At 72.5% G+C, this 220,780-nt stretch carries 212 protein-coding genes, 1 tRNA gene and 13 pseudogenes (2 of these 226 cut by a window edge); 122 read left to right on the top strand and 104 right to left on the bottom strand.

The features are described from left to right. Positions 1-579, top strand: a pseudogene (locus LRS07_RS02405) (putative DNA modification/repair radical SAM protein); it begins 661 nt to the left of the window's first position. Between the two features lie 8 nt (positions 580-587). After that, positions 588-2,141 carry a UdgX family uracil-DNA binding protein gene (locus LRS07_RS02400; RefSeq protein WP_260500434.1) on the top strand — a complete coding sequence of 518 codons (1,554 nt, stop codon included), beginning with the start codon at positions 588-590 and terminating at the stop codon, positions 2,139-2,141. Here the strand turns inward: LRS07_RS02400 and LRS07_RS02395 are convergent. After that, positions 2,039-2,740, bottom strand: a complete 702-nt coding sequence (locus LRS07_RS02395) for a phosphatase PAP2 family protein (RefSeq protein WP_260500433.1) — start codon at positions 2,738-2,740, stop codon at positions 2,039-2,041. The genes LRS07_RS02400 and LRS07_RS02395 overlap by 103 nt on opposite strands. A 53-nt stretch (positions 2,741-2,793) precedes the next feature. Between LRS07_RS02395 and LRS07_RS02390 the strand changes: the two genes are divergently transcribed. Continuing rightward, the gene (locus tag LRS07_RS02390; protein WP_260500432.1) at positions 2,794-3,462 is read left to right on the top strand and encodes a UdgX family uracil-DNA binding protein; all 669 of its coding nucleotides are present in this window, start codon (positions 2,794-2,796) and stop codon (positions 3,460-3,462) included. 33 nt (positions 3,463-3,495) lie between these two features. Here LRS07_RS02390 and LRS07_RS02385 read toward each other — a convergent pair whose 3' ends face one another. Both LRS07_RS02385 and LRS07_RS02380 read right to left on the bottom strand, forming a co-directional pair. Further along, on the bottom strand, positions 3,496-3,765 hold the full coding sequence (locus LRS07_RS02385; RefSeq protein WP_260500431.1) for a GlsB/YeaQ/YmgE family stress response membrane protein: 270 nt from the start codon (positions 3,763-3,765) through the stop codon (positions 3,496-3,498). Positions 3,766-3,958: 193 nt separating this feature from the next. Continuing rightward, on the bottom strand, positions 3,959-4,528 hold the full coding sequence (locus LRS07_RS02380; RefSeq protein ID WP_260500430.1) for a carboxymuconolactone decarboxylase family protein: 570 nt from the start codon (positions 4,526-4,528) through the stop codon (positions 3,959-3,961). An 80-nt stretch (positions 4,529-4,608) separates the two neighbouring features. Between LRS07_RS02380 and LRS07_RS02375 the strand changes: the two genes are divergently transcribed. Next, positions 4,609-5,211 (top strand): alpha-ketoglutarate-dependent dioxygenase AlkB, encoded by a 603-nt coding sequence (locus LRS07_RS02375; protein ID WP_260500429.1) that lies wholly within the window; start codon positions 4,609-4,611, stop codon positions 5,209-5,211. A gap of 54 nt (positions 5,212-5,265) precedes the next feature. Here LRS07_RS02375 and LRS07_RS02370 read toward each other — a convergent pair whose 3' ends face one another. Continuing rightward, the gene (locus LRS07_RS02370; protein WP_260500428.1) at positions 5,266-6,279 is read right to left on the bottom strand and encodes a porin; all 1,014 of its coding nucleotides are present in this window, start codon (positions 6,277-6,279) and stop codon (positions 5,266-5,268) included. Positions 6,280-6,447: 168 nt separating this feature from the next. Next, positions 6,448-7,053 (bottom strand): LapA family protein, encoded by a 606-nt coding sequence (locus LRS07_RS02365; protein ID WP_260500427.1) that lies wholly within the window; start codon positions 7,051-7,053, stop codon positions 6,448-6,450. 151 nt (positions 7,054-7,204) lie between these two features. On the opposite strand from LRS07_RS02365, the gene LRS07_RS02360 reads away from it, so the two are divergent. Together LRS07_RS02360 and LRS07_RS02355 are read left to right on the top strand one after the other, a co-directional pair. Continuing rightward, entirely contained in the window at positions 7,205-7,522 is a 318-nt protein-coding gene (locus LRS07_RS02360; RefSeq protein WP_260500426.1) for a hypothetical protein, read from the top strand. A gap of 82 nt (positions 7,523-7,604) precedes the next feature. After that, a complete protein-coding gene (locus LRS07_RS02355) occupies positions 7,605-8,675 on the top strand; it encodes an LLM class flavin-dependent oxidoreductase (protein ID WP_260500425.1) in 1,071 nt (356 codons plus the stop codon). Here LRS07_RS02355 and LRS07_RS02350 read toward each other — a convergent pair. Next, positions 8,647-8,886, bottom strand: a complete 240-nt coding sequence (locus tag LRS07_RS02350; RefSeq protein WP_260500424.1) for a hypothetical protein — start codon at positions 8,884-8,886, stop codon at positions 8,647-8,649. The two genes, LRS07_RS02355 and LRS07_RS02350, sit on opposite strands and share 29 nt — an antisense overlap. Before the next feature lie 164 nt (positions 8,887-9,050). On the opposite strand from LRS07_RS02350, the gene serA reads away from it, so the two are divergent. Further along, positions 9,051-10,337 (top strand): phosphoglycerate dehydrogenase, encoded by a 1,287-nt coding sequence (serA, locus tag LRS07_RS02345; protein WP_260502017.1) that lies wholly within the window; start codon positions 9,051-9,053, stop codon positions 10,335-10,337. Positions 10,338-10,402: 65 nt separating this feature from the next. Here serA and LRS07_RS02340 read toward each other — a convergent pair whose 3' ends face one another. The 5 genes from LRS07_RS02340 to LRS07_RS02320 all read right to left on the bottom strand — a co-directional run bounded on the left by LRS07_RS02340 (position 10,403) and on the right by LRS07_RS02320 (position 13,895). Further along, positions 10,403-10,873, bottom strand: coding sequence for a hypothetical protein (locus LRS07_RS02340; RefSeq protein WP_260500423.1), 471 nt, complete (start codon positions 10,871-10,873; stop codon positions 10,403-10,405). Positions 10,874-11,050: 177 nt separating this feature from the next. Continuing rightward, on the bottom strand, positions 11,051-12,052 hold the full coding sequence (locus LRS07_RS02335) for a Tim44 domain-containing protein (protein ID WP_260500422.1): 1,002 nt from the start codon (positions 12,050-12,052) through the stop codon (positions 11,051-11,053). Between the two features lie 88 nt (positions 12,053-12,140). Beyond that, positions 12,141-13,034 (bottom strand): manganese catalase family protein, encoded by an 894-nt coding sequence (locus tag LRS07_RS02330; protein WP_260500421.1) that lies wholly within the window; start codon positions 13,032-13,034, stop codon positions 12,141-12,143. A 109-nt stretch (positions 13,035-13,143) separates the two neighbouring features. Next, positions 13,144-13,506, bottom strand: coding sequence for a cupin domain-containing protein (locus LRS07_RS02325; RefSeq protein WP_260500420.1), 363 nt, complete (start codon positions 13,504-13,506; stop codon positions 13,144-13,146). An 11-nt stretch (positions 13,507-13,517) separates the two neighbouring features. After that, positions 13,518-13,895 (bottom strand): hypothetical protein, encoded by a 378-nt coding sequence (locus LRS07_RS02320; protein ID WP_260500419.1) that lies wholly within the window; start codon positions 13,893-13,895, stop codon positions 13,518-13,520. 146 nt (positions 13,896-14,041) lie between these two features. On the opposite strand from LRS07_RS02320, the gene LRS07_RS02315 reads away from it, so the two are divergent. Continuing rightward, positions 14,042-15,121: a flavodoxin family protein gene (locus LRS07_RS02315; RefSeq protein WP_260500418.1), complete on the top strand. Its 1,080-nt coding sequence runs from the start codon at positions 14,042-14,044 to the stop codon at positions 15,119-15,121. A 44-nt stretch (positions 15,122-15,165) separates the two neighbouring features. On the opposite strand, the gene ahpF is transcribed toward LRS07_RS02315, so the two are convergent. Together ahpF and ahpC are read right to left on the bottom strand one after the other, a co-directional pair. Beyond that, complete coding sequence (gene ahpF / locus LRS07_RS02310; protein ID WP_260500417.1) at positions 15,166-16,734, bottom strand: alkyl hydroperoxide reductase subunit F; 1,569 nt, start codon at positions 16,732-16,734, stop codon at positions 15,166-15,168. A 150-nt stretch (positions 16,735-16,884) separates the two neighbouring features. Further along, positions 16,885-17,448 carry an alkyl hydroperoxide reductase subunit C gene (ahpC, locus tag LRS07_RS02305; RefSeq protein ID WP_260500416.1) on the bottom strand — a complete coding sequence of 188 codons (564 nt, stop codon included), beginning with the start codon at positions 17,446-17,448 and terminating at the stop codon, positions 16,885-16,887. A 243-nt stretch (positions 17,449-17,691) separates the two neighbouring features. Between ahpC and LRS07_RS22170 the strand changes: the two are divergent. Continuing rightward, positions 17,692-18,920 (top strand): annotated as a pseudogene (locus LRS07_RS22170) (ABC transporter substrate-binding protein). A gap of 2 nt (positions 18,921-18,922) precedes the next feature. Then, on the top strand, positions 18,923-21,058 hold the full coding sequence (locus LRS07_RS21930) for a hybrid sensor histidine kinase/response regulator (RefSeq protein WP_312028342.1): 2,136 nt from the start codon (positions 18,923-18,925) through the stop codon (positions 21,056-21,058). A 9-nt stretch (positions 21,059-21,067) separates the two neighbouring features. On the opposite strand, the gene LRS07_RS02285 is transcribed toward LRS07_RS21930, so the two are convergent. After that, positions 21,068-21,388 carry a histidine kinase dimerization/phospho-acceptor domain-containing protein gene (locus tag LRS07_RS02285; RefSeq protein ID WP_260500414.1) on the bottom strand — a complete coding sequence of 107 codons (321 nt, stop codon included), beginning with the start codon at positions 21,386-21,388 and terminating at the stop codon, positions 21,068-21,070. A gap of 221 nt (positions 21,389-21,609) precedes the next feature. Here LRS07_RS02285 and LRS07_RS02280 point away from each other — a divergent pair, with 221 nt between their 5' ends. After that, positions 21,610-21,981, top strand: coding sequence for a response regulator (locus LRS07_RS02280; RefSeq protein ID WP_260500413.1), 372 nt, complete (start codon positions 21,610-21,612; stop codon positions 21,979-21,981). 13 nt (positions 21,982-21,994) lie between these two features. Here LRS07_RS02280 and LRS07_RS02275 read toward each other — a convergent pair whose 3' ends face one another. Both LRS07_RS02275 and LRS07_RS02270 read right to left on the bottom strand, forming a co-directional pair. After that, complete coding sequence (locus tag LRS07_RS02275; protein ID WP_260502014.1) at positions 21,995-22,708, bottom strand: MipA/OmpV family protein; 714 nt, start codon at positions 22,706-22,708, stop codon at positions 21,995-21,997. Between the two features lie 216 nt (positions 22,709-22,924). Then, a complete protein-coding gene (locus LRS07_RS02270; protein ID WP_260500412.1) occupies positions 22,925-23,353 on the bottom strand; it encodes a DoxX family protein in 429 nt (142 codons plus the stop codon). A gap of 135 nt (positions 23,354-23,488) precedes the next feature. Here LRS07_RS02270 and LRS07_RS02265 point away from each other — a divergent pair, with 135 nt between their 5' ends. After that, positions 23,489-24,409, top strand: a complete 921-nt coding sequence (locus tag LRS07_RS02265; protein ID WP_260500411.1) for a DMT family transporter — start codon at positions 23,489-23,491, stop codon at positions 24,407-24,409. Positions 24,410-24,424: 15 nt separating this feature from the next. Here LRS07_RS02265 and LRS07_RS02260 read toward each other — a convergent pair whose 3' ends face one another. Beyond that, positions 24,425-24,628 (bottom strand): hypothetical protein, encoded by a 204-nt coding sequence (locus tag LRS07_RS02260; protein WP_260500410.1) that lies wholly within the window; start codon positions 24,626-24,628, stop codon positions 24,425-24,427. A gap of 209 nt (positions 24,629-24,837) precedes the next feature. Between LRS07_RS02260 and LRS07_RS02255 the strand changes: the two genes are divergently transcribed. Then, complete coding sequence (locus LRS07_RS02255) at positions 24,838-25,425, top strand: ATP-dependent Clp protease proteolytic subunit (protein WP_260500409.1); 588 nt, start codon at positions 24,838-24,840, stop codon at positions 25,423-25,425. On the opposite strand, the gene LRS07_RS02250 is transcribed toward LRS07_RS02255, so the two are convergent. Then, entirely contained in the window at positions 25,374-26,033 is a 660-nt protein-coding gene (locus tag LRS07_RS02250) for an NADPH-dependent FMN reductase (protein WP_260500408.1), read from the bottom strand. The genes LRS07_RS02255 and LRS07_RS02250 overlap by 52 nt on opposite strands. A 5-nt stretch (positions 26,034-26,038) precedes the next feature. Next, on the bottom strand, positions 26,039-27,202 hold the full coding sequence (locus LRS07_RS02245; RefSeq protein WP_260500407.1) for a PhnD/SsuA/transferrin family substrate-binding protein: 1,164 nt from the start codon (positions 27,200-27,202) through the stop codon (positions 26,039-26,041). Between the two features lie 231 nt (positions 27,203-27,433). On the opposite strand from LRS07_RS02245, the gene sorT reads away from it, so the two are divergent. Beyond that, on the top strand, positions 27,434-28,651 hold the full coding sequence (sorT, locus tag LRS07_RS02240; protein ID WP_260500406.1) for a SorT family sulfite dehydrogenase catalytic subunit: 1,218 nt from the start codon (positions 27,434-27,436) through the stop codon (positions 28,649-28,651). Further along, a complete protein-coding gene (gene sorU, locus LRS07_RS02235) occupies positions 28,648-28,986 on the top strand; it encodes a SorU family sulfite dehydrogenase c-type cytochrome subunit (protein WP_260500405.1) in 339 nt (112 codons plus the stop codon). The genes sorT and sorU overlap by 4 nt, the downstream gene beginning before the upstream one ends. Here the strand turns inward: sorU and LRS07_RS02230 are convergent. The 5 genes from LRS07_RS02230 to LRS07_RS02210 all read right to left on the bottom strand — a co-directional run bounded on the left by LRS07_RS02230 (position 28,922) and on the right by LRS07_RS02210 (position 33,171). After that, complete coding sequence (locus LRS07_RS02230; protein WP_260500404.1) at positions 28,922-29,560, bottom strand: DUF2894 domain-containing protein; 639 nt, start codon at positions 29,558-29,560, stop codon at positions 28,922-28,924. The two genes, sorU and LRS07_RS02230, sit on opposite strands and share 65 nt — an antisense overlap. Then, positions 29,550-30,227, bottom strand: coding sequence for an OmpA family protein (locus tag LRS07_RS02225; RefSeq protein ID WP_260500403.1), 678 nt, complete (start codon positions 30,225-30,227; stop codon positions 29,550-29,552). The genes LRS07_RS02230 and LRS07_RS02225 overlap by 11 nt, the downstream gene beginning before the upstream one ends. 4 nt (positions 30,228-30,231) lie before the next feature. Then, positions 30,232-32,019, bottom strand: a complete 1,788-nt coding sequence (locus LRS07_RS02220) for a coiled-coil domain-containing protein (protein WP_260500402.1) — start codon at positions 32,017-32,019, stop codon at positions 30,232-30,234. Next, positions 32,016-32,645, bottom strand: a complete 630-nt coding sequence (locus tag LRS07_RS02215) for a DUF3348 family protein (protein ID WP_260500401.1) — start codon at positions 32,643-32,645, stop codon at positions 32,016-32,018. The genes LRS07_RS02220 and LRS07_RS02215 overlap by 4 nt, the downstream gene beginning before the upstream one ends. Before the next feature lie 160 nt (positions 32,646-32,805). Beyond that, a complete protein-coding gene (locus LRS07_RS02210; RefSeq protein WP_260500400.1) occupies positions 32,806-33,171 on the bottom strand; it encodes a hypothetical protein in 366 nt (121 codons plus the stop codon). A 216-nt stretch (positions 33,172-33,387) separates the two neighbouring features. Between LRS07_RS02210 and LRS07_RS02205 the strand changes: the two genes are divergently transcribed. The 3 genes from LRS07_RS02205 (at position 33,388) to LRS07_RS02195 (ending at position 36,768) form a co-directional block, all read left to right on the top strand. Then, positions 33,388-34,068: an alpha/beta hydrolase gene (locus LRS07_RS02205; RefSeq protein ID WP_260500399.1), complete on the top strand. Its 681-nt coding sequence runs from the start codon at positions 33,388-33,390 to the stop codon at positions 34,066-34,068. Positions 34,069-34,177: 109 nt separating this feature from the next. Further along, a complete protein-coding gene (locus LRS07_RS02200; RefSeq protein ID WP_260500398.1) occupies positions 34,178-35,695 on the top strand; it encodes a protein adenylyltransferase SelO in 1,518 nt (505 codons plus the stop codon). Positions 35,696-35,871: 176 nt separating this feature from the next. After that, the gene (locus tag LRS07_RS02195) at positions 35,872-36,768 is read left to right on the top strand and encodes a hypothetical protein (protein ID WP_260500397.1); all 897 of its coding nucleotides are present in this window, start codon (positions 35,872-35,874) and stop codon (positions 36,766-36,768) included. A gap of 18 nt (positions 36,769-36,786) precedes the next feature. Here the strand turns inward: LRS07_RS02195 and LRS07_RS02190 are convergent, their stop codons facing one another. From LRS07_RS02190 to LRS07_RS02165, 6 genes are all read right to left on the bottom strand, one after another. Continuing rightward, a complete protein-coding gene (locus LRS07_RS02190; protein ID WP_260500396.1) occupies positions 36,787-37,077 on the bottom strand; it encodes a DUF3253 domain-containing protein in 291 nt (96 codons plus the stop codon). Beyond that, positions 37,074-38,309 carry a YbfB/YjiJ family MFS transporter gene (locus LRS07_RS02185; protein WP_260500395.1) on the bottom strand — a complete coding sequence of 412 codons (1,236 nt, stop codon included), beginning with the start codon at positions 38,307-38,309 and terminating at the stop codon, positions 37,074-37,076. Before LRS07_RS02185 ends, LRS07_RS02190 begins: the two co-directional genes overlap by 4 nt. Positions 38,310-38,374: 65 nt before the next feature. After that, positions 38,375-39,814 (bottom strand): glutamine synthetase family protein, encoded by a 1,440-nt coding sequence (locus LRS07_RS02180; RefSeq protein WP_260500394.1) that lies wholly within the window; start codon positions 39,812-39,814, stop codon positions 38,375-38,377. Beyond that, positions 39,811-41,148 carry an aromatic ring-hydroxylating dioxygenase subunit alpha gene (locus LRS07_RS02175; protein WP_260500393.1) on the bottom strand — a complete coding sequence of 446 codons (1,338 nt, stop codon included), beginning with the start codon at positions 41,146-41,148 and terminating at the stop codon, positions 39,811-39,813. Before LRS07_RS02175 ends, LRS07_RS02180 begins: the two co-directional genes overlap by 4 nt. Positions 41,149-41,181: 33 nt before the next feature. Further along, positions 41,182-42,633 carry an amidohydrolase family protein gene (locus LRS07_RS02170; RefSeq protein WP_260500392.1) on the bottom strand — a complete coding sequence of 484 codons (1,452 nt, stop codon included), beginning with the start codon at positions 42,631-42,633 and terminating at the stop codon, positions 41,182-41,184. Positions 42,634-42,703: 70 nt separating this feature from the next. Beyond that, the gene (locus LRS07_RS02165) at positions 42,704-43,495 is read right to left on the bottom strand and encodes an SDR family NAD(P)-dependent oxidoreductase (protein WP_260500391.1); all 792 of its coding nucleotides are present in this window, start codon (positions 43,493-43,495) and stop codon (positions 42,704-42,706) included. Positions 43,496-43,684: 189 nt separating this feature from the next. Here LRS07_RS02165 and LRS07_RS02160 point away from each other — a divergent pair, with 189 nt between their 5' ends. Both LRS07_RS02160 and LRS07_RS02155 read left to right on the top strand, forming a co-directional pair. Continuing rightward, complete coding sequence (locus LRS07_RS02160) at positions 43,685-44,662, top strand: LysR family transcriptional regulator (RefSeq protein ID WP_260500390.1); 978 nt, start codon at positions 43,685-43,687, stop codon at positions 44,660-44,662. A 106-nt stretch (positions 44,663-44,768) separates the two neighbouring features. Continuing rightward, on the top strand, positions 44,769-47,933 hold the full coding sequence (locus LRS07_RS02155) for an amidohydrolase family protein (protein ID WP_260500389.1): 3,165 nt from the start codon (positions 44,769-44,771) through the stop codon (positions 47,931-47,933). A 10-nt stretch (positions 47,934-47,943) separates the two neighbouring features. Here the strand turns inward: LRS07_RS02155 and LRS07_RS02150 are convergent, their stop codons facing one another. Genes LRS07_RS02150 through LRS07_RS02140 form a run of 3 tightly spaced genes read right to left on the bottom strand, consistent with a single transcriptional unit; the run spans position 47,944 to position 54,208 of the window. Next, entirely contained in the window at positions 47,944-49,449 is a 1,506-nt protein-coding gene (locus LRS07_RS02150; protein ID WP_260500388.1) for an amidohydrolase family protein, read from the bottom strand. A 24-nt stretch (positions 49,450-49,473) separates the two neighbouring features. Beyond that, positions 49,474-51,111 carry a hydantoinase B/oxoprolinase family protein gene (locus LRS07_RS02145; RefSeq protein ID WP_260500387.1) on the bottom strand — a complete coding sequence of 546 codons (1,638 nt, stop codon included), beginning with the start codon at positions 51,109-51,111 and terminating at the stop codon, positions 49,474-49,476. A gap of 13 nt (positions 51,112-51,124) precedes the next feature. After that, a complete protein-coding gene (locus LRS07_RS02140; protein ID WP_260500386.1) occupies positions 51,125-54,208 on the bottom strand; it encodes a hydantoinase/oxoprolinase family protein in 3,084 nt (1,027 codons plus the stop codon). 154 nt (positions 54,209-54,362) lie between these two features. Between LRS07_RS02140 and LRS07_RS02135 the strand changes: the two genes are divergently transcribed. The 13 genes from LRS07_RS02135 (at position 54,363) to LRS07_RS02075 (ending at position 68,400) form a co-directional block, all read left to right on the top strand. After that, complete coding sequence (locus tag LRS07_RS02135) at positions 54,363-55,433, top strand: ABC transporter substrate-binding protein (protein WP_260500385.1); 1,071 nt, start codon at positions 54,363-54,365, stop codon at positions 55,431-55,433. A 157-nt stretch (positions 55,434-55,590) separates the two neighbouring features. Further along, positions 55,591-56,436: an ABC transporter ATP-binding protein gene (locus LRS07_RS02130; protein ID WP_260500384.1), complete on the top strand. Its 846-nt coding sequence runs from the start codon at positions 55,591-55,593 to the stop codon at positions 56,434-56,436. Further along, positions 56,429-57,214: an ABC transporter permease gene (locus tag LRS07_RS02125; RefSeq protein WP_260500383.1), complete on the top strand. Its 786-nt coding sequence runs from the start codon at positions 56,429-56,431 to the stop codon at positions 57,212-57,214. The genes LRS07_RS02130 and LRS07_RS02125 overlap by 8 nt, the downstream gene beginning before the upstream one ends. Beyond that, the gene (locus tag LRS07_RS02120) at positions 57,211-58,002 is read left to right on the top strand and encodes an ABC transporter permease (RefSeq protein WP_260500382.1); all 792 of its coding nucleotides are present in this window, start codon (positions 57,211-57,213) and stop codon (positions 58,000-58,002) included. The genes LRS07_RS02125 and LRS07_RS02120 overlap by 4 nt, the downstream gene beginning before the upstream one ends. A 17-nt stretch (positions 58,003-58,019) precedes the next feature. Continuing rightward, positions 58,020-60,017: a cystathionine beta-lyase gene (metC, locus tag LRS07_RS22410; RefSeq protein ID WP_260500381.1), complete on the top strand. Its 1,998-nt coding sequence runs from the start codon at positions 58,020-58,022 to the stop codon at positions 60,015-60,017. Between the two features lie 26 nt (positions 60,018-60,043). Next, on the top strand, positions 60,044-61,537 hold the full coding sequence (locus LRS07_RS02110; protein ID WP_260500380.1) for an aldehyde dehydrogenase family protein: 1,494 nt from the start codon (positions 60,044-60,046) through the stop codon (positions 61,535-61,537). A gap of 231 nt (positions 61,538-61,768) precedes the next feature. Further along, on the top strand, positions 61,769-64,135 hold the full coding sequence (locus tag LRS07_RS02105; RefSeq protein ID WP_260500379.1) for a TonB-dependent receptor: 2,367 nt from the start codon (positions 61,769-61,771) through the stop codon (positions 64,133-64,135). A gap of 13 nt (positions 64,136-64,148) precedes the next feature. Continuing rightward, the gene (locus tag LRS07_RS02100; protein WP_260500378.1) at positions 64,149-64,739 is read left to right on the top strand and encodes a MotA/TolQ/ExbB proton channel family protein; all 591 of its coding nucleotides are present in this window, start codon (positions 64,149-64,151) and stop codon (positions 64,737-64,739) included. A 10-nt stretch (positions 64,740-64,749) separates the two neighbouring features. Then, a complete protein-coding gene (locus LRS07_RS02095; protein WP_260500377.1) occupies positions 64,750-65,160 on the top strand; it encodes an ExbD/TolR family protein in 411 nt (136 codons plus the stop codon). A gap of 20 nt (positions 65,161-65,180) precedes the next feature. Continuing rightward, on the top strand, positions 65,181-65,912 hold the full coding sequence (locus LRS07_RS02090) for an energy transducer TonB (protein ID WP_260500376.1): 732 nt from the start codon (positions 65,181-65,183) through the stop codon (positions 65,910-65,912). Next, entirely contained in the window at positions 65,909-66,739 is an 831-nt protein-coding gene (locus LRS07_RS02085; RefSeq protein ID WP_260500375.1) for a D-glutamate cyclase family protein, read from the top strand. Before LRS07_RS02090 ends, LRS07_RS02085 begins: the two co-directional genes overlap by 4 nt. Then, positions 66,739-67,605, top strand: coding sequence for a phytanoyl-CoA dioxygenase family protein (locus tag LRS07_RS02080; protein WP_260500374.1), 867 nt, complete (start codon positions 66,739-66,741; stop codon positions 67,603-67,605). The genes LRS07_RS02085 and LRS07_RS02080 overlap by 1 nt, the downstream gene beginning before the upstream one ends. Positions 67,606-67,635: 30 nt before the next feature. After that, positions 67,636-68,400 carry an SDR family NAD(P)-dependent oxidoreductase gene (locus LRS07_RS02075; RefSeq protein ID WP_260502013.1) on the top strand — a complete coding sequence of 255 codons (765 nt, stop codon included), beginning with the start codon at positions 67,636-67,638 and terminating at the stop codon, positions 68,398-68,400. Between the two features lie 15 nt (positions 68,401-68,415). Here LRS07_RS02075 and LRS07_RS02070 read toward each other — a convergent pair whose 3' ends face one another. Further along, positions 68,416-69,315, bottom strand: a complete 900-nt coding sequence (locus tag LRS07_RS02070; protein WP_260500373.1) for a LysR family transcriptional regulator — start codon at positions 69,313-69,315, stop codon at positions 68,416-68,418. A gap of 255 nt (positions 69,316-69,570) precedes the next feature. Between LRS07_RS02070 and LRS07_RS02065 the strand changes: the two genes are divergently transcribed. The 9 genes and pseudogenes from LRS07_RS02065 (at position 69,571) to LRS07_RS02025 (ending at position 77,407) form a co-directional block, all read left to right on the top strand. Next, entirely contained in the window at positions 69,571-70,314 is a 744-nt protein-coding gene (locus LRS07_RS02065; protein WP_260500372.1) for a cysteine hydrolase family protein, read from the top strand. After that, positions 70,311-71,342, top strand: a complete 1,032-nt coding sequence (locus LRS07_RS02060) for an ABC transporter substrate-binding protein (RefSeq protein ID WP_260500371.1) — start codon at positions 70,311-70,313, stop codon at positions 71,340-71,342. Before LRS07_RS02065 ends, LRS07_RS02060 begins: the two co-directional genes overlap by 4 nt. Before the next feature lie 33 nt (positions 71,343-71,375). Further along, the gene (locus LRS07_RS02055; protein WP_260500370.1) at positions 71,376-72,167 is read left to right on the top strand and encodes an SDR family NAD(P)-dependent oxidoreductase; all 792 of its coding nucleotides are present in this window, start codon (positions 71,376-71,378) and stop codon (positions 72,165-72,167) included. Positions 72,168-72,177: 10 nt separating this feature from the next. After that, on the top strand, positions 72,178-73,638 hold the full coding sequence (gene allB / locus LRS07_RS02050; RefSeq protein WP_260500369.1) for an allantoinase AllB: 1,461 nt from the start codon (positions 72,178-72,180) through the stop codon (positions 73,636-73,638). Further along, positions 73,635-74,750 carry a cyanuric acid amidohydrolase gene (gene atzD / locus LRS07_RS02045; protein WP_260500368.1) on the top strand — a complete coding sequence of 372 codons (1,116 nt, stop codon included), beginning with the start codon at positions 73,635-73,637 and terminating at the stop codon, positions 74,748-74,750. The genes allB and atzD overlap by 4 nt, the downstream gene beginning before the upstream one ends. 10 nt (positions 74,751-74,760) lie before the next feature. After that, on the top strand, positions 74,761-75,576 hold the full coding sequence (locus LRS07_RS02040; RefSeq protein ID WP_260500367.1) for an ABC transporter ATP-binding protein: 816 nt from the start codon (positions 74,761-74,763) through the stop codon (positions 75,574-75,576). After that, on the top strand, positions 75,573-76,367 hold the full coding sequence (locus LRS07_RS02035) for an ABC transporter permease (protein WP_260500366.1): 795 nt from the start codon (positions 75,573-75,575) through the stop codon (positions 76,365-76,367). Before LRS07_RS02040 ends, LRS07_RS02035 begins: the two co-directional genes overlap by 4 nt. Further along, a pseudogene (locus tag LRS07_RS02030) lies at positions 76,364-76,843 on the top strand (LOG family protein); the annotation flags it as partial. The gene LRS07_RS02035 and the pseudogene LRS07_RS02030, both read left to right, overlap by 4 nt. A gap of 126 nt (positions 76,844-76,969) precedes the next feature. After that, on the top strand, positions 76,970-77,407 hold the full coding sequence (locus LRS07_RS02025; RefSeq protein WP_260502012.1) for a DUF3830 family protein: 438 nt from the start codon (positions 76,970-76,972) through the stop codon (positions 77,405-77,407). Positions 77,408-77,460: 53 nt separating this feature from the next. On the opposite strand, the gene LRS07_RS02020 is transcribed toward LRS07_RS02025, so the two are convergent. From LRS07_RS02020 to dnaA, 10 genes and pseudogenes are all read right to left on the bottom strand, one after another. Further along, positions 77,461-77,670, bottom strand: coding sequence for a dodecin (locus tag LRS07_RS02020; RefSeq protein WP_260500365.1), 210 nt, complete (start codon positions 77,668-77,670; stop codon positions 77,461-77,463). A 357-nt stretch (positions 77,671-78,027) separates the two neighbouring features. Continuing rightward, entirely contained in the window at positions 78,028-78,108 is an 81-nt protein-coding gene (locus LRS07_RS22150; protein ID WP_409450623.1) for a dodecin domain-containing protein, read from the bottom strand. Then, complete coding sequence (locus LRS07_RS02015; protein WP_260500364.1) at positions 78,105-78,398, bottom strand: hypothetical protein; 294 nt, start codon at positions 78,396-78,398, stop codon at positions 78,105-78,107. The genes LRS07_RS22150 and LRS07_RS02015 overlap by 4 nt, the downstream gene beginning before the upstream one ends. 15 nt (positions 78,399-78,413) lie before the next feature. After that, positions 78,414-78,623 (bottom strand): PDDEXK family nuclease, encoded by a 210-nt coding sequence (locus LRS07_RS02010; protein WP_260500363.1) that lies wholly within the window; start codon positions 78,621-78,623, stop codon positions 78,414-78,416. A 145-nt stretch (positions 78,624-78,768) separates the two neighbouring features. Continuing rightward, positions 78,769-80,745 carry an ATP-binding protein gene (locus LRS07_RS02005; protein ID WP_260500362.1) on the bottom strand — a complete coding sequence of 659 codons (1,977 nt, stop codon included), beginning with the start codon at positions 80,743-80,745 and terminating at the stop codon, positions 78,769-78,771. 30 nt (positions 80,746-80,775) lie between these two features. Next, positions 80,776-81,177 (bottom strand): annotated as a pseudogene (locus tag LRS07_RS02000) (restriction endonuclease); the annotation flags it as partial. A 15-nt stretch (positions 81,178-81,192) separates the two neighbouring features. Beyond that, positions 81,193-81,654 (bottom strand): hypothetical protein, encoded by a 462-nt coding sequence (locus LRS07_RS01995; RefSeq protein ID WP_260500361.1) that lies wholly within the window; start codon positions 81,652-81,654, stop codon positions 81,193-81,195. A gap of 231 nt (positions 81,655-81,885) precedes the next feature. Beyond that, entirely contained in the window at positions 81,886-84,462 is a 2,577-nt protein-coding gene (gyrB, locus tag LRS07_RS01990) for a DNA topoisomerase (ATP-hydrolyzing) subunit B (protein ID WP_260500360.1), read from the bottom strand. Between the two features lie 136 nt (positions 84,463-84,598). Further along, positions 84,599-85,756 carry a DNA polymerase III subunit beta gene (gene dnaN / locus LRS07_RS01985; RefSeq protein WP_260500359.1) on the bottom strand — a complete coding sequence of 386 codons (1,158 nt, stop codon included), beginning with the start codon at positions 85,754-85,756 and terminating at the stop codon, positions 84,599-84,601. A gap of 320 nt (positions 85,757-86,076) precedes the next feature. Then, on the bottom strand, positions 86,077-87,534 hold the full coding sequence (dnaA, locus tag LRS07_RS01980) for a chromosomal replication initiator protein DnaA (protein ID WP_260500358.1): 1,458 nt from the start codon (positions 87,532-87,534) through the stop codon (positions 86,077-86,079). A 250-nt stretch (positions 87,535-87,784) separates the two neighbouring features. Between dnaA and rpmH the strand changes: the two genes are divergently transcribed. From rpmH to LRS07_RS01950, 7 genes and pseudogenes are all read left to right on the top strand, one after another. Continuing rightward, on the top strand, positions 87,785-87,922 hold the full coding sequence (gene rpmH / locus LRS07_RS01975) for a 50S ribosomal protein L34 (protein WP_260500357.1): 138 nt from the start codon (positions 87,785-87,787) through the stop codon (positions 87,920-87,922). Between the two features lie 73 nt (positions 87,923-87,995). Continuing rightward, positions 87,996-88,295 (top strand): annotated as a pseudogene (locus LRS07_RS22145) (ribonuclease P protein component); the annotation flags it as partial. A gap of 37 nt (positions 88,296-88,332) precedes the next feature. Further along, positions 88,333-88,479, top strand: coding sequence for a hypothetical protein (locus tag LRS07_RS01970; protein ID WP_260500356.1), 147 nt, complete (start codon positions 88,333-88,335; stop codon positions 88,477-88,479). Positions 88,480-88,517: 38 nt separating this feature from the next. Further along, positions 88,518-88,760, top strand: coding sequence for a membrane protein insertion efficiency factor YidD (yidD, locus tag LRS07_RS01965; protein WP_260502011.1), 243 nt, complete (start codon positions 88,518-88,520; stop codon positions 88,758-88,760). Continuing rightward, positions 88,757-90,439, top strand: a complete 1,683-nt coding sequence (gene yidC, locus LRS07_RS01960) for a membrane protein insertase YidC (protein WP_260500355.1) — start codon at positions 88,757-88,759, stop codon at positions 90,437-90,439. Before yidD ends, yidC begins: the two co-directional genes overlap by 4 nt. 30 nt (positions 90,440-90,469) lie before the next feature. Then, positions 90,470-91,882, top strand: coding sequence for a tRNA uridine-5-carboxymethylaminomethyl(34) synthesis GTPase MnmE (mnmE, locus tag LRS07_RS01955; protein WP_260500354.1), 1,413 nt, complete (start codon positions 90,470-90,472; stop codon positions 91,880-91,882). Between the two features lie 98 nt (positions 91,883-91,980). Then, positions 91,981-92,331, top strand: coding sequence for a hypothetical protein (locus tag LRS07_RS01950; protein WP_260500353.1), 351 nt, complete (start codon positions 91,981-91,983; stop codon positions 92,329-92,331). Positions 92,332-92,413: 82 nt separating this feature from the next. Here the strand turns inward: LRS07_RS01950 and LRS07_RS01945 are convergent, their stop codons facing one another. After that, the gene (locus LRS07_RS01945; RefSeq protein ID WP_260500352.1) at positions 92,414-92,824 is read right to left on the bottom strand and encodes a response regulator; all 411 of its coding nucleotides are present in this window, start codon (positions 92,822-92,824) and stop codon (positions 92,414-92,416) included. 22 nt (positions 92,825-92,846) lie between these two features. Next, complete coding sequence (locus tag LRS07_RS01940) at positions 92,847-93,386, bottom strand: adenine phosphoribosyltransferase (RefSeq protein ID WP_260500351.1); 540 nt, start codon at positions 93,384-93,386, stop codon at positions 92,847-92,849. Positions 93,387-93,486: 100 nt separating this feature from the next. Here LRS07_RS01940 and LRS07_RS01935 point away from each other — a divergent pair, with 100 nt between their 5' ends. Next, positions 93,487-93,975 (top strand): hemerythrin domain-containing protein, encoded by a 489-nt coding sequence (locus LRS07_RS01935; protein WP_260500350.1) that lies wholly within the window; start codon positions 93,487-93,489, stop codon positions 93,973-93,975. Positions 93,976-93,988: 13 nt separating this feature from the next. Here the strand turns inward: LRS07_RS01935 and LRS07_RS01930 are convergent. Next, positions 93,989-95,987, bottom strand: a pseudogene (locus LRS07_RS01930) (cation:proton antiporter domain-containing protein). Positions 95,988-96,121: 134 nt separating this feature from the next. Between LRS07_RS01930 and LRS07_RS01925 the strand changes: the two are divergent. Genes LRS07_RS01925 through LRS07_RS01910 form a run of 4 tightly spaced genes read left to right on the top strand, consistent with a single transcriptional unit; the run spans position 96,122 to position 99,090 of the window. Further along, positions 96,122-97,078 carry a KpsF/GutQ family sugar-phosphate isomerase gene (locus tag LRS07_RS01925; RefSeq protein WP_260502010.1) on the top strand — a complete coding sequence of 319 codons (957 nt, stop codon included), beginning with the start codon at positions 96,122-96,124 and terminating at the stop codon, positions 97,076-97,078. Next, positions 97,078-97,659 carry a KdsC family phosphatase gene (locus LRS07_RS01920; protein ID WP_260500349.1) on the top strand — a complete coding sequence of 194 codons (582 nt, stop codon included), beginning with the start codon at positions 97,078-97,080 and terminating at the stop codon, positions 97,657-97,659. Before LRS07_RS01925 ends, LRS07_RS01920 begins: the two co-directional genes overlap by 1 nt. Further along, a complete protein-coding gene (gene lptC, locus LRS07_RS01915) occupies positions 97,646-98,287 on the top strand; it encodes an LPS export ABC transporter periplasmic protein LptC (RefSeq protein ID WP_260500348.1) in 642 nt (213 codons plus the stop codon). Before LRS07_RS01920 ends, lptC begins: the two co-directional genes overlap by 14 nt. Beyond that, complete coding sequence (locus LRS07_RS01910; RefSeq protein WP_260500347.1) at positions 98,284-99,090, top strand: SDR family oxidoreductase; 807 nt, start codon at positions 98,284-98,286, stop codon at positions 99,088-99,090. The genes lptC and LRS07_RS01910 overlap by 4 nt, the downstream gene beginning before the upstream one ends. Before the next feature lie 66 nt (positions 99,091-99,156). On the opposite strand, the gene rbp is transcribed toward LRS07_RS01910, so the two are convergent. Then, positions 99,157-99,699, bottom strand: a complete 543-nt coding sequence (gene rbp / locus LRS07_RS01905; protein ID WP_260500346.1) for an RNA-binding regulator — start codon at positions 99,697-99,699, stop codon at positions 99,157-99,159. 191 nt (positions 99,700-99,890) lie between these two features. Here rbp and LRS07_RS01900 point away from each other — a divergent pair, with 191 nt between their 5' ends. Beyond that, a complete protein-coding gene (locus LRS07_RS01900; protein ID WP_260500345.1) occupies positions 99,891-100,847 on the top strand; it encodes a hypothetical protein in 957 nt (318 codons plus the stop codon). A gap of 8 nt (positions 100,848-100,855) precedes the next feature. Here LRS07_RS01900 and LRS07_RS01895 read toward each other — a convergent pair whose 3' ends face one another. Then, a complete protein-coding gene (locus LRS07_RS01895) occupies positions 100,856-101,524 on the bottom strand; it encodes a CAAX prenyl protease-related protein (protein WP_260500344.1) in 669 nt (222 codons plus the stop codon). 98 nt (positions 101,525-101,622) lie between these two features. Then, positions 101,623-102,477: a 23S rRNA (adenine(2030)-N(6))-methyltransferase RlmJ gene (locus LRS07_RS01890; RefSeq protein WP_260500343.1), complete on the bottom strand. Its 855-nt coding sequence runs from the start codon at positions 102,475-102,477 to the stop codon at positions 101,623-101,625. Positions 102,478-102,589: 112 nt separating this feature from the next. Here LRS07_RS01890 and LRS07_RS01885 point away from each other — a divergent pair, with 112 nt between their 5' ends. The 4 genes from LRS07_RS01885 (at position 102,590) to LRS07_RS01870 (ending at position 107,289) form a co-directional block, all read left to right on the top strand. Next, positions 102,590-103,603 (top strand): alkene reductase, encoded by a 1,014-nt coding sequence (locus LRS07_RS01885; RefSeq protein WP_260500342.1) that lies wholly within the window; start codon positions 102,590-102,592, stop codon positions 103,601-103,603. A 265-nt stretch (positions 103,604-103,868) separates the two neighbouring features. Then, complete coding sequence (locus LRS07_RS01880; RefSeq protein ID WP_260500341.1) at positions 103,869-105,734, top strand: phosphoenolpyruvate carboxykinase (GTP); 1,866 nt, start codon at positions 103,869-103,871, stop codon at positions 105,732-105,734. Positions 105,735-105,798: 64 nt separating this feature from the next. Continuing rightward, complete coding sequence (locus LRS07_RS01875) at positions 105,799-106,500, top strand: UPF0149 family protein (RefSeq protein WP_260500340.1); 702 nt, start codon at positions 105,799-105,801, stop codon at positions 106,498-106,500. Positions 106,501-106,518: 18 nt separating this feature from the next. Next, entirely contained in the window at positions 106,519-107,289 is a 771-nt protein-coding gene (locus LRS07_RS01870; RefSeq protein ID WP_260500339.1) for a metallophosphoesterase, read from the top strand. A 10-nt stretch (positions 107,290-107,299) separates the two neighbouring features. Here the strand turns inward: LRS07_RS01870 and LRS07_RS01865 are convergent, their stop codons facing one another. The 4 genes from LRS07_RS01865 to LRS07_RS01850 form a co-directional block, all read right to left on the bottom strand. Beyond that, entirely contained in the window at positions 107,300-107,821 is a 522-nt protein-coding gene (locus LRS07_RS01865; RefSeq protein ID WP_260500338.1) for a tetratricopeptide repeat protein, read from the bottom strand. A gap of 89 nt (positions 107,822-107,910) precedes the next feature. Continuing rightward, a complete protein-coding gene (locus LRS07_RS01860; RefSeq protein WP_260500337.1) occupies positions 107,911-108,549 on the bottom strand; it encodes a YecA/YgfB family protein in 639 nt (212 codons plus the stop codon). A gap of 82 nt (positions 108,550-108,631) precedes the next feature. Next, positions 108,632-108,799: a hypothetical protein gene (locus LRS07_RS01855; RefSeq protein WP_260500336.1), complete on the bottom strand. Its 168-nt coding sequence runs from the start codon at positions 108,797-108,799 to the stop codon at positions 108,632-108,634. Between the two features lie 142 nt (positions 108,800-108,941). Next, entirely contained in the window at positions 108,942-111,020 is a 2,079-nt protein-coding gene (locus tag LRS07_RS01850) for an ATP-dependent helicase (protein WP_260500335.1), read from the bottom strand. A gap of 157 nt (positions 111,021-111,177) precedes the next feature. Between LRS07_RS01850 and LRS07_RS01845 the strand changes: the two genes are divergently transcribed. The 5 genes from LRS07_RS01845 to LRS07_RS01825 all read left to right on the top strand — a co-directional run bounded on the left by LRS07_RS01845 (position 111,178) and on the right by LRS07_RS01825 (position 115,978). Beyond that, positions 111,178-112,131, top strand: a complete 954-nt coding sequence (locus LRS07_RS01845; protein WP_260500334.1) for a glycosyltransferase family 2 protein — start codon at positions 111,178-111,180, stop codon at positions 112,129-112,131. 91 nt (positions 112,132-112,222) lie between these two features. Continuing rightward, positions 112,223-112,729 carry a serine O-acetyltransferase gene (locus LRS07_RS21925; RefSeq protein ID WP_312028341.1) on the top strand — a complete coding sequence of 169 codons (507 nt, stop codon included), beginning with the start codon at positions 112,223-112,225 and terminating at the stop codon, positions 112,727-112,729. After that, on the top strand, positions 112,726-113,694 hold the full coding sequence (locus LRS07_RS01835) for a glycosyltransferase (protein ID WP_260500333.1): 969 nt from the start codon (positions 112,726-112,728) through the stop codon (positions 113,692-113,694). The genes LRS07_RS21925 and LRS07_RS01835 overlap by 4 nt, the downstream gene beginning before the upstream one ends. Next, positions 113,695-114,909 (top strand): glycosyltransferase family 2 protein, encoded by a 1,215-nt coding sequence (locus LRS07_RS01830; RefSeq protein ID WP_260500332.1) that lies wholly within the window; start codon positions 113,695-113,697, stop codon positions 114,907-114,909. It begins immediately after the preceding gene. After that, positions 114,899-115,978, top strand: coding sequence for a WecB/TagA/CpsF family glycosyltransferase (locus LRS07_RS01825; protein WP_312028340.1), 1,080 nt, complete (start codon positions 114,899-114,901; stop codon positions 115,976-115,978). The genes LRS07_RS01830 and LRS07_RS01825 overlap by 11 nt, the downstream gene beginning before the upstream one ends. Before the next feature lie 19 nt (positions 115,979-115,997). Here LRS07_RS01825 and pcaC read toward each other — a convergent pair whose 3' ends face one another. Beyond that, positions 115,998-116,378: a 4-carboxymuconolactone decarboxylase gene (pcaC, locus tag LRS07_RS01820; protein WP_260500331.1), complete on the bottom strand. Its 381-nt coding sequence runs from the start codon at positions 116,376-116,378 to the stop codon at positions 115,998-116,000. 72 nt (positions 116,379-116,450) lie between these two features. Between pcaC and LRS07_RS01815 the strand changes: the two genes are divergently transcribed. From LRS07_RS01815 to LRS07_RS01805, 3 genes are all read left to right on the top strand, one after another. Further along, on the top strand, positions 116,451-117,959 hold the full coding sequence (locus LRS07_RS01815; protein ID WP_260500330.1) for an alkaline phosphatase D family protein: 1,509 nt from the start codon (positions 116,451-116,453) through the stop codon (positions 117,957-117,959). Between the two features lie 92 nt (positions 117,960-118,051). After that, complete coding sequence (locus LRS07_RS01810) at positions 118,052-119,017, top strand: AEC family transporter (RefSeq protein ID WP_260500329.1); 966 nt, start codon at positions 118,052-118,054, stop codon at positions 119,015-119,017. Between the two features lie 16 nt (positions 119,018-119,033). Then, on the top strand, positions 119,034-119,513 hold the full coding sequence (locus LRS07_RS01805; protein ID WP_260500328.1) for a GFA family protein: 480 nt from the start codon (positions 119,034-119,036) through the stop codon (positions 119,511-119,513). Between the two features lie 18 nt (positions 119,514-119,531). Here LRS07_RS01805 and LRS07_RS01800 read toward each other — a convergent pair whose 3' ends face one another. From LRS07_RS01800 to LRS07_RS01780, 5 genes are all read right to left on the bottom strand, one after another. Then, positions 119,532-121,229, bottom strand: a complete 1,698-nt coding sequence (locus LRS07_RS01800; RefSeq protein ID WP_260500327.1) for a VWA domain-containing protein — start codon at positions 121,227-121,229, stop codon at positions 119,532-119,534. Positions 121,230-121,236: 7 nt separating this feature from the next. After that, a complete protein-coding gene (locus LRS07_RS01795) occupies positions 121,237-122,169 on the bottom strand; it encodes an AAA family ATPase (RefSeq protein WP_260500326.1) in 933 nt (310 codons plus the stop codon). Between the two features lie 153 nt (positions 122,170-122,322). Beyond that, positions 122,323-123,111, bottom strand: coding sequence for an FAD binding domain-containing protein (locus LRS07_RS01790; RefSeq protein WP_260500325.1), 789 nt, complete (start codon positions 123,109-123,111; stop codon positions 122,323-122,325). Between the two features lie 23 nt (positions 123,112-123,134). After that, positions 123,135-125,477, bottom strand: coding sequence for a xanthine dehydrogenase family protein molybdopterin-binding subunit (locus tag LRS07_RS01785; RefSeq protein WP_260500324.1), 2,343 nt, complete (start codon positions 125,475-125,477; stop codon positions 123,135-123,137). A gap of 10 nt (positions 125,478-125,487) precedes the next feature. Beyond that, positions 125,488-125,961: a (2Fe-2S)-binding protein gene (locus LRS07_RS01780; RefSeq protein ID WP_260500323.1), complete on the bottom strand. Its 474-nt coding sequence runs from the start codon at positions 125,959-125,961 to the stop codon at positions 125,488-125,490. Positions 125,962-126,141: 180 nt separating this feature from the next. On the opposite strand from LRS07_RS01780, the gene LRS07_RS01775 reads away from it, so the two are divergent. Further along, positions 126,142-127,146 (top strand): XdhC family protein, encoded by a 1,005-nt coding sequence (locus LRS07_RS01775; protein WP_260500322.1) that lies wholly within the window; start codon positions 126,142-126,144, stop codon positions 127,144-127,146. 3 nt (positions 127,147-127,149) lie between these two features. Continuing rightward, positions 127,150-128,328, top strand: a complete 1,179-nt coding sequence (locus tag LRS07_RS01770; RefSeq protein WP_260500321.1) for a YbfB/YjiJ family MFS transporter — start codon at positions 127,150-127,152, stop codon at positions 128,326-128,328. A 12-nt stretch (positions 128,329-128,340) separates the two neighbouring features. On the opposite strand, the gene LRS07_RS01765 is transcribed toward LRS07_RS01770, so the two are convergent. After that, entirely contained in the window at positions 128,341-129,117 is a 777-nt protein-coding gene (locus tag LRS07_RS01765; RefSeq protein WP_260500320.1) for a hypothetical protein, read from the bottom strand. Between the two features lie 92 nt (positions 129,118-129,209). On the opposite strand from LRS07_RS01765, the gene LRS07_RS01760 reads away from it, so the two are divergent. Beyond that, the gene (locus LRS07_RS01760) at positions 129,210-130,067 is read left to right on the top strand and encodes a PhzF family phenazine biosynthesis protein (protein WP_260500319.1); all 858 of its coding nucleotides are present in this window, start codon (positions 129,210-129,212) and stop codon (positions 130,065-130,067) included. A 107-nt stretch (positions 130,068-130,174) separates the two neighbouring features. Here the strand turns inward: LRS07_RS01760 and LRS07_RS01755 are convergent, their stop codons facing one another. Further along, positions 130,175-130,630 (bottom strand): c-type cytochrome, encoded by a 456-nt coding sequence (locus LRS07_RS01755; protein ID WP_260500318.1) that lies wholly within the window; start codon positions 130,628-130,630, stop codon positions 130,175-130,177. A 180-nt stretch (positions 130,631-130,810) separates the two neighbouring features. On the opposite strand from LRS07_RS01755, the gene LRS07_RS01750 reads away from it, so the two are divergent. From LRS07_RS01750 to LRS07_RS01740, 3 genes and pseudogenes are all read left to right on the top strand, one after another. Next, positions 130,811-131,533 carry a cytochrome b/b6 domain-containing protein gene (locus LRS07_RS01750; RefSeq protein WP_260500317.1) on the top strand — a complete coding sequence of 241 codons (723 nt, stop codon included), beginning with the start codon at positions 130,811-130,813 and terminating at the stop codon, positions 131,531-131,533. Beyond that, positions 131,530-132,057, top strand: coding sequence for a GNAT family N-acetyltransferase (locus LRS07_RS01745; protein WP_409450587.1), 528 nt, complete (start codon positions 131,530-131,532; stop codon positions 132,055-132,057). The genes LRS07_RS01750 and LRS07_RS01745 overlap by 4 nt, the downstream gene beginning before the upstream one ends. Continuing rightward, a pseudogene (locus LRS07_RS01740) lies at positions 132,054-132,960 on the top strand (SMP-30/gluconolactonase/LRE family protein). The gene LRS07_RS01745 and the pseudogene LRS07_RS01740 overlap by 4 nt, the downstream one beginning before the upstream one ends. 10 nt (positions 132,961-132,970) lie before the next feature. Here LRS07_RS01740 and LRS07_RS01735 read toward each other — a convergent pair. Together LRS07_RS01735 and LRS07_RS01730 are read right to left on the bottom strand one after the other, a co-directional pair. Then, on the bottom strand, positions 132,971-135,091 hold the full coding sequence (locus tag LRS07_RS01735) for a protein-disulfide reductase DsbD family protein (protein WP_260500316.1): 2,121 nt from the start codon (positions 135,089-135,091) through the stop codon (positions 132,971-132,973). A 38-nt stretch (positions 135,092-135,129) separates the two neighbouring features. Continuing rightward, positions 135,130-136,299 carry an MBL fold metallo-hydrolase gene (locus LRS07_RS01730; RefSeq protein WP_260500315.1) on the bottom strand — a complete coding sequence of 390 codons (1,170 nt, stop codon included), beginning with the start codon at positions 136,297-136,299 and terminating at the stop codon, positions 135,130-135,132. Between the two features lie 210 nt (positions 136,300-136,509). Between LRS07_RS01730 and LRS07_RS01725 the strand changes: the two genes are divergently transcribed. From LRS07_RS01725 to LRS07_RS01685, 9 genes are all read left to right on the top strand, one after another. Next, positions 136,510-137,022, top strand: a complete 513-nt coding sequence (locus LRS07_RS01725; RefSeq protein ID WP_260500314.1) for an ATP synthase subunit I — start codon at positions 136,510-136,512, stop codon at positions 137,020-137,022. 13 nt (positions 137,023-137,035) lie between these two features. Next, positions 137,036-137,905, top strand: a complete 870-nt coding sequence (gene atpB, locus LRS07_RS01720) for a F0F1 ATP synthase subunit A (protein WP_260500313.1) — start codon at positions 137,036-137,038, stop codon at positions 137,903-137,905. Positions 137,906-137,964: 59 nt separating this feature from the next. Beyond that, positions 137,965-138,213, top strand: a complete 249-nt coding sequence (gene atpE / locus LRS07_RS01715; RefSeq protein ID WP_260500312.1) for a F0F1 ATP synthase subunit C — start codon at positions 137,965-137,967, stop codon at positions 138,211-138,213. Between the two features lie 40 nt (positions 138,214-138,253). Beyond that, positions 138,254-138,724 carry a F0F1 ATP synthase subunit B gene (locus LRS07_RS01710; RefSeq protein WP_260500311.1) on the top strand — a complete coding sequence of 157 codons (471 nt, stop codon included), beginning with the start codon at positions 138,254-138,256 and terminating at the stop codon, positions 138,722-138,724. A gap of 4 nt (positions 138,725-138,728) precedes the next feature. Next, positions 138,729-139,268: a F0F1 ATP synthase subunit delta gene (locus LRS07_RS01705; RefSeq protein WP_260500310.1), complete on the top strand. Its 540-nt coding sequence runs from the start codon at positions 138,729-138,731 to the stop codon at positions 139,266-139,268. Positions 139,269-139,349: 81 nt separating this feature from the next. Then, entirely contained in the window at positions 139,350-140,903 is a 1,554-nt protein-coding gene (gene atpA / locus LRS07_RS01700) for a F0F1 ATP synthase subunit alpha (RefSeq protein ID WP_260500309.1), read from the top strand. Between the two features lie 23 nt (positions 140,904-140,926). Beyond that, positions 140,927-141,805: a F0F1 ATP synthase subunit gamma gene (atpG, locus tag LRS07_RS01695; RefSeq protein ID WP_260500308.1), complete on the top strand. Its 879-nt coding sequence runs from the start codon at positions 140,927-140,929 to the stop codon at positions 141,803-141,805. A gap of 31 nt (positions 141,806-141,836) precedes the next feature. Then, entirely contained in the window at positions 141,837-143,237 is a 1,401-nt protein-coding gene (gene atpD, locus LRS07_RS01690; RefSeq protein ID WP_260500307.1) for a F0F1 ATP synthase subunit beta, read from the top strand. A gap of 21 nt (positions 143,238-143,258) precedes the next feature. Further along, positions 143,259-143,675, top strand: a complete 417-nt coding sequence (locus LRS07_RS01685; RefSeq protein WP_260500306.1) for a F0F1 ATP synthase subunit epsilon — start codon at positions 143,259-143,261, stop codon at positions 143,673-143,675. A 111-nt stretch (positions 143,676-143,786) separates the two neighbouring features. Here LRS07_RS01685 and LRS07_RS01680 read toward each other — a convergent pair. The 3 genes and pseudogenes from LRS07_RS01680 to LRS07_RS01670 all read right to left on the bottom strand — a co-directional run. Then, positions 143,787-144,233: pseudogene (locus tag LRS07_RS01680) on the bottom strand (TPM domain-containing protein); the annotation flags it as partial. A 62-nt stretch (positions 144,234-144,295) separates the two neighbouring features. Next, positions 144,296-145,214: pseudogene (locus LRS07_RS01675) on the bottom strand (TPM domain-containing protein). Between the two features lie 20 nt (positions 145,215-145,234). After that, the gene (locus tag LRS07_RS01670) at positions 145,235-145,873 is read right to left on the bottom strand and encodes a LemA family protein (protein ID WP_260500304.1); all 639 of its coding nucleotides are present in this window, start codon (positions 145,871-145,873) and stop codon (positions 145,235-145,237) included. Between the two features lie 150 nt (positions 145,874-146,023). Here LRS07_RS01670 and hemE point away from each other — a divergent pair, with 150 nt between their 5' ends. Together hemE and LRS07_RS01660 are read left to right on the top strand one after the other, a co-directional pair. Continuing rightward, positions 146,024-147,118 carry a uroporphyrinogen decarboxylase gene (gene hemE, locus LRS07_RS01665; RefSeq protein ID WP_260500303.1) on the top strand — a complete coding sequence of 365 codons (1,095 nt, stop codon included), beginning with the start codon at positions 146,024-146,026 and terminating at the stop codon, positions 147,116-147,118. 349 nt (positions 147,119-147,467) lie between these two features. Next, positions 147,468-149,526, top strand: a pseudogene (locus tag LRS07_RS01660) (primosomal protein N'). A gap of 16 nt (positions 149,527-149,542) precedes the next feature. Here LRS07_RS01660 and glpK read toward each other — a convergent pair. Next, positions 149,543-151,036: a glycerol kinase GlpK gene (gene glpK / locus LRS07_RS01655; RefSeq protein WP_260500302.1), complete on the bottom strand. Its 1,494-nt coding sequence runs from the start codon at positions 151,034-151,036 to the stop codon at positions 149,543-149,545. Then, the gene (locus LRS07_RS01650) at positions 151,033-151,827 is read right to left on the bottom strand and encodes a DeoR/GlpR family DNA-binding transcription regulator (RefSeq protein WP_260500301.1); all 795 of its coding nucleotides are present in this window, start codon (positions 151,825-151,827) and stop codon (positions 151,033-151,035) included. The genes glpK and LRS07_RS01650 overlap by 4 nt, the downstream gene beginning before the upstream one ends. A gap of 138 nt (positions 151,828-151,965) precedes the next feature. On the opposite strand from LRS07_RS01650, the gene glpD reads away from it, so the two are divergent. The 7 genes and pseudogenes from glpD to LRS07_RS01615 all read left to right on the top strand — a co-directional run bounded on the left by glpD (position 151,966) and on the right by LRS07_RS01615 (position 159,653). Next, the gene (gene glpD / locus LRS07_RS01645) at positions 151,966-153,627 is read left to right on the top strand and encodes a glycerol-3-phosphate dehydrogenase (protein WP_260500300.1); all 1,662 of its coding nucleotides are present in this window, start codon (positions 151,966-151,968) and stop codon (positions 153,625-153,627) included. Then, positions 153,618-154,709: an ABC transporter ATP-binding protein gene (locus tag LRS07_RS01640; protein ID WP_260500299.1), complete on the top strand. Its 1,092-nt coding sequence runs from the start codon at positions 153,618-153,620 to the stop codon at positions 154,707-154,709. The genes glpD and LRS07_RS01640 overlap by 10 nt, the downstream gene beginning before the upstream one ends. A gap of 5 nt (positions 154,710-154,714) precedes the next feature. Then, positions 154,715-155,827, top strand: a complete 1,113-nt coding sequence (locus tag LRS07_RS01635) for an ABC transporter ATP-binding protein (protein WP_260500298.1) — start codon at positions 154,715-154,717, stop codon at positions 155,825-155,827. After that, on the top strand, positions 155,824-156,708 hold the full coding sequence (locus LRS07_RS01630; protein WP_260500297.1) for a carbohydrate ABC transporter permease: 885 nt from the start codon (positions 155,824-155,826) through the stop codon (positions 156,706-156,708). The genes LRS07_RS01635 and LRS07_RS01630 overlap by 4 nt, the downstream gene beginning before the upstream one ends. Next, positions 156,701-157,513, top strand: a complete 813-nt coding sequence (locus tag LRS07_RS01625) for a carbohydrate ABC transporter permease (protein ID WP_260500296.1) — start codon at positions 156,701-156,703, stop codon at positions 157,511-157,513. Before LRS07_RS01630 ends, LRS07_RS01625 begins: the two co-directional genes overlap by 8 nt. Before the next feature lie 10 nt (positions 157,514-157,523). After that, positions 157,524-157,833 (top strand): annotated as a pseudogene (locus tag LRS07_RS01620) (DUF2160 domain-containing protein). 92 nt (positions 157,834-157,925) lie between these two features. After that, the gene (locus LRS07_RS01615; RefSeq protein WP_260500295.1) at positions 157,926-159,653 is read left to right on the top strand and encodes an ABC transporter substrate-binding protein; all 1,728 of its coding nucleotides are present in this window, start codon (positions 157,926-157,928) and stop codon (positions 159,651-159,653) included. 54 nt (positions 159,654-159,707) lie between these two features. On the opposite strand, the gene LRS07_RS01610 is transcribed toward LRS07_RS01615, so the two are convergent. After that, positions 159,708-160,058, bottom strand: a complete 351-nt coding sequence (locus LRS07_RS01610) for a phage holin family protein (RefSeq protein WP_260500294.1) — start codon at positions 160,056-160,058, stop codon at positions 159,708-159,710. 128 nt (positions 160,059-160,186) lie between these two features. Between LRS07_RS01610 and LRS07_RS01605 the strand changes: the two genes are divergently transcribed. From LRS07_RS01605 to LRS07_RS01575, 7 genes are all read left to right on the top strand, one after another. Further along, positions 160,187-160,870 carry an energy transducer TonB gene (locus LRS07_RS01605; protein WP_260500293.1) on the top strand — a complete coding sequence of 228 codons (684 nt, stop codon included), beginning with the start codon at positions 160,187-160,189 and terminating at the stop codon, positions 160,868-160,870. A 3-nt stretch (positions 160,871-160,873) separates the two neighbouring features. Then, entirely contained in the window at positions 160,874-161,620 is a 747-nt protein-coding gene (locus tag LRS07_RS01600) for a MotA/TolQ/ExbB proton channel family protein (RefSeq protein WP_260500292.1), read from the top strand. A gap of 19 nt (positions 161,621-161,639) precedes the next feature. After that, positions 161,640-162,059 (top strand): ExbD/TolR family protein, encoded by a 420-nt coding sequence (locus LRS07_RS01595; RefSeq protein ID WP_260500291.1) that lies wholly within the window; start codon positions 161,640-161,642, stop codon positions 162,057-162,059. A 160-nt stretch (positions 162,060-162,219) separates the two neighbouring features. After that, the gene (locus tag LRS07_RS01590; protein ID WP_260500290.1) at positions 162,220-164,610 is read left to right on the top strand and encodes a TonB-dependent receptor; all 2,391 of its coding nucleotides are present in this window, start codon (positions 162,220-162,222) and stop codon (positions 164,608-164,610) included. Positions 164,611-164,668: 58 nt separating this feature from the next. Beyond that, positions 164,669-165,346, top strand: a complete 678-nt coding sequence (locus LRS07_RS01585) for a Fe2+-dependent dioxygenase (protein WP_260500289.1) — start codon at positions 164,669-164,671, stop codon at positions 165,344-165,346. Between the two features lie 132 nt (positions 165,347-165,478). Next, positions 165,479-166,543 carry an alpha-hydroxy acid oxidase gene (locus LRS07_RS01580; RefSeq protein ID WP_260500288.1) on the top strand — a complete coding sequence of 355 codons (1,065 nt, stop codon included), beginning with the start codon at positions 165,479-165,481 and terminating at the stop codon, positions 166,541-166,543. Between the two features lie 221 nt (positions 166,544-166,764). Continuing rightward, positions 166,765-167,136, top strand: coding sequence for an SWIB/MDM2 domain-containing protein (locus LRS07_RS01575; RefSeq protein WP_260502007.1), 372 nt, complete (start codon positions 166,765-166,767; stop codon positions 167,134-167,136). 156 nt (positions 167,137-167,292) lie between these two features. On the opposite strand, the gene LRS07_RS01570 is transcribed toward LRS07_RS01575, so the two are convergent. Continuing rightward, positions 167,293-168,192: a c-type cytochrome gene (locus LRS07_RS01570; protein WP_260500287.1), complete on the bottom strand. Its 900-nt coding sequence runs from the start codon at positions 168,190-168,192 to the stop codon at positions 167,293-167,295. 266 nt (positions 168,193-168,458) lie between these two features. On the opposite strand from LRS07_RS01570, the gene LRS07_RS01565 reads away from it, so the two are divergent. Further along, positions 168,459-168,683 carry a DUF3606 domain-containing protein gene (locus LRS07_RS01565; protein WP_260500286.1) on the top strand — a complete coding sequence of 75 codons (225 nt, stop codon included), beginning with the start codon at positions 168,459-168,461 and terminating at the stop codon, positions 168,681-168,683. Between the two features lie 37 nt (positions 168,684-168,720). Here LRS07_RS01565 and LRS07_RS01560 read toward each other — a convergent pair whose 3' ends face one another. Beyond that, positions 168,721-170,037, bottom strand: coding sequence for a glycerate kinase type-2 family protein (locus LRS07_RS01560; protein WP_260500285.1), 1,317 nt, complete (start codon positions 170,035-170,037; stop codon positions 168,721-168,723). A gap of 73 nt (positions 170,038-170,110) precedes the next feature. Here LRS07_RS01560 and LRS07_RS01555 point away from each other — a divergent pair. Next, positions 170,111-170,186: transfer RNA gene (locus tag LRS07_RS01555), tRNA-Arg, on the top strand. A gap of 159 nt (positions 170,187-170,345) precedes the next feature. Here the strand turns inward: LRS07_RS01555 and LRS07_RS01550 are convergent. Then, entirely contained in the window at positions 170,346-171,044 is a 699-nt protein-coding gene (locus tag LRS07_RS01550; protein WP_260500284.1) for an anti-sigma factor, read from the bottom strand. A 63-nt stretch (positions 171,045-171,107) separates the two neighbouring features. After that, the gene (locus LRS07_RS01545) at positions 171,108-171,785 is read right to left on the bottom strand and encodes a sigma-70 family RNA polymerase sigma factor (protein WP_260500283.1); all 678 of its coding nucleotides are present in this window, start codon (positions 171,783-171,785) and stop codon (positions 171,108-171,110) included. A 112-nt stretch (positions 171,786-171,897) separates the two neighbouring features. Here LRS07_RS01545 and purU point away from each other — a divergent pair, with 112 nt between their 5' ends. From purU to LRS07_RS01530, 3 genes are read left to right on the top strand one after another with little or no spacing between them, the layout of a single operon-like run. Next, entirely contained in the window at positions 171,898-172,794 is an 897-nt protein-coding gene (purU, locus tag LRS07_RS01540) for a formyltetrahydrofolate deformylase (RefSeq protein ID WP_260500282.1), read from the top strand. Next, the gene (locus LRS07_RS01535) at positions 172,791-173,246 is read left to right on the top strand and encodes a YybH family protein (RefSeq protein WP_260500281.1); all 456 of its coding nucleotides are present in this window, start codon (positions 172,791-172,793) and stop codon (positions 173,244-173,246) included. Before purU ends, LRS07_RS01535 begins: the two co-directional genes overlap by 4 nt. Before the next feature lie 22 nt (positions 173,247-173,268). Continuing rightward, entirely contained in the window at positions 173,269-174,303 is a 1,035-nt protein-coding gene (locus LRS07_RS01530; RefSeq protein ID WP_260500280.1) for a YheT family hydrolase, read from the top strand. Here LRS07_RS01530 and LRS07_RS01525 read toward each other — a convergent pair. Beyond that, positions 174,284-175,843 carry a methyl-accepting chemotaxis protein gene (locus LRS07_RS01525; RefSeq protein WP_260500279.1) on the bottom strand — a complete coding sequence of 520 codons (1,560 nt, stop codon included), beginning with the start codon at positions 175,841-175,843 and terminating at the stop codon, positions 174,284-174,286. The genes LRS07_RS01530 and LRS07_RS01525 overlap by 20 nt on opposite strands. A gap of 45 nt (positions 175,844-175,888) precedes the next feature. Continuing rightward, a complete protein-coding gene (locus LRS07_RS01520; protein WP_260502006.1) occupies positions 175,889-176,338 on the bottom strand; it encodes a cache domain-containing protein in 450 nt (149 codons plus the stop codon). A gap of 119 nt (positions 176,339-176,457) precedes the next feature. Here LRS07_RS01520 and LRS07_RS01515 point away from each other — a divergent pair, with 119 nt between their 5' ends. Further along, positions 176,458-176,994 (top strand): DUF2946 family protein, encoded by a 537-nt coding sequence (locus LRS07_RS01515; protein ID WP_260500278.1) that lies wholly within the window; start codon positions 176,458-176,460, stop codon positions 176,992-176,994. Positions 176,995-177,113: 119 nt separating this feature from the next. Here LRS07_RS01515 and LRS07_RS01510 read toward each other — a convergent pair whose 3' ends face one another. Continuing rightward, positions 177,114-177,716 carry a 2-hydroxychromene-2-carboxylate isomerase gene (locus LRS07_RS01510; protein WP_260500277.1) on the bottom strand — a complete coding sequence of 201 codons (603 nt, stop codon included), beginning with the start codon at positions 177,714-177,716 and terminating at the stop codon, positions 177,114-177,116. Between the two features lie 140 nt (positions 177,717-177,856). On the opposite strand from LRS07_RS01510, the gene LRS07_RS01505 reads away from it, so the two are divergent. Then, positions 177,857-178,831, top strand: a complete 975-nt coding sequence (locus LRS07_RS01505) for an MHFG family PEP-CTERM protein (protein WP_260500276.1) — start codon at positions 177,857-177,859, stop codon at positions 178,829-178,831. On the opposite strand, the gene LRS07_RS01500 is transcribed toward LRS07_RS01505, so the two are convergent. Both LRS07_RS01500 and uvrA read right to left on the bottom strand, forming a co-directional pair. Beyond that, complete coding sequence (locus tag LRS07_RS01500; protein ID WP_260500275.1) at positions 178,786-179,316, bottom strand: CAP domain-containing protein; 531 nt, start codon at positions 179,314-179,316, stop codon at positions 178,786-178,788. The two genes, LRS07_RS01505 and LRS07_RS01500, sit on opposite strands and share 46 nt — an antisense overlap. Beyond that, positions 179,316-182,246 carry an excinuclease ABC subunit UvrA gene (gene uvrA, locus LRS07_RS01495; protein WP_260502005.1) on the bottom strand — a complete coding sequence of 977 codons (2,931 nt, stop codon included), beginning with the start codon at positions 182,244-182,246 and terminating at the stop codon, positions 179,316-179,318. Before uvrA ends, LRS07_RS01500 begins: the two co-directional genes overlap by 1 nt. A 343-nt stretch (positions 182,247-182,589) precedes the next feature. On the opposite strand from uvrA, the gene LRS07_RS01490 reads away from it, so the two are divergent. Continuing rightward, a complete protein-coding gene (locus tag LRS07_RS01490) occupies positions 182,590-183,228 on the top strand; it encodes a response regulator (protein ID WP_260500274.1) in 639 nt (212 codons plus the stop codon). 35 nt (positions 183,229-183,263) lie between these two features. Beyond that, the gene (locus tag LRS07_RS01485) at positions 183,264-183,689 is read left to right on the top strand and encodes a response regulator (RefSeq protein WP_260500273.1); all 426 of its coding nucleotides are present in this window, start codon (positions 183,264-183,266) and stop codon (positions 183,687-183,689) included. A 7-nt stretch (positions 183,690-183,696) separates the two neighbouring features. Here the strand turns inward: LRS07_RS01485 and LRS07_RS01480 are convergent, their stop codons facing one another. The 5 genes from LRS07_RS01480 to LRS07_RS01460 all read right to left on the bottom strand — a co-directional run bounded on the left by LRS07_RS01480 (position 183,697) and on the right by LRS07_RS01460 (position 188,528). Beyond that, a complete protein-coding gene (locus LRS07_RS01480; RefSeq protein WP_260500272.1) occupies positions 183,697-185,106 on the bottom strand; it encodes a CHASE3 domain-containing protein in 1,410 nt (469 codons plus the stop codon). A 174-nt stretch (positions 185,107-185,280) separates the two neighbouring features. Next, the gene (locus tag LRS07_RS01475) at positions 185,281-185,442 is read right to left on the bottom strand and encodes a DUF1328 domain-containing protein (RefSeq protein WP_260500271.1); all 162 of its coding nucleotides are present in this window, start codon (positions 185,440-185,442) and stop codon (positions 185,281-185,283) included. Between the two features lie 24 nt (positions 185,443-185,466). Continuing rightward, entirely contained in the window at positions 185,467-185,769 is a 303-nt protein-coding gene (locus LRS07_RS01470) for a glycine zipper domain-containing protein (protein ID WP_260500270.1), read from the bottom strand. A gap of 28 nt (positions 185,770-185,797) precedes the next feature. Beyond that, complete coding sequence (locus LRS07_RS01465) at positions 185,798-186,130, bottom strand: BON domain-containing protein (protein ID WP_260500269.1); 333 nt, start codon at positions 186,128-186,130, stop codon at positions 185,798-185,800. Between the two features lie 202 nt (positions 186,131-186,332). Beyond that, a complete protein-coding gene (locus LRS07_RS01460) occupies positions 186,333-188,528 on the bottom strand; it encodes a RecQ family ATP-dependent DNA helicase (protein WP_409450586.1) in 2,196 nt (731 codons plus the stop codon). Between LRS07_RS01460 and ssb the strand changes: the two genes are divergently transcribed. The 7 genes from ssb to LRS07_RS01425 all read left to right on the top strand — a co-directional run bounded on the left by ssb (position 188,500) and on the right by LRS07_RS01425 (position 194,327). Beyond that, positions 188,500-189,039, top strand: coding sequence for a single-stranded DNA-binding protein (gene ssb, locus LRS07_RS01455; protein ID WP_260500267.1), 540 nt, complete (start codon positions 188,500-188,502; stop codon positions 189,037-189,039). The genes LRS07_RS01460 and ssb overlap by 29 nt on opposite strands. Before the next feature lie 17 nt (positions 189,040-189,056). Next, positions 189,057-189,413, top strand: coding sequence for a thioredoxin family protein (locus tag LRS07_RS01450; protein WP_260500266.1), 357 nt, complete (start codon positions 189,057-189,059; stop codon positions 189,411-189,413). Between the two features lie 86 nt (positions 189,414-189,499). Then, positions 189,500-190,156: a DUF4142 domain-containing protein gene (locus tag LRS07_RS01445; RefSeq protein WP_260500265.1), complete on the top strand. Its 657-nt coding sequence runs from the start codon at positions 189,500-189,502 to the stop codon at positions 190,154-190,156. 197 nt (positions 190,157-190,353) lie between these two features. Then, a complete protein-coding gene (locus tag LRS07_RS01440; protein WP_260500264.1) occupies positions 190,354-191,346 on the top strand; it encodes a sulfate ABC transporter substrate-binding protein in 993 nt (330 codons plus the stop codon). Between the two features lie 152 nt (positions 191,347-191,498). Then, positions 191,499-192,335 carry a sulfate ABC transporter permease subunit CysT gene (gene cysT / locus LRS07_RS01435; protein ID WP_260500263.1) on the top strand — a complete coding sequence of 279 codons (837 nt, stop codon included), beginning with the start codon at positions 191,499-191,501 and terminating at the stop codon, positions 192,333-192,335. Positions 192,336-192,348: 13 nt separating this feature from the next. After that, on the top strand, positions 192,349-193,257 hold the full coding sequence (cysW, locus tag LRS07_RS01430) for a sulfate ABC transporter permease subunit CysW (RefSeq protein WP_260500262.1): 909 nt from the start codon (positions 192,349-192,351) through the stop codon (positions 193,255-193,257). Next, a complete protein-coding gene (locus LRS07_RS01425) occupies positions 193,254-194,327 on the top strand; it encodes a sulfate/molybdate ABC transporter ATP-binding protein (RefSeq protein ID WP_260500261.1) in 1,074 nt (357 codons plus the stop codon). The genes cysW and LRS07_RS01425 overlap by 4 nt, the downstream gene beginning before the upstream one ends. A 16-nt stretch (positions 194,328-194,343) precedes the next feature. On the opposite strand, the gene LRS07_RS01420 is transcribed toward LRS07_RS01425, so the two are convergent. The 6 genes from LRS07_RS01420 to LRS07_RS01395 form a co-directional block, all read right to left on the bottom strand. Beyond that, on the bottom strand, positions 194,344-194,763 hold the full coding sequence (locus tag LRS07_RS01420; RefSeq protein ID WP_260502004.1) for a VOC family protein: 420 nt from the start codon (positions 194,761-194,763) through the stop codon (positions 194,344-194,346). A 2-nt stretch (positions 194,764-194,765) separates the two neighbouring features. Continuing rightward, the gene (locus tag LRS07_RS01415; protein WP_260500260.1) at positions 194,766-195,305 is read right to left on the bottom strand and encodes a CinA family protein; all 540 of its coding nucleotides are present in this window, start codon (positions 195,303-195,305) and stop codon (positions 194,766-194,768) included. A gap of 10 nt (positions 195,306-195,315) precedes the next feature. Next, the gene (locus LRS07_RS01410) at positions 195,316-195,972 is read right to left on the bottom strand and encodes a phosphatidylglycerophosphatase A family protein (protein ID WP_409450585.1); all 657 of its coding nucleotides are present in this window, start codon (positions 195,970-195,972) and stop codon (positions 195,316-195,318) included. Further along, positions 195,969-196,937, bottom strand: coding sequence for a thiamine-phosphate kinase (gene thiL, locus LRS07_RS01405; RefSeq protein ID WP_260500259.1), 969 nt, complete (start codon positions 196,935-196,937; stop codon positions 195,969-195,971). The genes LRS07_RS01410 and thiL overlap by 4 nt, the downstream gene beginning before the upstream one ends. A 39-nt stretch (positions 196,938-196,976) precedes the next feature. Next, positions 196,977-197,624: a response regulator transcription factor gene (locus LRS07_RS01400; protein WP_260500258.1), complete on the bottom strand. Its 648-nt coding sequence runs from the start codon at positions 197,622-197,624 to the stop codon at positions 196,977-196,979. Between the two features lie 171 nt (positions 197,625-197,795). Next, complete coding sequence (locus LRS07_RS01395) at positions 197,796-199,859, bottom strand: sensor histidine kinase (protein ID WP_260500257.1); 2,064 nt, start codon at positions 199,857-199,859, stop codon at positions 197,796-197,798. 146 nt (positions 199,860-200,005) lie between these two features. Here LRS07_RS01395 and LRS07_RS01390 point away from each other — a divergent pair, with 146 nt between their 5' ends. The 4 genes from LRS07_RS01390 (at position 200,006) to LRS07_RS01375 (ending at position 203,544) form a co-directional block, all read left to right on the top strand. Beyond that, a complete protein-coding gene (locus tag LRS07_RS01390) occupies positions 200,006-202,300 on the top strand; it encodes an NADP-dependent malic enzyme (RefSeq protein ID WP_260500256.1) in 2,295 nt (764 codons plus the stop codon). A gap of 188 nt (positions 202,301-202,488) precedes the next feature. Next, positions 202,489-202,905 carry a guanyl-specific ribonuclease gene (locus LRS07_RS01385; RefSeq protein WP_260500255.1) on the top strand — a complete coding sequence of 139 codons (417 nt, stop codon included), beginning with the start codon at positions 202,489-202,491 and terminating at the stop codon, positions 202,903-202,905. Positions 202,906-202,954: 49 nt separating this feature from the next. Further along, on the top strand, positions 202,955-203,350 hold the full coding sequence (locus LRS07_RS01380; RefSeq protein ID WP_260500254.1) for a barstar family protein: 396 nt from the start codon (positions 202,955-202,957) through the stop codon (positions 203,348-203,350). A 41-nt stretch (positions 203,351-203,391) separates the two neighbouring features. Beyond that, entirely contained in the window at positions 203,392-203,544 is a 153-nt protein-coding gene (locus LRS07_RS01375; protein ID WP_260500253.1) for a hypothetical protein, read from the top strand. A gap of 70 nt (positions 203,545-203,614) precedes the next feature. Here LRS07_RS01375 and rsmA read toward each other — a convergent pair whose 3' ends face one another. From rsmA to LRS07_RS01360, 3 genes are read right to left on the bottom strand one after another with little or no spacing between them, the layout of a single operon-like run. Beyond that, complete coding sequence (gene rsmA, locus LRS07_RS01370; protein WP_260500252.1) at positions 203,615-204,403, bottom strand: 16S rRNA (adenine(1518)-N(6)/adenine(1519)-N(6))-dimethyltransferase RsmA; 789 nt, start codon at positions 204,401-204,403, stop codon at positions 203,615-203,617. Continuing rightward, complete coding sequence (locus LRS07_RS01365; protein WP_260500251.1) at positions 204,400-205,719, bottom strand: peptidylprolyl isomerase; 1,320 nt, start codon at positions 205,717-205,719, stop codon at positions 204,400-204,402. Before LRS07_RS01365 ends, rsmA begins: the two co-directional genes overlap by 4 nt. Then, on the bottom strand, positions 205,712-208,099 hold the full coding sequence (locus LRS07_RS01360; RefSeq protein WP_260500250.1) for an LPS-assembly protein LptD: 2,388 nt from the start codon (positions 208,097-208,099) through the stop codon (positions 205,712-205,714). The genes LRS07_RS01365 and LRS07_RS01360 overlap by 8 nt, the downstream gene beginning before the upstream one ends. 235 nt (positions 208,100-208,334) lie before the next feature. On the opposite strand from LRS07_RS01360, the gene LRS07_RS01355 reads away from it, so the two are divergent. Beyond that, entirely contained in the window at positions 208,335-209,375 is a 1,041-nt protein-coding gene (locus LRS07_RS01355) for an aminoglycoside phosphotransferase family protein (RefSeq protein WP_409450584.1), read from the top strand. A 157-nt stretch (positions 209,376-209,532) separates the two neighbouring features. Here LRS07_RS01355 and LRS07_RS01350 read toward each other — a convergent pair whose 3' ends face one another. The 4 genes and pseudogenes from LRS07_RS01350 to metX form a co-directional block, all read right to left on the bottom strand. Next, on the bottom strand, positions 209,533-211,008 hold the full coding sequence (locus tag LRS07_RS01350; RefSeq protein WP_260500249.1) for a M20 family metallopeptidase: 1,476 nt from the start codon (positions 211,006-211,008) through the stop codon (positions 209,533-209,535). Between the two features lie 79 nt (positions 211,009-211,087). Further along, entirely contained in the window at positions 211,088-212,017 is a 930-nt protein-coding gene (locus tag LRS07_RS01345) for an alpha/beta hydrolase (protein ID WP_260500248.1), read from the bottom strand. A gap of 14 nt (positions 212,018-212,031) precedes the next feature. Further along, a pseudogene (gene metW, locus LRS07_RS01340) lies at positions 212,032-212,595 on the bottom strand (methionine biosynthesis protein MetW); the annotation flags it as partial. 17 nt (positions 212,596-212,612) lie between these two features. Then, positions 212,613-213,795, bottom strand: a pseudogene (metX, locus tag LRS07_RS01335) (homoserine O-succinyltransferase MetX). Between the two features lie 247 nt (positions 213,796-214,042). Here metX and LRS07_RS01330 point away from each other — a divergent pair. Beyond that, positions 214,043-214,372 carry a hypothetical protein gene (locus LRS07_RS01330; protein WP_260500246.1) on the top strand — a complete coding sequence of 110 codons (330 nt, stop codon included), beginning with the start codon at positions 214,043-214,045 and terminating at the stop codon, positions 214,370-214,372. 15 nt (positions 214,373-214,387) lie between these two features. Here the strand turns inward: LRS07_RS01330 and LRS07_RS01325 are convergent, their stop codons facing one another. Continuing rightward, the gene (locus tag LRS07_RS01325) at positions 214,388-215,017 is read right to left on the bottom strand and encodes a glutathione S-transferase C-terminal domain-containing protein (RefSeq protein ID WP_260500245.1); all 630 of its coding nucleotides are present in this window, start codon (positions 215,015-215,017) and stop codon (positions 214,388-214,390) included. A 238-nt stretch (positions 215,018-215,255) separates the two neighbouring features. Here LRS07_RS01325 and LRS07_RS01320 point away from each other — a divergent pair, with 238 nt between their 5' ends. Together LRS07_RS01320 and LRS07_RS01315 are read left to right on the top strand one after the other, a co-directional pair. Continuing rightward, entirely contained in the window at positions 215,256-215,867 is a 612-nt protein-coding gene (locus LRS07_RS01320) for a hypothetical protein (RefSeq protein WP_260500244.1), read from the top strand. A gap of 56 nt (positions 215,868-215,923) precedes the next feature. Next, the gene (locus tag LRS07_RS01315) at positions 215,924-216,118 is read left to right on the top strand and encodes a hypothetical protein (protein ID WP_260500243.1); all 195 of its coding nucleotides are present in this window, start codon (positions 215,924-215,926) and stop codon (positions 216,116-216,118) included. Positions 216,119-216,196: 78 nt separating this feature from the next. Here the strand turns inward: LRS07_RS01315 and LRS07_RS01310 are convergent, their stop codons facing one another. From LRS07_RS01310 to LRS07_RS01285, 6 genes are all read right to left on the bottom strand, one after another. Further along, a complete protein-coding gene (locus tag LRS07_RS01310; RefSeq protein WP_260500242.1) occupies positions 216,197-216,667 on the bottom strand; it encodes a nuclear transport factor 2 family protein in 471 nt (156 codons plus the stop codon). A gap of 7 nt (positions 216,668-216,674) precedes the next feature. After that, positions 216,675-217,118: a cyanase gene (gene cynS / locus LRS07_RS01305; RefSeq protein ID WP_260500241.1), complete on the bottom strand. Its 444-nt coding sequence runs from the start codon at positions 217,116-217,118 to the stop codon at positions 216,675-216,677. Continuing rightward, a complete protein-coding gene (locus tag LRS07_RS01300) occupies positions 217,115-218,023 on the bottom strand; it encodes an ABC transporter ATP-binding protein (RefSeq protein ID WP_260500240.1) in 909 nt (302 codons plus the stop codon). Before LRS07_RS01300 ends, cynS begins: the two co-directional genes overlap by 4 nt. Beyond that, positions 218,013-218,900 (bottom strand): nitrate ABC transporter permease, encoded by an 888-nt coding sequence (gene ntrB, locus LRS07_RS01295; RefSeq protein WP_260500239.1) that lies wholly within the window; start codon positions 218,898-218,900, stop codon positions 218,013-218,015. The genes LRS07_RS01300 and ntrB overlap by 11 nt, the downstream gene beginning before the upstream one ends. A gap of 1 nt (position 218,901) precedes the next feature. After that, on the bottom strand, positions 218,902-220,278 hold the full coding sequence (locus LRS07_RS01290) for a CmpA/NrtA family ABC transporter substrate-binding protein (RefSeq protein WP_260500238.1): 1,377 nt from the start codon (positions 220,276-220,278) through the stop codon (positions 218,902-218,904). Between the two features lie 100 nt (positions 220,279-220,378). Further along, positions 220,379-220,780: the 3' portion of a response regulator gene (locus tag LRS07_RS01285; protein WP_260500237.1), read on the bottom strand. The gene runs 261 nt beyond the window's last position; only the last 402 of its 663 coding nucleotides appear in the window; its start codon lies beyond the right edge, outside the window; the stop codon is at positions 220,379-220,381.

Here is a 220,780-nt window from a genome sequence, read left to right as displayed (position 1 = left end):
CCGTGGCGCCCCGCTTCGCCCCGGCGGGCCAGAGCACCCAGCTCATCGTCGGCGCCGACGCCACCGACGACCGCACCGTGCTCGAGGTCAGCAGCACCGCCTACGCCGCCTATGGCCTGCGGCGCGGTCTACTACTCCGCCTTCAGCCCCATCCCCGACGCCTCCTCGCGCCTGCCGCCAACGGCGCCGCCGCTGGTGCGCGAGCACCGGCTCTACCAGGCCGACTGGCTGCTGCGCTTCTACGGCTACGAGCCGCAGGAGATCGTCACCGACGGCGACGGGCTGCTGCCGCTGGCCGTCGACCCGAAGCGCGCGTGGGCGCTGGCGCACGCCGACCGCTTCCCGGTCGACCTCAACCGCGCGCCGCGCGAGCTGCTGCTGCGCGTGCCCGGGCTCGGCCCGCGTTCGGTGGAGCGGCTGCTGATGAGCCGCCGCCACCGGCTGCTGCGGCTGGACGACCTCAAGCGGCTGAAGGCGCCGCTGGCCACGCTGCTGCCCTTCGTCGTGCTGGCCGACCACCGGCCGCGGCAACCGGCGACGGCGCCCGCGGCGACGCCGGCGCAGGCGGCGCTGTTCTGAGCCGAGCGATGGCGGCCGGGCCCCGCGTCATCCGACTCGGCGGACCGGCCGACGCCGCCGGCTGGGGGCGCGCCAGCCGCGCGCTGCTGCGCGACCAGGTGCCGCCGCAGGACCTGCGCTGGGCGGTCGAGGGCGAGGCCGAGGCCGGGCTCTTCGACGACGGAGCGGCGGCGGCCGAGCCATCGCCCCTCGACGGCCCGACGGCCGCCGTCGCCGTGCCGCCGCGCTTCCTCGACCTGGCGCCGCACGCCCTGCTGCACGCCGACCCGCGGCGCCACGCCCTGCTCTACCGCCTGGCCTGGCGCCTGCAGCGCGAGCCCGGCCTGCGCCACGACCCGCTGGACGCCGACTGGGTCGCCGCCGAAGCGCTGGCCAAGGCCGTGCGCCGGGACCTCCACAAGATGCGCGCCTTCCTGCGCTTCCATGAACAACCCGGCGACGGGCCGGGCGAGCCGTCCCGCTTCGTGGCCTGGTTCGAGCCGCAGCACCACATCGTCGAGGCCAACGCGCCCTTCTTCGCGCGGCGCTTCGCGTCGATGCGCTGGGCCATCCTCACGCCGCTGCGCAGCGTCGCCTGGGACGGCGAGCGCCTGGCCTTCGGCGCCGGTGCACGGCGGGAGGACGCGCCGGCCGAGGACGCGCAGCACGCCCTGTGGCGCACCTACTACGCCAGCATCTTCAACCCCGCCCGGCTGAAGCTGCAGGCGATGCAACGCGAGATGCCGCGCCGCTACTGGCCGCTGCTGCCCGAGGCCCGGCTGATCGCACCGCTGGCCGCCGAGGCCACGCGCCGCATGCAGACGATGATCGACCAGCCGCCCACCGTCACCCGCCGCCGGCTGCCCGCGATGGCGGCGACCGCCCCGGCCGCGCCGGTGGCGGGTCTGGACGCGCTGCGCCGCCAGGCCGCCGGCTGCACCGCCTGCCCGCTGGGCGCGCGGGCGACGCAGACGGTGTTCAGCGAGGGCAGCGCCGACGCGCTGGCGGTGCTGGTCGGCGAGCAGCCCGGCGACCAGGAGGACCTGCAGGGCCGCCCGTTCGTCGGCCCCGCCGGCCGGCTGCTCGACCGGGTGCTGGCCGAGCTGGGCCTGCCGCGCGAGCGGCTGTACCTCACCAACGCGGTCAAGCACTTCGGTCATGAGCTGCGCGGCCAGCGGCGCATCCACAAGACGCCCGGCCAGCGCGAGCTGCTGGCCTGCCAGGGCTGGCTGCAGCAGGAACTGGCCGCCCTGCCGGCCGACCGGCCGCTGGTGGCCCTGGGCGGCACGGCGGCGAGGGCGCTGCTGGGCCGGCCGGTGGCGGTGCTGCGCGAGCGCGGGCAGTGGCTCACGCGCACCGACGGCCGCCGCGTGCTGGTCACCCTGCACCCGGCGGCGCTGCTGCGGCTGCCCGCCGGGGAGCAGGCCGCGGCCTTCGAGCAGTGGCTCGACGACCTGCGCTCGCTGCCGGCACAGGTCGGTCAGGGCGCGTCGCCGGCGGTGCGCACCGGCAGCCAGCGCGCGCACAGCAGCGCCCAGGCCAGCCCCAGCGCCCAGCCGCCGAGCACGTCGCTGGGCCAGTGAACGCCCAGGTAGACCCGGCTGCTGCCCACGGCCACCGTCATCAGCAGCGCCAGGCCGAGCACGTAGGCGCGTTCGCGGCGCCGCGTCGCCTGCGCGGCCAGCAGCACGCCGAGGGTGAGGTAGACCACCGCCGACATCAGCGCATGGCCGCTGGGGAAGCTGGCGTTGACCACCGCGTCCAGGTGCGGCACCAGCCGCGGCCGCGGCCGTTCGATCAGCCCCTTCAGACCGTGGCTGATCACCAGGCCGCCGAGCACCGCCAGCAGCACGCGCAGCGCCGCCGCCCGCCTCCCCATCAGCAGCAATTGCCCGAGCGCGCCGACGGTCACCAGCGTCAGCACCACGGTGCTGCCCAGGGCCGAGACGTCGCGCACCATGCCGGGCAACCACCACGGCCCCCGCAGGTCGGCCTCGGCATGGGGTGAGCGCAGCGCCAGCATCAGCCGCTCGTCCAGCGCCTGCAGGCCGTCGCTGCCCAGGCCGACGCCCAGGCGCAGCAGGCCGGCCACCAGCAGGGCCAGGAGCAGCCAGCGCTTCCAGGCCCGGGGCAGCCGGCTGGCGGAGGAGGGAACGTCGTGGGTGGGCGTGATGGGCGTCATGGGGCCGTGACGATAGCCGCTGGCCGGGCACCTGCCTTGCACCCCCGCGGGCCATGGACGCGGTGGACGACGAGACGCGCTGGCACGCGCTGGCCGAGCAGGCCCGAGGCTGCCGCGACTGCCCGATCGGCCTGCTCGGCACCCGCATGGTCTGGGGCGAAGGGCCGCTGCGGCCGGCGCTGATGCTGGTCGGGGAACAGCCCGGCGACCAGGAGGACCACCAGGGCCGGCCCTTCGTCGGCCCCGCCGGCCGGCTGCTGGACCGGGCGCTGGCGCAGCTGCAGTGGCCACGCGAGCGGCTCTACGTCACCAACGCGGTCAAGCACTTCAAGTTCGAGTGGCGCGGACAGCGCCGGCTGCACAAGACGCCGGCACAACGCGAGGCGGCGATCTGCGCGCAGTGGCTGCAGGGCGAACTCGACACGGTGCGCCCGGGTGCCATCGTCGCGCTCGGCGCCACCGCCGCCCGGGCGCTGCTCGGCCCGCAGGCCACCGTGTCGGGCCTGCGCGGACGCTGGACGACCCGCCCCGCCGACGGCCTGCCGGTGCTGGTGACGCTGCACCCCTCGGCCCTGTTGCGCTTGCACGCGGGCGAGCGGGAACCGGCCTATGTCCGGTGGCTGGACGACCTGAAGCTGGCCAGCGACCGGCTCGTCGCCGGCGGCCGACCGGACACCGGCGCCGCCCTCAAGCTCACGAACGAAAAAGGCGGCGGTCCCTGAGGACCGCCGCCTTCGCGGAGAGGCTGCCGAAGGTCAGCGTACCGAGCCCCTGCGGACCAGGTTGACGATGGCCAGCAGGATCACGGCGCCGAGCAACGACACGGCCAGGGAGCCGATGCTGAAGTCGTTGCTGTTGATGGTGCCGGTGCCCAGCATCGGGGCCAGCAGCCAACCACCGATCAGCGCGCCGACGATGCCGACGACGACGTTGAGCACGATGCCCTGTTGCCCATCGGTGCGCATGAGCATGCTGGCGACCCAGCCCAAGAGACCGCCGACGACGAGCCAGATGATCAAGTTCATGAGGTTGCTCCTTCCAATTCCTTTAACGACTGCCAACGACCTGCCGCCGGACCCGCTTGACGGGGCTGCCCTTGGCAGGAACTGTGGGAAGGATGGTCGCCGTGATGACCCCACGATTCAATTCCCGCTCAGCGCAACCGCATGTCAGAGCCGCCTGACGGTGGTCTCACTGGGTGCCGCCGCGGAACCGGCCTCAGGCCGGCAGCGAGGGCATCGGCGGCACGCCCGGCTCGGGCGGCGTGCGGGCCACGTTGAGCACGCCGTTGACCATCGCGAAGTAGCCGATCAGCGTGGTGAGCTCCACCACGCCGCGCTCGCCGAGCAGCGTGCGTGCGGCCTCGTAGGTGGCGTCGCCGACGCCGTGGTGCCGCAGCAGCTCCATCGTGTAGTCGTGCACCAGCGCCTCGTCCTCGGCCATGGTGGTCGGACGGCGGCCCTCCGCCACCGCCTGCACCGTGGCCTCGGCCACGCCGGCCTTCACCGCCAGCGGACGGTGCACCGACCATTCGAACGGCTGGCTGTAGGCCCGCGCGACGATGAGCGTGGCGAACTCGTTCAGCCGCTGGGGCAGCACGCTGTCGAAACGCAGCGCGGCCCCCAGCCGCTGGGCGTGCGTCATCACCGCGGGGCTGCGCAGCAGCGCGATGAAGGGGCCCTTGACCGCCTTGCGCGGACCGTTGAGCAGTTCGTCGGCCGCGACCCGCTGGTCGGCGTCGAGCCGGTCCAGGGGCAGCGGCGGCAGGCGGTCGGTGTCGTCGGTCATGCAGGGCTCCTTGGCGGTCGCAAACGATGACCGATGCTATCGGCGCCCGGGCCGCGGTACGGGCGTTGCCGTGCGCCGGCATGCCGCAGGCCGACCTCTTCGCCGCCGACGCCGACGGCCCGCCCGGGTTGCCGGACGGGCTGCGGCTGCAGGCGCCATGGCTGTCGGTGGCCGAGGAAGGCGCGCTGCTGGCGCGCATCGCGGCCCTGCCGCTGGCCGCGGCCGACTACCACGGCCACCTGGCCCGGCGACGGGTGCTGGCCTTCGGCCATCGCTTCGACTTCGCCGCCGGCGTGCTGCGCAGCGCGCGGCCGTTGCCCGACTGGCTGGCCGGGCTGCGCGACCGCGCGGCCGCCTGGGCGGGCCTGCCGGCGCCATCGCTCACCGACGCGCTCATCGCCGAATACCGTCCCGGCACCCCCTTGGGCTGGCACCGCGACGTGCCCGACTACGAGGACGTGGTGGGCCTGTCGCTGGGCGGCGAGGCGGTGATGGGCTGGCGCCGCTGGCGCGCCGAGCGGCGCTGGCAGCAGGGCCGCGCCGAACTGCCCCTGCCGCCGCGCTCGATCTACGCGCTGCAGGGGGAGGCACGCTGGGGCTGGCAGCACGCCATCCTGCCGACGCCGGGGCTGCGCCACTCCATCACCTTCCGCAGCCTCAGGCGCCGGGAGGCGCCGCCATGAAAAAGGCCCCGCCGAAGCGGGGCCGAAACGCTCAACCTGGATCGAACGGAACGGTCAGAAGTTGTGCTTGACGCCGAGGTCGAAGCCGTTGGCGCGGGTGGGGCCGCCGTTGGTGCCCTTCTGGTCGGCCGAGGCGAAGTCGGTGTAGACCGAGGTGCGCTTGGACAGGGGGTACTCGTAGCCGATGCCGTACTTGGTCAGCTCGTTGTTGTTGCCCTGCGGGTCCAGGCGGGCGTACACCGCCTTCAGGCGGCCGCCGGCGAGCGGCGCCGTGGCACCGACGGACCAGCCGGTGTCCTTCTGCGTCGCGCCGGCGACGACGCCGTTCTCGCGACGCGCATACGACAGCATCGGCCGCACGACGCCGAAGTCGTAGGCCAGGCCGACGTTGACTGCGTTGAAGTTGCCGTCCAGGTGCTCGGTGCCGATGCCGGCGTAGACCGGCCCGCTGGCGTAGACGAGGTTGGCGCCGACCGAGCGCTTGTTCACCGGGTTGGCGCCACGGGTGCCCTCGCCGGCGGACACGGCGACCTGCGCGCTCAAGCCGCTGAAGGAGGGCGTCTTGTAGCCGACGGTGTTGCTGGTGCGCTGGCCGCCGTCGACGGCGAAGGTGGCGAGGTTGAAGCGGTCGCGAACCGCCGCCACGGTGTCGCCGCCGAAGGGGTCGGTCTGGTCGGCGATGTAGAACATGGGGATGTAGTCGCGGCCCAGGTACACCGCACCGAACTGCGTGGAGGCCAGCTCGACGATGGAGCGGCCGTGCCAGAACGCGGTCGCGTTGTTCTGCGTGCCGGTGTCCGGGTTGAACCGGTGCTCGAGGATGGCGTTCGCGCGCAGGCCGCCACCCAGGTCCTCGGTGACCCGGAAGCCCAGGCGCGAGGGCGAGCCCTGGCGCACCTGCCAGGTGTCGGCATCACCCGCCGCACGGCCCGAGTAGCCGAGGTTCGTGGTGCCGTCGTTGAACTTGGCGATGCCCACGTCCACCCGACCGTAGATGGTCACGTTGGACTGTGCGCTGGCGCCGGCCGCGGCGGCCGCGAGGGCGGCGGCGAGCAGGGTCTTCTTCATGGTCGTCACTCCTGGGTGTTGGAAGGTCTCGCGCGGCGGTTGCCGCGGCCGCCTGAGCGGCGGAACGGACGCATTCCAGCAATCAGAAGTGACTCGGCCGTGACACTGTCGCGTGCGGACCACGCGACGCCTGGGCGTCGATGCAGGACGAGCGGCGACGACGGCCGGTCAGCGCGTGCGCCGGGGCGTGAAGTCCGCGCCCAGGCCTGGGTCGCCGGCCAGCCCGTCGTCGACGCCGCGGTCCACGCCGCCGCGGCGCAGGCGGGCGCCGTCGTCGAGCACGTCGGTGTCGGCGCGGCGGGCGCTGGTGCTGCGCAGGCGCTCGTCCAGGTGGCCGAGGTGGGCCTCCAACCCGTTGACCTGCTCCTCCATCAGCCGGCGCTGCTGGGCTTCCAGCCGGTCGATGCGGGCCAGCAGCTCGGCACGGTGGCGGCCGGCGGCGTCGTTGACCTTGAACAGCTCGGCCGACAGGTGGTCGCGCAGTTCGGTGAAGCGCGAGGCCTCGGCCTTGTCGGCCAGGTCGCGCTGCGACTGCAGCTCCTTGGTCAGCCGCCGGCCGTCGAGCAGCGCGGTGCCCTGCAGGTAGATCACCGTGGCCAGGTACATCGCGCCGAGCAGCGCGATCACGCCGACCAGCACCAGGCCGAGCGGCAGGGTCGCGGTGCCGAAGAACAGCGACACCGGCACCGGCGAGGTCACCGCGCCCCAGTTGAACAACGTGAACAGGCCCACCAGGACCAGCAGCAGCAGCACGGGCAGGGTTCGGATGCGCATGGCGGTCTCCCTTCGGCCCACCGCGGGCCGTGTCAACCCGGGGTCGGCAAGCGACGGGCCCAGCCGCGGCCCGGGCCGGCGTGACGGACTGCACACCGGGCGCGGCCGCGCGCCTCTATGGTCGAGGGGTCACGTCCCACGCACCGACGCCATGTCCGCCATGCCGCCCTCGCCGCTGTCGCGACCGACCCCGAGCCGCGGCCCCCGCCGTCAGTGGGTGCGGCGCGCGGCCGCGCTGCTCGACATCGTGCCCCTGCTGCCCGAGGTCACGCTGCGGCCGGTGCCGCTCAGCCAGCCGTGGCTGGAGGCGTTCTCCGCCGCCATGGCACGGGCCGGGCATGGGGCGCTGGTGTCCCGCATGGCCTTCGACCGCATCTACGCCCGCGAGCGGCTGGTGCGCGCGCTGGCCTGCGACGACCCGGCGCTGCGCGACATGGCGGCCGAGCTGCGCGGCGCGCTGAAGCGCTGAACGGCCGCCGGCCCGCCCGCCGGGTCACCGTGGGACAACCCTTGTCCCGCATGGCCGAACCGGCCGGCCTAGCATGGACCGCATGTCCATCGCCCTTTCCCTGCTCGACCTGGTGCCCGTCGGCAGCGGCCACACCGCGGCCGAGGCGGTGCGCGGCGCCGCCCGGCTGGCGCGCCATGCCGAGGCGCTCGGCCTCACCCGCGTCTGGTACGCCGAGCACCACGGCATGCCGAGCGTCGCGTCGTCGTCGCCGGAGGTGCTGATCGCGCACGTGGCGGCGAGCACCGAGCGCATCCGCGTCGGCTCCGGCGGCATCATGCTGCCCAACCACGCGCCGCTGCGGGTGGCGGAGGCCTTCCGCACGCTGGAGGCGCTGCACCCCGGCCGCATCGACCTCGGCATGGGCCGCGCGCCGGGGTCGGACGCGCTGGCCTCACGGGCGCTGCGGGCCGCCGACGGCGAACACTTCCCCCAGCTGTTGCAGGAGCTCCAGGTGTGGTCCGAGCAGCTGGCGTTGCCGGCCGACCACCCGATGGCGGGCCTGAAGGCCATGCCCACCGGCGTCCCGCTGCCGCCCATCTGGCTGCTCGGTTCCAGCGGCGCGAGTGCCCGCATGGCGGGCGAGTCGGGCATGGGGTACGCCTTCGCCAGCCATTTCAGCCCCAGCCCGCCGGCGCCGGCGATCGCCGCCTACCGCGCGGCCTTCGAGCCGTCGGCCGCGTTCGAGCGTCCGCACGCCATCCTCGGCGTGTCGGTGATGTGCGCGCCGACGGCCGACGAGGCCGACCACCTGGCGCAGGCCATGGACCTGGCGTGGGTGCGCATCCGCCGCGGCAGCTTCCTGCCGCTGCCGACGCCGCAGGAGGCCCAGGCGCACGCCTGGACCGACGACGAACGCGCGCTGGTGCGCGCCTTCCGCCGGCTGGTGGTGGTCGGCGACCCGCCCAAGGTGGCCGCCGAACTGCAGGCGCGCGCACAGGCCAGCAGCGCCGACGAGGTGATGCTGGCCTGCAACTTCCACGACGCGGCGACGCGCGAGCGTTGCCTGTCGCTGATCGTCGAGGCGCTGGGTGCCCGGCCCGACGCGGCGGCTCGGCCGCGCGTCGCGGGCCCCCCGCAGCCGCTCAGTGCGACATCGAGCCCGGCCGGTTGAGGCTGGGCTCGGCACCGGTGTTCACGCCCAGCCCGCTGGTGGAGCCGACGTCCAGGTCGTGGCCGGCGAGGTCGGTGGCCGGCCCGGCGCCCACGGGCGAGTAGCCGGTGCCCGCGCTGCCGCCGCTGGCGCGCTGCTTGTTGCGATAGTCGCGGTAGACCTTGTTGGCGATGTGCAGGGTCGCGGCGGTGAGGATGAGCTTGCGCAGCATGTCGGTACTCCTTGTCGTCGGTGATCGGCCGGCGGTGTCGGCGGCGTGCGCCGCGGCACGGACCGGACAAGCCCGCATGCTGCGCCCTCGGGCGCGCCGGGTCGGCCGGGCGTTACCGCGGCCGGTCGTCGGCGTCGGCCGACAGGCCTCGGCCTTGCCGCGCCCTGCAGCGCCCCCCTCCACGAAAATCACGCCATGAACGCCACCGCCGCCCACGATCCGACCCCCGCTACTCGGTCCCCAAGGACAAGCTCAAGGTCGTGCTGCTGGAGAACGTGCACGCCAACGCCATCGAGGCGCTGCAGCAGGACGGCTACACGCAGATCGTCACCCGCCCCAAGGCGCTGCAGGGCGAGGAACTGGTCGAGCTGCTGCACGACGCCCACTTCGTCGGCATCCGCTCGCGCACGCACCTGACGGAAGCCGTGCTCGAGCGTGCGCCCAAGCTGGTCGCGATCGGCGCCTTCTGCATCGGCACCAACCAGATCGACCTGCGGGCGGCCATGCTGCGCGGCATCCCGGTGTTCAACGCGCCCTTCTCGAACACCCGCAGCGTGGCCGAACTGGTGCTGGCCGAGACCATCCTGCTGATGCGCGGCATCCCGCAGAAGAACGCCCTGCAGCACCGCGGCGGCTGGGACAAGAGCGCGGCCGGCAGCCATGAGGTGCGCGGCAAGACCCTGGGCATCGTCGGCTACGGCCACATCGGCACGCAGATCGGCGTGCTGGCCGAACAGCTGGGCATGCGGGTCGTCTACTACGACATCGAGGCCAAGCTGCCGCTGGGCAATGCCCGCCAGTTGCCCACGCTGGAGGCGGTGCTGCACGCCAGTGACGTGGTCACGCTGCACGTACCGGAGACACCGCAGACGCAGAACATGATCGGCACCCTCGAGCTCTCGCAGATGAAGACCGGCGCCCACCTGATCAATGCCTCGCGCGGCACGGTGGTCGACATCGACGCGCTCACCGACGCGCTGAAGCGCAAGCACCTGGCCGGCGCGGCGATCGACGTCTTCCCGGTCGAGCCGCAGGGCAACGACGCCCGCTTCGAATCGCCGCTGGTGGGCCTGGACAACGTGCTCCTGACGCCGCACATCGGCGGCTCCACCGCGGAGGCCCAGGCCAACATCGGCCTGGAGGTGGCGGCCAAGCTGCTGCGCTACAGCAACAACGGCTCGACGGTGTCGGCGGTCAACTTTCCCGAGGTGACGCTGCCCGAGCAGAACGGCCGCTGCCGGCTGCTGCACATCCACCGCAACGTGCCGGGCATGATGGCGCGCATCAACGAGCGATTCTCCGAGGCCGGCATCAACATCGCCGCCCAGTACCTGCGCACCAACGACGAGGTGGGCTACGTCGTCATCGACGTCGACAGCGAGGCGCAGCGCGTGGCGTACGAGGGGCTGTGCAACATCGCGGGCACCATCCGCTGCCGCATGCTGTACTGACCCGGGCCGCAGCACCAAAGGAAAGGGGCCGCCGTGGCGGCCCCTTCCTTCTCCAGGTCCCGACGTTACCGGCCGGTGCGGCTGCTCGACTGACCGGCCTCCGGGGCGCCGGCGTCGGGCGAGTTGCGCATCTGCGTCTCGGCGGCCGGGTCGCGCGCGGCGTCGCGGCGCGACGACGGGCTGGTCATGGCCCCCGAGGCGTTCTGCTGCTCCATGCGGCGCTGCTCATTGAGCCGGTTGTTGGACTCCGGCGCGCCCGCGTCCGGCGAACCCTTGATGTTGGCCGCGGCCGGGTTGCGTGCGGCGCCGGACTGGCGCTGCAGGCCACCGGACTGGCTGCCTTGTTGCTGCTCCATGCGGCGCTGCTCGTTGAGGCGGTTCGTCGACTCCGGCGCGCCGGCATCGGGAGAGCCCTTGAGGTGGGCGGCCGCGGGGTCGGCGGCCGCGCCCTGGCGGGCGGACTGGGCCGACGCGCCGACCGCAAACGCGGACAGCAGGGCGGCGGTGCACAGGGGCAGGGTGGACTTCAACTTCATGGTGTGCTCCTTCAGCAGGGATTGAATGAGACCTTCACCGTGCAATCCTCGTGCGTGTCGGCCGATGCCCACCACTTCTCACGGCGTGTCGGAACACGCCCGCCGCCATGAAAAAGGCCCCGCGGGGCAGGGCCTTCGGGCGCGGCGCCGAGGCACCGCGCGGAAACACTGGCTCGGTCAGTGCGTGGTCGCCCCCGCCTGCTGGATGCCCGCCACCGCCCAGCCGCCGCCGGACGCGCCGCTGGGCCGCACCAGGTGCCACACCTCGTCGAAGGGCTGCGGCGCGGCCCCGGCATCGTCTTCGCGGATGAGGCCGTGGTAGCGCACGCTGACGATGTCCTGCCCGTTGTCGCGGGCCAGGTCCAGCACCTCGGCCTGGAGCTGGACGACGTCGGTGCGCTGCGCGCCGCCCCCGCGGTTGTGCAGGTCCAGCCGCGCGGCGGCGAACATCTCCGGCGTCGTGAACTGGCGCAGGTCGTCCAGGTTGCCGGCATCGTTGGCGGCCTGCATGCGGATGAAGATCAGCTTGGCGATGCGCTCGAAGCCCTCGCGGTCGAAGTCGGCCGGCAGGTTGACGCCAGCGCCGGTGGCCTCGATCGGGGCCAGGCCCTGACCGGGCGCCGTGGCCCCGGCGGGCCGGCCCCAATCGGCGGCCGCGCTGCGCTGCTGCAGCGGCGGCTCGGCCCGCCACGGCGTGGCGGGCCCCGCACCGGCGGTGCCGGTACCGGCACCCGCACCCGCGTAGCCCAGCCCGCGCTGCGACGCGCCCTGGCGCCCGAAGCGGCGCATCAGGAAGCGCACGGCGACGATGGCCACGATCACCAGCAGCGCCAGCGTCAGGAATTCGGCGAAGGCCGCGCCCAGGCCCAGGTGGCTGAGCAGGGCGGCGATGCCGAGGCCCGCCGCGATGCCGGCGATCGGTCCGAGCCAGGAGCGGCGGCCGGCCGCCGCCGCGGCGGTGGCACCGGCCGCGGCCGGTGCGGCGGCGGCCGTCGGGCCGGGCTGCTGTGCCGGGGCCTGCTGGGGCGGCGTGTTCTGCTGCGCCGGCCGCGTGGGCACGCTGCGTTGCATGCCGGACGAACCACCGCCGCCCAGGCGCTTGGCATCCGCATCGACACCGGCAAGGCCGGTGGCCATCGCCACCGCCAGCACGCCGGCTGACCACAACATCCGCTTCATGGTGTTCTCCTCAAGGGGACCCTCCCGGGGTCCGACGGTCGTCGGCGCGGCGGCGACACCTGTCGCCCGCCGCGCCGGCCCGACGGTATCAGACCGCCTTTTCTGTCGGGAGTTCACCGCTGCCGAGATCGGCACCGGTGACCGGATCGCTTTCCGGGTCGGACAGGGTGCGCGCGGCCAGCTGCTCCACCGCCTGCGCCTGCCCGGGCTGCAGCATCACCTCCGGCAGGCCGCTGCCGCCGTCAACCGCCATCGCCTGCTTGGCGCTGCCGACGTACTGGAAGTTCTCGTCGCTGTTCCACGGCCCGCGGGTGTCGCCATCGCCTTCGGACATGTTGAAGTAGGTGCGCGCGAACTGCGGCATCGGGGCCATCTTGCCGGGCGGGAAGTTCGGCGTGATCGCGTACAGCGCCTTCTCGAACGAGAGCTGGTGGGCGACCTCGCGCGTCATCAGGAAGCCCAGAGCCTCCTTCACGCCGGGGTCGTCGGTGAGGTTGATCAGCCGCTCGTAGATGATCTTCGCCCGCGACTCGGCCGCGATGTTCGAACGCAGGTCGCAGGTCGGGTCGCCGATGGAGTCGATGTAGCCGGCGTTCCAGAGCTGGCCGCCGGAGTTGATCAGCGCGGGGCCGCCGCCGTAGAGCACCTGCGTGACGTGCGAGTCGTTGCCCGCGCCGGTGATCTTGCGGTAGAGCTCGGCCTCGCTGTCGGTGGCCTCGGCCAGCTCGCCCTTGGCGCCCTTGTTGAGCATGGCGATGATGGTGCCGATGACCTCGAGGTGCGACAGCTCCTCGGTGGCGATGTCCATCAGCATGTCCTTGCGGCCCGGGTCGTCCTCGGCCAGGGCCTGCGTGAAGTAGCGGCAGGCGGCGGCCAGCTCGCCCTGCGGTCCGCCGAACTGCTCGAGCATCAGGTTGGCCAGCCCGGGGTTGGTCTCGGACACCCGCACGGTGTACTGCAGACGCTTGTTGTGCATGAACATGGAAACGCTCCTGTCGAGGGATGGGGAATGAACCCGAAGTTCGGCAAGGCCTGTTCCCATGGGATCCCGGAGAACGCCTGGGTGAGGCGGTGTTCGCACCGCCGCGCGGCTAGCCCTGTGTCGAGGAGCCGCTGCCCGGCTGGTCCGCCGGCAATTGCACCGTCATCAGCAGCGACGACGGCTTCAGCGCGTGCAGCGCGAAGGGCGCCCTGGCGGCCAGCAGCACCAGTTGTCCCGGTCCGAGCAGCCGTTCCCCGGCGTCGATCTGCAGGCGCACCTCGCCCTCCAGGCAGTGCAGCACCAGCTCGCCATACACATGGTGCGGCGGACGCTGCTCGCCGGCCTGCAGCACGAGGTGGATCAGCTCCAGGGCATGGGTCTTGAGCAGCGCCCGGCTCTTCGCTTCGGCCAGGCGGTCGCCGAGGGGTTGCAGGTGGATGGTCTCGCCGGGTCGGGCGTGGTCCAGGGCCATGGGCTCTCCATTCAAAGCGGTGGGGGCAGGGTGCGCAAGCCCAGCCACACCATCGCGATCACCGCATTGACCGGCACGCTGAGCACGCCGGACACGTAGAACACCGACGACGCGAAGGTGGCGCCCATGCCCATCTCCACCAGCAGGCCGAGGGCATAGAGCAGCACCCCGCAGCCCAACCAGCGCCGCAGGTAGGTCGGCAGCCAGCGCGCTTGCTGGCGGTTGTGGCGCCAGGCCGCGGCACGCTCCAGCAGCGTGCCGCGACGCACGTCCCGGAACAGCCAGTCGAAGAAGAAGTACCGGTACAGCAGCGTGCGCAGCGCCGGCGCGCACGGCACCGCGGCCACCGCGGCGGCGGCGGCGACTGCGCGGTGCGGGCGGTCGAGCATGGCGGGCTGTTCCGGATCGGACGTCGGAGTTTCTTAGGCAAAGCATGGACCGCGAGGCTGCCCACGGCGCCACCAGGGCGATCCCGGGTCGGGGGAACGTGGCTTGCCGTGGCGCGCCGGCGGTTCCATGCGTCGAAGGAGAACGAATGTCCGACCTGCCCACCGTCCGCCGGGGCCAGATGCCGCAAATGCTGGACCGAGAGGCCTTCGGCCAGCGCTTTCGCGGCCGCTTCCAGGACCCTGCCTTCGCGCCGGAGGGCGCGGCCATCGCCCGCCTGGAGGAGATCGCCTGGCACGGCTACCAGGGCGGCCGCAAGGCGCCGCGCACGCACCCCGCCGGTCCCGGGCACGCCGACCCGTCGTACGCGCTGTCGGACGACTGGCGCGACGCCAGCGAGCGGCTGAAGTCGGCGCAGGCGCGGTGGGCCGACGCGGCCACGCCGTCGCGCGTGCTGGTGGTGGTCGGGTCCTCGCGCAACGACGGCACCTGCCCGGGCGAGATGTCGAAGAGCTTCCGCCTGGCCACGCTGGCCGGCGAGGCCCTGACCCGCGACGGGGTCGAATGGGACCTGCTGGACCTCAGCCGGCTGGCCTCCGAGCCCGACCTGCACATCCATCCGTGCAAGGGCTGCGCGTCCACCGCCATGCCGCTGTGCCACTGGCCCTGCAGCTGCTACCCCAACCACGGCAACGGCCAGGTCAACGACTGGATGAACGACATCTACGAACGCTGGGTGTCGGCGCACGGGGTGCTGCTGGTCACCCCGGTCTACTGGTACCAGGCCGCCAGCCCGCTCAAGCTGATGATCGACCGGCTGGTCTGCGCCGATGGCGGCAACCCCGACCCGACGAGCACCGGCGGCAAGGACGCCGCCAGGGCCAAGGCCATCGAGCGCGACGGCTGGCACTACCCCAAGCACCTGGCGGGACGGGCCTATGGCGTGGTGGTGCACGGCGACGTGGCCGGCATCGAGGGCGTGCGCCGCTCGCTGTCCGACTGGCTGGACTGGATGGGCCTGGTCGAGGCCGGACCGCAGGCGCGGCTGGACCGCTTCATCGGCTACTACGAGCCCTACTGGAACAGCCACGACACGCTCGACGCCGACGAGGCGCTGCAGGCCGAGGTGCGCAACGCCGCACAGGCGGTGGCCGCCACGGTGGCGCAGCTGCGATCGGGTGCCCACCTGCCGCCGGACCGCGACCTGCGGCGGCCCCGGCCGAAATGAACAGGGCCCGCCGAAGCGGGCCCCGTCTCGTCCGGTGACGCGGATCAGGCCGCGGGGGCCGGCGTCCGGATCAGGTAGTCGAAGGCGCTGAGCGCCGACTTCGCGCCCTCGCCGGCCGCCACGATGATCTGCTTGTACGGCACCGTGGTCACGTCGCCCGCGGCGAAGACGCCGTGCAGGTTGGTGTGGCACTTGGCGTCGATCAGCACCTCGCCGAACTTGCTCAGCTCCAGCGTGCCCTTCAGGAACTCGGTGTTGGGCACCAGGCCGATCTGCACGAACACGCCGGCCAGGTCCACCTGCCGCTCCTCGCCGCTGGTGCGGTCCTTGTAGCGCAGGCCGTTGACCTTCTGGCCGTCGCCGGTGATCTCGGTGGTCTGGGCGTTCAGGCGCACGTCGACGTTGGGCAGGCTGTTGAGCTTGTTGACCAGCACCGCATCGGCCTTGAGCTGGTCGGCGAACTCCAGCACCGTCACGTGCTCGACCACGCCGGCCAGGTCGATGGCCGCCTCGACGCCGGAGTTGCCGCCGCCGATCACCGCCACCTTCTTGCCCTTGAACAGCGGGCCGTCGCAGTGCGGGCAGTAGGCCACCCCCTTGGTCTTGTACTCCTGCTCGCCGGGCACGTTGACGTTGCGCCAGCGCGCGCCGGTGGCCAGCACCACGGTGCGGCTCTTCAGTTCGGCGCCGTTGTCCAGCTGAAGCCGGATCCAGCCGCCCGGCTCGCTGGCCGGCACCAGCTGCGTCACCCGCTGGTGGTTCATGATGTCCACGTCGTAGGCCTTCACATGGGCCTCCAGCGCGCTCGCGAACTTCGGGCCCTCGGTCTCCAGCACCGAGACGAAGTTCTCGATGCCGAGGGTGTCCATCGTCTGGCCCCCGAAGCGCTCGGCCACGATGCCGGTGCGGATGCCCTTGCGCGCCGCGTACACCGCCGCCGCCGCGCCGGCCGGGCCGCCGCCGACGATGAGCACGTCGAAGGGATCCTTGGCGCCAAGCTTGGCCGCGTCGCGGGCCGCCGCGCCGGTGTCGATCTTGGCGACGATCTCGGCGATCTCCATGCGGCCCGACGCGAACGGCTCCCCGTTCAGGAACACCGTCGGCACGGCCATGATCTGGCGCGACTCGACCTCGTCCTGGAACAGCCCGCCGTCCACCGCGGTGTGGCGGATGCGCGGGTTGAGGATGGCCATCAGGTTGAGCGCCTGCACCACGTCCGGGCAGTTGTGGCAGGTCAGGCTCATGTACGTCTCGAACACGAAGTCGCCGTCCAGCGACTTGATCTGCTCGATGACGTCGGCCTCCAGCTTCGGCGGGTGGCCGCCGGCCTGCAGCAGCGCCAGCACCAGCGAGGTGAACTCGTGTCCCATCGGGATGGCGGCGAAGCGCACCCCCATGTCCGCGCCGGCGCGGGTGATCTGGAAGGAGGGCCGGCGGGTGTCCCGGCCGTCGTAGCGCGCGCTGACCTTGTCGCTCAGCGAGACGATGTCCTCGATGAGCGAGCGCATTTCCTGCGACGCCGGACGGTCGTCCAGCGAGGCGATGAGTTCGACGGGCTCGCGCACCCGTTCGAGGTAGGCCTTGAGCTGGGCCTTGGTGCCGTCGTCCAACATGGCAGCGTCTTCCTTTCGGTGGTTTCAGTCGGGATCGGTCGACCCGGTTGAAAGCACCGGTCAGGATCGCTGCGCGGGCGCTTTCAACAGGATCTCCTGGGGGGAGAAGGGGGCAGGCCGCAGGCCCGCCCTCCCAGGGTCATGCGGGACTCAGATCTTGCCGACCAGGTCCAGCGACGGCGTCAGCGTGGCCGCGCCCTCGTTCCACTTCGCCGGGCAGACCTGGCCCGGGTTCTTGGCGACGTACTGGGCGGCCTTCAGCTTGCGCAGCGTTTCCTTCATGTCGCGCGCGATGCTGTTGTCGTGCACTTCCATGGTCTTGATCACGCCCTCGGGGTTGATCACGAAGGTGCCGCGCAGGGTGCGGCCTTCCTCGGGGATGAGCACCTCGAAGAAGTTGGCCAGCACGCGGGCCGAATCGCCGATCAGCGGGAACTTGGCCTTGCCGACGGCCGGCGAGGTCTCGTGCCACACCTTGTGCGCGAAATGCGAGTCGGTGGTGACGATGTAGACCTCGGTGCCCAGCTTCTGGAACTCGGCGTAGTTCTCGGCGGCATCCTCGACTTCGGTCGGGCAGTTGAAGGTGAAGGCGGCCGGCATGAAGACGAGCACCGACCACTTGCCCTTCAGGGCCTCGTCCGTGACCTGCACGAACTTGCCGTTGTGGAAGGCATCGACCTTGAAGGCGGGGACTTGTTGGTTGATCAAAGACATGTCGCGGTCTCTCGTTTGTGAAGGGGGTGGAGGGGAAAAAGCCGACCCGTCGATGCTAGGGCAGGGCGCGCATCCTGTGCATTGAAGCGGTCAAGCCCAGTCATTGTCCGGTTCTATCAAGCAGGCGAGGGATCCGCCGCCACGGCCCGCCCCGGGGCTTCTGCGGGGCGGCCACTGCCATCCTGGGGAGAGCGTGGTCACAAGTTGTCAGCAGCGGGCGGCGGGGCACTTCGCGCCGCTAGAGTGCGGGCTGTCCCTGCTTCGCCAACCCCCGTGCCCGGCACCCTCTCCCTCCAGGCCTCCCGCCGCCGCCTCGCCTTCGGCGCGGCCGCCTCGCTCGTCTTGCCGTTCCGCTTGCGGGCGCAGGGCAGCCGGCCTGTGCTGCTGGGCATCGACGGCGAGTTCGGACTGGCCAACTCCACCTCGGCCCAGGCCGTCGAGCGCGGGGTGCGCATCGCGGCGGCGCAGCTCAACGCCGCCGGCGGCGTGCTCGGCGGTCGCCCGCTCGAGGTGGTGACCCGGGACCACCGGTCCATCCCCGCCCGCGGCATCCGCAACCTGGAGGAGTTCCGCGCCATGCCGGACCTGGTGGCGGTGTTCGGCGGTCGCTTCAGCCCGGTGGTGATCGAGCAGCTGCCGCTGCTCAAGGCCGCAGGGATGCCGTTCCTCGCGGTGTGGTCCGCCGCCGACGCCATCGTCGACAACGGCAGCGTGCCCAACTACGTCTTCCGGCTGTCGCTGCGCGACAGCCTGGCCATGCCCTTCATGATGCGGGCCGCGCGCCAGCGCGGGCGCGCAGCGTCGGTCTGCTGCTGACCAACACCTCGTGGGGCCGCAGCAACCTGGCCGCCGCCGAGCGCGTGGCGCAGGACCGCGACATGCCGCAGGTCAGCAGCATCGCCTGGTACAACTGGCAGGAGCGCTCGCTGGTCGACAAGTACCTCAAGCTGGTCCAGTCCGGCGCGCAGGCGGTGGTGCTGGTGGCCAACGACGACGAGGCGGCCATGCTGGTGCGCGAGATGAGCGCGCTGCTGCCCGAACAGCGGCTGCCGGTGCTCAGCCATTGGGGCGTCACCGGCGGCCGCTTCGTGCAGGAGGCCGGGGCCGCGCTGGCGCAGGTGGACTTCTCGGTGATCCAGACCTTCAGCTTCCTGCGCGCCCGCGGCCCGGTGCTGGACGCCTTCCTGGCCACCGCGCGCCAGCAGGGCGTGCAGCGGGTGGAGGACATCGAAAGCCCGGTGGGCGTGGCCCATGCCTTCGACATGACGCACATCCTGGCCCGGGCGCTGGCGCTGGCCGGCAGCACCGACCGCGGCGCAGTGCGGGATGCGCTGGAGAAGGTGCCCCGGCACGACGGCCTGATCAAGCGCTACGCCCCGCCCTTCACCGCGACCCGGCACGAGGCGCTCGGCCCGGCGGAGCTGCTGATGGCCCGCTACCGGGCCGACGGCGTCCTGCAGCCGGTGGCCTGAGCATGCAGCCGCTGCTGCCGCGCGGCCTCGCGCGCCGGTTCACCCTGGCGACGGCCGGCCTCGCCGCCGGGGCGCTGCTGCTGGCCGCGCTCGGCACCTGGTGGCTGGTCGACCGCCAGCAGCGCGACGCGCTGCGCCAGCTGGCGGCCAAGGAGCTCCAGTACGGCGCGGTGCGGGTCGGCAGCGACCTGTCGGCGCTGGCCACCCGCATGCAGGAGGTGGCGGGCAGCACCATCCTGGCCACCGGGCTGGTCGACAGTGCCGGCCGCGAGACCTACCTCACGCCCTTCCTCGAAAGCATCCGCCAGATCAACGGCCTGCCGGTGCAGCTGCAGCTGACCGATTTCGAGGGTCGGGCCATCTCGGCCAACGGGGCGGTGGCGTTCAGCGCCGAGCAGCAGTCCTGGCTGCGCGCCGCCCTCGGCAGCGGCGCCGCCAGCGCCGCGGTGTTCCAGGGTGCCGGCGGGCATGAGCTGGTGGCGCTGCAGCCCATGGTCTACAGCCGCACCGCCTCGCCGGAGGGGGCGATCTTCTACAAGGTGCGGCTGGAGGACCTGCGACTGCCCGCCGAGCTGCGGCTGGAATGGGGCGACACCGGGGGCGCGCAGCCCGACGAGCCCTGGCGCCGGGTGGCCGTGCCGGTGCCGGCGGCCTACGCGGGGCTGAAGCTGCACATGCGCTCGCTGACCCCCGCCGCACCCGGCCGGCCGTCGCCGCAGTACCTGAGCATGCTCGGCCTGGCGCTCGGCCTGTTCGCCGTGGTGGCGCTGGCCGGGCGCCGGGTGGCGCTGGTGCTCACCCGCGACCTGCAGCGGCTGGAGACGTTCGCCAGCCGCGTGGTCAGCACCGGCTTCGGCCGCGAGCGGGCGCCCGCCGGCGGCAGCGGCGAGGTGGCCAACCTGGCCCATGCGCTGAACCAGATGCTCGACCGGCTGCACGAGCAGCACGCCGCGCTGGAGGGCGAGCGCGAGAAGCTGCAGCGCCTGACCGAGGCGCTGCGCGCCGCCGACCGCCGCAAGGACGACTTCCTCGCCATGCTGGCGCACGAGCTGCGCAACCCGCTGGCCCCGATCCGCACCGGCGCCGAGCTGCTGCGCCGGCTGCCCGGCGCCGACGCCCAGGTGCTGCGCCAGAGCGAGGTCATCGCCCGCCAGGCCCGCCACATGACCGAGATCGTCGACGACCTGCTCGACGTGTCGCGGGTCACCCGCGGCCTGATCGAGCTCGACCGCCACGACCTCGACCTGGCCGAGGTGGTGCAGGCCGCGGTCGAACAGGTGCGCCCGCTGGTGGCCGTGCGCCGCCACCGCCTGGAGCTGCAGCTGCCGGACACGCCGCTGCCGCTGCACGCCGACCGTGCCCGCCTGGTGCAGGTGGTGAGCAACCTGCTGCACAACGCCTGCAAGTACACCCCCGAGGGAGGGCACCTCCTGCTGCGGGCGAGCGCGGAGGACGGCTGGTTGTCGCTCGTCGTGCAGGACAACGGGCAGGGCATCCCCACCGAGCTGATGCCCGAGCTGTTCGAGCTGTTCACCCAGGGCTCGCGCACCGCCGAGCGGGCGCAGGGCGGCCTCGGCCTCGGGCTGGCGCTGGTGCGGCAGCTGGTGGAGCTGCACGGCGGCAGCGTGCAGGCGCACAGCGACGGCATCGGCCGCGGTGCCCGCTTCACCGTGCGCCTGCCGCGCCGGCCAGGGGCCGCCGCGACCACGTCGCCGGTGCCGGTCGCAGCCGCCGTGCTGCAACCGCGCGGCTGCCGGGTGGTGGTGGTCGACGACAACGTCGACGCCGCCGAGTCGCTGGGGGCGCTGCTGGCGCTGGAAGGCCACCGCGTCGAGATCCTGCACGACGCCCACGGTGCGCTGGGCCGCGCGCAGCAGCAGATGGCGCAGGCCTTCGTGCTGGACATCGGCCTGCCGGGCATGGACGGCTACGAGCTGGCGCGGCGGCTGCGCGCCCTTCCCGGCGGCGACACGGCGCTGCTGATCGCGCTGACCGGCTACGGCCAGCCGGGCGACCGCGAACGCTCGCGCGCCGCGGGCTTCGACCACCACCTCGTGAAGCCGGTGGACGCGCAGGCGCTGCTGGCGCTGCTCGACGGCGTGGCGGCCGCGCGGCGGCCCGCCGCCGCCGCCGGCTGACGCGGCGGCTCAGCCGGCGTCGGCGGCCACCGGCGGCGCGTCGTCGTCCTCGCGCCCCAGGCGGCGCAGCTGCTCGACGACCTCGGTCAGCAGGCGCAGCTGGCGCTGCGCCATCTCGACCAGTTGCGGCCCGCGCTCCTGCGGCGCGCGCTGCAGCAGGTACAGCGCCGTGGTGAGCGGCCCCAGCGGGTTGGCGAGCTCGTGGACCAGCGCCGACAGCTCGCGCCGTCGCCGGTGCGCGGCGTCTTGCAAGGCCCCCACCTCGTGCTGCAGGGCGTCCAACTGCTGCCGCAGCGCCGCGATCTCGGCGCCCGGCCGGTCCTGTTCCAAGGAGTGCCTCCCACGGCCTGTGCTGGCGGAGCGGCCTCCACACGGGCTGCCCTCGCCGTTGCGGCCGACCCGGGAGTCTGCTCAGCGCTGCGCGTTCTCCCCATCATCGGACGCCGAAAGCCGTGTCGGTGGGGCCCTACAACGCGACGCGGCCGCCGCCGCCTCGGGCCGGGCAGTCCGCTTGCCGATGAGCTGGGACCCCCGCCATCGCCGTACCCGCCGTGACCCCCGCCAAGCGCATCCTCATCGCCGACGACAACCAAGACGCGGCCGACACCCTGGCGGTGCTGCTGGACTTCCTCGGCTACGAGACCCGCACCGCCTACAACGGTCAGGACGCCGTGGCCATCGCGCAGGAGTTCAAGCCCTGCCTGGTGATCCTGGACATCAACATGCCGCTGATGGACGGCTACGAGGCGGCCAAGACGCTGCGCCGGACCGAGGGCAACCGGGTCATCCTCATCGCGCTGACCGCCATCTCCAACCGGGAGGCGAAGGCCCGTGCGGCCGATGCCGGCTTCGACATCCACCTCACCAAGCCGGTGGGCGGGGACGAGTTGGAAGGCTTGCTGCAACAGGTGCTGCACGCCTGATCGGCCAGCCGGCTCAGCGCGCGGGCACCGTCTCCGCGCTGCGCCACGGCGTCCACACCAGACCGAGGCCGACGGTCCAGTTCAGCCCCTCCTTCGCCAGCGGACTGCCCTCGTTGGCGGCGCCATGCAGCGACAGCGCCCGCGCGGTGACGAACCACGACAGCGCCTGGCTTTCGCGGCGGCCCAGGGTCAGCTTCACCTCGGTGCCGAAGTAGCCGGCCCGCGCGTCCCAGGCCGGGCGCCGGCCCGTCGCCTGCGACGGGGCCACCTCGTAGAAGTAGCGGTGCAGGGCCTCGCTGGCCCAGGTCGGCTGCACCCCGAAGCTGAGGCGGCCGGGGCCGCCGGGCAGAGGTGCTGTCCAGTGCCAGCGGACCTCCGGTTCCAGCACGTGGCCGCGGCCGTGCCAGTCCCGCCCGTCGGTGGACAGCAGGGCCCGCGCCTTCAGGTGCAGCGTCGGCCGGCCGGGCGCCTCGCGCCAGCCATGCCAGACCAGCTGCGGCCCGAGGCCGACCAACCAGTCGAGCGGCGGCATGCCCTCCCGCGCCGGGTTGTCGCGCGAGCGGAAGGCGCCGCTGGCGGACAGGTCGAGCGTCCAGTCCGGCTGCGCCACCAGCCGGCTGCGCACGCCCTCGCCGTCGACCCGCCACACCGGCCCCCGGTACAGCAGCACCGGCAGCACGAGTCCGCGGACGCGGCTGCGGTCCGCGCCGGGGTAGTCCGGCAGCAGGCCGGCGCCCGCGACGAGGCCGGCCTCCCAGCGCGGCAGGCCGGCGGCCCGATCGTCCGCTTCGCCGGGCGGCAGGGGGGGTCTGGGCGGCGGCCAGCAGCGGCGCGGCCAGCGCCCAGCCGGCGGCTCGGCACAGGGAGGGACGGCGGAGGTCGAGGGCGCGGGGCACGGCGGCGCAGGGCAGTTGCCGCGCCCGCCGCAGCGGCCGGCCGCCGGTCAGCCGCGCCGGGCGTCCAGGCTGAAGCGCCCGGGGCCGATGAGCGCCACCACCACCGCGGCGAGCAGGAACAGCGCCTGCAGTTCGAGCTCATAGCCGCCGGTGCGGGCGTTGACGCTGAACAGCTGGGACGCGTGCACCAGGGCCACCGCGAAGAGCATGTTGACCACCACCACCCAGGCTGCCAGCCGGGTCCACAGGCCGACGATCAGCATCAGCGGCGCCACCACCTCGCCGACGTAGACGCCGTAGGCGAGCAGTTCCGGCAGCCCGGCCTTGGCCACCAGGGTGCCGACGTAGCCGGGGCCAGCGGCCACCTTGGCCACGCCGTGGAAGAGCACCAGCACCCCGAGGCCGAGGCGCAGCAGCAGCGCGGCGAGGTCGAACTGGCGGGGCAGGGCGGGGCTGACGGTGGGAGAAGAAGGCATGCAAGGGCTCCTTGGCTCGGAGGCGGTCTGCCGACCGCCGTCCCGGGGGCGACAGTGTCCCAGAAGGGCGGGCGGCCGGCACGCCGGCACACGCTGCGTTACGGTGGCCCGCCATCTGCCACCGTCTGCTCCGCCATGCGTTCCCAGGCCGCCTCCGGCATCGCCCTCATCCTGCTCGCCGTGCTCGCGTTCGCCCTGCTCGACAGCGCGGTCAAGGTGCTGAGCGCCGGCGTGCCGCTGCTGCTGGTGGTGTGGACGCGCTACGCCGCGCAGGCCGTGCTGGTGGGCGGATGGCTGCGCTTCCACCCGGTCGCCCGCCGGCGTCCGCCGGTGCGCCATCCGCGCTTCCAGGTGCTGCGCGGCACGCTGCTGCTCACCACCAGCGTGCTGGCCTTCCTCGGCCTGCGCGAACTGCCGGTGGCCGAGTTCACCGCCATCGCCATGCTGGCGCCGGTGTTCGTCACGCTGGCCTCGCCCTGGCTGTTGAAGGAGCCGGTGGGCGCCCTGCGCTGGGCGCTGGTGACGCTGGCCTTCACCGGCGGCCTGCTGGTGGTGCGGCCGGGCAGCGCGGTGTTCACCCCGGCCGCGCTGCTGCCGCTGGCGCTGGCCGTCTGCGGGGCGATGTTCCAGCTGCTCACCCGCCACATGGCGGCCCTGGAGGACCCGCTGCGCACGCATGGCACCACCGGCGCGGTGGGCCTGGTGTGGCTGACCGTGGCACTGGCGGCCTGGCCCGGCGCGTGGTGGCCGACGCTGCTGCAGATCGCCCCCTGGCAGTGGGCGCTCATGGCCACCGCCGGGCTGCTCGGCACCTTCGGCCACCTGGCCTTCATCGTCGGCACGCGCCGGGCGCCGCTGCCGGTGCTGATGCCCTTCACCTACGCGCAGCTGGTCTTCGCCGGCCTGCTCGGGCTGTGGGTGTTCGGCCAGCGGCCGGACGGCTGGGCGCTGGCCGGCATGGCCCTCATCGCCGCCAGCGGCGCGGTGGCCGCCTGGGTCAACGTGCGCGGCGGCCGGGGGTCGCCGGTGGCGGCCGACGCTGCGGTGGGCGATTGAGGCGGACGCCCCGCCTCAACCGAGGGTGAGCGTCGGCGGCTGGGTGAGGTCGGCGTCGACGCCCATCAGCACGCTGGCCAGCTCCAGCGCCCGCCACAGGTGCGGCGGCATCTTCAGGATGGCGTCCGGCGTGCGGGCCTGCGCCACCCAGCCGCGGATCTCGGCGTGTTGGGCGTGGGTGAGGAGGCTCCGGTCCAGCATTTCGTTCAAGGTTTGCATGTCGGGGCCTTTCGTCGTCGTCGAAGGGTGAGGGGCCGGCCGCACGCCGCCGGCCTCGAGATTCAAGCACGTCCGGTGCCCGCGCCGGACCCCGCGCCCCCGGGCCCTGCTGGCGGGGGCCGGGAACGCCACCCCTCCCACCGCGGGCACTGGTCGAGGCGCGTGCTCTAGCATCGCCCTTCCCACTCCCGCCATCGAGCCGAATCGCCATGGAAACGCCCGCGACTTCCCACCACCCGATCGACCCGCGCAGTTCCTTCCTCGAAGAGAAGACCTTCAAGTCGCGCACGGTGCTGTTGTTCGGCGCCATCCACGACAGCGTGGCGCAGGACATCGTGCGCCGGCTGATCGCGCTGGCCGCCGACTCCAGCGACCCGATCGACATGCTGGTGTCCTCGCCCGGCGGCCACCTGGAATCCGGCGACAGCATCCACGACGTGGTGCGCTACATCGCCGCGCCGGTGAACATGATTGGCACCGGCTGGGTCGGCAGCGCGGCCACGCATGTCTACCTGTCGGTGCCGAAGGAACGGCGCTTCTGCCTGCCCAACACCCGCTTCCTCATCCACCAGCCCAGCGGCGGCGCCGGCGGCCAGGCCACCGACATCGCCATCCAGGCCCAGGAGATCGTCAAGGCGCGCGAACGCATCGCCCGCACCATCGCCCGCGAGACCGGCCAGCCGCTGGAGCGCGTGCTGACCGACATCGAGCGCGACCGCTGGCTGTCGGCCGAGGAGGCGGTGGCCTATGGCCTGTGCGGCCGGGTGATCGAGCGCCAGACCGACCTGCGCGGCTGAGGCCGCGACGCGCGGCCCTCAGTAGGGCGGCGCCCGCCGCGCGCGCTGCGCGCGTGCCGCTTCGGTCCACCACGCCAGGTCGTCGGCGAAGCGGGGAAGGCGCGTTCCAGCGCCTTGCCGCCGTCGCCCGAGGGCCGGCCGTCGGCGTCCAGCGACTGGCCGATCTGGCCCACCGACAACGTGCTCGACACCACCACCATGCCCATCTCCGACAGGATGCCGTGCCAGACGGTGGCCGAACGCACGCCGCCGAGCCGGCCGGCCGAATAGCTGGCGATGGCCGCCGGCCGCCAGAACCACTCCTCCAGGAAGTGGTCGGTCAGGTTCTTCAGTCCCGGTTGCGGACCCCAGTTGTACTCGCCGGTGACGAAGACGAAGGCATCGGCCGCGCGGACCTTCTGCGCCAGCGCCTCCAGCGCCTGCGGGGCCTGGCCGGGCGGGTGCTCCTTGTACATGCGGTCCAGCATGGGCAGGTTCAGCGCCTTGGCGTCGACCAGCTCCGGCGCCGCGCCGCGGGCCGCGAAGCCGGCCACCAGGTAGTCGGCCAGGCGGATGCCCTGGCGGTCCGACCGGTACGACCCGTAGAAGACGAGGATCTTGTCGGCCATGGCGCTCAATCGCCCTGCGACACCGGCAGCCCGGCCGCCTCCCAGGCCGGCAGACCGCCGCGGAACCAGTAGACCTGCTTGAAGCCCTGGGCCAGCGCGTGCTTGCTGGCCTTGTACGACTTCCAGCACTCGGCGCCGTTGCAGGCGAAGATGGTCGGCTTGTCCTTGTCGAGGTTGAGCTTGGCCAGCGCGGTGAAGTCGTCCTGCGCCGGGTCGAAGGCGGTGTCCTTCAGGCTCTTCTCGACATAGGGCGCGAACACCGCCTTGGGCACCCGCTTGGTCAGGAACTCCTTCGAGGTCCGGGTGTCGACGAACATTGCGCCGCCGGCCATCAGGTCCTTCACCTCGGCCGGTGTCACCACCTTGGCGCCGGGCAGCGACACCGGGGTGAAGATGCCGAGCTGGGCGATGGCCTTGTAGTCGGCCAGGTCCGGCCGCTGGCTCGCCGGCTTGAGCGCGTTGAAGGCCACGGGCTGCGCGAACCAGCGGGCCAGCTTGGCCTTCTGGTCGGCCGGCAGCGAGCTGCGCACCACCACCGAGAAGCCGCCCGGCACCGCCATGGAGGTGGCCAGCGAGCGGGCCTGGTTGGCGTTGTCCTTGGCCCAGGCTTCCCAGTCGGACTGGCGGACCACGGTGGCGTCGGTGGCGCCCACCGACAGCGCGGCCAGGCCGGCCTGCGGGTAGCGCGCGTACTCCACCTTGCGCAGGTCCTTCAGCGACAGGCCCTGCGCGTTGAGCATGCCGCGCGCGAGGTAGCTGTAGATCGACTCCTGCTGCGGCAGGTAGAGGCGCCCGCCCTTGAGCGCGGCCACCGACGCCAGACCCTGGCGGGCGACCAGCACGTACTGCTCGCTGCCCTCGGTGGCGCCGACCAGCTCGTAGCCATGGCCCAGCGCCGACGCCGCCACCTGCGGCGGCGCGATGAACACGTCGTAGCCGCCGGAGCGGGTGGCGCGCATCGCGTCGGCCAGGTCCTCGGTGGTGGTGACCGTCAGCGGCTGGCCGACGGCCTTGCCCAGGCTGCTTTCCATCGCCGCGCGCGGCAGGCCCTGCGCTTCCTTGCGCGCGGTGGGCTCGGCCGCGACGAGGGCACTCAGCTCGGCCTGCGCGGGCAGCGCCAGGCCGATGCACAACGCGGCACACAGGCGGTGCAGGGCGGGTCGGGGCATGCGGTTCTCCGTCAAATACAGCAGGCCCGGATTGTCTCGTGGGGCCACCGGCGCGGCGCGGTGATACGTGCACTGCATCACGAGGAAGGGCGGCCAATGCGTAAAGCTTGGTAACCAGCGGCTGCGACGGCCTCGTGAAGGCCGGCGGGCGGGAGTGCCGGTGCAATACTGCCGCGCCTTTTTTGGGACCCGGCGTCCGCCCGAGGTCCCCGCTCAGAGGGAGAACATTCCATGTCGACTCAAGCCCATCCCCTGTCGCGCCGGCGTGCGCTGCTCGCCGGCGGTGCCGCCGGCGTCGCCGCGGTGGCCGGCCCGGTGCTCGCGCAGACCGCACCGGCGGCCGCGGCCGCACCGGCCGGCGCGCGCCCGCTGCCGCCCTACGCCGCCTGGAAGGACGCCAACGCGCTCATCGTCCACAGCAGCAGCGTCATCGAGACCAAGCGCAGCGCCTTCGGCACCGGCGTCATCACGCCGGCCGAGCAGCTGTACGTGCGCAACAACCTGCCCGCGCCCGACGCGTCCATCCTCAACGACCGCGACGCCTGGCTGCTCAGCGTCGAAGGCGTGGCCCAGCCGCGGCAGTTGAGCCTGGCGCAGCTCAAGGGGCTGGGGCTGGAGACCGTGGCCACCGTGCTGCAGTGCTCGGGCAACGGCCGCGGCTACTTCCCCAGCAAGCCCAGCGGCACGCCGTGGCAGGTGGGCGCGGCCGGCTGCGTGGTGTGGAGCGGCGTGCCGGTGCGCACCGTGGTGGAGGCGCTGGGCGGCGTGAACGGAGGCCTGCGCTTCATGACCGGCACCGGCGGCGAGGCCCTGCCCGCCGGCGTCGACCCGAAGACGGTGATCGTCGAGCGGTCGGTGCCGGCCAAGGCGATGGAGGACGCGCTGCTGGCCTGGGAGATGAACGGCGCGCCGCTGTCGCTGGCGCACGGCGGCCCGCTGCGGCTCGTCGTGCCGGGCTACACCGGCGTCAACAACATCAAGTACATCAAGCGGCTGGCCTTCACCGCCCAGGAGACCGACGCCCGCATCATGTCGCACGGCTACCGCCTGACGCCGCCCGGCACGCAGGCCAACCCGGCGCAGGAGTCGGTGTGGGAGATGGGCGTCAAGTCGTGGATCAACGGGCCGCTGCCCGAGCAGCGGCTCGGCGCCGGCATGGCGCAGATCCATGGCGTGGCCTTCGGCGGCACCAACGCCGTGCGCAAGGTCGAGGTGTCGATCGACGGCGGCCAGAGCTGGCGCGAAGCCCGCCTCGTCGGCCCCGACCTCGGCCGCTACGCCTGGCGCCAGTTCGTGCTGCAGGCCCACCTGCCGGCCGGCCGCTACGTGCTCGCGAGCCGCGCCACCGACTCGGCCGGCCGCGTGCAGCCGCGCGAGCGGGTGGAGAACCTGGGCGGCTACAACAACGCCAGCTGGGTCGACCACGCGGTCACGCTGACCGTGGCATGAGGGGCGCCGGGACCGCAGCAGCCCTGACGCTGACCCTCGCCGCGCTGGTCGGCCAGCCGGCCGCCGCGCAGGCCAACGCCCGGCTGGCCACGGGCCGCCAGCTCTTCAACGGCGGCGTGCAGCCGTCGTGCGCGCTGTGCCACACGCTGAAGGAGGCCGGCGCCGAGGGCCAGGTCGGTCCGTCGCTCGACGAACTGCGGCCCGATGCCGGCCGCGTGGCCACCGCGCTGCGCAACGGGCTGGGCAGCATGCCGTCCTTCCGGGCGCTGCTCAGCGACGCCCAGATCGAGGCGCTGTCGTTGTACGTGGCACGGGCGAGCGGCGGCGCGAAGTAGCCGGGTCCGCCGGCCTGTCCAGCACCACGTCGGGACCGGCGGCCGACCCGTCGCCCACGGCCTGCTCCAGCCACAGCAGCGCGTCGGCGTGGGCCATGAAGCGCTCGACGTAGGCCGGCGACAGCTCGCGCAGCCGGGCCAGCGCCCGGTGCACCAGGCGGTGCGAATGCAGCGGGCCGGCCTGCGCCGGCAGCGCCGCGGCGGACTGCAGCAGCCGACGCTCCGCGTCGAGCCGCGCCCATTGCCGTCGGAAGTGGCCCAGCGCCTTCAACTCGGCCGGCGGCGCACCGACGGTCGGCGCCGGAGCCCGGTCCGCCATGCCGGCGTCGGCGAGCCGCTGCACCAGCGCGGCCAGCGGGGACGGCGGGGACGGCGGCCGCGCGCCGGCCGCCGGCGCCCCGTCGCCGGCCCCGCTGGGCACCGGGTCCGGCGCGGCGCACCACCGTGCCTGCCGCGCCTGCACCGCGGCCAACGCCGCGCCCCCGAGCGCCTCCGCCCGGCGGGCCATGGCCAGCGCCACGTCCTGCCGCAGCCGGCGCTGCGACCGGCCGCCGGGGATCGGGTCATCCGCCACCGGGACGTCCCTGTGCGCCGGCGACGCGGCGCGGGGTGGGCGCCATCTCGACGCGCCGGTTGCGCGCCCGGCCGTCGGCGTCGGCGTTGGACGCCACCGGCTGCTCCGCGCCGAAGGCCGCGGCGAACACCGACGACGGCGGCAGCCCCTCGTCGACCAGCGCCCGGGTGACGGTGAGCGCGCGCTGGGCCGAGAGCTCCCAGTTGTCGGCGAAGCGCGGCCCCGTGCCGCGCCCGGCGCCGGCCGCGGCACGGACCTGCCGGTCGTCGGTGAAGCCGCTGACCATCAGCACCTCGTCACGCCCCTTCAGGTAGGCGGCCAGCGGGCCGGCCAGGCTCTTCAGCAGCTGCCGGCCCTCGGGCTGCAGCTCGGCCGAATTGAAGGGGAAGAGCACGCTGCCGCGGATGCCGATGCGGCCGTCGACCAGCGTCACCCGGCCGGCGGCCAGCGGGCCCGCCAGCGCCTGCTCCAGCGCCTGCCGGCGCTGCACCTCGGCCTCGCGCTGGCGCACCTCGGCCTGCAGCCGGTCGGTGAGGTCGAGCTGCAGCACCATCACCGAGACCAGGATCAGCACGAAGGCGCCGACCAGCCCGGCCATCAGGTCGCCGAAGGCGGCCCACACCGGCAGCGTCGGCGCCGGCCCCGCGTCGAGCTCGTCGTCCGCCATGGCGTCAGGCCGCCTGCGCGGCCGCCGGTGCGGCCTGGCGGCCCGCCAGCCGCTGCAGGTCCTGCACGATCTGCTGCTGCGAGGCCAGGCTCAGGTCGATGACTTCGCGCGCCTGCGCCACGTAGTAGGCCAGCTGCTCGTCGCTGCGCGCCAGCGACGCCGACAGCGCCGCCTCCACCCGCTGCAGCTGGTCGGCCATGCGGTCGTTGGTCTCCGCGAAGCGCTGCACCGCGCCACCGAAGGCCTCGCCCAGGCTGGCCACCTCCACCGCGCTGCCGGTGAGCTGCGCGGCCACCTGGCTCATCGCATGAGCCTGCGCGTCGACCTGCTCGTCCAGCCGCCGGCCGCTGCGCTCCAGCAGCGCGGCCGACGACGCGACCAGCGCCTCGATCGCCGCCCGCTGCTCGGCGGCGGCGGCGCTCACGCCCTCGACCAGGCCGTCGACCGTGCCGAGGATGCGGCTGCGTTCGTCGAGCAGGGCGTTGTCGCGCTGCAGGCCGTCGGCCAGGCGCTGGCGCAGCTCGGCCATCACCTCGGCGGCGGCGCGCGGCGCCTGCTCGGCGGCCTGCAGCAGCCGCTGCACCTCGGCCAGCGTCTGCCGGCCCTGCGCTTCGACGCTGTAGGCGAGGTCGCGCGCGGTGTCGGCGAAGCCCTCGGCCAGCGCCCGCTGGCGCGCCAGCCCGTCGTCCCCCGCGCGGCGCCATTGGGCGTCGAGCTGCGAGGCCATGTCGGCGAGGGCCGCCTGCCAGGCGGCCAGGCGGATGGCCTCCGACTCGGCGAGGCTGGCCTGCAGCGCGCGCCCGTGGTCGGCCAGCGCGGCGGACACGCCCTCGAGCTGGCGCCGGCCCTGCTCGGCCAGCGTCGCGTTGAGGCCGGCGGTCTCGCGCGCCAGGCCGGCCAGGGTGGCCTGCACCATCGGCTGCACCGCCTCGCCCGCGGCGCGCGCGGCGTCGCGCAGGCCGGTCTGCAGCGAGCGGTCCACCGACGCCGCCAGCGCGCCGTACGCCGCCTCCGCCTGGCGGTGGAAGCGCGCCTGCTCGTCGGTGAGCTGGCGCTGCAGCGCCTCGCCCTGGCGTTCCACCGAGGCCACCAGCGCGCCCAGCCGCTCGACCAGCGTGGGCAGCGCGTCGGCCTGGCGCTGCAACAGCCGCAGGCCGTCCTCGCGCCGCTGCACGTCGGAGAAGGCACGCAAGGCGCTGGCCGCGATGCGGGCGTCCAGCCGACGCGACAGCATCGCCCGGTCGCGCCGGACGAGCGCCGACATCAGCCCGAGCATGGCGGAGGCGGCCACCCCGGCCACCGAGCTGCCGAAGGCCAGCCCCAGGCCGCGCACCGGCGCGGCCAGCGACTCGCGCAGCGCCTGCACGTCCGCGGCGGCGTCGAGCGCGGCGCCGGTGCCTTTCAACGTGGCCACCATGCCGAGGAAGGTGCCCAGCATGCCGAGCAGCACCAGCAGCCCGGTCAGCGTGGGCGCCAGCGCCGGCCCGGGCAGGGCCGCGCGCTCGCCTTCGACGCGCAGGCGCACCGCCGGCTGCAGCGCCACCGGCACCCGGTCCAGCCACGGCGCCAGCGCGGGCAGGTCGGACGGCACCGTGTCGAGCGCGCGGGCCAGCCCGTCGGTGTCGCGCTGGAAGCGCCACAGCTCGACCGCGCCGGCGAGGTAGACGGCGGTGATGACGGCGGTCACCGCCAGCGCCAGCGGATGGCCGCCGGCGTGCACGGCGGCGGTCCAGCCGAGCACGGCCAGGCCGGCGGCGAAGGCGAAGTGGCGCAGCAGGGCGGTTCGGGTCATCGGGCGGGGGGTGGGGCAGGTTGGCGCCAGGCGGCCACCAGGCCGTGCAGCGGCTCCAGCCGCAGGTCCAGTTCGGCCACCAGCACGGCGACCCGGTCGTCGCGCCCCAGCGGCCGCGGCAGCAGGCCGGTCACGCGCTGCAGCAGGTTGCGCTCGCGCTCGGCCAGCGCCCGGGCCATCAGCTCGTCCAGCCGGGCCAGCTCGGCCAGCGCCGGCGAGGTGGCCGCCAGCCGCCGGCGCAGCCGTTCGCGCACCGGCTCGATGGCGCCGGCCATCGCCTGCTGCAGGCTGCGGTGGCGCAGCGCGAGGTCGTCGGCCGGCTGGCCCTCGTCGTCGGCGACCGCGGCCTCGATGTCGGCCTTCAGCCGCTGCCGCAGCCGCCGCAGATCGGCGTCGGCGCGCTCGGCCTCGGCCGTGGTCGCGGAGGCACCGGCAGCGCTCGGCGCCGGCGCCTCGTCCAGCGCCGCCGACAGGGCGACGGCGTCGGTCCAGTGCAGCCAGCGGCCGAGCCGTTCGACGACCCCGGCGTCCGCGGCCGGCACCTCGGACGGGCCGCCGAGGCGGGTGATCAAGCGAACGAAGGGCGGGCCGGTGAAACGCGTCTGCAGAGGAACCCCTGACACCATCGCCAGCTGGAAGGACCGGGTGGCCGAAGGGCGCGCAGTCTACCGTCTGCGGCGTGCCGGTCCGGGCGACCCGCCGCGGTGGGGATCGCCCATGCGGACAGGCCGCCCGAAGGCGGCCTGTCCGTCGTGGTGCGGGCGCTCCCGCGCCCGTCACCGGGGGTCAGCGACCGGCGAAGCGGGTGCTGGACACGCCACGCTGCGCGGGATGGGTGAACTGGTGGGACGCATTGCGCTCCACCGGCAGCACCTCGCCGCGGGCCAGGGCCTGGCGCACCTCGTCGCGCACCGCGGCGCGGCTCACCGGCAGGGCGGCGGCGGTGGCCTGCGGATTCCACAGCGCCGATTCGTTCAGGTTCGGGTTGCTCAGCTGCTCGCGGCTGAGCTGGGCCTGGACCTCGGCACGCGAGGCGGCCGAGGTGACGCCGGCCGCCGGCCGCCAGTCGTCGTAGTCGGCCCCGGCACGCTGGGCGAAGGCGCCGGAGGCGGCAATGCCGAGCACGGCGGCGACGATGAGGGACTTGCGCATGATGTTCACTCCTTGGGTGGGCGACTCGGACCGCTTCGGCATTCCGGAGAAGCGTGTCGTTCGTCGATGGGGTGAACTGTACGGACGGGCGCCATCCGGATAAACCAGCAACCGGACAAGTGACCGTTGCGGCGGCTGCAACGGTGCCGGACTTCAGGGACCCGGTTCCTCCGCTTGCGTCAGCGGTGCGTCCAGCGCCCCGCGTATGCTGTCCGGATGACGACCGACACCTCCCTTCTCGAGGCGCTGGAGGCCCAGACCGGTGACGCGCCGGTGGCCTGCATCGTGGTGCTGCACGGCCTGGGCGCCGACGGCCACGACTTCGTGCCCATCGCCCGCGAGCTCGACCTGTCCGCCATCGGCCCGGTGCGCTACGTCTTCCCGCACGCGCCGGTGATGCCGGTGACGATCAACGGCGGGCAGCCGATGCGCGCCTGGTACGACATCGTGCACAGCGACCTCGCCCGCCGCGAGGACGAGGCCGGCCTGCGCCGCTCGGTGGCGCAGGTGCAGGCGCTGCTCGACCGCGAGGCGGCCCGCGGCATCCCGCCGGCGCGCACGGTGCTGATGGGCTTCTCGCAGGGCTGCGCGATGACGCTGCTCGCCGGCCTGCGCGCGCCGCAGCGGCTGGCCGGCCTGGCCGGCCTGTCCGGCTACCTGCCGCTGGCGGCGACCACCGAAGCCGAGCGCCCCGCGACGAACCGGGACGTGCCGGTGTTCCTCGCCCACGGCCTGCAGGACCCGGTGGTGCCTCATGCCCGCGGCGCCGCCGCCCGCGACGCGCTGCAGGCACTGGGCCACCCGGTGGAATGGCATGAGTACCCCATGGGCCACAGCGTGTGCGCCGAGGAGGTCGAGGACCTGAACCGGTGGCTGCTGAAGGTGCTGCAGGCCTGAAGCGCACCCTCCGGGTCACGGGAGTCGCCCCGGCCGGAGCCCGCAGCCGGCGCAGGGGCTCGATGGCGTGGCCGGCGCGGCCGTGCGTGCCTGCCCTCAGACTGGCGCCATGGCCGTCCAGACCCTGACCCCGTTCCGCTTCGACAACAGCTACGCCCGCGCGCTGCAGCCCGGCTTCTACGCCCCCGCCCGGCCGGCCACGGTGCCGGCGCCGCGGCTGCTGTTCCTCAACCGCGAGCTCGCCGACGAGCTGGGCGTGGACGCCGAGGCGCTGGGCGGCGAGGCCGGCGCCGCCGTCTTCGCCGGCAACGCGCTGCCCGAAGGGGCCGAGCCCATCGCGCAGGCCTACGCCGGCCACCAGTTCGGCGGCTTCTCGCCGCAGCTGGGCGACGGCCGCGCGCTGCTGCTGGGCGAGGTGATCGACACCCACGGCCGGCGCCGCGACATCGCGCTGAAGGGCTCCGGCCGCACCGCGTTCTCGCGCGGCGGCGACGGCAAGGCGGCCGTCGGCCCGATGCTGCGCGAGGTGCTGATCGGCGAGGCCATGCACGCGCTCGGCATCCCCACCACCCGCGCGCTGGCGGTGGCCGCCACCGGCGAGCCGGTGCGCCGGGAGGCGCTGCTGCCCGGCGCGGTGCTCACCCGCGTGGCCGCCAGCCACCTGCGGGTGGGCACCTTCCAGTTCTTCGCTGCCCGCGGGCAGATCGACCAGCTGCGGCAGCTGGCCGACTACGCGATCGCCCGCCACGACCCCGACCTGGTCGGCACGCCGGACCGGTTCCTCGGGCTGCTGCGGCGGGTGGCGCAGCGGCAGGCGGCGCTGGTCGCGCAATGGCTCAACGTCGGCTTCATCCACGGCGTGATGAACACCGACAACATGACGGTCTCCGGCGAGACCATCGACTACGGCCCCTGCGCCTTCATCGAGGCCTACGACCCCGAGGCGGTGTTCAGCTCCATCGACCACGGCGGCCGCTACGCCTACGGCAACCAGCCGCTGATCGCGCGCTGGAACATCGCCCGCCTGGCCGAGGCGCTGCTGCCGCTGATCGCGGCCAGCGAGGACGAGGCCGACGTCGCCCGCGCCGTCGAGCAGGCCACCGAGGTGATCGACGCCTTTCCCGCCTGGCATGCGGCGGCGCTGCTGCGCGGCCAGCGGGCCAAGCTGGGGCTGCCGGTGGACGCCCGTCCCGACGAGGACGAAGCCGACGCCGCCCTCGTGGCCGACTGGCTGGCACTGCTGCAGGCGCAAAAGGTGGACTTCACGCTGGCCTGGCGGCGCCTGGCCGATGCCGCCGAAGGTCAGGACGTCTGGCTGCAGCCGCTGTTCGCCGACCCGGCGGCGCTCGACGCGTGGCTGGCGCGCTGGCATGCCCGCACCGGTGCTCATGGCGGCACCGGCGCCGACCGCGCCGCCCGCATGCGCCAGGTGAACCCCGCCGTCATCCCGCGCAACCACCAGGTCGAGGCCGCGCTGGCGGCCGCCACCGACGACGACCTCGCGCCCTTCGAGCGCCTGCTGGCCGCGCTGAAGCGGCCCTTCGACGGCACGGCGGACCAGGCCGACTACATGGCGCCCGCGCCAGCCGACGTGACGGCGGGCTACCAGACCTTCTGCGGCACCTGACCAGCCGGCCTGTCAGCGCCGCCCTGCACGTCGACGAGCACGGCGGCCCCGGGTCTGGGCCCGGCCGTTGCCACCTCTCATGGACAGACCGTGCAGCCGGTCGTCCGGATCGTCCGGCGGCCCCGGCGCACGCCATGAGGAGCGAGCAGACATGACGAAGCGAGACAGCGAACGCGGTGCGCCGCACGACAAGGAACAGCACGGCACCGCCAAAGGGCGCGGTCGCCGGCACGGTGGCCGGCGGCGTGGCCGGCGGGGCCATCACCGGGGCCCTGGCCGGCGGCGTGACCGGCCCGGTCGGCGCCGCCATCGGCGCGGCCGCCGGCGCCGTGATCGGCGCGCTGGCCGGCAAGGCCAGCGACGACAAGGTGGATGGCGACGCCACCCTGGCGAGCGGCACGCATGCGCGCAACCGCCCGATCGACGACCCGACCAACGACCACGACACCGAGAAGGGCGCGCTGATCGGCGGTGCCGTTGGCGGCGTGGCCAGCGGTGCGGCCACCGGCGCCATGGCCGGCGGCGTGACCGGCCCGGTGGGCGCGGTCATCGGCGCCGCCGCGGGGGCGGGCATCGGCGCCATCGCCGGTGCCCGTGCGGACAAGGAAGACGACGCGCGCGGCGCCGCTGGCGGTGCCGTGGCCGGCACCGCGGCCGGCGGCATCGCCGGCGGCGCCCTCGCCGGCGGCCTGGCGGGTGGGGTCACCGGCCCGGTGGGCGCGGCCATCGGCGCGGCGGCGGGGGCCGGTGTCGGCGCCCTGCGCGGGGCCGGCAAGCACGTCGACGACGACCACTGGCGCCAGCACTACAGCAGCCGCCCCTATGTGCAGCACGGCGCCAGCTACGACGACTACGGCCCGGCCTACCGCCACGGCGCCGAGGCGCACGACCGCTACCCCGGCCGGACCTTCGACGAGGTCGAGTCGGACCTCGGCCGCAACTGGTCCACCACCCGCGGCAGCTCCACCCTGGAGTGGGAGCACGCCCGCCACGCCTCGCGCGACGGCTGGCAGCGCATGAAGGACCGCGTCGAGCGCGCCCTGCCCGGCGACGCCGACGGCGACGGCCGCTGACGGCCGGTCCCGCCCGCGTCAGTCTTCCTGAGGCGGGCGCGGCCGGCCCAGCCGGACCGGCCCGCCGCGGCCGGTGGCGTCGTCCACCGGCACGCCGCGGCGGGTGACCTGCAGCCTGCCGTCCTGCACCAGCCGCTGCGCGACCTGGCGCACGAGCGGCATCAGCGGTTGCCAGCCCTGGCCGTCCGGCGCCAGCGCTCGCGCCACCTCCGAGGGGCAGACCGTGGCGTCGTCGGCGCGCCGCGACAGCAGGTCGAGGATCGCGGCCTCGACCGCGCGCGCGTCGGGCTCGCGGTGCGGCAGCGTCATCGCCGCATCGGGTGGCGGCGCGCCGTCATCGCATAGAGCGCGGCGCCCAGCAGCAACAGCGCGCACGCGATCCACAACGAGGTGGCGAAGCCCCCGGCCGCGCTGGCGCTGCGCGACACCAGCCCCGCCGCCAGCGGCGGCCCGACGATCTGGCCCAGGCCATAGGCCGCGGTGAGCAGGCCCATGAACGGCGTGGCCTGCAGCGGCCGCACCCGGCGCACCTCCTGCATGGCGAAGAAGGTGATGGCGGTGAACGGCAGGCCCAGCAGCAGGCTGCCCAGCGCGAAACCGGCCAGCGTCGGACTGACCAGGCTGGCCGCCACGCCCGCGCCCTGCAGCACGTAGCAGGCGGCCAGGCGCAGCCGCAGATCGCCGCCCGCCCGCAGGCGCGACGCGGCCAGCGCGCCCAGCATCACGCCGGTGCCGAACAGCGGCCAGAACAGGTCCAGCCAGTGCGAGGGCGGCAGCGCCTGCCGCGCGATCACCGGCAGGAAGGTGGCGGTGATGATGTAGCCGATACCGGCCAGGCCGTAGGCGACGGTGAGCAGCGCCATCTCGCCGCCGCCGGCGGGCGCCGGCGTGGCCGCCTGGCCCGCCGCACCGGCCACGGCCGTGGCGGAGGCCGGCACGCCGCGCCGCGCATCGAAGACCCGCCACACCGCGGCGGTCAACAGCGCGGCCAGTACCCCGAAGGTCGACCAGCCCCAGGCCGCCGGCGCCTGCCACTGCACCAGCGCCATCGCGGCCAGCCCGCTGAGCACGATGCCGGCACCCGGCCCGACGTAGATCAACGCGCCCATCGCCGGCACGCCGCGGCGGGCGAGCTGCTCCAGGCAGAAGCCCGACGTGTAGACGAACACCACCGCGCTGGCGACGCCGGCGGCGAAGCGCAGCCATGGCCACGCGGCCGGCCAGTGCAGCGCCATGCCCAGCGTCAGCAGCACGGTGGCCACCAGCCCCGCCCGCACCAGCGCCGGCCCGTTGACGGCGGCGGTCCAGCCGAACCGGCGCCAGACCCACGGCTGGAAGGTGCAGGCCAGCGCCCCCACCAGGTAGCCCAGGTAGTTGGCGCTCGCCAGCAGGCTGGCGCCGGGCAGGTCCACCGAGCGCTCGGCCAGCATCATCGGCAGCAGCGGCGTGAAGGCGAAGCGGCCGATGCCCATCGCCACGCCGAGGGCGACGAGGCCGCCGAGGGCCAGGGCGGCCGGGTTGTCGGGTCGGGGAGTCGCCATGCGCGGGCGATTCTCGTCGCAGGGCCGACGGCCCGGCGGCGACCCGGCGATGCGGCCGCCGCGGGTCAGAACAGGTCGAAGTACTCCCGCTGCTCCCACTCGCTCACTTCGAGGTTGAAGCGATCGGTCTCGGCCTGTTTCAGCCGGCAGTAGTAGTCGACGAAGCCGGGGCCCAGTCGCTCGCACAGCCACGCGTCCTCGCGCAGGCAGTCCAGCGCCTCGGGCAGCGAACGCGGCAGCGGCTCCGCCGGCGTCTCGTACGGCGCGTCGGCCGACGGACCGGGGTCGAGCCGACGCTGCAGGCCGTCGAGGCCCGACAGCACCTGCGACGCGAGGTAGAGGTAGGGGTTGGCCGCCGGCTCGCCGACGCGGTTCTCGATGCGGCTGCCGGGGTCGTCCGCCCCGCCGATCACCCGCAGCATCGCGCCGCGGTTGTCGTGCGCCCAGGCCGCCCGGTCGGGTGCCAGCGACATCGGCCGGTAGCGCCGGTAGCCGTTGATGGTGGGACACGCCAGGACCGCGGCGCCCCGCGCATGCTGCTTGAGGCCGGCGAGGTAATGCAGGCCGGTCTCGCTCAACGGCCGGCCGGCGTCCTGCGGCATGAAGGCGTTGCGTCCGTCGCCGCGGCGGCGCAACGACTGGTGCAGGTGCCAGCCGCTGGACATGACCTGCGGCATGCGCGGACGGCACATGAAGGTGGCATGCAGGCCGGCGCGCTGGCACACCTGCTTGATGGCGCTTCGCAGCAGCACCATGGTGTCGGCCGGCTCCGTGCCCACGGTCGGCCCGAAGGTCAGCTCGAACTGGCTGGGGCCAAACTCCACCTCCAGCGTTCGCAGCGGCAGCCCCAGCGCCAGGAGCTGCGACCGCAGCAGCTCCATCACCGAGTCGACCCGGTCGTAGCGCAGCTCCGTCAGGTACTGGAAGCCCTGCGACAGCAGGCTCACCCGGGGCGGTTCGCCCGGCTGGCCGGCATCCGCCAGGCCGAGCTTCGGGTCGTCCAGCTTGAAGACGTGGAACTCGACCTCCAGCCCGGCGACGAAGTCGAAGCCCAGTCCGGCCAGTGCGGTCAGCGCGTGTTGCAGGATGGGCCGCGTCGCGAAGGGGCACACCTGGCCGTCCGCCAGGTAGGCGTCGCACAGCAGCCAGCCGGTGCGCGGCGCCCAGGGCAGGCGGCGGAAGGTCGACGGGTCCGGCACGATGGTGAAGTCCGCGCCGCCCTGCAGCGCGCCGAGGCCGAAGCCGCCGCCGCGGGTGAAGACCGGGAACACCGTCTTGTGCGAGGTGTCCTTGCCCAGCAGGGTGGAGGTCAACCGCACGCCGTTGCGCAGCGCGCTGCGGGCCTCGTCGGCGACCAGCGTCTTGCCGCGCAGCAGGCCGTGCTGGTCCGGCCAGGCGAAGCGCACCACGTCCAGCTCGCCCGACTCGATCACCTGCAGCACCGCCTGCGCCTGCCGGGCCTGGTCGTCGGACCACAGGCCGTGGCGGTCGACGAAGGCGGTCATGCGCCGGCCCCGCCGTCCAGCCGTGCACGCGCCCAGTCGCTGCCGACGCGGCGCTCGCGGTCGGCCTGCTGCCAGTAGCGCTCCGGCTCCACCTGCGGCCCGGCGATGCCGTCGATCGACGGCGGGCCGCTGAAGTGCGCCGCCTGCGCGGCGTCGGGTCGCATCGGCAGCGGCGCGTCGCCCCGCGCCTGCTCGATCGCCTTCACCAGCAGCCGGCGGTAGGCCACGATGCCGATGTCGGTGCTGCCCAGGTGCTCGCGCGTGCGGTCCTGGATGGCACCCTGCGACTCCACCGCCCACTGGTCGTGCACGTTGATGTCGTCGCCCATGCCGGTGTAGGTCTGGCGGTGCTGTTGCACGGCGTCGTAGCCGTAGTCGTTGCGCTTGTTCAGACGCGACGTGTAGTGCGGCAGCTCGTAGAGCTTGAGCCGCTGCGCCCGCATCTGCGCCTTGTCCACCGGACCGGTGAAGCTGGTGAAGATGGCCACCCAGTAGCAGTGCGTGTCGTCCACCGGCACATGCCACTGCGAGATCGTCATCTCCGCGCTCATCGGGATGACGAAGGCCTGCGGGAACACCACGTTGGTCACCCGCACGTGCGTGCTGCCGTCGGGCAGGTCGCGCAGCGCGGTCAGCCGCAGGCCATGGTCCACCGGCGCCACCTGGATGCGCGGCCGCACGAACTCGCGCAGCACCTGCGTGATCGGCATCTGCGAATCGGCCGACGCGCCGCGGAACTGCTTGCCGTAGCTCTGCGACGTGTCCTCGTCCTCGAAGAAGCGGTGCAGGAAGGACGCGTGCGCCGGGTCGATGCCCACCTCCAGCGCCTGCAGCCAGTTGCACTCGAACAGGCCCTTGAAGGCGAAGGTGTGGCTGTCGGGCGCGACGAAGCAGTCGAAGTCGGGGAAGGCCGGCGGTGCGCCGGGCCCGACGTAGGCGAAGACCACCCCTGCGCGCTGCACCACCGGGTAGGCGGCCTGGCGGATGGCGCGGTGCATGCGGCTGCCCTCGGGCTCGGCGGGGGTCTGCAGGCAGCGGCCCTCGACGTCGAACAGCCAGCCGTGGAAGGTGCAGCGCAGGCCGCCGTCCTCCAGCCGGCCGAAGGCCAGGTCGGCGCCGCGGTGCGGGCAGTCGCGGTCGAGCAGGCCCAGGCGGCCCTGGGCGTCGCGGAACAGCACGAAGTGCTGGCCCATCAGCTGCACCGGCTTCACCGGCCGCGGCCCGTCGAGCTCCTCGGCCAGCGCGATCGGCTGCCAGTAGCGGCGCAGCAGCGCGCCGGCCGGCGTGCCGGGGCCGACGCGGGTCATCAGGTGGTTCTGTTCAGCGGTGGTCATGGGTGAACGGGTGTCGGCAGGAAGGCGGTCGCTTCAGCAGCCGTGGTGCTGTCTCAGGGCGACGCGCAGCCGGTCGATGGCGGCGGCGTCGGGCGGGTGTCGTTCGAGGGCCTGTCGGGCCTGGTCGCGCAGCGCGTCCTCCAGCGCCGGCCGGTCGACGCCGGTGCAGGCGCCGTCCTGCACGACGGTGCGCCCGGCGACGACCACCGTCCGCACGTCCTGCCGCGTGGCGCGGGCCAGCACCAGCTCCAGCCGTGTCGGCCGCTGCGGCGACAGCCGGTCCCGCACGATGCGGCCGGTGTCGAGCACGAGCAGGTCCGCCGGCGCGCCGGCCTCCAGGCGACCGCCGCCGTCGTCGCCGGTGACGGTGCGGCGGCCGTCGGCGCAGGCGGCGTCGAACAGCCGGGACGGCGTGAAGGCCTCGCCGCCATGCGTGCAGGCCTGGTGCCAGGCCAGGCGCAGCTCGCGCAGCAGGTCGTCGTCGTCGTCGAGCGACATGCCGTCGAGGCCGAGGCCGAAGCGCAGCCGATGGTGCGCATAACAGCCCCACGGCGGCTGTCCCGAGCGCAGGCGCAGGTTCGACGACACGTTGGCGCTGAGGCTGACCCCCCGCTCGGACAGCAGCGCGCAGTCGTCGTCGTCCAGCCAGACGGCGTGGGCCACGGTCAGCCGCGGCGACAGCAGGCCCAGCGCGTCGAGGTGCCGCAGCAGCCCCTGCGGGTGCTGCGCCCGCGCCCAGTCGCGTTGCCGGCGGGTCTCGAACAGGTGCATGTGGACCCGGCGGCCGGTGTCGGCACTGGCGCGCGCGATGGCGGCCAGCGTCTCGTCGTCCACCCACTGCGGGCCGACCGGACCGTACTGCACCTGGAAGGTCGGCCCCTCGAGCTCGGCGATGCGCTCCACCAGGTCGAGGTTCTCCTGCAGCGTGCGCGACGGCCGGCGCAGCTGCAGCAGCCGCGCATGGTCGTGCGGCGGCAGCCGGTCGAGCACCGGCTGGAGGTCGCCGTAGACCACGCCGTTGCGGCCGGCGAAGGGCACCGCGAAGGCGATGCGCAGGCCGACGTCGCGCGCGGCGCGTGCGACGCCCTCGGCCTCGCGCAGCAGCGCCCGTCCGTCCTGGGTGTTGTGGCAGTGGTTGGCGGCGACGATGCCGCCTTCGGCCATGCGCGCGAAGGCGACGGCCGCGCGCAGGTACGGATCGACCTGCGGCTCCAGCGCCAGTTCGGCCAGCCAGGTCTCCAGCGTCTGATCGCGCGCGCCGAAGGCCAGCGTCTTCAGCCCGCGGCCGTGGTCGTGCGCGTTGGCCAGGCCGGGCAAGGCGATGAGGTCGGCCGCCGCGGGCGGCAGCGACGGCAGCGGCTCGATGCGCGACAGGCGGCCGTCGCGCCAGTGCAGGCGTGCCGGGCCCGTCGCGTGCACGCCGGGCCGGCCATGCACCTCGGCCACGTCGACGTGGCCCTGCGCCGGCATCGCGGCCAGGCTCACAGGCGCACCCCTGGCGCTTCGCGCCTCCCCGCCAAGCGGGGGCGAACCCCTCCGGGCGGCCGAGCGGGGCTCACAACGACGCCCAGCCCCCGTCCACCGGCAGGTCGACGCCGGTGATCTGCCGCGAGACGTCGGAGCTCAGGAACAGGCAGGCGTTGGCGACGTCGGCGTCGGCGGTGATGCGGCGCAGCGCGTACTCCTGCGCATGCCGCTCCTCGGCCTGCTGCTCGTCGAGGCCGAAGCGGCTCATGGCCTCGGGGATCCACTTGCTGCGGAAGCGCTCGTCGTCGACCATGCCCGGCGCGACGAAGTTGACGTTGATGTTGTAGGGCCCGGCCTCCAGCGCCGCCGACTTGGTGACGCCGCGCAGCCCCCACTTCGAGGCCGAATACGCCATGCGCCCCGCGCGGCCGCGCATGCCGTAGCTGCCGCCGACGTTGACGATCTTCCCGTAGCGGCGGGCGATCATGCGGGGCAGCACCGCCCGCATGGTGTTGAAGCAGCCCAGCAGGTTCACCTGCATGGTGTGCTCGAACTCCTCGGGCGAGGTGTTCCAGGTCGCGTCGCCGATCGGTCCGGTGTCGCTGGCCACGTTGATCAGCGCGTCGATCTGGCCCAGCTGCTGGACCGCCAGCTCCGCCATGCGCTCGGTCTCGGTCGGACTCGTCACGTCGCAGCGGACGGGCAGCGCCATGCCGCCCTGGCCCTCGGTCTTCATCGCCATGGCCTCGATGGCGTCCACGTCGCGGCTGGCCAGGACCAGCCGGCAGCCCTCCTTCGCGAACGCCATCGCGATGGCCGGGCCCAGCCCCTTGGTCGGTCCCGTCACGACGACCACGCGCCCCTTCAAGCCCAGATCCATGCTGCACGCCCCTTGGATTGATCAAAGTGTTCCGCGGCCCGGACGCTTTGGCACCCGACTTGCTCGGGGTTTGCCCCAAGTCGCGAACGCCGCCCGATGCCCATTGCGAAGGCACCTTAGAGGATGTCCATGCACATGTGGGGTGCTGAATTCGCTTGCCCGTGTTGACTTTCGTGCGTGGGAGCATCGATGGCCTTGAGGAACATGCGTGTGTGGCGCTACCTGGAAGAGGTGGCGCGTGTGGGTTCGGTGCGCCAGGCGGCGGAGCGCCTGCACCTGACGCCGTCGGCGCTGCTGCGTCGCATCCAGGACGTGGAGTCCGACCTCGGCGCGGCGCTGTTCGAGCGGACCTCGTCCGGCGTCCAGCTGACCGCGGCCGGCGAGATCTTCATCGCCTGGATCAAGAACCACAACGCCGAGCTGCGCCGCGTCTACTCGCAGATCGAAGCCCTGTCCGGGCTGCGCCGCGGCGAGATCCGCATCGCGGTGAGCCAGGCCGTCGCGCGCAGCTTCCTGCTCGAGGAGATGCGTGCCTTCCGCGCCCAGCACCCGCTGGTCAAGATGACGGTCGACGTCTGCGACCATGCCACCGCCATGCGCCAGCTGCTGGCCTACGAGGCCGACCTCATCCTGGTGTTCCGGCCACCGCACGCCGCCGAGCTGCAGCCGCTCATGTCGATCGGCCAGGGGCTGGTGGCGGTGATGGCGCACGACCACCCGCTGGCCACCAAGCCGCGCCTGCGGCTGCGCGACTGCCTGATGTACGACCTGGCGCTGCCCAATGCCGACCATGCCGGCCGGCAGCTCATCGACCAGGTGCTGGCCGGCGGCTCGCTGCAGCCCAAGCCGGTGATCGAATCCAACGCCTTCGACCTGCTGGTCGACATGGTCCGGGGCACCGACATCATCAGCTTCCAGGTCGACATCGGCGCGGCCCTGTGGCGCCAGGACCCCGGCCTGTGCGTGCGCGCGCTCGAAGAGGCCGACGGCGCCTACGGCCCGCTGGTGCTCGGCCAGCTCAAGGGCCGCACCCTGCCGCTGCCCGCGGCCCGCTTCGGCGAGCAGCTGGCGCGGCGCCTCGACGAGCGGCGCTCCCTGCCGATGGACGAGCTGGCCGCGCACGCGCAGCGCCAGACCAAGGTGCGCGAGAGCGAGGACGTCGACTGATCCGGCGGCGGGTGTTGCCGCCGGCGGCGGCACGGCCTGCGCAAACGGCGACACCGCCCGCCGCCGTGCTGCCTAGCATGGCGCGTCCTGTTGCCGAAGGCCCGTCGTGCTGCCGTACTGTGCCCATTGCCAGACCGGCGTCGGTCTGCGCCGCCGCAGCTTCATGTCGCTGGCCGCGGCCGCCGCGGCCAGCCCGTGGGCGCCGCCGGCCACCGCGTCGCCGCGGCCGACCGACGACGGCACCGACACGCTGCCGGTCTGGGGCGACACCCCGGTCGAGCTGACGCAGGGCACCAACCTCGCCATCGCCCTGTCGCCCGACCGGCGCATGCTGGCCATGGACCTGCAAGGCGTGTTGTGGACCGTGCCGGCCCTCGGCGGCGAGGCCCGGCGGCTGACGGGCGACCTCGACGACATCGCCCGGCCCTGCTGGTCGCCCGACGGCCGCCACATCGCCTTCCAGTCCTACCGCGACGGCAGCTTCCAGATCTGGCGCATCGGGGCCGACGGCCGCGGCCTGGCGCAGCTCACCCGGGGCCTGGCCGACTGTCGCGAACCGGCCTGGTCGCCCGACGGGCGGGAGATCGCCTTCGCCAGCGACGAGGGCGGCCGCTATGCGCTGTACGCGCTCGACCTCGAGCGGGGCGGCATCCGGCGCCTGGTCGACACCGGGGCGCAGGACGGCGAGCCGGCCTGGTCGGCCGACGGGCGCCGTCTCGCCTTCTCCAGCGGTGGCCGCATCCTGACGCTCGACCTTCGCGACCCCGAGGCGCTGCCGCGGGTGGTCTTCGCCGGGCCCGGCGCCTCGGCGCCCGCCTGGTCGCCCTCGGGGCGCTTGAGCTGGCGGCTGTTCGAGGGCACGGGGCGCAACCCCGTGGCCAGCCGGCTGGTGGTCGACGGCCAGCCGGTCAGCGCCGACCCGGAGGACGTGTTCCCCACACCGGCCGCCTGGCTCGGCGACGACGAGCTGCTCTACACCGCGGACGGCGACATCCGGCGCCGCCGCCTCGGGCCGGCGGGCGGCATCGTCGGTGGCGTGCCGTTCCGCGCCGAGGTGCGGGTGACGGCGCGGCGCCCGCGCGCCCACCGGCGGCGCGATTTCGACAGCACCGCGCCGCGACCGGTGAAGGGCATCTCGTTCCCGGTGCTGTCGCCCGACGCCCGTCAGGTGGCGTTCACCGCGCTCGGCCAGGTGTGGCGGCTGCGCGTGGGCCGGCCCGAACCGCAGCAGCTGACGCACGACCACAGCGCCAAGCTGGGCCCGGCCTGGTCGCCGGATGGGCGGCGGCTGGTCTATGCCTGCGACCGCAGCGGGCGGCTGCAGCTGTGGCTGCACGACCTCGACGGCGGCGCCGCTCGCCAGCTCACCCAGGCCGACCAGCCGCTGAAGCAGGCGGCCTGGTCCCCGGACGGCGGCAGCATCGTCTGCGCCAGCGAGGACGGCTGGCTGTGCCTGGTCGACGCGCACACCGGGGCCCTGCGCCGCCTGGCCCGCCAGACGGTGTGGTCCGGCCGGCCGAGCTGGTCCCCCGACGGCCAGACGCTGGCGCTGGCGGCGGCGCAGCCCAGCTCCGCCCGCTACCGCGAAGGGCTCACGGCCATCCTCACCGTGCACCTGGCCAGCGGCCGCATGCGCTACCAGCTGGTGCGCGAGGGCCAGTCGCTGGACGTGCGCAACGTCAACGGGCCGCTGTGGACGCCCGACGGGCGGTGGTTCATCTACACCCTGGGCGGCAGCCTGTGGCGGTCGCCGATCGACCCCGACGGCCGCCTGGCCGGACCGCCCCAGCCGCTGGCCGACGACAGCGCCGACGCGATCAGCCTCAGCGCCGACGGCCGCTCGCTGCTGACCCTGTGCCATGCGCGGCTGCGCCTGCGTCGGCTGGACGAGCAGGGTGCCGGCGTCCCGCAGGACCTGCCGTTCGGGCTGCAGTGGCGGATGGCGCGGCCGTCGGGCGTGACCGTGGTGCACGCCGGTCGTTTCTGGGACGGCCTGGCCGAGGCCCTGCGCGAGGACGTGGACATCGTCATCCACGGCCACCGCATCGCCGCCATCGAGGCGCACCGACCGGACCGCCGCGGTGTGCGCTGGATCGACGCCCGCGCGCTGACGGTGATGCCGGGACTGATCGACATGCACACCCACCGCGAGATGGGCAACCAGCTCGGCGCGCGCGAGCCGCGGCTGTTCCTGGCCTACGGCATCACGGCCACCCGCGGCCTGAGCGACAACGCCTACCTGGCGCTGGAGAACAAGGAGTCGGTGGACGCCGGCTGGCGGATCGGACCCCGCCACTTCGGCACCGGCGAGGCGCTGGAGGGCGCGCGGGTGTTCTACGACGGCATGCACCCGATCCGCGACGCGACCCAACTGGTGCGCGAGTTCGAGCGGGCGCGCGCGCTGGACTACGACCTGCTCAAGTGCTACGTGCGGCTGCCGCCCGACCTGCAGCGGCGCGCCACCCGCATGGCCCAGCGGCTCGGCATCCCGATCACCTCGCACTACCTGTTCCCGGCGGTGGCCTTCGGTGCGCCGGGGCACGAGCACATGGGCGGCAGCAGCCGCTTCGGCTACTCGCGCACCGGCAGCATGATGGGCCGGGGCTACCAGGACGTGGTGGCCATCGCCGGCGCCAGCCGGAGCTTCCGCACGCCCACGCTGTTCGGACTGGAAACGATGCTCGGCGACGCTCCCGAGGAGGTGCTGGACGACGTCCGCGTGCAGCGGCTGTTCCCGCCCGCCGAGCGGGCGGTGCTGGAGCGGCATGCGCGGGCCGGGCCGTCGAGCCCGGTGCCGCTGGTCGCCCACCAGGTGGCGACCCTGCTCGCCCAGCAGGACGCGGGCGCGACCATCGTCTGCGGCAGCGACTACCCCATCGTGCTGCCCGGCGTGAGCCTGCACCTCAACCTGCGGGCGATGGTGCGCCATGGCATGCGACCGGTCGACGCGCTGCGCACCGCCACCCGCAACGCCGGCCAGGTGCTGGGCCACGACCTGGGCACCCTGGCCCGCGGCCAGCTGGCCGACCTGGTCTGCGTCGAGGGCGATCCGCTGGCCGACATCCGGGCGGCGATGCAGGTCCGCCTCGTCATGGTCAACGGCGTGGCGCACGGCCTGAGCCAGCTGGTCGAGCCCTTCCGCGACGAGCCCGCCGCCGCCACCGTCGCCCATGCCGAGCCGGCGCCGCCGCTGTCGCCCGACGAGCCCTGGTGGCACGACCCGCAATGGGTGAGCGACGTCCGCTGCCAGTGCTGCCAGCCGACGGCGTGAGGCGCGGCGCTCAGCCGTCCGGCGGCCGCCCGCCGTGCAGGTGGAAGGGCGTGCGGCCCACGCCGCAGCAGAAGGCGCTGACCCAGGGCCGCATCGCCTGCGCCAGGTGGCGGCCCTCGGCGTTGAGCGCGTCCAGCCGGTCCGCGGCCTCCTGGGCCCGGCGCCGCAGCGCGCCTTCGTCGACGGTGAGCACCTTGCCGCCTTCGACCACCACCCGGCCGCCGACGATCACGCGGTCGACGGCCGCGCCGTTCTCGCCATGCACCATCTGCCGCAGCGCATGGCGCAGCGGCACGTAGACCGGCTGCGACAGGTCGAGCAGCACCAGGTCGGCGGCGAAGCCAGGGGCGATGCGGCCGAGCCGGTCGCCCCAGCCCATGGCGTGAGCGCTGCCTTCGGTGGCCATGCGCAGCGCCTCGGCCGCGGTGACCCAGCGCGCTTCGTCGGGCGTCATCACCCGCGACAGGAAGGCGGCGAGGCGTGCGGCCTCGAACAGGTTCTGCGTGTCCGAGGTGTTGGCGCCGTCGCTGCCCAGGCCCACGCGCAGCCCGCGTTCGAGCATGCGGCGCACCGGCGCGACGCCGGAGCCCAGCCGCAGGTTGCTCAACGGGTTGTGGATGGCGGTAACGCCGGCGGCGGCGAGCCGGTCGATGTCGTCGTCGCCGATCCAGATCGAATGCGCGGTGCTCAGCCGCGGGCCGAGCAGGCCGAGGTCCGCCAGGTGCGCGACCAGGCTCTTGCCGTAGCGCTTCTCGCCATGCAACGCCTGCGCCTTGCTCTCGCCGAGGTGGGTCTGCATCGGCAGGCCCCAGTCGGCGGACAGCGCCGCGCAGCCGCGCAGGAAGTCGTCCGAACAGTTCAGCGGGATGGTGGGCCCGATGCCCAGGCGCACGCGCGCGTCGTCGAAGGGCCAGTCGCGGGCGGCGGCGGCCACCACCGACAGGCAGTCCTCGGCCGAGGCGGCGCGCGCGGCCGCCGCGGCCGGCTGCAGTTCCGGCGGCAGCGCGGCGAGCAGCTCGGGGTAGGCCTGGTAGAGCGTGCGGTCGGCCAGCATGGGGGCCACCACCGCGCGGAGGCCCACCGCGTCGTAGGCCGCGGCCACCGCGTGCAGGCCCTCGACCGTCGGCAGCGGCACCTGCGTCGGCATGTCGAACAGCGCCGTGCAGCCCTTGCGCAGCAGCTCCACCGCGGTGAGCGTGGCGCTCAGGCCCAGGTCGTCCAGCCCGCGCTGGCCGTTGATGGCCGGCGAGGCGGCGAGGAAGCCCTCCAGCGCCACGTCCTCCACCGCGCCGCGGCCCAGGCCGCCGTGCGCATGCGTGTGGCCGTTGACCAGGCCGGGGATGAGCAGACGGTCGGTGGCGTCCAGCGTCACCGCGCCGTCGGCGGGCAGCAGCCCGGGCGCCTGCACCGCCACGATCCGGCCGTGCTCGACCAGCACGTCGGCCGGACGCGGATCGGCGGCCGCGTCGGCCAGCACCAGCGCACCCCGGATCAGCAGCCGCTCGGTCGTCGTCATCGCGGGGGGAAGGATGGCATGGAATCAGCCTGCCGTCGCGCCCGCCAGCCCCGCCTCGTGGTCGGCCGCCTGCGCGGCGGGCGCCCGCAGCGAGGGCTCGCCGAGGCCCGCGCCACCGGGCAGCTCCAGCACCAGCCGGTCGCCGGCGGGCACCGTCTGCAGGCCCTTGGCGCGCAGCAACGGGCCCGAGCGCAACCGCACGACGCCGGCCGCGCCGTCGCCGCCGCCGGCGCGGCCGCGGGCCGGCGTGGCCACCCGTTCGTACATCGCCAGCACCTCGAAGGCCGCGCCGTCGCGCGTGCCCACCTCGACCGATTGCCCCAGCCCGCCGCGGAAGCGCCCCGGCCCGCCGCTGTCCGGACGCAGTTCCTTCTTCCAGATGACGATGGGCGCACCGTGCTCGGTGACCTCCACCGGCATGGCCCGCACCCCGCTCGGAAAGGCGGTGGCGTCCAGCCCGTCCTGGCCGGGCCGGGCGCCGGCGCCGCCGCTGTTGAAGAACACGGTGTCGAAGGTGGCCGCGGCCGAGCCCGGCATGCGGCCGCGCAGCTGCACGCTCCACAGGCAGGACGAGCCTTCGGCCGGCACGCGGCCGGGCAGCGCCTGGTCCAGGCATCCCAGCACCAGGTCCGGCAGCATCTGGCCGATGACATGGCGCGCCGCCACCGGCGACGGCCGCTGCGCGTTGAGGATGCAGCCCTCGGGCGCGGTCACGACGAAGGGCAGCAGCGCGCCGTGGTTGTTCGGCACCTCCGGCGCGATCACGCACTTGAGGCCGAAGACGGTGTAGGCGCGGCAGTAGTTGAGCACCACGTTGATGCCCTGCGGCACGGCGCCGTCGGTGCCGGCGTAGTCGACGATGACCCGGTCCTCCTCGACGGTCAGCGTCGCGCGCAGCGTGATCGGCCGGTCGTAGCCGTCGATCACCAGCTCGCCGCGCCACTGGCCGCGGGGCAGCGCCGCGATGCGCTCGCGCGTGGCCTGCAGCGAGCGGGCCAGGATGTACTCGCCCAGCGCGTCCAGGCTGTCGAGGCCGAACTCCGCCAGCATCGCCTTCAGCCGCCGCGCGCCGGTCTCGTTGCTGGCGATGTAGGACAGCACGTCGCCCTCGACCTGCAGCGGCGTGCGCACGTTCTGCCGCAGGATGGCCATCAGGTCCTCGTTGAGGCGGCCGCCCGAGGCCAGCCTGAGCAAGGGGATCTGCAGCCCCTCCTCGAAGATGGAGCGGCCGTCCGGCCCCTGGCCCAGCCCGCCGATGTCCAGCTGGTGGCAGCAGCAGCCGAGCAGCCCGACCACCCGACCGTCCACCACCACCGGGCTGACGACGGTGATGTCGTGCAGGTGGCCGGCGGTGAGCCACGGGTCGTTGGTGATGTAGTGGTCGCCCTCGGCCATGGTCTCGATCGGAAAGCGCGCCAGGAAGTGGCGCACCCCTTCGGCCATCGAGTTGACATGGCCGGGCGTGCCGGTCACCGCCTCGGCGATCAGCCGGCCCCGGGTGTCGAACACCGCCGCCGACAGGTCGCCGGCATCGCGCACCGTGGTCGAGAAGGCGGTGCGCATCAGCGCCTGCGCCGCTTCCTCCACCACCGAGATGAGGCGGGTCCACATGACCTGCAGGCGAAGGTCCTGCAGCGCGTCGTTCGACAGGTCCGGGGTCATCGGAGGATCTCGTTTAGGCGCGGCGGCGCATCACGATGCAGCCCTGGCCGTCGATGTGGGCGTCGAAGGCGGGCGAGACCACGGTCGTCGTCTCGTCCTCGACGATGAGCGCCGGCCCGGCCAGCCGGTGGCCGGGCTGCAGCGACGGGCGGCGGTACAGCGCGTGGCGGCAGACCCGGCCGAGGCCGGGGTCGAGCACCTCTCGCCAGCCGGCGGGCTCGGGGGCCGGCCGCGGTGCCGGCGGCGCGCAGCGCTCGGGCGGCGGCTGCTCGGTGGCCACCGCCACCCGCCAGGTCAGCACCTCGATCGGCAGCCGGGCGGTGAGCCCGCCGTAATGCGCGCGGTAGGCCCGCTCGAAGGCGGCGGTCAGCTGCGCGCCGTCGCCCGCCACGAGCGCCCGCGACGGCACCTCGATCGCGATCTCGTGGCCCTGGCCGCGGTAGCGGGCGAAGGCCGTGCGGCGCTCGGTCCTCGGCCCCGTCGCATCGCCGTCGCGCACGATGGCGTGGGCCTGCGCGCTCATGTCGTCGAGCAGGGCGTTGACCGCCGCCACGTCCAGCGCCTCCAGCGGCTGGTGCAGGCTGCGGGCGATCTCGTAGGCGATGGGCGCGCGCAGGAAACCCACCGCGGAGCCGACGCCGGCGCTCGGCGGCACCACCACCTCCGCCAGGCCGAGCTTCTCGGCGACGCGCGCCGCATGCAGCGGGGCGCAGCCGCCGAAGGCCACCAGCGTGCGGCCCTCGAGCGACAGGCCCAGCTCCACCGCATGCACCCGTGCGGCGCTGGCCATCGCCTCGTCCACGATCTCGCCGATGCCCAATGCCCGCACCCGCGCATCGAGCGCGTCCAGGCCGGGCAGCGCGGCGGCCGCGTCCTCGCAGGCCTTCAGGTCCAGGTGCATGCGCCCGCCGGCGAAGGCGTCCGGCGCGATGCGACCGAGCAGCAGGTCGGCATCGGTCACCGTTGGCTGCGTGCCGCCGCGGCCATAACAGGCGGGGCCGGGTTCGGAGCCGGCGCTCTTCGGCCCCACCGTCAGCCGGCCGGCGCCGTCGACGTGGGCGATGGAGCCGCCGCCGGCGCCGATCTCCACCATCTCGACCACCGGGATGCGCAGCGGCAGCCCGCTGCCCTTGCGGAAGCGGTGCACCCGCGCCACCTCGAACACCTGCGAGCTCTGCGGCCGGCCGTCGTCGATGTAGCAGATCTTGGCGGTGGTGCCGCCCACGTCCAGCGCCAGCATGCGGTCGATGCCGCGCTGCGCCGCGATGCCGGCGGCGAACAGCGCGCCGCCCGCCGGGCCGGACTCGACCAGGCGCACCGGGAAACGCGCCGCGATGTCCACCGTGGTCAGGCCGCCGGACGACAGCATGAGGAACAGCGGGCAGGCGAAGCCCTGCGTGCGCAACTGCGCCTCCAGCCGGCCCAGGTAGCTGGCGACGATGGGCTGCACGTAGGCATTGGCCGCGGTGGTGGAGAAGCGCTCGTACTCGCGCATCTCCGGCGACACCTCGCACGACAGCGAGACGCTCACGTCGGGCAGCGCCTCGCGCAGCAGCGCGCCGGCGCGCTGCTCGTGCGCCGGGTTGGCATAGCTGTGCAGGAAGGCCACCGCCACGCTGCGCACGCCGTCGGCGCGGAAGGCCTCGGCCGCGGCGCGCACGGCCGCTTCGTCCAGCGGCAGCAGCACCTGGCCATCGGCGGCCATGCGCTCGCGCACCGGCAGGCGCAGCCGGCGCGGCACCAGCGGGGCGGGTTTCTCCATCGACAGGTCGTACTGGTCGAAGCGGCTCTCGGTGCCCATCTCCAGCACGTCGCGAAAGCCGTCGGTGGTCAGCAGCCCGGTCCTGGCGCCGCGGCGTTCGATCAGCGCATTGGTCGCCAGGGTCGTGCCGTGCACCAGCAGGCCGACGTCCGCCGGCTGCAGTCGCGCCTCGTGCAGCAGCGTGGCCACGCCCTGCAGCAGCGCGCGTTCGGGCGCGTCGTGCGTGGTCAGCACCTTGGTCGAATGGCGCCGGCCGGCGGCCGTCTCCAGCACCACGTCGGTGAAGGTGCCGCCAATGTCGGCGCCGATGCGAGCGCCCGCAGCGTTCACAGGAAGTCCCCCCGGCGACTTCTCCAGCCGGGCGTAGAAGCGCTTGAGGTGGGTGCCCACGTGCACCGGCTCGTAACGCGCCACGCCGCCGTCCCGCGCGATCAGCTCCGGCAGCGGCGCGACCACGGTGTCCTGGTCCGGGTTGAGGAAGAAGGGGATCGAGTAACGGTCCACGCCCGCCTTGTTGCGCACCCGGTGGTAGTTCGACACGAAGCGGCCGTTGGACCACCACATCATCATGTCGCCGATGTTGATGGTGTAGGCCCCGGGCACCGGCGGCGCCGAGATCCAGGTGCCGTCGCGGCGCTTGACCTCCAGCCCGCCGATCGAGTCCTGCGCCAGGATGGTCAGCGGCCCTTCGTCGGTGTGCGAGACGGTGTTCGACACCTCGATGTCGGCACCGTCCGGGATCGGGCTGTAGTGCAGCAGGCTCAGCTGGCAGATGGGCAGCGCGAAGTGCCCGTCGAAGCGGTCCTCCGGCAGCCCGAGGCCGATCGCGAACGCATGCAGCAGGTCGCGCGACAGGCCGAGCATCGCGCCGTAGTAGGCCTGGCAGGCCTCGCGGAAGGCCGGCATGTCGTCGGGCCACCGGTTGGGCCGGTGGAACACCGGATCGGGGTCGGCGAGGTCGGGGAAGTCGGCCTGGATGCGGTACTGCTCGAAGAGCCGGCTGTTGCGGTCCAGCGGCCCGACCTGCTTCGGCGCGGGGATCCAGCCCCGGTACCACTGCAGCGTGGCCGCCGAGCGGCGGCGCTCGGCCTCCGGCCGCTCGAAGAAGGCGCGCGCCTGCTCGAAGGTGCGGCCGAGCAGCGGCTCGGGCACCCCGTGGCCGACGAGGTAGAAGAAGCCGATGCGCGTGCAGGCCTCGGCGATGGCCTCGGCCACCGCCCGCCGGCCCGCCTCGCCGCCCTGGCGGAAGGGCGCGAAGTCGATGATGGGAATCTCGGCCAGGTCGACCTGCTTGGCCAGGATGCGGTCTTCGACACCCGCGGTGCTGCGACTCATTGCGTTCGGTCCCGTTCGGCCGCCAGGCGGGCCACAGGACCAGGACGGTAGCGACGATGCGCCGGCGCCGGGGTGCCGTTTGCGTCATGCGCCTTTGCGCAAACGGCTACGTGCCGGATGCGCCGCGGCCGCGCTTCCGATGCACGATGGCGACATGCCCGCCACGTCCCTGCAGACACTGCCGCGGCCCGGACGACGTGCCGCCCTCGGCGTGCTCGGCACGTTGCCGCTGGCCGGGCTGGGCGCGCTCGGCCTGCCCCTGCTGGCGCCCCACCGACCCGATGCTTCCCACGGCCAGCGCATGACATTCGACCACCAGCTCGGCTGGGTGAAGGGCATCCAGTTCGGCGGCTACCTGGCCGCGCTCGACCGCGGCTTCCTCGCCGAGGAAGGCCTGGACGTGCGCTACGTCGCCGGCGGGCCCGGCACCGACTACCGCACGCTGGTGGCCAGCGGCCGCGCGCTGGTCAGCGAGAGCAACGTCGCCGGCATGATCGACGGCGCGCTGCGCGGCCAGCCGCTGGTGGCCTTCGCCGCGGTGATGCAGCGCGACCCCGGCGCCATCATCAGCCCGGCGTCGCGCCCCATCCGGTCGTTGCAGGACATGGTCGGCAAGACGCTGGGCGTGCCCAACAGCGTGCGGGCGCAGCTGCAGCCGCTGATCCGCGCCGCCGGCATCGACCCGGCGCAGGTGCGGCTGGTGCCGGTGGGCAGCGACCCGTCGCTGCTGGCGTCGGGCCAGGTCGACGGCTACTACAGCTGGTCCACCACCGCGGTGCCGGCCCTGCGGCGCATCGGCTTCGAGCCGCACTGGCTGCACGTCTCCGACCTCGGCGTGCCCGGTTACGGCCAGTTGCTGATCGCCCGCCGCGACACGCTGGCGGCGCACCGCGACGTCCTCGTGCGCTACACGCGGGCGCTGATCCGCGGCTGGTCGTGGGTGCTGGCCCATCCGGTGGCGGCCGCCGAGATGGTGGTGCGCCGCCATGCGCCGCCGGGCACCGACCTGGCCGAGCAGGTGGCACAGGCGCGGATGATGCGCGACTACATCGTCACCGCCGACGCCAAGGCGCACGGCCTGCTGTGGCTGGAACCCGCCGTCTTCGAGCGCGCCATCGCCATGGGGCGGCAGGCGGGCAGCGTGCCGGCCGACGCCCGGCTCGACGTCGCCGCCTTCGTCACCCAGGACATCGTGCGCGCCGCGCAGGCGCCGGCCGCGGCCTAGCGCCCCGGCCCGGCGCCGGCGGTGCGATTCGCGAACCGCGACGGCGCACAAACAGCACCCCGGGCGGGCGCCGGCCCTTCTAGTCTGCAGGCCGTTGCACCCGCTTCGTTCTCCTTCGCCCACGCGCCGCGCCGCGACGCACCACGACCACCGCCCGATGTCCGGTCTGTCCCTCCACGAGGTGTCCAAGTCCTTCGCGCTCGAAGGCCGCCATGTCAGCGCGCTGTCGCAGGTGAGCCTGTCGCTCGCGCCGGGCCAGTTCGGCGCGCTCATCGGGCCGTCGGGCTGCGGCAAGTCGACGCTGCTGCGCATGGTGGCCGACGTGTTCCCGCCCACCGCCGGCCGCATCACGGTCGACGGCGCGCCGCCCCAGCAGGCGCGGCGCGACCACCGCATCGGCTTCGTCTTCCAGGAAGCGACGCTGCTGCCCTGGCGCAGCGTGCTCGACAACGTGCGCCTGCCGCTGGAGGTGCTCGGCCGCCATGCGCCGCCGCCGGCGCGCTCGCCGGAAGAGCTGGTGCGGCTGGTCGGGCTGGCCGGCTACGAACACGCGCGGCCGTCGCAGCTGTCGGGCGGCATGCAGCAGCGCTGCGCCATCGCGCGAGCGCTGGTCGCCTCACCGGCCATCCTGCTGCTCGACGAACCCTTCGGCGCGCTCGACGAGGTGATGCGCTACCGCATGAACTTCGAGCTGCTGCGCATCCGCGCCGAGACACGCACCACCGCGCTCATGGTCACCCATTCGATCGAGGAGGCGGTGCTGATGGCCGACCGCGTCTTCGTCTTCGCCGCCAGGCCGGGCCGGCTGATCGAGACTGTGGAGGTGGACCTGCCGCGCCCGCGCCGGCTGACCAGCCTGGACGACCCGCGCTTCAACGCCACGGTCGAGCGCGTGCGGCGTTCGCTGTTCGGCCAGCTGCCGCACGCCCTCGACCACGAGATCGAGCCCCCGTCGCCGACGCGGCCGGTGGCCGACGGTGCAGCGGGGATGGTCCATGCCTGAACGCCGCGCGACGGCCGCCGCCGGCCGCTGGCTGCTGCCCCTCGCCACGCTGGCCCTGGTGCTGGTCGTCGTCGAGGCCTGGGTCCGCAGCGGTGCCGCGCCGTCGACGCTGCCGCGGCCGTCCGACGTGGGGCGGCTGCTGGTGCAGGAGCAGGCCTCGCTGCGCGGCCAGCTCGGCGTCACCGCCTTCGTCGCCGGCTGCGGCCTGTTCACCGCGCTGGCGGCGGCACTGGCGGTCGGCTTCCTCGCCCATGCGCTGCCGCGCGCCGAGGCGCCGGTGCTCACCGTCGGCGCCGTGCTCGGCAGCATCCCGATGATCGCGATCGCGCCCATCCTCAGCGTGTGGCTCGGCCTGGGCCTGGGCACGCGGGTGCTCATCACCGCGGTGGTCTGCTTCTTTCCGCTGCTGGCGTCGGTGGTGCAGGGCCTGCGCGAGGCACGCGCGGCCGAGCAGGAGCTGTTCACCGTCATCGCCGCCAGCCCCTGGCAGCGCTTTCGCCTGCTGGCGCTGCCGAGCGCGGTGCCGCTGCTGTTCGTCGGCCTGAAGATCGCCGCGCCGCTGGCGGTGCTGGGCGCGCTCATCGGCGAATGGAACGGCGCCGAGACGGGGCTCGGCGTGGTCATGCTCAACGCGATGTTCGGCCTGCAGGTGCAGCGGCTGTGGGCCACCGTCGCCATCGCCTGCGCGGTGTCGATGCTGGCCTACGGCTACATCGCGCTGGTCGAGCGGCTGGCCGGCTACGACCGCGTCGCGCCGGCCGAGGGCCAGGCGACATGACGGGCTCCTTCGTCCAGCGCCTCGGGCTCGGCGCCGCGCTCACGCTGGCGTCGCAGCGCCTGGCCGGTTACGCCGGGGTGGTCGGCGCGCTGCTGCTGCTGTGGCAGGCGGTGGTCGTCGCCTTCGGCGTGCCGGACTACCTGCTGCCCCGCCCTGCCCAGGCGGCGGCGGCCTTCGCCGAGCACCTCGGCGTCCTCGGCCATGCCACCGGGCTGACGGTGCAGTCGACGCTGCTCGGCCTGGTCGCGGCGACGGTCGTCGCGGTGCTGCTGGCGCTGCTGTTCCTGGCCTCGCCGCTGCTCGACGCGGCGCTGATGCCGCTGGTGCTGGTGGTGCGCACGGTGCCGATGATCGCCATCGCGCCGGTGCTGGTGCTGCTGTTCGGCCGCGAGCGCTGGAACGGCGTCGGCATGGTCGCGCTGCTGTCCTTCTTCCAGATCATGCTGGCCGCGCGCAAGGGCCTGCAGGCGCCGACCCGCCACATGCTGGAGCTGATGCACTGCTGCGGCGCCGGCTTCTGGCCGACGCTGTGGAAGCTGCGCGTGCCCTGCGCGCTGACGCACCTGTTCACCGGCCTGCGCATCGCCTCCGCCTCGGCGGTGCTGTGCGCGATGTTCGCCGAGTGGCTGTCCGGCGCCCCGGGCCTCGGCAGCCTGATCCTCGACGCCCACTCGCGCCAGCACTTCGCGCTGATGTGGGCGGCGGTCGGCGCCGGCACCACGCTGTCCTACCTCTTCTACACCTTCACCATCGCGCTGGAACGTGCCGTGCAGCACGCCAGCCTGTGACCCAGGACCCGCGCACCATGCACCGTCTGCTCGGCAAGGTGGTGTTCGCCACCGGCGCCACCAAGGGACTGGGGGCCGAGCTGGCCCTCGCACTCGCCCGCGAGGGCGCCCACGTCGCCATCGTCGGCCGCGACACCGCCGCCGGCGACCGCGTCGCGGCCGAGGTGCGCAGCACGGGCAGCGACGCGCTGGTGCTGCAGGCCGACGTGGCCGACGCGGCGGCGATGGACGCGGCCGCGGCGGCCGCGATGGCGCACTTCGGCCGCCTCGACGGCCTGCTCTGCGCCGCGGGCGTCGGCAGCCCGCGCCAGCCGGTGTGGCAGGGCAGCACCGAGGACTACCGCGCCTGCTTCGACACCAACGTGCTGGGCGTGCTGCTGGCGCTGCGCGCGGTGATGCCGACCTTCATCCGCCAGCGCGACGGCCGCGTGGTGGTCATCGGCGGCACCTACGGCCACAAGGGCGTGGCCGACCACGGCCTGTACGCGGCGTCCAAGTGGGCGGTGCGCGGGCTGGTCAAGTCGGCGGCCCTCGAAGGGGGGTCCGCACAACGTCACCGCCAACGTCGTCGCGCCGGGCGGCATCGCCGGGCCGCGGCTGCAGCGCCTGTTCGAGGCGTCGGCCCGGCGCGAGGGCGTGCCCTACGCCGACGTGCTGCGCCGCTTCACCTCGCGCTCGGCGCTCGGCCGCCTGGTCACCGGGGAGGACGTGGCGCAGGCCGTCGTCCACCTCCTCGGCGAAGGCGGGCGCCACATCACCGGCCAGGACCTGGTGGTCGACGCCGGCACCCTGGTCTGACGAACACACCCTCCGCGCCCATGACCGACACCGCAGGCCTCGCGCCCGACACGCAGCTCGTCCACCTCGGCCGCGACCCCGAGGCCTTCCACGGCGTGGTCAACCCGCCCGTCTACCACGCCTCGACCTTCATCTTCCGCTCGGTGGAGCACCTGCTGGACACCCGGCGCGACCGCGCCGGCGGCGCTTTCGAGCAGTTCACCTACGGCCGCGAAGGAACGCCGACCACGCGCGCGCTGGAGGACGCGGTGACCCAGCTCGAGGGCGGCTACCGCGCGGTGGTGACGTCGTGCGGGCTGGGCGCCATCTGCGCCGCGCTCACCGCCTTCCTGTCCGCCGGCGACCACCTGCTCATCGTCGACAGCCTCTACGGCCCGGTGCGCCAGTTCTGCGACGAGTTCCTGTCCCGGTTCGGCGTCGAGGTCACCTACTACGACCCGCTGGTGGGCGAGGGCATCGCGGCGCTGGTGCGGCCGCGCACCCGCGTGATCTACATGGAGTCGCCCTGCTCGCTGACCTTCGAGATGACCGACGTGCCGGCCATCACGCGCGTGGCCCGGGCCCGCGGCATCACGACCATCATGGACAACACCTGGGCCTCGCCGCTGTGCTTCCAGCCGCTGCGGCACGGGGTGGACGTGTCCATCCACGCGGCCACCAAGTACATCTCCGGCCACTCCGACCTGATGCTGGGCATCGCGGTGTGCAACGAGCAGGCCTTCATCCCGGTCAAGAAGACGGCCTCGGGCTCCGGCTACTGCGGCGGGCCGGACGATGTCTACATGGCGCTGCGCGGCCTGCGCACCCTCGGCGTGCGCATGCCGCGGCACCAGGCCACGGCGACCACCATCGCGCGCTGGCTGCAGACCCGGCCCGAGGTGTCGCGCGTCATGTACCCCGCCCTGCCCGACGACCCCGGCCACGCGATCTGGCGACGCGACTTCCAGGGCGCCAGCGGCCTGTTCGGCGCGGTGCTCAAGCCCTGCAGCGACCGCCAGTTCGCCGCCATGCTCGACCACCTGTCGCTGTTCCAGATGGGCTATTCCTGGGGCGGCTACGAAAGCCTGGTGGTGCCCACCTATCCCGGCACGCTGAGAAGCGCACGGCCCTGGACCGACGCCGGCCGCGGCCTTCGCCTGCACGCCGGCCTGGAAGACCCCGACGACCTGATCCGCGACCTCGAGCGCGGCTTCGACCGCCTGGCCAGGGCGGCCTGAAGCGTCGACCGCACGAGCCCGCACGCATGAGCCCGCACATCGACGCCGCCACCCCGCACCCCTTCCTGGGCGGCACCCCCAAGCGCCTGCTCATCGGCGGGCAGTGGCGGCCGGCCGCCTCCGGCAGGACCTTCGACACCCACAACCCCGCCAGCGGTGCCCGGCTGGCCGCGGTGGCCGAGGGCGACGCCGCCGACGTCGACGCCGCGGTGCAGGCGGCACGGGCGGCGTTCGAAGGCCCCTGGTCGCGCTTCAAGCCCGACGAACGCCAGGCCCTGCTGCTGCGCCTGGCCGACGTGGTGGAGGCGCACCACGACGAACTGGCCTGGCTGGACACGCTGGACATGGGCGCGCCGCTGCGCCACACGCGCGGCAGCCGACGCCACCTGGTCGGCCTGCTGCGCTGGTTCGCCGGCCAGGCGACGGCGCTGTACGGGCAGACGGCCCAGACATCGCTCAACGGCGACATGTTCGCCGCCACGCTGAAGGAGCCGGTCGGCGTCGTCGGCTCGATCATTCCGTGGAACGGCCCGCTGTGGGCGACCGTCTTCAAGGTCGCGCCGGTGCTGGCCACCGGCTGCACGCTGGTGCTCAAGCCGTCGGAAGAGGCACCGCTGGCGCCCCTGCGCTTCGCCGAACTGGCGCTGCAGGCCGGCGTGCCGGAGGGCGTGATCAACGTGGTCACCGGTTTCGGCCGCGGCGCGGGCGCGGCGCTGGCGGCGCACGCCGGCGTCGACAAGGTGTCCTTCACCGGCTCGGTGGCCACCGGCCAGGCCATCGTGCGCGCCTCCGCCGGCAACCTGAAGCGGCTGTCGCTGGAACTGGGCGGCAAGTCGCCGCACATCCTGTTCGACGATGCCGACATCGCCGCCGCCGCCCGTGCGGCCGCCATGGGCGTGTTCGCCAACGCCGGCCAGATCTGCAGCGCCGGCACCCGGGTCTACGTGCAGCGGCGCATCCACGACGCGGTGGTCGACGCGATGGCCGAGGTCGCACGGTCGCTGCACGTCGGCGACGGCCTCGACCCGGTCACCGACATCGGGCCGCTGGTGTCAGGGCCACAGATGCAGAAGGTGCTCGACTACATGGCCGGCGCCCGCGACGAACGCGCCCGGCTGGTGGCCGGCGGCGAGCGGCTCACGGGCCCCGCGCACCGGCATGGCCACTTCGTCGCGCCGACGGTGTTCGCCGACGTGCACGACCCGATGCGCATCGCCCGCGAGGAGATCTTCGGACCGGTCGCCGCGGTGATGCCCTTCGACGACCTCGACGAGGTGGTGCGGCGCGCCAACGCCTCGCCCTATGGCCTGGGTGCCGGCGTGTGGACGCGCGACGTCGGCCGCGCGCATGCCATCGCGCGGCGGCTGCAGGCCGGCTCCGTCTGGGTCAACTGCTACAACCAGATGGACCCGTCGATGCCCTTCGGCGGCGTCAAGCTCAGCGGCTACGGACGCGAGTCGGGCCTGCAGCACCTGGACGAGTACCTGCACGTCAAGGGCCTGTGGATCCAGGCCACCTGACCACGCCGCACGGGCCGCACGCGCGCCGACGGCGTTGCCGATTTCGCGTCGACCACCACGCGAAAGTGCATCGGCCCCGATGGATCGACGCCATGCCCGGGGCACCCGCCCGCACGTAGCGGTCCCCGCAACGACCGGCGACGAAAAAAGCAATTCGCGGCGCGCGGACCCCTCGCTAAATTGAATCGTCGCTTGTCGTCCACACCATCACCACCGCACCGAGGGCCGCTCATGAAGCACCAATTCGTCGTCACCTGCCTGGCCGCCGCCGCCGCCTCGGCGGTGGCGCAGACCGCCGACACCACGAACCGCGAGAAGACGGACATCGGCCGTGTCAGCGCCTCGGGTGCCTCCAACGCCAACCCGAAGGACACGCCTTCGGCCACCGGCGTGACGCGCAAGGAGATCGGCGGCGGCCTGATGGTCGACGAGAACGTGCCCAAGGCGAAGAGCTCGGTGACCCGCGACTTCATCCAGAAGCAGCAGGCCTCGGCGGACATCTTCCAGCTGCTCAAGTACTCGCCCGGCGCGAACGCCGCGCCCAGCGACGCCTGGGGCCTGAGCCCCGGCGTGCTGTCGGTGCGCGGCCTCGACGGCGGCCAGCTCGGCTTCAACTTCGAGGGCATGCCGATGAGCGTGGCCTCCAACTGGTCGGTGTTCCCCGGCCAGTACATCGACACCGAGAACACCGACGTCGTCACCCTCAACCAGGGCTCGGCCGACCTCACCTCGCCCAACGTCACCGCCACCGGCGGCATCGTCGACATCTACCTGCACACCCCGTCGAAGACACCCGGCGGCCTGATCACCCTGTCGCGCGGGTCGAACAACGCCACGCGCTTCTTCGTGCGCGGCGAAACGGGCGAGATCGGCCAGCTCGGCCTGCGCGCCTTCGGCTCGCTGTCGCAGATCGAGGCCAACCACTTCCGCGGCGTCGGCCGCGACCGCAAGCAGCACCTGGCCCTCGGTGCCGTGCAGGAATGGGGCGGCGGCAGCCGCACCAAGCTCGCGCTGACCTATTCGAAGATCATGCGCGACGTCTACCGCAACCCGACGCTGGCGCAGTGGAACGCCGGCGGACCGGACGGCGCGGCGACCAACTTCGACGCCACCTACACCCCCGGCAGCCTGAACTACTACCGCCAGCTGCAGAACCCGTGGCAGAACGTGCTGGCCTCGGCACCGACCGAGCTGCGCGTCAGCGAGAAGCTGACGTTGAACGTCACGCCCTACCTGTTCTACGGCTACGGCGGCTCGGGATCGGCCGGCACGTTGAACGAAAGCTCGGTGGCCTTCGGCAACCAGCGCCTGGCCGTGGACCTCAACGGCAACGGCACCACCACCGACACCAACGTCAGCTTCTACAACCCGATCATCGAGAAGAACATCCGCACGGGCCTGACCGCCAAGGGCACGTACCAGTGGCGCAACCACACGCTGGTCAGCGGCTTCTGGGTGCAGCATTCGCGCGACCAGCTGTACCGGCCCTACAGCCGCCTCAACGCCGACGGCACGCCGGTGGACGTCGACGGCCGCAGCGGCCTCATCACCACGCCCGCCGGCCAGGTGGTGAACCAGTGGAACCAGGACACCCGCGACAACTTCTATTCGGTCTTCGTCGGCGACACGATCAGCCTGATGGACGACCGGCTCGCGGTGGACGTCGGGGTCAAGCAGCTGTGGCTGGAGCGGGTGGGCCTGAACCGCGTGCCGAGCGACGTGCTGCGCACCGAGGCGCAGAACAACCCGACCATCCCGGCGGTCGCGGTGCGCTACAAGCTCGACGACGTGCAGTCGGTGTTCGCCACCGCGACGCGGGGCTTCCGCATCCTGCCCGCCGGCGCGCTCTACCCGCGCTACAACGCCGCCACCGGCGCGCTGACCACACGGCAGAACCCCGAGCAGGCGCCCGAGAAGTCCACGGTGCTGGAGGCCGGCTACCGCTACCAGGGCCGGCTGGTCAGCCTGTCCAGCTCCTTCTTCCACTACCAGTTCGAGAACCGCCAGATCTCGGCCCTGGCGTGCGACGCCAACGGCACCGGCTGCGTGACGCAGCCGATCAACGGCGGCAAGCAGAAGGCCTACGGCGTCGACTTCGAGGCCGGCCTGCGCCCCTACAAGAACTTCCGGCCCTACGCCTCGTTCGAGCTGCTGCGCACGCGCATCGAATCGAACATCCCGGTCGGCACCGACCTGCTGCCGACCATCGGCAAGCAGGCGGTGCGCGCGCCGCGCATGCAGGGCGCGCTGGCGGTGGACTACGACGACGGCACCTTCTTCGGCAACGTGGGCGTGAAGTACGTCGGCAAGCAGTTCAGCACCTTCATGAACGACCAGGAGATTCCCAGCTACACGGTGGTGGACGTCGCACTGGGCTACCGCTTCCAGGTCGACTCGTCGTCCCGCTTCACCAAGCCCGAGCTGCGGCTGAACCTGCTGAACATCGGCAACCGCAAGTACCTGTCGGGTGTCAACAGCCCGACCACCAACGCGGTGGCGACCACCGGTGTCAACGGCACCACCCTCGCCGCCGGCCAGCCCACCTACCTGGTGGCCAACCCCTTCACGGCGATGCTGACCTTCGCAGTGGGCTTCTGAACGAGGACTCCCCATGAGCCAGGACTTCCTGCACGCGGCGACGATCAACCTGCTCTACGCATCGGTCGCCATCCTCACCTTCGTGATCCTCGAGCGGCTGGTGTACTACGTGCACCTGGCGCGCCGGCGCGGCCGCATCGCCAAGTCCATCGCCACCGCGGTGGCGGTGGACGCCACCTCGCCGCTGCCCGAACTGCCGGCGGGCCGCGACGTGCTCACGCGGTCGATGCAGGAGTACGTGGACGTGCAGCGCAAGGGCAAGGTCAGCCGCAGCCGCATCGAGGACCTGTCGAGCGCGCTCTTCCTGCGGGTGGACGGCAGCATCAACCGCGGGCTGTGGATCCTCGACACCATCGTCACCGCCGCGCCGCTGCTCGGCCTGCTGGGCACCATCCTCGGCATCATGGACACGTTCCAGGCGCTGTCGGCGGGCGGCGTGTCCGACCCGGGGGCCGTCAGCCGCGGCATCGGCTCCGCGCTCTTCGCCACCGCCATCGGCATCGGCACCGCGCTGTACGGGCTGCTCGGCCACAACGTGCTGCACCGCCTGGGCGAGTGCATCACCGAGGACTTCAAGAGCTTCCTGCTCGAGACCACCCACTGAAGGCCCCGCGATGAGAACCTTCCCGCAGCGCAGGGAGCGCAAGGCCCGCATCGAGATCATCCCGATGATCGACGTGATGATGTTCCTGCTGGTGTTCTTCGTGCTCATCAGCACCAACGTGCTGCCGGCGCTGGGGCTGAAGGTGAGCCTGCCCGGCTCCGCCCAGCCGGAGCGGTTGAAGGACGAGCCGGTGCGGATCACGCTCACGGTGGACCGTGACGGCGCCGTCTACGTCGACGGCCAGTCCACGCCGATGGCGCAGGTCGCGGCCCGGCTCAAGGCCGTCGCCGGCAGCCGGCAGGCCAAGGTCATCATCGCCGGCGACGGCAGCGCCAACCTGCAGACCCTGGTCGCGCTGCTCGACCAGCTGAAGGCCGCCGGCATGCCCGCCGCCTCGATCGTGACCCGGCAGCAGTCCTGAGCGTTGCAGGACCGACCGCCTTGGACCACGCCGTGACCTTCCGCGACCCCGCCGAGCGTGCCTCGCACGGCATCGCCTTGGCGGCCACCGCCGCCGCGGTGCTGGTGTTGGCGCTGGCGCCCCTGCCGCAGCTCGAGCGCAGCCCGCCGCCGCCGGAGGAGACGACGACGGTGACCCTGCAGGCCGAGGAGCCGCCACCGGCCCCGACGCCGGCGCCCCCTCCGCCACCACCACCGCCGCCGCCGCCCCGGCCGGTGGCCACGCCGCCACGGCCGGTGGCCCCGGCGCCGGCGCCCGTGCCCAGCCCGTCGCCCGCCCCGGCACCCGTCCCCGTGCCGGCCCCTGCGCCGCCGGCGCCGGTCCCGCCGCCGCCCGCGCCCGTGGCCACGCCCGCAGCGCCGGCGCCGGCGCCGGTGCCGCCGGCCCCCGCACCGCCGCCGGTCAACGCGGCCAACGTCGAGACCGGTTATGTCGGCCGGCTGCGCGCCCACATCCGGAGCATCACCGAGTACCCGACGTCGGGCGACGCACGGCGGCTGCGACCGGAGGGCGCGAGCGTCGTGCGCTTCGTGCTGTCCCGCGAGGGCGCGCTGCGCAGCGCCGAACTCGAGCGCAGCTCCGGCTCGCCGATCCTCGACAAGCAGGCCCTGGCGATCGTCAAGGGCGGGCAGTACCCGGCCTGGCCGGCCGAGGCCTGGGCCGGCAACACGGAGCACACCTTCACCGTGACGGTGCAGTTCGTCTCGCCATGAGCGCAGCGGCCGACGCCCCCTTCGACACCGACTCGCCGGCCGCCGTGCGCCGGGCGATCCGCGAGGGCCGCCACCGCGGCTTCACCAACCTGCTGGCGCGCCGCCACGTGCAGGGCAACCTCATGATCGTGCCGGCGGCCCAGGCCGACGCCTTCGCCGAGTACTGCGCGCTCAACCCGCGGGCGCTGCCGCTGCTCGGCCGCAGCGAGCCGGGGTCGCCCTTCATCCCCGCGCTGGGCCGCGACCTCGACCTGCGCACCGACGTCGGCGGCTACACCGTGTTCGTCGACGGCGAGCCGGTGGACACCCCGCGCGACATCACGTCGCGGTGGCGCGACGACCTGGTCGCCTTCGTGCTCGGCTGCTCCTTCTCCTTCGAGGCGGTGCTGCAGGCGCACGGCGTGCGGCTGCGCCACCTGGAGGAGGGCAACGTCTCGGCGATGTACGTCACCGGCGTGCCCACCCGCCCGGCCGGGCCGTTCGGCGGGCCGCTGGTGGTGTCCATGCGGGCGCTGCGCGCGGCCGACGCCATCCGCGCCATCGCCGTCTCGCAGCGCTACCCGCTGTTCCATGGCGAGCCGGTGCACCTCGGCACCCCGTCGCTGATCGGCATCGCCGACCTGGCCCAGTCCTACGGCGGCCACGGCCTGACGCAGCTGCACGACGACGAGCTGCCCGTCTTCTGGGCGTGCGGCGCGACCGCGCAGCTGGCCGCACGGCAGGCGGGCCTGCCGCTGTGCATCACCCACCACAAGGCGCACATGGTCGTCACCGACCTCCTGGTGACCGACGCCGCCTCCAACCCCTTGTGCGAAGCAGACCTCTGATGAACATCGAAGCGCTCCATCGGCAGTACCTCGACACGGGCTGCGTGTTGATCCCCGGCGCCCTGTCCGCCGACGAGGTGGCGACGCTGCAGGCCGCCACCGACCGCATCGCCGCCGAGGCGGCCGGGCTCGACGAGGACAACCAGGTGCTCGACCTGGAAGAAGGCCACACCCGGCAGGCACCGCTGGTCCAGCGCATCAAGAAGCCGCACCGGGTCGACCGGCTGTACTTCGAGCTGGCGCTGCACCCGGCGATCTTTCCCCTGGTGCAGCGCATCTGCGGGCCCAACGTGCGGCTGAACCACAGCAAGATCAACATGAAGGCCGCACGCGCCGGCACGCCGCTGGAATGGCACCAGGACTGGGCCTTCGCGCCGCACACCAACATGTCGACCTGCGTGGCCTCGGTGATGATCGACGACGTGAGCGCGGACAACGGCGCCATGCAGGTGCTGCCGGGCAGCCACCGCGGCCCGCTGCACGACCACCACGATCCGCAGCTCGGCTTCGTCGGCGCGGTGGACGTGGTGGCGCAGGGCATCGACCTGTCCACCGCGCAGAGCCTGGAGGGGCCGGCCGGCTCCGTCACGCTGCACCACCCGATGACGCTGCACGGCTCCAGCGCCAACCGCTCCGGTCGCCAGCGGCGCATCCTGTTCCTCGAATACGCGGCCAGCGACGCCTTCCCGCTGTTCTACCCGGTGGACTGGGCGGAGTACGAGTCGCGGCTGCTCAGCGGCCCGTCCACCAGCGCGGTGCGGGTGGAGCCCAACGTCATCAAGCTGCCCTTCCCGTCGCCGGCGGGCAGCTCGATCTACAAGGCGCAGGCCAAGGCCCGCACCCGCTTCTTCGACGAGGCGGCATGAGCATGGACGCCCCCCACCTCCCCGGCGGCCCTGGTCACCGGCGCCAGCAGCGGCACCGGCCGCGACATCGCGATCGCCCTGGCCGAGGACGGCTGCGACATCGGCGTGCTGGGCCGGCGCACCGACGCGCTGGAAGAGACCGCGCGCCGCATCCGTGCGCTCGGCCGGCGGGCCTGCGTGCTGACCGCCGACGTCAGCGACGAGCAGTCGATCGAGGCGGCCGTCGAGGTCTTCCTGGCCTGGAGCGGCGGCCGGGCCGACGTGCTGGTCAACGCCGCCGGCGTCACCGGCCCGCTGGGCCCCAAGGTGGGCGAGCTGTCGGCGGCCGACTTCGATGCCGTGATGGCGACCAACCTGCGCGGACCCTTCCTCACCATGTCCCGGCTGCTGCCGGTGATGTGCCGCCAGGGCAGTGGCCGGGTGGTCAACATCGGCGGCACGCACGGCATGCGCGGCCGCGCCGGCCGCGCCGGCTACGCGTCGTCCAAGTGGGCGCTGCGCGGGCTGACCCGCAGCGCCGCGCTGGAGGTGGGCGCCCACGGCGTGACCGCCAACGTGGTGGCGCCCGGTGCCATCGCGGTCGAGCGCATGCGCGACCGCTGGGCGGCGCAGGCGCTCGAACAGGGCGTCAGCGAGGAGGTGGTGCGCGAGCGCTACACCGCGTCGCTCGGCATGGCGCTCAACCGCACCAACGAGACGGCCGACGTGGTGGCCACGGTGCGCTTCCTCGTCGGCGAGGGCGGCCGCAACATCACCGGCCAGGAGATCGTCGTCGACGGCGGCGTGATCGTCTGAGCGGGCGGCGTCGGCTCAGGCCGGCGCCTCGTGCATCCGCGCCAGCAGGTGCTGGGCGAAGGCCTGTGCCACCACCGGCAGCTGCCGCCCGTGCAGGCAGGCCAGCACCAGCTGGCCCCGCGGAAAGCCGCGGTCCTCGACTTCCTTGGCCACCAGCTCCCCTCCCTCGGTGACGGCACCGATCGCGATCTGGAACGTCAGCGCCTGCTGGTGGCGCAGGCAGCTGCGCAGGAACTCGAAGCTGTTGCTCTCGATCACCGGCCGCAGCTTCACCGGGGCGCGCAGCAGGAAGCGGTCGAGCAGCTGCCGCCCGCCGATCTCGGGGTTGGGCAGCACGACCGGGTGCTCCGCGCACTCGCGCAGCCGCAACCCGCCCGGCCGCTTGGCCAGCGGGTGGCTGCGGTGCATCAGGCACAGCAGGCGCTGCTCGGCCTGGCCCAGCACCTCGACATCGGCCTCGGGCGCGAGGTTGAACACCAGCGCCAGGTCGGCCTCGAAGTGGCGCAGCCGGTGCAGCGCCTGCAGGTGGTCGCCGATGTCGACCTGGAAGTCCACCAGCGGATGGTCGGCGCGGAAGCGGGCCACCGCCTCGCCGAGGAACGACGGCGCCAGCGCCTGGCTGCCCACCATGCGGACGCGCCCGCGCCGCAGGCCCTGCAGCTCCTCGATCTGCGAGCGCACCTCGTCGAGCTGCGACGCCCGGTCGCGGATGTAGCGGATGAACAGCTCGCCCGCGGGCGTCGGGCGCATGCCGCGCGGCAGGCGCTCGAACAGCGGCGTGCCGAGCTCGTCCTCGATGTCCTGGATGCGCCGGTTCACGGCCGAGGCCGCCACGTGCAGCCGCTCCGCCGCCTGGCGGATGGAGCCGCAGCGGGCGACCTCGTCGACGTAGCGAAGCAGGCGCAGGTGGTTCATCTCGCGGCAACCCGGCGGTCGTGTTGACCGTTGCCCTTTCGGCAACGCACGTTACGCGATTCGGTAGTGCAGAGCAACGGTTTCCGGCACGGACCCTGCGTGATGGCGGGCATGAGCCGAGCCCCGTCGCCGCCGCGCCCCAAAAACGGACACGCCGGGTCGCATGGGGTGGCCTTCGGGCCGTCCGCCCACCACTGCTGGGTCCTGGACGGCGCGACGGTCAGCCTGGTGCGTCGCGGTCCGGCGCCGAAGCCGGTGCCGCTCGCCGCCAGCCCGCAGCCGGTGGAGATCGACCTGCGGCGCAGCGCGCTCCTCGTCGTCGACATGCAGAACGACTTCTGCCACCGCGACGGCTGGTTCGGCCAGAAGGGCGCCGACCTGCGGCGCACGCGCCGGCCGATCCCCGTCCTCTCGGCGCTGCTGCCGGCCTGGCGCCGGGCCGGTGGGCAGGTGGTGTGGCTGAACTGGGGCGTGCGGGCCGACCGGCTCAACCTCAGCCCGACGGTCCAGTTCAAGGGCAAGCGCAGCGCCGAGGGCGTGGGCTATGCCGAGCGCTCGCCGCGCGACCACGGCCGGGCCCTGGTGGCGGGCGACTGGGGCGCCCAGGTGGTCGAGGAGCTCACGCCCGCGCCCGGCGACATCACCGTGCACAAGCACCGGCTCAGCGGCTTCTGGGACAACGAGCTCGACAGCCTGCTGCGGCAGCAGAGCGTCACCACCCTGCTGTTCGCCGGCGTCAACACCGACCGCTGCGTGTTCTCGACGCTGCAGGACGCCAGCTTCCTCGGCTACGACTGCGTGCTGCTGACCGATGCCTGCAGCACCGTCTCGCCGGCCTACGTGAGCAAGGCCATCCACTTCATCGTGGAGCAGTTGCACGGCTTCACCGCGACCTCAGCGAGCCTGCTGGCGTCGCTGGCCGGTCGGCCGGGCCGTCCCGCAGGCGGGCGCCGACGCACCGCCACCCCATCCACCGTCGAGAGGGAGACCCCCCCATGAACTTCGCATCCAAGACGCTGCGTGCCGCGGCGCTCGGCCTGTCGCTGGCCCTGCTGGGCGCCGCCGCCGGCGCGCAGACCCGCATCAAGATGGTGCTGAACTGGAAGTACGAAGGCCCGCAGGCCTGGTACTTCCTGGCGCAGGACAAGGGCTACTTCAAGGCCGAGGGCCTGGAGGTGGAGATCGACCAGGGCGAGGGCTCGTCGGCCTCGATCCCGAAGGTGGCCTCGGGCGCCTACCAGGCCGGCTTCGGCGACCTCAACGCCGTCATCGACCTGGCGGCGAAGCGGCCGGCCGATGCGCCGGTGGCGGTGTACATGGTCTACAACACGCCGCCCTTCACCGTGGTGGTCAAGCAGGACAGCCCGATCCGCACGCCGAAGGACCTCGAAGGCAAGACCCTCGGCGGCCCCGCCAACGACGCGGCGCTCAAGCTCTTCCCCGCCTTCGCCCGCCTCGCGAAGGTCGACGCCTCGAAGGTGAACATCACCAACATGGCGCCGAACCTGCGCGAGCAGATGCTGTTGCGCGGCCAGGTCGACGGCGCCTTCGGCTACGTGACGACGATCACCTTCGGCGCCCGTGGCGTCGGGCTCGATGCGGCGAAGGACCTTCGCTTCATCCGCTACGGCGACCACGGCATGGACCTGTACGCCAACGCCGTCTTCTTCTCGCGCAGCTTCGTCAAGGACAACCCGCAGGCGGTGCGCGGCTTCGTCAGGGCGCTCAACCGCGCCATCAAGGACGTGCTGGCCGACCCCGCGGCGGGCATCGACGCGGTGCTCCGGCGCGAACCGCTGCTCAAGCGCGAGCTCGAGCGCGACAAGCTGCAGGCCACGCTGCGCAACGACATGAGCCATGCCGAGGTGGCGCGCCTCGGGCTGGGCGACGTCGACGACGAGCGGCTCAAGCGCGCGATCGGCATCGTCGTCGAGGCCAACGAGCTGCCCCGCACGCCGCTGCCCGCGGAGGTCTTCGACCGCAGCTTCCTGCCCCCGCGCGACGAACGGCCGTCCAAGCTGTTCTGAGCCTTCCCCTCCTTCCGTGCGAAAGCCGTTGCCATGGACCTGAGACTGAAAGACAAGGTGGTGATCATCACCGGCCCCGCCAAGGGCATGGGCCGGGCGGTGACGCTGGCCTTCGCCGCCGAGGGCGCGAAGCTGGCGCTGGCCGGGCGCGACGTCGCCGCCATCGAGCCGGTCGCCGCCGAAGCGCGCGCCCTGGGCGTCGACGCCATCGTGGTGCGCTGCGACCTCACCGACAGCCGGCAGACGGCCGCGCTGGCCCAGGCCACGCGCGAGGCCTTCGGCCGCATCGACGTGCTGGTCAACGTGGCCGGCGGCTCGGGCCCCATCGGCAAGACCGGCTGGGAGACGACGCCGGAGGAGTTCGACGAGATCGTCGAGCTCAACATGAAGGGCTGCTTCAACACCATGCGCGCCGTGCTGCCGGCCATGATCGAGCAGCGCGCCGGCAAGGTGGTCAACGTCGGCGGCACCTTCGGCCTGCGCGGGCGCGCCGGGCGCATGGCCTATTCGGCGTCGAAGTGGGGCCTGCGCGGCATCACCAAGAGCTTCGCCCTGGAGGCCGGTCCCCACAACGTCAACGTCAACTGCGTCGCCCCCGGCATGGTGGACGGCCCGCGCTTCCGCGAGAAGGTGTGCGCCGACATGGCGCGCAAGCTCGGCATCACGCTGGAGGAGGCGATGCAGCGGCATGCGGCCGACTACGCGCTGCGCCGCGTCTCGCGGGACGAGGACGTGGCCGACGCCTGCCTGTTCCTGGCCAGCGACCGGGCGCGGCAGATCACCGGCGCCGACCTCGCGGTCGACGGCGGCTGGGCATCGCTGTGAGGGCCGGCAGATGAATTCCGTCGACCTCGTCATCCGCGGCGCCCAGGTGGTGTCGCCCGACCGCATCGTGCCCGCCGCGGTGGCCATCGCCGGCGAGCAGATCGTGGCCGTCGGCCACGACGACCTGATGCCGCCGGCCGCGCAGGAGTTGCGCGCCGACGGCCTGTACCTGCTGCCCGGGGCCATCGACAGCCACGTCCACTTCCGCGACCCGGGTTACCCGCACAAGGAGACCTGGAAGACCGGCTCGGCCGCCGCGGCCTGCGGCGGGGTGACGACGATCTTCGAGATGCCCAACACCAACCCGCCGACCGGCACGCTGGAGGCGCTGCGCCTGAAGCAGAAGGCGGCGCAGTCGTCGTACGTGGACTTCGGCATCCACGGCCTGTTCGGCGACGACACGGTGGACCGGCTGGAGGAACTGCTCGAAGGCGGTGTGACCAGCTTCAAGGCCTTCGTCGGCAACACCTTCGGCAACCTGCCCGCGCCCAGCGACGGCGCCCTGCTCGAAGGCTTCGAGACGCTGGCGCCGCTGGGCATCCGCACGGTGGTGCACGCCGAGAACTCCTCCATCCTGCAGCGCCGCGAGCGCCACCTGAAGGCCGCCGGCCGCAAGGATGCGCTGGCGCACCTGGCCGCGCGGCCGGCCGTCGCAGAGATCGAGGCCATCGCCCGCGTGATCATCCTCGCCGAATGGACCGGCGCGCGGCTGCACATCGCCCACCACAGCGCGGCCGATTCGCTGTACCTGCTGCGCGACGCCAAGCGGCGCGGCGTCGACGTGACGGTGGAGACCTGCCCGCAGTACCTGCTGCTCAACACCGACCACATGCTCCGGCTCGGCGGCGTGATGCGGCTGAACCCGCCGATCCGCGAGGCGCGCCACAACCAGCCGCTGTGGGACGCGCTGATGGACGGCACGATCGACATGATCGCCACCGACCACGCACCCCATGCGCCGGAAGAGAAGACCCGCGCCGACATCTGGGCCTGCGACTGCGGCTTCCCCGGCGTCGAGACGCAGATGCCGCTCATGCTCACCGAGGTCAACCGTGGACGCGCCAGCCTGATGGACTACGTGCGCTGGAGCGCGGTGGCGCCCGCCAAGGCCTGGGGCCTGTACGGCACCAAGGGCGTGATCGCGCCCGGCGCGCACGCCGACATCGCGATCGTCGACCTGCAGCGCCGCGGCGTGCTGTCGCAGAACCGGCTGCAGTCCATCAGCAAGATCTCGCCCTGGAACGGGCGCGCGGTGCAGGGCTACCCGCTGCACACCCTGGTGCGCGGGCGCTTCGTCATGCGCGACGGCCAGCTGGTCACCGAGGCGGCCGGCTGGGGCCGGTCGGTCAAGGGCGTGCAGCGCATGCCGACGCCGCAGCCGCGCCACACCGAGCACTTCATCGGCGCGGTGCTGCAGACCCCGCCCGGCGTGCCGCGCACCGCCACGCCCCTGTCGGACGTCGCCGAATGAGCGCGCAGCAGGCCGGTGCGTGGTGCGTGCCCTGCCGCGGGCCGGGGGACCTGTCCGGCGTGCAGGCGCTGGTCGAGGCGGGCGAGATCGACCCTCGCGACATCGTCGCGGTGATGGGCAAGACCGAGGGCAACGGCTGCGTCAACGACCACACCCGCGAGTTCGCGGCCATGGCCTGGTGCCACTTCCTGGCGCCGCGCCTGGGCTGCCGGCCCGAGGACGTCGAGCAGCGGGTGGCGCTGGTGATGTCCGGCGGCACGGAGGGGGTGCTGTCGCCGCACTTCACCGTGCTCACCCGGCGCTTCGTCGCCCAGGCGCCGGCGCACGGGGAGAAGCGGCTGGTGATCGGCGTGGCGCAGACCCGCGACTTCCGGCCGGAGGAGATCGGCCGGCGCGCGCAGATCGAGGCCACGGCGGCGGCGGTGCAGGCCGCCATCCGGGAGGCCGGCATCGCCGGCACCGACGACGTCCATTTCGTGCAGGTCAAGTGCCCGCTGCTGACCGACGCCAAGGTGGCCGAGGCGGCCTCGCGCGGCCAGTCGGTCGTCACCCCCGACCCCTACGCGTCGATGGGCCATTCGCGCGGCGCGTCGGCCCTCGGGGTCGCGCTGGCGCTGGGCGAGGTGGCGCCGGGCGACGTCGACGACCGTTCGGTGCTGGCCGCCGAGGCGCCCTGGTCGGCCTGTGCGTCGGTGTCCGCCGGCATCGAGCTGGAGCGCAACCTGGTCATCGTGCTGGGCGAGGCCGTCGGCAGCGCCTCGGCGCTGCGCATCGCCCACACGGTGATGCGCGACGCCGTCGATGCGCAGAGCGTGCGCATGCTCTTCCGCGAGGCGTTCGGCCTCGACCCGGAGCGCGACGCGGCCGCCATCTCGCAGCGCCTGGTCAACCTGCTGGCCAAGGCCGAGGCCAGCCCGGACGGGCAGGTGCGCGGCGCGCGCCACACCATGCTCAACGACTCGGACATCCACGCCACCCGCCATGCCCGCGCGGCGGTGGCGGCGGTGCTGGCGTCCGTCGTCGGCCGCACGCGGCTGTACGTCTCCGGCGGCGCCGAGCACCAGGGCCCGCCCGGCGGCGGGCCGGTGGCCGCCCTCCTGCGCATGGAATGAAGGACACCCGATGACACGACCCCTGATCGAGCTGTCGGACGTGAGCGTGCGCTACGGCGGCGGCACGGTGGCGCTGGACCGCACCAGCCTGCGCATCGAGCAGGGCGACTTCGTCGCGCTGGTCGGCCCCAGCGGCTGCGGCAAGTCCACCATCCTCAAGCTGGTGGCCGGGCTGCTCGACGCGAGCTCGGGCGGCGTGATCGTGGCGGGGCGGGAGCAGGGCGCCGCCGGCCGGGAGGCGACGCGCATCGGGCTCGCCTTCCAGAACCCGACGATGCTGCCGTGGCTGACCATCCGCGAGAACGTGATGGTGCCGCTGAAGATCGTCGAGCCCTTCCGCGGCCGCTACGCGCAGCACAAGCACGGCGAGTTCGCCGACCGCGCCGAGGCGCTGCTCGCGCAGGTGGGCCTGAAGGGCTTCGGCGACAAGCGGCCGTGGCAGCTGTCCGGCGGCATGCTGCAGCGCGCGTCGCTGTGCCGCGCCCTGATCCACGAGCCGCAACTGCTGCTGCTCGACGAGCCCTTCGGCGCGCTCGACCAGTTCACCCGCGAGGAGCTGTGGGCCATCCTGCAGTCGCTGTGGATGGCGCAGCGCCCCACCGTGCTGCTGATCACCCACGACCTGCGGGAGTCGGCCTACCTGGCCAACCGCATCTGCGTGATGAGCGCCCGCCCGGGCCGCATCCTGGAGGACCGCGCGGTGCCGTTCGCGCGGCCGCGCACGCTGGAATCCAGCTACGCGCCCGAGTTCGCGGCCCTGGTCCAGCGGCTGCGCATGCGCATCGCGGAAGCGCGCACCGAACCGGCCGCGACGGAGGCCGCATGATCCGCGCGGCCGCCGTCCTGTCGCCCCAGGCGCGCCAGCGCCTGCTGTCCAGCGCCGCGCTGGTCGGCTTCTTCCTGCTGTGGGAGCTGGCCTGCCGCGCCGCCGGCATCTCCGACCTGGTGCTGCCGCGGCCGACCCAGGTGGTGGCGGTGCTGCTGGAGAAGGGGCCGATGCTGTGGCCGCACACGGTGCAGACGCTCTACACCACGCTGGCCGGCTTCGTGCTCGGCGTCGCCGCCGGGGTGCTGATCGGCATGGCGATCGGCTCGTCCCGGCTGGCCTACGACGTCGCCTATCCGCTGCTGGTGGGCTTCTCCAGCATCCCGAAGGTGGCGGTGGTGCCGATCTTCGTGGTGTGGTTCGGCGCCGGCACCGTGCCGGCCATCCTGACGTCGATGGTCATCAGCGTCTTCCCGGTGGTGGTCAACGTCGCCACCGGCCTGGCGACCACCGAGCCCGAGCTGGAGGACGTGTTCAAGGTGCTGGGCGCGAGCAAGCGCGACATCCTGTGGAACGTCGGCCTGCCGCGCGCCATGCCCTACCTCTTCGCGTCGTTGAAGATCGCCATCACGCTGGCCTTCGTCGGCACGGTGCTGAGCGAGACCGTGGCGGCCAACAAGGGCATCGGCAACGTCATGATGATCGCCAGCGGCAACTTCGACGTCGCGCTGGTCTTCGCCGGGCTGGTCATCCTGGCCGTGCTGGGCGTGCTGCTCTACGCGGTGTGCGCCTGGGCCGAAGGCCGGCTGACCGGCTGGACCCAGCGCAGGAACGAGATCGTGCTGGCATGACGGCGTTGCAGAGCGTCGCCGTCTTCTGCGGCTCCAACTTCGGCGGCTCGCCCGAGTACGCGCAGGCGGCGCAGGCGCTCGGCCGCGAGGTCGCACGCCGCGGCCTGCGCCTGGTCTACGGCGGCACGCACATGGGCCTGATGGGCCTGCTCGCCGACGCGGCGCTGGCCGAGGGCGGCACCGTGATCGGCGTCATCAACCGTCGGCTTCACGAACGCGGCCACCTGCACCCGGGTCTGAGCCGGCACGAGGTGGTCGACCACATGCGCCTGCGCAAGGCCCGCATGGCCGAGCTGGCCGATGCCTTCGTCGCGCTGCCGGGCGGCCTGGGCACGCTGGAGGAACTGTTCGAGGCCGCGACGCTGACCCAGCTCGGCGACCAGGCCAAGGCCTGCGGCGCGCTCAACGTGCGCGGCTTCTTCGACCCCATGCGCGCCATGCTCGACCGCTGCGTCGACGAAGGTTTCCTCAAGCCGCAGCACCGCGACATGCTGGTCGTGGCGCCGCAGGCGCCGGCGCTGCTGGACGCCCTCGAGGCCTGGCAGCCCCCCCACCGTCACCAAGTGGATCGGCCAGCCCGGTTCCTGACCCCCATGACCCCCATGACCCGGATCGTCCTGCACGCCGCCGGCCACCGCTTCGTCGCCGAGACCCATCCCGACGCCCCGGCCACGGTGGCCGCCTTCCTGAAACTGCTGCCCTACCGCCAGAAGCTCATCCACGTGCGCTGGAGCGGCGAGGGCTGCTGGGTGCCGCTGGGCGACTTCAGGCTGGAGAACGACGGCGTGCCGGTGGGCTTCGAGAACCACACCCGCCACCCGTCGGTCGGCGACGTGCTGTTCTACCCCGGCGGCTACAGCGAGACCGAGATCATCCTGGCCTACGGCGCCTGCTCCTTCGCCAGCAAGATGGGTCCGCTGGCCGGCAACCACTTCCTGACCATCGTCGAGGGCCGCGAGCACCTGCGCGCGCTGGGCGTCAAGGTGCTGTGGGAAGGGGCGCAGGCGGTGGTGTTCGAGCGGGAGACTGCGGCGACCTGACGCCCGCGGCAGCGACCGGGCGCCACCGCCGATCCGCAGCGGACTCGGGCCCGTCAGTCCTCGAGCCGGAACCCGATCTTCAGCGTCACCTGGAAGTGCGCCACCTGGCCATTGACGACGTGGCCGCGGGTTTCCAGCACCTCGAACCAGTCGATGTGGCGGATGGTCTTGGCCGCGGTCTCGACCGCGTTGCGGATCGCGTCGTCGGTGCCGGTGGGGGAGGTGCCGACGACTTCGACGAGTTTGTAGACGTGGTGGGTCATGGTGGGTGGGACTCCTACGGGAGTGGGGGTGCTGGGCAGGGTACACCGCACTCTCCAAGGTTGCCACTTCATGCGCGGCGCTGCGCGACCGGGCCCGGTTCCGCGCCGGCCCTCAAGCGAGAAGCGGTGCGTCGCCAGATAGGCCGGGTTCACCTCGCCCTTCTACGCACGCGACAGCAGCCGGTCCAGTAGGCCTGGAGCCCTTTGGTGAAGGCCTCGGCCCGAATCGACACGATGTCGACCCTGCATGCCGATCCCCATCGGCGGACTGTCGGCGCATCGGGCCGACGCGACGATCCGTCAGATGCCAACGGACCCCCGGGGCATTGCAACACGGCCCGGGGCGGCGCCCCGCGATCAGCCTTCGAGCCGGAAGCCGATCTTTAGCGTCACTTGGAAGCGCGCCACCTTGCCCTGCGCGACCTGGCCGCGCGTCAGAGCACGGTCTTGGCGCCGGTCTCGACCACGTCGCGGATCGAGCCGTCGGTGCCGGTGGGAGGGAGGTGCCGCCGGCAGGGCCCGTACCGACACACCATCCACGGTGGTCGCCTCCTTCCCTCGCGCTGCCGGTTTACCACCAGACGCTTCCCACAGCGGTGTGCGGCAATATTGGGATTCATCTGCTGCACCGCGTGGCCGTCGTACTTGGTAAAGCCGGCTGCGATGCACACCAGCCGCGGTGCCGTCCAGTCGATGGCATCGGCCGCTGGCTTGTCCAGCTTGTCCATCACGAGCATCTTGAACTAGGCCTGCTGGTCCATCAGCAAGTCCAGGTAGAACAGGCCCTGACTGATGATGTTCTCGCCGAACGAACGCTCGTATTCCAGTATCACCGAGCAGTTGTTCTCGTCCAGGCCCAGGGAGTCGATGCGGCCCGCGCGGGTGTTGCCTATGGAGTATTCGGTGGCCAGGAAGCGGATGCCGAGCAGCGGGGTGAAGTTGGCCTTGATCAATGTCTGCAGAGGTCTCTCCAAGTGGAGGCGTCACCTTGAAGTTCGACGGCCATGACAGCCTGCAAGCGAAGCCTCCCTTAAAAACAAGGGTCAAACGGGAAACACCCAGCCCGCTTCCATCCGTTTAGCCTCGCAGACCTTTTATTCAGTCCTTGCCCGCACCTGGAGCTCGAGATTTGCTTGCGATGTGGCCTGCATCACTTTGGCCGACAAGTCCGCCCCCCGAAACGTCCTCGTAGCGGGCCGGGATCCGCTCTTTTAGGCGGAATAGACGCTGGTGGGCCGAGCGCGTTAGCTGGCCATAGGTGACGGCCTGCACCCTGCCTCGCAGAACGCCCTCTTCTTTGAGTTCGATCTCGCGCGTTGTCTTCGCGGTGATCTCGTGGCCCACGACGAACGCGCGGAACATCGGCGTGCCATCGAGCGCGCCGCTGCCTAGGAAGTCCTGCACGTAGCCGTTGCCCTGGTTCATCTCCTCGCGGCCGATCGCGGAGCGGCCCTTCTTCAACTCGATGATCAGGACGTTTTGAATGCGGGTCAAGGTAGGGTCGGCCGCGTCGAAACCTTCTGTGCCGACGATTGAGCAGGTCGCATCGGCCAGCGCCATGATGTCGGGCCGCTGTTTTGCGTTGATGAAGGCGTAGGTGGACAGCCGCTTCTTGAAGATCTTCTCGCCGGCCGTGCGCAGGCTGACGTTCGACGAATATTCGCTGCTGTCGAACTCGGGGCCGAAGAGCCACCGGGCCTGCGTCACAAGTGGGTGCAAGGTGTGCAGCTCGTCGGCCGCCTCATCGCCTGCGAGCTTTTCGATGGCCACGATGACCGCCAGGCGATGGTCGATCTCGTCGAGCACCGACAGAGCGTCGCGGACGGTCCACTGGCTCAGCAGGCGGTCGAGCCCCTCGATGTCCGACTCGTCGAGCTTGATGAGCTTTTCGAGCAGCGCCGCGCCGCCGCGGGCCTTCTCGATGTTGATCAGCGCCTGAACCGCGGCCGACAGCACGTCCTGCGAGACGGTAGGCGTGGCCTTGACCAGATCGCGGGCGAAGCTGGCGACCTCGGCTCGCCCCAAGGGCGAGAGCTCCTTGAAGTCCTCGCGATTCTTGACCAGGGCCTCTTCGGAGCTTTCCTCAACCAGCGTCGCGGAGAGCTGGGCGAATACCTTCTTGGCATAGTCGCGGGCGGCCTCAAAGAGGGCGTCTACCTTCTTGCCGCTCTTGAAGCGAACCCAGTCCTGCTCGACCTCAGGCAGCCAGCCATCGTCCGCCTTGATGACGATCGAAAAGCGCTTGGCGAAGCGCGCGCGGCCATCGATCACAGCCTCCGAGCCGACCACCCAGCTCGGGACGCCAACCAGGCGCCCATTCACCCAGAAGGCGATGCCTTGATAGAGCGTGTATTTGGCCGTCCGCGTCGTGTCGACGACGAAGGCCTCGGCCGGCGGGCAACCGGGGATCTGCAAGTCCTGCTTTTCGATGAGGCCCGTCTGGTCGGCCAACGCGACCGATACTCCGTTGACGCGGACGACGAACTGCGGATCGTGGACGAAGCGGCCCGCCAGAATTTCTCGGATGGCGTCGGCGTCCGGCAAGTGCCGCTGAACGATGACCGAGAGCTTGGTCCCGTGACCCTTGCGGAGGAAGGAGCCCTCCTTCTCGATCTTGAAAGGGTTCTCTTCGCTCTGGGTACCGATGTCGAAGCTCGCGCCCTTGTCTTCGCGCCAGGTCTCCACCGAATACTGGTCGGCAAAGCACAGAAGCCCGTGGCGGCCGACGCCATTGCGACCATAGGCCTTGCGCCGCCAGCCTTGGCGTTCTGGCGGGAACTCGACCAGGGCGCTTTGGTGCTTGAGGCGGTTGTAGCCCAGCTTCATCCAACGGGCTTTGAACTGGCCGGCATTCATGCCGTGCCCATCGTCCTCAACCGTCAGCGCCAACTCATTGGTTGGAGGGACGATCAAATCCACGAGGGATGCGCCGGCATCCCAGGCGTTGGCCACGAGCTCAGTGAGCGCGACCTCGGGATCTTGAGCGATGCGCCCGAGTGTGCGGACGAGGTAGTTCTCCTCGAACAGAGATCCGGTCGAATCATCCGCCTTCGCTTTTGTCTTCGGCCTAGCCATCGTCTCCGCTTCCTCGTTTTGACTTCGGCCTCAGTGGCCGAAGATCTCTCGCACACGCTCGAAGGGCAGGCCCGTCTCCGCGGCTCGGCGCGCCTTGCGGGCGATCACTTGGTCGAGCGGCAGCTCGCGATCGAGCGTCTCGAACAAGTCGAGTCCATCCATGCAGATGACGCGCTTCGCTTTTCCGAATGCAACCAGGCCATCGGGCGTAAAACCGCTGTTGCTGATGAAGAGCCCGCGGGCCCACGCCGCCTTCTGCTCGACCTTGCCGTGGAAGGCGTGCAGATCAGCCGCTGGGGTCTGCGCCGAATGCCACTTAGCCTCCACGAGGTAGGTCTCGCCCTGCACCTGGAAGCTTCCGTCGATCTGCTCGCCTCGCAGGCGGAAAGGCTCCCGGGCTTGCAGGCCGAATGTGTTGAAGGCGTTGGTGAGCCATGCCTCGAAAGCTTAACCCCGAGGCTGCGGTTCCAAGGCCGAAAGCTCGATGAGCTTCTGCTTCAAGAGGATGATCTTCGGCCGATCGAACGCGGGCTTGGGCGGCTCAGCTTGCGTGGCTGGCTGGTCGGGCTTTCCCTGCATGCGGTTGAGCAGCAAGAGGAAGCGGCCTTCGGCGTTGTCGACCCACTCCTCGCGCCGGTTGCCCTTGCGAGTGGCCTCGCGGTATTCCCAAAGGGCTTTGAGCGTTTTGATCGAGGTGGCCAGGTCGACCTTGTTCAGGTAGCAGCGCAGGCGCTTGGCCTTGGAGGTACCTTGCTCCCGATAGGCTGGATCGTCGATGTCGACGTTGAGCTCGTCGGCGAAGAATGACGACATCGTCCGGTCCGAGAAATCGAGCACGTAGCCGCTGCCCATCTCGAACAGTTCGTCGACGAGCTTCATGTCGAGGGATCGGATGTTCGGCATCAGCATCCTCATCATCTTCATGATGGAAACTAGATCCTGCTTGGTCCTACGTCCCTAGTAAGGCCAGTCGCATCAACTAGAGCACCCCAGTCGCAGAACTGTGGCGCAATTCGCAGTTAACTCGCCGCCCTAAGAGTGAAATCGAAGAAGGCCCAGGATTGCTGGGCCTTCTCATTTTCTCTGTCAGTAGTTCCTCACCCATCTGGCAGATTTTCGTGTTTGGTGTCATCCGACATCTCACACGTCGATATTCGCCGCCCTTAACGCATTCGTCTCGATGAAGTCCCGCCGCGGCTCCACCTCGTCGCCCATCAGCATGGTGAACACCTTGTCGGCCTCGATGGCGTCTTCGATCTGCACCTTCAGCAGCCGGCGAACGGTGGGGTCCATGGTGGTCTCCCACAGCTGCTCGGGGTTCATCTCGCCCAGGCCCTTGTAGCGCTGGCGGCCGACGCTGCCTTCGGCCTGCGCCATCAGCCATTGCATGGCGGTGCGGAAGTCGGCCACGCGCTGTTCCTTCTGGCGCTCGCCTTCGCCCTTGCGGATGACGGCGTCGGGGCCGAGCAGGCCCTTGAAGGTCTTGCCCGCGGTGGCCAGCACCTCGTAGTCGGCGCCATGCACGAAGTCGGCGCTGATGACGCTGCTCTTCAGGTTGCCGTGGTGGCGGCGGCTGATGCGCAGCAGGTGCTTGTCGGTGCGGGCGTCGAACTCGCCGGACACGTCGGCGCCGTGCAGGCTGGCGGCCAGGGCCTGGGCGCTGCGCTCGGCGGCCTCCAGCGTGTCGAGGTTGATCTCCACGCCGGTGGCCAGCGCGCGCAGGGCCTCGCCGTCCATCCAGTTGGCCAGGCGGGCGATGACGTTCTCGGCCAGCACGTACTGGCGGGCCAGCTGCTCGAACGCCTCGCCCTTCAGCACGCCGTCGTCGGGGCCGCTGCCGATGCCGGTGTGCAGTGACGCATCGGCCAGCGCCACCTTGAGCATGAAGGCGTCGAGCTCGACCGCGTCCTTCAGGTACTGCTCGTGCTTGCCCTGCTTGACCTTGTACAGCGGCGGCTGCGCGATGTAGATGTGGCCGCGCTCGACCAGCGCCGGCATCTGGCGGTAGAAGAAGGTCAGCAGCAGGGTGCGGATGTGGGCGCCGTCCACGTCCGCGTCGGTCATGATGATGATGCGGTGGTAGCGCAGCTTGTCGGGGTTGAAGTCGTCCGGCCCGATGCCGGTGCCCAGCGCCGTGATCAGCGTGACGATCTCGTTGGAGCTGAGCAGCTTCTCGTAGCGCGCGCGCTCGACGTTCAGGATCTTGCCGCGCAGCGGCAGGATCGCCTGGAACTTGCGGTCACGCCCCTGCTTGGCCGAGCCGCCGGCGGAGTCGCCCTCCACGATGTAGATCTCGCACTGCGCGGGGTCCTTCTCCTGGCAGTCGGCCAGCTTGCCGGGCAGGCCCAGGCCGTCGAGCACGCCCTTGCGGCGCGTCATCTCGCGGGCCTTGCGCGCAGCCTCGCGGGCGCGGGCGGCCTCGACGATCTTGCCGCAGATGATCTTGGCGTCGAGCGGGTTCTCCAGCAGCCAGTCGGTCAGCAGGCGGCCGACGATGTCCTCCACCGGCGCGCGCACCTCGCTGCTCACCAGCTTGTCCTTGGTCTGGCTGGAGAACTTCGGCTCCGGCACCTTGACGCTGACCACGCAGGCCAGGCCTTCGCGCATGTCGTCGCCGCTGACCTCGACCTTGGCCTTCTTGGCCAGCTCGTTGTCCTCGATGTACTTGTTGATGACGCGGGTCATCGCCGCGCGCAGGCCGGTCAGGTGGGTGCCGCCGTCGCGCTGCGGGATGTTGTTGGTGAAGCAGAGCACGTTCTCGGCGTAGCCGTCGTTCCACTGCATCGCCACTTCCACGCCGATGGTGGTGCCCTGGTCGCTGGCCTTCTCGCCCACGGCGTGGAAGACGTTGGGGTGCAGCACCCGCTTGCCCTGGTTGATGAAGTCGACGAAGCCTTTCACGCCGCCGGCGTAGGCGAAGTCGTCTTCCTTGGCGTTGCGCTCGTCGACCAGCTTGATCTTGACGCCGTTGTTGAGGAAGCTCAGCTCGCGCAGCCGCTTGGCCAGCACGTCGTAGTGGAAGTCGACCAGGCTGAAGATCTCGTCGTCGGGCAGGAAGTGCACCTCGGTGCCGCGCTTCTCGGTCTCGCCGGTGACCTTCATCGGGCTGACCGGCACGCCGTCGCGCAGCTCGATCAGCGGGTCCTGCGGCACGCCCTTCCTGAACTCGAGGAAGTGCACCTTGCCTTCGCGGCGCACCGTCAGCCGCAGCCACTTGCTCAGCGCGTTGACGCAGCTCACGCCCACGCCGTGCAGGCCGCCCGAGACCTTGTAGCTGTTCTGGTTGAACTTGCCGCCGGCGTGCAGCTCGGTCAGCGCGATCTCGGCGGCCGAGCGCTTGGGCTCGTGCTTGTCGTCCATCTTCACGCCGGTGGGGATGCCGCGGCCGTTGTCGATGACGGAGATCGAGTTGTCGGTGTGGATGGTGACGACGATGTCGTCGCAGTGGCCGGCCAGCGCCTCGTCGATGGAGTTGTCCACCACCTCGAAGACCAGGTGGTGCAGGCCGGTGCCGTCGGACGTGTCGCCGATGTACATGCCCGGCCGCTTGCGCACCGCCTCCAGCCCCTCCAGGATCTGGATGCTGCCTTCGCCGTAGGCGGCCGACGCGTCGGAGCCGGTCGACGCCGCCTGGCCCGCCGCATCGGGGATCGCGAGGCGCGTCACGCCGTCGGCGCCGGCGGTCGGCGGGGTCTGGGGCTTGTCCGATTCGGTCATGTTTTGAACCAAGAGGGCCGCGTGAGCGGCCCGGGCAATCATCTGTACGGAACCCACCGCTCGGCGGCGGGGGGCAGGGGGGTGCGAAACATGGATGGCATCCGCCGGCCCTGCCGGCGAGTGCCAATGCGGATCGCTAGATCCGCATTGGCATGACGACGTACTTGAAGCCGGTGTGGTCCGGCATGGTCAGCAGCGCGCTGGAGTTCGCGTCCTGCAGTTCGACCTTGATCATTTCCTGGCTCATGTTGGCCAGCGCATCCATCAGGTAGGTGACGTTGAAGCCGATCTCGATCGCGTCGCCGGCGTAGTCGACCTCGATCTCCTCCTTGGCCTCCTCCTGCTCGGCGTTGCTGGAGGCGATGCGCAGCAGCCCCGGCTCGATGTTCAGCCGCACGCCCTTGAACTTCTCGCTGGTCAGGATGGCGGCGCGCTGCAGGCTGGCCAGCAGCGGCGCGCGGCCCAGGGTCACGGCGTTCTTGTGGTTCTTCGGGATGACGCGGTTGTAGTCGGGGAACTTGCCCTCGACCAGCTTGGTGACGAACTCCAGGCCGGAGAAGCTGAACTTGGCCTGGTTGCCGGCGAAGCGCATCTCGATCGGCGCGCCTTCGGCCGTGGCGTCGCCGCCCTCCTTGGCGGGGTCCTTGGCGCTGCCCTTGTCGTCCTTCAGCAGCCGCTGCAGCTCCAGCACCGTCTTGCGCGGCAGGATGACCTCCTGCTTCGGGATCTCGGCCTCCAGCTGCGCCTGGGCCAGCGCCAGGCGGTGGCCGTCGGTGGCCACCAGGGTCAGCGTCTTGCCTTCGGCGACGAACAGGATGCCGTTGAGGTAGTAGCGGATGTCGTGCACCGCCATCGCGAAGTGCACCTGGTCGATCAGGCCCTTCAGCGTCTTCTGCGGCACGCTGAAGGCAGGGCCGAAGTCGGCCGACTCGTTGACCAGCGGGAAGTCCTCGGCCGGCAGGGTCTGCAGGGTGAAGCGGCTCTTGCCGCCCTGCAGGGTGAGCTTGTTCTGGTTGGCGGTCAGGGTGACGGTCTGGTCGGCCGGCAGGCTGCGCAGGATGTCGATCAGCTTGCGCGCGCCGACGGTGGTCTGCAGGGTGCCGGCATCACCGCCCAGCGTGGCGGTGGTGCGGACCTGGATCTCCAGGTCGCTGGTCGTCAGCTCGATGCGGTCACCGTCCTTCTTCAGCAGCACGTTGGCCAGGATGGGCAGCGTGTGCCGCCGCTCCACGATGCCGGCCACCGCCTGCAGCGCACCCAGCAGATCTTCCTGCGCCGCTTTCAGAACAATCATGTCTTCCTCTTTTTAAAGCTTGGTGGTCGTAGTAGAGGCTGGCAGCGCCTGTGGAGAACCGTATTTTCGCCTGTTCGATCAAGGGCTTGGCGTCGGCCGAACCATGTGGGCGGAGCCCCTGCGCCTGCCAGGCTCGCCGTACAACAACTTCGGCTTCCGGTCCGGGCCTGTGGACAGCCGCCCACTTTCCCGAAAGTTGTCCCCACCCTTGTGCTTTGACAGACCCGTTCCCTTCGTGCTTCTGACTGGAGTCCCCTTTCGGAGGGGGGCGGGGGGAGCGAAACGTTCGCCTGCGTCCGCAGGACAGACGGTGGAAGGCATCAGCCTTTCAGCGTCTGTTCCAGGACGTGCAGCTGCTGGTTGAGTTCGTGGTTCTTCTGGCGGTCGCTGCCGATCTTTCGCACCGCATGCAGCACCGTCGTGTGGTCGCGGCCGCCGAACAGCTCGCCGATCTCCGGCAGGCTCTTCTGCGTCAGCTCCTTGGCCAGGTACATGGCGATCTGGCGCGGCTTGGCGATCGAGGCCGGCCGCTTCTTCGAGTACATGTCGGCGACCTTGATCTTGTAGAAGTCGGCCACCGTCTTCTGGATGTTCTCCACCCCGATCTGCCGGTTCTGGATCGACAGCAGGTCCTTCAGCGCCTCGCGCGCCAGGGTGATGTTGATGTCCTTCTGGCTGAAGCGGCTGTAGGCCAGCACCTTGCGCAGCGCGCCTTCCAGCTCGCGCACGTTGGCGCGCACGTTCTTGGCGACGAAGAAGGCGACGTCCTCGGGCATCGGCGTGCCTTCCACTTCGGACTTCTTCATCAGGATGGCCACCCGCATCTCCAGCTCCGGCGGCTCGATGGCCACCGTCAGGCCGGCGTCGAAGCGGCTGGTCAGCCGCTCGTCGATGTCCACCAGCCCCTTCGGGTAGGTGTCGCTGGTCATGATGATGTGGGCCTTCTTGGCCACCAGCGCCTCGAAGGCGTTGAAGAACTCCTCCTGCGTGCGGTCCTTGCCGGCAAAGAACTGCACGTCGTCGATCAGCAGGAGGTCCAGCGAGTGGTACTTGGCCTTCAGCTCGTCGAAGGTCTTGCGCTGGTAGTTCTTCACCACGTCCGAGATGAACTGCTCGGCGTGCAGGTAGGCGATGCGGGCGTCGGGCTTGTCGCGCAGCAGCGCATTGCCGACCGCGTGGATGAGGTGGGTCTTGCCCAGACCGACGCCGCCGTAGATGAACAGCGGGTTGTACATGACCCCGGGCGCGCCGGCGACGTGCAGCGCGGCGGTGCGGGCCATCTGGTTGGCACGGCCGGGCACCAGGCTGTCGAAGGTCAGCGCGGGGTTCAGGCGGTGGCGGGCGGCGGCGTCGAGCAGCGGGTGCGCCGCCGGGGCCTCGGCGGCCCGGCCGGTGCCGGCCGGCGCCGGTGCGCCCCGCTGGGCCATGTCGCCCAGCGCGTGGAGCGCGGAGACGGCGCCCACCGCCCCGCGCAGCGGCACCTGGTGGTGGGCCGCGGCGCCGGGCACCCGCAGCAGCGCTTCGCGGGGGCTGAGCGCCAGCTCCAGCCGCACCGGCTTGCCGGCGAGTTCGGTCAGCAGGGCTTCGATGCGGGCGCCGTACTGGCGACGGATCCAGTCCAGCTTGAACCGGTTGGGCACCTTCACCGACACGACCGACGCCTCTCCCGCGTCGGCCACCTCCGCCGGCGGCAGGGGCCGGATCCAGGTGTTGAACTGTTGTTCGGGCAGTTCGGCTGCAAGGCGCTCGCAGCCGAGCTGCCAGAGATCTGCGCTCATTGTGGAGAACTGGTTTTGGAGCGGCCGGATTGTAGGCCCGGGCGAAGCCCTGCCGACCGGGTTATCCACAGTGGCCGCGGCGGCCCTTGACCGGCGCCGCCGCTTCTGCTGGAGAGGGGCTGATCCGCCCCGCATTGACCCCACGGCGCGCGGCGACCGATAATCGCGGGTTTCTCCGGAACGCGGGCGGGCCTGGCTTGCGGGCGTTTCCCACGAACCCTTCCCCCAGCTCTTTTTCCAGAGCACGACCATGAAGCGCACCTACCAGCCCTCGAAGATCCGCCGCGCCCGCACCCACGGCTTCCTTGTCCGCATGAAGACGCGTGGCGGCCGGGCGGTCATCAACGCCCGCCGCGCCAAGGGCCGCAAGCGCCTGGTCACGGTCTAAGCCGGCGACCCCTGCGTCGCTGCGCCCGCCGCCGGATGCCGGCCGCCCCGTCCAGCGCTGCCCGGGCCGGCTCATGGGCCGGCCGGTAGGCCGCATCGTGCGCAGCGACGACTTCGAGCGCGTGCTGCGGCGGCCGCCCGCGGGCCGAAGCCCCCATTTCGCGCTCCACTACCTGGGCGGACGGCCGTCCGTCCCGCAGCCGCCGAAACGGCCGCCGCCGGCGGAGTTGTCAACAGGCGACGCACCACCTCGTGGCGAGCCTGTGGATGACCTGCCGCCCGACGGGCTGTGGCTGGGCGCCGTGGTGCCCAAGCGGCATGCCAAGCGTTCGGTCACCCGCAGCCTGGTCAAGCGCCAGATCCGCGGCGCGGTGGACCGCGCCTCCAAGGAGCCTGCCCGGCGGCCTGTGGGTGGTGCGCCTGCGCCAGCGCATCGACGTGAACCGCTTTCCCAGCGCCGCCTCGGACGCGCTGCGGGCGCTGTTGCGCGCCGAGCTCGACCGGCTGATGGACAGCGCCGTGGCTCGGTCCGCCGCGCCGGCCGCGCGCCGCACGTGACAGGGGCGGTCCCCGTGAGTCGCCCGGCCCGCGTGCTGATGGCGCTGGTGCGCGGCTACCGGCTGCTGCTCAGCCCCTGGCTGGGCAGCGCCTGCCGGTTCGAGCCCACCTGCTCCGCCTACGCGCTGCAGGCGCTGCAGCGCCACGGCGCGCTGGCGGGCGGCGCGCTGACCCTCGGGCGGCTGGCGCGCTGTCATCCGTTCTGCACCGGCGGTTGCGATCCTGTGCCGCAGCGACCGCCCCGGCTCTTCTCGCGCTTCATCGGCGCCAAGCACCCATGACCGACATTCGACGCACCGTGCTGTGGATGGTCTTCGTGACCTCGCTGCTGTTCCTCTGGGACGGCTGGAACAAGCACAACGGCCGGCCCTCGCTGTTCTCGCCGCCGCCGCCCAAGCCGGCCGCCACGGCGCCCGCCGACCCGGCCGCCACGCCATCGGCCAGCGCGCTGCCGACGCCGAGCACGGCCGCACCGCCCACGGCCACGCCCGCCCAGGCGCCGACCGCCTCGTCGTCGGCCGGTGACCCGGCGAGCTGGGTCACGCTCACCACCGATGTGGTGAAGGCCAGCTTCGACCCCCGCGGCGGCGACGTGGTGCGGGTGGAGCTGCTGCAGCAGCGCGACCTGGAGGACGAGCGCCGCCACGTGGTGCTGCTCGACCGCAGCGCCCAGCGCTTCTACGTGGCGCAGACCGGCCTGGTCGGCGCCCCGGCCGGCCAGCAGTGGCCCAACCACCTGACGCCGATGACGCCGGTGGCCGGCCCGCGCGAACTGGCGGACGGGCAGACGGCCCTGACGCTGACCTTCGAGTCGGCCGAGGTCGGCGGCCTGAAGCTGCGCAAGACGTACACGCTGGCCCGCGGCGCCTACACCTTCGGCGTCAAGCACGAGGTGGTCAACGCCTCGTCACAGCCGGCCACGCCGCAGCTGTACCTGCAGCTGGTGCGCGACGGCAACCCTCCGCCCGGCGAGTCCTCGTTCTACAGCACCTTCACCGGCCCGGCCATCTACACCGACGCCACCAAGTTCGCCAAGCTGGACTTCAAGGACATCGAGAAGGGCAAGGCCGAGCTGCCCAAGCCCGGCACCGACGGCTGGGTGGCGATGGTGCAGCACTACTTCGCCGCCGCCTGGCTGCCGCCGGCCAACCAGCCGCGCGAGTTCTACGCCCGCAAGGTGGACACCAACCTCTACGCGGTCGGCATGCTGCTGCCGGTGGGCACGCTGCCGCCGGGCGCCACCGCCACCCAGGAGGCCACCCTCTTCGTCGGCCCGCAGGAGGAGAAGAAGCTGGAGGCGCTGGCCCCCGGCCTGGAGCTGGTCAAGGACTACGGCTGGTTCACCATCCTGTCCAAGCCGCTGTTCTGGCTGCTCGACCACCTGCACACGCTGATCGGCAACTGGGGCTGGGCCATCGTCGCGCTGGTGGTGCTGCTGAAGGTGGCCTTCTACTGGCTCAACGCCAGCGCCTACCGTTCGATGGCCAAGATGAAGGCGGTCAACCCGCGCATCATGGAGATGCGCGAGCGGCTGAAGGACAAGCCGCAGCAGATGCAGCAGGAGATGATGCGCATCTACCGCGAGGAGAAGATCAACCCGCTGGGCGGCTGCCTGCCGATCTTCATCCAGATGCCCTTCTTCATCGCGCTGTACTGGGTGCTGCTGTCCAGCGTCGAGATGCGCAACGCGCCGTGGATCGGCTGGGTCACCGACCTGTCGGCCCGCGACCCCTTCTTCATCCTGCCGCTGCTGATGACGGCCACCTCGCTGCTGCAGGTGTGGCTCAACCCGACGCCGCCGGACCCGGTGCAGGCCCGCATGATGTGGATCATGCCGCTGGTCTTCAGCGTGATGTTCTTCTTCTTCCCGGCCGGCCTGGTGCTGTACTGGCTGACGAACAACACGCTGTCGATCGCCCAGCAGTACCTGATCAACCGGCAGCTGGGCGTCAACAAGTAGCGTCCGCTGGACGACCGCTGCGGGCCGGTGATGCTGCCGCGCCACCACGACCCCATCATCGCCGTCGCCACCGCGCCGGGACGTGGCGCGGTGGGCATCGTGCGGCTGTCGGGGCAGGACCTGTCGGCACTGATCCAGGCGCTGTGCGGCGGTCCGCTCAAGCCCCGGCACGCCACGCTGCTGACCTTCCAGGCGGCCGACGGCCAGCCGATCGACCAGGGCCTGGCGCTGCACTTCCCGGCGCCGAATGCCTACACCGGCGAGGACGTGCTGGAGCTGCAGGTGCACGGCGGCCCGGTGGTGCTGCAGCTGCTGCTCGCGCGCTGCCTGCAACTGGCCGCCGAGCCGCACCCCGACCACGGCCGGCCGCGGCTGCCCGGCCTGCGGCTGGCCGAGCCGGGCGAGTTCACCGAGCGCGCCTTCCTCAACGACAAGCTGGACCTGGCGCAGGCCGAAGCCGTCGCTGACCTGATCGACGCCAGCACCGAGGCCGCCGCCCGCTCCGCCAGCCGGGCGCTCGAGGGCGCGTTGTCGCGACCGGTGCAGGCGCTGGCCGCCGAGCTGACCGCGCTGCGCGCGCTGGTCGAGGCCACGCTCGACTTCCCCGAAGAGGAGATCGACTTCCTGCAGCGGGCCGACGCCCTCGGCCGGGTGCAGCGCGTGCTCGACGCGCTGCAGGCCATGGGCCGGCAGGCGCGCCAGGGCCAGCTGCTGCGCGAGGGCCTGACGGTGGTGCTGGCCGGCCAGCCCAACGTCGGCAAGAGCTCGCTGCTCAACGCGCTGGCCGGCGCCGAGCTGGCCATCGTCACCCCGGTGGCCGGCACCACGCGCGACCGCGTCGGCGGCACGGTGCAGATCGAGGGCGTGCCGGTGCACGTGGTCGACACCGCCGGCCTGCGCGAGGACGATGAAGCGGCCGACGAGGTCGAACGCATCGGCATCGGCCGCAGCTGGCAGGCCATCGAGACCGCGGACGCGGTGCTGCTGCTGCACGACCTGACGCGGCTCGGCGAGCCGGCCGGCGAGGCCGCCGACGCGCGCATCGCCGAACGGCTGGCCGCCCATGGCGTGGTGCCGCTGCACCTGGGCAGCAAGGCCGATGCGGCGCCGTCCGCCCCGCTGCCCTGGCCCGGCGCCCTGCGCCTGTCGGCGCACAGCGGCGAAGGGCTGGCCGAACTGCGGGCCGAGCTGCTGCGCCGCGCCGGCTGGCAGCCGGCCGCCGAGGGCGTGTTCACCGCCCGCGAACGGCACCTCGTCGCGCTGCACGACGCCCAGGCGCACGTCGAGGCCGCCGCCGTGCTGCTCGCCGAGGGCGCCCAGGTGCTGGAGCTGGCCGCCGAGGAACTGCGACGCGGCCACGACGCGCTGGCGGCCATCACCGGGCGCCTCACCGCCGACGACCTGCTGGGCGAGATCTTCGGCCGCTTCTGCATCGGCAAGTGAGCGCCGGCCGGTGTTTCCGGCCTGTAAAGGCGGTGCGCCGCCGTCGGCCGCGCACCGCGGTGCCGCGTTGAGCCGTCATGTCGTTCTACAGCCCGCCCATGACCTCCCGCCTCCGGCCGTCGCGCTGGCGCCTGCTCGGCCCCTTGCTGCTGCTCGGCGCGCTGGGCGGCTGCGCCGTCGCGCCGGTGCAGCCGGGGTACCCCGGCGACGTGGTGGTGATGCCGCCGCCGGTCACCGGGCAGGTGTGGCTGTACGGCGGTTCCGGCGGCTACCACCCCGGTTACCGCCATGCGCCGCCCCCCGCCGCCGCGCTGGGTGGCGCCGCCCCCGCCGCGCTGGGTCGCCCCACCGCCGCGCTGGGTGGCACCCCCGTCGGCACCGCCGCAGTGGCAAGGGCCGGGGCATGGGCACGACCGGCGGCAGCACGGCTGGCGGCCCGGACGCGGTGACGACGGTCCCGGCCGTGGCCCGGGCGACCGCGGACACGGCGAGGGGCGCGGCCGCGGCGACGGCCGCTGAGCGCGGCGCGGCTCAGCCGGCCCGCGGCTGCGCGATCAGGGCCAGCAACTGGTCGGCGTCCACCGGCTTGGTGCAGTGGTGGTCGAAGCCGGCGTCGTGCGCCTTGGCCTGGTCGTCCGACTGGCCCCAGCCGGTCAGCGCGATGAGCAGCATGCGCTGGCCCCAGTCGGTGGCCCGCAGGGCCTGCGCCAACTGGTAGCCGTTCAGGCCGGGCATGCCGATGTCCAGCAGGGCCACGCGCGGCCGCCAGGCCTCGGCCAGCGTCAGCGCCTGGCGGCCATCGCCCACGGTCCGCACCTCGTGGCCTTCGAGGTCGAGCAGCAGCGCCAGGCTTTCCGCCGCATCGTGGTTGTCGTCGGCGATGAGCACCGTCAGGCGGGCGCCGTCGTCGGAGTTGGCGGATGCCGGGTCGTGGGAAATCATTCGGGTTCCAGACAGGTGGGCCCTAGTGCCCGGCGTAATGCACGAGGGTGTGCACCGCGAGCCCGGCTTCGCGCAACCGCGCGGAGCCCTGGAGCTCCGGCAGGTCGACGATGGCCGCGCCTTCGATGACGACGGCGCCCAGCCGCTCGAGCAGGCGCTTGCCGGCCATCATGGTGCCACCGGTGGCGATGAGGTCGTCGATCAGCACCACGCGGTCGCCGGTCTTGACCGCGTCGGTGTGCAGCTCGACGGTGGCCGAGCCGTACTCCAGTTCGTAGGTCTCGGCGACGGTGGTGAAGGGCAGCTTGCCCTTCTTGCGGATGGGCACGAAGCCGACGTTGAGCTCGTAGGCCAGCACCGAGCCGATGATGAAGCCGCGCGCGTCGAGGCCGGCGATGAGGTCGGGCCGCACGTCGAAGTAGCGGTGCACGAAGGTGTCGATGAGGACGCGAAAGACCTTCGGGTTCTGCAGCAGCGGCGTGATGTCGCGGAACTGCACCCCCGGCGACGGCCAATCCGGCACGGTGCGGATGTGGTGGCGGATGAAGGCGTCGGTGTCCATGGCGTGCGGCGGTTGGGGGCGCGATTGTGCGCCGCGCGGGCGGGATCGCTACAGTGGGCACCTGCGCCCCGCCGCCACCGCCTGCCAACGCCGTCCCGCCATGAAGAACCCGCCCCTGCTGCGCGATGCCAACGCGCCGGAACCGGCCAGCACCGCGTCCTTCCTGTGGTCCGATGCCCGCGTCCTCGGCTACACGCCGATGGACGAGACGCACGAGGAGTTCTACCAGGTCGCCTTCGCGCTGCTGACCAGCACCGAGGCCACCATGCTGTCGGCGCTCGATGCCTTCGAGCGCCATGCGGTGGACCACTTCGAGCAGGAGGACGGCTGGATGCGCAGCACCGAGTTCCCGCCGCGCGACTGCCACATCGAGGAGCACGAGGCGGTGCTCAAGTCGACCCGAGAGGTGCGGCAGCTGGTGGCCAGCGGCGAGCGGGGGCTGGAGCTGGTGCACGACTTCGCGCTGCACCTGTTCCAGTGGTTCCCGGGGCATGCCGACTACCTCGATTCGGCGCTCGCCGCCTGGATGACCAAGCGCACCATGGGCGGCAAGCCGGTGGTGCTGCGGCGCTCCATCGCCAAGCCCTGACCGGCGGGGCGGTTCAGCCCTTCAGCAGCGCCTCCTCGGCCAGCGCCAGCGCCTGCGGCTGGCCCGACAGCACCAGGGTGTCGCCGGCGGCCAGCGCCAGCGCGTCGTCGGCCTGCAGCACCTGCCCGCCGGCTCGCCGCAGCGACACCACCTGCACCCCCACCGCGTGCAGCGCCAGGTCGCCCAGCCGGCGGCCCAGCACCGGCGCGGCGGCCGGCAGGTTCAGGCTGAGCAGCCGCTCCTGGTGCAGTTCCTCCAGGGTGTCGTCGTCGGCACCGTGGAAGTAGCCGCGCAGCAGGCGGTAGCGCTTGTCGCGCGCGTCGCGCACCAGGTGGATGACGCGGCGCATCGGCACCCCGACCAGCGCCAGCGCGTGGCTGGCCAGCATCAGCGAGCCCTCGATGGCCTCGGGCACCACCTCGGTGGCGCCGGCGGCGCGCAGCCGCTCCAGGTCCGCGTCGTCGATGGTGCGCACCACCACCGGCACCTTGGCCGCGTGCTGGCGCACGTGCTGCAGGATCTTCAGCGCGGACGGGGTGTCGTGGTAGCTCACCACCACCGCCGCCGCCCGCGCCAGGCCGGCGGCCATCAGGCTGGGCAGCCGCGCGGCGTCGCCGAACACCACGCTCTGGCCCGCCGCGGCCGCCTGGCGCACGCGGTCGGGGTCGAGGTCCAGCGCCATGTAGGGGATGTGCTCCTGCTCCAGCAGCCGTGCCAGGTTCTGCCCGCTGCGGCCGTAGCCGCAGATGATCACGTGGCCCTCGGTGCGGATCGACTTCTTGGCGATCGAGGTCAGCGCCACCGACTGCATCAGCCAGTCGTTGGCCGACAGCCGCATCACGATGCGGTTGCTGTACATCACGATGAAGGGCGTGGCCAGCATCGACAGCACCATGCTGGCCAGCACCGGGCTCATCCAGCGCGGGTCGACCAGCCCGCCGTCGGCGCCGAGGGTCAGCAGCACGAAGCCGAACTCGCCGGCCTGGGCCAGGTACAGGCCGGTGCGGATGGCGACGCCGGGCTGCGCGCCGAACAGCCGTGCCAGCACCGCCACCAGCACGAACTTGGCCACCACCGGCAGCACCGCCAGCAGTCCGACCAGCAGCCACTGGTCGACCAGCGGCCGCCAGTCCAGCCGCATGCCGATGGTGATGAAGAACAGCCCCAGCAGCACGTCGTGGAAGGGCCGGATGTCGGTCTCCACCTGGTGCTTGTATTCGGTCTCGGCGATGAGCATGCCGGCCAGGAAGGCGCCCAGCGCCAGCGACAGCCCGGCCTGCTCGGTCAGCCAGGCCAGCGCCAGCGTCATCAGCAGCAGGTTGAGGACGAACAGCTCCTCGCTCTTGCGCCGGGCCACCAGCGTCAGCCACCAGCGGGTGAGCTTCTGGCCGCCGACCAGCAGCAGTGCGAGCAGCAGCGCCGCCTTCACGCCGGCCAGCGCCAGCGCGCGCCGCCATCTCCTCCGCGCCGGAGTTCAGCGCGGGGATGAGCACCAGCAGCGGCACCACCGCCAGGTCCTGGAACAGCAGCACGCCCATGATGCGGCGGCCGTGCTCGCTCTCCAGCTCCAGCCGTTCGGCGAGCAGCTTGCCGACGATGGCCGTGCTCGACATGGCGATGGCCGAACCCAGCACCACCGCGCCGCGCCAGTCCAGCTCCCACTGCCGGCCCAGCAGCGGGAAGCCGGTGGCCAGCAGCAGGTTGCCGACCACGGCGCCGAGCACCGTCAGCACCACCTGCGACATGCCGAGACCGAAGACCAGCTTGCGCATGCTGCGCAGCTTGGGCAGGTTGAATTCCAGCCCGATGACGAACATCAGGAACACCACGCCGAACTCGGCCAGGTGCTGCACGCCCGATTCGTCGCGCGCCAGGGCCAGCGCGTTGGGCCCGATGACCACGCCCACCGCCAGGTAGCCCAGCATCGGCGGCAGCTTCAACGACCGACAGGCCACCACGCCGGCCACGGCCGCCACAAGGTAAAGCAGGACGAGTTCGAGGGTGGTGGCCATCCGGTTTCCTAGAATCGCCGATCCTATTCGAGCCCCTGGACCGCCAGGGGGCGACCGCCTTGGCCGACACCCCTGCTGACGCCCCTGCCGCCACCGATCGCGCCGCCGCCGGTCACCTCGGCGATCCCGATCGCCTGCTGCGCCTGGCCGCGCAGACCCTGGAGATCGAGGCGCGTGCGCTGCACGCCCTCGCGCAGCGCCAGGGCACGGCCTTCGTGCAAGCGGTGCGCGCCGTGCTGGCCTGCCGCGGCCGGGTGGTGGTCAGCGGCATGGGCAAGAGCGGCCACGTCGGCCGTAAGATCGCCGCCACGCTGGCCTCCACCGGCACGCCGGCGCTGTTCCTGCACCCGGCCGAGGCCGGGCATGGCGACCTCGGCATGGTGACCGAGCACGACATCGTGCTGGCCATCTCCAACTCCGGCGAGAGCGACGAGCTCAACCTCATCCTGCCGGTGCTCAAGCGCCTGGGCGTGCCGTTGATCGGCATGACGGGCCGTGCCGGCTCGACCCTGGCCCGCCATGCCGACATCGTGCTCGACAGCGGCGTCGACCAGGAAGCCTGCCCGCTCAACCTCGCGCCCACCGCCAGCACCACCGCGCAGATGGCGCTGGGCGATGCGCTGGCGGTGGCGCTGCTCGACGCCCGCGGCTTCGGCGAGGCCGACTTCGCCCGCTCCCACCCCGGCGGCGCGCTGGGCCGCAAGCTGCTGACGCACGTGGGCGACCTGATGCGCCGCGGCGACGCCGTCCCCCGCGTCGCGCCGGACACGCCGCTGCCCGAGGTGATGCGCGAGATGACCCGCGCCGGCCTGGGCGCGACCGCGGTGGTCGACGGCGAGGGCCGGGTGCTCGGCGTCTTCACCGACGGCGACCTGCGCCGGCTGGTCGAGGGCGGCGGCGACCTGCGCGCGCTGCGCGCGCACGAGGTCATGCACCGCTCGCCGCGCCGCATCCGCGACGGCGCGCTGGCCGCCGAGGCGGCGCAGCTGATGGAGGACCACCGCGTCAACAGCGTGCTGGTGGTGGACGACGAGGACCGCCTGATCGGCGCCCTCAACAGCCACGACCTGATGCAGGCCAAGGTCATCTGATGGCGCTGCGGCCCGCGCTCGACGTCCCGCCCGAGCTGCTGCTGCGGGCCCAGGGCCCGGCCGGGCGGCTGCGCGCGGCGATCTTCGACGTCGACGGCGTGCTCACCGACGGTCGGCTCTACATCGGCGCCGACGGCGAGCAGGTCAAGGCCTTCCACGTGCTCGACGGCCATGGCCTGAAGCTGCTGGCGCAGGGCGGCATCGTGCCCGCCGTGATCACCGGCCGCGACTCGCCGGCGGTGCGGCGCCGCATGGCCGACCTCGGCGTCGCGCACGCCGCCTATGGCGTGAAGGACAAGCTCGCGGTGGCCGAGGCGCTGCTGGCAGCGCAGGGCTGGACCTGGGCCGAGGTGGCCGTCATCGGCGACGACTGGCCCGACCTGCCGCTGCTGCAGCGTGCCGGCTTCGCCTGCGCCCCGCCGCAGGCCCATGCCGAAGCGCTGGCGCTGGCCCACCACGTCACCACCGCCCGCGGTGGCGAGGGCGCGGCGCGCGAGTTCTGCGACCTGCTGCTCATTGCCGCCGGTCGTTACGCCGCCCTGCTGCAAGGGCAGCTCGACACGCTCGATGGCGGCCGCTGACGGCCCGCGCCGCACCTGGCGCCAGCGCCTGCTCGACGGCCAGCAGGTGGTGAGCACCTACCTGCCGCTGCTGCTCATGGCGTTGCTGGCGCTGGCCACCTGGTGGCTGGTGCAGAACACCCCCGGGTTGCTCAAGCCCAGCGGCGAGCGGCCGAAGCGCCACGAGCCCGACTACTCGATGCAGGATTTCACCGTCGAGCGGTTCCGCGTCGACGGCCGGCTGACGCTGCGCATCCAGGGCCGCGAGATGCGCCACTACCCCGACGACGACACGCTGGAGATCGACCAGCCCCGGCTGCGCGCGGTGGACCCGCAGGGCCGGCTGACGGTGGCCACCGCGCGCCTCGGCCGCGCCCGCGCCGACGGCAGCGAGGTGCAGCTGCTCGGCGACGCCGACGTGCGCAGCGAATCGCCCGACGCGCCGCCGGTGGAGTTCCGCAGCGAGTTCCTGCACGCCTTCATCGACCAGCAGCGCCTGCGCACGCACCTGCCGGTGCGCATCCGCCAGGCCGGCAGCGAGATGCAGGCGCAGGGGCTGGACTACGACCACGCCCGGCGCCTGGTGCAGACCCAGGGCCGCAGCCGCGCCAGCTTCCCGCCGTCGGCCGGGCGCGGGGGCGCACGGTGAGCGCCGCCGACACGCGGCCGCTGGTGGTCGTCACCGGCGCCTCCAGCGGCATCGGCCAGGCGCTGGCGCGCGAGGCGCACCGCCGGGGGTGGCGGCTGGCGTTGATGGCGCGCCGCGAGGCGACGCTGCGCGCCTGGGTGGCGCAGCAGGGCTGGACCGCCGCCGACGCGGCGGTCTACGCCGCCGACGTGCAGGACGTCGCCTCCATCACGGCCGCCGGGCGGGCCTGCCTGGCCGCCCAGGGCCTGCCGCAGCGGGTGATCGCCAACGCCGGCATCAGCCTGGGGGTCGACACCCGCCATGCCGAGGACCTGGCGGTGATGGAGCAGGTGCTGCGCACCAACCTGCTCGGCGTGGCCGCCACCTTCCAGCCCTTCATCGGGCCGATGTGCGACCGCGGCCAGGGCCAGCTGGTCGGCATCGCCAGCGTGGCCGGCGTGCGCGGCCTGCCGGGCCATGGCGCCTACTGCGCCAGCAAGGCCGGTCTCATCGCCTACCTGGAGAGCCTGCGCGGCGAATGCCGGCCGCACGGGGTGCAGGTGCAGGCGCTGCTGCCCGGCTACGTCGACACGCCCCTCACCCGCGACAACCGCTATCCGATGCCCTTCCGGCTCGGCGCCGACGCCTTCGCCCGGCGCGCCTGGCGGGTGATGGACGCCGGCGGTGCCTGGCGCGTCGTGCCCTGGCCGATGGCCGTGGTGGCGCGCCTGATGCGCCAGCTGCCGGCGGCGCTGTTCGACCGCCTCATCGCCGGCCAGCCGCGCAAGCACCGCCACCCTGGGGCGCACGCCGACGCGCCATGAAAAACGGGTGCCGAAGCACCCGTTTTCGTAAGGCGACCCGGTGAGGCACCGGGCACTGGGCCTGGGTCAGTAGCCGCCGCGGCCACCGCCGCCATAGCCACCGCCGCTGCTGCCGCCGTTGCCACCCCGGCCGCCACCACTGCCGTAGGGGCTGCGGCCACCGCCGCCGCCATAGCCGCCGCGGCCACCGCCGCCGCCATAACCGCCGCCGCCGCCTTCGCTGCCGCCGCCGCCATAGCCACCGCGGCCACCGCCACCACCACCGTAGCCGCCGCCACCGCCGCCGCCACCGTAGCCACCACCGCCGCCGCCGTAGCCGCCACGGCCACCGCCGCCGCCACCGAAGCCGCCCGGGCGCTCTTCACGAGGACGGGCCTCGTTCACGACCACCGCGCGGCCCTGCAGGGGCTGGCCGTTCATGCCGTTGATGGCGGCCTGCGCCTCCGCGTCCGTGCCCATCTCCACGAAGCCGAAGCCCTTGGAGCGGCCGGTTTCGCGGTCCATCATCACCTTGGCGGAGCTCACCGCCCCAAATTGCGCAAACGCTTCCTGAAGCGTTTCATCCCGGACGCTGTAGGCCAGATTGCCGACGTATAACTTGTTTCCCATGGGGGAAGCCCTTTCAGTTTCACAAATGCATATGGAGCTTCAACCCATCGACCAAGCCAGCCAAGGCGCCGCGTCCAGACACAGATTTGTGATTATCTAGGCAATCGCGGAGCCGCCGGCAAGAGGCTGAGCCCAGGGTGTTGCCATGAGGCGATAAGCCCTGCCCAGGAACATCCCTACCATCCCGGCCCATGAAAGCGCGCTCCGTCCGACCCGTCGAGGCCCTTGACCGCGTCCTCGGCAGCGTCGATGCCTTGCGCAATGGCGGTGCGCTGTACCTTTTGCTGGCGGGATTTTCCGGTGGCGGGCTGTTTCTCGCGATGGCGAGGTCCTCGGCGGCCAGCGACCCGGCCGGCTCGGCGCCCTGGTGGCAGCTGGCGCTCGGGCTGGCGGTCGCGTTCTACGGCGCCAACGCGGCGGGCCTGGTGCTGATGGACCAGGCGCGGGGCCAGCCCTGCCGCAGCATCGGCGACGCGGTGCGCGACGCCCTGCGCCCGGCGCTGCGGCTGCTGGCACTGCTGGCGGTGCTGGTCGTCGCCGCGGCGCTGCTGTTCGGCGCGGCGGCGGCGCTGCTGGCCGGCGGCCGGCTGCCGGGCGTCGGACCGGCGGTGTTCGGCCTGGCGGTGCCGCTGGCGGTGCTGCTGCTGGGCGGGGGCCTGCTGGTGCTGGCGCTGGTGGTCGGCCCGCTCGCCGCCCCCGCCGCCTGGAGCGGCGAGCCCCTGGGCGGGATGCTGCGCTTCCTGCTTCACCTGCTGCGCAGCCGCCTGGTGGAGGCGGTGCTGCTGGTGCTCGCCGTCGCCGGCCTGACGGCGCTGGTGGGGGCGCTGGTCACCTTCGTCGTCGCCAGCGGTGCACGGGCGGTGCTGCTGCTGTCCGAACTGGTGGGCCCCGACCTGCCGATGGACCAGTGGATCGCCGGCCTCTACGGTTACGGGCTGCGCAGCCTCGGCGCCGCGCGCCAGCCCATCGTTCAGGACCCGCGGGCGGCGGCGGCGCTGGTCGGCGGCGGGCTGGTGTTCGCGCTGGCGCTGGCGCTGCCCGGGCTGGTCTACCTGCGCGGGCACTGCGCCGTCTTCCTGGCGCTGCAGGACGCTCACGGTCCCCGCGGCCGCGAGGACCTGCCGCCCGGGGAGCGGTCAGCCGGCTGAGCCGACCCTCACCAGAACTCCCACCGGTTGGTGGCGACCACCCAGGCGCCGAGCACGCCGTTGGTCACCGCGTGGGCGATCACCGCCGTCCACAGCTTGCCGGTGCGCACGTAGAGCAGCGCGTACGCCAGCCCGGCGACGATGGCGGCCAGCCACAGCGTGTGCGCCAGCATGAAGACGAAGGTCGACAGCACGATGGCCTTGACCCCCACCTGGGCCGGCGGCACCGCCTCGAACTGCGGCTTGGCGATCCACCGCATCAGGAAGGAGCGCCAGAACAGCTCCTCCATCACCGGCACCAGCAGGGCCGCGCCGATCCAGCGCGGCACGATGAGCGACCAGTCCGGCCGGCCGTCGGGCCCGCGGCCGTCGAAGCTGGCGCTGGCCTCGCCCAGCCGCATCCACGGCGCGTCCAGCGTGATCCACAGCGCGAAGACGACGAGGCCGACGACCACCGACAGCAGCCCCTCGCCGACGGTGGGTGCGTTGGCGCGGCTGAGTTCCCCGTAGTCGCGCCACCACCACAGCAGCAGGGCACCGACCACGACCACCGTCAGCGTGTACAGCCAGCGCGGGTCGAGCGCCCCGTCGGCCGGCAGCGCGCCGCGCACGGCCAGCAGCAGCATGAAGACGGCGAAGGGGACGATGCGGCGCCAGGCGGCGGGGCTGAGGTTCATCGGGAAGCGGGCGAAAGGCGGGCGGCGCGAGTATCCCTGCGGCGCCTGACCTCCCTCCGGTGTGGCCCCGGGATCGGGTGGTCCACCGCCGGCCGGACTCAGGGCAGCCGCTGCTCCAGCAGGTGGCCCGCGCCCTCGAACCGGCCCAGCCGCTCGACCAGCCAGGGCAGCGCCTCGCGCAGCGCCGGCTCGAGGCCGAACGGCGGATTGACCACCACCAGGTGGCTGCCGATGAGGCCGAAGCCGCGCTCGCCGCCCTGGCTGACCGTCAAGCGGGCGTGCAGCCACCCGCGGGCGGCCGACTGGTCGACGCTGGCCAGCAGCCGCTGCGGCAGCCGTTCGCTCTGCACCGTGCGCAACTGCGGCACCCAGATGAGCAGCACCCCCTGCGCAAAGCGCTGCAGCGCCTCGCGCACGGCGGCCAGGGTGCGGTCGTAGTCGGCCTTCAGTTCGTACGGCGGGTCGATCAGCACCAGCCCGCGGCGCGAGGGCGGCGGCAGCTCCGCCTTCAGCGCGGCGAAGCCGTCGCTCTGCATCACCTGCGTCTGCGGCCGGCTGGCCAGGTAGCTCTCCAGGATGCGGCAGTCGGTGGGGTGCAGCTCGTACAGCCGCATGCGGTCGTCGGCGCGCAGCCGCTGGGCGGCGAAGCCGGGCGAGCCGGGGTACTGCTCGAGCGGGCCGCCGCCGTTGAAGGCGCGCACCTCGGCCAGGTACTCGGCCACCGCGGCCGGCGCGTCGGTGGCGTCGTACAGCGCGGCGATGCCGTCGGCCGCCTCTTCGTGCTGCCTGGCGTAGCGGCTGTCCAGCGCATAACCGCCGGCGCCGGCGTGGGTGTCGACGTAGGTGAAGGGCTTGTCCTTGGCCGCCATGTGCTTGAGCACCTGGACGAGCACCAGGTGCTTGAGCACGTCGGCGTGGTTGCCGGCGTGGAAGGCATGGCGGTAGGCGAGCATGCGGGGCACTGTAGCGGCGTCGAACGCCTACCCCGAAACGGCATGTCCGGGGGCGGGCAAGCCTTCCCGCTGCTGGCTACGCTCGGTGGATCCCGCTCACCACATGCCACCGATGTCCCGTCTGTTCGAACCCGTCACCGTCGGCGACGTGCCGCTGTCCAACCGCATCGTCATGGCACCGCTGACCCGCAACCGCGCGCCGAACCAGGTGCCGTCCGACCTCGCCGTCACCTACTACCGCCAGCGTGCGAGCGCCGGCCTCATCGTCACCGAGGCGACGCCGATCTCGCCGCTCGGCCACGGTTACCTCGACACCCCGGGCCTGCACCGCGACGACCAGGTCGCGGCCTGGCGCCGGATCACCGACGCGGTGCACGCCGCCGGCGGGCGCATCGCGGTGCAGCTGTGGCATGTCGGCCGCATCTCGCACGTCTCGCTGCTGCCCGAGGGCGAGGTGCCGGTGTCGTCCACCGCCCGGGCGGCGCAGGCCAAGACCTTCACCCGCAACGGCTTCGAGGACGTCTCCGCCCCGCGCGCGCTGCGACGCGAGGAGATCGCCGGCATCGTCGAGGACTACGCCCGTGCCGCGCGGCGGGCGACGGACGCCGGCTTCGACTTCGTCGAGGTGCATGCCGCCAACGGCTACCTGATCGAGCAGTTCCTGCGCGACAGCATCAACGACCGCGACGACGACTACGGTGGTTCCATCAACAACCGCACCCGGCTGCTGCACGAGGTGATGCGGGCGGTGGCCGGCGAGATCGGCGGCGCCCGCACCGGCGTGCGCCTGGCGCCGCTGAAGCTGGCGTTCGTGCACGTCGTCGAGGGCTCGACCGGCGGCCCGCGCGACGTCGCGCCCTTCGACTACGCCGCGCTCAAGCGCCGCTTCGCCGGCGCCTGGATCGTCAACAACGGCTACGACCGGGCCATGGCCCTGCAGGCGGTGGACAGCGGGGCGGCCGACCTGGTGGCCTTCGGCCGGCCGTTCATCGCCAACCCCGACCTCGTGCGGCGGCTGAAGGAGGACCTGCCGCTGGCCACGCCCGAGCGCAGGACGATGTACGGCGGCGGCGCCGCCGGCTACACCGACTACCCGGCCTGGGAGGCCGGCGCCGTCCGGGCGTGACGGTTGTCACGGGCCGCCGTCCCACCCCCTGCAGGCAGGTGGGGGGCGGTTCGGGTGTCATGCATTCCCCCATTCCGGATTTGCATAGCCCGGTCGGGACCCCTCTTTACACTGACATGACAGTGGTGTGGGGGCCGACTGGGCGCGAGAAGTGCCTGCGGCCTGGCCGGCGCTCCCGCCGACCCGCGACCGGTGGCATCGGGCCAGTCCTTCCCTCTCGGAGGACTGGCCCGATCCCACTTCTTTCATCCTTGGAGTTGTCGTGATGAACCGACCCGTCATGGAAGGCCTGCGCCTCAATGTCCCGGCGCATGTGCGCCACGCCCGTCTGATCGCCTGGGTGGCCGAGGTGGCCGCCCTCACCGAGGCGGCCGACGTCTACTGGTGCGACGGCTCGCAGGCCGAGTACGACCGCCTCTGCCAGCAGCTGGTCGATGCCGGCACCTTCAAGAAGCTCAACCCGGAGCTGCGGCCCAACAGCTACCTGGCCATCACCGACCCCAGCGACGTCGCCCGGGTCGAGGACCGCACCTTCATCTGCAGCGCGCGCCAGGAAGACGCCGGTCCCACCAACAACTGGATGCCGCCGGCCGAGATGCGCGCCCTGCTGCAGACGGGGGACAACGCGCTGTTCCGAGGTGCCATGCGCGGCCGCACGATGTACGTGGTGCCCTTCAGCATGGGCCCGATCGGCTCGCCCATCGCCCACATCGGCGTCGAGCTGTCGGACAGCCCGTACGTGGCCGTGAACATGCGCCTGATGACCCGCATGGGCAAGGCCGTGCTGGACGTGCTCGGCGACGACGGCGAGTTCGTGCCCTGCGTGCACACCATCGGCGCCCCGCTGGAGCCCGGCCAGAAGGACGTGGCTTGGCCGTGCAACAAGACCAAGTACATCGTCCACTACCCCGAGACCCGCGAGATCTGGAGCTACGGCTCGGGCTATGGCGGCAACGCGCTGCTGGGCAAGAAGTGCTTCGCCCTGCGCATCGCCTCGACCATGGGCCGTGAGGAAGGCTGGCTGGCCGAGCACATGCTGATCCTCGGCGTCACCGACCCGCAGGGCCGCAAGAAGCACGTCGCCGCCGCCTTCCCCAGCGCCTGCGGCAAGACCAACTTCGCCATGCTGATCCCGCCCGAGGGCTTCGAGGGCTGGAAGGTCACCACCATCGGCGACGACATCGCCTGGATCAAGCCCGACGCCCAGGGCCAGCTGCGCGCGATCAACCCCGAGGCGGGCTACTTCGGCGTCGCCCCCGGCACGAACCGGCTGACGAACCCGAACTGCATGGACTCGCTGAAGCGCGACGTCATCTTCACCAACGTCGCGCTGACCGACGACGGCGACGTGTGGTGGGAGGGCATGACCGACACCCCGCCGGCCCATTGCATCGACTGGCAGGGCAAGGACTGGACGCCGCAGATCGCCCGCGAGACCGGCGCCAAGGCCGCGCACCCGAACGCCCGCTTCACCGTCGCCGCCACCAACAACCCGGTGCTCGACCCCGAGTGGGACAACCCCGCGGGCGTGGTCATCGACGCGTTCATCTTCGGCGGCCGCCGCTCGACCACCGTGCCGCTGGTCAGCGAGGCGCGCAACTGGGTCGAGGGCGTGTACATGGCCGCGACCATGGGCTCGGAGACCACGGCCGCCGCCTTCGGCCAGCAGGGCGTGGTGCGCCGCGATCCCTTCGCCATGCTGCCGTTCGCCGGCTACAACATGAGCGACTACTTCCAGCACTGGCTGAACCTGGGCGACAAGCTGCAGGCCACCGGCGCCAAGCTGCCCAACATCTACTGCGTCAACTGGTTCCGCAAGGGCGCCGACGGCAAGTTCGTCTGGCCCGGCTACGGCGAGAACATGCGCGTGCTGAAGTGGATCCTCGAGCGGGTGGACGGCACCGCGCAGGGCGAGGCGCATGTGTTCGGCGTCAGCCCGCGCTACGAGGACCTGAACTGGACCGGCCTCGACTTCAGCCGCGAGCAGTTCGCCTCGGTGATCGGCATCGACCGCGCCGCCTGGCAGCAGGAGATGGCGCTGCACGGCGAGCTGTTCGACCAGCTGGCCTACCACCTGCCCACCGCGCTGGTGCAGACCAAGCAGCGCATCGAGCAGCAGCTGGCCGCCTGACCCGGCGGTCCGTCCGCCGCGAAGCCGCCCCTTGGGGCGGCTTCTTCTTTGCACCATCCCCGCCATGGCCCAGGACCTGAACGACTCCGAACTCGACGAACTGGCGCAGGGCCTTGACCTGCCGGAGCCGCTCGAACCCCTCGACGTGGTCATGCTCGACGGCTTCCTCTGCGGCGTGCTGGTGCAGCCGCGCCTGGTGCCGGTCGACGAATGGTGGCCCTTCGTGGCCGACCACGAGGGCCGGCCGCCGCCCGAGGGGACGGACCTGTCGCGGGTGCGGGTGCTGGCCGAGCGACGGCTGGCCGCGCTGAACGAGGCCATCGCCGAGGACGGCGCCTTCGACCCGCTGCTGCCGGCCGACGACGCGGCGCTGGCCGAGCAGGCCGGCGAACTGGGCCTGCCGGCCTGGTCGGCGGTGCTGATGGGCTGGGTGGCGGGCTTCGAGCTGGCCATGGCCCGGCTGGGCCGGGAGTCGGATCCCTGGCCCGACGAGGCCGACGCGCTGTTCGAGCGCCTGCTGCGGCACCTGCCGGCCGAGGACGGCGAGGACGTGCGCGCCCGCGAGGCCGCCGAGGCCGAGTTCCCGCTCGCGTCCACCGACGAGGCCATCGACGACCTGGTCGACGCGGTGGTCGGCCTGTGGGATGCGACGGTGGACGCGCGCTACCAGGTCGCGCCCCGCCGCCATGCCGCGCCCCCGGTGGGCCGCAACGACCCCTGCCCCTGCGGCAGCGGCCGCAAGTTCAAGAAGTGCCACGGCGCCTGACCCAGCGAGCCACTCGCCATGCGCCTGCAAGTGCTGTCCGACCTGCACCTCGACACGGAGGTGTTCGACCCCCAGCCCGCGCCGGGCGCCGAGCTGCTGGTGCTGGCCGGCGACCTGCACCCCGACTGGTCCGCGCTGGAGCGCTTCGCCGGCTGGCCGGTGCCGGTGGTCGTCGTCGCGGGCAACCACGAGTTCGACGACCGCGAGCTCGACGACGCCTGGCCGGCGCTGCGCCGGCGCTGCGACGCGCTGGGCCTGCGCCTGCTCGAACGCGAGACGGTGGTGCTGACCGGTGCCGACGGCCGGCGCATCCGCTTCGTCGGCACGGTGCGCTGGTGCGACTTCGACCTCTTCGGCGAGGCCCGGCGGGCCAAGGCGATGCGTGCCGGCGAGTACTTCGCCCGCGTCCAGCGGTCGCGGCTGCATGGCCGGACCTTCGATGCCGAGGCGGTGCGGGGCGAGGCGCTGGCCTGCCGGGCCTGGCTGGCCCGGGCGCTGGCCGAACCCACCGAGGCCGACGCCACCGTCGCCGTCACCCACTTCGCGCCCAGCCTGCGCAGCGCCGACCCGCGCTACGGCGCCCAGCACGGCACCGCCAGCTTCTGCAACGCCGACGACGACCTGATGCCGGGGGTCGACCTGTGGCTGCACGGCCATGTGCACTGCCGCCACGACTACACCGTCGCCCATGCCGACGGCCGGCGCACGCGGGTGGTGTGTCAGGCGCGCGGCCTGGCGGACAAGGGCGAGGTCGAGGGCTACGAGCCCTTCAAGCGGGTCGAGGTGTAGCGGCGGCGGCTCAGCGCGCCGCCGCCGGCCGCTGGTCGCGGTAGCGCTGCACCGCGCGCTTCAGGTCGTCCAGTTCCTCGCAGCCGCTCGGGCAGGCCTGCTGCAGCGTCGCCAGCCGCTGCTCGGCGGTGGGCAGGTCGTCCTTCATCAGCGCCAGTTCGCCGGCGTACTCCAGCGCGCCGCGGTGGCGCGGTGACAGGCGCAGCGCCTCGTCGTAGTGGCGCTGCGCCGCGTCCAGGTCGGGCGGGCTGAGGTGGCGCGCGGCGTAGCCCATGAGGTTGTGCCAGTCGGCGTTGGTCGTCGCGTTGACCTGGCGCAGCGCCTGCACCGCCTGCGGCCATTGCCTGGCCGCGATGTGCTGGCGGGCGCCGGCCAGCGGGTCGCGCGGCGCCCGCGGTTCGGGCGGCGGGGTGATGTCGGCGGCGGTCGCCGGGCCGGGCAGCAGCGGCAGGGTCGACAGCAGGCCCAGCACGCCGACGAGGGCGGGCCGGGCCACCAAGGCGGCCAGGGTGGCGAAGGCGGTGCGTGGCATGGCGTGTCCTCGCCGGCGTCGTGCGGCCGGCCGGCGCAGTGTCGGCCACGAGCGGCCCGCCGGGCCTGCGGAAAACGCGGGCACCGGGCTCAGCGGCGCGGCGGCCCGCGCCTCGGCCCGCGCGGCCCGGGAGGCGCGGCCGGCCGGGGCCGGGACACGTCGGCCAGCAGCAGCGTCGCCCGCACCATGTCCTCGACCGCGTCGGCGACCTCGGCCGGTGGTTCCAGCGTGTCGATCTCCGCCAGCAGCGCGTCCGCGTCTTCCAGGTCGTCGGGGTCGAAGTGCCGGTACAGCAGCGCCAGCGGCTCGGTCAGGGCGGGGGCGTCGAGGTCCATCAGCGCCGGGAAGCGGTCCATGGCGGCGGCGAAGCCGGCGACCCAGGGCAACACGGTTTCGGAGGGGCTGGCCTCTTCGTCCAGCTCGAACACCCAGGGGTCGAACCAGTCGCGCTGCCCGATGGCACGGTCCAGCGCGGCATGGCGGGCCTGCACCGCCTCGCGCAGCGCCCGGTCGTCCAGCCCGGCGGGCGCGGGCCGACCGTCGGCGTCCAGCACCCCCGGCCACCAGCGGGCGAACGGCACCGGCCGCGGTTGCAGCAGCACGCCGCAGAGGTAACCGTCGACGGCGCTGACGTCCAGCGGCTCCAGCGGTGCGGGCAGTCGATCGAGCAAGGCCTCGACCTGCTCGGCGCTGACGGCGCGGGGCGCCGGTGGGCGGGTGGCAGGCACCGGCGGGCGGCGGGGCGGAGGGGGGGCATGCGCCCATTGTCCGCGGCCGCTGCAGCCGGCCGCCGTCGGCACCCTCAGGAGGTCAGGGGGCGCTGAAGGGCGTCAGCGTCGTGTCCGCCAGCGGCGGCCCCTGCAGGGCGGGGGTGTCCGTCACGGCATCGACGTCGTGGGCCGGTGCCTGCGCCAGCAGCGTGCCGCCGGCCAGACCGAGGACGAGGGTCAGCACGCTGGGAACGGCGGTGAGTCGCATGGCGGGCTCCGTGGCGGGGCGCACCCACGGCCCCATGCAGCGAAGCATCGCGCCTGCGCGGGCGGCTGTCTGTCCCACGTCCGCCGCGGCCGGCTGTGGGCGGTGGCTGACAGGCGCCGCTACTGCAGCGCCCGCGCCGCGCTCAGCGCCTCGCCGCGGCCGCGGCCACCGCGCTCGCCCCGGCCTTCTGCGCCATCTCCTCGCGCAGCCGCTTCAGCCGTTCGCGCGGGTCTTCCTTGCCCGAGCCCTCGTGCAGCTTCATCTCGGCGATGAACCGGCTCGGCACGCCGGCGACGATCTCGCGTCCCTTGCGTCGGCGGCGCAGCGTGCTCACCGCCAGGGTGGTGCGCGCGCGGGTGATACCGACGTACATCAGCCGCCGTTCCTCGAACAGCCGCTCCGGTGTGACCGGCTGGTCGTCGGTGGCGAAGGGCAGCAGCCCCTCGTTGACGCCGGCCAGCACCACATGCGGCCACTCCAGCCCCTTGGCCGCGTGCAGGGTGGACAGCGTCACCTGGTCCTGCTGCTCGCCGCGCTCGGCCAGGCTGAGGATGACGCTGATCGTCTGCGCTACCTCCAGCACGCTGCGGCGCTCGGCCTGCGTGGTCATGCCGCCGTCGTTCTCGATCTCGCCGCCGCAGCGCTTGGCCACCCAGTCGATGAAGTCGAGCACGTTGGACCAGCGGGCGGCGGCCACCTTCTCCGAGTCCTCCTGGTCGTAGAGGTGCTGCTCGTAGCCGATGTCCTTCAACCAGCCCATCAGCAGCGCCTTGGCGTCCTCCGCCCCGAGCGTGGCCTTGGCGCGGTGGGCCAGGTCGTTCACGACGCGGCCGAACTCGTGCAGCGAGCCGATCGCCTTGGCGCTGAGCGCGGTGCCCAGGCTCTGCGAGAACAGCGCCTCGAACAGGCTCACCTTCCACTTGCCGGCGAACTCGCCCAGACCGGCCAGCGTCTGGTGGCCGATGCCGCGCTTGGGCGTGGTCACCGCGCGCAGGAAGGCCGGGTCGTCGTCCTGGTTCACCAGCAGGCGCAGCCAGGCGCACAGGTCCTTGATCTCGGCGCGGTCGAAGAAGCTCTGGCCGCCGGAGACGCGGTACGGGATCTGCGCCCGGCGCAGCGCCTGCTCGAACACCTTGGCCAGGTGGTTGGCGCGGTAGAGGATGGCGAAGTCGCCGAACTTGACGTCGCCGCCCTGCGCCCGAAGGGACTGGATGAAGGCCACCGCCCGCTCGGCCTCGTGTTCCTCGCCGTCGCATTCGACCAGCCGCACCGGCTCGCCGTCGCCGAAGTCGCTCCACAGCTTCTTCTCGAAGAGCTTCGGGTTGGCGGCGATGACATGGTTCGCCGCCCGCAGGATGGCGCCGGTGGAGCGGTAGTTCTGCTCCAGCGCGATCAGCTTCAGGGCGGGGTAGTCCTGGGGCAGCCGGCGCAGGTTCTCGATGGTGGCGCCGCGCCAGCCGTAGATGCTTTGGTCGTCGTCGCCCACCGCGGTGAAGCGGTCCGCCTCGCGCGGGTCGGGGTGGCCGACCAGCAGCTTGAGCAGTTCGTACTGCACGGCGTTGGTGTCCTGCACCTCGTCGACCAGCACGTAGCGCAGCCGGTCCTGCCACTTCACCCGCGCCTCCTCGTCGCGCGCCAGCAGCTTCAGCGGCAGGGTGAGCAGGTCGTCGAAGTCCACCGCCTGGTAGGCGGCCAGCCGTTCCTCGTACAGCTTCATCACGCGGGCGGCCTGCACCTGGTCGGCGTCCTGCGCCTGGCCGACGGCGGTGTCGCTGGTCAGCCCCTGGTTCTTCCACAGGCTGATCGTCCACTGCCAGCGGCGGGCGGTGGCGTTGTCGGTGGTGCCGCCGGCGTCCTTCAGCACGCCGAGCACGTCGTCGGCGTCGAGGATGGAGAACTGCGGCTTCAGCCCCAGGCGCTCGCCGTCCTCGCGCAGCAGCCGCACCCCCAGCGAGTGGAAGGTGCTGACCACCAGGTCCTTGGCCGCCTTGGCGCCGACCAGCGCACGGGCCCGCTCGCGCATCTCCGCCGCCGCCTTGTTGGTGAAGGTGATGGCCGCGATCTGCTTCGGCGCGAAGCCGGCCTGCAGCAGCCGGGCGATCTTGTGCGTGATGACGCGCGTCTTGCCCGAGCCGGCGCCGGCCAGCACCAGGCAGGGGCCGCCCAGGTGGTGCACCGCCTCGAGCTGGGCAGGGTTGAGGGAGGGCGGGACGGCGGACACGGCGGCGAAAACGGCGGCGGATCATAGCGACCGCACCGCCCGACCCCCGGATGGGGCGGCCGCCGTGGCGCCCGGCCGTGACGCCCGCACGAACCGGCGCCATCCCCGCCATGCAGAATGCGCGCTGCCTTTTGCCATCACGCCCCAGCGAGCACGCATGCCAGACCCGCAGATCAGCGTCGTGGTCGTCAACTACAACACCGCCCACCTGCTGGACGAGATGTTCGCCACGCTCTACCGGGCGGCCGAGGGCCTGGCCCTGCAGGTGATCGTCATCGACAACGCGTCGCGCGACGACTCGGTGGCCGTGCTGCGCGAACGCCACCCCGAGGCGACGCTGATCGTCAACGACACCAACGTCGGCTTCGGCCGCGCCAACAACCAGGCGCTGCCGTTGATCCGCGCGCCGTTGGTGCTGCTGCTCAACACCGACGCCTTCGTCGAGCCGAACACCCTGCGCGCCACGCTGGCCTGCATGGCCGCGCACCCCAAGGCCGGCATCGTCGGCGTGCGGCTGATCGGCCGCGACGGCGTGCTGCAGCCGTCCTGCCGCTACTTCCCCACGCCCTGGAACCTGTTCCTGCAGCGCACCGGCCTGAGCCGTTTCTTCCCGTCGGTGCGGTTGATGGACGACATGGACTGGGACCATGCCTCGCTGCGCGAATGCGACTGGGTGCCCGGCTGCTACTACCTCGTGCGCAAGGAGGTGCTCGACCAGGTGGGCCTGTTCGACGCGCGCTTCTTCCTCTACTACGAGGAGGTGGACCACTGCCGCATGACCAAGCTGGCCGGCTGGCAGGTGCTGTACTGCCCTGACACCACGGTCGTGCACATCGGCGGCGAGAGCGCCAAGAGCGTCGGCAAGATCTCCGGCGCCGGCCGCCAGTTGTCGGCGCTGCAGGTGGAAAGCGAGCTGCTGTACTTCCGCAAGCACCACGGCCTGCCCGGCGTGGTGGCGCTGCTGTCGCTGACGCTGCTGGGGCAGGTCGTGCTGGGCCTGAAGGGCCTGCTGAAGTGGCGCCCGGCCGAGCTGCGGGGGCTGGGCCGCGAACTGCGCCTGCTGATGCGGCTGGTCGGCGCCACCCGCGGCGGCCTGCAGCCCACGCGCTGACATGAAACCCCCACGCTCACTGCCGTTCGCTGCCCCCCGAGGGGGCTGTCAGTGCCTTCGGGCGGCCGGGCGGCACTGACCTGACGACGCGATGTTCGAGCACCTGCGCGCGGACCTGCGCGCCTACCAAGGCGACTGGGGGGCCCAGGGATTCTGGGTCATGGTGGTCTACCGCTTCGGCCGGTGGCGCTATGGCGTCCGGCCGGCGCTGCTGCGCAAGCCGCTGTCGCTGCTCTACAAGGTGCTCTACAAGCTCGTGCAGATCCTCACCGGCATCGAGCTGCCCTGCGAGGTGGAGCTGGGCCGCGGCTTCGTCATCGACCACTTCGGCGGCATCGTCATCAGCGGCTACGCCAAGTTCGGCGACCACTGCCGCATCCGCAACGGCGTGGTCGTCGGCCTGGCCCGCGTCGACCAGCCCTGCGCGCCGGTGATCGGCAACCACGTCGACATCGGCACCGGCGCCAAGGTGCTGGGCGACATCCGCATCGGCGACCGGGTGCTCATCGGCGCCAACGCCGTGGTGGTCACCGACGTGCCGGACGACCACATCGCCGTCGGCGTGCCGGCGGTGATCAAGCCGAGGAAGCGGGCATGAGCCTCGATCCGGGGCTGGGCGTGGTCGCCATCGGCCGCAACGAGGGCGAGCGGCTGCGGCGCTGCCTGCAGTCGGTGCTGCCGCAGGTGGCGCGGGTGGTCTACGTCGACTCCGGTTCCACCGACGGGTCGGCCGCCATGGCCCGCGGGCTGGGCGCCGAGGTGGTCGACCTCGACCTGTCGCAGCCCTTCACCGCCGCGCGCGCGCGCAACGCCGGCCTGGCGCGGCTGCTGGCGCTGCAGCCCGGCCTCGAACGGGTGCAGTTCGTCGACGGCGACTGCGAGGTGGTGGACGGCTGGCTGGCGGCGGCCACGGCCTTCCTCGCGCAGCGGCCGGAGGTCGGCGTGGTCTGCGGCCGGCGGCGCGAGCGTCACCCCGAACGTTCGGTCTACAACCGGCTGTGCGATGCCGAATGGAACACGCCGGTCGGCGAGGCCAGGGCCTGCGGCGGCGACGCCATGATGCGGGTGGCCGCCCTGCAGGCGGTGGGCGGCTACCGCGAGGACCTGATCGCCGGCGAGGAGCCGGAGCTGTGCGTGCGGCTGCGCGCCGCCGGCTGGCGCGTCTGGCGGCTGGACCACGAGATGACGCTGCACGACGCCGCGATGACGCGCTTCGGCCAGTGGTGGCGGCGCACGCAGCGCGGTGGCCATGCCTTCGCCGAAGGCAGCGCGCTGCACGGCGCCCCGCCCGAGCGCCACTGGGTGCGCGAGACGCGCAGCGGCCTGGCCTGGGGCCTGTGGCTGCCGCTGGCCATCCTGCTGCTGGCGCTCGCGGTGTCCCCCTGGGCGCTGGTGCTGTTCGCCGTCTACCCGCTGCAGGTGCTGCGGCTGTCGCGCCGCGGCCAGGGGTTGGCTCACGCGCTGTTCCTGGTGCTGGGCAAGTTCCCCGAGGCGCTGGGGCAGCTCAACTACTGGTGGCGCCGGCTGACGCACGGCCAGCGGCGCCTCATCGAGTACAAGTAGATGGCCCTGCTCATCCTCCTGCTCAGCCTGCCGGCCGCCTTGCTGCTGGTGCTGGCGGCGCTGCTGCTGGTCGAGGTGCTCGGCGGGCGCGGCCTGAAGCCGCAGGCGCCTGCGACGAACGGCCCGCGGCCCTGGGTCGCGGTGCTGATCCCCGCCCACAACGAGGCTGCCGGCGTCGCCGCCACGGTGCAGGCGGTGCGTGCCCAACTGCAGCCCGGCGACCGGGTGCTGGTGGTGGCCGACAACTGCAGCGACGCCACCGCCGCGGTGGCGCGCGCCGCGGGCGCCGAAGTGAGCGAGCGCTTCGACACCGAGCTGCGCGGCAAGGGGTATGCGCTGGACCATGGCGTGCGCCGGCTGGCGGCCGACCCGCCCGAGGTGCTGCTCATCCTCGACGCCGACTGCCGGCTGCACGACGGCGCCCTCGACCGGCTGGTGCGCGCGGTGGCGCGGCACGGCCGGCCGGCCCAGGCGCTGTACCTGATGGAACCGCCGCCGGCCGACGCCGGCCTGCGCCTGCGCTTCGGCACCTTCGCCTGGCGCGTGAAGAACCAGCTGCGCCCGGCCGGTTATGCCCGCTGGGGCGGCCCCTGCCACCTGATGGGCACGGGCATGGCCTTCCCCTGGCCGGTGATCGAGGCCGCCCCGCTGGCCACCGGCCACCTGGCCGAGGACATGGAGCTGGGCATCCAGCTGGCCCTGCGTGGACAGGCTGCACGCTTCGAGCCGGGCGCGCTGGTCACCAGCCGCTTCCCCGACACCGAGGGCAGCGCCAAGCAGCAGCGCACCCGCTGGGAACACGGCCACCTGAGCGTGCTGCTGCAGCACGGCCCGCGGCTGCTGGCGCAGGGCCTGGGCGCCGGCCGGCCGGAGGCGGTGGCCCTGGCGCTGGACCTGATGATCCCGCCGCTGGCCCTGCTGGCATTGGCCATCGGCGCGCTGGCCGTCGTCGGGGCGGTGGTGTGGGCGCTGCTCGGCAGCGCCCTGCCGTTCGCGCTCGCGGTGCTGGCGGGCGTGGCGCTGGTGGCGGCCGTCGCCATCGCCTGGACGGCGGTGGGCCGCGACTGCCTGCGCCCGGGCGAACTGCTGCGGGCGCCGCTGTACCTGCTGTGGAAGCTGCCCCTGTATGCCGCCTTCGTCTTCAAGCGCCAGCGCGGCTGGGTGCGGGCCAAGCGCGATGGCGAGGGTGATGTCCGGGAGGGCGATGTCCGCTGACCCCGCCGCGATGGGCGACGCGCCGCCGCCCGCGCTCCCGGCGCCGGTGTGGCTGCTCGGGCTGCCCTTCCACCCGATCGACCTGCCCGGCGCCATGGCGGCCGTCCGCCGCGCCGCACGGCAGCGGCAGCGGCTGTTCATCAGCACCCCGAACGTCAACTTCGCGGTCGCCGCCGCGGCGCAGCCGGCCTTCCGCGACTCGGTGCTGCGCAGCGACTTGAGCCTGGCCGACGGCATGCCGCTGGTCTGGCTGGCGCGCCGGCTCGGCCTGCCGATCACCCAGCGGGTGGCCGGCTCGGACCTCTTCGCGGCGCTGCGCCGGCCGCCCGCCGACGGCACGCCGCCGCTGAAGGTGTACTTCTTCGGCGGCCCGCCCGGCGTGGCGGCGCAGGCCGGCGAGCGGCTGAACGCCGAGCGCGGCGGGCTGGTCTGCGTGGGCCATGCGTCGCCGGGCTTCGGCAGCGTCGAGGCCATGAGCGCGCCGGAACTGATCGACGACATCAACCGCAGCGGCGCCGACTTCCTGGTCGTCGCGCTCGGCGCGCAGAAGGGCCAGGCCTGGATCCTCCACAACCTTCCGCGGCTCAAGCCGCCGGTGGTCAGCCACCTCGGCGCGGTGGTGAACTTCGTCGCCGGCGCGGTGCGCCGGGCGCCGCCCTGGATGCAGCGCACCGGGCTGGAGTGGCTGTGGCGCATCCGCGAGGAGCCCGGCCTGGTCAAGCGCTACGCCGGCGACGGGCTGGCGCTGGCGCGCCTGGTGTGGGACGAACTGCGGGCCGAGCGCCAGGGCGCCTACGCCGGCGCCGGCCGGCTGATGCTGCGTTCGCCGGACGGCCGCGTGCGGCTGTCGCGGGTGCTGCAGCACTGGAGCGTGGTCGACCACCAGGCCCTGCTGCGATGGGTCAACCACGCACCGCCGGGCGACGCGGCCTGGACCGTGCAGGTCGACGAAGGCGGCCGGCCGGGCCGCACCGCCTGGGCGAGCCTGGCGATGGCGGCGGCGCAGGCGCGGGTGCGCGGCGTGACGCTCACGCTGCCCGAGCCGCTGGCCCGGCGCCTGCCCGGCTGAGACCGGCCAGGAGGCCGGACTACAGCGCGCCTTCGGCCTTCAGCACCTCGCGCGCCGTGCGGAAGGCGTCCATTGCCGCCGGCACGCCGCAGTAGATGGCGCTCTGCAGGAAGACCTCGCGCATCTCCGCCAGCGTCACGCCGTTGGCCAGCGCGCCCTTGACGTGCAGCTTCAGCTCGTGCGGCCGGTTCAGCGCCGTCAGCATCGCCAGGTTGAGCAAGCTGCGCTCGCGCCGGCCGAGGCCCGGCCGGTTCCAGATGTCACCCCAGGCGTACTGGGTGGTGAACTCCTGCAGCGGGCGGGTGAAGTCGTCGGCCTCGCGCAGCGACCGGTCCACGTACTCGGTGCCGAGCACCTCGCGGCGGGTCTGCAGGCCTTTGTCGAACAGCTCCTGATTCATGGGCGGGGGAGGGGTGGGGGCGGGACGGCCACTCTAACAACCGCGTCACCGAGCCGGGCGACACTCGCGGCCATGACCGCTTCCCGACGATCGCTGCTGCAGGCGGCGCTGGCCGCCGGGCTGGCGCCCGGCCTGCTGTCCTGCGCCCGCGCCGGCAGCGACGAGCGCTTCGCCCTCGGCGTGGCCTCCGGCGCGCCGCGGCCCGACCGGCTGGTGCTGTGGACCCGGCTGATGGGCGGCGACCTGCCCGAGGCGGTGCCGGTGCGCTGGCAACTCGCCCGCGACGAGCGCTTCACCGACCTCGCCGCGCAGGGCGAGGAGACCGCGCTGCGGCGCGACGCGCACAGCGTGCACGCCGAGCCTGCCGGCCTGGTGCCGGGCCGGCCCTACTTCTACCGCTTCGAGGCGCTGGGCCAGCGCAGCGCCGTCGGCCGCACCCGCACCGCGCCGGCGCCCGACGCGCCGGCCGGCCTGCGCTACGTCATCGCCAGCTGCCAGCGCTACGACATGGGCCACTACGCCGCCTGGCGCGACGTGGCCGAGTGGTCGCCCGACCTGGTGCTCTTCCTCGGCGACTACGTCTACGAGTACGCCTCGGCGCCGAACCGGGTGCGCCGTCACGAGGGCGGCTTCGTCACCTCGCTGGACGACTACCGCCGCCGCTACGCCACCTACAAGCGCGACCCGCTGCTGCAGGCGGCGCACGCCGCCGCGCCCTGGCTGCTGGTGTGGGACGACCACGAGGTGGACAACGACTACGCGGCCCTGCAGGGCCAGGCGCTGCAGCCCGACTTCGCCGAGCGCCGCGCCGCCGCCTACCAGGCCTGGTGGGAGCACCAGCCGGTGCCCAGGGCCTGGCGGCCGCGCGGCCCGGACCTGCGCATCGTCAGCCGCTGGACCTGGGGCCGGCTGGCCACGGTGCACTGCCTGGACGACCGCCAGTACCGCGACCCGCAGGCCTGCCCCAAGCCCGGCCGCGGCGGCAGCAACAACGTGGCCCTGCGCGACTGCCCGGAACTGCTCGACCCGCAGCGCAGCCTGCTCGGCCACGAGCAGGAGCGCTGGCTGGCCGACGGCTGGGACCTGCAGCGGCCGTGGAACCTGGTGGCGCAGCAGACCCTGATGAGCCGCTTCGCCTGGCGCGACCCGGCGCGCGACCCGGCCTACTGGACCGACGGCTGGGACGGCTACCCCGCCGCCCGCCGCCGGCTGCTCGACGGCATCGCCGAACGGCGGCTGCCCGGCGCGGTGGTGCTGGGCGGCGACGTGCACACCCACTACGTCGCCGAGCTGCGGCCCGACTTCGACCGCCCGGGGCCGGCGGTGGCCAGCGAGTTCTGCGGCACCTCGATCAGCAGCCCGTCGATGGCCCAGGCCCGGCTGGACGAGGCGCTGCCCTTCAACCCGCACATCCGGCTCGGCCGCAGCGACCACCGCGGCACGGTGCGCTTCACGCTCGACGAGCGCCGGCTGCAGGCCGAACTGCGCGCGGTGGAGGACGTGGAGCGGGCGGACAGCCCGGTCAACACGCTGGCGCGCTTTATCGTCGAAGCCGGCCGCCCCGGCCCGCAGCCGGCCTGAGGGTCGACGCTCGCCCGTCCAGGCCGGCAGGTTCAGGCCAGCACGTTCAGTCGACGGCGCATGCGCGCCGCTTGCCCGGATACTGCGCCGCCATGGTTCACGTGCTGGCGGTCACCGCCCCCTTTTTCGCGCTGGTGCTGATCGGCTGGTGGGCGGCGCGGCGGGGGGTGGTGCCGGCCGCGGCGGTGCCCGGGCTCAACGGCTTCGTGCTGTTCTTCGCCCTGCCCTGCATGCTCATGCGCTTCGGCATGGCGACGCCGCTGGAGCGCCTGCTCGACCCCTGGGTGCTGGCGGTCTACGCGCTGGCGATGGGGCCGGTGGTGGCGCTGGCGCTGTGGGCGCTGCGCCGCCGCGGCTGGCCCCGGGCCGACGCCGCGTTCGGCGCGCTGGTCGCCGCCTTTCCCAACAGCGGCTTCATGGGCGTGCCGCTGCTGGTGGCGCTGCTCGGGCCTCAGGCCGCCGGGCCGGTGATCTGCACGCTGCTGGTCGACTTCTTCCTCACCAGCTCGCTGTGCCTGGCGCTGGCGCGCGCGCCGGGCGCCGGCGAGGGGCGCGGCGCGGCGGCCTGGGCCGCCTTCAAGGCCGCGGCGGGCAACCCGTTGCCCTGGGCCATCGCGGTGGGCGCGCTGCTGCGGGCCACCGGCACCCGCCTGCCCGGTCCGCTCGACGCCACCGTCCAGCTGCTGGGCGACGCCGCCAGCCCGGTGGCGCTGTTCACCATCGGCGTGGTGCTGTGGACCACCGCCGGCACCGGCGCGGGGGTCTCCAACGGGCGGCGCACCGACGCGCTGCCGGCCGCCGCGCTGAAGCTGGCGCTGCACCCGGCGCTGGTGCTGGGCCTGGGGCTTGCCGCACGGGCCGCGGGCGCGCCGCTGTCGGGCTTCGCGCTGATGGTGCTGGTGCTCACCGCCGCGCTGCCCAGCGCCAGCAACGTCTCGCTGCTGGCTCAAGCGCGCGGCGCCGACATCGGCCGGGTGGCGCGCATCATCATGGCCTCCACGGTGGCCGCGTTCGCCAGCTTCAGCGCCTGGGCATGGGCCTTCGGCGTCGGCCGCTGACGGCGAAAGGACGAGCATGAAGCTGCAGGGATCGTGTCACTGCCAGGCGGTGCGCTTCGAGGTCGAGTCGCGCGAGCCGGTGCCCTTCATGCGCTGCTACTGCTCGATCTGCCGCAAGACGGCGGGCGCCGGCGGCTACGCCATCAACCTGGGCGCCGACGCCGCCACGCTGAAGGTCGAGGGCGAGGCCGACGTCGCCAGCTTTCACGCCCGGATGGAAGACGCGGGCGGCGGCTGGCACGCCAGCGGCGCCCAGCGCCACTTCTGCCGCCGCTGCGGCAGCGCGCTGTGGCTGTTCGACCCCACCTGGCCGGACCTGGTGCACCCGCACGCCTCGGCCATCGACACCCCGCTGCCGGTGCCGCCGGACCGCGTGCACCTCATGCTGGGCAGCAAGGCGAACTGGGTCGAGCCCGAGGTGCGGCCGGGCGATGCCTGCTTCGACGGCTATCCCGAGGAGTCGCTGGCCGACTGGCACCGCCGGCACGGCTTCTAGCGGTGCCGGCGTCGGGCGTCAGGCCGCGGGCTGGCTGCGCGCCTCCAGCGCCTTCTTGAAGCGGTCGAAGAACTCGCCGGCGATCTTCTTGGCGGCCATGTCGACCAGCCGCGAGCCGATCTGCGCGATCTTGCCGCCCACCGTCGCCTTGGCGACGTAGTGCAGCACCGTCTCCGTCGGTCCGGTGGGCTCCAGCCGCACCTGCGCCTGCCCCTTGCCGTGGCCGGCCATGCCGCCCTGGCCCTCGAACAGCATGGTGTAGGACTCGGGCGGCTGGGCGTCGGCCAGCTGCAGGTTGCCCTTGAACTTGGCCTTCACCGGGCCGACGGCGGCGACCATCAGCATCTCGTAGCGGCCCTCGCCGGTGGCGGTCAGCGACTCGCAGCCGGGGATGCAGGCCTTGAGCAGCTCGGTGTCGTTGAGCGCGGCCCAGGCCTCGGCCTGGGACACGGGCAGGGTGTGCTGGTCGGTCAGTTCCATCTCAGGTCTTCTCGTGATCGGGCGGCGACGGCCGCCGGTGGGGGGTGCGGCCAGCAGGCGGGCGAGCGACTGCAGGCTGTGCAGGTTGTGCGCGGGCACGAAGCGGTCCACGTGCGGCAGCATGGCACGGATGCCGGCCGCGCGTGGCTGGAAGCCGTCGAAGCGCAGCAGCGGGTTGAGCCACACCAGCTCGCGGCAGCGGCGCTGCAGCCGCCCCATCTCCGCCGCCAGGCCGACGGTGTCGCCGTGGGCGAGACCGTCGGTCACCAGCAGCACGGTGGTGCGGCTGTCGAGCACCCGCCCCGCCCAATGGCGGTTGAACGCGTGCAGCGACTCCGCCAGCCGCGTGCCGCCGCCCCAGTCGCCGACGGCCGCTTCCACCGCGGCCACCGCCACGTCGGGGTCGCGCGCGCGCAGCACGCGGGTGATGTCGGTCAGCCGCGTGCCGAAGACGAAGGCCGCCAGCCGCACCTCGGCCCGCGACAGCGCATGGGCGAAGTGCAGCAGCATGCGCGAGTAGCGGCTCATCGAGCCGGAGATGTCGGCCAGCACCACCAGGGGCGGCCGCCGGGTGCGCGGCGCGCGCCACTGCAGGCCGACGATCTCGCCCCCGGCGTGGACCTGGGCGCGCAGCGTGGCCCGCAGGTCGGGCCGCCCGCGGGCGGCGCGCCGCATGCGGCGGGTGGGCAGCGGCGGCAGGAAGGTGTCCAGCCGCGACAGCAGGCGCTTGGCCTCGCGCCATTCGTCGGCCGTCATGGTGTCGAAGTCGGCACGTTGCAGGCGCTCGCGTTCGCTGGCGGACCAGGCCTCGACCTCCAGCCGCTGCTCGGGCGGCTTGTCTTCGGCGCTCGACGGTGCGGGCGGTGTGGCCAGCGCGTCGGCCAGCCGGCGGTTCTGCTTCGGTGCGTTGGCCGCGGCCCGCTGGGCCTGCACCTTGGGCAGCAGCATGGCCATCATCCGGCCGGCGATGTCGGGGTCGCGCCAGAACAGCTCGAAGGCGGCGTCGAAGACCACGCGCTGCTCGTGGCGGTCCAGCCAGCAGGCGGCCAGCGCCTCGCGGAAGTCGTCGCGCCGGTCCAGGCCGCCCTGCTGCAGCGCCTGCAGCGACAGCAGCACCCGGTCGGGACCGACCGCGAGGCCGCTCTTGCGCAGCAGGCGGGCGAACTGCAGGACGTTGTGGCCCAGCTGCCCCGGCAGCTCGCCAGGCCCGCCGGACGGGTCGAGACCAACCGGCATGGGCGCCTCAGGCGGCCAGCGCCTGCTGCGCCTCGGCCAGCAGCCGCGTCACCTCGCCGGCCTGAACGCGGGCGATGTCGTCCTGGTGCTTGAGCAGCACGCCCAGCGTCTGGCCGAGCGTGTCGGCGTCCAGCGCCACGGTGTCCAGCGCGACCAGGGCGCGCGCCCATTCGATCGTTTCCGCCACGCCGGGCAGCTTGGCCAGGTCGAGCCGGCGCAGGCCCTGCACGATGGCCACCACCTGGCGCGACAACGCTATCGGCAACCCCGGCAGCCGGCGCTGCAGGATCAGCCGCTCGCGCTCGGCGTCGGGGAAGCCGACCCAGTGGTACAGGCAGCGGCGCTTCAGCGCGTCGTGCACTTCGCGGGTGCGGTTGGAGGTGAGCACGACGACCGGCGGCTCGGCGGCCTTGACCGTGCCCAGCTCGGGGATGGTGATCTGGAACTCGGCCAGCACCTCGAGCAGGAAGGCCTCGAAGGGCTCGTCGGCGCGGTCGAGTTCGTCGATCAGCAGCACCGGGGCGATGCCGTCGTCCGGCTGCACCGCCTGCAGCAGCGCGCGGCGGATGAGGAAGCGCGGCGCGTACAGCTCGGCCGCCAGCGCGTCGCGGGCGGCCCGGGGGTCGGCGGCGTGGGCCGCATGCGTCGCTTCGGCCAGCCGGATCTCCAGCAGCTGCCGCGGCACGTTCCACTCATAGGCCGCGCCGGCCAGGTCCAGCCCCTCGTGGCACTGCAGCCGCACCAGCGGCCGGTCCAGCATCGTGGCCAGCGTCTTCGCGATCTCGGTCTTGCCGGTGCCCGGTTCGCCTTCCAGGAACAGCGGCCGCTGCAGCGTCAACGCGAGGAAGGCGACGGTGGCCAGCGAACGCTCGGCCACGTAGTCCAGCGCCAGCAGCCGGGCCTGGGTGTCGTCGATGCTGTCAGGGAGAGGGAACGTCATCCACCGATGATGGTGCAGCCAGTCTGGAATCCCCTTGGGACAGGCCGCCAAGGCGGCCAGGGGCGGTGCCGGTCAGCGCGCCCGAACGGATCCGGGTCTCCCGGTCCGTTCGGGTAGCCCCCATGGGGGGGCGGCCGCCAGACGGCCGGGGGCTCACGCACCTGCCACGGCGCGGGCCGCCAGCACCGGGATCAGCGCCGCGCGGTACTCGGCCGAGCCGTGCAGGTCGCTGTTCAGGCCGCTGGCGTCCACCTTGACGCCCTCGCAGGCCTTGGGCGACCAGTCGGCGGCGAGCGCGTCCTCCAGGGCCTTGACGCGGAAGGCGCACGCCCCGGCGCCGGTGACCGCCACCCGCACCCCCTGCGGCCCCTGGCTGAGGAACACGCCCACCAGCGAAAAGCGCGACGCCGGCTGCTTGAACTTCTGCCAGCCCGCCTTGGCCGGGCGGGGGAAGTGCACCGCGGTGATCAGCTCGCCTTCGGCCAGCGCGGTTTCGTACAGGCCGGTGAAGAAGTCGTCGGCGGCGATGGTGCGGCGGTCGGTCTGGATGGTGGCGCCCAGGCCCAGCACGCCGGCCGGGTAGCAGGCGGCCGGGTCGTTGTTGGCCAGGCTGCCGCCCAGCGTGCCGCGGTAGCGCACCTGGCGGTCGCCGATCTTGCCGGCCAGGTCGGCCAGCGCCGGGATGGCGGCGCGCACCTCGGGCGAGGCGGCCACCGCGGCATGGGTGGTCATGGCGCCGATGGTGACCTGGGCGTCGCTGACCGCGATGCGGCGCAGTTCCGCGACCTGGCCCAGGTCGACCAGCGCGTCGGGCGCGGCCAGGCCCAGCTTCATCGACGGCAGCAGCGACTGGCCGCCGGCCAGCAGCTTGGCGCCGTCGGCGGCGGCGGCGTTGAGGGCGTCGGCCACGCTGGCCGGGCGTTGGTAGGCGAAGGCTTGCATCGGGTTCTCCTGGGCCGCGGCGCTCAGCGCGCCGCCTGCCAGACGGTGTACGGGGTCGCCGGCATCGGGATGTCCGGCACCCCCAGAGCATCGCAGATCGCGTTGATCACCGCCGGCGGCGAGCCGATCGCCCCGGCCTCGCCACAGCCCTTGGCGCCGATCGGGTTGTGGGTGCAGGGCGTGCCGGCGGCCGTCTCGACGTCGAAGCTCGGCAGGTCGTTGGCCCGCGGCAGCGCGTAGTCCATGAAGCTGCCGGTCAGCAGCTGGCCGCTGTCGGGGTCGTACACACCGTGCTCGAACAGCGCCTGGCCGATGCCCTGCGCCACCCCGCCGTGCACCTGCCCCTCGACGATCATCGGGTTGATCACGTTGCCGAAGTCGTCGCAGGCGCTGAAGCGGTCCACCCGAACCTGGCCGGTGGCGGGGTCGACCTCCACCTCGCAGACGTAGCTGCCGGCCGGGTAGGTGAAGTTGCTCGGGTCGTAGAACGCGTTCTCGTTGAGGCCGGGCTCCAGCTTGTCGTGCGGGAAGTTGTGCGGCACGTAGGCGGTGAGCGCCACCTGCGCGAAGGGCACCGACTTGTCGGTGCCGGCCACCTTGAACACGCCGTCCTCGAAGACCACGTCGTCGTCGCCGGCCTCCATCAGGTGGGCGGCGATCCGGCGGCCCTTGGCGATGACCTTGTCCAGCGCCTTCAGGATGGCGGTGCCGCCGACGGCCAGCGAGCGCGAGCCGTAGGTGCCCATGCCGAACAGCACCTTGCCGGTGTCGCCGTGCTGGATGTCGACGTCGTCCATGCCGATGCCCAGCTTGTCGGCCACCAGCTGCGCGAAGGTGGTCTCGTGGCCCTGGCCGTGGCTGTGGGCGCCGGTGAAGACGGTGACCTTGCCGGTGGGGTGCACCCGCACCTCGCCGGCCTCGAACAGGCCGGCGCGCGCGCCCAGCGCCCCCGCCACGCTGGACGGCGCCAGGCCGCAGGCCTCGATGTAGCAGGAGTAGCCCAGCCCGCGCTTGAGGCCCTTGGCCTCGCTCGCGGCCTTGCGCTTGGCGAAGCCGGCCACGTCGGCGAGGTCGAGCACGCGGTCGAGCGTGGCCTCGTAGTCGCCGGTGTCGTAGGTCAGCCCCACCGGCGTGGCATAGGGGAACTGGCGGACGAAGTTGCGGCGGCGGATCTCGGCCGGGTCGATGCCGAGCGCCTTGGCCGCGGTCTCGACGATGCGCTCGACGACGTAGGTGGCCTCCGGCCGGCCGGCGCCGCGGTAGGCGTCGACCGGCGCGGTGTTGGTGAAGACGGCGTCCACCGTGACCGCGATCTTCGGCGTCGTGTACTGGCCGGCCAGCAGCGTGGCGTAGAGGATGGTCGGCACCGCCGAGGCGAAGGTGGACAGGTAGGCGCCCAGGTTCGCGGTGGTGTTGACGCGCAGGCCCAGAAAGCGGCCGTCGCGCTCGCAGGCCAGCTCCACCGTGGTGACGTGGTCGCGGCCGTGGGCGTCGGACAGGAAGGCCTCGCTGCGGTCGGCCGTCCACTTGATCGGCCGCCCCACGCGCTTGGCCGCCCACACCAGCGCCGTCTCCTCGCCGTAGAGGAAGATCTTCGAGCCGAAGCCGCCGCCGACATCGGGCGCGACGACGCGCATCTTGTGCTCGGGAATGCCGAGCACGAAGGCGCACATCAGCAGCCGCTCGACGTGCGGGTTCTGGTTGGCGACGTACAGCGTGTAGCTGTCGCTGCTGCGGTCCCACGCGGCGTTGGCCGCGCGGGGCTCGATGGCGTTGGGGATCAGCCGGTTGTTGCGGAAGGTCAGCCGCGCCACGTGCGGCGCCGCCTTGATCGCCGCCTCGGTGCCGTCGATGTCGCCGATGTTCCACTGGTAGCAGCGGTTGTCCGGGGCCTCGTCGTGCACCGCGGCGCCGGCCTTCGTGGCGTCGGCCGTGTCGACCACCGCGGGCAGTTCCTCGTAGTCGACGTCGATCAGCGCCAGCGCGGCACGCGCCTGCTCCAGCGTCTCGGCCACCACCAGCGCCACCCGGTCGCCGACGTAGCGCACCTTGCCGTCGGCCAGCACCGGGTGCTTCGGCTCCTTCATCGGCGTGCCGTCGACGTGGTTGATGAGCCAGCCGCAGGGCAGGCCGCCGACCTCGCGGAAGTGCTCGCCGGTGAAGACGTCCAGCACGCCGGGCGCCGCCCGCGCCGCCGTGGTGTCCACCCGCTTCAGGCGCGCGTGCGCATGGGGGCTGCGCAGGAAGACGCCGTAGGTCTGGCGCGGCAGCACGATGTCGTCGGTGTACTGGCCGGCACCGGTGAGGAAGCGCGCGTCCTCGCGCCGGGTGACCGGGCGGCCGATGAAGCCTTGTCTCGCGTTCATGACCGTCCCCTCAGGCCTTCATGGCCGCAGCGCCCTGCTGCACGGCCTTGACGATGTTGTGGTACCCGGTGCAGCGGCAGAGGTTGCCCTCCAGGCCGTCGCGGATCTCCTGCTCGGTGCCGCAGGCATGGTGGGTGGCCAGGTCGACGGCGCTCATCACCATGCCCGGGGTGCAGAAGCCGCACTGCAGGCCGTGGCACTGCCGGAAGGCTTCCTGCATCGGGTGCAGCGTGCCGTCCGCCTGCGCCAGGCCCTCGATGGTGGTCAGTTGCGCGCCCTGCGCCTGCAACGCCAGCACGGTGCAGCTCTTCACCGCCCGGCCGTCCAGCAGCACCGTGCAGGCGCCGCACTGGGTGGTGTCGCAGCCGATGTGGGTGCCGGTCAGCCGCAGGTGCTCGCGGATGAACTCGGACAGCAGCGTCGACGGCGCCACCGGCCGGGTCACCGGCGCGCCGTTGACGGTCAGGGTGAGGGCAATGGACATGGGCATCTCCGTGAAGCCCCCAGTGGCCATGGCGGGGCGCGGGCCGCGCCGGCATTCGGTGAGGGGACTGGGTGAGGGGACTGACCCATGCTATGCGGCGCCCTGCGCGACCGCAGCCGGCGGGAAACCCTGAAATCCATCGCGGCCGCTGCGGCCGTCGAGACACGGCACACTGATTGAATGGACAACGTCGATCTTCAGGTGCTGCGGCAGGTCTCGCAGTGGTGGCGCGCCGGGCACCCGGTGGTGCTGGGCACGGTCACGCGCACCTGGGGGTCCGCGCCCCGGCCGGTCGGCTCGGTGGTGGCGGTGCGGGCCGATCCGGACGGTGGCGGCCAGATCGCCGGCTCGGTGTCCGGCGGCTGCATCGAGGACGACCTGGTGGCCAAGGTGCGCGACGGCGCGCTGGGCCTGACCCGGCCGCAGCCGCTGCGATACGGCGTCGGCGCGGAAGAGGCGACCCGCTTCGGCCTGCCCTGCGGCGGCACGCTGGAGCTGCTGCTGGAGCCGCTGCACGACGGCTCGCGCATCGACGAGCTGCTGCAGCGGCTGGACGCCGGCGAGCGCGTGCGCCGGGTGCTGCACCTGGGCGACGGCCGCGTCGAGCTTTCGCCGGCCGGCGGCAGCGACGAACTGCAGCTCGACGACCAGCGGCTGGTCACCACCCACGGCCCGCGGTGGCGGCTGGTGGTCATCGGTGCAGGGCAGATGACGCACTACCTCGCCACCATGGCGCGCGCGCTGGACTACGAGGTGCTGATCTGCGACCCGCGCGAGGAGTACGCCAGCGGCTTCGAGGTGCCCGGTGCGCGGCTGCTGCGCGGCATGCCCGACGACGTGCTGGTGGAATTGAAACCCGACGGCCACACCGCCGTGGTGGCGCTGACCCACGACCCCAAGCTGGACGACCTCGCGCTGATGGAGGCGCTGGCCAGCCCCTGCTTCTACGTCGGCGCCATCGGCTCGCGCGTCAACCAGGCCAAGCGCCGGGCGCGGCTGAAGGAGCACTTCGGCCTCACCGACCCGCAGCTCGACCGGTTGCATGGGCCGGTGGGCATCAAGAACGGCGCGCGCACGCCGCCGGAGATCGCGGTGTCCATCCTGGCCGAGCTGACGGCGGTGCGCTACGGCGTGGACCTGCGCCAGGCCGATCCGGCGCCCGGCGAATCCGGCTGCGCGCTGTAGCCGGTGCAGGGCGTCGGCACCGCGCTGCGGCTGTCGCTGGCAGCGGCGGTGTCGCTCGGCATCGCGCGGTTCGCCTACGCGCTGCTGCTGCCGCCGATGCGCGCCGACCTGCAGTGGAGCTACACGGTGGCCGGCGCGCTGAACACCGCCAACGCGCTGGGTTACCTGGTGGGTGCGCTGCTCGCACCGGCGGCGATGCGCCGGCTTGGCGACGGCCGCAGCCTGCTCCTCGGGTCCGCCGCCGCGAGCCTCGGCCTGCTGGCCACCGCCGCCTCGCGCGACACCGCGGTGCTGATGGCGCTGCGCGGGCTCACCGGCGTGGCCAGCGCGCTGGTCTTCGTCAGCGGCGGCCTGCTGGCGGCGCGGCTGGCCGCCGGTGCCGGGTCGCGCGGCGGGTTGCTGCTGGCGCTCTACTACGGCGGCACCGGCTTCGGCATCCTGCTGGCGGCGCTGGCGGTGCCGGCCTGCGAGGCGCTGATGGCCGCGCGAGGGGGCGGTCCGGCCTGGCCGCTGGCCTGGGCGGTGCTCGGCCTGGCTTGCGCCGCGGCCACGCTGGCCCTGCGCCGGCCGGTGGCGCAGGTGCCGGCGGCCGCGCCGTCGCCCGCCGCCGGCACCCCGGCGGCCTTCCGCTGGCGCGACTTCGTCTTCGGGCTGCTGTCCTACGCCGGGTTCGGCATCGGCTACATCGGCTACATGACCTTCGTCGTCGCGCTGCTGCGCGAGCAGGGCCTGCCGTCAGCGCAGGTCACGGTGTTCTACGCTCTGCTGGGCGCCGGCGTGGTGGCCTCGTCCTTCCTCTGGTCGGGGCTGCTGCAGCGCCACCGCAGCGGGCGGCCGATGGCGCTGCTCAACGCGCTGCTGGCGGTGGCCTGCGTGCTGCCGGCGCTGAGCGCCGCGCCGTGGGCGGTGTTCGCCTCCGGCCTGGGCTTCGGTGCCATCTTCCTGCAGGTGCCGGGCGCCACGACGGCGCTGGTGCGGCTGAACACGCCGCCGGCCGGCTGGAGCGGCGGCATCGCCGCGTTCACCGTGGTGTTCGCGCTCGGACAGGTGATCGGTCCGCTGTGGACCGGCTGGTTGTCCGACGGTGCCGGGCTGGCGCGCGGCCTGGTGGCGTCGGCGGCGGTGCTGGGGCTGGCGGCCGTGCTGGCGACGCGGCAGCGCGCGTTGTCCCCGGCCGCTTGAGGGGCCGAAGCCTCAGCTCGGTTCGCCGGCCGCCGCGGGGTGGCTGCGGCTGACGATCAGCCCGGCCTGCAGGTACAGCGCGTTGAGCAGCCGGGTGGCGCGGCCGCGGTCGAAGCCCGGCCATTCGGCCAGCGCGCGCAGGTTGGTGCTCTGCCGCTGCAGCCGTTCGACCGCCGTGCGCAGCACGCCGCCGAGCGCCAGCGGCGCCAGGTCCACGCCGGGCGCGACGCGGTAGGCCGCCAGGCCGGCGATCTCGGGCAGCAGCTCCTCGCGAGAGCCGTGCAGCGCCAGGTGCCAGGTCAGCGGCGCCAGCGGGTGGAACTGGTCGGCCTCGGCCACCAGCGCGCCGAAACGCTGCCCGGGCGCCGGTATCACCGCGGGTTCCACGTGCAGCACCTGCAGTTCCAGCAGGCGGCTCTGCAGGAACTCGGCCATCGGCAGCGTGCAGTGCGCCACCCGCTCCAGCGGGAACAGGCTCAGGCGCAGGACCCGTTCGTCCTGCCCGAGGTGGATGCTCAGCGGCCGCGCATGGCGCATGCAGGCGGCCACCACCTCGAGCAGTTCGGTCTGGCGGCCGGGCTGGGTGAAGCGCTGCAGGTCGGCCAGCAGCGAGGGGCTGAGCGAGGTCAGCCGGGTGCCGCCGGTGTCGGGGTCGTCGTCGGTGGCCACCTCGCGCAGGTAGCGCTGGAAGTCGCTGAGCCGCACCAGGTCCGCTTCGCCGAGCGGCAGGGTGGACCTGAAGGCCTCCGCGTCCTGGGGCAGGGCGCGGCTGGATGGGAACTGCGACATCGCGGTGGATGTTACGACGAACACGTTTGCTTGCAGTTGACGGCGCTGGCAACGGGGGCAATCGCGCCGCCAAGGCGTGCGCACAATCCCGCATGGCCCCTGCGATCACCCGCCGTTTCGACCAGGTCGATGTTTTCGCACCGCGGCCGCTGGCCGGCAACCCGTTGGCGGTCGTGCACGACGCAGTGGGCCTGAGCGACGAGGCGATGCAGGCGTTCGCCGGCTGGACCCGGCTGTCGGAAACGACCTTCCTGCTGCCGCCCACCGACGCCGAGGCGGACTACCGGGTGCGCATCTTCACCCCGGGTGGCGAGCTGCCCTTCGCCGGCCACCCGACGCTCGGGTCCTGCCACGCCTGGCTGGCCGCCGGCGGTCGGCCGCGGCGGCCGACGGAGGTGGTGCAGCAATGCGCCGTCGGTCGGGTGCGGGTGCGGCGCGAGGACGATGGCCTGGCCTTCGCCGCCCCGCCGGTGGTGGTGCGGCCGGCCGACGCCGCGGTGGTGGACGCGGTACTGCGGGCGCTCGGGCTGTCGCCCGAGGCGGTGCGGGCGGTGGCCTGGCTGGACAGCGGCTTTGCGCAGCTGGCGCTGGAACTGGACAGCGCCGACCGGGTGCTGGGCCTGCAGCCCGACCATGCGGCACTGAAGACCCTGGCCAAGGTGGGCGTGGTCGGCCGCCACCGGCCGGGCGGCCCGGCCGACGTCGAGGTGCGCTTCTTCGCCGCCATGATCGGCATCCCGGAGGACCCGGTCACCGGCAGCCTGCAGGCCAACCTGGCGCGCTGGCTGATGGCCGACGGCCGCCTGCCGCGTCGCTACGTCGCCGCGCAGGGCCGCTGCGTCGGCGCCGACGGCCGCGTGGTCCTTCAGGAAGACGACGACGGTACGCTGTGGGTGGGCGGCCGGGTGCAGCCGCTGGTCGAGGGCCGGGTGCTGCTGCAGCCCCGTTGACCGAGGACCGGGTCGGGTGCGGCTCAGCCGGCGCCGGGTCGCCCCGACCCGGCTGAGCACCCCCGCGGGGCGTGACCCCCCTGTAGACGAAGGGCCGGGGGCCGACGTCACTCCTTGCGGTAGTTGTCGTGGCAGGCCTTGCAGCTCTGCGCGGTGGCCCCGAAGGCGGCCTTGATCTGGTCCAGGTTGCCGCTGCGCGCGGCCACCTGCAGCTTGCCGGCCTCTTCCTGCAGCTTCTGCGCGGCGGCGCGGAACTTGTCGTTCTCGCTCCAGATTTCCGGCTTGGCCTTGGTGTTGCCGACGTTGGTGCCCTCGCCGAAGGCCGGCCACGGCAGGCGGGACATGGTGAAGACGATGTCGGCGTTGGCCTGCGCGACGCTGGCGTCGAACGGCACGCGGCCGTTGGCCATGGCGCCCAGACGGCCGAAGTGGGTGCCCATCACCGTGAAGGCGCTCTGGCGGTACTTCACTGCGTCTTCCGGTTTCTGGAACTGGGCGGCGGCGGGCACCGCGGCGCTCAGGCCGGCCACGGCCAGCACGCCGGCGAGAAGGGTCTGCTTCATGAAGGAGATTCTCCGTATTGAGCACCGGCGACGCCGGCGAAGCCGAGGCGGGCAGGCGGTCGCCCTCCCTCCCCTGCACGGTATACGACCGCGGGCCGCAGTTTCTTCCATGGTGCCGCGCGCGGCGACAGGCGCTATCGTTGCGGCCTCGCCGGCCGAGGGCCGGGCCCACACGCCACCATGAACCCGACCGTTTCTTCCGCTGCCAGCCCCTCCTCCACGGTGTCGCCGTCGCGCACCCGGCTGCGCGTCTGGGACCTGCCGACACGCCTGTTCCACTGGGCGCTGGCGGTCTGCGTCATCGGCGCCATCGTGACCGCCAAGGTGGGCGGCAACGCCATGGTCTGGCATTTCCGCCTCGGGGTGACGGTGATGGCGCTGCTGGTGTTCCGGCTGCTGTGGGGCGTGCTCGGCGGCCATTGGTCGCGCTTCGGCACCTTCTTCTACGGACCCGGTGCGCTGTGGCGCTACCTGCGCGGCCGGCCGGCGCCCGGCGACCGCTTCGACTGGGGCCACAGCCCGCTGGGCAGCCTGTCGGTGTGGGGGCTGCTCGCGGTGCTCGCGGTGCAGGTGGCCACCGGCCTGGTGGCCGACGACGAGATCGCCAACATCGGTCCGCTCAACCGCTTCGTCGCCACGGCCACGGCCAGTGCCGCGACCGGGTGGCACAAGGCGGCGGGGCAGTGGCTGGTCATCGCGCTGGCCGTGCTGCACGTGGTGGCGGTGTTCGCCTACCTGCTGGTCAAGCGGCGCAACCTGATCGGGCCGATGCTGCACGGCGACCAGTGGGCGCCGGCCGGGCATGCGCTGCCGGCCTCGCAGGACGGCATCGCGCAGCGCCTGCTGGCGCTGGCGCTGGCGTTCGGCTGCGCCGCGCTGGCGGTCTGGGTATTGCAGCTGTGAAGCCACGACGGGCGGCCGGCGCCGACGATGGCCCGGTCATCCAGCTGCGCGAGCCGCGGTCGCCGGCCGAGCTCGACGAGGCGCGCCAGATCGTTCGCGAATACGGCGACTCGCTCGGCATCGACCTCGGCTTCCAGGGCTTCGAGGCCGAACTGGCCGACCTGCCCGGCGACTACGCGGCACCGCTGGGCACCCTGCTGCTGGCCGAGGTGGACGGCGCCCTGGCCGGCTGCGGCGCGGTCCGCCCCTTGCCCGCCAGCGACTATGCGAACGCCTGCGAGATGAAGCGGTTGTACGTGCGCCGGGCCTTCCGTCGTTTCGGCCTGGGGCGCCAGCTGGCGCAGGCGCTGATGGACCATGCGCGCAGCGCCGGCTTCTCGGTGATGCTGCTCGACACGCTGGACGACATGGAAGCGGCGCGCGAGCTCTATGCGTCGCTGGGCTTCGAGGAGATCCCGCCGTACTACTTCAACCCGGTGGCGGGCTCGCACTACCTGAAGGCCGAGCTGGACCGCGCGCCGTGAACGAAGCCGTCGCCCTGCCCGTCGCGCCGTCCGCGCTCGGTGAATCGCCGTTCTGGCATCCCGGCGAGGCGGCGCTGTACTGGTGCGACATCGACGGTCGGCGGCTGAACCGCTTCGACCCGGCCCGCGGCGACCACCGCGAGTGGTCCTTCGACAGCGAGCCCGCCTGCGTGGCGCCGGTGCTCGGGGGCGGCCTGCTGATGGCGCGGCGCGATGGCCTCTGGCGCTTCGAGCCGGACAGCGGACGCCAGTGGCGCCTGGCCAGGCCTCCCTACGACCCGGCGCAGCAGCGCTTCAACGACGGCAAGGCCGACCCGCAGGGTCGCTTCTGGGTGGCGACGTTGGACGACGCCCGGCGCCCGGGCGAGGCCTCGCTGTACCGGCTGGACCTCGACGGCCTGCAGCGGGTGGCCGGCGGCGCCACCGTCGGCAATGGGCTGGCCTTCAGCCCCGACGGCCGCACGCTGTTCTGGGCCGACACCACCGCCCACGCCATCGACGCCTTCGATCTCGAGCCGGCCGACGGCAGCCTGTCGCGGCGCCGGCCCTTCGCCCGCTTCGCGCCCAAGCCGGCGCCTGGCGCCGAGCCCACCGTCCCCTACGGCGGCCGGCCGGACGGCGCCGCCATGGACAGCGACGGCTGCCTCTGGGTGGCGATGTACGAGGGCGGCCGGCTGCTGCGGCTGTCCCCCCGGCGGCGAGGTGCTGCAGGCCATCGAGCTGCCGGTGCGCTGCCCCACCATGCCGTGCTTCGGTGGGCCGGACCTGCGCACCCTTTACGTCACCAGCGCCCGGCAGGGCCGGCCGCAGGCCGAGGTGCTGCGCCACCCCTGGTCGGGCGCCGTGCTGCAGTTGTCGGTGCAGGTGCCCGGCCTGCCGGTGAACTTCGTCGCGCTGGGCTGAGCGCGGCCCGTCAGGGCGCCGGCGCCAAGCCGGACAACGCCTGCCGCACGCCGGCGACCGTGAGCACCTCCGGCAGCAGGTGCGGCGGCTCGGTGCCCGTGCCGTACAGCACGTAGACCGGCACGCCGCTGCGGCCCAGGCGCTGCAGCTCGGCGGTGATGGCGGCGTCGCGGCGGGTCCAGTCGGCGCGCAGCAGCAGCACGCGGCGGTCGGCGAAGTCGGCCAGCAACTCGGGCCGCGACAGCGTGGTCAGCTTGTTGACCTGGCAGCTGACGCACCAGGCCGCGGTGAAGTCGACGAACACCGGCCGGCCCTGGCCGCGAGCCTCGTCCACGGCGGCGCGGCTCCAGGGCCGCCAGCGGGTGTCGGCCGCCACCGCGGGCGCGGCCGGCTCCGCAGTGTCCAGCCAGGCCAGGCTGGCCGCGGTGGCCCACACCAGCACCGCCAGCGACAGCCCGCCCAGCACCAGCCGCCCGCCGCGCGCCAGCGCCGCCCCGGCCCACGCCCAGGCGCAGAAGGCCAGCGCCAGCAGCACGCCCAGCCAGGCCATCGCGCCGTCCAGCCCCACCTGCTGGCCCAGCACCCACAGCAACCAGACCACGGTGGCGAAGATCGGGAAGGCGAGCAGCGTCTTCAGCGTCGCCATCCACGCCCCCGGGCGCGGCAGCCGTCGCGCCAGCCGCGGCCAGGCCGCCGCCGCCACGTAGGGCGCCGCCAGGCCGAGGCCGAGCGCGGCGAACACCGACAGGGCGGACAGCGTGTCGAGGGTGAGCGCCGCGCCGAGCGCCGCCCCCATGAACGGGGCGCTGCAGGGCGAGGCGACGACGACCGCGAGCACGCCGGTGAGCGCCTGGTCGGCCAGCGGATGCCGGGCCTGCAGCCCCGCCAGGCGGCCGGTCAGCGCGCCGCCCAGGCCGTAGGCGCCCACCAGGTTCAGGCCGATCAGGGTGAACAGCGCCGCCAGCGCCGCGACGAAGGTGGGCGACTGCAGCTGGAAGCCCCAGCCCAGCTGCTCGCCGCCGGCGCGCAGCGCCAGCAGCAGCGCGGCCAGCGCCAGCATGGACGCCAGCACGCCCGCGCCGTAGGCCAGCGCGCCGGCCACCCGCTGGCGGCCGCTGTCGCGGCGGGCGGCGAAGGACAGCAGCTTCAACGACAGCACCGGGAACACGCAGGGCATGAGGTTGAGCAGCAGGCCGCCGAGGAAGGCCAGTGCCAGCGTGGCGGGCAGCGCGCCGTCGGTCGGCACGGCGCCGATCGGCTCCGCCGACGGCGCCGGCGCCGGCGTGCTGCCGGGGGCCGGCCAGGGGCCCCGCACCGGCACCTCGATGCGCACCGACTGGCCGGCGGCGGTGGCGAGCACCAGCGGCAGCATGGCCGGCGCCTCGGCGCGCTCGGGCGCGAGCGGCAGGCGGGCGGTGTAGCGCTCGGCCTGCCACTGCTGCTGCGGCGTGGCCGCCGCGGCCAGCACCGCGGGCGTCTCGGGCAGCAACTGCAGCGACTGGCCACGCCAGGCGGCCGGCAGTGCGCCGACCTCCAGCACCAGCGCGTGGTCCTCGAGGCGGGCCTCGGCGCGGGCATCGGCCAGCGGCTGCGGCAGCGCGCGCCGCGCGGCGTCGAACAGCGCGCGGTGGCCGGCGGTGGCGGCCTGTGTCGGCAGCTGCAGCCGGAACTCGCCGGACTGCGGGATGCAGACCTCCTTGCACACCAGCCATTCGGCCTTGAGCCGGACGTCGAGCGTCGGCGCCGCGAAGCCGGGCGGCACGGTGAGCGGCACCGGCAGCAGCACTTCGCCTTCGTAGCCGTGGTTCATCAGCGGGCCCACCGGCAGCCGCTTCGGCAGTGGCCATTCGATGTCGCCGGCTTCGACGCCGAGCGGCAGCGTCCAGGTCAGCAGGGTCGGCAGGCCGGAGTCGCCCGGGTTCTTCCAGTAGGTGTGCCAGTGCGGCGCGTGCTGCAGCCGCAGGCCCAGCATCACCGGCGCGCCGGGCACCACGCCCTGCGGTGCGTCGGCGACCAGTTCGGCGCGGACCTGCTCGGTGGTGACCGTGGTCGTCTGCGCCCGCGAGGTCGCGGGCAGCAGGGCGGCGAGCAGGACGGCCGGGACGACGAAGCGCAGGGCGGGAAAGGGCATGCGGTTTGGAAGGGCGGCCGGGCGGCGGGTTCCGGCCGTCATGGCGCGGGGCGCGAGTCCAGCCGTTGCGTGCGGCCGATCGGCGTGACGAAGAAGGTGTCGTCCGCCAGACCGGCGGCCCGACGCGCGAGCGCCAGCGCCCGCGGCGGCTCGTCCAACGATTCGTCTGTCAGCGCGAAGGTTCCCCAATGGATGCCGAGCGAGCGGCGCGCCCCGAGGTCGCGGTGGATCTGCACCGCCTCGGCAGGGTTGACGTGCTGGGGCTGCATGAACCAGCGCGGCTCGTAGGCGCCGATGGGCAGCAGCGCGAGGTCGAAGCCGACACCGCCCAGGCGCGGCGCCAGCCGGCCGGCGATCTCCTGGAAGTCCTGCGAGTAGCCGGTGTCCCCGGCGAAGAACCAGCGGAAGCCGGGTTGCAGCACCGCATAGCCGCCCCACAGCGTCTTCATGCGGTCGCCGAGGCCGCGCGCCGACCAGTGCTGCACCGGCGTCAGCACGACCTCGGTGTCGCCGATGCGGTGGCCCTGCCACCAGTCCAGCTCGACGGCGTTGGTGATGCCGTGTTCGGCCAGCCAGGCCTTCAGGCCCAGCGGCACGACGAACAGCGGCGAGCCGCCGCGCTGGGCGGCCAGTGCCTTCACGCTGGCCTCGTCGAGGTGGTCGTAGTGGTTGTGCGAGATCACGACCACGTCGATGCGGGGCAGCGTGCCGGGGTCGAGGGCCGGCGGCTGCGCGCGCTTCGGGCCGATCCACGTCAGCGGCGAGGCGCGCTCCGAGAAGACGGGGTCGGTGAGCAGGTTGAGCCCGCCCGCCTGCACCAGCACGGTGGCGTGGCCGATCCACGTCACCGCCGGCACCATCGCCGCACCGGCGCCGGCGTTGGCCCGGATGAAGGCGGTGTCGGGCGCTTCGGTGGGGATGGGCTCGCGCGGTGGTTTGGGCAGGCCCTCGCGCAGCGCCTGCCAGCGCCAGCGCAGCAGCTCGGTGAACGCCTTGGGCTCGAAGCCGGGCTGCCGGTTCTGGTAGCGGCCGTCCTCGCGGCGCGCACCCTCGCCCGTCGTCTCGGGCAGCGGCCCGGCGCTGCCGCAGCCGGCGAGCGACAGGCAGGCCATCAGGCCGGCCAGCGTCCGCATGGCGCGCCAGCGGACCGGTGCGGTGCATGCCATCGGCGATCGGCGCTGCGGTCGGGCCAGGGGGGCGGTCGGCATGGGGCCGCATGATGCAGCGACCGGGCGGCCCGTGCAGCGCGCGGGCGGGCGGCCCGGCCGCCAGCGCCGCCGTCGTGCTGCGCTGTGGTGCCGATGCCGCACGCTGGTGCGTGGGCGCTGGTGCATCCTTTCTAAAGGCTGTCGATGCGCGGTGGTTACCACGTATAATCCCTAGGCTTTGCTGTTCGCAGCCCCCTCCAACGCCTTCCCATGCCCCAACAGATGCCGCGCCCCTTGCGGGCCACGGCCTGGCGGGACCACGAGACGGCCGAGGACGAGCACGACGACGAACCGATCCGGCCGCTGACGCGCGACGAAGCGCAGCGTCTTCGCGCCGGTCAGCCGCCACTGTCACTGTGGCGGCTGGTGGCGGCCCAGGCCGCCGTCGGGGCTCTCGTCGCCGTGCTGGCGTGGGGCTGGTCGGGCCGGGGCTCGGTGGCCGCGTCGGCGCTTTATGGCGCTTTCGCGGTGACCGCACCGACCGCCCTGATGGTCATCGGCCTGTCCGGCAAATCGAATGTCCCGAATGCGGGCGCGATGGCCCTTCGCTTCCTGGCGTGGGAGTTCGTCAAGCTCGGGGCCTCGGTCGGCCTGCTGTTGTTGGCGCCGAAGCTGGTGGTGCCGCTCAGCTGGCCTGCGCTGCTGGCGGCCCTGGTGCTGTGCATGAAGGTCAACTGGCTGGCCCTGCTGTGGCGGGGCCGGGTGAAGTCAAACGACGCTTGAGGTTCTAGGAAAGATGGCAGCCGACGCGAATGCGCCCACCGCTGGCGAGTACATCCAGCACCACCTTCGGCACCTGCAGAAGGACTTCTCGTTCGAGAACGTGAGCCAGAAGTCCATCGTCGACTTCAGCGTCTTCAACCTCGACAGCGTCTTCTTCTCGCTGGTGCTCGGCGCCATCGGCTGCTTCCTGCTGTGGCGCGCGGCGCGCAAGGCCACCTCCGGCGTGCCGGGCCGCTTCCAGGCGGCGGTGGAGATCCTGGCCGAGATGGTCGAGAGCCAGGCCAAGGGCGTGATCCACAACGAGAAGAGCCGCAAGCTGGTCTCGCCGCTGGCGCTGACCGTGTTCGTCTGGATCTTCCTGATGAACTTCATGGACATGCTGCCGGTGGACCTGCTGCCCGGCATCTGGCACGTCGCCGGTCCGGCCCTGGGCCACAGCGACTACCTGCGCGTGGTGCCCACCGCCGACCTCTCCACCACGCTCGGCCTGTCGGTGAGCGTGCTGCTGGTCTGCCTGTTCTACAACATCAAGATCAAGGGCCTGGGCGGCTGGGGCCACGAGCTGATCTCGGCCCCGTTCGGCGCGCACTGGGCGCTGTGGCCGTTCAACTTCCTCATGCAGATGATCGAGTTCCTGGCCAAGACCGTTTCGCACGGCATGCGGCTGTTCGGCAACATGTTCGCCGGCGAACTCGTCTTCATGCTGATCGCGCTGATGGGCGGCGCCTTCACGCTGTCGGCCACCGGCATCGGCCTGGCCATCGGCCACGTCGTCGCCGGCACCGTGTGGACGCTGTTCCACATCCTCGTGATCACGCTGCAGGCGTTCATCTTCATGATGCTCGCGCTGATCTACGTGGGCCAGGCGCACGACGCGCACTGACCTGCGGTTCCCTTCCCCTCCGTTCGTTCGTTTCTCTCGTCCTCTAACTAGGAGCAATCATGGAAAACATCCTCGGTCTCGTCGCGCTGGCTTGCGGTCTCATCGTCGGCCTGGGCGCCATCGGCGCTTCCATCGGCATCGCGCTGATGGGCGGCAAGTACCTCGAGGCCTCTGCCCGTCAGCCCGAGCTGATGAACGAGCTGCAGACCAAGATGTTCATCCTGGCCGGTCTGATCGACGCGGCCTTCCTGATCGGCGTGGCCATCGCGCTGCTGTTCGCCTTCGCCAACCCCTTCGTGCTGGCCTGATCGCCGCCGCCGCGAAGCCCACGACCGAAAGGATCGTGCCGTGAACATCAACGCAACCCTGTTCCTGCAGGCGATCGTCTTCGCGATCCTGGTCTGGTTCACCATGCGCTTCATCTGGCCGCCGATCACGAAGGCGCTGGACGAGCGCGCCGCCAAGATCGCTGCCGGACTGGCCGCCGCCGACAAGGCCAAGAGCGAACTGGCGCAGGCCAACCGCAAGGTCGAGGAGCAGCTGGCCGCCACCCGCGACGAGGCGGGCAAGCGCATCGCCGACGCCGAGCGCATGGCCCAGGGCCTGGTCGAGGACGCGAAGCGCCGTGCCGAGGAAGAGGGCGCCAAGATCGTCGCCGCTGCCAAGGCCGAGGCCGAGCAGCAGTCGATCCGTGCCCGCGAGGCGCTGCGCGACGAGGTGGCCGCACTGGCCGTCAAGGGCGCCGAGGCCATCCTGCGCCGCGAGGTCAACCCGCAGGTCCACGCCGAGCTGCTGGGCCGTCTGAAGAGCGAGCTCTGACCCCATGGCCGAAATCGCCACCATCGCCCGTCCCTACGCCGAAGCGCTGCTGAAGGCCGGCGGCGACCAGGCCACGTCGACCCAGCTGCAGCTGCTGGGCGCGCTGGCCGGCGACCCCGGCCTGCGCGCGTTCGCCCACCACCCGGGCGTGCCGCGCGAGCAGGTGGTGCAACTGCTCGCCGACCTCGCCACGCAGCAGCAGGGCGGGCCGCTGTCGCCGCCGGTGGCGAACCTGCTGGCGGCGGTGGTCGACAACGACCGCCTGGACGCCCTGCCCGAGGTCGCCCGCCAGTTCCAGGCGCTGATCAACGAGCGCACCGGCGTGGCCGATGCGGTGGTCACCAGCGCCTTCCCGATCGACGACGCCCAGCGCGCCGAGATCGGCCAGGCGCTGGAGCGCCGCTTCGGCCGTCGGCTGGCGATCCGCAGCGTCGAGGTCGACCCCGAGCTGATCGGCGGCATCCGGGTCGTGGTCGGCGACGAGGTGCTGGACACCTCGGTCAAGGCCCGGCTCGAGCAGATGAAGGCCGCGCTGACGGCCTGAGCCCCTCACCCGACGCCAGCGCCACCGCCCACGGATCGATCACCCCATCAGGCCGCCTCAAACGCCGTCTGGGAGCAAGCAATGCAACTGAATCCCGCTGAGATTTCCGAACTGATCAAGAGCCGCATCGAGGGCCTGAAGGCCACGACGGACGTGCGCAACCAGGGCACCGTGGTGTCCGTGACCGACGGCATCTGCCGCGTGCACGGCCTGTCGGAGGTCATGGCCGGCGAGATGCTGGAGTTCCCCGCGGCCCCGGGCGGCGTGCCGACCATCGGCCTGGCGCTGAACCTGGAGCGCGACTCCGTCGGCGCGGTGATCCTGGGCGAGTACGAGCACATCTCGGAAGGCGACACCGTCAAGACGACCGGCCGCATCCTGGAGGTGCCCGTCGGTCCCGAGCTGATCGGCCGCGTGGTCAACGCGCTGGGCCAGCCCATCGACGGCAAGGGCCCGATCAACGCCAAGATGACCGACGTCATCGAGAAGGTCGCACCGGGCGTGATCGCCCGCCAGTCGGTGGACCAGCCGGTGCAGACCGGCCTCAAGTCGATCGACTCGATGGTGCCCGTGGGCCGCGGCCAGCGCGAGCTGATCATCGGCGACCGCCAGACCGGCAAGAGCGCGGTGGCGGTCGACACGATCATCAACCAGAAGGGTCAGAACATGACCTGCGTGTACGTCGCCATCGGGCAGAAGGCGTCCACGATCAAGAACATCGTGCGCGCGCTGGAAGCCAACGGTGCGATGGAGTACACCATCGTCGTCGCCGCCTCGGCCTCCGAATCCGCGGCCATGCAGTACGTGTCGGCCTACTCCGGCTGCACCATGGGCGAGTACTTCCGCGACCGCGGCCAGGACGCGCTGATCGTCTACGACGACCTGTCCAAGCAGGCCGTGGCCTATCGCCAGGTGTCGCTGCTGCTGCGCCGCCCGCCGGGCCGCGAGGCCTACCCGGGCGACGTGTTCTACCTGCACAGCCGCCTGCTGGAGCGCGCCGCACGCGTCAACGCCGACTACGTCGAGGCCTTCACCAAGGGCGAGGTCAAGGGCAAGACCGGCTCGCTGACGGCGCTGCCCATCATCGAGACGCAGGCCGGCGACGTGTCCGCCTTCGTGCCGACCAACGTGATCTCGATCACCGACGGCCAGATCTTCCTGGAGACCGCCCTGTTCAACGCCGGCATCCGGCCCGCCATCAACGCCGGCATCTCGGTGTCGCGGGTGGGCGGTGCGGCGCAGACCAAGCTGATCAAGGGCCTGTCGGGCGGCATCCGGACCGACCTGGCCCAGTACCGCGAGCTGGCCGCCTTCGCGCAGTTTGCCTCCGACCTGGACGAGGCCACCCGCAAGCAGCTGGACCGCGGCGCCCGCGTGACCGAGTTGCTCAAGCAGCCGCAGTACAGCCCGCTGCCCATCAGCCTGATGGCCGCGACGCTGTACGCCGTGAACAAGGGCTTCATGGACGACGTGGACGTGAAGAAGGTGCTCGCCTTCGAAAGCGGCCTGCACCAGTTCCTGAAGGCCAGCCACGGCCCGCTGCTGCAGAAGCTGGAGACGAACAAGGCGATGGACAAGGACGCGGAGGCCGAACTCAACTCGGCCATCGCCGCCTTCAAGAAGTCCTTCGGCTGACCTCTCTTTAAGGAGCCCTGACCATGGCGGTCGGCAAGGAAATTCGCCTGAAGATCAAGTCCTTCGAGAACACGAAGAAGATCACCAAGGCGATGGAGCTGGTCTCCGCGTCGAAGATGCGCAAGGCGCAGGACCGCATGCGCTCCGGCCGTCCGTACTCGGACAAGGTGCGCAACATCATCGCCAACCTGGCGGGCGCCAATCCCGAGTACCGCTCGGCCTACCAGCGCACCGACGCCACCAGCAAGAAGGTCGGCTTCGTCGTCGTCACCACCGACAAGGGCCTGTGCGGCGGCCTCAACACCAACCTGCTGCGCAACGTCACGCAGAAGATGCGTGAGCTGCAGGGCCAGGGCGTCGAGGTGCAGGCGGTGGCGATCGGCAACAAGGGCCTGGGCTTCCTCAACCGCCTCGGCGTGCCGGTGGTCTCGCACCTCACGCAGATGGGCGACAAGCCCAGCCTGGAGAAGCTGATCGGCCCGGTGAAGGTCATGCTCGACGCCTTCGTCGAAGGCCGGCTGGACGCGGTGTACCTCTGCTACACCCGCTTCATCAACACCATGCGGCAGGAGCCGATGGTCGAGCCGCTGCTGCCGCTGGCCGCCTCACGGCTGGCGCAGACCGAGCAGGAGAAGGCGCAGTACGGCTGGGACTACCTGTACGAGCCCGACGCGCAGACCGTCATCGACGAGCTGATGACCCGCTACATCGAGGCGCTGGTCTTCCAGGCGGTGGCCGAGAACATGGCCTCCGAGCAGTCGGCCCGCATGGTGGCGATGAAGGCCGCCACCGACAACGCCGGCAACCTCATCAGCGAGCTCAAGCTCGTCTACAACAAGACGCGGCAGGCGGCGATCACCAAGGAGCTGTCCGAGATCGTCTCGGGCGCGGCCGCGGTCTGACACAGATTCGAATCCCAAGGAAAGAAGCGAAATGGCACAAGGCAAGATCGTTCAGTGCATCGGCGCGGTGGTGGACGTCGAGTTCGCCCGCGACCAGATGCCCAAGGTGTTCGACGCGCTCAAGCTCGAGGGCGGCGCGCTGACCCTGGAAGTCCAGCAGCAGCTGGGCGACGGCGTGGTGCGCACCATCGCGCTGGGTTCGTCCGACGGCCTGCGCCGCGGCCTGATGGTCACCAACACCGGTGCGGCCATCACCGTGCCGGTGGGCCAGGCCACGCTGGGCCGCATCATGGACGTGCTGGGCAACCCGATCGACGAGCGCGGCCCGGTCGACCAGGCCCTGACCGCCTCCATCCACCGCAAGGCGCCGACCTACGACGAGCTGAGCCCGTCGCAGGAACTGCTCGAGACCGGCATCAAGGTGATCGACCTGATCTGCCCGTTCGCCAAGGGCGGCAAGGTGGGCCTGTTCGGCGGTGCCGGCGTCGGCAAGACCGTGAACATGATGGAGCTCATCAACAACATCGCCAAGGCGCACTCGGGCCTGTCGGTGTTCGCTGGCGTCGGTGAGCGCACCCGTGAGGGCAACGACTTCTATCACGAGATGGCCGACTCGGGCGTCGTCAACCTGGAGAACCTGGGCGAGTCCAAGGTGGCCATGGTCTACGGCCAGATGAACGAGCCGCCGGGCAACCGCCTGCGCGTCGCGCTGACCGGCCTGACCATCGCCGAGTCGTTCCGCGACGAAGGCCGCGACGTGCTGTTCTTCGTCGACAACATCTACCGCTACACCCTGGCCGGCACCGAGGTGTCCGCGCTGCTGGGCCGCATGCCGTCGGCGGTGGGCTACCAGCCGACGCTGGCCGAGGAGATGGGCCGCCTGCAGGAGCGCATCACCTCCACCAAGGTGGGCTCGATCACCTCCATCCAGGCGGTGTACGTGCCGGCGGACGACCTGACCGACCCGTCGCCGGCGACCACCTTCGCCCACCTGGACGCCACTGTGGTGCTGTCGCGCGACATCGCCTCGCTGGGCATCTACCCGGCGGTGGACCCGCTGGACTCCACCAGCCGCCAGATCGACCCCAACGTCATCGGCGAGGAGCACTACTCCACGACCCGTGCGGTGCAGGGCATCCTGCAGCGCTACAAGGAGTTGCGCGACATCATCGCCATCCTGGGCATGGACGAGCTGTCGCCCGAGGACAAGCTGGCCGTGGCCCGCGCACGCAAGATCCAGCGCTTCCTGTCGCAGCCCTTCCACGTCGCCGAGGTGTTCACCGGTTCGCCGGGCAAGTACGTGCCGCTGAAGGAAACCATCCGCGGCTTCAAGATGATCGTCAACGGCGAGTGCGACAGCCTGCCGGAGCAGGCCTTCTACATGGTCGGGACGATCGACGAGGCGTTCGAGAAGGCCAAGAAGCTGCAGTAAGCGGCACACCGGAGTTCCATCATGGCCACCATCCACGTCGACGTCGTCTCCGCCGAAGCGAGCATCTTCAGCGGCGAGGCGAAGTTCGTCGCGCTGCCGGGCGAGAACGGCGAGCTGGGCATCCTGCCCCGCCACACGCCGCTGATCACGCGCATCAAGCCGGGTGCCGTGCGCATCGAGCGCGCCGACAACGGCCAGGAGGAGTTCGTCTTCGTGGCCGGCGGCATCCTCGAGGTGCAGCCGAACGCGGTCACCGTGCTGGCCGACACCGCCATCCGCGGCCATGACCTCGACGAGGCCAAGGCCAACGAGGCCAAGCGCGCGGCAGAAGAGGCGATGAAGAACGCAAAGAGCGACATCGACTTCGCCCGCGCCCAGAGCGAGTTCGCCATGATGGCGGCGCAGATCGCGGCGATCCAGAAGCTGCGGCGCAAGTAGGTCGCTCGGCCAGCCGGTCGCACCGGCGAACCGGGAAGAAGAAGGGCCCGCGAGCGAAAGCCGCGGGCCTTTTGCCTGGTCGGCTGCGTGGCCGGTCGGTTGGGCGGCGCCTCAGGCCCTGAAGGGCGCGTCCGGCAACTCGTTCGGGTTCGCTTCGCCGTCGGCCAGCGCAAAGTGCTGGCGCAGCAGACCGTCCACCGCGACGATGGCCTCGCTCAGCCCGGCTTCGAAGCGGCCGTCGGCGCAGGCGGTGCGCAGCACGTCCACGATGCGCTGCCATTCGGCCTGCGGCACGCGGCGCGCCAAGCCGCGGTCGGCCACCACCTCGATGGCGTGCTCGGCCAGCAGCAGGTAGATGAGCACGCCGTTGTTGTGCTCGGTGTCCCACACCCGCAGCTTGGCGAACATGGCCAGTGCCCGTTCGCGCGGGCTGGCGTCGCGCAGCAGGTAGGACAGTGGCAGGCCGGGTTCGATGCACAGCCGGATCTCGCCGGAATGTGCCGCCTCGCTCGCCGCCACCTGCTGCTGCAGGCGTTCGAGCGCCGCGTCGTCCAGCGCCCGGCGCGCGTCGCGCTCGTCGAACAGCCGGTGCCTGATCAAACGCAGCCAACGGTTCGCCATCACCAATTCCCCGAGGCGCCACCGCCGCCGAAGTCGCCGCCGCCGCCGGAGCTGAAGCCGCCACCCCCCACCGCCGCCCCAGCCACCCCCGCCGCCGCCCCAGATGATCGGGGGCACCCCCGCCGCGAAGCCGCCGCGACGGCCGTGCGCGCGGCGGCCACCGGCGCCGATGCCGATGACGCCGACCAGCAGCAGCGCGACCACGCCGGCGACGATGCCGACCACCACGCTGCCGCCCAGCGCCGCCGCCAAGGCGCCGGTGCCGCCGGCGGTGACGAGGGAACCCAGCTTGCGGCCCAGCACCGCGGTGAGCACGGCCCCGGCCACCGGCACGCCGACGAAGAGGAAGATGGCCAGGTCCTCCCAGCCGAGGCCCTGGCGCAGCGGCGGCTCGCCGTCGGCGCGCGGCGCCGGCAGCGCCTCGCCGCGGATGCGGGCGGCGAGCTGGTCCACCGCCGCCTGCAGGCCGCCGGCGTAGTCGCCGGCGCGGAAGGCCGGCGTGATCGCGCGGTCGATGACCTGCCGGGCGGCCAGGTCGGGGATCGCGCCTTCCAGCGCCTTGGCCACCTCGATGCGCACCCGCCGGTCGTTCTTCGCCACCACGATGAGCAGCCCGTCGCCGACGTCGCGGCGGCCCAGCTTCCAGGTGTCGGCCACCCGCTGCGCGTAGGCGGCGATGTCTTCCGGCGCGGTGGTCGGCACCAGCAGCACGGCGATCTGGCTGCCGGCTTCGGCCTCGAAGGCGGCCAGCCGCGCCTCCAGCGCGGCACGCTGCTCGGCGCTCAGCGTGGCCGTCTGGTCCATGACGCGGGCGGCGAGCGCCGGCACCGGCTGAACCTCTGCCTGCGCCCAGGCGCCGCCGCCGCTCAGCAGCGCCAGCAGCAGCCCGAGCAGCCAGTGCCGCACCGCGGGACCCATCGCGCCGAAGGCCCGCAGCGTCAGCGGGACGCCCCGGGCGCGGGCACCCGTGCCGCCGCGCCGCCGCCGAAGTCCACCGTCGGCGGTGCGCTGATCTGCCCTTCGTTCTGCACCGAGAAGTTGGGTTTCGGCGCGTAGCCGAAGACCTTGGCGGTGATGTTGGTCGGGAAGCTGCGGGCCAGCACGTTGTAGTCCTGCACCGTCTTGATGTAGCGGTTGCGCGCCACGGTGATGCGGTTCTCCGTGCCCTCGAGCTGCACCCGCAGGTCCTGGAAGCCCTGGTTGGCCTTCAGGTTGGGGTAGTTCTCGGTGACCACCAGCAGGCGGCTCAGCGCGCTGGACAACTCCCCCTGCGCCTGCTGGAAGCGCTGGAAGGCCTGCGGGTCGTTGACCAGCTCGGGCGTCGCCTGGATGCTGGTCGCCTTGGCGCGCGCCTCGACCACGCGCGTCAACGTGTCCTGCTCGAAGTTGGCCTCGCCCTTGACGGTGGCGACCAGGTTGGGCACCAGGTCGGCCCGCCGCTGGTACTGGTTCAGCACCTCGGACCAGGCGGCGGTGACCTGTTCGTCCTGGCGCTGGAAGTCGTTGTAGCCGCAGCCGGTGAGGGCCAGGGAGAACAGCAGGACGGCCGCGGTGGCGGCCCGTCTCAGGACGGTCATGGTGCGGTGCTCCTTCGGGTTGGCGGGCGGTGGGTGCAAGGCATGTGCCCCCCGCCCGTGCCCGCAAGGTTCCGGCGCGGGCCGGGGTTTCAAGTGTCGGGCGCGGTGCACATGCCCGGTCGGACGAAGGGCGGCCCCGATAATCCGTCGATGCCCGCCCCGCTGATCAACGACAGCTTCCTGCGCGCCTGCCTGCGCCGGCCCACCGACCATACCCCCGTCTGGCTGATGCGCCAGGCCGGACGCTACCTGCCCGAATACCGCGCCACCCGCGCCAAGGCCGGCAGCTTCATGGGGCTGGCCACCGATCCCGGCCATGCCACCGAGGTGACGCTGCAGCCGCTCGAACGCTACCCGCTGGACGCGGCCATCCTGTTCTCCGACATCCTCACCGTGCCCGATGCGATGGGCCTGGGCCTGTCCTTCGCGGAAGGCGAGGGCCCGCGTTTCGCCCGCCCGCTGCGCGACGAGGCGGCCATCGCGGCGCTGCAGGTGCCGGACCTCGACCGGCTGCGCTACGTCTTCGACGCGGTCTCGAGCATCCGCCGCGCGCTGAACGGCCGGGTGCCGCTGATCGGTTTTTCGGGCAGCCCGTGGACGCTGGCCTGCTACATGGTCGAAGGCGGCGGTTCCGACGACTACCGCACCGTCAAGACCCTGCTCTACAGCCGCCCCGACCTGATGCACCGGCTGCTCGAGGTCAACGCCCGCGCCGTGGCGGCCTACCTCAATGCGCAGGTGGAGGCCGGCGCCCAGGCGCTGATGGTGTTCGACAGCTGGGGCGGGGTGCTCTCGGACCCCGCCTTCCGCCGCTTCAGCCTGGCCTACACACGGCAGGTGGTGCAGTCGCTCACCCGGCATGCGGACGGCCGTGAGGTGCCGGTGATCGTCTTCACCAAGGGCGGCGGCCTGTGGCTGGAGGCCATCGCCGACACCGGCTGCGACGTGGTCGGGGTGGACTGGACGGTGGACCTGGCCCAGGCCCGTCGCCGGGTCGGCGACCGCGTGGCGCTGCAGGGCAACCTCGACCCCGCGGCGCTCTTCGCGCCGCCGGACGCGGTGGCGGCCGAAGCCAGGGCGGTGCTGGACGCCTTCGGCCCGCCGCAGGGTCCGGACGGGCGCTGGGCCGGCCACATCTTCAACCTCGGACACGGCATCAGCCAGCACACGCCGCCGGAGCATGTGCAGGCGCTGGTGGAGGCCGTGCACGGCCATTCGCGCCGCCTTCGCGCCGCGGCCGATTGAGGCCTGCCGCCCGTCCCGTCAAGTCGGTAAGTGGAAGAGATTGGCGTCACAGGGCTTGACTTATCCCCAAAAAGCGGTTTGCCAAGGGCACACGGTAACAATTGCTGCAAAGCGGTAGAGCGCGCTCCTTCGGCCTTCGTAAGTGCTTGATTTCATTGAGAAGCCGTCCCTGCCCGAAAAGGCGGCATTGCAAGCGGAACCCAAGCAGATCAAGCGTTTAGCGGCGCCATCAGACCCTTGCCCACAAAGTTATCCACAGAACGAGTGGACAGCTTGAAAAACCGATTCGAATCATGGGCTTAGGCGCCTTTTCTCATGTGATTTGGTGGAAGTGCCGGGCGGTGGGTGGATGAGCCTGCGGCTGCGTGTCGCGGTGGAGGCACCCCAGCACAGCGGGCTCGGGGGCGTGCTCGACTACGAAAGCGGGCGGGCCCTGGCCGCCGGCACGCTGGTGCGGGTGCCGCTCGGCCGGCGCGAGGTGTGCGGCATCGTCTGGGATCCCGCGGAGGCGCCGTCGCCGGAGGGCGACGACTGGACCGTCAAGGCGGTGGCCGCCGTGCTGACCGGCCTGCCTCCCCTTGGCGAAAGCTGGCGGCGGCTGGTGTCGTTCGCCGCCGGCTACTACCAGCGGGGGCTGGGAGAACTGGCGCTGGCCGTGCTGCCGCCCGAGCTGCGCCAGCTCGACGACGCCGCGCTGGAGCGCCGACGGCGGCGCAAGCGCCGCGCGCCACCGGTCGCCGACGCCGACCAGCCGCCGCCGCTGAACCAGGAGCAGGCCACCGCGGTGGCCGCCATCGCGTCCGCGCTGTCCGACGGTCCGGCCGCGTCGCAGCCGCTGCTGCTGCACGGCGTCACCGGCAGCGGCAAGACCGAGGTCTACCTGCACGCGGCCGCGCAGGCGCTGGCCGCGGGTCGTCAGGTGCTGGTGATGGTGCCGGAGATCAACCTCACGCCGCAGCTCACCGAGCGGCTGGCCCGGCGCTTCGCCGGCCGGCGGCTGGTCACCCTGCACAGCGGCCTCACCCCGGCGCAGCGGCTGCAGCACTGGCTCGCCGCGCACACCGGCGACGCCGACCTGGTGCTCGGCACCCGGCTGGCCGTCTTCGCCTCGATGCCGCGGCTCGGCCTGATCGTGGTCGACGAGGAGCACGATCCCTCCTACAAGCAGCAGGAGGGGGCGCGCTACTCGGCGCGCGACCTGGCGGTGTGGCGTGGGCAGTCCGAGCGGCTGCCGGTGGTGCTGGGCTCGGCGACGCCGTCGCTGGAGACCTGGCAGCGCGCCGAGGAAGGCCGCTACCGGCGCCTGACGCTGGCGGCGCGCGTCGGCGCCGCGGCGCTGCCGCGGGTGCGGCTGGTCGACTGGAACCAGCTCCCCAAGCCGAAGGGCCCGCCCAGCGCCATCGCCCCGCCGCTGCTCGAGGCGCTGCGCCTGCGGCTGGAACGCGGGGAGCAGAGCCTGCTGCTGCTCAACCGTCGCGGCTATGCGCCGGTGCTGCACTGCACCTCCTGCGGCTGGAAGAGCGGCTGCCCGCACTGCAGCGCCTGGCAGGTCTTCCACAAGGCCGAGCGGGTGCTGCGCTGCCACCACTGCGCGGCGGCGGCGCGCGTGCCGCAGGCCTGCCCGCAGTGCGGCGACCTGGACCTGCATGCCCTGGGCCGCGGCACCGAGCGGCTGGAGGAGCAGCTCGCCGACCTGCTGCCCGGCGCCCGCATCGGCCGCATCGACGCGGACAGCACCCGTGCCAAGGGGGAGCTGCAGGCGCGGCTGCAGGCGGTGCATGCCGGCGAGGTCGACGTGCTGGTCGGCACGCAGATGGTGGCCAAAGGGTCACGACTTCCGCCGCATGACGCTGGTGGCCGCGGTCAACCCCGACGGCGCGCTGTTCAGCAGCGACTTCCGCGCGGCCGAGCGGCTGTTCGCCCTGCTGATGCAGGCGGCCGGCCGCGCCGGCCGCGACGCGGCGATGGGGCCCAGCGAAATGTGGCTGCAGACCTGGCATCCGCAGCACCCGCTGTACGCGGCGCTGCGCGACCACGACTACCCGCGCTTCGCCGCCGCGCAACTGGCCGAACGGCGCGGCGCCGGCCTGCCGCCCTTCGCCAGCCTGGCCCTGCTGCGTGCCGAGGCGCGCGACGGCGCGGTGGCGGAGGCCTTCCTGGCGGAGGCCGGGCAGCAGGCCGAAGCGCGGGCGGCGGAGGCCGGCGCCTCGCTCATCGCCTACCCCGCGGTGGCGCCGCCGATCTCGCGCGTGGCCGACACCGAGCGGCGCCAGCTGCTGCTGGAGTCGCCGTCGCGGGCCGCCTTGCAGCACGTGCTGCGGGCCGCGCTGCCCGACTGGCATGTGCTGCGCGGCCGGCACCGCGGCATCGCCCGCTGGGCGGTGGACGTCGACCCGCTCGCGATCTGAGCCGACGACCGGCCGCTCAGGCCGCCATCGTCTGCCGCACCGCGCGCTCCCAGCGCGCCATGCGCTCGGCCGCCTCGTCGCGCGGCATCTGCGGCTCGAAGCGGCGCTCGGCGCGCCATTGCCGGGCCAGCGTCTCGCGGTCGGGCCACACGCCCACCGCCAGGCCGGCCAAGTAGGCCGCGCCCAGCGCCGTGGTCTCGATCACCTGCGGCCGCACCACCGGCAGGCCGAGCAGGTCGGCCTGGAACTGCATGAGCAGGTTGTTGACGCAGGCGCCGCCGTCCACGCGCAGCTCGGTCACCGGGGCGCTGCCGGCGGCTTTGGCGTCGAGCTCCATGGCCTGCAGCAGCGCCGCGCTCTGGAAGGCGATGCTCTCCAGCGCGGCGCGCGCCACATGGGCCACCGTGCTGCCGCGGGTGAGCCCGACGATCGCCCCGCCCGGCTGCGCGTGCCAGTACGGCGCCCCCAGGCCGGTGAAGGCCGGCACCAGCACCACGCCGCCGGCGTCGGGCACGCTGGCGGCCAGCGCCTCGATCTCGCTGCTGGCGCTGATCGCCTTCAGCCCGTCGCGCAGCCACTGCACCACCGCGCCGCCGATGAAGACGCTGCCCTCGAAGGCGTACTCCGGCGTGGCGCTGCACTGCGCCGCGCTGGTCGCCACCAGCCCGTGCTGCGAGGGCTGGAAGCGCTCGCCGGTGTGCATCAGCAGGAAGCAGCCGGTGCCGTAGGTGTTCTTCGCCAGCCCGGGCGAGAAGCAGGCCTGGCCGAACAGCGCGCTCTGCTGGTCGCCCGCGATGCCACCGATGGTCACCGGTGCGCCGAGCAGCGCTGCATCGGTCTCGGCATAGCGGTGCGCCGACGGGTGCACGTCGGGCAGCAGCCCGCGCGGGATATCCAGCAGCGCCAGCAGTTCGTCGTCCCATTGATTGCGGCGCACGTCGAACAGCATGGTGCGCGAGGCGTTGCTCACGTCGGTGGCATGCACCCGCCCGCCGGTGAGCTGCCACACCAGCCAGGCGTCCACCGTGCCGAAGGCCAGTTCGCCGCGGGCGGCGCGTTCGCGTGCGCCGGGCACCTGGTCGAGCAGCCACTTGAGCTTGGTGCCGGAGAAGTACGCGTCGATGACGAGGCCGGTCTTGCGCGCGACCAGTTCCGCATGGCCGGCCTCGCGCAGCGCGGCGCAGGTGGGCTCGGCCCGCCGGTCCTGCCAGACGATGGCCCGGTGAAGCGGCCGGCCGGTGGCACGCTCCCACAGGAGCGTGGTCTCGCGCTGGTTGGTGATGCCGATGGCGGCCAGGTCGCGGGCCTGCAGCCCGGCCTTGTGCAGCGCCTCGCGGGCGGTGGCGAGTTGCGTCTGCCAGATTTCCAGCGGGTCGTGCTCCACCCAGCCGGCCTGCGGGTAGTGCTGCGTCAGCTCGCGCTGCGCCATGGCCACGATGCGGCCCTCGCCGTCGAAGACGATGCTGCGCGAGCTGGAGGTGCCCTGGTCGAGGGCGAGCAGATGGGTCATGGCTTGGGGTCGTCAGGGGTCACCACTTGCACGCCGGCCTCCGCAAGCAACGCATCGAACGACGCCGGCGGTGCCTGGTCGGTGAACAGCAGGTCCACCTGCGACAGCCGGCCCAGCTCGACCATCGCCGGGCGGTTGAACTTGCTGTGGTCGGCGGCCAGCCACACCTCGCGGGACTGCGCCAGGATGGCCTTGGCCACGCTGACCTCGCGGTAGTCGAAGTCGCGCAGCGTGCCGTCGGCCTCGATGCCCGAGATGCCGATCAGCCCGATGTCGACGCGGAACTGGCGGATGAAGTCCACCGTGGCCTCGCCGACGATGCCGCGGTCGCGCGCGCGCACCACGCCGCCGGCGACGATGACCTCGCAGTCGCGGTTGTCCGACAGCAGCGCCGCCACGTTCAGGTTGTTGGTGATGACGCGCAGTCCGCGGTGCTGCATCAGCTCATGCGCCACGGCCTCGGTGGTGGTGCCGATGTTGAGGATCAGCGAGCAGCCTTCCGGCACCCGCTGCGCGATGGCCCGCGCGATGCGCCGCTTGGCATCGGCCTGCAGCTGCTGGCGCTGCCGGTAGGCGATGTTCTCGGTGGTCGAGCCCGGCAGCCGGACCCCGCCGTGGTAGCGCGCCAGCAGGCCGGCGTCGGCCAGCAGCTTCACGTCGCGGCGCACCGTCTGCAGCGTGACGCCGAAGCGCTCCGCCAGCGCCTCCACCGTCGCCATGCCGCGTTCGCGCACCACCGCCAGCAGCTGGTCCTGCCGTGGGTTGGGGGTGAAGTCGTGGGCGGTCGGCACGGTCGTTCGGGTGCTGCCGGCAGGGCCACCGGCCGGGCGGGCGGCAGGGTAGCGCAGCCGGCCTGCGGGAACACCACGAGGCTTCCCCGGCTTGCGAACGCGCGGATGCTGCGATAAAACGAAAAGAAGCGAACACAAATGCACGCCATAAAGGCGGCAAAAAGAACACCGACCACCGGACCCGTTCGCCCAACCTGCGCCCCACCTGTGCCGTCCACCGCGTTCGCCAACACCCACCGCGAGCCTGCCCGCCCCACGCACTGCGACGTGCTCGTGGTCGGCGGCGGCATCAACGGCGCGGGCATCGCCCGCGACCTGGCCGGCCGCGGGGTGAGCGTGGTGCTGGTCGAGCAGCACGACCTGGCGCAGCACACGTCGTCGGCGTCCACCAAGCTCATCCATGGTGGCCTGCGGTATCTGGAGTACTACGAGTTCGGCCTGGTGCGCAAGGCGCTGGCCGAGCGCGAGCGGCTGCTCAGGAGTGCGCCGCACATCATGTGGCCGCTGCGCTTCGTCATGCCGCACGACCCTTCCATGCGGCCGGTGTGGATGGTGCGCGCCGGGCTCTTCCTCTACGACCACCTGGCGCGGCGCGAGCTGCTGCCGGCCTCCCGCACCGTCGACCTCACCCGGCATCCGGCCGGCGCGCCGCTGCACAAGCGCTTCACCAAGGGCTTCGTCTATTCCGACGGCTGGGTGGACGACGCGCGGCTGGTGGTGCTCAACGCGGTCGATGCGGCGGCCCACGGCGCGGCCGTGCTCACCCGCTGCCGCTGCAGCGCCGCGCAGCGCGACGCGAGCGGCTGGCGGGTGCGCCTGCAGTCGGCCGACGGCGCGGAGTGGCCGCTGCAGGCGCGCGCGCTGGTCAACGCCGCCGGCCCCTGGGCCGAGCAGTTCCTGCGCCGCGGCGTCGCCCGCCATGCCGAGACCAAGGCGCTGCGCCTGGTCAAGGGCAGCCACATCGTGGTGCCGCGCCTGTTCCAGCACGACCACGCCTACATCCTGCAGAACCCCGACAAGCGCATCATCTTCGCCATCCCCTACGAAGGCGACTTCACCCTCATCGGCACCACCGACGTCGACCACCCCGGCGGCGCCGACGACGAGGTGCGCGCCGGCGCCGACGAGATCGCCTACCTGTGCGAGCAGGCCAGCCGCTACTTCGAGCGCCGCCTGACACCGGCCGACGTGGTGTGGACCTACGCCGGCGTGCGGCCGCTGCTCGATGAGGAGGGCAGCGCGGCGTCGGTGACGCGCGACTACGTGCTGGCGCTGGACGGCGACGCCGGGGCGCCGTTGCTCTCGGTCTGGGGCGGCAAGATCACCACCTTCCGCAAGCTGGCCGAAGAGGCCGGCGACCGGCTCGCGCCGCTGGTCGGCGGCGGCGCCGCCTGGACAGCCGACGCGCTGCTGCCGGGCGGCGACCTGTCGGCCTGGATCGGCCCGCCGCGGCGGCCGGACATGGACTTCGAGCGTTTCGTCACCGCGCTCGGCCAGGCCCGCCCCGCCCTCGATCCCCGGCTGCTGCGCCGCTGGGCGCGGGCCTACGGCAGCCGGGTGCAGCACCTGCTCGACGACGCCGACGGGCTGGGCCGCGAGGTGGCGCCCGGCGTGCACGAGGCCGAGCTGCGCTACCTCGTCCGCCACGAATGGGCGCGCAGCGCCGACGACATGCTCTGGCGCCGCAGCAAGCTGGGCCTGCACCTGACGGCCGACCAGCGGCAGGCGGTGGCGGACTGGTTCGACACGGCCCTGCGGCCGCCCGCCGCACCGGCCGCGCGGGAGGCCTCATGGAACTGAGGCTGGAGCGCGTGGCCAAGCAGGTGGGCGCCCGCCACCACCTCTACCCGCTGGACCTGGCGCTGCCGGCCAACGGCGTGACGGTGCTGCTGGGCGCCACCCAGGCCGGCAAGACCAGCCTGATGCGGCTGATGGCCGGGCTGGACAAGCCCAGCGCCGGCCGGGTGCTGGTCGACGGCCGCGACGTCACCGGCGTGCCGGTGCGCGAGCGCGACGTGGCCATGGTCTACCAGCAGTTCATCAACTACCCGTCGATGACGGTGGCCGACAACATCGCCTCGCCGCTGAAGCTGCGCGGCCGGCTCGACCGTGCCGCCATCGCCCAGCGTGTGCGCGAGCTGGCCGAGCGCCTGCACATCGAGCCCTTCCTGCAGCGCCTGCCGGCCGAGCTGTCCGGCGGCCAGCAGCAGCGGGTGGCGCTGGCCCGCGCGCTGGCCAAGCAGGCGCCGCTGATGCTGCTGGACGAGCCGCTGGCCAACCTGGACTACAAGCTGCGCGAGGAACTGCGCGACGAGCTGTCGGCCCTCTTCACCGCCGGCACCTCCACCGTGGTCTACGCCACCACCGAGCCGACCGAGGCGCTGCTGCTCGGCGGCCACACCGCCGTGCTGGACGCCGGCGAGCTGCTGCAGATGGGCCCCACCGCCGAGGTCTTCCACCGGCCGGCGTCCATCCGCGTGGCGCGGGCCTTCAGCGACCCGCCGATGAACCTGGTCGAAACGCAGGCCGAGGCCGGCCGGTTGCGGCTGCCCGGCGACCTGTCGCTGGCGCTGCCAGGGCTGGCCGAGCGCGGGCCGGTCACCCTCGGCGTGCGCGCCGGCGCCTTCCGGCGGCAGGGCCGGCCGGGGGACGTGGCGTTGCCGGGGCGGGTGGCGCTGGCGGAGATCTCCGGCTCCGACACCTACGTGCATGCCGACACGCCCCTCGGCGCGGTGGTGGTGCAGTGGCCCGGGGTGCACCGCCTGACGCTGGGCGAGGCGCTGACCCTGCACCTGCCACCCGAGCAGGCCTTCGTCTTCGGGGCCGACGGCCGGCTGCGACACGCGCCGGCGCGGTCCCTGCCCGTGGCCGTGCAGGCCTGACGCCCATGGCCCTGATCGAGCTCGACCTCGCCCACTCGTACAAGCCGCGTCCGCAGGCCGACGAGGACTATGCGCTGCTGCCGCTGCGGATGCGCTTCCGCGACGGCGGTGCCTACGCGTTGCTCGGACCGTCCGGCTGCGGCAAGTCGACGCTGCTCAACATCGTCTCAGGGCTGGTGGCGCCCTCGCAGGGCAGCTTGCGCTTCGACGGCGTGGACGTCACCCGCCGCAGCCCGCAGCAGCGCAACATCGCGCAGGTGTTCCAGTTCCCGGTCATCTACGACACGATGACCGTGGCGCAGAACCTCGCCTTCCCGCTGAAGAACCGCGGCGTGGCGCCCGACCGCATCCGGGCGCGCGTGGGCCGCATCGCCGAGATGCTGGAGCTGTCGGGCGAACTCGACCGCCGCGCCGCGCAGTTGAGCGCCGACCAGAAGCAGAAGATCTCCCTCGGCCGCGGCCTGGTGCGCGAGGACGTGTCGGCCGTGCTGTTCGACGAGCCGCTGACGGTGATCGACCCGCACCTGAAGTGGCAGCTGCGGCGCAAGCTGAAGCAGATCCACCAGGAGCTCAAGCTCACGCTCATCTACGTCACCCACGACCAGGTCGAGGCGCTGACCTTCGCCGAGGAGGTGGTGGTGATGACCCGCGGCCGGGCGGTGCAGGTGGGCGACGCCAGCGCGCTGTTCGAGCGGCCCGAGCACCGCTTCGTCGGCCACTTCATCGGCTCGCCCGGCATGAACTTCCTGCCCGCCGCGGTGGCCGACGGCGCGGTGCTGATCGCCGGTCGCCGGTTGGGCGCTGCGCCGCCGGAACTGGCCTCGCACGCCGGCGGCTTCACCCTCGGCATCCGGCCCGAGCACCTGGCGCTGGCCGAGGCCGGTGCGCCGGGCGCGGCACCGGCGCGCGTGCAAAGGCTGCAGGACCTGGGCACCAGCTGGCTGCTGACGGCCGAACTCGAGGGCGGCCAGGACCTGCCGCCGCTGCGCGCCCGGCTGCCCGGCGAAGCGGCCGTGCCGGCGGTGGGCCAGGCCGTGTGGCTGCCGCTGCTCGGCCCCCACACCCGCTGCTACGGCGCCGACGAGCGGCTGATCGCCGCCGGAGTTCCATCGACATGAAACCCGTCCACCAGAAAGCCTGGCTGATGGTGCTGCCCGTCGTGCTGTGCGTCGCCTTCTCGGCGGTGCTGCCGCTGATGACGGTGGTGAACTACTCGGTGCAGGACATCATCAGCCCCGAACGCCGGGTCTTCGTCGGCACCGAGTGGTTCGCCAACGTGCTGCGCGACGAGGAGCTGCACGGCGCGCTGTGGCGGCAGATCCAGTTCTCGCTGCTGGTGCTGCTGATCGAGATCCCGCTCGGCATCCTGCTGGCGCTGGCCATGCCGGCGGCCGGCTGGGCGGCCAGCGCCACGCTGGTGGTGGTGGCGCTGTCGCTGCTCATCCCGTGGAACGTGGTGGGCACCATCTGGCAGATCTTCGGCCGCGGCGACATCGGGCTGCTCGGCGCCGCGCTGCAGACGCTCGGCATCGACTACAGCTACACCGGCAGCGCCACCGACGCCTGGCTCACCGTGCTGGCCATGGACGTGTGGCACTGGACGCCGCTGGTCGCGCTGCTGGCCTATGCCGGGCTGCGCTCCATCCCCGACGCCTACTACCAGGCCGCCCGCATCGACGGCGCCAGCCGCTGGGCGGTGTTTCGCCACATCCAGCTGCCCAAGATGCGCGGCGTGCTGGTCATCGCGGTGCTGCTGCGCTTCATGGACAGCTTCATGATCTACACCGAGCCCTTCGTGCTCACCGGCGGCGGACCGGGCAACGCCACCACCTTCCTCAGCCAGTACCTGACGCAGAAGGCGGTGGGCCAGTTCGACCTCGGGCCGGCGGCGGCCTTCTCGCTGGTGTACTTCCTCATCATCCTGCTGCTGTGCTTCGTCCTCTACAACTGGATGCAGCGCGTGGGCGGCGCCAACGCCGAGGAGGCCGGCCATGCGTGAGGCCACCTACCCGGGCCGGCGCCTCTTCCTGGCGCTGTACATCGTCTTCGCGCTGCTGCCCATCTACTGGATGGTCAACATGTCGTTCAAGACCAACCAGGAGATCCTGTCCACCTTCAGCTTCTGGCCGCAGGCCTTCACCTGGGACAACTACCGCACCATCTTCACCGACGAGAGCTGGTACTCGGGCTACATCAACAGCCTCATCTACGTCGCCCTCAACACCGTCATCTCGGTGACGGTGGCGCTGCCGGCGGCCTACGCCTTCAGCCGCTACAGCTTCCTCGGCGACAAGCACCTGTTCTTCTGGCTGCTGACCAACCGCATGACGCCGCCGGCGGTGTTCCTGCTGCCCTTCTTCCAGCTCTACTCCACCGTCGGCCTGATGGACACCCACCTCGCGGTGGCCCTGGCGCACCTGGTGTTCAACGTGCCGCTGGCGGTGTGGATCCTCGAAGGCTTCATGAGCGGCATCCCGCGCGAGATCGACGAGACGGCCTACCTCGACGGCTACTCCTTCCCGCGCTTCTTCCTCACCGTCTTCCTGCCGCTGATCAAGGCCGGTGTCGGCGTGGCGGCCTTCTTCTGCTTCATGTTCAGCTGGGTGGAGCTGCTGCTGGCGCGCACGCTGACCAGCGTCAACGCCAAGCCCATCGTCGCGACGATGACGCGCACAGTCAGCGCCTCGGGCATGGACTGGGCCGTGCTGGCCGCCGCCGGCGTGCTGACCATCGTGCCCGGCGCCATCGTCATCTGGTTCGTGCGGCACTACATCGCCAAGGGCTTCGCGATGGGGCGCGTCTAGGAGGCACGACATGTTCGACTGGATGGTCTGGACCACCCCGGTGGCCGTCTTCTTCGGCTGCGTGGTGCTGATGCTGGTGGGCATGACCGTGTGGGAGATCAAGTCCCCCCACCGCCTCGCGCAAGGGCTTCCTGCCGATGGCCACCACCCGTGGCGACCGGCTGTTCATCGGGCTGCTGGCCGCGGCCTACCTCAACCTCGCCTTCGTCGGCCTGGCCGGGCGCATCGCCGGCTGGCTGTCGCTGGCCGAGGAGCCGAGCGTGTGGATCAGCTTCGTCGCGTCGATGGCACTGCTCGCGGTCGTCCTGCGCAAGGGCTGAAGGAACCATCGATTGACGGGACTCGGCCCGGTGCCCCCCGGGGCCGCACCCAGACCGCTGAGAGCTTCGGGGGCGCTGAGAAGGAGACAACCATGAAGATGCGCACCACCGCGCTGGCCGCCGCCCTGCTGCTGGCCCTCGGCCATGCCGGGGCCGGCGAGCCCGAGGCGAAGAAGTGGATCGACAGCGAGTTCCAGCCGTCCACGCTGACGAAGGACCAGCAGATGGCCGAGATGAAGTGGTTCATCGAGGCGGCCCGGAAGCTGCAGGCCCGCGGCGTCAAGGAAATCTCCGTCGTCTCCGAGACCATCACCACCCACGAGTACGAGTCGAAGACGCTGGCCCGCGCCTTCGAGGAAATCACCGGCATCAAGGTCAAGCACGACCTGATCCAGGAGGGCGACGTGGTCGAGAAGCTGCAGACCTCGATGCAGTCGGGCAAGAGCATCTACGACGGCTGGATCAGCGACTCCGACCTGATCGGCACCCACTACCGCTATGGCAAGGTGCTGAACCTGACCGACTACATGGCCGGCGCGGGCAAGGAGTTCACCAACCCCGGGCTGGACCTGAAGGACTTCATCGGCACCAGGTTCACCACCGCGCCGGACGGCAAGCTCTACCAGTTGCCCGACCAGCAGTTCGCCAACCTGTACTGGTTCCGCGCCGACCTGTTCGACCGCAAGGACCTGAAGGACCGCTTCAAGGCCAAGTACGGCTACGACCTGGGCGTGCCGCTGAACTGGAGCGCCTACGAGGACATCGCCGAGTTCTTCACCAACGACGTGAAGCAGGTGGACGGCAAGCCCGTCTACGGCCACATGGACTACGGCAAGAAGGATCCCAGCCTCGGCTGGCGCTTCACCGACGCCTGGCTGTCCATGGCCGGCACCGCCGACATCGGCGCGCCCAACGGGCTGCCGATCGACGAATGGGGCATCCGCGTGGCCGACGACAAGTGCACGCCGGTGGGCGCCTCGGTGTCGCGGGGCGGGGCGACCAATTCGCCGGCGGCCGTCTACGCGCTGACCAAGTACGTCGACTGGATGAAGAAGTACGCGCCCAAGGAGGCCACCGGCATGACCTTCGGCGAGGCCGGCCCGGTGCCCGCGCAGGGCCAGATCGCGCAGCAGATCTTCTGGTACACCGCCTTCACCGCGGACATGACCAAGGCCGGCCTGCCGGTGGTCAACGCCGATGGCACGCCGAAGTGGCGCATGGCCCCCGGCCCCAACGGCCCGTACTGGAAGCAGGGCATGCAGAACGGCTACCAGGACGTGGGCTCGTGGACCTTCTTCCAGGGCCACGACGCCAACCGCACGGCCGCGGCGTGGCTGTACGCCCAGTTCGTCACCGCCAAGACCACCAGCCTGAAGAAGACGCTGGTCGGCCTCACGCCCATCCGCGAGAGCGACATCCAGAGCAAGGCGATGACCGACATGGCGCCCAAGCTCGGCGGGCTGGTGGAGTTCTACCGCAGCCCGGCGCGCGTGGCCTGGAGCCCCACCGGCACCAACGTGCCCGACTACCCCAAGCTGGCGCAGCTGTGGTGGAAGAACGTGGCCCAGGCGGTGACCGGGGAGAAGACGCCGCAGGCGGCGATGGACACCCTGGCCGACGAGATGGACCAGGTGATGTCGCGCCTGCAGCGCGCCGGCATGGCCAAGTGCGCGCCCAAGCTCAACCCGAAGGGCGAGCCGGCCAAGTGGCTGTCCGACAAGCAGGCGCCGTGGGCCAAGCTGGCCAACGAGAAGCCGAAGGGCCAGACCATCGCCTACCAGAGCCTGCTCGACGCCTGGAAGGCCGGCAAGGCCCGTTGACGCCGACCTCCGCCGACCCTGAGGCCGCGCAATGCGCGGCCTTTTTCTTGGGCGTCAGTCCGAGAAGACGCGCTCCATGGCGACGTCGATCACCATGCCGCACAGGCTGTAGATCAGCGAGCCGATCAGCGCGGCGACGAAGCCCTGCACGTGCAGCCCCGGCAGCAGGGAGGCGGCGGCCCAGAAGATCACCGCGTTGATGACGAAGAGGAACAGGCCCAGCGTCAGCAGCGTGACCGGCAGCGTCAGCAGCACCAGCAGCGGCCGCAGCAGCGTGTTCAGCAGGCCGAGCACGACGGCGGCGATGAGGGCCGAGCCGAAGCTCTGCACCACGACACCCGGATAGAGGTGGGCCACCAGCAGCAGGGCGGCGGCGAGCAACAGCCAGCGAACGATCAGCTTCATGCGGCGGAGCATAGCCCGCCGGGGCGCACGGGACGCTGTGGCGGCCGGTGCACGCCGACCGGTGTTGCTATTGCGTTGATTAGGAAAGCGAATGAGAATAGCTCGCAACAACAATCCGCTTTCCCCCGATGATCCCCCCGCGCGCTGCCCAGGACGACCTGCCGCCGGCCTTCCGCCGCGGCCTGGTCGTGGCCGTGGCGGGCGCGCACGTGGGCGCGCTGTGGGCGTTGATGCAGGTGCAGCCGGTGCGCGAGGCCATGGCCTCCGTGGCGCCGCTGATGGTGGAGATGATCGCGCCGCCCGAGCCGGTGCGACCGCCGCCGCCACCGCCGCCCCCCGCAGCGCCCAAGCCGCGCACGCCCCCGCCGCCCAAGCCCGTGATCGCCGCCGCGCCCAGCCCGGCGCCGGCGCCCTTCGTCACGCCGCCTCCGCCGCCTGAGCCGGCGCCGCCCGCGCCGGTCGAGCCGCCCGCGCCGGTCGTCGCCGCCGCGCCGCCCGCCCCGCCGGCGCCTCCGCCGCCGTCGCCGAAGAAGGTGCCGCCCAGCGCGCTGCGCTACCTGGTCCAGCCACCGATCGCCTTTCCGCCGGCCTCGCAGCGGCTGCGCGAAGAGGGCACCGTGGTGCTGCGCGTGGTGGTGGACACCCGGGGGCTGCCGCGGCAGATCGCCCTGCAGCGCTCTTCCGGCTTCCCGCGGCTGGACGAGCAGGCCCTGTCGGCCATGCGCCAGGCGCGCTTCCAACCCTGCATGGACAACGGCGCGCCGATCGAATGCGAATCGAGCGCCGCCCTCGCCTACGAACTGGAGAACTGACCCATGGAACCGACCTCCCCCCTCGGCTTCGGCCACTTCATCGCGCAAAGCGATGCGGTGGGCAAGACGCTGCTGGGCATCCTCGTGATCATGTCGGCGCTGTCATGGGCGCTGATCGTCCGCAAGGGCCTGGTGGCCTGGCTGCGCGGCCGCCGCAGCGCCGCCTTCCTCGAGCTGTTCTGGAACGCCCGCTCGCTGGACGCCGTGCAGCACGAGATCGCCACGCACGGCGCGCGGGAGCCCTTCAGCCACCTGACGGCGCATGCGCTGCACGCCCAGCAGCACCATGCCAAACACGGCGCGGCCAAGCTGTCCGAAGCCGGCAGCGCCACCGACTTCATCACCCGCACCATCAAGAAGGTGCTGGACGAGGAGACCACGCGGCTGGAAAGCGGCCTCACCACGCTGGCCACCATCGGCGCCACCGCCCCCTTCGTCGGCCTGTTCGGCACCGTCTGGGGCGTCTACCACGCGCTGGTGGCCATCGGCATGAGCGGCGCCGGCACGCTGGACAAGGTCGCCGGCCCGGTGGGCGAGGCGCTGATCATGACCGGCATCGGCCTGGCGGTCGCCATTCCCGCGGTCATGGCCTACAACGCCATCACCCGCAGCAACCGGGTGCTGGCCGCGCGGCTGGACGCCTTCGCCTACGAGCTGCACAGCTTCCTGACCATGGGCGAGGCGCCCGGCGCGGCCGCGCCCGTGATGCCGAACGTGCGGCCGCTGAAGCCCGCGGTGGCCAACGCCTGAGGCCGAAGGACACGCTGCCATGGCCTTCGCCTCCTTCGACGACAAGCGGTCCGGCGCGCCGATGGCCGAGATCAACATGGTTCCGCTCATCGACGTGATGCTGGTGCTGCTGGTGATCTTCATCGTCACCGCCCCGCTGCTCACCCATGCGGTGAAGCTGGAGCTGCCGCAGGCCAGCTCGGCGCCGAACGTGCAGCAGCCCGACAAGATCGAGTTCGCCATCGACGCCACCGGCCAGCGCTACTGGAACGGCGAGAAGGTCGACCGCGCCGAGGCCGCGCGCCGCTTCGCGCTGGAAGGCCGGAAGCCCACCCAGCCCGAGGTGCACCTGCGCGCCGACCAGTCGGTGGCCTACCGCGAGGTGGCGCAGACGCTGGCCGACGCCGGCCAGGCCGGGCTGCACAAGATCGGCTTCATCAGCGAGCCGGAGGCGAAGTGAGCCGCCGCCGCACCGCCGTCGCGCGACGCTGAGGCGTCGCCCGTCCCTCACCCCTTGCTGTCCCGCCGGCCGGACCTCGCGGTCCGGTCGATCGGCTGCCGCCGCCCGCCGAGCCCCGATCCCTCGAACGACAACGACCACCGCCCAAGGAACGACCGACATGCGCCGACCCACCTCACGCGCCAAGCCGCGCCACCGCCCGACGCCCCTCGAACCCGCCGCCAAGCCGCCCGCCCGCGCGGCGGCCGGCCTGCTGCCGCTGGGCGCGCTGGCGGCCGGCTTCGGCTTCGCGGGACTGGCCACGGCGCAGTCCGGTGCTCCGGCCGCGCCGCCCGCCGCGGTGGCCCCCGCCGAGCCGGACGCCGCGCTGCCCGTGGTGCGCACCCGCGCGCAGGCCGACAGCAGCGGCAAGGACAGCCTGCGGGCGACGACGACCAACATCGGCCGCGGCACGCAGCAGTTGCGCGACATCCCGCAGTCGATCACGGTCGTCACCGAACGGCTGATCGACGACCGCAACCTCGACACCGTGCGCGACGTGCTGCGCAACACCGCGGGCGTCACCTTCCAGGCGGCCGAAGGCGCGGAGGAGGACATCCGCCTGCGCGGCTTCTCGCTGCAGGGCACCGGCGACATCTTCATCGACGGCATGCGGGACCCCGCCTTCTACGATCGCGACACCTTCAACAACGACCGCATCGAGCTGCTGCGCGGCTCCGCGTCGATGCTGTTCGGCCGCGGCTCCACCGGCGGTGCGGTCAACCAGGTGACGAAGGCGCCACGGCTGCTCAACCAGAACGAGGTCACGGCCACCGTCGGCAACTTCAACTACCGGCGGCTGACCGGCGACTTCAACCTCGTGACCGGCGAGAACGCGGCGGTGCGGCTGAACGTCATGCGCACGACCGCGGACAACAACGGCTCCGGCAGCTCGATCGACAAGTCGGGCCTGGCCGGCGCCTTCCGCTGGGGCATCGGGACCCGCGACGAATTCCAGGTCAGCGCCTACTGGCTGGACAATGAGAACGGCATCAACTACGGCATTCCGTGGATCCGGCCGACGGCCGCGTCGTCCAGCGCCGAGAACACCATCATCCCGGGCCTGAAGCCGCAGGCCTACTACGGCATGGCAAGCGACCGCAACCATGGCGGCGCGCGCATGGTCACGCTGTCGCACATCCACCGCTTCAGCGGCACCACCGAACTGCGCACCCAGGTGCGCAAGGGCGAGTTCAAGCGCGACCTGCGGGCCAGCGCGATCCGCTTCGCCGGCGCCGCGCAGCAGCCCGGCGCAGCGGCCATCGGCCTCAACAACTTCGGCCCGAACACCGTCTTCACGCGCGGCAGCAACTACAAGATCCAGGACGTCGACACGCTGCACGTCCAGAGCGACCTGAGCACCGCGTTCGACGCGCTCGGCGTTCGCCACGAACTGCTGGCCGGCGTCGACTTCACCCGCGAGGCCAAGGACGTCTACATCCCCCGCACCGCGGCGCAGGGCGGCGTCAACCTCACCAAGCCGACCACCACCGCCGGCACCCCGGGGGACGGCGCATGGGTCGACGAGGACAGCCGCATCCTGCGCGACAACAACGCCTTCGTCGCCAAGGGCTATGGCGCCTTCGTGCAGGACGTCGTGCAGGTGGCGCCGGCGTGGAAGGTCATCGGCGGCCTGCGCTACGACAACCTCGACGGCAGCTACAACGTCTTCAACATCCCCACGAATGCGGCCGGCCCGGTCACCACCGTGCCGTACCAGCAGCGCATCTCTGCCGTGAGCAAGCGCTTGGGCGTGCTCTACCAGCCGACGCCGCTGCAGTCCTTCCACTTCTCGTGGGGCACGTCGTTCAACACCTCGGGCGACACCTACTCGTACAACACGCAGAACGCCAACACGCCGCCGGAGGAAAGCCAGAACATCGAACTCGGCGCACGGCTCGACACCGAGGACCGGCGCTTCACCACCCGCTTCGCGCTGTTCCGCACGACCAAGACGAACGAGCGCAACACCGACGTGGACACCGCCGCCGACCGGCTCCTGCTGTCCGGCAAGCGCCACGCCACCGGCATCGAGGCCGACGTCACCGGCCGGCTGACGCCGAAGTGGGAGGTGTTCGGCTCCTACATGTGGTTGTTCGACGCCAAGGTGGACGCGGCGGCGCCGTGCCCTGCCGCGGTACCGCCGGCCACCACGCCGCCGACCTGTCTGCAAGCCACCGTCGGCAACCGCGTCGGCGACCGGCCGGGCCTGAGCCCCAAGCACAGCGGCACCGTCTGGTCCACCTACCAGGTGCTGCCGCGCCTGCGGCTCGGCGCCGGGGTCAACTTCCGCAGCAAGCAGGCGCCGGCCGACGTGACGGCGCCGGCCTGGACCGCCCCCGGCTTCGCCACGCTCGACCTGATGGCCGAGTACCGGGTGTCGGACAACGTGTCGGTCAAGGCCAACGTGATCAACGTCGGTGACAAGTACTATGCCGACGCGCTGTACCGCGGCCACTACGTGCCCGGTGCCGGCCGTCTGGTGCAGGCCTCGCTGATCGGTCGCTTCTGACCGGTCGTGGGGCGTTCGGGGCGGGCCGTGGCGGCCCGCCCTTTTCCGTTGTGACGCCATGATCCTCACGCTGCCGCTGTTGACCGACGACGAAGTGCGCGAGGCACGCCAACGGCTGGACCGGGCCCGCTGGATCGATGGCCGCGCCACCGCCGGCGACCAGGCCGAGCAGGTCAAGCGCAACGAGCAGCTGAGCGGCGACGACCCCGCCGTGCACGCGCTGCAGCAGCTGGTGCTGCGCGCCATCGACCGCTCGCCGCAGTTCCTCACCGCCGCGCTGCCGCGCAAGGTGTTCCCGCCGTCGTTCAACCGCTACGGCGGCGACGGCAACGCCTACGGTCCCCATGTCGACTCGGCCATCCGCTTCCCGCAGCCGGGCGTGCGGTTGCGCACCGACCTGTCGTGCACCCTCTTCCTGTCCGACCCCGAGGCCTACGACGGGGGCGAGTTGGTGATCCAGGGACCGCAGGAGCGCACCAGCCTCAAGTTGCCGGCGGGCCAGGCCGTGCTCTACCCGGGCACCTCGGTCCACGAGGTTCGCCCTGTCACGCGCGGCCTGCGCCTGGCGAGCTTCTTCTGGGTCGAGAGCCTGGTGCGCAGCGACGAGCAGCGCCGGCTGCTCTACGACATGGACATGAGCCTGATGCGGCTGCGCGAGCGCCATGGCGAGACCCCCGAAGCGGTCGCGCTGACCGGCACGTACCACAACCTGCTGCGGCTCTGGGCCGAGACCTGAGTCCGGCATGAAAGACACCATGCGGCGAGGTGCGGGCCGGCCGAGTGACGGGCCGAGCGCCGGGCCGCTCCCAAGCCGGCCCGCCATCCCTGCGGGGGATCGGCCGACGAACCCGGCGGGCGAGGGGCCGACATGATCCCGCCCGGCATCACCAGCCTGGCCGATCACGAGGCCGCCGCGCGCCAGCGGCTCGACCCGGCGGTGTGGTCGTACCTGGCGGGTGGCGCCGACGACGGCCACACGCTGCGCGCCAACGGCGGCGACTGGAGCGCGCTGCGGCTGCTGCCGCGCCTGCTGCGCGACCTGCGTCTCAGCGACCCGGCCACCGAGCTGTTCGGCCGCCGCCTCGCCCATCCGGTGCTGCTGGCGCCGGTGGCCTATCAGCGGCTGGCCCATGCCGACGGCGAACTGGCGAGCGCCCTCGCGGCGTCGGCGCTGGGCGCAGGCGTGGTGCTGAGCACGCTGGCCAGCACGGCGCTGGAGGACGTGGCCCGCGTGGTGATCGGCGACGCCGGCCGCGGCCCGCTGTGGTTCCAGCTCTACCTTCAACCCGATCGCGGCGTGACCCGCGAGCTGGTGCAGCGCGCGGAGGCGGCCGGCTTCGAGGCGCTGGTGCTCACGGTCGATGCGGCCGTGCGGCCGGCACGCTTCACCTTGCCGGCCGGCGTGCGCGCGGTCAACCTCCGCCCGCAGGACGAGGCCGTGCAGGGCGAGGCCGGTCGCCCCGCGAGCGCGATCGACGACCTGCTCGCGCACGCGCCGACGTGGCGCGACGTCGAATGGTTGCGCACGCAGACGCGCCTGCCGCTGCTGCTCAAGGGTGTGCTGCGGGCCGACGACGCGCGGCAGGCGGTGGCGCTCGGCGTGTCCGGCCTCGTCGTGTCCAACCACGGCGGGCGCACGCTCGACACCGCGGTCAGCACCGCTTGGGCGCTGCCGCGCATCGCCGACGCGATGCACGGCAGCGTGCCGCTGCTGGTCGATGGCGGCATCCGCCGCGGCACCGATGTGCTCAAGGCGGTCGCGCTCGGCGCCAGCGCGGTGCTGATCGGACGGCCGCAGGTGCATGGTCTGGCGGTGGCCGGCGCGCATGGCGTGGCCCATGTGCTGCGCCTGCTCACGGACGAATTGAGGATGGCGATGGCGCAGTGCGGCTGCGCGCGGCTGGACGACGTCGACCGCGACCTGCTCGCCTGAAACTCGTCGCAGGCTGCGGTGGCAGCGCAGTTTCTTGATGCGCTGTGGCGACATTGGCCATTACTCAGGGCCAACGAGGCCGTTTTCAGAGGGAAACCGGCTTCTCAACCCCTATGGCAGGCATTACCATTCGCGCCGGTGGGGATCAAGAGAGAAATGCAGGCTCACGCGGCCGCACCCGGACCCCGCACATCAATCAACCCTTGATGGAGAGATTCAAAATGGCAACTGCGAAGAAGGCGCCGGCGAAGAAGGCCGCTGCCAAGAAGGCCGCGCCTGCGAAGAAGGCACCGGCCAAGAAGGCGGCACCCGCCAAGGCACCGGCGAAGAAGGCCGCTGCGAAGCGGGCGCCGAATGCGGCGTTCATGAAGGCGATGACCCCCAGCCCGCAACTCGCGGCGGTGATCGGCGACAAGCCGGCCCCGCGCACCGAGGTGACGAAGAAGGTCTGGGAGTACATCAAGAAGAACGGTCTTCAGGACAAGAACCAGAAGACGATGATCAACGCCGACGCCAAGCTGAAGGAAATCTTCAAGAAGCCCCAGGTGTCGATGTTCGAGATGACCAAGCTGATCAACGGCCACCTGAGCTGACGAGGCGCTTGACGCCCCGCGCAGGCGGGGCGCATCGACGACAGGGCCGGTGCCACGCACCGGCCCTTTTTCATGCGACGGCCACCGATGGGCCGCCGGTCACGGACAAGAAAAAGGCCGCCTCTCGGGCGGCCTTCGTCGAGACGGCGGGTGCGGCTACTTGACGCTGCCGACCATGTAGCTGACGACGGCGCGCAGGTCGGCGTCGCTGGCGTTGGCCGCACCGCCCTTCGGCGGCATGGCGCCCTTGCCCTTGATCACGCTGGCGGTCAGCGCGTCCAGCCCCTGCCCGAGACGCGGCGCCCACGCGGCCTTGTCGCCGATCTTCGGGGCGCCGGCCACGCCGGCCGCATGGCAGACCTGGCAGGCCTGGGTGTACAGCGCGGGCACCGCACCGGCGGCCGGCGCGGCCGCGGCCGCGGCCGGCTTCTGCGTGCTGGCCAGCGCAGCGGCCACCTGCTGTGCGGCGGCAGCGCCGGCGGCGTTGGTGTCGGCCGCGGCTGGTGCGGCGGCCTGCGGTGCCGCGCCCGGTGCCGGCGGCTGCGGCTCGGCCAGCTTGCCGCCGGACTGGTTGGCCATGTAGACCACCGCCCGCCCGATCTCGAAGTCGGTGAAGTCACCACCACCCTGCGGCGGCATGTTGCCCTTGCCCTTCAGGGCCGCGGCGAGCAGGTGCTCGTAGCCTTCCTTGAGGCGCGCGGACCAGGCGCCACCATCGCCGAGCTTCGGCGCGCCGGCCGCGCCGCTGCCGTGGCAGGCGACGCATTGGGCGGTGTAGACCTGCTCGCCGGTCTTCAGTGAGGCGACGTCGGTGACGTCCTTGACCTCCACCGTGCCGACCGGCTGGATGCGGCGGGCGATCGCCTCCGCGGTCTGGCCCTCGCTGCCGGCGCCTTCGCGGTCGCCGACCTCGACGTAGGTCACCAGCAGCAGGATGGCGACGATCGGAATGACGAAGGCCCAGAAGACGGCCAGCGCGAGTTGCTTCGGGGTCTTGATCGGGCCCTCGTGCGCGTCGTGGGCGTCGGAGTCGGTGTGTCGGGCGTCGTCGCTCATGAAATCCTCGATGCCGGCCGGTGGCAAAAGAAGCGGGTGAGGGGTGACTGCGCGGCGTTGCCGGGCAGGCGGGCCGCGTAAATCGCGGACCGCGGTGGCAAACCTGAAAGGCCTGCCGGGCCGGGTGCAAAACCCGTGGATTATAGACGCCGACCCCTCGGCGACCGGACCCGTCGGCGATGGCGCACGGCATGGGGCTTGCCGCGCCGGGCAGTGCCAAACCAGGCGCCGCCGCCATGGCGATGCCTCTTGAACTGGAGCGAACCATGTCCGCCGATGCCGACCGAGCCTCCGACGACCTGCCGGCCCCGCACGCCGCGTCGACCACCGAGATCGACGTCCACGGGCCGGGCCGGCTGGAGCATTGGGCGCGCGAACTCGGCGTGCCGCCGCAGACGCTGCTTGCCGCGGTGCAGGCCGTCGGGCCGCGGGTGGATCGGGTGAAGGACCACCTCACCGCCGGCGGCGCTGCAGGGCAGGCCGACGGCTGAAAGGCCGACCGCCTGAACGCGAGCCGCGAGCGCGCGTTCACGCGATCAGCAGCGCGCGGAAGTCGTTCACGTTGGTGAAGGTGGGGCCGGTGTCGACCAGGTCGTCCAGGCGCTGGAACCAGCCGTAGCTGTCGTGCCGGTCGAGGTGGTCGCGCAGCGACAGCCCCAGGGCCGCGGCACGGTCGGCGCTGTCCGGCCTCACCAGCGCACCGGCGTTGCCTTCGCTGCCGTCGATGCCGTCGGTGTCGGCGGCCAGGGCCCACACGCCGGGTTCGCCGGCCAGGCCCTGCAGGCAGCCGAGCGCGAACTCGCCGGCCCGGCCGCCGCGGCCGCCGGCCCGCTTCACCGTCACGGTGGTCTCGCCGCCGGACAGCAGCACGCAGGGCGCCGCGAACGGCGTGCCATGCCGGCGGACCGACCGCGCCATGGCGGCGTGCAGTGCGCCGACCTGCCGCGATTCGCCCTCCAGGTCGTCGCCCAGCACATGCGCTGCCAGACCGTGCCGCTGCGCCAGTTCCGCCGCGGCCTGCAGGCTGGCGCGCGGCGTGGCGACCACGCGCACCTGCTGGCCGGCCAGCCGCGGGTCGCCGGGCTTGGGCGATTCCCAGCGGCCCTCGGACAAGGCCGCTCGCGCGGCGGGTGGCAAGTCGATGCCGTGCCGGTCCACGACCGCCAGCGCATCGGCGCAGGTGGTCGGGTCCGGCACCGTCGGGCCGCTGGCGATGACGGCCGGGTCGTCGCCCGGCACGTCGGAGATCAGCAGCGTCAGCACCTGCGCCGGGGCGCAGCGCGCCGCCAGCCGGCCGCCCTTGATCGCCGACAGGTGCTTGCGCACGCAGTTCATCTCGTCGATGGCGGCGCCGCTGGCCAGCAACTGCTGGTTGACGCGCTGCTTGTCGGCGAGCGTCAGGCCCTCGGCCGGCACGGTGAGCAGCGACGACCCGCCGCCGGAGATGAGGCACAGCACCAGGTCGTGTGCCGTGAGGCCGTGTGTCATGGACAGCAGCCGCTGGCTGGCCGCCAGCCCGGCGGCATCGGGCACCGGATGCGCGGCCTCGACCACCTCGATGCGGCCCGGCGCGGCCCGGTAGGCGGGCGGCACGTGGCCGTAGCGGGTGATGACCAGGCCCGACAACGGCGCCTCGGCCGGCCACAGCGCGTCGACCGCCGCCGCCATCGCGCCGCCGGCCTTGCCGGCGCCGATCACCAGCGTGCGGCCGCGTGGCGGAGGCGGCAGGTGCGACGGCAGCACCCGCTGCGGCATCGCGCGTTCCACCGCGGCCTGGAACATCGTGCGAAGGAAGCCGGCCGGGTCGGCAGCGACGGTGGCGGGAAGGGGCGGGACGAAGGGCATGGGCCGATGATGGCAGCGGCCGGCGGCCGCGGGGGGCGCCTGCGCACAGCCTGCGTACAATGCGCCGCTTCGCGCGCCCGTAGCTCAGTGGATAGAGTATTGGCCTCCGAAGCCAAGGGTCGCTGGTTCGATCCCAGCCGGGCGCGCCATTGAACTGTTGACCCCGGCCGTCTGGCGGCCGCCCCCGAGGGGCTACCCAAACGGACCGGGGGACCCGGATCCGTTCGGGCTCACTACGGCAGAGCCCGCCCCCTGGTCGCCTGCGGCGACCTGTCCCCCTTGGGGCTTGAACTGGCTGCGGTTCCGCTTCATAGCTGCAGCTTGCCGAGGTAGACGATCGGCCCGTGCGCCTGCGGGCTGGCGGCACCGCCGGGCGGTTCCACCGTCACCGCCAAGGCGGCCGTCTCGCCCTTGGCCACCGCATCGCCCAGCAGCCGACGCGGCACCACCGTCAGGCCCTGCGGCGAGATCAACCCCAGCGAACGCGGTGCGCCCTGCGCCGGCACCGACCACAGTTCCAGCACCTGGTCCTGCGGCATCGCCACCGGCTGGACCGGTCGGGTGACCAGAGCACGGCCGTCGGCGCTCAGGCTGGCGACGAAGGCCGGCGACGCGGCCGCGGTGCCGGTGCCCTGCAACACCACGACGATCGGGGCCTGCGTCTCCTGGGGCCGGGCGAGCAGGCCGGCCAGCACCAGCACCGCCAGGCCGGCCACCGCCGACACCCCTCGCCACAGCGTGAGGCGTTGCCACCAGGGCGGCGGCGCGACGACGGCCTTCGGCCACAACCGGCGCTCGATGCCGTCCCACACCGCGTCCGACGGCTCGACCGGTGGCAGCGCCACGGTCAGCGGCATCAGCCAGTCGTTCCAGCGCGACACCGCCTGGCGCAGGGCGGGGTGGGCCTGCAGCAGCGACTCGAAGCGCCGCCGGGCCCGCCCGCGCAGCGTGCCGGCCACGTACTGGGAGGCCAGGGCCTCGATGAGTTCGGGACGGGCGTAGTCCATCTCAACGGCCCCAGGCCGTCACGGGCCGCGCGGCGAAAGACGGTGAACGTGCGGGCGTCATGTCTATGCCTTCTGGGCCTTGGCCCGGTGGAGTGCGTCGCCGGCGCCGGCCGTCGGTGGGCCCTGCTGCTCGCGCTGGACCGCGCGCTCCAGGCAGGCGCGCAGCGAGATCAGCGCGCGCCGCACCCAGGACTTCACCGTGCCCAGCGGCTGCCGCAGGTGCTCGGCCACCTCGGCATGCGACAGGCCGTCGAAGAAGGCCAGCGCCACGCTCTGGCGTTGCACGGCGCTCAGGTCCTGCATGCACAGCGCCAGCTGACGGGCCTCGCTGGCGCGGTCGAGCAGCTCGGCGGGACCGGGGGCGCCGTCGGCCCGCGCCTCGCTTTCGTCGGGCCGTTCATCGTCCTCGTCGCGGGTGGCGCTCACCGTCTGCGGCTGCGTGGCCGCGCGGCGCAGGCTGTCGATCGCGCGGTTGCGGGCGATGCTGGTCAGCCAGGTCAGCGGCTGGCTCTGCGCGGCGTCGAAGCCGCCGGCCGCCTTCCACACGCTGACGTAGACCTCCTGCAGCAGCTCCTCGGCCAGCGCGCGGTCGCGCTGGATGCGCAGCACCACCGCCAGCAGGTGGCCGCTGGTGCGGCGGTACAGCGAGGCGAAGGCCACGCGGTCGCCGAGCGCGGTGCGCGCCAGCAGCTGCGACAGGTCGTGGCTCTTCTGGGGCCAGGCGTCGTGGTCGGTCTTCATCGGTCTTTCACGGCGGCGCGGGGCGCCCGGGCTGGACGGCAGGCGGATCGACTCCGCGGTGTGCAGCCCCATGATGTCGGATCCCTACAATCCCGGGCAAGGATCGCCGTCCATGCCGCGCCACAACGAGTTCATCCTCACCCTCTCCTGTCCCGACGCCAAGGGCATCGTCTACACCGTCAGCGGCCTGCTCTACCAGGCCGGCTGCAACATCATCGACTCCCAGCAGTACGGCGACCTGGACGGTGCGGATGCAACCGGCCTGTTCTTCATGCGGGTGCATTTCCAGGCGCCCGAGCATTTGTCCACGGTGGCGACGCTGCAGACGCTGTTCGCCCATGCGCGTGGCCAGCACCGCATGGACCTCGCCTTCCACGCGGTGGGCGACCGGCCGCGCCTGCTGCTGATGGTCAGCCAGCACGGCCACTGCCTGAACGACCTGCTGTTCCGCTGGCGCTCGGGCCAGCTGCCGGTGGACATCCCGGCCATCGTCTCCAACCACCCGGACTACGCCGAACTGGCCGCGGGCTACGGCATTCCCTTCCACCACCTGCCGTTGAAGAAGACGGGCGATGCCGCCGTCGACGCCGAGGCCAAGCGCGCCCAGGAGCAGCAGGTGATGGCGCTGGTCGAACGCGAACGCATCGACCTGGTGGTGCTGGCGCGCTACATGCAGATCCTCAGCGCCGAGTTCTGCGCGCAGCTCAAGGGCCGCGCCATCAACATCCACCACAGCTTCCTGCCCAGCTTCAAGGGCGCGAAGCCGTACTTCCAGGCGCACGCGCGCGGGGTCAAGCTGATCGGCGCCACCGCGCACTACGTCACCGCCGAGCTCGACGAGGGCCCGATCATCGAGCAGGACGTCGAGCGGGTGGACCACACCCTCAGCGCCGAGGACTTCACCGCCGTCGGCCGCGACATCGAGTGCGTGGTGCTGGCCCGCGCCGTGCGCTGGCACGTCGAGCACCGGGTCCTCATGAACGGCCACAAGTGCGTGGTGTTCCGGTGACGGCTCGCCGCCCGCCGCCGCAGGCCGCGCTGTTCGCGTCGCCCGACGACATCGAGGCGCAGTTCTACGAGGCGCTGCAGCAGGCCGACCTGGACAAGCTGATGGCGGTGTGGGCCGACGACGAGGACGTGGCCTGCGTGCTGCCCGGCGGCCCGCGGCTGGTCGGCCACCACGCCATCCGCGCCGGCTTCGAGTCGGTGTTCGCCAATGGCGGCATCCCGGTGCAGGGCGACAAGGTGCGCCGCGTCAGCCAGCCCTCCTTCGCGGTGCACCACCTGCTGGTGCGGGTGGAGATCGGTCCGGCCGAGGCCCGCGAGCCGGCCTGGGTGGCGGCCACCAACGTCTACCTCAAGACCGACCAGGGCTGGCGCCTGCTGGCCCACCATGCCAGCCCGGCCATGGCGACCGAACTGCCGGAGATCGGCGAGCCCGCGCCCTCGGTCCTGCACTGAAGGACGCCGCGCCACACTGCGCATGGAGCGGTACCGCGCCCCCCGCTGGCTGATCGGCGGCCAGTTGCAGACCATCTGGCCGGCGCTGTGGTCGCGCCGCCACGCCGGGCCGGCGCCTCGCCTGCGGCGCGAGCGCTGGACCACGCCGGACGGCGACTTCGTCGACGTGGACCGCTGCAGCGCCCCTCGGCCGGCGGCCGACGGTGGCGACGAGCCGCCGCTGCTGGTGCTGTTCCACGGGCTCGAGGGCTCCTCGTCCAGCCACTACGCGCAGGCCTTCGCCGCCACGGCGACCGCGTTGGGCTGGGACTTCGCGCTGCCGCACTTCCGCGGCTGTTCGGGCGAGCTCAACCTGGCGCCGCGCGCCTACCACTGCGGCGACTTCGAAGAGGTGGGCTGGATGCTGCAGCGGCTGCGCCAGGACCGGCGGCGGCCGGTGCTCGCGGTGGGCGTGTCGCTGGGCGGCAATGCGCTGCTGCGCTGGGCCGAGGAGGCCGGCGACGGCGGCCGCGCCACCGTCGCCGCGCTGGCGGCGGTGTGCGCGCCGGTGGACATGGCGCCCGGCGGCCATGCCATCGGCCGCGGCTTCAACCGGCAGGTCTACACCCGCCTCTTCCTGCACACCATGAAGCCCAAGGCGGTGGCCAAGTGGCGGCAGCACCCGGGGCTGTTCGACCTCGAGCGGCTGCGCCGCGCGCGCACCCTGTACGAGTTCGACGACGTGTTCACCGCGCCGCTGCACGGCTTCGGCGGGGTCGACGACTACTGGACGCGCGCGTCGTCCAAACCGCGGCTGGCCGACATCCGGCTGCCGGCGCTGCTGCTCAACCCGCTCAACGATCCCTTCATCCCCGCCGCCTCGCTGCCGCGGCCGCACGAGGTGGGACGCCACGTGACGCTGTGGCAGCCGGCGCATGGCGGGCACGTCGGCTTCCCCGGCGGCTGGCCGCCGGGGCATCTGGTGACGTTGCCGCAGGCGGTGACGGCGTGGCTGGCCGAACAGGCCGGGGCGGCGCCCGGTCCGGCCGCCGTGCCGCTCAGGTCGGCGCCAGCTTGAAGCGCTGGACGGCGCAGGCCAGGCGATCGGCCTGCTGCTTCAGCGCGGTGGAGGCGGCACCGGCCTGCTCCACCATGGCGGCGTTCTGCTGGGTCGAGCCGTCCAGGCCGTTCAGGTTGCCGTTGATCTCGCCGATGTCGCTGCGCTGCTGCAGCATGGCTTCGCGGATGTGCACCACGCGCCCCGACACGTCGCTGACCTGATCCACCAGTTGCGTGATCGCGCTGCCGGCCTGGCCGACCAGCCGGCTGCCCGACTCGACATGGGCGGCGGAGTCCTTGATCAGGCCGCTGATCTCCTTGGCCGCCGACGCCGACCGTTGGGCCAGCGTGCGCACCTCGCCCGCCACGACGGCGAATCCCCGGCCTTGCTCGCCGGCCCGCGCGGCTTCCACGGCGGCGTTGAGCGCCAGGATGTTCGTCTGGAAGGCGATGCCGTCGATGACGCCGGTGATCTCGGCGATCCGCTTGCTGGCGATGCTGATGTCGGCCATCGTCTGCACCACCTGCTCGACCATGGCGCCGCCGTCGCGGGCATGCTGCGCGGCCTGCTGCGCGCTGTCGGCCACCTGCTCCGCGGTGCCTGCATGGCCGTTGACGGCGCTCGCCAGCTGGTTCATCGCACCGCTGGTCTCCTGCAGCGATGCGGAGGCCGCTTCCGTTCGCGCGCCGAGGTCGGCCGTGCCGGCCTCGATTTCCTCTGCCGCCAGCCGCACCGCCTCGGACGCCTGCTGCACCGTGCGCAGCGACTGGGCCAGGCCCTGCCGCACCGCTTCGGTGTCGCGCATCAAGGCCCCGATCTCGTCCTGGCCGGCCGCCGTCACCGAGGCCGTCAGGTCGCCCGAGGCCAGCGCCTGCATCGACGCGCTCAACGCCGTCAGGCGGCGCAGCATGGCGCGCACCAGCAGCAGGCTGCCGGCCAGCGCGACGACCACCGTGAGCAGTGCCGTCACGCTGAGCACCCACTCCACCCGCCGCCCCTCGGCCTGGGCCTGGGAGACGTCGGCGGCGGTCTGCCGCAACTGCCCGGCGCTGACCTGTGACACCAGCGTCAGCAGCTTCTCGTACTCCGCGCTGGCGGCGCTGAAGAACGTCGCGGCCGTCGGCAGCCCGGAGGACTTGATGTCCAGGGTGTCGGTCACGTAGCGGCGGTAGGCGCCCAGGGCCTTGGCCATGGCCTCCAGCGCCTGGCGCTCGTCGCCGGCGCCGGTCTGCTCGATGCGCTGTTCCAGCGCCTTGGACATGTCACCGCCCAACTGGCCGACCCGGCGGTCGATCGCCTGGATGAGCTTGGCCTCGTATTCCAGCGCTTCGAACACCAGGGACTGGTTGACCAGTCCGTTCAGGTCGCGCAGGTCGGACTCCAGCTTCGACGTGAAGGCATAGCTGGGCAGGCGCTGCTCGCTGACCAGCGTGAGCGCCTGGCCGTGACGGGACAGCCCCCACAGGCCCAGCGCCGCCGTGCCGACCAGACAGGCCAGGCAGAACGCGGGCACCAACAACAGCTTCAGCCGCAGCGAAAGGTTGTCGAACAATTGCAAGGCCGGCTCCTCGGTGCCAAGGTGAAGGTGGACGCCGCGGACGGCTTACTCGAAGTACACCGCGCCGACGTAGGCGTCCTTGCCCGAAGCCCGGGTGACGATGATGTGGCCGGAGTCGATCTTCTTGGTCGTCGGGTTCATCCAGCGCAGCGGGATGGCGGTCTCGCCGGCACCCGACTGGGCGGCCTTGATGGCTTCCTGCACGAACAGGCGGCCGGTCGCGTCCTTCACCTCGAACATGTTCTTGCCGACGATCTTCTGGTTCGCCGAATGGACGAGCATCACGCCGGTGAAGTCGGCCATGACGACGTACATGTTGCCCTTGACCCACTTGCCGCCGCTGTTGAACTCCTGGATCGCGGCGTCGGGGCCCTTGGTCTTCAGCTCGGCCACGGCAGCACCCAGCAGCGCCTTGCCGTCGCCCATCGTTTCCGCCGTCGCCACGGTGGCGTTGCAGGCCAGCACAACGGCGGCAAGGGTGGTCTTCCAATGCATCACGGCGAATCCTTCATGGGGGTTGGGGGTCTGCGGTATATCGGCCGCGCGGCGCGACCATTGACACCACGGAGCACCACGACCGTGCGGTTTCACCGACTCGGTCGTAGAGTGCGCCCATGGACCCGATCGTCGAAGCCGCGCTGAAGAAGTGGCCCCAGGTGCCGCACTGCTGGGACTGGCTGGGCCTGGACGCGCGCGGCGACTGGTACCTGCGCGACGACCCGACGCAGGCGGCCGGCCCCTTCGCCCGGGTCAAGGGCAGCCGCCTGCAGCACGAGGGGCTGTGCGACTTCATCGGCCGCAACTACCAGGCCGACGAGCACGGCGCCTGGTACTTCCAGAACGGACCGCAGCGGGTCTACGTCGAGCTGGAAGCCGCGCCGTGGGTGTGGCGCCTGGCGGCCGACGGCACCGTGCGGTCGCACACCGGCCGGCCGGCGACGGTGCAGGGCTGCTGGCTGGACGAGTCCGACCGGCTGTTCCTCCACACCGACGTCGGCTTCGGCCTGCTGTTCTCGCTGGACACGCTGGCCGCGTCCGACGCGCTGGACGCCGGCCGCTGGCCGGCGCCGCAGGTCTTGCCCTTCGCCGAGATGCCGGGCCGCTTCGGCTACCGGCTGAGCCCGGCGGCCGACCGGCAGCGCACGCCATGAAGGACTCGTCCCCATGGGGACGGGTCGCCGCAGGCGACCAGGGGCGGGCTGCCACTTAGCGCGCCCCGACGGATCCGGGTCCCCCGGTCCGTCGTGGTGGCCCCCGCGGGGGCGGCCGCCTACGGCCGGGGGCTCAACTTCCGCTCGACGAAGTCGAGCCGGTCCTGGCCCCAGAAGATCTCGCCGTCGATCACGTAACTCGGCGCGCCGAACACGCCGAGGTCGATGGCCCGCTGGGTGTCGGCTTCGTAGCGCTCATGCACCTGCTGCGAATGCGACTGCTCCAGCCGCTGGGCCGGCAGGTCCTGCTCGGTCAGCAGCGCGGCCAGCGTCGCCTCGTCGGCGATGTTGCGCTCCTGCACCCACACCGCGCGCATCACCGCGCCGGCGAAGCGCATGGCCGCGTCGGTGCCGTCGTGCAGGTCGACGGCGATGATGAGCCGGGCCGCGTCGTCGGGCTGCACGGGGAAGAAGCGCGGCTGCGGGTTCAGCGGCTGGCCCAGCCACTCGCTGAAGCGGCGCAGCTCGACCAGGCGGTAGGCCTGGCGTTGCGGCGCCCGCTTGGACAGCGGCAGCCCGCCGGACACCGGGAACACCTTGCCGCCCAGGTCCACCGGCAGCACGTGCAGCGTCGCCCGGTGTGCGCGGGCCAGGTCCCACAGGCGCTGGTGGCCCAGGTAGCTCCAGGGGGAATGGGGCGCGAAGTAGTAGTCGATGTCCATGGCGCGGACCTTAGCAGCGACGCCGTCCGCGGCAGGGCGTGCCGGATTTCACGGCTTCCTTGACGGCGCATGTAGGGATCCCTCGTGCGAGCGGCGCATTGCGCACTACAGGATGTTTCAGGTGTTGACAATCCCCTCCCATGCAAGCGCCCCGTCTCCCCGCCCTCCTGTGGGCACTGGCCTTCGGCCTGCTGCTGGCCCTGGGGCCGGCGCATGCCCAGGAGACGCTTGCGCGCTGCAGCTGGGACCGGCCGGGCCACAACCCCTTCATGGGCGACGTGGTGGCGGCGGTCGACCGCTATGCCGACATCCCTGCCGACGTGCGGCAGCGGCTGAAGGCGCGCATGGCCGGCCGCCAGTACGACGACCTGGTGGTGATCCGACGTGACAGCGTGGTCGGCCAGCGGCAGTACGAGCCGGCCATCCGCGACATGCACTTCGGCGCCGGCAGCGTCTGCCGCGAGGTGACGCGTGCCCGCTGGCACGAGAAGCAGGAGGAGCGCGGGCTCGTCTTCTGCGACAGCGGCCACTGCGTGCTGGTGCCCACGGTGTGCCGCAACGTCAGCCGCATCGTCGAGCGGCCGCAGGGCAGCGGTCCGGCGCGAACCGCCGAAGCCGAGCCGGATGCGCTGTTGCCCGGCGGGCTGCTGGTGCTGGACGACCCGCTGGAATTCGAGCCGCCGGCCGCCGGCGGACCGTCGCTGGTGGCGGCGCCCGTCGGCGAGGCGCAGCCCGGCTCCTTCGGCCAACTGGCCGGGCCGGTGCTGGTCGGCGGCATGCCGGCCTGGCGCGGCAGCGCCGTCGGCGGCGCCGGTCCGGTCGGTTTCGCCGGGGGAGGCGCCTTCGGTGGTGCGCCGGCCGGTGGTGGCGGTGGCAAGGGCGGCACGGCGCAGATCGCGCTGCAGACCGGCCCGTTCGGCGGTGGTGGTGAGGGCAACCGGCCGGCAACGCCGGAGGACGGCGACGGCAGCCGCCTGCTGCTGCCCGATGCCGTCACCCCGGTGCCCGAAACCGCTACCGTGCTGCTGCTGGCGGCGGGGCTGGCCGCGATGCTGGCCGCCCGCGCGCGTCAGCGGCGGGTCGTGCCCGCCTGCAACACCCAGAAGCGGCCGTAGCGCGAGCCCTCGCGTTCCGCGCAGGCGATGCCGCCGCCGGCGAAGCGGGGGTCGGCGGCGATGGCGCAATGCGCCGGGCTGTCGCGCCAGCGCTCCAGCACCCCCTGGAAAAGATCCTGTCCGCCGGCCACCGCCTCACCGGCCTGGCGGACGACGATGCCGCGCTCTCGCAGCCGCTCGGCCAACGTCTGCCCGCGTTGGTCCTGGTGCGACAGGTCGTCGCGCTCCGCGATCGCCAACGCCTGCGCCTGGGCGCTGTCCTGCAGCCGGGCGTCGGCCTGCAACGGTGGCGCGGCGACCGAGCCGGCGCCGCAGGGCTGCGGCTGCGCCCGCCAGGCGTTGAGCTGCGACAGCCACACGGCGGGATCTCCGGCGCAGGCGCGGGGCCGGCCCTGCGCCGGTGCGGCGTCGGGCAGCGCGATCGACAGGGCCGCCACCAGCGCCGCGACGGTCGGCGTCCGCTTCGGCGCCGCGCGGTGGGCCATCAGCCGCGGCGCGCGCGCTGGAGCAGCGGCGCCAGGTAGCGCCCGGTGTGGCTGGCCGCATCGGCGGCCACCGCCTCCGGCGTGCCCACCGCCACCACCCGGCCGCCGCCGGCGCCGCCCTCCGGGCCCATGTCGATCAGCCAGTCCGCGGTCTTGATCACGTCCAGGTTGTGCTCGATGACGACGATGGTGTTGCCGGCGTCGCGCAGCTGGTGCAGCACCTGCAGCAGCAGCCGGATGTCGTGGAAGTGCAGGCCGGTGGTCGGCTCGTCGAGGATGTACAGCGTGCGGCCGGTGTCGCGCTTGGACAGCTCCAGCGCCAGCTTCACCCGCTGCGCCTCGCCGCCCGACAGCGTGGTCGCGCTCTGGCCCAGCTTGACGTAGCCGAGGCCGACGTCCATCAGCGTCTGCAGCTTGCGCGCGATGGCCGGCACCGCGTCGAAGAGCGCCAGCCCGTCCTCCACCGTCAGGTCCAGCACCTGGGTGATGTTGTGGCCCTTGTAGAGGATCTCCAGCGTCTCGCGGTTGTAGCGCCGGCCATGGCAGACGTCGCAGGGCACGTAGACGTCGGGCAGGAAGTGCATCTCCACCTTCAGCACGCCGTCGCCCTGGCAGGCCTCGCAGCGGCCGCCGGCGACGTTGAAGCTGAAGCGGCCCGGCCCGTAGCCTCGCTCCCGCGCCGCCGGCACCTCGGCGAACAGCTCGCGGATCGGGGTGAACAGGCCGGTGTAGGTCGCCGGGTTCGAGCGCGGCGTGCGGCCGATCGGGCTCTGGTCGACGTTGATGACCTTGTCGAAGGCGTCCAGCCCCTCGATTTCGTCGTGCGGCGCGGGCTCGGCATGGCTGTTGTACAGCTTGCGCGCCACCGCCGCGTACAGCGTGTCGTTGACCAGCGTGCTCTTGCCCGACCCCGACACGCCGGTGACGCAGGTCAGCAGGCCGACCGGCACCTCCACCGTCACGCCGGTGAGGTTGTGGCCGGTGGCGTTGGTGATGCGCAGCATCGCGTCGGGTCTGGGCGCCACCCGCTGCGCCGGCACCTCGATGGCCAGCCGGCCCGACAGGTACTGCCCGGTCAGCGACCCGCCATGGGCCAGCACCTCGGCGGGCGTGCCCTGGGCGATGACCTGGCCGCCGTGCACGCCGGCGCCGGGGCCCATGTCCACCACATGGTCGGCGGCGAGGATCATGTCCTCGTCGTGCTCCACCACCAGCACGCTGTTGCCCAGGTCGCGCAGGTGCTTCAAGGTGCCGATCAGCCGTTCGTTGTCGCGCTGGTGCAGCCCGATGCTGGGTTCGTCCAGCACGTACATCACGCCGGTAAGGCCGCTGCCGATCTGGCTGGCCAGCCGGATGCGCTGCGCCTCGCCGCCGGACAGCGTGTCCGCGCTGCGCTCCAGGCTCAGGTAGTTGAGGCCGACGTCGTTGAGGAACTTCAGCCGCGCGCGGATCTCGCGCACCACCTTGTCGGCGATGCCGGCCTTCTGGCCGGAGAAGCTCAGCTGCTCGAAGTGCCGCAGGCCGTTGGCCAGCGTCAGCCGCTCCACCGCGTAGATCGGCAGCGCCGGCAGGTCCGGGTCCTGGCCCTGCAGCAGCACATGGCGCGCCTCGGTCTTCAGCCGCGTGCCCTCGCAGTGCGGGCAGGGCCGGGCCGCCTGCAGGCGGGCCAGTTCCTCGCGCACCGTGGGCGAGTCGGTCTCGCGCCAGCGCCTCTCGAAGTTGGGGATGATCCCTTCGAAGGGGTGCCGGCGCTTGACGCTGCGGCTGCGGCCGTTGGCGCCTTCGCTGGTGTAGGTGAAGGCGATCTCGGTGTCGCCCGAGCCGTGCAGCAGCACCCGCTTGGCCTCCTCCGGCAGCGCTTCGAAGGGCGCCTCCAGGTTCCAGCCGTAGTGCTTGGCCACGCTGTCGAGCACCGACCAGGTGTAGCCGTTGCGCCGGTCCCAGCCTTTGACCGCGCCGCTGGCCATGCTGAGCGACGGAAAGGCGACCACCCGCTCGGGGTCGAACACCGTCACCTGGCCCAGGCCGTCGCAGTGGGGACAGGCGCCCATCGGCGAATTGAAGGAGAACAGCCGCGGCTCGAGTTCGGGCAGCGACCAGCTGCAGACCGGGCAGGCGAAGCGGCTGGAGAAGAGGTGCTCCCGGCCCGGCCCGCCGTCGTCCTGCGGCAGCTCCCAGGCCAGCGCCCGGCCGTCGGCCAGCCGCAGCGCCGTCTCGAAGCTCTCGGCCAGCCGCTGGCGCGCGTCGGGCCGTGCGCGCAGGCGGTCCAGCACCACGTCGATGTCGTGCTTGTCGTTCTTCTTCAGCTTGGGCAGGTCGGACACGTCCACCATGCGGCCGTCGATGCGGAAGCGCACGTATCCCTGCGCCTGCAGGTCCTGGAACAGCTCGCCGAACTCGCCCTTGCGGTCGCGCACCACCGGCGCCAGCACCGCCAGCCGGGTGTCCTCCGGCAGCGCCAGCGTCGCGTCGACCATCTGGCTCACGCTCTGAGCCTGCAGCGGCAGCCGGTGCACCGGGCAGAACGGCGTGCCCACGCGGGCGTAGAGCAGGCGCAGGTAGTCGTGGATCTCGGTCACCGTGCCGACGGTCGAGCGCGGGTTGTGGCTGGTGGCCTTCTGCTCGATGGCGATGGCCGGCGACAGGCCCTCGATGACGTCGACGTCGGGCTTGTCCATCAGCTGCAGGAACTGCCGCGCGTAGGCCGACAGGCTTTCCACGTAGCGCCGCTGGCCCTCGGCGTACAGCGTGTCGAAGGCCAGGCTGGACTTGCCCGAGCCCGACAGCCCGGTGATCACCACCAGCGCGTCGCGCGGCAGGTCGAGGTCGATGTTGCGCAGGTTGTGGGTGCGAGCGCCGCGCACCCGCACCCAGCGGCCGCGCTCCGCCGGGCCCTCCGCCTGCGCGGACGGCACCGGCTGCGGCGGCATCTCGTCCGGGTCGACCGGCAGCGGCGAACCAACGGGCGTCGGGTGGCGGGGCGGGTCGGCGGGTGGGGCGCTCATCAGGGTCCCGAACGGCTGCGCCGGGTCAAGGGCGGGTCAAACGGTCGATCATAGCCACCGCGTCTGCCGCGCCGTGCAACCATGGCGCCGATCCCGCCGCGGCCCGGCCTCCCTGGCGCAGGCAGGCCCGTCGGCGGGGATGTCAGGCGGCCCTGACAGCGCTTCGCATCCTCGGCCGACAGCGCTGACGGGCGGCCGGCGCTGCCGCGCGGCGCGGCCGGGCAGTACAGTGCCGTCAACCACACCAAGCAGGGCAGGAGAAACCGACGTGCTCACCATCCGATTGGGGTTGTTCGACGACCACGACATCGTGCGGGCCGGGTTTCGCTACATCCTCACCCAGCACAGCGACATCGTCATCGAGGCGGAGGGCGGCACCGGCCGCGAGGCGCTCACGGCCATCCGCACCGGCAAGCTCGACGTCTGCCTGGTCGACCTGTCGCTGCCGGACCTCTCGGGCATCGACGTGCTGCGCCAGGCCAAGGCCGGCCAGCCGGACGTGGCCATCCTCATCCTGTCGGCGTACTCGGAAGACCAGTACGGCCTGAACGTGCTGAAGGCCGGCGCCAGCGGCTTCCTGAGCAAGGAACTGGCGCCCGACCAGCTGGTCGCCGCGGTGCGCACGGTGGCCGCCGGCCGGCGCTACATCAGCCCCAAGCTGGCGGAGAAGCTGGCCGCCGGGCTGACGCACGACATCGAGCAGCCGATGCACCTGCGGCTGTCGGAGCGCGAGTTCCAGATCTTCTCCAAGCTGGTGGTCGGCCGCAGCGTGACCGAGATTGCCGACGACCTGTGCCTGTCGTCGAAGACGGTCAGCACCTACCGGGCGCGGGTGCTGGAGAAGATGGGCTTCCGCACCAACGCCGAGCTGACGCAGTACGCGGTCAAGAACGACCTCATCCCGTGACGCCCGGTCCTCGCCACGCCACCGTGACACCCCGCATGCACGTCGTCCCCGTCGCCGATGACGACCGGCCCGACAGCGCCCTGCCGCCGTTGCGGGTGCTGCTGGTCGAGGACCTGCCGCGGGTGCAGCTGATGCTGCGCGAGCTGATCGAGGAGCCGGGCCGCTTCGACGTCGTCGGCGTGGCCGACAGCGAGGAGCAGGCGGTGAGCACCTTCGACGGCACGCAGCCCGACGTGGTGGTGGTCGACCTCAACCTGCGCGCCGGCACCGGGATGGGCGTGCTGCAGCGCATCCGGCAGCGCAAGGGTGGGCAGCGGCCGCTGCTCATCGTGCTGACCAACCACACCCTGCCGGTGCTGCGTCACGCCTGCGAACGCGCCGGCGCCGACCATTTCCTCGACAAGAGCCGCGAGTTCGCCCAGGTGCGCGTGCTGATCGAGGCGCGCGCTCAGCAGCGCTGAGCCACCGCTACGGCGGCGGCGCCGCCGCCGCGGCCAGGTCACCGTCTCCGTGCGCCGTCGCGTCGTCGTCGCGGGTGGGCGGCGTCTGAGGCAGGGTGAAGCGCACGCGGATGGCGGTGCCCTGGCCCGGCGCGGTCTCGACCGAGAGGCTGCCGCCCAGGGACCGCGCCCTCTGGCGCATGCCGGCGATGCCCTGCGGCAGGTGGTCGGGCCGGAAGTCGGCGATGCCCACGCCGTCGTCCTCCACCGCCAGCGTGAGGTCGTGGAAGCCGATCGCCAGCGCCACGCGCACCCGCTTCGCATTGGCGTACTGCACGGCGTTGGCCATGCTCTCCTGCACGATGCGGTAGACGGCGATCGCCAGTTCCGGCGGCACCGGTGCATCGGCGTCCTCCAGCACCACCTCGTGCGCCAGGCCCGCCTTGCCGCAGGTTTCCTCCACGAACCACTCCACCGCCGGCCCGAGGCCGAGGTGGTCGAGAAGGCTCGGCCGCAGGTGCTCGATGACGCGGCGCTTGAGCTCCACCGCCTCGTCCAGCGACGACTGCAGCCGCTTCATGCGCTGCTGCACGTCCGGCCCGCCGGCCGCGGCGAAGCCCTCCAGCCAGGAGGCGTCGATCTTGGCCGCGGTCAGGATGCCGCCCAGCTCGTCGTGCAGGTCGCGGGCGAGGCGTCCCTTCTCCCGCTCGTGGCTGGCCTGCAGGTAGCTGGACAGCGAGGACAGCTCCTCGGTGCGTTCGGCCACCGTGTGCTCCAGCGCCTGCGCCTGCCGGGCGAGCTCCGCGCGGTGGCGGTCGCGTTCGGTGAAGTGGCGCACCGTGCGCACGCCCAGGATGGCGAGGAAGACCAGGTTCAGCAGGACGATCAGGCCCACGCCCAGCCGCTGCAGCAGGTAGATGCGGTGCAGGTCGGCGGCACGGGCCTGGGCCAGGCGGTCGAGTTCGTCGCGCAGCCGCTGGCCCTGCTTCTCGATCTCCTCCATCAGCGTCACGCCGCGGTTGGAGACGACGATCTGGATGGCGTCGATGCGGTTGCCCTGCTGGCTGTAGTGCACCGTCAGGGCCAGCTCGTCGAGCTTTTCGTCGATCAACGGCGCCATCTGCTGCAGCGGCTCGCGCAGCGACGGCAGCAGCGCCGCCAGCCGCAGCAGGTCGGCGCGGCTGCGGCGCAGCCGGTCGATCGCGCCCTGGAAGGGCTGCAGGTAACGCTCGTCGGCGGTGATCAGGTAGCCGCGCTGCGCCGATTCGGCCTGCGACATCGCCTGCCGCATGGCTTCCAGCTGCTGCCGGGCCTCGGTGGTCTGGCGCTCGGCGCTGCCGGCGCTCTCGATCTCGAGGAACGCGAGTTCCGAGATGCCCAGCACGATCACCGAGATCAGCGCGGTGAGCAGCAGGATGAGCAGCACACGCGGCGGCACCGACTGCCGCCAGCCGGGGGGCGGGCGGGCGTGGTGGGCGGGGGTGCTGCGGCGGAGGCGGTCTTGTCGTCGGAGGCGGGGCTCTGCATGGATGTGGCGCTGCCGCCCCGCCGGTGCGACGGGGCGGCAGCGCCGGTGCAGTGTCTCAGGTCGCGCCGGCCCGCGGCGCGGGCGTCACCGTCGCATCAGCCCCATCACCAGCGACACGACGAAGCCGACGATGAAGATGATGAACAGGATCTTCGCGATGCCCGCGGCGCCGGCGGCGATGCCGCCGAAACCGAACACCGCGGCGATCAGCGCGATGACCAGGAAGACGGCGGCGTAGTACAGCATGGCGTCAGGTGGCTGGGCGGGCGCTCAGCGCCGGTCCATGCGCGACGCCAGGAAGCCCAGCGCCAGCCCCAGCAGCGCACCCATGCCGACGGCCTTCCAGGCGTGCGCATGCACCAGCTCGTCGGTGCTGCGCACCGCGCCGCGCGCCTGCTGGCGCATGTCGATGCCGCTCCACTTGTCGCGCAGCCCACCGCCGGCCATCGACAGCTTGTTGCGCCAGCTGCTGTTGCCGGCCTGCACCACGTCGCCGGCCTGGTGCATGAGGTGGTCGAAGCGCGACATCACATGGTCCAGGTCGCGGCGCAGGGCGTTTCTCACGGTGTTCATCGCAATCTCCTCGTGGGCTCGTCCGGCGTCAGCCGGCGGTCTTCAGGCGGATGTCGTTCTTGACCGACTGCACGCCCTTGACGCCGCGCGCCAGCTGCGCGGCGCGGGTGATCTCGGCGCCGCTGTTGGCGAAGCCGCTGAGCTGCACGGTGCCCTTGTAGGTGTCGACCTTGATGTCCAGCGCCTTTACCTGCGGGTCCTCGACGAACGCGGCCTTCACCTTGGTGGTGATCCAGGCGTCGTCGATGACCTCGCCGGTGCTCTTGCTGGTCGGCGTGGACGAGCAGCCGGACACGAGCAGGCCGCCGCCGAGGGCGGCGCACAGGGCGGTGACGGTGAGGGCGGACTTGAAAGCGGGCATGGTGTTTCTCCTTGTTGAGCAGCCGTCGTGCGGTGGCGCGGCCCGGTAGGGACCGCCGCCGTACCACTGGCCGAGGGCGTGGGGGGAATCTACGGTCGCCGGCACAGGCGGTCTGTCGGCCGGGGCCGACCGGCCCGGGCCACGGGGCTGAAAGCGCTGTCAGCCGTTGCTGACAACTGCCCGGCCCCTGCGCCGGGCGGCTTCAGCCGGCCGACTGCAGCACGCGCAGGATCTGCTCGCCGTAGGCTTGGAGCTTCTTAGCACCGACGCCGGCGATGCCGGCCAGTGCCTCCAGCGACGCGGGCTGCTCGCGCGCCATGTCGGCCAGCGTGGCGTCGTGGAAGACGACGTAGGCCGGCAGGTTGTGCTCGCGCGCCACCTCGCCTCGCCAGGCCTTGAGCGCCATGAAGCGCACCTGCGCCTGGCCTTCGAGCTGCAGCGCCTCGGCGGTGCGGCTGCCGGCGCGCACCTCGCGCCGGCGGGTGCCGCGGCCGGTGGCCTCGCGCGGTTCGCGCAGCACCACCCGCTGCTCGCCCTTCAGCACCGACCGCGCCTCGGCGGTCAGCTCCAGCGTGTTGAACTCGCCCTCGGCGCGCAGGTGGCCGAGCGCCACCAGCTGGCGCAGCACGCCGCGCCAGCGCTGCTCCGACAGGTCGGCGCCGATGCCGAAGGTGGACAGGCGCTCATGGCCGTACTGCGCCACCTTGTCGGTGGCCTTGCCACGCAGCACGTCGATGAGGTGGCCCGCCCCGAAGGCCCGCGCGCCGAAGCCGCCCTCGTGCTGCCGGAAGCGGTAGACGCAGGACAGGGCCTTGCGGGCGGCGTCGGTGGCGTCCCAGGTCTGCGGCGGCAGGAGGCAGTTGTCGCAGTTTCCGCAACGGACCCCGACGCTGCCGTCGGTCGCTGCCCCCCGAGGCGGCTGGCCGCGGCCCGGGACACCCGGATCCGCGTCCGGCGCTTGGTACGTCTCGCCGAAGTACGCCAGCAGCCGCACGCGGCGGCAGTCGTGCGACTCGGCCAGCGCCAGCAGGGCGTCGAGCTTGCCGCGCTGCAGACGCTTGAACTCCTCGCCGGCGGGGCTCTCGTCGATCATGCGGCGCTGGTTCACCACGTCGGCCAGGCCGTAGGTCATCCAGGCCTCGGCGGGCAGGCCGTCGCGGCCGGCGCGGCCGGTCTCCTGGTAGTAGCTCTCGATCGTCTTCGGCAGGTCGAGGTGGGCGACGAAGCGCACGTCCGGCTTGTCGATGCCCATGCCGAAGGCGATGGTGGCCACCATCACCAGGCCCTCCTCGCGCAGGAAGCGGTCCTGGTGGCGGCGGCGCTGCGCGGCGTCCATGCCGGCGTGGTACGGCAGGGCGCTGATGCCCTCGCCCTCCAGCCAGGCCGCGGTGTCGTCCACCTTCTTGCGGCTGCCGCAGTAGACGATGCCGGCCTCGCCCTCGTGCTCGTCGCGGATGAAGCGCTGCAGCTGCGTGCGCGCGTTGTCCTTTTCGACGATGGTGTAGCGGATGTTCGGCCGGTCGAAGCTGCTGATGAAGGTGCGCGCCTCCTGCAGTTGCAGCCGCTCGACGATGTCGGCGCGGGTGTGGCTGTCGGCGGTGGCGGTGAGCGCGATGCGCGGCACGCCCGGGAAGCGCTCGTGCAGCAGGTCCAGCGCCAGGTAGTCCTCGCGGAAGTCGTGGCCCCACTGGCTCACGCAATGCGCCTCGTCGATGGCGAACAGGCCGAGCAGCCCGCGCTCGTGCAGCGAGCCCAGCATGGCGAGGAAGCGGGCGTTGGTCACCCGCTCGGGCGCGGCGTACAGCAGCACCAGCTCGCCGCGCATCAGGCGCCGCTCGACCTGCTGCGCCTCCTCCATCGACAAGGAGGAATTGAGGTAGGCCGCCGGCACGCCGGCCTCGTCCAGCGCACCGACCTGGTCGTGCATCAGCGCGATCAACGGGCTGACGACCACCGTCACGCCCTGCCCGGCGCGGTGCCGCACGATGGCCGGCACCTGGTAGCACAGGCTCTTGCCGCCGCCGGTGGGCATCAGCACCAGGGCGTCGCCGCCGGCGCTGACGTGCTCGACGATGGCCTGCTGCGGGCCCCGGAAGGCGGCGTAGCCGAAGACGTCGCGCAGCACCTGCAGCGCTGCGGGCCCCGCGGCGGGCGTGGCGTGACTGGCGGGCGCGAGGGTGGCGGACACGGGCGGGCGGGGGCGGAGGACGGCGAAGGGGGCGTGAGGCCCGCGAAGCCGGGCATCGTACCGTCGGCCTCGCGGCGGCGTCCGCCGCCGTGCGCTGCAGCCGTGGGAGGCCGGCGCCGTCGGTCGCGCTGGTAAGCTTGCCGGTCCACCCGAACCCGTCCTTTCCGTCCGAGGAACCGCCATGGCCTCCGTCAACAAAGTCATCCTCATCGGCAACCTCGGTCGCGACCCGGAACTGCGCTACACGCCCAGCGGCGCCGCGGTGTGCAACGTCAGCGTGGCGACGACCCGCAACTGGAAGAACCGCGACAGCGGCGAGCGCCAGGAGGAGACCGAATGGCACCGGGTGGTCTTCTACGACCGCCTGGCCGAGATCGCCGGCGAGTACCTGAAGAAGGGCCGCCCGGTCTACGTCGAGGGCCGGCTCAAGACCCGCAAGTGGCAGGGCCAGGACGGCAAGGACAACTACACCACCGAGGTCATCGCCGAGACGATGCAGCTGCTGGGCAGCCGCGACGGCGCCGGCGGTGGCATGGGCGGTGGCGACGAGGGCGGCTACGGCGGCCGCGAGCGGCAGGACGCCGGCTTCGGCGACGACGCCGGCGCCGCCCCGCAGCGCCGCAGCGCCCCGTCCCCGCGCGCCCCGGCGGCGCCGCGGCCCGCGCCGGCGCCGAAGTCGAACACCGGCTTCGACGACATGGACGACGACATCCCCTTCTGACCCGGGGCGCGGTGGGGATGGCGGCACCCGCGCTGCTCGTCGCCTGCCTGTGTGCGGCCTGGTGCCGCACCTGCGAGGCCTACCGCCCGCTGTTCGACGCCGTGGCCCGGGCCCACGCCGGGCACCGCTTCGTCTACGTCGACATCGAGGACGAGGCCGATCGCCTGCCGGCCGAACTGGACGTCGACGACTTCCCGACGCTGCTGATCGCCGAGGGCGACACGCTGCGCTTCCTCGGGCCGCTCACGCCGGAGGCGGCGACGCTGCAGCGCCTGCTCGCCGCCGCCGAAGCCGGGGCGCTGCCCCCCGCCGCGCCGGGCCTGAGCGCCGCCGCGGCGGGCGCGCTGCTGCAGGCCGTGCGCGCGCTGCGCTGACCATCGCCTGGGAACGGGGCTTGCCGAACTTCGGGGGACGCCCCCGCCAACCGGGCGGGTCCGCGCATTCCCCGAAGGAGATCGACATGAACAACAGCCTGCGCACCCTGGCCCTGGTGGCGGCGATGGCCGCGGCCGGCGTGGTGCACGCCCAGTCCGGCACGACCGGCAGCAGCACCAGCGGCAACGCCGCAGCCACCCCCGGCGGCGCCGCCCGCCAGACGGCCAACGACGACAACCGCCGCGGCGGCGAGGCCAAGCTGCCCCGGGCCGACGCCGGCTTCCTCAAGCAGGCCGCGCAGAACAGCCTGGCCGAGGTGGAGGCCAGCAAGCTGGCCCAGAGCAAGGCCACCAGCGCCGACGTCAAGGCCTTCGCCAGCCAGATGATCGACGACCACACCAAAGCCAACGCCGAGCTGATGCAGCTGGCGCAGAGCAAGGGCCTGGAGGTGCCGAAGGAGCCCTCGGTGGCCCAGAAGGCGAAGATGAAGCTGCTCGAGGCCAGCGACGGCGACAAGTTCGACCGCCGCTATTCGGAGCAGATCGGCGTCAAGGCGCACGAGGACACCGTCAAGCTGTTCCAGAAGGCTTCGCAGAGCGCTCAGGACCCGCAGGTCAAGGCCTGGGCAACCAAGATGCTGCCGTCGCTGCAGCACCACCTGCAGATGGCCAAGGACGTGAACGCGAAGGTGGGCGGCGGCGAGAAGTCCGCCAGCGCCGACAAGGCGACGACCCGGCAGTAGCGAGCCGAGGGGACGGCGCAGGCGCCGTCCCGCCCAGGGCGGCGATGCGCCTCGTCCAGCGAGGCGTCTTCATTGGTCCGCGCATAAGCAAATAGGCACTGAATCGTTCCGTGACGGCGTGCCTGGCTTTAGCATGCGCGCCCCTGGCGGGCCGGTTGCCGCCAGGTCGACCTCCGCCGAACCCTGGAACCCCGTCCATGACCCTGCTTCCCCGCCGCGCCCTGCTTGCCCTCGCGCTGGTTGCCGTCCTGCCGCTGGCGCAGGCCGCGCCGCCGCTGCTCAACGTCAGCTACGACGTGTCGCGGGAGTTCTACAAGGACTACAACAGGGCCTTCGCCGCTCACTGGAAGAAGACCGCCGGCGAGGACCAGGTGATCAACCAGTCGCACGGCGGCTCGAGCCGGCAGGCGCGCTCCGTCATCGAGGGGCTGGAGGCCGACGTCATCACGATGAACCAGGCGCTGGACATCGACATGGTGGCCGACAAGGGCCTCATCGCCGCCGACTGGGCCAAGCGGCTGCCCAACGGCGCCGCGCCCAACACCTCGGTGACGGTGTTCATGGTGCGCAAGGGCAACCCGAAGGGCATCAAGGACTGGCCGGACCTGGCCAAGCCCGGCGTCGCCCCCATCATCCCCAACCCGAAGGTGACCGGCAACGGCCGCTACGGCTACCTGGCCGCCTGGGGCGCGGCCATCAAGGCCGGCCAGACCCCCGCGCAGGCGCGCGAGATGGTGCAGAAGATCTTCCAGCAGGTGCCGGTGTTCGACGGCGGCGGCCGCGCCGCCACCACCACCTTCGCGCAGCGCCAGATCGGCGACGTGCTGGTCACCTTCGAATCCGAGGTGCAGTCCATCGTCGAGGAGTTCGGCAAGAACTTCGAGATCGTCTACCCCCGCTCCACCATCCTGGCCGAGAACCCGGTGGCGGTGGTCGACAAGGTGGTCGACCGCCGCGGCACCCGCAAGCTGGCCGAGGAGTACCTCAAGTACCTCTGGTCCGACGAGGGGCAGGAGATCGCGGTCAAGCACAACCTGCGGCCGCGCAACGAGAAGATCCTCGCCAAGTACGCCGCCGAGTTCCCGAAGATCAGCACCTTCACCGTGGACGAGGTCTTCGGCGGCTGGCGCAAGGCCCAGGCCGACCACTTCAACGACGGCGCGATCTACGACCAGATCTCCAAGCGCTAGGGCGCTCTTGCTCGACCTCGCGCATCCAAGGGGCCGGCTTCGCCGGCCCTTCTCGCGCCCAAGCCCCGCTGAAATGAAGCCCCCACGCTCACGTTCGTTCGCTGCCCCCCGAGGGGGCGTCCAGTGCCTGCGGGCGGCCGGGCGGCACTGACATGTTCCTCTCCCGCACCCTGCTCAGGCGCCACAGCGTGCTGCCCGGCTTCGACCTGGCGCTCGGCCTCACCCTGGCCTACCTCAGCCTCATCGTGCTGGTGCCGCTGGCCGCCACCTTCCTGCGCGCCGCGACGATGACCGGCGAGGCCTTCTGGGCGGCGGTGGCGTCGCCCCGCGTGCTGGCCTCCTACCGGTTGACCTTCGGCGCGTCGCTGGCGGCGGCGGCGGTCAACGCGGTGTTCGGCCTGCTCATCGCCTGGGTGCTGGTGCGCTACGACTTCCCCGCCAAGCGGCTGGTCGACGCGCTGGTGGACCTGCCCTTCGCCCTGCCCACCGCGGTCGCCGGCATCACGCTCACGGCGCTGTACTCGACCAACGGCTGGGTCGGCCAGTGGTTCGCGCCCACCAAGATCAGCTTCACCCCCTGGGGCGTGTTCATCGCGCTGCTGTTCATCGGCCTGCCCTTCGTCGTGCGCACCGTGCAGCCGGTGCTGGAGGACCTGTCCAAGGAGATGGAGGAGGCCGCGGCCACGCTGGGCGCCGACCGCTGGCAGACCTTCCGCCGCGTCGTCTTCCCGACGCTGATGCCGGCGCTGCTGACCGGCTTCGCCCTGGCCTTCGCGCGTGCGCTGGGCGAGTACGGCAGCGTCATCTTCATCGCCGGCAACATCCCCATGGTCTCCGAGATCACGCCGTTGATGATCATCAGCAAGCTGGAGCAGTACGACGTCGCCGGCGCCACCGCCATCGCGGTGGTGATGCTGGTCGTCAGCTTCGCCATGCTGCTCGTGATCAACCTGCTGCAGGCGTGGGCCCGCCGGCGGCAGGGCCAGTGACGACCTCCCCGCCATGAACGCCCTGACCACCCCCGCCATCACCCCCGTGGCACCGGCCGCCCCGCAGCGCCGCCGCGTGGCCCCCACCACCGAGCCGGCCTGGGTGCGCCGCCTGCTGATCGCGATCGCGCTGCTGTTCCTCACCCTGTTCCTGTTCCTGCCGCTGGTCACCGTCTTCGTCGAGGCCCTGAAGAAGGGCTGGGAGGTGTACCTGGCCGCCATCGTCGAGCCGGACGCGCTGTCGGCCATCAAGCTGACGCTGCTCACCGCGGCCATCGCGGTGCCGCTGAACCTGGTCTTCGGCGTGGCCGCGGCCTGGTGCATCGCCAAGTTCGACTTCCGCGGCAAGGACCTGCTGATCACGCTGATCGACCTGCCGTTCTCGGTCTCGCCGGTGATCTCCGGCCTGATCTACGTGCTGGTGTTCGGCCTGCAGGGCTGGTTCGGCGAATGGCTGCGCGACCACGACCTGAAGGTCATCTTCGCGGTGCCCGGCATCGTGCTGGCGACCATCTTCGTGACCTTCCCCTTCGTCGCGCGCGAGCTGATCCCGCTGATGCAGGCCCAGGGCATCGAGCAGGAGGAGGCGGCGCGGGTGCTCGGCGCCTCCGGCTGGCAGATCTTCCGCCGCGTCACGTTGCCCAACATCAAGTGGGGCCTGCTGTACGGCGTGATCCTGTGCAACGCGCGGGCGATGGGCGAATTCGGCGCGGTGTCGGTGGTCAGCGGTCACATCCGCGGACAGACCAACACCATGCCGCTGCACATCGAGATCCTCTACAACGAGTACCAGTTCGCCGCCGCCTTCGCGGTCGCGTCGCTGCTGGCCGGCCTGGCGCTGGTCACGCTGGTGCTCAAGTACATCGTCGAGCGCCGGGTGCTGGCGCAGCGCCGCGGTGCGGTGCAAGGAGAACACGCATGAGCATCGAGGTCCGTGGCTTGAGGAAGGCCTTCGGCAAGACCGTCGTCTGCGACAACCTGGACCTGGACATCGGCTCCGGCGAGCTGGTCGCGCTGCTCGGCCCGTCCGGCTCCGGCAAGACGACGCTGCTGCGCATCATCGCGGGGCTGGAGGTGCCGGACGCCGGCGAGGTGCGCTTCCACGGCGAGGACACGACCAACACCGACGTGCGCGAGCGCGAGGTCGGTTTCGTGTTCCAGCACTACGCGCTGTTCCCGCACATGAGCATCTTCGAGAACGTGGCCTTCGGGCTGCGCGTGCGGCCGAAGCAGACGCGGCCGAGCGAGCGCGACATCAAGGCCAAGGTGGAGCAGCTGCTGAAGCTGGTGCAGCTGGACTGGGTGGCCGACCGCTACCCGCACCAGCTGTCCGGCGGCCAGCGCCAGCGCATCGCGCTGGCCCGCGCGCTGGCGGTGGAGCCCAAGGTGCTGCTGCTCGACGAGCCCTTCGGCGCGCTGGACGCCAAGGTGCGCAAGGACCTGCGCCGCTGGCTGCGCCGGCTGCACGACGAGATGCACGTCACCAGCGTCTTCGTCACCCACGACCAGGAAGAGGCGATGGAGGTGGCCGACCGCGTGGTGGTGATGAACCAGGGCCGCATCGAGCAGCAGGGCACGCCCGACCAGGTGTACGACCACCCCGCCACGCCCTTCGTGCTGCAGTTCCTGGGCGACGTCAACCTCTTCCACGGCCGCTTCGGCCACGCCCCCGGCGGCCACCAGCATGCCGAGGACGTGAGCTACGTGCGCCCCCACGAGCTGCAGGTGCTGGGCGAGCCCGCCGAGGGGGCGCTGGCGGTGACGCTGTCGCAGGCGCTGACCGTCGGGCCGCAGACCCGGCTCGAGTTCAAGCGCGAGGACGACGGCAGCTACGTCGACGTGGAGCTGCCGCGCGCCGAGTACCACCGGCTGCGCGACCGGCTGGGCCTGCAGACCGGCGCGCCGGCCTGGCTGAAACCCCGCCGCGTGACCCGCTTCGTCTCCGGCGTCGCCGCCAGCGAAGAGCCGATGGACCCGGCGGCGATGATCTGAGGCCCGCGGGCCGCGCCTACGTGGCGAACACCATCGACCGGTCGGCGAACGCCTTGAACTCCAGCGCGTTGCCCGAGGGGTCGTAGAAGAACATCGTCGCCTGCTCGCCGGGCTGGCCCTGGAACCGCACGTGCGGCTCGATCTGGAAGCGGATGCCGCCGGCCTTCAGCTTGTCGGCCAGCGCCCAGAACTCGTCCAGGCTCAGCACCGCGCCGAAGTGCGGCACGGGCACCTCGTGGCCGTCGACCGGGTTGGTGTGGTCGGCCTGCCGCTTCGGCGGCGCGAGGTGGGCGACGATCTGGTGGCCGTAGAAGTCGAAGTCGATCCACTCGGCGCTGCTGCGGCCCTCCGGGCAGCCGAGCAGGCCGCCGTAGAAGGCCCGGGCGGCGTCGAGGTCGTGCACCGGAAAGGCGAGGTGGAACAGCGGTTGGGCCATGGTCATGTCGGGGTCGAGGGTGGAAGGTCGCCGGCGCCGCCGGCCGCGGCGAGCAGCCGGGCCAGTGCGGCCTGCACCGTCTGCCAGCGGATGGCGGCGCGGTCGCCCTGCAGCTGCAGCCGTTCGGCCTGCAGGGCGTCGGTGCCGCCCCAGGCCAGCCACACGGTGCCCACCGGCTTGTCGGCGCTGCCGCCGCCGGGGCCGGCCACGCCGGTGATGGACAGCGCGAGCGGCACGGCCGCGGCGCGGGCCATGCCGCGGGCCATGGCCCGCGCCACCGGCTCGCTCACCGCGCCGTGCACGGCGATGAGGTCGGCCGGCACGCCGAGCAGGTCGGTCTTGGCCTGGTTGCTGTAGCTGACGACGCCGCGGTCGAACCAGTCGCTCGACCCGGCGAGGTGGGTGCAGGCGGCCGCCAGCAGGCCGCCGGTGCAGCTCTCGGCGGTGGCGATCGACCAGCCGCGCCGGCGCAGCGCGGCGGCCAGCGCCTCGAGCGACGGCCTCAGCGCGTCCAGGTCGTGTTCCCGGGGGTGTTCCGACACGGGTCCGGCCTCACCACAGCAGCGCGCCGACCTGGCGGCCGAGCGCGACGACCAGCAGGGTGCAGCCCGCCGCCACCAGGTCGTCGAAGAGGATGCCGAAGCCGGCGGCGGGACCGATGCGGTCGCCGGCGCGGCGGGGCTTGAACAGGCGGTCCGCCCAGCCCACGGGCGGCGGCTTCACCGCATCGAAGAAGCGGAACAGGCCGAAGGCGATGCACTGGCCGAGCACGCTGGTCGGCGTGACCAGCCACAGCACCAGCCAGAAGGCGACGACCTCGTCCCACACCACCGCGCCGGGGTCGGCCGTGCGCAGCGACTGCGCGGTGCGGGTGCAGGCCCACCAGCCGATGCCGAAGGCCAGCGCGACGATCACCGCCCAGCCGCCATCGCCCGGGCCGACCACCGGCACCCGGTCGACGACGATGAAGACCAGCCAGGCCCAGAGGGTGCCCACGGTGCCGGGCGCCTTCGGCGACAGGCCGGCGCCGAAGCCCAGCGCGATCCAGTGCGCCGGATGGCGGCGCATCAGGGCGGCGGTGGCGCGGCGCGGATGAATGTCGGCCCCTCGTCCGCCGGGTGCGTCGGCCGATCCCCCAAGGGGATCGCGGGCCGGCTCGGGAGCGGCCCGGCGCTCGACCCGCGGCGCGGCTGGGAACGGCGAGTTCATGCGGTGCGGAAGTGGTCGAAGCCGGCGTAGCGGGCGGTGTCGGGCAGCGGCGTGCCCGCGCGGTCGACGAGGCGCAGGCCCGGTTCGGCCGTCAGCTCGCCGATCGGCGTGACGACCACGCCGGCGTTGCGCGCGGCCGCGCGGACCGCCTGCGCACGATCGGCCGGCGCGCTGAACAGCAGCTCGTAGTCGTCCCCGCCGGCCAGCGTGCAGTCGCGTTGCCAGGCCGTCGTCTGCCGCGCCAGCACGGCGCTGCGTGGCAGCGCGTCCACGTCCAGCCGGGCGCCGACGCCGGAGGCCGCCAGCAGGTGGCCCAGGTCGCCGACCAGGCCGTCGCTGAGGTCGATGGCCGCGCTGGCGACACCGCGCAGCGCCTGGCCCAGCGCGACCCGCGGCTGCGGCGTCTCCATGGCCGGCCGCACCGCGTCGAAGTCGAGGCCGTCCAGCGCCACCGTGCCGCGAAAGGCTTCCAGCGCCAGCCGGGCATCGCCCAGCGTGCCGCTGACCCACAGCGTGTCGCCGGGCCGTGCGCCGCTGCGCAGCAGCGCCTGACCGGCCGGCACCTCGCCGAGCACCGTGAGGCAGAGGGTCAGCGGCCCGGCGGTGGTGTCGCCGCCGACCAGCTCGATGCCATGCGCGTCGGCCAGCGCCAGCAGGCCCTGCGCCAGGCGGCCGACGAAGTCCTCGTCGGCGCGGGGCAGCGACAGCGCCAGCGTGAAGGCCAGTGGCGCCGCGCCGCAGGCGGCGAGGTCGCTCAGGTTGACGGCCAGCGCCTTGTGGCCCAGCCGCTCGGGCGCCACGGTGGACAGGAAGTGGCGGCCCTCGACCAGCATGTCGCTGGAGACGGCGAGCTGCATGCCCGGCCGCGGGGCGAGCAGCGCGCAGTCGTCGCCGATGCCCAGCAGCGCCCGGCGCACCGGGCGGCGGAAGTGGCGCTGGATGAGGTCGAACTCGCCGGTGGGCATGGCGCGATTGTCGTGCAGCCCCCAGGGGGGCCTGGGCGGTCAGCCCGGCCGCCGCAGCAGGTTGGCCAGCTCCACCGCGGACTTGACGTCCATCTTCTCGAACACCCGCGCGCGGTGGACCTCGACGGTGCGGACGCTGATGTTCAGCGCGTCGGCGATCAGCTTGTTGGGCATGCCCTCGACGACCAGCGCCATGACGTCGCGCTCGCGGTCGGTGAGCTCGGCCAGGCACCGTTCGACCTGCTGCTGGCCGCGGCGCCGCAGCAGGGCCTCGGCGCTGGCCCGCAGCGCCTGCTCCACCCGGTCGACGAGGGCGTTGTCCGAGAACGGCTTCTCGACGAAGTCGAAGGCACCGCGCTTGACGGCGTTGACGGCGGTGGGCACGTCGCCATGGCCGGTGAGGAAGATGACCGGCAGCACCGGCAGCAGCGCCAGGTCGATGAGCCGCTCGAAGAGCACCAGCCCGCTGGTGCCGGGCATGCGCACGTCCAGCAGCACGCAGGACGGGCCCGACGGCCACGCCGGCGCGCCGGGCGCCAGGCGCTCGCGCAGCAGCCTGTCGAAGGCCTCGGCGCTGGCGAACCCCTCCGACAGCAGGCGGCGCGAGCGCAGCAGCCAGGCCAGTGCGTCGCGCACCACGTCCTCGTCGTCGACGAGGTAGACCATGGGCAGGCCGAGATCAGTCATGTCGGCCCCTCGCCCGGCGGGTACACCGGTCGATCCCCCGAGGGGATGCGGACCGGCTTGGTGAACTGAGGCCGGACATGGACAGTCCCTGCGAACTGTCCGTGCCTGCCGAAGCCGCCGGCCTGGGGTCGGCGGCGGGACCGGCGCTCGGTCCGCGGTTGGGTCGTGGTGTCATGCGCTGGTCTGCAGGTCGGTGGAGGAAGACGACGTCGCGGCGGTCGAGCTCGGCGGGCTCGGCAGGGTGAAGTGGAAGCTCGCGCCGCCGTCGGGGTGGTTGTCGAAGTCCAGCGCGCCGCCGTGCTGCTCGACGACGGTGCGGCACAGGCTGAGCCCCAGGCCCATGCCCTCGTTGCGGGTGGTGAAGAAGGGCGTGAAGAGCTGGGCCGCCACCTCCGGCGCGACGCCGGTGCCGGCGTCGGCGACGGTGAAGCGGGCCCAGCGCGGACCGTTGGCGCGGGCCTCGATGCGCAGCACCCGGCGCTCCAGCGGCAGCGCCTCGCCCTCCATCGCCTGCAGGCCGTTGCGGGTCAGGTTCAGCAGCACCTGCTCGACCATCGTGCGGTCGCACAGCACCCGCGCCGGCGGCTGCTCGACCTCGACCTCGATGCGCGCGCCGCTCTTGCGCGCCTGCAGCCGCACCAGCGGCAGCACCGATTCGATCAGGTGGTCGACGCGCAGCACTTCGCGCGCCTGCTCGCGCCGGCGCACGAAGCCGTGCACGCTCTTGATGACGCGGCCGGCCCGTTCGGCCTGCTCGGCGATGCGCAGCATGGCGCCGCGCACCATGTCCAGCGTCTGCGCGTCGGCGTCGGCCATCAGGTTGAGCGAGCCGGTCGCGTAGCTGGCGATGGCGGCCAGCGGCTGGTTCAGCTCGTGGCTGAGCAGCGAGGCCATCTCGCCCACCGTGGCCAGGCGGGCGGTGGCCTGCAGCCGTTCCTGCTGCTGGCGCGACAGCTCCTCCACCCGGCGCTGCTCGGTCATGTCGAGCACGGCGCTCATCCAGCCGGTGTGCTGGCCCTCGCGGTCGACCAGCGGCGCCTCGAAGATCATGACCTGGATGCGCTCGCCGTTCTTGCGGGTGAAGACGGTCTCGAAGCCCTGCCGGGACTGGGTGCCGCCGCCCAGCGCCGACAGCCGCATCGACTGGCGGGCGCTGTACTCGGCCACCCGCTCGGCCGGCCAGTAGGGCGGCGGGTTGGCCTGCAGCAGCTCGTCCGCGCTGAAGCCCACCATGTGGCAGAAGGCGGGGTTGACGTAGGTGATGCGGCCGTCGAGGTCGCGCGCCCGCAGCCCGGTGATGAGCGAGTCCTCCATCGCCTTGCGGAAGGCCAGCGCCTCGGCCAGCGCGCCCTCGGCCTTGGCGCGGCGGCGCACGTCGCGCCACAGCAGCACCACCACGGCGAACAGCGCCGCCGACAGCCCCATCACCAGCGCGGCGCTGAGGTTGGGGATGAGCCGCGGCCGCACCTCCACGCTGTCGGCGCGCAGCGTCAGGTTGGTGCCGGCCAGGTCGACCGCCCGCTGGCTCTGGTACACGCCGGCGCCCCGCTGCAGGCCGGCGCGCGCCAGCCGGGTGCCGTCTCCCTCGATGAAGGTCAGTTCGTAGGCGCCGGCGCGCATCGGCGTCAGCGCCTCCTCCAGCAGCCCGGGCAGCGAGTAGGTGCCGACCAGGTAGCCGCTGTCGCTGCCGGCCACCGACAGCGGGATGCAGACGTCCATGATCTCCAGCCCCAGCCCGCCGGGCTGGGGAACGAAGTAGCTGCGCGAGAAGCGCGGCGTCATCGTGCGGCGGGCGCTGGCGCAGGCCAGGTCGCTCTCGACGCCCATCTGGTGGCGCGGCATCAGGCTGAACAGGGGCGTGCGGTAGGGCGAGTCCACCGCGTCGAGCACCTCGCCGGTGGACGAGCGGTGTTCCACCCGCAGCATGGCGCGCCGCCGGCTGAGCAGCGCGCCGGCCTCGACGGCCCACCGGCCGCCGGCGGGCGGGTTCCACTGCAGCGTCTGCAGGGCCTGCATGCCGCCGGTGACCTCGCGCTTGACCTCGGTGCCGGCCTCGGCGGCCATGGCTTCGGCGCGCTCCTGCGCACGGGCCGCCTCGTAGTCGATGGTCAGCACCACCAGCAGCGTCTGCGCCACGCCGAGCAGCGCGACCAGCAGCACCCAGGGCAGCGCCCGGCGCAGCCGGTGCGCCAGCGGGGCCGGCAGGGCGGGCGGGGCGAGGTCGGCGGCGGCCATGGCGGGAGCCGGGCAGTATCGCAGCGGGGCCGTCCGGCCCCGGGGCCGGGCGGCCGGGGTACGTGCTCTTCCTTACCCGGGTCCGAGGGGGGCGGCTCCCTACAATCGGACCCCCCTTTGCCCCGACGTCCCCGTCCGCGCACGCCATGCCCAGCTACGAAGAAAAACGCGCCGAGCTGCGCCGCCACGCCCTGGAGTACCACGAGTTTCCGACGCCGGGGAAGATCGCCGTGGTGCCGACCAAGGCGCTGGTCAACCAGCGCGACCTGGCGCTGGCCTATTCGCCCGGCGTGGCGGCGGCGTGCGAGGAGATCGTCGCCGACCCGGCCGCGGCCTTCCGCTACACCGCGCGCGGCAACCTGGTGGCGGTGGTGACCAACGGCACCGCGGTGCTGGGGCTGGGCGACATCGGCCCGCTGGCGGCCAAGCCGGTGATGGAGGGCAAGGGCGTGCTCTTCAAGAAGTTCGCCGGCATCGACGTCTTCGACCTGGAGATCAACGAGAAGAACCTCGACAAGCTGGTCGACGTCATCGCGGCGCTGGAGCCCACCTTCGGCGGCATCAACCTCGAGGACATCAAGGCGCCCGACTGCTTCTACGTCGAGCGCAAGCTGCGCGAGCGGCTGAACATTCCCGTCTTCCACGACGACCAGCACGGCACCGCCATCGTCGTCGGCGCGGCGCTGCTCAACGGGCTGAAGGTGGTGGGCAAGGACATCAAGCAGGTCAAGCTCGTGACCTCGGGCGCCGGCGCGGCGGCGCTGGCCTGCGTGCAGCTGCTGGTCAAGCTGGGCCTGCCGCGCGAGAACATCTGGCTGACCGACCTGGCCGGCGTGGTCTACGAAGGCCGCACCGAGCTGATGGACCCGGACAAGGCCAGCTTCGCGCAACGCACCGAGCAGCGCAGCCTGCGCGAGGTGATCGCCGGCGCCGACGTCTTCCTCGGCCTGTCGGCCGGCGGCGTGCTGAAGCCGGAGATGGTGGCCGCCATGGCGCGCCAGCCCATCATCTTCGCGCTGGCCAACCCGACCCCGGAGATCATGCCGGACGAGGTCAAGGCGGTGCGCGACGACGTGATCATGGCCACCGGCCGCACCGACTTCCCGAACCAGGTCAACAACGTCCTCTGCTTCCCGTACATCTTCCGGGGCGCGCTGGACTGCGGCGCGACGACCATCTCCGACGAGATGGAGATCGCCGCGGTGCACGCCATCGCCGAGCTGGCGCAGGCCGAGCAGAGCGAGGTGGTGGCCGCGGCCTATGCCGGCGCCACGCTGAGCTTCGGGCCCGAGTACCTGATCCCCAAACCGTTCGACCCGCGGTTGATGATCCGCATCGCGCCGGCGGTCGCCGAAGCGGCCGCGATGTCCGGCGTGGCGCGGCGGCCGATCGAGGACTTCGACGCCTACCGGGAGCGGCTGCAGGCCTTCGTCTACGCCTCCGGCACCACGATGAAGCCGCTGTTCGCCATCGCCAAGCGGGCGCAGCACAAGCGGGTGGCCTACGCCGAGGGCGAGGAGGAGCGGGTGCTGCGCGCGGCGCAGGTGGTGGTCGACGAGGGCCTCGCGCGGCCGACGCTGATCGGCCGGCCGGGCGTCATCGAGCAGCGCTGCGAGAAGTTCGGCCTGCGCCTGAAGGCCGGGCGCGACTACGACGTGGTCAACACCGAGTACGACGAGCGCTACCGCGACTACTGGCAGACCTACCACCGCATGACCGAGCGCAAGGGCGTGACCGCCCAGTTCGCGAAGATCGAGATGCGGCGCCGGCTGACGCTGATCGCGGCGATGATGCTGCACAAGGGCGAGGTCGACGGCATGATCTGCGGCACCTGGGGCACCACCGGGATGCACCTGTTCCACATCGACCAGGTCATCGGCAAGCGGCCGGGCGTCAACACCTATGCCTGCATGAACGGCCTCATCCTGCCGGGCCGCCAGGTGATGCTGGTCGACACCCACATCAACTACGACCCCACGGCGCAGCAGATCGCCGAGATCACCATCCTGGCGGCCGAGGAGATGAAGCGCTTCGGCCTGGAGCCCAAGGCCGCGCTGCTGTCGCATTCCAACTTCGGCACCAGCCACCAGCCGTCGGCGGTGAAGATGCGCGAGGCGCTGGCCCTGGTGCAGCAGGAGGCGCCCTGGCTGGAGGTCGACGGCGAGATGCACGGCGACAGCGCGCTCGACGCCGTCTACCGGCAGAAGACCATGCCGCGCAGCACCCTGTCCGGCGAGGCCAACCTGCTGGTGCTGCCGAACATCGACGCCGCCAACATCGCCTACAACCTGCTGAAGATGACGGCCGGCGGGGGCATCACCATCGGTCCGGTGCTGCTGGGCGCGGCCAAGCCGGTGCACATCCTCACGCCCGCCGCCACCGTGCGCCGCATCGTGAACATGACGGCGCTGACGGTGGCCGACGCCAACGGGCTGCGCTGACCCGCGCATCGCCCCACCGGCCCGCGGCCTCGGGCCCGGTCGGGGGCGGCCGAATCATGTGAGCGCCCACTCAGCGGCGGTATTGCCCCAAGAAGAGGCAATGACTTGAGGTTTTGGGGCTGATTCGGTACCATTCCGGTTTCAGTTTCCAGGGTAAACCCGTGGGTTCAGCTTGGAGATCGGCCACCATGCCCCTCGCCGTGCGGAAACGGCGGGCCGGCTGGGCGGCCCTTCTCCTCGGCTGTGCAGCGGTCCTCCCGGCCGGCCCGGACACCTGGGCGCGCAGCACCCCGAGCCCCGCTTCGCCGGCCTCCGTCGAGGCGGTGTCGCTCGAAGCGCTGCCGCCGCAGGCCCGGGCCACCGAACGGCTGATCCGCGCCGGCGGTCCCTTTCCCTACGGAAAGGACGGCACGGTGTTCGGCAACCGGGAACGGCTGCTGCCGGCACGGCCACGGGGTCACTACCGCGAGTACACGGTGGACACGCCGGGCGCGCGGGACCGCGGGGCACGTCGCATCGTCTGCGGCGGCGTGCCGCCCACCGCCCCGGAGGTCTGTTACTACACCGACGACCACTACGCGAGCTTCCGCCGGATCGCGCGGTGAACGTCGGGCACCAAGGCTTTCACAGGCAGAACCGAGAAGGATCGTGACCATGCAATTGCAGACCGTCCGTCCCAACATCGTCCAAGCGATACGCGCTTACCGGGTCGACGATCTGATGCAGACCGCCCTGACGGCGCAGCAGCACTTCCTCTATGCCAACCTGGGCAACGCCCAGACGAAGCAGGAGGTGCTGGAGAGCATCGCCGAGGGCTTCCTGTTTCCGTCCCACTTCGGCAAGAACCTGGACGCCCTGTACGACTGCATGACCGACCTGGTCCACAAGGCCGGCCAGCAGCCGGGCTTCGTCGTCGTGCTCGACCAGCTGCCCGACAACCCGCGCTTCGACCGCGAGGCGCGCGAGCAGCTGCTCGACGTGTTCCGCGACGCGGCGGACTTCTGGGCGGAGCGAAAAGTCCCGTTCAGATGCTTCTATTCTTTTCAGTAGCCCGCTCCCAGGAAATCGGGTCATGGGAGCGGGCGACGGAAGTGGCCCACCACAGCAACGGCAGCAGCAAGGTCGGCGAGGGCGTGAGCAAGCCCAAGCCGGCGTCGAAGACGGCGGCCAACGCCAGCTTCGGCATGAACATGCCGCTGATGAGCAGCGCGTTCGACACCGCCATGTGGCTGAACGCCGCCTGAGCGCGGCGTCCCGCGCATGACGAAGGGCAGCCCTCGGGCTGCCCTTTTCTTTGGCCCACGCGCCGTCCGGTCAGCCGCCGCTCGGCGCCGGCGCGGCGGCGCCCTGCACGGCCTGCGCCAGCGCCAGGTACTCCGCCACCGGCACCTCCTCGGCCCGCCGCTGCAGGTCGAAGGGGCCGGTGTGGCCGCGTGCCTCCAGCCAGCGGCCCAGGCTGTGCCGCAGCAGCTTGCGTCGCTGCGAGAAGGCGCTGGCGACCAGCGCTTCGAGCAGCGACCGCTCGACCGGCGCCGGCGCCGCGCGGGGTGCCAGCCGCACCACCGCCGAGTCCACCCGCGGCGGCGGCTCGAAGGCCTCGGGCGGCACGTCCAGCAGCGGCTCCACCTCGTAGCGCCACTGCAGCATCACCGACAGCCGACCGTAGTCGCCGCCGCCCGGCTCGGCCACGATGCGGTCGACGACCTCCTTCTGCAGCATGAAGTGCTGGTCCTCGACCCGGTCCGCGGCGTCGAGCAGGTGGAAGAGGATGGGCGTCGAGATGTTGTAGGGCAGGTTGCCCAGCACGCGCAGCCGCTGGCCGTGCTCGGCGGCCAGCGCGCGGAAGTCCACGGTCAGCACGTCGGCTTCGACGACGACCAGCTCGGCGCGTCGGCGCAGCCGCGCGGCCAGGTCGCGGTCGAGCTCGATCACGGTGAGCCGACCGCAGCGCTCCACCAGCGGATCGGTCATGGCGCCGAGGCCCGGCCCGATCTCCACCAGCGCCTGCCCCGGCCGCGGGTCGATGGCGCGCACGATGCGGTCGATCACCGCGCTGTCGGCCAGGAAGTGCTGGCCGAAGCGCTTCCTCGGCAGGTGCTTCAAGGTGACGGCGGCTCGCGCAGTTCGATGTAGGCGCGACCGCGCAGTTCGCGCACCCAGTCGTTGAGCGTCTGCTCGTAGCGCTGCTCGCGCAGTTGCGCCCGCGCCATCTCGCGCACCTGCGCCGGCTCCAGCGTGGCCGCGCGGCGGTCGAGCACCTGGATCAGGTGGATGCCGAAGCGTGAGGGCACCGGGTCGGACAGCCCGCCCACCGGCAGCCGGTCCATCGCCTGCTGGAACTCCGGCACGAAGACGCCCGGCGAGACCCAGCCCAGGTCGCCGCCCTGCGCCGCGCTGCCGTCATCGGAGTGCTGGCGCGCCAGCGCCTCGAACGAGGCGGCGCCGCGCTCGATCTGCTGCTTGTACTCCGCCAGCCGCCGCGCGACCTGAGGCGCCGGCTGCTGGGGCGTCGGCCGCAGCAGGATGTGGCGGGCTCGGGTCTGCGTCACCCGGTCCATCGCGTCCTGCCGGCGCTCGACCAGCTTGAGCACGTGGAAGCCGGCGCCGGTGCGCAGCAGCTGGGGGGCGACCTGGCCCGGCTCGAGGCCGCGCGTGGCGTCGAGGAAGGCGTCCGGCAGGCGCGAGCTGGGCCGCAGCCCCAGCGCGCCGCCGGCCTCCTTGTTGCCGCCGTCGGAGAGCTCGCGCACCAGCGCCTCGAAGGGCTCGCCGGCGCGGGCGCGCGCCAGCGCCTGCTCGGCGCGCTGCCGCCGTTCGGCGAGCACGGCCTCGCTGGCGCCTTCCGGCACCGCCACCAGCAGCTGGGCGATGTTCAGTTCGGCCTCGCGGGTGCGGCGCATCTGGTCGAGGAACTCGGTCACCTCGCTGTCGCTGACGCGCAGCCGCGACTGCACCTCGCGCTCGCGCACCCGCTCGACCAGCAGCTGGTCGCGCACGTTGGCGCGAAAGCGGGCGTAGTCGACGCCATCACGCTGCAGCCGCTCGCGCAGCTGCGGCACGGTGAGCTGGTTCTGCTGCGCGACGATGCCCACCGCCCGGTCCAGCTCGGCCTCGTCCACCTTGGGGCCGGTCTCGCGGGCGAAGGTCAGCAGCACCCGCTCGTCGATCAGGTCGTCCAGCGCCTCGCGGGCGAGCTGGCCCTCGGGCGGCACCGGTTGGTTGGCGCGGGCGGCTTCCTGCCGCAGCCGGGCCACCCGCTGCGCCAGCTCGCCCTGCGTCACCAGCTCCTGGTTGACGACGGCGACGATGTAGTCGGCGCTGCGCGGCCGGTCTCGCGGGGCGGACTGGGCGGCGGCCCCGGCGGCCAGCAGCGCACCGAGCAAGAACGCCGACAGTCGGCGCCAGAGGGAGGGGTCAGTCATAGATGGATCCGGTCAGGCCGCCGGTGTTGCGCGGTTCGCGCAGCAGGCGGTAGCCCGGGATATTGTCCCTGAGGGCTTGCAGCGGGTTGGTGCCCAACCGCGACAGGCCCACCAGCTCCAGCTGCAGCATCAGCCGGGTGGTGGCCTGGGCGCGGCCGGTGGACAGGCGCTCGGTCACGACGCGGGCGATCCAGCAGCCGGCGTCGTACTCGATGCCGGCCAGCGAATCGGTGAGCCGGCGGTCGCGCAGGCTGTAGTTGAGGCGGCCGACGGTGTACCAGGTGCCGCCGCAGCTGCCGCCGGCGCTGGGCGGCGGCCGGCCGGTGGCCGACGGCTCCGGCCCGAACAGCGGCCACTGCCAGCCCAGCTCCATCTGCTCGCTCAAGCCGCGCGTCAGCCGGTGGGTGACGTTGACCGTGCGCCAGGGGCCCGGCGAGTAGCGCACGCTGGCCAGCGAGCGCTGCACGCGGTCGGTCTGGGGGCTGTACTGCAGCGCCGCGTCCAGCGTCCACGACGGCCACAGCCGGGTCGAGCCGAGCAGCAGCAGGTCCGACACCGACTGCGTGAAGGGCACGCCGGCGGGCGTGACCCGCTGGTCGCGGAACAGCAGCCGCTGCGCCAACCCCAGGCGCAGCACCTCGGCGCCGTTCTGCTCGTCCAGCCAGCGGGTGGTGCCGCCGGCGGTGAGCTGGTGCGCGTCCGACACCCGGTCGACGCCGGAGAAGTCGTTCTCGGTGAAGATCGACAGGTCGTTGAAGTCCTTGCCCGCGGCGTCGAAGCGCGGCAGCCGGCTCTGGTCGCGGTAGGGTGTGTTGACGTAGAGCAGCCGCGGCTCCAGCGTCTGCCGCATGCCGCGGTCGAACAGCGTGGCTTCGCGCTCGAAGACGAGGCCGGCGTCGACGCTGGCGGTGGGGATGATGCGGGAGGCGCTGGTGCGGCCGTCGCTCATCGCCTGGTCGGTGCGGTACGACGCCGCGTTGGCCATCAGCTTGGGCGTCAGCCAGCCGCCCGGCAGGCGCAGCGGCAGCGCGATGTCGGCCAGCGCATGCACCCGGTCGCCGGTCAGCGCGCCGGGCGCCGCGTTCGCGGGATCGGACAGCGTGAAGCGGTTGTACTCGGTTTGCAGCGAGAACTGCAGGCCGCTGAACGCCCCGCCCGTCGCCGGCGCCAGGCGGCTGCGCGCGCGCACGCCGACCTGCGGGCTGCGCTCGTAGGGCGACACGATGCGCGAGGCCGGGTCCACGTCCTGCACCACCTGCCAGCGCTGCAGCCGCGCGTACGCGGTCCAGTCGGCGTTGAGGGTGGTGCCGAGCAGGTCCTGCAGGCCTCGCTCGCCCTGCAGGTCCGTGGGCAGCAGGCGGGGCGTCACCCAGCGCAGCGCGCGGGGAAAGTCCTTCCAGTAGTCGTCGTCGGAGACGCGGAAGACATTGGTCTTGTAGTACAGCCCCGCCAGGCGGCCTTCGGTGGGCGCGCCCTCCTGCTGCAGGCGCAGCGACTGCCGGCTGCGGCCGGTCTCCTGGTCGTGGGGCAGCAGTGCGTAGTTGATGCGGCCCTCGTGGCCCGGCTCCAGGTAGCGGAACTCGGTGTCCAGGCTGACGCCGCGGCGGGTGAGCAGCGTCGGCGTCAGCGTCATGTCGCGGTTGGGCGCGATGTTCCAGTAGTAGGGCACGCCCACCACCGCGCCGCTGCGGCTGTCGAGGTTGATCAGCGGCGGCAGCCAGCCCGACTTGCGGGCGTCGGTGAGCGGGAAGCTCAGGCGCGGCGCGGCCAGGATGGGCACGCCCTTGAAGCGCAGCACGCCGTTCTCCGCCACGCCGGTGTTGCTGTCGAAGTCCATCCGCACCCGGTCGGTGGACAGCAGCCAGTCCGGGTCGCCCGAGCCGTCGCGCGGGCAGCTGGTGTAGGTGGCGTCCAGCGCCTGCACCCGGTCCTGGTCGATGAAGTCGATGCGGCGGGCCTGGCCGCCGCCGCCGGTGACCTCGAAGAAATAGTCGGGCTGCAGGAACCAGCCCTCGAAACGCTGCAGCTGCAGCTGCAGTTCCGGCCCGCGGAAGACGTCGCCGCCGCGCCGCACCTCGACCCGGCCGTTGGCCCGGGCGATGCCGGTCGGCGGCTCGTAGCGCAGGCGGTCGCCGCTGACCTGCAGCGGGCCGCGGCGCAGCACGGCGTTGCCCTCGGCCAGCGCGTCGAGGTCGGGCTGCGCGCTCACGTGGTCGGCGTCGAGGAAGACCGGCAGCCGGTCGGACGCGCCGGGCCGCGAGCCGGTGCGCAGGCTGCGGCTGGGCTGCAGCGCCAGCGGCTCGGCCGGTGTCGCGCCGTCGCCGGCCGGCGCGGCGACGGGCGCCTGCGCCCGAGCGGGCCCGGCGAGCAGCCCGCACACCACCGCCGCCGCGCACACGACCGGGCCGACGCCGTTCGGGCGTCGGACACGGGGGTGTCGTGGAAGGGGGGCGCAGGCGGGCCAAGGGACGGGGGACGGGGCGGGCAGACGGCGGGCTCGCCGGGCGCTGGCGGGGCGCACCGTCCGGCTCCCTAGAATCGGCGGGCGCCGGATTATCCATGCCGCTTCCGGCCGTCCACTGACCCTCCTCCCACCTTTCGACCTGCAGGGCAACGTGCTGTCCAACGTCCACTGGCCCGACCCCGCCCGCGAGGCGGCCTTCCATGCTTGGCTGGCCGCGCTGGCACCGGTCCACGGGCTGCGCGCCGACACCCTGGCGCCCGCCTCTGCCGACGCGAGCTTTCGCCGCTACCTGCGGCTGCAGGCCGACGGCCGCAGCCTGATCGTCATGGACGCGCCGCCGCCGCAGGAGGATGTGCGGCCCTTCGTCGACATCGCGGCGCGGCTGCGCGCGGCCGGCCTGCACGCGCCGGAGGTGCTGGCCGCGGACGTCGAACGGGGCTTCCTGCTGCTGCCGGACCTCGGCACGCGGCTCTACCTCGACGCGCTGAAGACGGCGAACGCCGGCGAGGCGGACCGGCTGATGCGCGCGGCCATCGACGCGCTGGTCCGCATGCAGGTGGGCACGGTCACCGACGGGCTGCCGGCCTACGACGAGGCGCTGCTGCGCCGCGAGCTGCAGCTCTTCCCCGACTGGTGCGTGGCCAAGGAACACGGCGTGCAATGGACGCCCGGCGCGCAGCTGGTCTGGGACCGCGTCACGCAGCGGCTGGTCGACAGCGCGCTGGCCCAGCCGCAGGTCTTCGTCCACCGCGACTACATGCCGCGCAACCTGATGCTGGCCGAGCCGGCCCCGGCCATCCTCGACTTCCAGGACGCGGTGCGCGGGCCCGTCACCTACGACATCGCCTCCTTGCTGCGCGACGCCTTCTGGTCCTGGGACGAGGAACGCGAGATCGACTGGGCGGTGCGCTACTGGGAAGGCGCCCGCAAGGCCGGCCTGCCGGTCGGTGACGACTTCGGCGAGTTCTGGCGTGCGCTCGAATGGATGGGGCTGCAGCGGCACCTGAAGGTGCTGGGCATCTTCTGCCGCCTCAAGCACCGCGACGGCAAGCCCAAGTACGCCGAGGACCTGCCGCGCTTCTTCGCCTACGCCATCAAGGTGGCCGACCGCTACGAGCCGCTGCGGCCGCTGGTCGCGCTGCTGGAGCCGCTGGCCGGCATCCAGCTGCCGACCGGGTTGTCGATGCGCTAGCAGCGGGCCGAGCGCCGGGCCCGCCGCCGGACCAGAGGCCGGCGGCTTCGGCAGGCACGGACAGTCCGCAGGGACTGTCCATGTCCGGCCTCAGTTCACCAAGCCGGCCCGCATCCCCTCGGGGGATCGGCTGGCGTACCCGACAGGCGAGGGGCCGTCAGTTCGGAAAGGCCGACATGACCTGTGCGACGGCGGCGGTCAGCCGCTGCGCATAGGGCAGGTGCAGGAACTCGTTGGGCCCGTGGGCGTTGCTCTTCGGGCCGAGCACGCCGCAGACCATCATCTGGGCGCGTGGGAAGCCCTGCTGCAGCAGGCTCATCAGCGGGATGGTGCCGCCCTGGCCGATGTAGCCCACCGGCGTGCCGAAATGGGCCTGCGAGGCGGCCTCCATCGCCGTGCCCAGCCAGGGCGCGATGTCGGGCGCGTTCCAGCCGTTGGCCCCGTGCTGGCCGGCGCGGCCGTCGGGCGTGAAGGTGACCTTGGCGTGGTAGGGCGCGTTGTCCTCCAGCACGCGCTTCAACTCCAGCGCCGCCGCGTTGGCGTCGACCAGCGGCGGCAGCCGCAGCGACAGCTTGAAGGCGGTGTGCGGCCGCAGCACGTTGCCGGCGTTGGCCAGCGCCGGGATGCCGTCGACGCCGGTGACCGCCAGCGACGGCCGCCAGCTGCGGTTGAGCAGGGCCTCGACCGGGTCGTCGGTGGTCGGCAGGGCGCTGCCGCCGTCGTCGGCGCAGGCCCAGGGGAAGCGCTTCCACACCTCGTCGCGCAGCGCGGCACCGGCGGCCTTCGCCTGCTCGACGCGCACGCCGGGGATCTCGCAATGGAAGCGGGCGGGCAGGATGCGGCCGGTCTCGCTGTCCTCCAGCCGGTCGAGCACCTGACGCAGGATGCGGAAGCTCGACGGCACCACGCCGCCGGCTTCGCCCGAGTGCACGCCCTCGGTGAGGATCTCGACCTTCAGCACGCCGCTGACCAGCCCGCGCAGCGAGGTGGTCAGCCACAGCTGGTCGTAGTTGCCGGCGCCGGAATCGAGGCAGACCACCAGGCCCACCTGCCCCAGCCGGTCCTTCAAGGCGTCGAGGTAGACCGGCAGGTCGCCCGAGCCGCTTTCCTCGCAGGTCTCGACGAGGCCGATGCAGCGCGGGCGCGGCAGGCCTTCGCGGTCCATCGCCTCGATGGCGGTGAGGGCGGCGTAGACCGCGTAGCCGTCGTCGGCGCCGCCTCGGCCGTAGAGCCTGCCGTCCTCCACCACCGGCGTCCACGGGCCCATGTGCGAGCGCCAGCCGGAGAACTCGGGCTGCTTGTCCAGGTGGCCGTAGAGCAGCACGGTCTCGGTCGAGCCGGCCTTGGTCGCCGGCACCTCGAACAGCAGCACCGGCGTGCGGCCGGGCAGGCGGACCACCTCGACGGTCAGCCCGGCGATCGGCCGCTGCTCGGCCCAGGCGGCCGCGTCGTGCACCACCCGGTCGAGCAGGCCGTGCGCCGCCCAATCGGCGTCGAACATCGGGCTCTTGGCCGGGATGCGGATGTACTCGGTGAGCGCCGGCACGATGGCCTCGTCCCAGCGGGTGCGGCTGAACTCAGCCAGGGCCCGGGCGTGGGCGTTCTCGGGGCGGTCGGCGAGGGTGGTGGTCATGCGGCGGGCTCCTGCCCGCCATTGGGCCTCAGCCGGCGAGACCACGACCGGGGGAAGGGTCTTCCGGTGGCCCGACCGGTCAACGGCCCAACTGCGGGCGCTTGGGCGTGCCCTGCAGTTCCGGCGGCGGCGGGCGGTAGGTCTTCACCGGGTTGATCGGCATCGGCAGCCTGCGCAGCCAGGCACCGATGCGGTCCAGCGTCACCTGCCGGTGCGGCTCGTTGAAGATCTCGTGGAACAGCGCTTCCAGCCGTTCCGCCTCCACCATGTGGACCGGCGCCGCGCCGGCGAAGGCGTCGCTGCCGGCGGGGTCGACGCAGCGGTCCTTGCCGGCGTAGAGCAGCAGCGTCGGCGTGCTCCACTGCGGCGCGCGCTCGATGGCGATGCGGCCGGCGTCGATCATGAAATTGATCATTCGGGCGGTGATGCGGTCGTGCACCAGCGGGTCGCGCTGGTAGGCGGCCACCACCTCCGGGTCGTGCGACAGCCATTCGGCCTTCAGGCCGTTGGGCTGAGGCCAGCCCGGCGCCAGCACCGTCAGGGCCTTGAGCATGCCGCGCTGACGCGGTGCGATCGGGATGGCGAGCGCCGGCGACGACATCACCAGCGCCTCCACCGGTCGCCACCAGGGGGCGGGCCGCTCGGCCAGGCCTTCGGCGACGAAGCGGGCGACCACCGCGCCGCCCATGCTGTGGCCGACCAGCACCACCGGCCCGGCGTCGCTGCCGGCCACCCGGTCCATCACCGCCGACAGGTCGCGCAGCAGCGCCTCGGCGTCGGCGGTGTCGCCCCGCGTGCCCTGCGACCGGCCATGGCCGCGCTGGTCGTAGGCCGTCACCTGCCAGCCGGCCACCGCCAGCGCCGCCACCACATGGGGGTAGCGGCCCAGGTGCTCGCCCAGGCCGTGGACGAGGATGGCGGTGCCGCGCGCCGCGGACCCGGCGGCCGGCCAGTGCTCCAGGTGCAGCGCCAGGCCGTCCTGGGTGACGAGGGTGGAGGTCAGGCCCATGGCAAGGTTGTCGTCTAGCCGCGTTCGAACTTGAAGACCGCGGTGCTGGCGCGCAGGTTGGGCAGGCGCCGTACCACCCGGCCGTTCTGCAGGCCGAAGCTCTCCAGCACGCGCAGGCCCTGGCGCCGCGCCAGCACCTCGAAGTCGGCATGGGTGCCGACGCGGATGTTGGGCGTGTCGTACCACTGGTAGGGCAGCCGCCGCGTCACCGGCATGCGCCCGCGCAGGATGGCCAGCCGGTTGGCCCAGTGCGCGAAGTTGGGGAAGCTGACGATGCCCAGCCGGCCGACGCGCGCCGTCTCGGTCAGCATCTTCTCGGTGTTGCGCAGGTGCTGCAGGGTGTCGAGCTGCAGCACCACGTCGAAGCTCCGGTCGTCGAACAGCGCCAGACCTTCCTCGAGGTTGAGCTGGATGACGTTGACGCCGCGCTGCGTGCAGGCCAGCACGTTGGCGTCGGCGATCTCGATGCCGTAGCCGGTGCACCCGCGGTTCGCCATCAGGTGGGCCAGCAGCTCGCCGTTGCCGCAGCCGAGGTCGAGCACCCGCGAGCCTTCGGGCACCAGCGAGGCGATGGTCTCCAGCTCGGTGCGCTCTGTCATACGGCAACCCCCGTGAGGGCGGTCCGCTCGCCGCGCTGGCCGCTGGCGGTGGTCACTTCCTGCGCGATGCGCTCGAACCGCGCCCGCAGCACCGCGTGGTAGCGCGCGTCGTCGAGCAGGAAGGCGTCGTGGCCGTGCGGCGCGTCGATCTCGGCGTAGCTGACGTCCAGCCGGTTGTCGACCAGCGCCTTGACGATCTCGCGCGAGCGCGCCGGCGAGAAGCGCCAGTCGGTGGTGAAGCTGACGAGCTGGAACTTGGCCCGCACCTGCGCGAAGGCGGCGGCCAGCCGGCCGCCGTGTTCGGCCGCGGGGTCGAAGTAGTCGAGCGCGCGGGTGATCAGCAGGTAGGTGTTGGCGTCGAAGTAGTCGGCGAACTTGTCGCCCTGGTGGCGCAGGTAGCTCTCGACCTGGAACTCGATGTCCTGGGTGCTGTAGGCGAAGCGGTCGGCCTGGCCGTTGCGGCCGAACTTGGCGGCCATCGCGTCGTCCGACAGGTAGGTGATGTGGCCGACCATGCGCGCCACCGTCAACCCGCGGCGGGGCACCACCCCCGTGGGCCACGTAGTGACCGCCATGGAAGTCCGGGTCGGTGACGATGGCCCGGCGCGCCACCTCGTTGAAGGCGATGTTCTGCGCCGACAGGTTGGGCGCGGTGGCGATGGCGATGCAGTGCGCCAGCCGGTCGGGGTGGCGCAGCGCCCAGGCCAGCGCCTGCATGCCGCCGAGGCTGCCGCCGATCACGGCGGCCAGCCGCCGGATGCCGAGACGGTCGAGCAGCCGGGCCTGCGCGTCGACCCAGTCCTCCACCGTCACCACCGGGAAGTCGGCGCCGTAGGGCCGGCCGGTGGCCGGGTTGACGTCGCGCGGGCCGGTGGAGCCGAAGCAGGAGCCGGGGTTGTTGATGCCGATGACGAAGAAGCGGTCGGTGTCCAGCGGCTTGCCGGGCCCGACCAGGTTGTCCCACCAGCCTTCGCTCCTGGGCTGGCCTTCGTAGCGGCCGGCGACGTGGTGGCTGGCGTTGAGCGCATGGCAGACCAGCACCGCGTTGCTGCGCTCGGCGTTGAGCGCGCCGTAGGTCTCGTAGACCAGCGTGTAGTCCGACAACGCCGCACCACTCTTCAGCGGCAGCGGCTCGGCGAAGTGCAGCGACTGCGGGGTGACGAAGCCGATGGAGGCCATTTCTCTCATGAGGAAGCGAAGGGCCGCTCCCGAGTCTCCTCATCCCCCGTGGGGGCCTGCCGCGACGGCAGGTCTGGGGGGCACCCTTTAGCGGCATTTGATAAAGCGCCCGCAAGCCGGAACAAATCGGCGCTCGGCGGGCAGTGTAACGGCGGCCCTGCGCCGGTCGTGGCGCATGACCGTGGAGGGCGTCATCCATCCCGCTGTTCGAGCGTTCGGATGAAGGCCGATTGGCTAACCTTGCTGCATGTCCGACGCCCAACCCCTCGACGCCGCCCTGCGCCGGCGCCGCCTGTACATCGACCACCTCGCGGCCATGCTGCAGAAGATGGACTCGGGGCGGTTGCCGATGCAGGCGCTGGCCTACCGGCTGTTCGCCAAGCGGCTGCGCGAGGCGCTGGCCGGATTGCCGGAGCGGGGCGACGCACGGCCGGCGGTGGTGAAGGCCACCCAGGCCAACCGCTTCTTCGACCAGACCGGGCGCCTGCCCGGTGTCGGCGGCGAGGCGGCGCAGCGCATCGCGCAGGCGGCCATCGAACGCGCACGGCGGCGCGGCGGCGACGACGGCGCCCGCTGAGCGCCGCGGCGGGCGTCAGCCCTGCGGCGGCTGCGTGTCGGCGAAGCTGGGCCGGGCGAACAGCTTGTCGGCCAGCCGGCCGAGGTTGGGATGGTCGCCGCGCCAGTCGATCTGCGGAAAGCGGAAGTCCAGGTAGCCCAGCGCGCAGCCCACCGCGATGTCGGCCAGGCTGAAGTGGTTGCCCGAGCACCAGGTCTTCTCGCCGAGTCCCTGGCCCATCGCCTTGACGGCCGCGTGCACGCGGGTCATCTGCCGCTCGACCCAGGCCTCGCTGCGCTGTGCGTCGCTGCGGCCGGTCCAGGTCTTCTCCATGCGCGCCAGGATCGCGGCGTCGCACAGGCCGTCGGCCAGCGATTCCCAGGTGCGCACCTCCAGCCGCTGGCGGCCGCTGGGCGGGATCAGCCGGCCCACGGGCGACAGCGTGTCGACGTACTCGACGATCACGCGCGAGTCGAACACCGCGCCGTGGATGGCGTCCTGGCCCTCCATCAGCAGGCAGGGCACCTTGCCCAGCGGGTTGACCTTGAGGATGGCGTCGCTGCCCCAGACGTCCTCCTGCACCAGCTGGTAGTCGAGCTTCTTCTCGGCCATCACCACGCGCACCTTGCGCACGTAAGGGCTGGTCAGGGATCCGAGGAGCTTCATGGGGTGGGGAGGGCGGTGACAGGGACGCGAGGGGTCCCTCGGCGGCGGGCGGCGCGATTCTAGCGAGGCGCCTGCGGCTCGCCGCCCGGCGCGTGAGGCACGTCAAAGCAGGGTCCGTGCCGCGACCGGCTCAGGCGCCGGTGCCGGTTTGACCGGCCGGTGCCGTGCTGTTCGCACGACCGGGCGGCGGCGGGCCGCGGCAGCATGGGGGCCGACCGTTGTCGTCCCCTGTTCCGCCGTGCTCAAGCTGCTCGTCCTCTATGTGCACCTGCTCGCCACCTGCTGCGCGCTGGGCTCGCTGTTGGCGACCGACCTGCGCCTGCTGGGCCGGCTGCTGCACAAGCCGTCGCGCATCGGGCCGCCCAACGGTTACGTCACCCGGCTGGTCGGCGTGTCGCTGGTGGTGCTGGTGGCCTCCGGGCTCGGCCTGATCGCCTTCGGCCTGCAGGAACGCGCCGACCTGCTGCACAACCCGAAGCTGCAGGCCAAGCTGCTGCTGGTCGGCCTGCTGTGCGCCAACGGCTGGGTGCTGCACCGGCACACGTTCCGCAAGCTGGCGAAAAAGCGCCCGCCGCGGGGCCTGCTCGCCCGGCTGATGCTGGCGGTGCCGGTGGCGCTGTCCAACAGCCTGTGGCTGTACATCGCCTTCCTTGGCATCGCCCGGCCGTGGAACTTCAGCCGGTCGCTGGCGGAGGTCCTGGCCATCGGGGCGGCGGTGTTCGGCCTCGCGCTGGCGGGTGTGGTGATCGGCCTGGCCCGGTCGTTCACGGCCGCGCCGGCACCGGCGCGCCGCAGCCGCTGGCGGCCGACCCAACAACTTCACGTCCGGCCGAGCTCCTTCCGCCCATGAGTGGGGGAGGGAATTAGGGTTTGCCCTATATTCGGGTTAACCCGAAGGAGGGCCCCATGACTGTCACCTCAACCCGTCTCGACGTTCACGCCCACACCACCAACCGGGCGGCGCTGGCGCGCGCGGCCTCGGTGGAGCAGGCACTCGACCGCAACGGCCGCGCGCTGCGCCTGCTGGTCAACGGCGCGCGCCGGCTGGCACAGGCCATCGGCCACACCCGGCTGCAGTGGGCCGCCGCCGGCCGCGGCTGACGCCGGCGGCCCTGGACGCCGGCCCGGCTGCGGCGGGTCGGTGCCGGCGGGCTGCCCGCCACCCGAGGCGACCGGTGGCTACAGCCCCAGCGCGCTCAGGCCCGGATGGTCGTCCGGCCGCCGGCCCAGCGGCCAGTGGAACTTGCGGTCCTCGGGCCGGATGGGCAGGTCGTTGATGCTGGCGAAGCGCCGCTGCATGAAGCCCTGGGCGTTGAATTCCCAGTTCTCGTTGCCGTAGCTGCGGAACCAGTGGCCCGAGTCGTCGTGCCATTCATACGCGAAGCGCACCGCGATGCGGTGGTCCGTGAAGGCCCACAGCTCCTTGATCAGCCGGTAGTCCAGTTCGCGGTCCCACTTGCGGCGCAGGAAGGCCTTCACCGCCTCCCGGCCCACCGGGAACTCGGCGCGGTTGCGCCACACCGTGTCCTCGGTGTAGACGCGGGCGCACACCTCCGGGTCGCGGGTGTTCCAGGCGTCTTCGGCGCCGCGCACCTTCTGCCGGGCCGTCGCCTCGGTGAAGGGCGGCACCGGCGGGCGGCTGTCGTCCATCGTGGTCTCAGTAGGTCTTGTAGGGCAGGAACTTGCCCGACATGGTGATCGACACCCGGTCGCCGGCCGGGTTGGGCTCGCGCTTCAGGTCCATCTTGAAGTCGATGGCGGACATGATGCCGTCGCCGAACTCCTCGTGGATCAGTTCCTTGAAGGTGGTGCCGTAGACGCTGACCAGCTCGTAGAAGCGGTAGATCAGCGGGTCGGTGGGCACGCTGGTGGGCAGGCTGCCCTTGTAGGGCACCACCATCAGCCACTTCTGCTCGGCGTCGGTGAGGCCGAAGATCTCGCCGATCACGCCGGCCTGCTCGGCGGTCAGGGTCATCTGGCCCAGGCAGGCCGCGGTGACCCACTCCTTGCTCAGGCCGACCTTGGCGGCCACGTCGGACCACTTCAGGCCCTTGGCCACCTTGGTGGCGACGATCTTCTCGGTGACGTCGATTCGGCTCATGCGATTCTCCTCAGGGGAACGGTGGCGGGTTGCCCGGGGTCGGGCTGGGGGTCGACAGGGGATTCCAGGTCCAGGCCGGGGCTGACCTCGGGCGGGTGGACGGGCGCCTGGCCGTGCGACAGCGCCTTCGAGCGCGCCACGAGGAAGTCGACCAGGTGGTTGCGGATGCGGTAGTACTGCGGGTCGTGGTGCAGCGTGGCGCGCTGCCGGTCGCGCGGCATGGTGTTGCGCACGATCTCGGCGACGCGGGCCTGCGGCCCGTTGCTCATCAGCAGGATGCGGTCGGCCAGCAGGATGGCCTCGTCCACGTCGTGCGTGATCATGAAGACGGTCTGCCGCGTCTCGGCGCAGATGCGCAGCAGCTCGTCCTGGATGGTGCCGCGGGTCAGCGCGTCGAGCGCGCCGAACGGCTCGTCGAGCAGCAGCATGCGCGGCTCGATGGCGAAGGCGCGGGCGATGCCCACCCGCTGCTTCATGCCGCCGGACAGCGCCGACGGCTTCTTGTCGATGGCCGGCGTGAGGCCCACCATCGCGACGTACTTCTCGACCTGTGCGCCCACCTGCTCGCGCGACCAGTCCGGCCAGCGGCTCTTCACCGCGAAGGCGATGTTCCGGCGCACCGACAGCCACGGCATCAGTGCATGGCCCTGGAAGACGACGCCGCGCTCCAGGCCCGGCGCGGTGACCTCGCGGCCGTCCATGAAGACATGGCCCTCGCTGGCCTGCTCCAGACCGGCCAGCACGTTGAGGATGGTCGTCTTGCCGCAGCCCGAATGGCCGATGATGCAGACGAACTCGCCCTGCGTCAGGCCGAAGTTGACGCTGTCGAAGACGGTGGCATCGCCGTAGCGCTTGGCCAGTCCCTCCACCTGGAGGAACGGCTTGTCCGAGAGGTCAGTCGGCATAGGTCACCGCCTTCTGCAGCCGGCCGAACACCAGGTCCAGCGCCATGCCGACGAGACCAATCACCAGGATGGCCACGATGACGTTGGGCAGCGACAGGTTGTTCCACTCGTTCCAGACGAAGTAGCCGATGCCGGTGCCGCCGACCAGCATTTCAGCCGCCACGATGACCAGCCAGGCGATGCCCATGCTGATGCGCATGCCGGTGAGGATGGTGGGCGCCGCCGCCGGCAGGATCACCTCGAAGGCCTTGCGCAGCGGACGGACCTCCAGCGTGCGCGCCACGTTCAGCCATTCGCGGCGCACGCCGGCCACACCGAAGGCGGTGTTGATCAGCATCGGCCAGACCGAGCAGATGAAGATGACGAAGATGCCGCTGGCCGCGGAGTCCTTGATGGTGTAGAGCGCCAGCGGCATCCACGCCAGCGGCGAGATGGGCTTCAAGACCTGGATGAACGGGTCGAGCGCGCGGTAGATGAGCGGGCTCATGCCGATCACGAACCCGAGCGGGATGGCCACCAGCGCCGCGATGCCGTAGCCCAGCGCCACCCGGCCCAGCGAGTAGGCCAGCTGCAGGCCCAGCCCCTTGTCGTTCGGGCCGTTGTCGTGGAAGGGGCTGGCCAGGTGCTGCAGCACCGTCGCGCCCATCTGCCCCAGCGTCGGGAAGCCGCTCTTGGCCGTCGGTGCGCCCGCACCCGCCGTCGGGTCCTTGCCCATCAGCTTGGCGTACTCGATCTGCTCCGGCGTCAGCGCCACCGCCGCGGCCGGCGCCGCGGCCGGTGCGTTCGACAGCGTGGCCAGGTGCCAGACGCCCAGCAGCAGCGCCAGCAGCAGCAGCGACAGCAGGCCCGAGCGCCAGGCCAGAGAAGGCTGTCCCACGTCAGGTCCTCTTGATCGCGAAGCCGTCCAGGTAGGCCTGGGGCTTGTCCGGATCGAAGGTCTTGCCCATCACGGTGAACTTCGGATAGGCGGTGCCGGCCGGCGGCTTCATGTCGAGCTGGCCCATCACCTTCTTCGCGTCGGTGAGCAGGAACACCTTCTCGGCGATCTGCTTGTAGTCCACCTCGCCCTTGATGTAGCCCCAGCGCTTCATCTGCGTGAGCATCCACACCGCCATGCTCTGCCACGGCATCGGGTCGAAGTCGGCACGGTCGGGAACCGTGCGCACGTTGCCCAGTCCGTCGGCGAACTTGCCGGTCAGCACCTGCGCCAGCACCGTCTCCGGCTGGTTGAGGTAAGCCTGCGGCGCGATGACCTTGGCGATCAGCTCGCGGTTGCGTGCCTCGCGCGCCATCGCGGCCGACGTCATCACCGCCCGGTACAGCGCGGCGAAGGTGTTGGGGTTCTGCTGGATGAAGGCCGTGCTGGTGCCGAAGGCGCAGCAGGGGTGGCCGTTCCACAGCTCCTTGCTGAGGACGTGGATGAAGCCCGCCTCCTCGAACACCGCGCGCTGGTTGAAGGGGTCGGGGCCGAGGAAGCCGTCGATGTTGCCGGCGCGCAGGTTGGCCACCATCTCGGCCGGCGGCACGACGCGGATCTGGATGTCGCGGTCCGGGTCCAGCCCCGCTTCCGCCACGTAGTAGCGCAGCAGGAAGTTGTGCATCGAGTACTCGAAGGGCACCGCGAACTTGAAGCCCTTCCAGTTCTTCGGGTCGCGGTTGTCCTTGTGCTTGATCGCCAGCGTGATCGCCTGGCCGTTGGTGTTCTGGATGGTGGCCACGTTCATCGGCGTGGCGTTCGAGCCCAGGCCCAGGCTGATGGCCAGCGGCATCGGGCTCAGGAAGTGCGTGGCGTCGTACTCCCGGTTGAGCATCTTGTCGCGGATCAGCGCCCAGCCGGCCGTCTTCACCACCTCGACGTTGAGCCCCTGCTTCGAATAGAAGCCCAGCGGGTGGGCCATGATCAGCGGCGTGGCGCAGGTGATGGGGATGAAGCCGACCTTGAGGTCCTTCTTCTCCAGCGCCCCCTTCTCCTGGGCCATGGCCTGCAGCGGCGCGATGGGCAGCACGCTGCCGATGGCCGCCATCGCGGTGCCGCGGCCGACGGCCTTGAGGAAGCGCCGGCGCAGCGCGTCCTGCGGGAACAGCGCCTTGACCAGCGCGGCCTCGACGAAGGCGTTCGATTCCGCCTCGAAGTCGGCCGTCTCGCTGCGTGCCTTCAGCTCGGCGGTGGCGTGTTCGGCCTCGCTGCCGTGCCGGCCGCAGGCGCAGCCCAGCCGCAGCGGCCGGTCGGCGTCGTAGGGGTCGTATGCGCTCATCGTGCGGGCCCTCGGATCGTGGTGAATCGATGCTAGGTCGATGCCCGTCGTCGCGGCATCGTGGCAGGCGGCGTTCGTCTGTAGTGCTGGCACTACAACGTCAGCCGATCCCTCCTTCGCGCACCGCGTACAGCGCCAACTCCACGTCGTTGCGCACGCCGGTCTTCTCCAGGATGCGCGCGCGGTAGGTGCTCACCGTGTTCGGCGACAGCGACAGCGACTGCGCGATCTCGCCCACGCTGTGGCCGGTGGCCAGCAGGCGGAAGACCTGGTACTCGCGGTGCGACAGCCGCTCGTGCAGCGGCGCGTCGGGCTTGCTGATGCCGCGGCCGGCGCCCACCGCGTTGGCCAGCTGCTCGGCCACGCCGGGCGTGATGAAGAGCTGGCCGCCGGCCACGCGGCGGATGGCCTCGATCATCTGCTCGCTGTCGGCGCTCTTGTTCAGGTAGCCGGCGGCGCCGAGCTTCAGGCTGCGCACGGCGTACTGCCGGTCGGGGTAGGT

This window comes from Aquabacterium sp. J223, assembly GCF_024666615.1.
Classification (GTDB): Bacteria; Pseudomonadota; Gammaproteobacteria; order Burkholderiales; family Burkholderiaceae_C; genus J223.
The sequence above is the reverse complement of the archived record's forward strand: the minus strand, read 5'-3'. Positions and strand labels throughout refer to the sequence as shown.

Bases quoted from the DNA above. Each gene is read 5' to 3' on its own strand.
- LRS07_RS02400 (WP_260500434.1), top strand. From the start codon at position 588: ATGGCGGCCGGGCCCCGCGTCATCCGACTCGGCGGACCGGCCGACGCC.
- LRS07_RS02395 (WP_260500433.1), bottom strand. From the start codon at position 2,740: ATGACGCCCATCACGCCCACCCACGACGTTCCCTCCTCCGCCAGCCGG.
- LRS07_RS02390 (WP_260500432.1), top strand. From the start codon at position 2,794: ATGGACGCGGTGGACGACGAGACGCGCTGGCACGCGCTGGCCGAGCAG.
- LRS07_RS02385 (WP_260500431.1), bottom strand. From the start codon at position 3,765: ATGAACTTGATCATCTGGCTCGTCGTCGGCGGTCTCTTGGGCTGGGTC.
- LRS07_RS02380 (WP_260500430.1), bottom strand. From the start codon at position 4,528: ATGACCGACGACACCGACCGCCTGCCGCCGCTGCCCCTGGACCGGCTC.
- LRS07_RS02375 (WP_260500429.1), top strand. From the start codon at position 4,609: ATGCCGCAGGCCGACCTCTTCGCCGCCGACGCCGACGGCCCGCCCGGG.
- LRS07_RS02370 (WP_260500428.1), bottom strand. From the start codon at position 6,279: ATGAAGAAGACCCTGCTCGCCGCCGCCCTCGCGGCCGCCGCGGCCGGC.
- LRS07_RS02365 (WP_260500427.1), bottom strand. From the start codon at position 7,053: ATGCGCATCCGAACCCTGCCCGTGCTGCTGCTGCTGGTCCTGGTGGGC.
- LRS07_RS02360 (WP_260500426.1), top strand. From the start codon at position 7,205: ATGTCCGCCATGCCGCCCTCGCCGCTGTCGCGACCGACCCCGAGCCGC.
- LRS07_RS02355 (WP_260500425.1), top strand. From the start codon at position 7,605: ATGTCCATCGCCCTTTCCCTGCTCGACCTGGTGCCCGTCGGCAGCGGC.
- LRS07_RS02350 (WP_260500424.1), bottom strand. From the start codon at position 8,886: ATGCTGCGCAAGCTCATCCTCACCGCCGCGACCCTGCACATCGCCAAC.
- LRS07_RS02340 (WP_260500423.1), bottom strand. From the start codon at position 10,873: ATGAAGTTGAAGTCCACCCTGCCCCTGTGCACCGCCGCCCTGCTGTCC.
- LRS07_RS02335 (WP_260500422.1), bottom strand. From the start codon at position 12,052: ATGAAGCGGATGTTGTGGTCAGCCGGCGTGCTGGCGGTGGCGATGGCC.
- LRS07_RS02330 (WP_260500421.1), bottom strand. From the start codon at position 13,034: ATGTTCATGCACAACAAGCGTCTGCAGTACACCGTGCGGGTGTCCGAG.
- LRS07_RS02325 (WP_260500420.1), bottom strand. From the start codon at position 13,506: ATGGCCCTGGACCACGCCCGACCCGGCGAGACCATCCACCTGCAACCC.
- LRS07_RS02320 (WP_260500419.1), bottom strand. From the start codon at position 13,895: ATGCTCGACCGCCCGCACCGCGCAGTCGCCGCCGCCGCCGCGGTGGCC.
- LRS07_RS02315 (WP_260500418.1), top strand. From the start codon at position 14,042: ATGTCCGACCTGCCCACCGTCCGCCGGGGCCAGATGCCGCAAATGCTG.
- ahpF (WP_260500417.1), bottom strand. From the start codon at position 16,734: ATGTTGGACGACGGCACCAAGGCCCAGCTCAAGGCCTACCTCGAACGG.
- ahpC (WP_260500416.1), bottom strand. From the start codon at position 17,448: ATGTCTTTGATCAACCAACAAGTCCCCGCCTTCAAGGTCGATGCCTTC.
- LRS07_RS21930 (WP_312028342.1), top strand. From the start codon at position 18,923: ATGCAGCCGCTGCTGCCGCGCGGCCTCGCGCGCCGGTTCACCCTGGCG.
- LRS07_RS02270 (WP_260500412.1), bottom strand. From the start codon at position 23,353: ATGCCTTCTTCTCCCACCGTCAGCCCCGCCCTGCCCCGCCAGTTCGAC.
- LRS07_RS02265 (WP_260500411.1), top strand. From the start codon at position 23,489: ATGCGTTCCCAGGCCGCCTCCGGCATCGCCCTCATCCTGCTCGCCGTG.
- LRS07_RS02260 (WP_260500410.1), bottom strand. From the start codon at position 24,628: ATGCAAACCTTGAACGAAATGCTGGACCGGAGCCTCCTCACCCACGCC.
- LRS07_RS02255 (WP_260500409.1), top strand. From the start codon at position 24,838: ATGGAAACGCCCGCGACTTCCCACCACCCGATCGACCCGCGCAGTTCC.
- LRS07_RS02250 (WP_260500408.1), bottom strand. From the start codon at position 26,033: ATGGCCGACAAGATCCTCGTCTTCTACGGGTCGTACCGGTCGGACCGC.
- LRS07_RS02245 (WP_260500407.1), bottom strand. From the start codon at position 27,202: ATGCCCCGACCCGCCCTGCACCGCCTGTGTGCCGCGTTGTGCATCGGC.
- sorT (WP_260500406.1), top strand. From the start codon at position 27,434: ATGTCGACTCAAGCCCATCCCCTGTCGCGCCGGCGTGCGCTGCTCGCC.
- sorU (WP_260500405.1), top strand. From the start codon at position 28,648: ATGAGGGGCGCCGGGACCGCAGCAGCCCTGACGCTGACCCTCGCCGCG.
- LRS07_RS02225 (WP_260500403.1), bottom strand. From the start codon at position 30,227: ATGGCGGACGACGAGCTCGACGCGGGGCCGGCGCCGACGCTGCCGGTG.
- LRS07_RS02220 (WP_260500402.1), bottom strand. From the start codon at position 32,019: ATGACCCGAACCGCCCTGCTGCGCCACTTCGCCTTCGCCGCCGGCCTG.
- LRS07_RS02215 (WP_260500401.1), bottom strand. From the start codon at position 32,645: ATGGTGTCAGGGGTTCCTCTGCAGACGCGTTTCACCGGCCCGCCCTTC.
- LRS07_RS02210 (WP_260500400.1), bottom strand. From the start codon at position 33,171: ATGCGCAAGTCCCTCATCGTCGCCGCCGTGCTCGGCATTGCCGCCTCC.
- LRS07_RS02205 (WP_260500399.1), top strand. From the start codon at position 33,388: ATGACGACCGACACCTCCCTTCTCGAGGCGCTGGAGGCCCAGACCGGT.
- LRS07_RS02200 (WP_260500398.1), top strand. From the start codon at position 34,178: ATGGCCGTCCAGACCCTGACCCCGTTCCGCTTCGACAACAGCTACGCC.
- LRS07_RS02190 (WP_260500396.1), bottom strand. From the start codon at position 37,077: ATGACGCTGCCGCACCGCGAGCCCGACGCGCGCGCGGTCGAGGCCGCG.
- LRS07_RS02185 (WP_260500395.1), bottom strand. From the start codon at position 38,309: ATGGCGACTCCCCGACCCGACAACCCGGCCGCCCTGGCCCTCGGCGGC.
- LRS07_RS02180 (WP_260500394.1), bottom strand. From the start codon at position 39,814: ATGACCGCCTTCGTCGACCGCCACGGCCTGTGGTCCGACGACCAGGCC.
- LRS07_RS02175 (WP_260500393.1), bottom strand. From the start codon at position 41,148: ATGACCACCGCTGAACAGAACCACCTGATGACCCGCGTCGGCCCCGGC.
- LRS07_RS02165 (WP_260500391.1), bottom strand. From the start codon at position 43,495: ATGGATCTGGGCTTGAAGGGGCGCGTGGTCGTCGTGACGGGACCGACC.
- LRS07_RS02160 (WP_260500390.1), top strand. From the start codon at position 43,685: ATGGCCTTGAGGAACATGCGTGTGTGGCGCTACCTGGAAGAGGTGGCG.
- LRS07_RS02150 (WP_260500388.1), bottom strand. From the start codon at position 49,449: ATGACGACGACCGAGCGGCTGCTGATCCGGGGTGCGCTGGTGCTGGCC.
- LRS07_RS02145 (WP_260500387.1), bottom strand. From the start codon at position 51,111: ATGACCCCGGACCTGTCGAACGACGCGCTGCAGGACCTTCGCCTGCAG.
- LRS07_RS02140 (WP_260500386.1), bottom strand. From the start codon at position 54,208: ATGAGTCGCAGCACCGCGGGTGTCGAAGACCGCATCCTGGCCAAGCAG.
- LRS07_RS02135 (WP_260500385.1), top strand. From the start codon at position 54,363: ATGCCCGCCACGTCCCTGCAGACACTGCCGCGGCCCGGACGACGTGCC.
- LRS07_RS02130 (WP_260500384.1), top strand. From the start codon at position 55,591: ATGTCCGGTCTGTCCCTCCACGAGGTGTCCAAGTCCTTCGCGCTCGAA.
- LRS07_RS02125 (WP_260500383.1), top strand. From the start codon at position 56,429: ATGCCTGAACGCCGCGCGACGGCCGCCGCCGGCCGCTGGCTGCTGCCC.
- LRS07_RS02120 (WP_260500382.1), top strand. From the start codon at position 57,211: ATGACGGGCTCCTTCGTCCAGCGCCTCGGGCTCGGCGCCGCGCTCACG.
- metC (WP_260500381.1), top strand. From the start codon at position 58,020: ATGCACCGTCTGCTCGGCAAGGTGGTGTTCGCCACCGGCGCCACCAAG.
- LRS07_RS02110 (WP_260500380.1), top strand. From the start codon at position 60,044: ATGAGCCCGCACATCGACGCCGCCACCCCGCACCCCTTCCTGGGCGGC.
- LRS07_RS02105 (WP_260500379.1), top strand. From the start codon at position 61,769: ATGAAGCACCAATTCGTCGTCACCTGCCTGGCCGCCGCCGCCGCCTCG.
- LRS07_RS02100 (WP_260500378.1), top strand. From the start codon at position 64,149: ATGAGCCAGGACTTCCTGCACGCGGCGACGATCAACCTGCTCTACGCA.
- LRS07_RS02095 (WP_260500377.1), top strand. From the start codon at position 64,750: ATGAGAACCTTCCCGCAGCGCAGGGAGCGCAAGGCCCGCATCGAGATC.
- LRS07_RS02085 (WP_260500375.1), top strand. From the start codon at position 65,909: ATGAGCGCAGCGGCCGACGCCCCCTTCGACACCGACTCGCCGGCCGCC.
- LRS07_RS02080 (WP_260500374.1), top strand. From the start codon at position 66,739: ATGAACATCGAAGCGCTCCATCGGCAGTACCTCGACACGGGCTGCGTG.
- LRS07_RS02070 (WP_260500373.1), bottom strand. From the start codon at position 69,315: ATGAACCACCTGCGCCTGCTTCGCTACGTCGACGAGGTCGCCCGCTGC.
- LRS07_RS02060 (WP_260500371.1), top strand. From the start codon at position 70,311: ATGAACTTCGCATCCAAGACGCTGCGTGCCGCGGCGCTCGGCCTGTCG.
- LRS07_RS02055 (WP_260500370.1), top strand. From the start codon at position 71,376: ATGGACCTGAGACTGAAAGACAAGGTGGTGATCATCACCGGCCCCGCC.
- allB (WP_260500369.1), top strand. From the start codon at position 72,178: ATGAATTCCGTCGACCTCGTCATCCGCGGCGCCCAGGTGGTGTCGCCC.
- atzD (WP_260500368.1), top strand. From the start codon at position 73,635: ATGAGCGCGCAGCAGGCCGGTGCGTGGTGCGTGCCCTGCCGCGGGCCG.
- LRS07_RS02040 (WP_260500367.1), top strand. From the start codon at position 74,761: ATGACACGACCCCTGATCGAGCTGTCGGACGTGAGCGTGCGCTACGGC.
- LRS07_RS02035 (WP_260500366.1), top strand. From the start codon at position 75,573: ATGATCCGCGCGGCCGCCGTCCTGTCGCCCCAGGCGCGCCAGCGCCTG.
- LRS07_RS02025 (WP_260502012.1), top strand. From the start codon at position 76,970: ATGACCCGGATCGTCCTGCACGCCGCCGGCCACCGCTTCGTCGCCGAG.
- LRS07_RS02020 (WP_260500365.1), bottom strand. From the start codon at position 77,670: ATGACCCACCACGTCTACAAACTCGTCGAAGTCGTCGGCACCTCCCCC.
- LRS07_RS02015 (WP_260500364.1), bottom strand. From the start codon at position 78,398: ATGGACAAGCTGGACAAGCCAGCGGCCGATGCCATCGACTGGACGGCA.
- LRS07_RS02005 (WP_260500362.1), bottom strand. From the start codon at position 80,745: ATGGCTAGGCCGAAGACAAAAGCGAAGGCGGATGATTCGACCGGATCT.
- LRS07_RS01995 (WP_260500361.1), bottom strand. From the start codon at position 81,654: ATGCTGATGCCGAACATCCGATCCCTCGACATGAAGCTCGTCGACGAA.
- gyrB (WP_260500360.1), bottom strand. From the start codon at position 84,462: ATGACCGAATCGGACAAGCCCCAGACCCCGCCGACCGCCGGCGCCGAC.
- dnaN (WP_260500359.1), bottom strand. From the start codon at position 85,756: ATGATTGTTCTGAAAGCGGCGCAGGAAGATCTGCTGGGTGCGCTGCAG.
- dnaA (WP_260500358.1), bottom strand. From the start codon at position 87,534: ATGAGCGCAGATCTCTGGCAGCTCGGCTGCGAGCGCCTTGCAGCCGAA.
- rpmH (WP_260500357.1), top strand. From the start codon at position 87,785: ATGAAGCGCACCTACCAGCCCTCGAAGATCCGCCGCGCCCGCACCCAC.
- yidD (WP_260502011.1), top strand. From the start codon at position 88,518: ATGGCGCTGGTGCGCGGCTACCGGCTGCTGCTCAGCCCCTGGCTGGGC.
- yidC (WP_260500355.1), top strand. From the start codon at position 88,757: ATGACCGACATTCGACGCACCGTGCTGTGGATGGTCTTCGTGACCTCG.
- mnmE (WP_260500354.1), top strand. From the start codon at position 90,470: ATGCTGCCGCGCCACCACGACCCCATCATCGCCGTCGCCACCGCGCCG.
- LRS07_RS01950 (WP_260500353.1), top strand. From the start codon at position 91,981: ATGACCTCCCGCCTCCGGCCGTCGCGCTGGCGCCTGCTCGGCCCCTTG.
- LRS07_RS01945 (WP_260500352.1), bottom strand. From the start codon at position 92,824: ATGATTTCCCACGACCCGGCATCCGCCAACTCCGACGACGGCGCCCGC.
- LRS07_RS01940 (WP_260500351.1), bottom strand. From the start codon at position 93,386: ATGGACACCGACGCCTTCATCCGCCACCACATCCGCACCGTGCCGGAT.
- LRS07_RS01935 (WP_260500350.1), top strand. From the start codon at position 93,487: ATGAAGAACCCGCCCCTGCTGCGCGATGCCAACGCGCCGGAACCGGCC.
- LRS07_RS01920 (WP_260500349.1), top strand. From the start codon at position 97,078: ATGGCGCTGCGGCCCGCGCTCGACGTCCCGCCCGAGCTGCTGCTGCGG.
- lptC (WP_260500348.1), top strand. From the start codon at position 97,646: ATGGCGGCCGCTGACGGCCCGCGCCGCACCTGGCGCCAGCGCCTGCTC.
- rbp (WP_260500346.1), bottom strand. From the start codon at position 99,699: ATGGGAAACAAGTTATACGTCGGCAATCTGGCCTACAGCGTCCGGGAT.
- LRS07_RS01900 (WP_260500345.1), top strand. From the start codon at position 99,891: ATGAAAGCGCGCTCCGTCCGACCCGTCGAGGCCCTTGACCGCGTCCTC.
- LRS07_RS01895 (WP_260500344.1), bottom strand. From the start codon at position 101,524: ATGAACCTCAGCCCCGCCGCCTGGCGCCGCATCGTCCCCTTCGCCGTC.
- LRS07_RS01890 (WP_260500343.1), bottom strand. From the start codon at position 102,477: ATGCTCGCCTACCGCCATGCCTTCCACGCCGGCAACCACGCCGACGTG.
- LRS07_RS01885 (WP_260500342.1), top strand. From the start codon at position 102,590: ATGTCCCGTCTGTTCGAACCCGTCACCGTCGGCGACGTGCCGCTGTCC.
- LRS07_RS01880 (WP_260500341.1), top strand. From the start codon at position 103,869: ATGAACCGACCCGTCATGGAAGGCCTGCGCCTCAATGTCCCGGCGCAT.
- LRS07_RS01875 (WP_260500340.1), top strand. From the start codon at position 105,799: ATGGCCCAGGACCTGAACGACTCCGAACTCGACGAACTGGCGCAGGGC.
- LRS07_RS01870 (WP_260500339.1), top strand. From the start codon at position 106,519: ATGCGCCTGCAAGTGCTGTCCGACCTGCACCTCGACACGGAGGTGTTC.
- LRS07_RS01865 (WP_260500338.1), bottom strand. From the start codon at position 107,821: ATGCCACGCACCGCCTTCGCCACCCTGGCCGCCTTGGTGGCCCGGCCC.
- LRS07_RS01855 (WP_260500336.1), bottom strand. From the start codon at position 108,799: ATGCGACTCACCGCCGTTCCCAGCGTGCTGACCCTCGTCCTCGGTCTG.
- LRS07_RS01845 (WP_260500334.1), top strand. From the start codon at position 111,178: ATGCCAGACCCGCAGATCAGCGTCGTGGTCGTCAACTACAACACCGCC.
- LRS07_RS21925 (WP_312028341.1), top strand. From the start codon at position 112,223: ATGTTCGAGCACCTGCGCGCGGACCTGCGCGCCTACCAAGGCGACTGG.
- LRS07_RS01835 (WP_260500333.1), top strand. From the start codon at position 112,726: ATGAGCCTCGATCCGGGGCTGGGCGTGGTCGCCATCGGCCGCAACGAG.
- LRS07_RS01830 (WP_260500332.1), top strand. From the start codon at position 113,695: ATGGCCCTGCTCATCCTCCTGCTCAGCCTGCCGGCCGCCTTGCTGCTG.
- LRS07_RS01825 (WP_312028340.1), top strand. From the start codon at position 114,899: ATGTCCGCTGACCCCGCCGCGATGGGCGACGCGCCGCCGCCCGCGCTC.
- pcaC (WP_260500331.1), bottom strand. From the start codon at position 116,378: ATGAATCAGGAGCTGTTCGACAAAGGCCTGCAGACCCGCCGCGAGGTG.
- LRS07_RS01815 (WP_260500330.1), top strand. From the start codon at position 116,451: ATGACCGCTTCCCGACGATCGCTGCTGCAGGCGGCGCTGGCCGCCGGG.
- LRS07_RS01810 (WP_260500329.1), top strand. From the start codon at position 118,052: ATGGTTCACGTGCTGGCGGTCACCGCCCCCTTTTTCGCGCTGGTGCTG.
- LRS07_RS01805 (WP_260500328.1), top strand. From the start codon at position 119,034: ATGAAGCTGCAGGGATCGTGTCACTGCCAGGCGGTGCGCTTCGAGGTC.
- LRS07_RS01800 (WP_260500327.1), bottom strand. From the start codon at position 121,229: ATGCCGGTTGGTCTCGACCCGTCCGGCGGGCCTGGCGAGCTGCCGGGG.
- LRS07_RS01795 (WP_260500326.1), bottom strand. From the start codon at position 122,169: ATGACGTTCCCTCTCCCTGACAGCATCGACGACACCCAGGCCCGGCTG.
- LRS07_RS01790 (WP_260500325.1), bottom strand. From the start codon at position 123,111: ATGCAAGCCTTCGCCTACCAACGCCCGGCCAGCGTGGCCGACGCCCTC.
- LRS07_RS01785 (WP_260500324.1), bottom strand. From the start codon at position 125,477: ATGAACGCGAGACAAGGCTTCATCGGCCGCCCGGTCACCCGGCGCGAG.
- LRS07_RS01780 (WP_260500323.1), bottom strand. From the start codon at position 125,961: ATGTCCATTGCCCTCACCCTGACCGTCAACGGCGCGCCGGTGACCCGG.
- LRS07_RS01775 (WP_260500322.1), top strand. From the start codon at position 126,142: ATGGACAACGTCGATCTTCAGGTGCTGCGGCAGGTCTCGCAGTGGTGG.
- LRS07_RS01765 (WP_260500320.1), bottom strand. From the start codon at position 129,117: ATGTCGCAGTTCCCATCCAGCCGCGCCCTGCCCCAGGACGCGGAGGCC.
- LRS07_RS01760 (WP_260500319.1), top strand. From the start codon at position 129,210: ATGGCCCCTGCGATCACCCGCCGTTTCGACCAGGTCGATGTTTTCGCA.
- LRS07_RS01755 (WP_260500318.1), bottom strand. From the start codon at position 130,630: ATGAAGCAGACCCTTCTCGCCGGCGTGCTGGCCGTGGCCGGCCTGAGC.
- LRS07_RS01750 (WP_260500317.1), top strand. From the start codon at position 130,811: ATGAACCCGACCGTTTCTTCCGCTGCCAGCCCCTCCTCCACGGTGTCG.
- LRS07_RS01735 (WP_260500316.1), bottom strand. From the start codon at position 135,091: ATGCCCTTTCCCGCCCTGCGCTTCGTCGTCCCGGCCGTCCTGCTCGCC.
- LRS07_RS01730 (WP_260500315.1), bottom strand. From the start codon at position 136,299: ATGCCGACCGCCCCCCTGGCCCGACCGCAGCGCCGATCGCCGATGGCA.
- LRS07_RS01725 (WP_260500314.1), top strand. From the start codon at position 136,510: ATGCCCCAACAGATGCCGCGCCCCTTGCGGGCCACGGCCTGGCGGGAC.
- atpB (WP_260500313.1), top strand. From the start codon at position 137,036: ATGGCAGCCGACGCGAATGCGCCCACCGCTGGCGAGTACATCCAGCAC.
- atpE (WP_260500312.1), top strand. From the start codon at position 137,965: ATGGAAAACATCCTCGGTCTCGTCGCGCTGGCTTGCGGTCTCATCGTC.
- LRS07_RS01705 (WP_260500310.1), top strand. From the start codon at position 138,729: ATGGCCGAAATCGCCACCATCGCCCGTCCCTACGCCGAAGCGCTGCTG.
- atpA (WP_260500309.1), top strand. From the start codon at position 139,350: ATGCAACTGAATCCCGCTGAGATTTCCGAACTGATCAAGAGCCGCATC.
- atpG (WP_260500308.1), top strand. From the start codon at position 140,927: ATGGCGGTCGGCAAGGAAATTCGCCTGAAGATCAAGTCCTTCGAGAAC.
- atpD (WP_260500307.1), top strand. From the start codon at position 141,837: ATGGCACAAGGCAAGATCGTTCAGTGCATCGGCGCGGTGGTGGACGTC.
- LRS07_RS01685 (WP_260500306.1), top strand. From the start codon at position 143,259: ATGGCCACCATCCACGTCGACGTCGTCTCCGCCGAAGCGAGCATCTTC.
- LRS07_RS01670 (WP_260500304.1), bottom strand. From the start codon at position 145,873: ATGACCGTCCTGAGACGGGCCGCCACCGCGGCCGTCCTGCTGTTCTCC.
- hemE (WP_260500303.1), top strand. From the start codon at position 146,024: ATGCCCGCCCCGCTGATCAACGACAGCTTCCTGCGCGCCTGCCTGCGC.
- glpK (WP_260500302.1), bottom strand. From the start codon at position 151,036: ATGACCCATCTGCTCGCCCTCGACCAGGGCACCTCCAGCTCGCGCAGC.
- glpD (WP_260500300.1), top strand. From the start codon at position 151,966: ATGCACGCCATAAAGGCGGCAAAAAGAACACCGACCACCGGACCCGTT.
- LRS07_RS01640 (WP_260500299.1), top strand. From the start codon at position 153,618: ATGGAACTGAGGCTGGAGCGCGTGGCCAAGCAGGTGGGCGCCCGCCAC.
- LRS07_RS01635 (WP_260500298.1), top strand. From the start codon at position 154,715: ATGGCCCTGATCGAGCTCGACCTCGCCCACTCGTACAAGCCGCGTCCG.
- LRS07_RS01630 (WP_260500297.1), top strand. From the start codon at position 155,824: ATGAAACCCGTCCACCAGAAAGCCTGGCTGATGGTGCTGCCCGTCGTG.
- LRS07_RS01625 (WP_260500296.1), top strand. From the start codon at position 156,701: ATGCGTGAGGCCACCTACCCGGGCCGGCGCCTCTTCCTGGCGCTGTAC.
- LRS07_RS01615 (WP_260500295.1), top strand. From the start codon at position 157,926: ATGAAGATGCGCACCACCGCGCTGGCCGCCGCCCTGCTGCTGGCCCTC.
- LRS07_RS01610 (WP_260500294.1), bottom strand. From the start codon at position 160,058: ATGAAGCTGATCGTTCGCTGGCTGTTGCTCGCCGCCGCCCTGCTGCTG.
- LRS07_RS01605 (WP_260500293.1), top strand. From the start codon at position 160,187: ATGATCCCCCCGCGCGCTGCCCAGGACGACCTGCCGCCGGCCTTCCGC.
- LRS07_RS01600 (WP_260500292.1), top strand. From the start codon at position 160,874: ATGGAACCGACCTCCCCCCTCGGCTTCGGCCACTTCATCGCGCAAAGC.
- LRS07_RS01595 (WP_260500291.1), top strand. From the start codon at position 161,640: ATGGCCTTCGCCTCCTTCGACGACAAGCGGTCCGGCGCGCCGATGGCC.
- LRS07_RS01590 (WP_260500290.1), top strand. From the start codon at position 162,220: ATGCGCCGACCCACCTCACGCGCCAAGCCGCGCCACCGCCCGACGCCC.
- LRS07_RS01585 (WP_260500289.1), top strand. From the start codon at position 164,669: ATGATCCTCACGCTGCCGCTGTTGACCGACGACGAAGTGCGCGAGGCA.
- LRS07_RS01580 (WP_260500288.1), top strand. From the start codon at position 165,479: ATGATCCCGCCCGGCATCACCAGCCTGGCCGATCACGAGGCCGCCGCG.
- LRS07_RS01575 (WP_260502007.1), top strand. From the start codon at position 166,765: ATGGCAACTGCGAAGAAGGCGCCGGCGAAGAAGGCCGCTGCCAAGAAG.
- LRS07_RS01570 (WP_260500287.1), bottom strand. From the start codon at position 168,192: ATGAGCGACGACGCCCGACACACCGACTCCGACGCCCACGACGCGCAC.
- LRS07_RS01565 (WP_260500286.1), top strand. From the start codon at position 168,459: ATGTCCGCCGATGCCGACCGAGCCTCCGACGACCTGCCGGCCCCGCAC.
- LRS07_RS01560 (WP_260500285.1), bottom strand. From the start codon at position 170,037: ATGCCCTTCGTCCCGCCCCTTCCCGCCACCGTCGCTGCCGACCCGGCC.
- LRS07_RS01550 (WP_260500284.1), bottom strand. From the start codon at position 171,044: ATGGACTACGCCCGTCCCGAACTCATCGAGGCCCTGGCCTCCCAGTAC.
- LRS07_RS01545 (WP_260500283.1), bottom strand. From the start codon at position 171,785: ATGAAGACCGACCACGACGCCTGGCCCCAGAAGAGCCACGACCTGTCG.
- purU (WP_260500282.1), top strand. From the start codon at position 171,898: ATGCCGCGCCACAACGAGTTCATCCTCACCCTCTCCTGTCCCGACGCC.
- LRS07_RS01530 (WP_260500280.1), top strand. From the start codon at position 173,269: ATGGAGCGGTACCGCGCCCCCCGCTGGCTGATCGGCGGCCAGTTGCAG.
- LRS07_RS01520 (WP_260502006.1), bottom strand. From the start codon at position 176,338: ATGCATTGGAAGACCACCCTTGCCGCCGTTGTGCTGGCCTGCAACGCC.
- LRS07_RS01515 (WP_260500278.1), top strand. From the start codon at position 176,458: ATGGACCCGATCGTCGAAGCCGCGCTGAAGAAGTGGCCCCAGGTGCCG.
- LRS07_RS01510 (WP_260500277.1), bottom strand. From the start codon at position 177,716: ATGGACATCGACTACTACTTCGCGCCCCATTCCCCCTGGAGCTACCTG.
- LRS07_RS01505 (WP_260500276.1), top strand. From the start codon at position 177,857: ATGCAAGCGCCCCGTCTCCCCGCCCTCCTGTGGGCACTGGCCTTCGGC.
- LRS07_RS01500 (WP_260500275.1), bottom strand. From the start codon at position 179,316: ATGGCCCACCGCGCGGCGCCGAAGCGGACGCCGACCGTCGCGGCGCTG.
- uvrA (WP_260502005.1), bottom strand. From the start codon at position 182,246: ATGCCGCCGCAGCCGGTGCCGTCCGCGCAGGCGGAGGGCCCGGCGGAG.
- LRS07_RS01485 (WP_260500273.1), top strand. From the start codon at position 183,264: ATGCACGTCGTCCCCGTCGCCGATGACGACCGGCCCGACAGCGCCCTG.
- LRS07_RS01475 (WP_260500271.1), bottom strand. From the start codon at position 185,442: ATGCTGTACTACGCCGCCGTCTTCCTGGTCATCGCGCTGATCGCCGCG.
- LRS07_RS01470 (WP_260500270.1), bottom strand. From the start codon at position 185,769: ATGAACACCGTGAGAAACGCCCTGCGCCGCGACCTGGACCATGTGATG.
- LRS07_RS01465 (WP_260500269.1), bottom strand. From the start codon at position 186,130: ATGCCCGCTTTCAAGTCCGCCCTCACCGTCACCGCCCTGTGCGCCGCC.
- ssb (WP_260500267.1), top strand. From the start codon at position 188,500: ATGGCCTCCGTCAACAAAGTCATCCTCATCGGCAACCTCGGTCGCGAC.
- LRS07_RS01460 (WP_409450586.1), bottom strand. From the start codon at position 188,528: ATGAGGATGACTTTGTTGACGGAGGCCATGGCGGTTCCTCGGACGGAA.
- LRS07_RS01450 (WP_260500266.1), top strand. From the start codon at position 189,057: ATGGCGGCACCCGCGCTGCTCGTCGCCTGCCTGTGTGCGGCCTGGTGC.
- LRS07_RS01445 (WP_260500265.1), top strand. From the start codon at position 189,500: ATGAACAACAGCCTGCGCACCCTGGCCCTGGTGGCGGCGATGGCCGCG.
- LRS07_RS01440 (WP_260500264.1), top strand. From the start codon at position 190,354: ATGACCCTGCTTCCCCGCCGCGCCCTGCTTGCCCTCGCGCTGGTTGCC.
- cysT (WP_260500263.1), top strand. From the start codon at position 191,499: ATGTTCCTCTCCCGCACCCTGCTCAGGCGCCACAGCGTGCTGCCCGGC.
- cysW (WP_260500262.1), top strand. From the start codon at position 192,349: ATGAACGCCCTGACCACCCCCGCCATCACCCCCGTGGCACCGGCCGCC.
- LRS07_RS01425 (WP_260500261.1), top strand. From the start codon at position 193,254: ATGAGCATCGAGGTCCGTGGCTTGAGGAAGGCCTTCGGCAAGACCGTC.
- LRS07_RS01420 (WP_260502004.1), bottom strand. From the start codon at position 194,763: ATGGCCCAACCGCTGTTCCACCTCGCCTTTCCGGTGCACGACCTCGAC.
- LRS07_RS01410 (WP_409450585.1), bottom strand. From the start codon at position 195,972: ATGAACTCGCCGTTCCCAGCCGCGCCGCGGGTCGAGCGCCGGGCCGCT.
- thiL (WP_260500259.1), bottom strand. From the start codon at position 196,937: ATGCCCACCGGCGAGTTCGACCTCATCCAGCGCCACTTCCGCCGCCCG.
- LRS07_RS01400 (WP_260500258.1), bottom strand. From the start codon at position 197,624: ATGACTGATCTCGGCCTGCCCATGGTCTACCTCGTCGACGACGAGGAC.
- LRS07_RS01395 (WP_260500257.1), bottom strand. From the start codon at position 199,859: ATGGCCGCCGCCGACCTCGCCCCGCCCGCCCTGCCGGCCCCGCTGGCG.
- LRS07_RS01390 (WP_260500256.1), top strand. From the start codon at position 200,006: ATGCCCAGCTACGAAGAAAAACGCGCCGAGCTGCGCCGCCACGCCCTG.
- LRS07_RS01385 (WP_260500255.1), top strand. From the start codon at position 202,489: ATGCCCCTCGCCGTGCGGAAACGGCGGGCCGGCTGGGCGGCCCTTCTC.
- LRS07_RS01380 (WP_260500254.1), top strand. From the start codon at position 202,955: ATGCAATTGCAGACCGTCCGTCCCAACATCGTCCAAGCGATACGCGCT.
- LRS07_RS01365 (WP_260500251.1), bottom strand. From the start codon at position 205,719: ATGACTGACCCCTCCCTCTGGCGCCGACTGTCGGCGTTCTTGCTCGGT.
- LRS07_RS01350 (WP_260500249.1), bottom strand. From the start codon at position 211,008: ATGACCACCACCCTCGCCGACCGCCCCGAGAACGCCCACGCCCGGGCC.
- LRS07_RS01345 (WP_260500248.1), bottom strand. From the start codon at position 212,017: ATGGGCCTGACCTCCACCCTCGTCACCCAGGACGGCCTGGCGCTGCAC.
- LRS07_RS01330 (WP_260500246.1), top strand. From the start codon at position 214,043: ATGTCCGACGCCCAACCCCTCGACGCCGCCCTGCGCCGGCGCCGCCTG.
- LRS07_RS01325 (WP_260500245.1), bottom strand. From the start codon at position 215,017: ATGAAGCTCCTCGGATCCCTGACCAGCCCTTACGTGCGCAAGGTGCGC.
- LRS07_RS01315 (WP_260500243.1), top strand. From the start codon at position 215,924: ATGACTGTCACCTCAACCCGTCTCGACGTTCACGCCCACACCACCAAC.
- LRS07_RS01310 (WP_260500242.1), bottom strand. From the start codon at position 216,667: ATGGACGACAGCCGCCCGCCGGTGCCGCCCTTCACCGAGGCGACGGCC.
- cynS (WP_260500241.1), bottom strand. From the start codon at position 217,118: ATGAGCCGAATCGACGTCACCGAGAAGATCGTCGCCACCAAGGTGGCC.
- LRS07_RS01300 (WP_260500240.1), bottom strand. From the start codon at position 218,023: ATGCCGACTGACCTCTCGGACAAGCCGTTCCTCCAGGTGGAGGGACTG.
- LRS07_RS01290 (WP_260500238.1), bottom strand. From the start codon at position 220,278: ATGAGCGCATACGACCCCTACGACGCCGACCGGCCGCTGCGGCTGGGC.